Here is a 178,554-nt window from a genome sequence, read left to right as displayed (position 1 = left end):
TCGCGCACCCCTCAACGTCCCATGCGTCGAGCACCAATTCGGCGTCGGCAGGACCATCGACCACTCGGCGACCGGGCTTCGGGGTCGAGCGTCCGTAGCCGGGTCGGTCGTACGTGACCACGCGAACGTTCTCCGCCGCCGTCTCCTCGTCGATCGGAGAGAGGAAGGCGCCCGGGTTTCCGGTGTTCCACAGAACCGCGAGTCCGTCCTCGGGGCCGGTGACGGCAGTGCGCAGCGACCGCCCGTCGGGAGCCGTGATCGTTCGCTCGGAATACATCGCGCCCAACGATACAGCGGGGTTTTCGAGTAACCGCCGGGTCGCCCCAGACGGATGCGGGAGCGGTTGCGCCCGTCGCCGCTCGTCGTCGGACTCACTCGAGCCCGTGAGACAAGTCCTCGTATGTAGGCGTGAGCTCGATCCACCGAGTGCGCCACCCGGTCGGCTCGTCACCGGATAGGTATGTGCCCAGGTCCTCCATGTGGACCTGCCAGCCGGCGCCGTGGGCGCCGATCTCGTCGAGGGGGATGCCTCGCTCTTCCACCACGAGGCGTGTTCCGCTGCCCTCGGGCGAAAGCGTCGCCTCGATCGTGGTCTCATCGCTCGTTTCGGGGTCCAACGTCACGAGGAGCCGCTTCGGCGGCACGCAGGCGTCGACCACTCCTGGGCCTTCCCAGCCGCTCGTGAAGCTGGCCGAGAATGTCCCGCCGACCCGCAGGTCGCCCTCGACGTTCGCGATCCATCGCGCCAGGCGAGGTGGCTCGGTCAACGCCGACCACAGGTCGTCGGGCGCGGTGTCGTAGACGCTGTCCATCCGAACCGTCCCTCGACCGTCACCGTCCGCATGCACGCTGCCCAGCACAGGGCTTGCCGGTTGCACGTGGTTGCTCATCGGGTGCTCCTTCCTTCGCTCTTTCCACGATCGATCTCCTCGTGGAGGGCGCTCATCCGGCCATGCCACAAGGCTCGGTAGGGGCTGAGCCAGGCATCGAGCTCGGCGAGTGGCTCCGGTCGCAGGCTGTAGATCCGTCGTTGCGCGTCGCGTCGCACCTCGACCAGACCTGCCTCACGCAGCACCCGAAGATGCCGTGACACGCCAGGGCGCGCGATCGGCAGGACCGCCGCCAACTCGTTGACCGTTGCCGGACGCACTCGGAGTTCCTCGAGCACCGTCCGTCGGTTGTCATCGGCCAGCGTACGCAGCAGCATCTCCATGACGTGAATGTAACGAGTCGGGTACGTAACTGTCAAGGTACATACGCAGCGAGGTGCGTGCGGGGGGAGTCCGATCTGAGGTGCGCGACCTAGCGCCAGGTGACGCGGACGAGCGCGACGGGTTCGGTGAACCCCTTGAGCGTGACGTCTCCGGTCTCCGTGAACGGCACCTCGGATCCCGCCCCGACGATCGTGGCACGGCTCGCGAGGATCTCGCCCCCGTCTGCGAGCGCCGCGATCCTCGCCGCTCGGTGCACCTCGGCTCCGCCGTAGTCCTCGCCCCGTCGCGTCGCCTCGCCGGCATGGATGCCGATGCGGACCGACAGTGAGAAGCCTTCGGACCGTCGATGCTCGGCGAGCGCCCGCTGCACGGCGACGGCACACCCCAGCGCCGACCGCGCGCCGGGGAATGCGACGAAGAACCCGTCCCCTGTCGGATGTCCGACGTCGCCGCCGTGCGCAGCGAAGAGTGATCGAAGGGTGCGGTCGTGCCAGGTGAGCAGGTCCTCCCAGGCGTCGTCGCCGATCACCCCGATCAGGTCGGTCGACCGCGCGATGTCCGTGAACATGAACGCTCGCGTGACCCGCTCCGGGCGCTCTTCCTCGAGCGCGAGCCGATCGAGCAGGCGCCGGGCTCGCGCCGCACCCGGGCGAGCGCCGAGGCGTTCGAACGTGTCCCGTGCCGATCGCGCCTCGGCTCGCGCCGCATCGTCATCTCCGCCGGCGGCGTACGCCTCCGCCAGAAGCACGCTGACATCAGCTGCCTCGAGCGGCGCTTCGACCTCCTGCCACCTGACCCGAGCTCGCCGCAGGATCGGGATGGCGCCTGCCGCGTCGCCCCCTGCGAGGAGCAGCGCACCCCGCGCGGCGGCAGCCATCGCACTGAGTGAGGCCGTACGGAACCCTTCGACGAGCGTGTCGAGCTCGTCCGCGGCGGATGTCGCCGTCTCGGCGTCGTCGCTCGCGAGGGCGATCGCGACTTGCGCGGCCAGCAGCCGGACCCGTGAGCAGGCATCGGCGCCTTGCTCGTCGAGCGCCTGGCGGATGCCCGACGCGGCGGCATCCACCTTGCCCTCGGCCAACCGCAGCAGCGACCGACCCGGCTGAGGTGGTCTGCCGAACGCCTCGGCTCGTGCGTAGGCCTCCTCGGCGGCGACGAAGTCACCGAGCTGACGCCGCACCTCGCCGATCTCGTAGTGGGCAGGACCCTGTCCGGAGACGAAGTTGTAGCGAGGGAGCTCCTCGCACGCCGCGAGGGCATCGGCCTCCGCTTCGTGCAGGTGGCCGTGCAACAGCTTCAGCTCCGCACGGTGGATCCGGCACACGCCCGGGAACGCCGGCACCGACCGGCGCTCGCACCATCGGAGCGTCGCTTCCGTCCACTCGCTCGCACGCCCGTAGTCGCCGAGCTTCGAGCAGATCCCGATCATGCCGCAGTAGATGTAGCCGGCGGCGGCGGGATCGAGCTCACCGCCGACGACCGTCGCCATGCACTCGTCCATGAGCGGCATGCCCGTCGCGACGTCGCCGAGCAGACAGAGCGCGTGGCCCTTGTCGTGAAGGCTCATCGCCGCGAGATCGCGGTCGCCGCTGCGCTCGGCGAACGCGAGCGCCTCGTCATAGCGTTGGATCGCTCCGGCGTAGTCCTTCTCCATGATCCACAGCAGCAGGCCCTGGATCCAGAGCAACCAGCCGTGCACCGGCCAGGTCGCATCCTCCTCGGCGAGGCGGGCCGCCTTCTGCCCCCAGCCCTGCGCCAGCGGGATCGACATGCGCATGCCGTGCTGTTCCGCGAGTCGGTACGCCATCATGGCCGCCTGCGCCCGTTCGCCCTCGTCGAGGTATGCGGCGTAGGCTCGCTCCAGCGCCTCGATGGTCGCGTCGGGACGACCCGTCCAGTAGGTCGCCCAGGCGAGCATCTCGAGCGCTGCCCCCGGCAGGGGATCGGTCCGGTCGGCCTCGATCAGCGCTTCGTAAGCGTCCCTCCACGCGTGCCGCTCCAGCGCATCACGCGCGAAGCTGATCGGATCGTCGCTCATGCTCACGGCGACTCCACAGATGTGGCGGGCACGTCGAACCGTACCCGGTTCCGGTATCTCCCCGCGAGCCGGGACGGACGTTCGTCAACTCCTGCCGGAGTCCGCTCGGCGCCTCGTGTTCGATCAGGCCGCGCGCGCGCTCGCGATGCAGTCCGCGAGCGGTGCCCGGACCCAGCCGCGAAGCGGTCGACGAGGTGACGAAGGATCCCGGTCGGGCGGGACGAGTTCGAGTGGATCGACCGTTCGACCCACGGGCGCGCCCACGCACGCGGCGAGTCGCTCGACGACGTTCTCCGTCCCCCTCCACGGCAGCAACTCGATGATGCGTGCGCGCTCGGCGCGGTAGCCCCACTCGAACTCGATGACCTTGCCCGCGAGCAGCACGCGTCCAAGGACGAGGTTGGATCCGCCATACGGGAACATCTCCCGGAGGGCCGACAACGACTTCACCGAGTAGAACCCACACGAGCAGTTCTCCTTGGGCACCTGCTCGTGGATGGAGTGATCCGGGGTCCTCCGCCCACAGGACGCGGACACCCAGCGTGAGGCCGCTCCCAGCCAGGGAGAGATGCCGTCGTCTGCTCGGCCGAGTGGATGCAGCGCCCCGGCCAGATCGTCGAAGTCGTAGCTCCACGCCCGATAGGCCGGTATCGGGGAGATCCCGTCGGGGATCCGCGACCGACTCATCGCTCAGTTCGACGCGCGAGCAGGCACCGGCTGGGGTCCCGGCTCCGGGATCGGCGCTTCGGTCGCGGCGTCGTCCGGTTCGTCGGTCGCCAGCTCGATCGGCTCGATGATGATCGTTCGCAGCCGCTCACCGAGGTTCATGTCCCCTCCGATCGTCGCGAAGACCCTACGGTACGAGTTCTGCCGCCACACAACACATCGACCCTTTATGCGCCCGGGTAGGGTTCTCCGATGGCCGCCCCGACGCTGACCGTCGGAAACGTCGAGATCACAGCGATCCTCGACGTCGACACGTCGATCCCGCTCGCCGAGGTGTTCGATGGGAGCGGCGATTTTCCACCCGGCGGATCAGGGTCCCTTGCTGCGAGGTATCCGGACGACTTCACTGCCGACGCGTGGCACTTCCGCGACCATTGCTTCCTGATCCGTATGCCGACGCACCTGACATTGATCGACACGGGCGTCGGCCCGCCCGACTCGGCCTTCGGACGATGGCTCGGCGTCGGTGGGACGCTGCCGGACGAACTGGCAGCGCTCGGCGTGGTGCCGGACGACGTTGACGACGTCATCCTCACCCACGTCCACTCCGACCACACAGGGTGGAACACGACGCCGTCGTCGAGCGGATGGGTGCCGCGGTTCTCGAATGCCCGGTACCACCTCCATGATGCCGACGTCGCGTGGATGCGAGGCTTCGTCGACGAGGAGGACGTCCGGGAGTTCGCCGAGGCGATCGCCCCTCTCGAGTCAACGGGACAGCTCGACACGTCGATCGAGGACCGCGAGTTGTCGCCCGGCCTGAGCCTGCGACACGCGCCGGGTCACACCCCAGGACACCGGTGCGTTCTGTTGGACGCCGGCGGCGAACGGGTGCTCTTCACCGGAGACCTCTTGCACTTCACGTTCCAGCTGAACGACCCCGGGTTCCGCTCACCGGGCGACGATGATCCGGAGGAGGGGAGCCGCACACGGGCCGCGTGGCTCGACCGAGCGGAGTCGGAGGGGCTGACCCTCGCGACCGCGCATGTTCCTCCGTCCCCCATCGGTCGGATCGTCCGTGAAGGGGGACAGCGGTTGCTCCGGCGTCGCTAGGGAACCCCTCGTCTCGCGTGGTGGCACCCGCGCCGGCGAGAGGCTTGCCTCCCGGCGGATCCTCGGGTGGGCGCCCTTGGGGCGCCGACCCGCGCCGTGCGAACATCCTCCCGTGCTGTCGGAACGTGCTCATCTCACCGACGCGGCGCGTGGCCGCCACCTGCCGCTCGCACGGGTCTTGGCCGGGCTCACGTTGGGCGGCTTCGCGATCGGGCTCGGCTTCGCGTTCCTCGACACTGCGATCCGCCCCGCCGGCTCCGCCGACTCCCCGCTCAGCGACATCGGCTTCGTGCTGGCGTTCGCGATGTTCCCGGTGATCGGCTACGTGCTGGCGTCGCGCCGACCCGAGAACTCGATCGGGTGGTTGATGCTGGGCATGGGCGTCTTCTTCGGCGTGACGGCGGTCGCCAGTGAGCTCGGCAGTTACCTGATCCATTCCGGCCGTCAGGACGCGGGGCTCGTGCTCATCGCGTTCGATCAACCGAGCTGGATCCCGATCGTCGTGCTGCCCGTCACGTTCTTGCTGCTGCTGTTCCCGGACGGGCATCTGCCCTCGCCGCGGTGGAGATGGTTCGCGTGGGTGCTCGGGGTCGCCCTGGCCGTGGTCTTCTTCGCGATCTTGCTCGACCCCGCGCCGATGCAAGAGTCGCCGGTGCCCGGCGCCGCGAACCCGATCGGCATCGAGGCGATCAGCCCGTTCCTCAGGGCGGCACAGTTCCTGATCGCCGTGATCCCCATCGGGGTCCTCGGATCGTTGATCGCCCTCGTCCTGCGGTTCCGTCGATCGACCGGCGTCGAGCGCCTCCAGCTGCGGTGGCTGCTCACGGCCGCAGCGTTCGTGGCGCTGCTCTACTCCGGAATGATGTTCGTGTCGCTCGGCAGCTCGTGGGGCGGGGAAGGTGACCCGGGCTGGCTCACCTGGGCGCAGAACCTCGTGATCGTGTCGTTCGCGTTGATCCCACTCGCGATCGGTGTGTCGGTGCTCCGGTACCGGCTGTTCGACATCGACGTCGTGATCAACCGAGCCGTGCTGTTCGGAGCCCTCGCGGTCTTCATCACGCTCGTGTACGTGGCGATCGTCGTCGGTGTGGGCACACTCGTCGGCAGCCGGGCCAGCCCGGTGTTGTCGGCCGCGGCGGCGGCGATCGTCGCCCTCGCGTTCCAGCCGCTCCGGCGACGGGCGCAGCGCCTCGCCGATCGGCTCGTCTACGGCAAGCGCGCCACGCCCTACGAGGTGCTTTCCGAGTTCTCGGAGCGGGTCGGGCAGACGTACGCCAGCGAGGAGCTGCTGCCCAGGATGGCGCGTGCGCTGGGGGAAGGCACCGGCGCCGCCCGAGCCGATGTCTGGGTGAGGGTCGGGCAGGAGCTGCGACCCGAGGCGACCTGGCCCGAAGACGCCGAGCCCCTCCCACCACGGCCGGCGTCGTCGGTCGAGGAGGGGGTCGTGGCGGGCGCATCCATGTCCGAGCCCGTCCGGCACCGGGGAGAGCTGCTCGGCGCCCTGACCATCGAGAAGCGCCCGGGAGACAACCTGTCGGCGACGGAGGAGAAGCTGGTCCGGGACCTGGCCGCGCAGGCCGGGCTCGTGATGCGGAACGCCGGGCTCACCGAAGAACTCATGGACACGATCGCGCAGCTCCGCTCGTCACGTCAGCGCCTCGTCACGGCGCAAGACGAGGAGCGCCGGAAGCTCGAGCGGAACCTGCACGACGGCGCGCAACAGCAGATCGTGGCGCTGACCGTGAAGCTCGGCCTGCTGGCGAGGCTCGTCGAGCGGGAGCCGGCCCAGGCCCAGTCGATCGCCGGGCAGCTGCAGGAAGACGCGACGGAGGCGCTGGAGGAACTGCGCGACCTTGCCCGCGGGATCTATCCGCCGCTGCTGGCCGATCAGGGATTGATCGCGGCGCTCAAGGCGCAGGCTCGCAAGTCGGCCGTGCCGGTCACGGTGACGGGCGACGGCATCGGGCGCTACGCCCGCGAGGCCGAGGCGGCGGTCTACTTCTCCTGCCTGGAAGCCCTGCAGAACGTCGTGAAGTACGCCTCCGCCTCGCGGGCCACCGTGTCGCTCTCGGACGGCGAGGGAGCGCTCCGGTTCGTCGTCACCGACGACGGTGTCGGGTTCGACACGACGACATCGTCGTACGGGACCGGCCTCCAGGGGATCGCCGACCGCATCGCCGCACTCGACGGCTCGATCGAGGTCAGGTCGACCGCGGGCGTCGGCACGACCGTGGAAGGGATCCTTCCGGTCAGCGACAGGACCGGCGCGTAGCTTCTTGGGCTGCCATCCCGTGAACGTCAGGCGGGGGGCGGAGCGCCTTCGTCGTCATGCGCTTGCGTGTGCTTGAGGAAGCGGTACCAGTCGACCTCGTAGGAGCCCGCGTCGTCGTCCTCGCCGGGAGGATCGGCAGGCTCAGCAACCTCGATGGGAGCGTCAGGCTCGGGGGCCTCCTCGTCCACCGGTGTCGCGTCGTCGGATGCCCGAGCTTTCGTGTGCGTGGAGACGGGGGCGGCCTCGGGGATGCTCTCATCCTCCGTGGAGACGCTCGCGGCGGCCGGAGCGGCGTCACGCATCCGCATCAGCGCACCGGACAGCTGCCCGAGCGCCGCTTCCACGGCGTCGTCGAGGTCTTGCAGCAGCGTGCGTGAATGCTCGTCCCGGTCGCGCAGATCCGCCGCGAGACGAGACTGCTCCTCGGTCGCCTTCTCGAGCGCCACGCGAGTCGCGGTGAGTTCTTCGCCGACGCGGGCCAGCTCTTCCTGCGTCGAGCGCTTGATCTCGACGAGCTGCTCGTGCTCGCGTCGCAGCGCGGTCGTCTCCTCGGCGTGACGCTCGCGCTCCGATCGCAGCTCCTCGGTCAGGGCTGCCCGGGTGGATTCGAGATCGCGAAGGCCTGCATCCGCCTCGGTCAGCCTGGCCTCGAGCTTCTTCTTCGAGCTCTTGCCCATCTCTCGCCACCTCCCCCGGCGAGTGGCATACGTGGTGATCGGGCGCTCGCCGGTCCACGAGTGCCCATCCTTTCGTTGAATCGGCCCGATCCCCAGCGAACTGAAGGCGCGAGCGTCCGGGCACACCGCCCGGCGGTCGCGGTGCCAGCAGCATCGCGACGTGCAGGTCGAGCTGATCGGGGCAGGTTGCCACCCACTAGGCTTCGCCTATGAGCCGGGACGACGTCCGCAAGAACCTCGCGAGCTGGGAGGCTGACAGCGCGGAGTATCAGGCCCGCAACGCCTCGCAGCTGAATCGGTGGGACGGCGTGGTCTGGGGCACGTGGGCGATCCCCGAGGACGAGATCGATGCGCTCGGCGATATCACGGGTCTCCGCACGCTCGAGCTCGGCTGTGGCGCCGGACAGTTCGGCATCAACCTCGTGAGGCGCGGTGCGGACGTGATCGGGCTCGACTTCTCGGCGAACCAGCTCGCCACGGCCCGTGCGAACGTCGCCGGTACCGGGGTGCGGTTCCCGCTGGTGCGTGCGAGCGCCGAGGAGCTTCCCTTCGCCGATGCCAGCTTCGACCTGGTGGTGTGCGATCACGGCGCGACCTCCTTCACCGACCCGCACGTCACGATGCCGGAGTGCGCGAGGGTGCTTCGCTCCGGCGGTGTGCTGGCGTTCAACATCGCGACGCCATGGGTGGCGGTCGGTTGGCCCGACGACGACTCACCCCCCGACCGAACGCTGCATCGCCCGTACTTCGAGCTCGGCCGATCCGAGTACCACGACGACCTTCCCAGCGTCGAGTGGTACGTGGGATACGGGGAATGGATCCGGCTGTTCCGTGGGGCCGGGTTCGTGATCGAAGACCTGATCGAGCTCCGCCCGACGCCCGACGCCTCGACGACCTTCACGACCTACACGACGCTCGAGTGGGCGCGTGACTTCCCGGGGGAGCACATCTGGAAGGTCAGGAAAGTCTGAGCGGCTCGCGGATCGCTGCGGCACCGTGCGACTCGCTGTGTCATCGTGTGGGAGTGCATCGAGCGGTGACCGTGTGCCTCCTGCTGGCCGGCCTGGTCGGCTGTGCCGGTGACGATGACGCGTCAGGTGACACGCCGCCCTCGAGTGCCGTCGAGACGCTCGACACGGATGGGCTCGAACAGGAACTCAAGCATCAGATCGAGTTGCAGACGGACACGAAGCTGCGCACGGTCGACTGTCCGACGGTGGAACTCGAAGCGGGCGCGTCGTTCGACTGCGTCGCCGAGGGTCGATCCGACACCACGTACACGATCGTCGTCACCCAGAGGGACGACCAGGGCAACCTCGATTGGGAAGTCACAGAAGGTCAGTGACGTAACACACGGTCGCTCCACGTGAGTCGCTCTGGTGGCGAGACGAGGAGTATCCGACCGAGCTACCGGTATCGAACCGGTATGGCTCCACCGTGACGATAATCGGTAGTGTTCGGCGCGTGACGGCGAAACGTGTGGCGCTCGGCATCGACCAGGGCAGCAGCGGCGCGAGGGCCGTCGTGATGACCTCGCAGGGCGAGGTGCTCGGATCCGGCCGCGCGCCCTGCCGGGATCTCCGGCGCACGTCGCGGGGCACCCATCACGACGCGGGTTCCTGGCTCGACGAGTCCATCTCGGCGGCTCGATCCGCGGTGCGCGCCGCGGGGTGTACCGAGGTCGATGCGATCGGCGTGGGGGCGCTCGGGCCGGCGCCGGTGCTGATCGACCCCGACCTTCGTCCGCTGGCGTCGTCGCCGCTGTTCCCGATCGACCCCGTGCCGGAGTGGGTCGAGGCCCTGCCCGCCGACCTCGCGTCGCGCGCGGCATGGGTGGTCGACGTCGCCGGGTTCGTCGTGGGCACGTTCGTGGGGCGCCCGGTGATGGACCGCATCACCGCCGCCGACCACGTCGTCGAGGGGAAAGCGGCGAGGGTCCCGGTGCCAGATCCACGCGAACCCATCGAGGTCGCCGGCGAACTCACCCCGGCGATCGGCGAGCGATTGGGCCTGGCCCCGGGGGCCCCCGTCGCCGTCGGCACCTACGACACGTTCGTCGACCTCGCCGGCATCGGGGTCACCGAGCCGGGCTCGGCCGCGATCCTGCTGGGGAGCACGGTCATCGTGGGGGTCGTGCGCGAGGGGCCGGATGCGCCGGACGGCTTGCGCTCGAGCCCTCACGTCGGACCCGGCTGGTTCGTCGGGGGCTGGACGTCCACCGCCGGACGAGCGCTCGGCTGGGGGGCGTCGCTCGCAGCCGATGCCGATCGAGAGCGCGTCGTCGCGGAGGCCGGCGCGATGGAACCCGGCGGTGGCGGGGTGCTCGCGATCCCGTATCTCGACGGTGAGCGCGCGCCGGTGTGGGACCCCGCGGCGCGCGGAGCGATGCTCGGCCTGACGACGAGCACCACGCTCGCGCAGATCTACCGAGGCGTGCTCGACGGCGTCGTCCTCTCCACCCTGGACCTGGCCGACCGGCTGGAGCCCGTGCGCGGCGGGGCCCCGTGGACCGTCGCCGGTGGCGGTGTGCGCGATGCAGCCTGGGTGCGGGCGACCGCCGACGCCCTGGGCGAGCCGCTCACGGCGGTCGACCTTCCCGATGCCGCGGCCGCAGCTCGGGCGGGGTTCGCCGCGATCGGAGCGCCGCTGCCACCGCCGGGCGGCCGCATCGTGGAGCCCGATGCGGACGCTCGAGGACGGTGGCAGGAGCTCGCCGCCGTCTATGGCGGCATGTACGAGGCCCTCGCCGACCGGATGCACCGGCTGGGGGCGCTCGCCGAGGACCGAGCGTCGGTGTGAGCGGTGCCACGATGCGCGCGGCCCGGCTGCACGGGCTCGAGGACCTCCGGATCGACCAGCTCGAGGTGCCGGCGCCCGCCGCCGGCGAGCTGCTCGTGCGCATCGAGGCCAACGGCGTCTGCGCGACCGACGCCCGTAAGTACCGCGTGGGGGTGAACGACGGGACCTATCCGTTCAACCCCGGCCACGAGTGGGTGGGCCGGGTGGAGGCCGTCGGCCCCGAGGTATCGGGATGGTCGATCGGTGACCGTGTCTACGGCGACACCTACGGCGGCTACGCCGAGTTCACGACGATCCCCGTCGACCCCGGGCCGTGGTCGTGCGGGCCGACGCGGCTGCCCCACGACGTTCCTGTCGAGCGGGCGGTGTTCCTGGAGCCGCTTGCCGACTGCCTGCATGCCGTGACCGATCAAGCCCAGGTGCGCGACGGTCAGCGCGTGGTCGTCGTCGCGGCCGGCTCGATGGGGTTGCAGATGATCGCCGTATCGACCCGGGCCGGTGCGCACGTGGTGGCGGTGGAACCGCAGGCCGAGCGGCGTGAGCTCGCTCGAGCCTTCGGCGCCGCCGAGGATCTCGAGCCCGAGGGGTGGGTCGACGTCGTGCGCGAGGACGGGGGCGCCGATGCGGTGATCGTGTGCGCGGGTGACCCGGATCTCGTCGCTCCCGCGGTGGCGGCGTGCGCCACGGGTGGGCGGGTGGTGCTCTTCGCCGGGTTCGGCGATCGCCCGGTGGTGCCGGTCGACGTCAACGACCTGCATTACCGCGAGATCGCCCTCGTCGGGAGCGAGTGGATCGGATCGCCGCCGAACCAGCGTCGCGAACGGTACGACGAGGCAGCGCGGCTCCTGGCCTCGGGGGAGCTGCGGCTCGAGCAGCTCGTGACCGCCCGATGCTCCTTCGACGATCTGGAGGCCGCCCTGATCGGGCGCTCGGCGTTCCGCGTCCTCAAGACCGTGTTCGTCGTGACCCAGGAGGCGCCGGCGTGAGCGCCCCGCTCGCCGCCGACGGGCGCACCGTCGTCGTCGCCGTCGACCACCCGCTGTACTCATGGCCCTGCGCGGGACTGGAAGACCGGGCGAGCACGATCCGAGCGGTGGTCGACGCCGGTGCGGACGCGATCATCGCCGCCTACGGGACCGTTCGCGACGTGCCCGATGCCTTCGGCGGCGCCGCGCCGATCCTCAAACTCGACGTCACCACGGTCACCGTCGGCGGGGACTACCCGCTCACCGAGTACGTGCCCGCCTACACGGTCGACGATGCTCTGCGCGTCGGCGCGGCCGCCGTGCTCACGTTCGTGCAGCTCGGTGCGGACTTCGAGCTGGACGCGCTGCGTACGGCCGGGCAGGTCGCCGCGGCGTCCGACCGAGCTGGCCTGCCGTACGTCTGCGAGATCATGCCGGTCGAGAGCGAGCGGTTCCCCGACCCGTACGATCCCGTGGCGATCGCCGCGGCGACCCGCACCGCGGTGGAGCTGGGCGCCCGCGTCGTGAAGACCACGATGCCGACGCCCCCGGAAGCGGTCGCTGAGGCGGCGGCCTTCGGCGTGCCGGTCATCCTCGCCGGAGGCGATCTCACCTCCGATCGGGACTCCCTGTTCGGCGCCGTCTCGGTGGCGATGCGCAGCGGGGCGAGCGGCGTGGCGTTCGGCAGGAACGTCTGGGGCGCGGCGGACCCGGCCGGCACCGTGAGCGAGCTGGCGCGCATCGTGCATCGGTCGACGTCCTCGGCGTGAGGTCGAGGGTGCCGGCCCGACGCTGAGCCATGGCCGTCGCGTTCGCGCTGATCACGGCCCTGGCCTGGGGTCTGCTCGAGGTCCTGCTGTTGCGGGCGGCCAAGCGCACCACCGCGTTCGTCCTCGGGCTCTGGATGAGCGCGCTCGGTGTCGCGCTCACCCTGCCGTTCGCGGTAGCCCTCGAGCCGGTCCCCGATCTCTCGGGATGGGCCTTCGCGACGGTCCCGGGGGTCCTGGCCGTGATCGGCTCGCTCCTTTACTGGCAGGCGCTGCGGGTGGGCAAGCTCTCGGTGGTCTCGCCGACCGTCGCGATGAACGCGGGGCTCGCGGCGGTGCTCGCGGTGGTGCTGCTCGGCGAGGAGCTCAGCACGCCGCAGGTCGTGGGCCTCGGTGCGGCGGTGGCCGGGGTCGTGCTCGCCTCCGCCGGGCGGGGCTGGGGGACCACCGGCGTGGCCTGGGCCGTCCCGTCGGCACTCGTGCTCGGCTTCTACACGATCGGGCTCGCGCTGTCGGTGGAGCGTGTCGGGGTGTTCTGGGCCGTGCTCGCCTACCGCGTGACGGGCGTCGTGATCCTGGGCGTCATCGTGGCCGCCCAGCGCGCCCGGGCGCGGTTGGACCCGACGATCCGCAACGCCGTCGTCTCCGCCGCGATCCTCGACACGATCGGCTTCGTCTCGCTCTCGTACGCGTTCTCGATCGGATCGGTCGCCGTCGTCGCGGTGGTGTCCGCCCAGTTCTCGACCGTCGCCGTGGTCCTCGCCGCGATCGTGTTGCACGAGCGCCTTCTGGCGCGCCAATGGGCCGGTGTCGCGCTCGTGCTCGTGGCGACGGCGGTGCTCTCGGCGATCCGCTGACTACCAGAGGCCGCCGAGTGCCACCGTGATCGCCTCCCCGTTGAGGGCGGTCGCTCCGTCGGACGTCAGGAATCCGATCACGTCGGCGATCTCCTCGGGTTGCATCACGCGCCCCGCCGCATAGGAGCGCGCGTGCGCCTCCCATACCTCGTCGGTCGTCAGCCCCGTCGCCCGCGCCTGCGTCGCCGCGTCGGCGTCGGCCATCGCCGTCTTCACCCATCCGGGGCACACGGCGTTGCACGTGATCCCGTGCGGGATCAGGTCCTGGGCGGCCGACCGCATCAATCCGATCACCCCGTGCTTGGCCGCCGTGTAGGCCGACGACGCCGGTCCGCCCACCTGGCCGGCGGTGGAACTCACGATCACGATGCGACCCCATCCGGCACCGATCATGTCGGGCGCGCTGAGGCGGATCAGGTGGAACGCGGCGTCGAGGTTGACCGCGAGGGAGCCCCGCCAGACCTCGGGATCCTGCTCCCAGATCACCCGCTCGTGGTAGCTGCCGATCCCTGCGTTGCTCACGAGGACGGCGATCGGCCCGAGGCGCTCGCGCGTTTCCTCGACGATGCGTTGGCAGCCATCCTGCGTCGCGACGGACCCCGCGAAGGTCTCGATCGGAGCCTCCCGGGCGAGGGCCGCGAGCTCCTCCTCGCTCCGCGAGACCCCCATGACCCGATCGCCTCGGGCCGAGAGCATCAGCGCGGTCGCCCGGCCGATCCCGCGGCCGGCGCCGGTCACGAGGGCGACCCGTCCGGTGCCGCGCGTCTGCGCCATGTGCGCATCCTAGTAAGGACCGATCGCCGACGAGGGCCCCGACCCGCTTCCGGAGATGCCGAAGGAAGACCAGTTGGAGACCGCTGGTTTGACCCCGCGCCGAGCCGGTCCTAGTCTCGCCTCGATGCCGGCGATCGCCAGAAACCCTCTCGACGCGGTCTCCGCCGGCGGACCCTTGTACCGACAGCTCTGCGAGGCGATCGCCGAGCGGATCGCCGGGGGCACGTGGGGTCCCGGGCAGTGGCTCCCCTCGGAGCGTCGGCTCTGCGAGATGTTCGGGGTCAGCCGGGTCACGGTGCGACGAGCGCTGGCCGCGCTCGTGGAGGAGGGGTTGCTCGAGCCCGATCCCGGGCGGGGCTGGGTCGTCACGGCGGCACCGCTCGGCGAGCCGCCGAACGTGTTGCTGAGCTTCACGACCATGGCGCGTGAACGTGGTCTCGAGCCGACGGCGATCGTGCGAGAGCACGCGGTGCGTGCAGCCACGATGGACGAGGCCGAGGGTCTGGGCGTGGCCCCGGGCGCCGAGCTGGTGCACCTGGAACGCGTGCGGTTGCTCGACGGCCTGCCCGTCGCTCTCGACCGCAGCCTCGTGCCGCTCGGGCGGTGCCCGGCCGTCGCGGATGCCGATTTCTCGACGGCCTCGCTCTACGAGGTGCTCTGCGAACACGGGGGACTGGTGCCGACCTTCGCCGAGACCACGGTGGAAGCCGTCGAGGCCGGTGACGAGCTCGCTCGCGTGCTCGACCTCCCGCGTTCCTGGCCCGTGCTCGTGACCACCCAGACGACCTTCGACCAACACGGGCGACCGCTCGAAGCGAGCCGGATCGCCTACCGAGGCGACCGCTACCGGTTCCGCGCCCGGCTGAACGTTCGGCCTACCTGAGCAGGAGGAAGCATGGGAGATCGGCTCCGTCTCGCGGTCCTCGGGCCCGGCGACGTCGCACACCGCGACTACCTGCCGGAGTTCGGTCGCATCGCCGACCGTGCCGAGATCGTGGCGGTCTGCGGGCGCACCGAGGCGCGTGCTCGCGCGGTCGCCGAGCGGCACGGCGCACGGTGGTTCACCGACGAGGCGACGATGCTCGAGGAAGCCCGGATCGACGCGCTGGTCAACCTCACGCCGATCCAGTCCCACTTCGAGACGACGCTCATGGCGCTGGAGGCCGGTGTGCACGTCTACAGCGAGAAGCCGCTCGCGGGGTCGGTGACCGAGGGCCGACGGCTCGAACGGACGGCCGCCGAGCGGGGGCTCGTGCTGGTGGCGGCGCCGTCCGTGATGCTGTTCCCGCAGGTCCGCTCGGTGCAGCGGCTCCTCGCGGAGGGACGGATCGGGTCCGTCCACACCGTTCGAGGGGTCGCCATGGGCGCCGTGCCTCCGTGGCCGGGGTTCGGCTCGGACCCCACCCCGTACTTCTCGCCCGGTGGAGGACCGTTGGTGGATCTGGGGGTGTATCCCCTGCACGCGATCACGGGCCTGGTCGGGTCCGCTCGACGGGTGGCGGCGATGAGTGCCCGCGTCGGCCGGGGATTCACCGTGCCGGACGGGCCGTCGGCGGGGGCGCACGTCGACATCGAGGTCGACGATGCGTGGACGGCGCTGCTCGATCTGGGTGCGGCGAGGATCGCGACGATCGAGGCGAACTACACGTCGCACGGCACGCGGTCGGCCGAGGTGGAGCTGATGGGCACGGACGGCACGATCGCCTTCAGCTGGCTGGACGTCTCGTCCCCGGTGGAGATGCTCGCTCCGGACGGTACGTGGGCGGCGATCGAGGTCCCGCGGACGGGCCGCGCCGAGGGGCCCGACCATCTGCTCGGGGTGGAGCACCTGATCGACTGCATCGCGTCGGGCGCGGCGCCGGTGCTGTCGGCGGCTCACGCGATCCACGTGCTGGAGATCCTCGAGCAGGCGGATCGATCGTCACGTGAGGGAGTCGTCGCGTCTCTCGAGACCACCGTCCCGGCACCGGCGACCACACACTCACCTGGAGGCTGATCGATGGCGGACACCGTTGGCATCGGCGTCGTGGGGGCGGGCATGATCTCCCAGCGGGGGATCCTGCCCCATCTCAGCCAGGACGACATCACGGACCGGGTGCGGCTGCACGCCGTCTGCGACCTCGCTCCCGGGCGGGCGGAGGCCTCGGCCGAGCGCTACCGCATCCCGACGTGGTACGAGCGCTACGAGGACCTGCTGGCCGACCCCGACGTCGACATGGTGACGATCGCGACGCCGATCGGGCTGCACTACGAGCAGTGCAAGCGGGCGCTCGAGGCCGCGAAGCACGTGCACGCGAACAAGACGATGACGACCACGGTGGCCGAGGCCGACGACCTCATCGAGACCGCCGCGGCGGCCGGGTTGCGCATCTCGGCGTCGCCCGGCGAGGTGCTGCGCCCGCAGGTCACCAGGATCCGTGAGCTGATCGTGGAAGGGGCGATCGGCGACCTGGCGTGGGCGATCTGCGGCACCTCGCTCGGCCGCTTCCACGAGGAGGAGGAGGCCGAGGCCCGCGAGACGGCACCGGGCGGTACCCCGATCGACCCGAGCTGGTACTTCCGGATGCCCGGGGGAGGGCCGATGTACGACGCGGCGGTGTACGCCCTGCACCAGCTGACGAGCGTGCTCGGGCCGGCCACCCGGGTGACGGCGCTCTCGGGCACGGTGGTGGACCGACGGGAGTTCCTCGGCAGCTCGATCGAGGCGCAGGCCGACGACAACACGATGCTGTTGCTCGGCTACGACGGCGGGGCGCATGCCGTCGTGCACGGCACGGTCGCCGGCACGCTGATCGAGGACTTCGGTGCCGGCTTGTACTTCGGCACCGAGGGCGAGATCAAGGGACTCTTCCTGAACGGCGAGCCGTTCGATTTCCCCGGCCGAGAGGACACGCTCGGAGCGCCGACCTGGGACTGGGAGACGCAGATGCGGGTGTTGCCGAACGTCGTCGGACCGCACCGGGAGATCCCCGAGTCGGCGGTCTTCGAGGACATCATGCAGGTGGCCGAGCTCGTCCGCACGGGCCGTCACACGCCGATGACGGCCGAGCACGCCCGTCACGTGATCGAGATCATCGAGGGCGCGTACGCGGCCGCCGAGACCGGCCGGACCCAGGAGCTCCGGACGAGCTTCGAGTTCCCGCCGAGGTTCGCATGAGCGTCTCGCACCCCTCACGGCTCGTGATGCGCGAGCCCGGAGCGATCCCGGCGGCGGATGCCGTGCTGAAGCTCTGGGGCGACGACGAGTCGGGTCACGTGAACGACGAGATCTTCGTCTCGAGCGAGCGGATCCAGCAGATGCGGTTCACGATGCCTCCGGGGGCTCGGTTCACCCACTCCGCCACGCACCGGACCGACATGGGGGCCGACGAGATCTACCACGTGCTCGGCGGCAGGCTCGTGCTCGCCAACCCCGAGACGGGTGAGGTTCACGTCGTCGAGGCCGGCGAGGCCGTCGCGTTCGGCCGGGACACATGGCATCACGGGTTCAGCCAGGGTGACGAGATGCTCGACGTGCTCCAGTACTTCGCCCCCCCGCCGTCGACCGGCTCGTCGCAGCCCTACGCGAAGACCCGGCCCTACCTCGATCGTGTGACCTACGTGATCGACGAGTGGCTCGAGCGGTGGCCCGACGCACGGGCCGAGGCCGCGGCGAGCCACACGATGCGGGTGCTGCGGACCTCCGACGTCATGTGGCGCATGGAGGGTGAGGAACATCCGATCCTGGTGGGCATCTGGCGGAGCACCGAACGGCTGACGTCGGGGTGGGTCGAGCTGCGCGCGGGGCAGCGCAGCGATCCGCGCCGACACGCGGGCGACCTCGCCGGGTACGTGCTCGAGGGACGGGTCAGCCTGTGGGTGCCCGAGCTGGACGTTCCCGGGCCCGGGAACGGTTGGTTCCACATGGGCGTCGGCGACGGCTTCTACGTGCCGGCCGGCGCTCCGTACGTGCTCTCCAACCAGACCGAGCGGGTCGCGAGGTTCACCTTCGGGGTCGCCCCGACCTATCTCGGCGAGGCGGCGCCGGGGGAGTCCTCGGACCTGTGAGGCCGGCCGCCATCGGGATCGACGTCGGAGGGACCAAGACGGCGCTCGCGCTCGTCGAGGCCGATGGCACGATCCGCCGGTCCGACCGGATCGAGAACCGGGACGCGGGTGACTCCGACGGATTGCTGGCATCGATCGAGCAGCGTTGCCGCGAGCTGACCGCCGGTGCGGCGCCGGTGGCGGTCGGCGTCGCGCTCCCCGAGGTGCTCGATCGCGACGACGAGCTTCGGAGCCAGGTGTCCGTCGCCTGGACCCGGCGGCAGATCGTCGACACGCTCGGGCCGATCGCGCCGGTCTCGATCGAGGCGGACGTGCGGGCGGCCGCGCTCGCCGAGGCCCGCGTCGGTGCGGGCCGTGGACGGTCCTCGGTCGGCTACGTGAGCGTCGGCACGGGTATCAGCGCCTCCCTCGTCCTCGGCGGGACGCCCTACGCGGGTGCGCACGGCGCCGCCCAACTGCTGGGAAGCGCCGAGCTGCCGGCCGACTGCCCGCACTGCGGTCGATCGTTCCGGTCGGCCTCGCTCGAGCACGTCGCGTCGGGCCCGGCGTTGGTGGCGAGGTACATCGAGGCGAGCGGAAGCGAGATCACGTCCGGCGAGGAGCTGCTGGCGCTCGCGGGGTCGGGCGACGTCACTGCGGGAACCATCGTGCACCGTGGTGCCGAGATGCTCGGCGGCTACGTGGCGCTGTTCGTGAACCTCGTCGATCCCGAGATCGTCGTGATCGGTGGGGGTCTCGGCACGGCGGGTGGCGCCTACTGGCCCACGGTGATCGCCTCGGCGCGCGACCACATCTGGGCGGAGCACGTCGTGCACGTGCCGATCGTACCGGCGGAGCTGGGCGGGCGTGAGGGCGTCGTGGGTGCGGGACTGCTGGCCCTCGACGCGGTCGGCGTCGTCTGAGCGAGACACCCCCGAGCCGGCGGGCGTCGCTCGCTCGTCAGCGGGCGGTCGTGCCGCCGTCGACGAGCATCGCGGAGCCGGTCACGAACGACGCCTCGTCGCTGGCGAGGAAGGCGATGCAGTTCGCGACCTCGTTCGGTGTGCCCATGCGCCCGAGGGGGGCGACCTCCGCGTACTCGCGCTCGAGTGCGACCGCGTCGTCTCCCTGCAGGAACGATCGCGTGAGCGGGGTGTCGATCACGCCCGGGCACACGCAGTTCGCGCGGATGTTCCGCTCCGCGGTCTCCAACGCCAGGGCGCGGGTGAACTGCAGCACGGCTCCCTTCGTCGCCGTGTAGGCGGCGTCGTTCGGCCAGGCGATGAACGAGTTCATCGAGCCGACCGTGACGATCGCGCCACCGTCGGGCATCACCGGCAGGACCGCCCGGCACACGGCGAACACCCCGCGGGCGTTGACGGCGAACACCCGATCCCACTCGTCGTCGGTGGTCGCCTCGACGGTCGGCGCATGCGGGAGTTCGACGCCTGCGTTCGCCACGAGCACGTCGATGCGGCCGTGGCGGTCCGCGACGTCGCGCACCACCTCCTCGATCCGGCGGGAGTCGGCCACGTCGAGCGCGATGGCCTCGGCGCGCGCCGGGCCTGCCGCGGCGATCTCCGCGCACGTGGCTTCGGCGTGCTGGAGCGTGCGCGAGGTCGCGATGACCGTCGCGCCGTCCCTGGCCAGGCGCACGGCCGTCGCGCGTCCGATGCCGACCCCCGCTCCCGTGACCAGTGCGACGCGTCCTTCCAGCCGACCGCTCATGTGAAGCGCACCATGACCTTCCCGCGCTTGCCGCGTGCCGCGAGCCGGTCGAACGCGCCATGCACCTCATCCACGCCGTACACGCTGTCGATCGACGGAGCGACGCGTCCGTCCGCGAGCATCGGCACCACCTCCCGGGCGAACGCCTGCACGGCGGCCGCCTTCTCGTCGAGCGGCCGGGCTCGGAGCACCGTGCCCCGCAGCGTCGCCCGCCGCACCATCAGCCGCGACAGGTCGAGCTCGACGGTCGAGCCGCCGGCGACGCTGACCACCACGACGCGTCCCCCGACCGCGAGCACATCCAGCGCGATGGCGACGTGGGCGCCGCCGACGAGCTCCACCGCCAGATCGACCCCGCGCGCACCGGCCGCCGTTGCGATCGCCTCGCGGTCGGCATCGACCGGCTCCGCGCCGAGCGTCGCCACGGCCTCGGCCGCCTCGGGTGTCCGGGCCGGTGCCAGCACACGCGCGCCGCTCGCGCGAGCGATCGCGACGGCCGCCGAGCCGACGGCACCGGTCGCACCGTGCACGAGCACGGTCTCGCCCGGGCGCAGCCCGCCCTGCCGGAGGGCGTCGTGCGCCGTGATGAAGGCTTCCGGCACGGCAGCGGCGGCTTCGGGGTCGAGGCCGCCGGGGATCCGCGTCACGCAGCGTTCGTGCACGGCGACGCGCGAGGCGAGCCCGCCGCCACCGACCAAGCCGAAGACCCGGTCGCCGGACTTCCATGCCGTGACGCGTTCGCCGATCGTCACGACCGAGCCCGCGACCTCGAGTCCCGGCACGTCCGGCACGACCCCGGGCGGGGCAGGGTATCGACCCTCCCGCTGCTGGAGGTCGGCGGGGTTCATGCCGGCGACCTCGACGGCCACGAGCACGTCGTCGGGTCCGACGGTCGGGTCGGGGCGCTCCGCCACCGTGACCACCTCGTTCCCCCCTCCGCCGGTGAACACCACGGCCCTCATGCGACGGCCGCCCGGTCCAGCAGGTCGCGCACGAGCGGCATGCACCTCGCGAGCCGATCGTGCTGGTCCAGCGTGTCGGCGGTGCTGTCGAGGCCCTCGATCAACAGATCGTACGGACGATCACCCACCGCCACGGACAACGCCTCGACGAGCGCCGCCAGGGGGGCTACCCCCTCGCCCGGGTACCGGTAGCGCACGTCGAAGCCGCGCCGGTGATAGCGGTCGGGCTGGTGCGCGGAGATGAGCTCGAAGTCCCGCACGTGACCGTTGCGCGCGAGCGGCGCCAACACCTCGATCGCCCGGAAGGGATCGTCGAACGTCATGATCGGGTTGATCAGGTCGAGGAAGACCCCGACGTGATCCGTCCCCACCTCGTGCACGATCTCCTCGTACTCGGAGACGAGGAAGTCGGAGTGATTCTCCACGACGAGCCGGATGCCCGCCGCCTCGGCGTCGTCGCGCGCCCCGAGCAACACCCCGGTCACGTAGCGCCGCTCCGCCTCGATCAGGTCCGGTCGTGCGGCGAGCTCCGCTCGATAGAAGCCCGAGGCCAGTCGCAGCGTGGGGCTCCCGAGGGCGGTCGCGCGCTCGAGCCACCCCCGGATGCGGTCGACGCCGACGGACGGTTCGTCTCCGAGCCGGGGCGACCCGAGGAAGTCGCCTTGGGCCAGCACCCGCAACCCGAGGTCGCCGGCCCTGGCCGACAAGGCCGCGTGTGCATCCACCGATCGCTCCCGCGTGTGATGCAGGTTGAGGGCGACGGCCGCCGCTCCGAGCGAGGCGGCGTCGCGCAACACGTCCTCGACCGAGATCAGGCCGGCCTCCAGCGGCATGTGCCAGCAGAGCGTGTCGACCCCGAGCGAGATCGTCACGGCCGCTCCACTAGAGCTGCTCCTCGCCGAAGTCCGCATAGAAGGAGGCGGTCACCGGTCTGATCGGTGATTCCGACACGACGGTCTCACGGGCGACGGCCTCTGCCGCGCCCCACGACCCGATGCCCCACACCGCCAACCCACGCGGGTCCGGGCCCAGCAGCCCGATGCGGTCGATCAGCAGGTTGAGGTCGAGGTCGGCGTGCGCCGCACGTCGTTCCTCGTACCACCCGCGAACCTCGTCGTGCCCGGCGCCGTCGGCGAGATCGAACCACTCCGCGTAGTACTTGCCCTTGCTGCCGACGACCGGCTCGAGCAGCGGCTCGTAGCAGCCCGCCGCATCGATCCGCGCCGCGAGTCGGAACGGTTCCTCGTAGGCGTCGGCATCGCCGGATCGGAAGACCCGCTCCCATTCGTCGAGGCGATCCACGCTCGCGGTCGGCGTGTACCACGCGCAGAGATACTCGGGCTCGGGGCCGATGCGCCAGGACCGACCGACGTTGAGCACGGTGACGTCGTCGCCGTAGTCGCCCGCCCAGCCGCTCTGGCCGCCGCCGACCACGGCATGGAACTCGTGCAGGCCGACGCCCGGGCGTCGACTGATGAACTCGAGATAGACCAGCAACTCCGTTCCTTTCGGTCAGTGTCGTCTCAGGCCGCGGATCGCGCGGAAGGTATCCGTCACTGGTCCTCCGGCGGGCGGGTGTGGTCGTGCACGGTGGCACGCGCTCGGTCGAGGTCGACGGTGAGGTCGATCTCGGGGAACGTCGATGCGACCGCGACCGGCGCACCGGTTCGGGCCGACTCGCGGGCGGCGTCGATCACATCGACCAGATGCAGGTCGAGCTGCGGTTCGGCGAGGGGAAGGCGGTCGGTCGCGATCGCCTCGACCATCTCCCGCAGCCCGTCGGCCCAGAGCCATGTCTGGTCGATCGCGTCGAAGCACCGCCACGCGCCCTCGGCCGGACTCCAGAACTCCAGACCGCGCGGATCCCAGTCGTCGCCCAGCAGGTTCGCCGTTCCCTCGGTGCCGTAGAGCTCGAGCCCCGGCCTGCGGTAGCGCTGCACGGCCTGGCTCGCCATCACCGAGGACAACGCCCCTCGTTCGTGGCGCAGCACGGCGTGCACCACGTCGGCGTCGGGACGGTCGATACGCTGTCCGCCCGCCTCCCGCATCGGGATCGCGAGCGCGTCCGCGGCGAACACCTGGCGAACCGGCCCGAGCAACGTCGCCAGGCTCTTCAGGTTGTAGACGCCGAGCTCGGCGATCGGGCCGACGCCGGCGTCGTGGAACCATGCCGCCCACGACACGCCCATGTTGCCGTACATGGCCCGTGCGCTGTGCACCGAGCCGATCTCGCCGCCGCGCACCCTCGTCCAGAGTTCGCGGAAGGTCGGGGACAGGTGCACGAACGGGGCCGCGAGCACGTGCAATCCGGATCGGGCGGCGAGATCGAACACCGACTCCGCTTCCTCGCGATGCATCCCCACCGGCTTCTCGCAGACGACATGCTTGCCGTGACGCAGCGCCTCGAGCGCGTACTCGGCGTGGGTGGGGGCAGGTGTGATCACGACCACGACGTCGACGTCGGACGCCCACACCTCGTCGGCGGTTGCGACGAGGTGTGCTTCGGGACGCCGCCGTCGGATCGCCTCCCAGCCGTCGACGTCGCGGCCGTAGATCGGGCCCTCCCATGCGAGACCGCGTGGCACGAGCCGATCGAGGACCTGCAGGTAGGCCGGGAGCACGTTGCCCGCTCCGATGAATCCGACCCCGACGCCCGCTCGCCGCGCGTCGTCTCGCTCGGGGGTCGACCCTCGCGCGGCCTCCCTTGCATCCATGGGGGCGGCAGCTTAGCATCACGCCCCAGCGGTATCGATACCGGTATCAACCCGGTGAGGACCCGGTCGGCGGCCCCATCGAGGGCGCCGATCGGTTGGGGCAGAAGGGGGACGGCATGGCTCGGAGCGCTGGGCGCCTCGGCGTCGCACGGCGGGACTTCTTACGGAGGACGGGAGTCGCGGTGATCACGATCGGGGCCACGCCCTCCATCTTGGCCGCGTGCGGAGGCGACGACGACACCGCCGCCTCGCCGTCGGCGACGGGTGGCGCATCGCCCGAGGCGCCCGATGCGACGGGTGATCTCAACTTCCTCTCCTGGGAGGGCTACGACATCCCGGTGGACTCGATGGAAGCCTGGCGCAAGGACCAGGGCATCAAGGTCAATCCGACGTACATCGCGAACCACGACGAGATCCAGGCCAAGATCAAGGGTGGCGGCGCCGCCGCCGGATACGACCTGATCACCTACTACCAGGGCTACATGCCCCTCTACACCGAGCTCGGCATCCTCACCCCGCTCGACGAGAGCAAGCTCCCCAACCTCTCCGGGCTCTTCCCGTTCTGGGCATCGGACGTCGAGAACTTCTGGATCAATCCGGAGGGCGAGCGCATCGGCGTGCCGTGGACGTGGGGATCGATCGGGCTCACCTACAACTCGGCCGAGGTCGACGAGATGAGCTCCTGGTACGACCTGCTCGACCCCAGCCTCACCGGCAAGGTGGCGACCGTCGACGACCCGGCGGGCAATTTCAACCTGTGCTGCAAGATCCTCGACCTGAAGTCCAACGAGGTGCCGAAGGATCAGCTCGGCGACATCGTGGACCTGATGTCGCAGTTCGTGGCGCAGGGTCGAGGCGTCTCACCGTCATTCGGCGACATGACGTCGAAGTTGGTGTCGGGTGACGCGATCGCGTGCTTCCACGGATGGGCGGCCATGAACACGTTCGCTGCCGATCAGGGCGTCGACACGATCGAGACGAACATCCCGGACGAGGGGAGCCACAGCTTCTGCGACTCGTACGCGATCCCGCCGACGGCGCTGAACCCCGACGCTGCGCTGGCATGGATCAACCAGGCGCTCGACCCGACCGTCAACGCGGAGGCCGCCGAGTACCTGGTGGGGGGCGTCACGGTCGAGGCCTCGGTGGCGATGCTCAACAAGGCCACGGCGGACCTGTATCCGTACGAGGACCTCGACGGACTGCTCGAACTGGCGCCCCTCGCGATCAACGCGCCGACCGAGTCCGACGAGTACGTCACGTTCCCCGAGTGGAACGAGGCCTTCCAGGGGATCAAGGCCGGGGCCTAGCGGACGGCCGCGGGCACCCCTCGATGGCGAGCCTGGCGGAGGCACCCGCTCGGACGACGGAGAGGGCGGAACGTCGGCGCGCCAAGCCCCTCATCGCCACCCTGCCCGCGGTGGCGTGGCTCCTCGCGTTCTTCGCCGCCCCGTTGCTCGTCTTCTTGGTGTACAGCTTCCTCACGAACGAGCTGTACGCCGTCGGACTGCCGTTCACGCTCGAGGCCTACGCCGACGCGCTGACCTCGAGCCTCAACCGCACGCTCGCGCGGAACTCGCTCGTCGTGGGGATCCTCACGGCGGTCATCACCGTGTCCGTGGGGCTGCCGATCGCCTACTGGCTTCGCTTCGTCGCCCGTCGGTCCCGGCTCGCGGTGCTGTTCCTGATCACCGCCTCGATGTTCGCGAGCTACCTCGTGCGCATCTACGCGTGGCGCACCGTGTTGGGCAGCCGCGGGCTGATCAACTCCGCCCTGGAGCGAGCCGGGCTGATCGACGAGCCGCTCGGGTTCCTGCTCTACAGTCGCTTCGCCGTCGTCGTGGCGCTGGTGCACATCTTCTTGCCCTACGTGGTGCTGGTGCTCTTCGCGGGCATGGGTCCGGTCAGCGAGGGCCTGCTCGAGTCGGCGCGCGATCTCGGAGCCAACGCCTCGCTGCTGTGGCGACGCGTGCTCCTGCCGATCATGGCAGCGCCTGCGTTCAGCGCCTTCGTGTTCGTGTTCATCCTGTCGTCCGCCGACTACGTGACGCCGCAGTTCCTCGGCGGGAAGGACGGCGTCACGCTCGGGGTCCAGATCCAGCAGAACTTCATCGCCGTGGGCAATTGGCCGCTGGCCGCGGCGACGTCGTTCCTCATGCTGCTCGCCTTCGTCGCGGTCTACGCCATCGGATCGTTCGCTCTGCGCCGGCTGCGGCTGCACGACATCAGGCTGGAGAGCTGATGGAACATCGCCAGCGCTCCCCGATCCCCACCGCGATCACGGTCGCGGCGCTGCTGTTCCTGTTCGTGCCCCTCGGCCTCGTCGTGCTCTTCTCGTTCAACTCGACCGGAAGCCTCACGTTCCCCTTCGCGGGGTTCTCGATGCGGTGGTATCGCCAGATCGTGGAGTCGCCGGAGTTCAGGAGCGCGGTGACGAACAGCGCGTTCGTCGGGCTCGTGGTGGCCCTCGTGACCTTGGTGCTCGGTACCCTCGCGGCGTACGGCCTGACGAGGGCCTCGACCAGATGGAGGACCCCGATCGCGGTGTTGCTGTTCCTTCCGTTGACCCTGCCGGGGCTGTTCTTGGGGCTCTCCTTGCTGGTCTTGTTCGCGCGGGTCGAAGTGACGCTCTCCCTCGCGACGGTGGCGATCGCCCATCTCGTCTACGTGATGCCCTACTACCTGCTGATCGCGGTGGCGGCGCTGCAACGGCTGGATCCGGCGCTCGAGGAGGCGGGTGCGGATCTCGGCGGGAACGCGTGGCTGGTGTTCCGGCGGGTCACCCTGCCACAGGTTTGGCCGGTCCTCGTCTCAGCCTCGTGTCTCGCTTTCGCCCTCAGCTTCGACGAGTTCATCATCACGTTCTTCGTGATCGGACCCGACTCCACCCTGCCGCTGTTCATCTTCTCCACCTTGCGGCGCACGGTGGATCCATCGGTGAACGCGATCTCGAGCCTGCTGCTCGTGATCACGCTCGCCCTCTTCGCGTTCGCGTTCCTGCTGACGGTGCGCGGCGCGAGGAATCGTGGCCTGTCGATCGAACCCGAGGCGCTCGGGAGTGGGTCGCGATGAACGGATCGCAGGGGCCGGTGCCACGGGTTCGGCTGGTCGACGTGGTCAAGCGGTTCAGCGACGTCACCGCCCTGGAAGCGGTCACGCTCGATGTCGCCGACGGCGAGTTCGTGACCCTGCTCGGGCCGTCTGGGTGCGGCAAGACGACCCTGCTTCGCATCGTGGCCGGTTTCGAGCGGCCCTCGGAGGGCCGCGTGCTGCTCGGCGGCGAGGACGTCACGGCGATGCCCCCGCACCGCCGTCCGGTCAACATGGTCTTCCAGCGGCCCGCGCTGTTCCCCCACCTCGACGTCGCCGCCAACGTGGCGTTCGGCCCGCGCATCGACGGTTTGTCGAAGGCCGAGATCGACCGGGTGGTGGGCGAAGCGCTGGCGCTGGTGCAGCTGGACGGGTTCCAGCATCGGCGGAGCCACGAGCTCTCGGGCGGGCAGATGCAACGCGTGGCGCTCGCGCGCGCGATCGTGAACCGCCCGCAGGTACTGCTGCTGGACGAACCGCTGTCGGCGCTCGACCTGAAGATCCGCCTCGAGATGGAGTCCGAGCTTCGCCGGCTGCACCGCGAGATCGGCGGCACGTTCATCTACGTCACGCATGACCAGCGAGAGGCTCTGGCCCTGTCCGATCGCATCGTGGTCTTCAACCACGGCCGCATCGAGCAGATCGGCTCGCCCAACGACGTCTACCGCCGACCGGCGTCACCGTTCGTGGCCCGGTTCGTCGGAGATGCGAACGTGATCCCCGTCGAGGTGTCCCATGCAGGCGCAGACACCGCGGACGTCTCGGTCGGGGCGCATCGCTTCCCGGCGCCGAGCGTCGATGTCTCGGGGCCGGCGTGGCTCGTGCTGCGACCGGAGGTGGTGCGGGTGCGGCCGCCATCCGGTGACGGCTCGCTGCGAGGGGTGGTGCAGGATCTCTCGTTCCGCGGCACGGGCCACTCGTACCGCGTGGCCGTCGAGGATGTGCCCGAGCCGCTGAAGGCCGAGGTGTCCGGCGGGGAGGCCTTCGATATCGGCGCCACCGTCGAGCTGACCTGGGAGCCCGAGGCGTGCAGGCTGCTGCCCCGCGACCCCGGCGTCGACTGACGTGGATCTCGAGCTCGCTGGATCTCGCGTCGTCGTCACGGGAGGCAGCAGAGGGATCGGCTCGGCGATCGCTCGCTCGTTCCTCGATGAGGGGGCGACCGTCACCATCTGCGCGCGTTCCCTCGATCGCTTGGAGCGGACGCGCACAGCGCTGGGATCCGATCGGGTCCGAGCGGTCCAGGCCGACGTCGGCGACCCCGATGCGGTGCGCGCGCTGGTGGAGGGGACCGTCGAGGGAGCCGGAGGGATCGACGTCGTGGTGGCCAACGCCACCGCGAACGCCGCCGGCGCGTCCGAGGCCGAGTTCGCGGCCTCGTTCGACGTGGATCTGATGCAGTCGGTCCGTCTCGCATCGGCGGTCCTCGACGCCCAGCCTGAGAGGCCGTTCTCGATGGTCTGCCTCGGCTCGATCGACGGCATGTCCGGCGCCACGCCGCACCACGCGTACTCGGTGATGAAGGCGGCGTTGCTCGCTTGGGCGAAGAACGCGGCCGTCTCGTACGGACCGCTCGGCATCCGCGTGAACGCCGTCTGCCCTGGGGCGATCCTCTTCCCGGGCGGCTGGTGGGATCGCGTTCGCCTCGACGACCCCGAGGGGTTCCGTGCGCACGTCGCTCGCATCCCCGGCGGGCGTATGGGAACACCCGAAGAGGTGGCGGCCGTGGTCACCTTCCTCGCCTCTCCCCGCGCGTCGTGGGTCAGCGGCGCGACCGTGCTCGTCGACGGCGGCGAGCACGCCTCGGTGGGCTGACCCGGTGTCCGTCGCGCTCGCCACGGTGGCGGCGCTCGCGTGGGGCGTCGCGGAACTCCTGATGCTGCGCGGTTCGAGACGGCTGAGGCCGCTCGGGTTGGCGAGGTGGCTGATGGTCTTCGGCACCGTGATGATCCTGCCGGTCGCGCTCTTCACCGGACCCATCCCCTCGGGCCGGGACCTGCCGTATGCGGTGGCGCCGGCCCTCTTCGCGCTCGGGGGAACCCTCGCGTACTTCCGGGCACTGAGCACCGGTCAGCTCACGATCGTGTCGCCGACCGTCGCCACGAGCGGGGGGTTCGCCGCCCTCGTCGCGATCGTCCTCCTGGGAGAGCGGTTCTCGCCGCTCGTCATGGCGGGCCTCGCGCTCGGCGTCGTCGGGGTGGTGGTCGCGACGTACGTCCGCGACGGTGGACGAGCCGAGGGGGTCGCATGGGCCGTGCTCGGCGCCGTGCTCCTGGGCGTGTACACGGTCGCGTTGGCCGCCTCGAGCGAACGGATCGGCCCCGTGTGGTCGGTGGCCGCCTACCGCCTCACCGGGCTCCTGGTGCTGTGGGCGGCCGCGCCGTTCTCCGGGGCGCCGCTCGGGCCGCCGCGCGCCGATCTGGGGCTTGTGCTGCGCGCGGCTGCGATCGAGACGGTGGGCTTCGCCGCGTTCACGACGGCGCTCGACCTCGGACCGGTCGCGGTCGTCGCGGTGATCGCGGCACAGTTCTCCACCGTCGCCGTGGTGCTCGGCGCCGTCGTGCTGCACGAACGACTCCATCGGCATCAGTGGGTCGGCGTGGCGATGATGATCGGCTCCACGACCCTGCTGGCGGCGCTGCAGTGATCGGGTCTCTGTATCAGCTGGGCGTCGGGTCATGCCTCCCAGGCGTCTCGATCCACCACGACCACGAGGTCCGGGTGTCGCTGCAGGAACGAAGCGGGGACCTCGGGCGTCACCGGCCCCTCGAGCGCGCGGTGGACGATCTCACGCTTGTCGCTGCCCGAGACGAGCAGCACCACCCGCCGAGCCGCGAGCAGCACGTCGAGACCGGCCGTCAGCGCGGTGCGGGGTACGGGCAGGCCGGGTCGATAGGCCGCGTTCGACGCGAGGCTGGCTTCCGACAGCCGGACCTCCCTCGTGCGCGAGGACGGGTCCGACGGTGGTTCGTTGAAGCCGAGGTGACCGTTGGGTCCGAGGCCGAGCACGGCGAGATCGAGTCCACCGGCCGCCGCGACGGCGTCGTCGTAGTCGCGGCACGCCGCCACCAGGTCGTCCGCGAGCCCGTCCAGCCACACGACGGAGTCGGGATCGACGCCGAGCGGCTCCACGAAGCTCCGTCGGGTCCATGCGGCGAGCGAGCGCCGGTCGTCCGCCGCCACGCCGACGTACTCGTCGAGCTGGAACAGCTGGAGGCCCGGCGCCGAACGAGCGGGCAGGTCTCCGGCCAGACGCGCGTAGGCGCCCATCGGCGTGCGTCCGGTCGCCACCGCGAGGGCTGCGCCGGGAACGGCCTCGATCGCGTCGGCGATCATCGCGGCACCGGCCGCGTCGAAATCAGCGCCTCGATCGGTCACCGTGAGGCGCAGGCCGGACATGAGACCAGCATAGGACCAGTCGTTGACAGGGCCTCGGCGGGAGGCCGAGGATGAGGCCCATGGCGGCATCGCTCACCCTGGTCCTCGACCCGGAACGCAAGGACATCCCTCTCTATCAGCAGGTGCAGTTGGCGATCGCGGAGCACATCGCCGCGGGCCGACTCGGGCCGGGGCAGCAGCTTCCCTCCGAGCGCCAGCTCTGCGAGCGCTTCGACATCAGCAGGGTGACGGCGCGCCGGGCGCTCGCGGCGTTGGTCGACGACGGTCTGATCGAGGCGTCCCCCGGGAAGGGGTGGTTCGTCTCCGACGGGCATCTGAGCGAGCCGCCCAACGCCCTGCAGAGCTTCACGACGTTGGCGCGGGCTCGCGGACTCGACCCCACGGCTCGCGTGCTGTGCCACGAGGTCCGTGACGCCACGATGGACGAAGCCGAGAGCCTCCAGGTCGCGCCGGGGGCCTCGGTCCTCGAACTCGAGCGCGTCCGCTTGCTCGACGGGGTCCCGGTCGCGGTGCACCACTGCCTGATCCCGCTCGCCCTCTGCCCGGCTCTGGCCGACGCCGACTACGGCGAGGCCTCGGTCTACGAGATCCTGCGGACGAAGGCCCGCATCGCGCCCACGCTCGCGGACTGCACGCTCGAGGCCACCTCCGCAGGGCCCGTGATCGCGCCCCTGCTCGGTCTCGACGAGGACGCCCCCGTGCTCGTGTCGCGGCAGACGACCTTCGACGATCTCGGCCACCCGATCGAGACGTCCCGCATCGTCTATCGTGGCGACCGTTACCGCTTCCGCACGAAGCTGACCGCCGACTCGCAGTGATGTGGACCGGCTCGCCCCCAAGAGGTAGGGACCGGTCTTAGTACCGGTCTTCCCCTGAGGTTCGGGGCTGCGTATACTCGCGCGACATGGCGACCAGGGAACGAGCCGACGCCGAGCGAGACCGGCAAGCGGGACGACCTGCGGGTGAGGATGTCCCGGTCACCGTCCCCGCGTCGTCGCCGCGCCCGACCTTCGACGAGGCGACGGCGATCCCCTACGCGAGCGCCCGGCTCCATCTCTGGGGAGACGACGAGGCCGGTCGAGTGCCTGACTGGATCTACGTCTCGAGCGACAAGATCCATCACCTCGTCTTCTCCCTATCACCGGGCGCTCGATTCACGCACTCCGATCAGTTCCGCACGGTGTTCGCCGCCGACGAATTGCTGTTCGTGCTCTCGGGCACGATGGTGATCGCCGATCCGGAGCACGGCGAGGTACGACGGGTCGATCGCGGCGACGCGGTCTTCTTCCGGCGCGATACCTGGCATCACGCGATGAGCTTCGGCGAGGAACAGCTGCGGGTCCTGGAGTTCTTCGCACCGCCGCCGGCGACCGGAGCCTCCAGCGCGTACGCCCGCTCGAAGGAGTTGCTCGGCGAGGTGCACTATCGCGACGAGCGGTACATCGGCCGGTGGCCGATGGCTGCCCCGGAACGTGCGGCCGAGGCCCGGCTCCATGTCCTCGGCGACCGGGACGTGCTCGATCGCCTGGAGGGCACCGGCTCCCTGGTGCGGACGTACGTCAGCACCGAGCACCTCACCGCCGAGCGGGTCGTGCTGCGGCCCGGCGGACGCACCGATGTCCGTCGCCACGGTGGCGATGCCACGATGCACGTGCTCGCGGGCTCGGTGAACGTGCTGCTGACCGAGACACCGAACGCCGCGGGACAGCGGTGGTTCGAGCTGCATGTCGACGATGGCTTCTACGTGCCCGAGGGCACGTCCTACGAGCTGCGCAACATCACGGACACGCCGGCCGAGGCCATGGTGGCCGTGGCACCGGCCTACGATCCACGGTAAGGATCCTGGGGTCCCGGGGGGTCCAGGCGTGCTCCTGTCTCGCTCACGACCCGGTACAGGCGCCACCGATCGGGGACGCCCTTCAGTTCATGTTCGCCGACGTCCTCGAACGTGAGTCCCGAGCCGGCGACGAGGTCCTTCACCGTGGACGAGACCAGCACCTCCGATGGGCCCGCGAGGGACGCCACGCGCGCGCCGATGTGCACGGCGATGCCCCTCACGTGGTCCCCGTCGAGCTCGACCTCACCGGTGTGCAGTCCTGCGCGGATGTCGACGCCGAGCGGTCGGACGGCCTCAGCGATGCCCTGGGCGCATCGGATCGCGCGGGCAGGGCCGTCGAACCTCGCGAACACGCCGTCGCCCGCCGAGTCGACGTAGGTCCCGCGGAACCGTTCGATCTCGGTCTTCGCACGGTCATCGTGCTCGGCGATGAGTCGCCGCCATCCGGCATCACCGACCTCCGCGGCCCTCTGGGTCGAGCCGACGATGTCGGTCATCAGCAGCGTCGCGAGCACCCGATCCTCGGGGTCGATGGCGCGAGGCTCGGCGCCGATGAACCCTCGGATCGCCTCGTGCACCGTGCCGAAGTCGCGGTATTCGAGGACGGGACCCGGGAACGTGACGATCTCGGCGTTCGGGATCTGCGTCTGCAGGTAGCGCGCGTGTTCCACGTGGCCGTCGATCTTGGGCGCCATCAGGAGGACAGGGGCCTGGATCGAAGGGAGAACCCCTCGCACGTCCGTCTCGCTCCAGATCGTGGAGAGCTCCCTCGCGATGTCGGGCGTGCAGGTCCGTCGGCTCACGGTCGCGAGGAACCGGATGTAGGTCTCGTCGCCCCACGGTCCGCTCAGCGCATCCGAGTAGAGATCCACGAACGCCTGCGCCCACGCCCCGGTCCCCCAGCCCGCGGTGATCTCTCGCTCCCGTTCGATCACCTCCTGGCTCGCCGCCCACGGGTAGTCGGGGGCCCAGAGCGTCCGTGCGGTCGGCGCGATCCATACGAGCCCGCTGATCCGTTCGGGGTAGGTGGCGGCGAGCAATGCGTTCGGGGCGCCGGACTCGAAGAACCCGCCGAACGCGCACCGCTGCGAGCCGACGGCGTCGAGTACCGCGAGGATGTCGGTGACCTGGATCTCGAGGTTGCCGGGGGCGACGTCGCGGCTCGACAGGCCGATGCCACGCCGGTCGTGGATCACGATGCGCGCGAACCCCGCCAGCCCCTCGTGCCAGGCTCGCTCCGGGGGGGAGTCCCACCACGAGTCGACCATGGCGAAGGTATCCTCCGACCAGAACAGCGTGACCGGCCCGTCCCCGAACACCTGGTACGCGAGGTAGGCACCGTCATCGGCCCGCGTGAACTTGACGTCCGGACGCTCCACGAGCGAAGTGTTCCTCCCGCGCGGGTCGGCCGCAACCGGCTCTCATCCACCCCGGGTGGCTGGCATATGCTCGACGCATGATCCGCGATCCGCGCCAGGTCAACGAGGCCATGCGGGAGACGATGCGGGCGCAGCACGCCGATCGCATCAGGGACGGCGAGCGCGAGCGCCTGACCGGTCACCTCCGGCGGCGGGGGTGGTTCGGTCGTTGGCTCGACCGACGCGCCGTCCGCCGCGCCGAGCGGGACGCCTGAGCGTCCGATGCGCTGGGGCCTCGACATCTCGCAGCACCAGCTCACGTGGGACGAGCTCGTCGCGCGCGCCACGCTCGCCGAGAACGCCGGCCTCGACGGCGTCTGGGTCTTCGACCACTTCAAGGCGCTCTACGGCGATCCGCGCGGCCCTTCGCTCGAGGCCTGGACGCTGCTCGCGGGGCTCGCCCGCGAGACCTCGCGGGTGCGGCTCGGCACGCTCGTCACGGGCATGACGCACCGGCATCCCTCGGTGCTCGCCACCGAGGTCGTCACGGTCGATCACCTCTCCGGCGGACGCGTGGAGTGCGCGGTGGGCGCCGCTTGGAACACGTCGGAGCATCGCGAGCTCGGCATCCCATTCCCCCCGACGGCCGAGCGGATGGACCGCCTCGAGGAAGGGGTCCAGGTCCTGCGCATGCTGTTCACCGAGGACGACGCGACGTTCGAGGGGCGCCACTACCGCCTCGAGGGTGCGACCTACCGCCCGAGGCCGGTGCAACGACCGCACCCGCCGATCTGGATCGGCGGGGAAGGCCGACGGCGGACGCTGCCGATCGCCGGCCGGTACGCCGACGCGTGGCACGGCTGGGCCGGCGATGCTGCCGAGCTCGCCGAGATCACCGCGATCATCGACGGCGCCGCCGAGGGGGTCGGCCGTGACCCGGCCTCGATCGTGAGGGCTTCGAGCCTGTCGATCTCCGAGCCGTGGGACCAGGTGAAGGCCAACCACGAGTGGATGACGGCCGGCGGCATCTCCTACCTCGTGATCGGCTGGCCGTCCGAGGGGCGGGGCCGGCTCGAGGAGTTCCTCGAGCAGGTGCTCCCGACCCTGGCATGAAGGTCACGCACCTGTGACGAGCACCGCGCCCTTTCCGCTCTGGCTCGACCATGCGTCGATCGCGGTGCCCGATCTTCCGGATGCGGTCGAGCATCTCGACGCGAAGCTCGGGCTCGCCGCGACGGTCTCGCCCGCTGCACCCGAGCGCCACAGCCGCGTCTACCTCGATCGGACGTACCTGGAGGTCTCTGCCGACGCCGGGCGTGTCGGGTGGCAGGCGACGACGTGCTTCCTTCGATTCGCCGACCCCGATGCGCTCCGAGCCCATCTGGACGCGACGGGCCTCACATACACCTTCGGCGTGTGGGAGGGCGTCGACGGGACCTGGGACGACGTCGAGGTTCGATCCGGCGACGTGCGGCTCCCGACCTTGGTCCGCCGGACGGCTCCGACCGACATCGCGCGCGACTGGCCGCCTCGGCTGTCCGGATCCCACAGGTGCGGCGCCCGCTCGCTGATGGCGGTCCATCTGGAAGTCCCGTCACCGGATGCCGTCACGAGGGCGTTCTCGACCCTCTTGGGGAAGACCTTCGCGCCGCCGACGGCCGGTGCTGCCGTCCGCGTCCCGCTCGCATCCGGCGCACTCGTGCTTCGACAGGGCGCCGTCGATCGGATCGCTGGGATCGTGCTCGGCGTCGGATCGCTCGTCGAGACGCGCCGAGTGCTCCCGCTCGGGCCGACCGAGGACGGCGTCGTCTGGCTCGAAGGCGACGCAGCGCGCGGGCTCCGGCTCGGATTCACCGAGCGAACCTCTGCCGATCCGGCTGGCAATGGGACCGCCGCATCATCCGCGTGATCCCCCGGACCCCGTGACACCGTTCGTGGTGTCGGCCGGCTTCCCTTCGGGCGTGAGAGGGGGTATGACCCCGACGTGAAGGTCACGCTCGTTCCGCACACGCACTGGGACCGCGAGTGGTACGAGCCGTTCGACGTCTTCGTCGAGCGGCTCGTGCAGATGATGGACACGCTCCTGGATCTCGCGGCCGAGGGGTTCCCGCACTTCCACCTCGACGGGCAGACCGCGATGATCGATGACTACCTCGAGCGGCGCCCCGAGCGCGCCGACGAGCTGGCGCAGCGCGTGCGCGAAGGCAGACTCTCGGCCGGGCCGTGGGTGGCGCAGATGGACGAGTTCCTGGTCTCGGGGGAGTCCCACGTGATGAACCTGCGCATGGGGCTCCAGCGGGCGAGGGAGCTCGGGGCCGAGCCGCGCGTCGGGTACCTGCCGGACCAGTTCGGTCACATCGGCCAGATGCCGCGGATCCTGCGCGAGGGCGGCCTCGGGTGGGCGCTCGTCTGGCGCGGCGTGCCCGCGGCGATCGACCGCTCGACGTTCCGGTGGCGGTCGACGGACGGCGCCGCGGACGTGCTGTGCGAGTACATGCCGTTCGGCTACTTCGCCGGCGCCGGGCTGATGCGGGCCACCGAGCCACAGGAGCTGGCCCGGACGATCGAAGCGCAGGTCGAGCGGATGCGGCCGTTTCTCGTCGACGACCGAGTGCTGCTGATGGTCGGCTACGACCACGCCGGCCCCGACGCCACGCTGCCCGAGCGTCTCGTTGCGGCGGCGCCACTGATGCCGGCTATCGACGCCCGGGTCGGCTGCATCGACGATCACCTCGAGGGTCGTGTCCTGCCCGAGGACCTGCCCGTGTGGCAGGGCGAGCTCCGGTCGGGCGCGCGGGCCCACCTGCTGCCGAACGTGGTCTCGGCAAGGGTGCATCAGAAGCTCGACCGGGGCCGGGTCGAGCGGCTCGTCGAGCGGGCGGGCGAGGCGGCGGTGTCAGTGCCCGGCGCCGACCTGGAGATCCGGCGCGCCTGGCGCCTGCTCGTGCTGAACGGCGCCCACGACTCGGCCTGTGGGTGCTCCCACGATCAGGTGGCGATCGACGTGGACGCGCGGTTCGCGGAGGTCCGCGCGATCGCGGAGGACGTGCTCGGGCGCGCCGACGCCGACGAGAGCGCAGCTGCCGTGCCGCTCGTCGGGGCGGAGATCTCGGCGATCCAGGGCGGCATCGCGGTCGACGGCGTGCCGCTCCGGTTCCTCGACGAGCCCGACGCGGGCGATCTCTACACGTTCTGTTGGGCCGAGGAGGGACAGGAGCCGACCTCGCCGCGGAGCGTCGAGAGCGACGGCAGCCGGTTCCGCCTGGAGTGGGACGGTCTGACGATCCGCGGGCGCGCGACGCGACCGGCCGGTGAGTCGTTCCTCGTGATCGACGGCACGATTCGCAACGAGCGAGAGGACCACCGCCTGCGCGTGCACGTCGACCTCGGGGAGCCGGCCGACTGCGCCTGGGCGGGCGCCCCCTTCGAGATCGTCGAGCGGCCGCTCGTGGGCGAGGGAGGCGACGTCGAGGCGCCGTCGCCGACGTGGCCCGCCCGGAACGTCGTCCTGGCGTCGGACGTCGCCGTGCTCGGCGAGGGCGTGTTCGAGTACGAGATCGTCGACGGGCGCGCGATCGCGGTCACGCTGCTCCGTTGCGTCGGCACGATCAGTCGGGAGACGCTCGCGACCCGTCCCTGGCCGGCGGGACCTGGGACGCCGACGCCGAACGCGCAGATGCTCGGCGACACCGAGTTCCGGTTCGGGATCTGGCTCGGCGCCGATCGGGAGCGCATGGCGGAGGTCTCGGAGCGATTCGCGACGAGCGTCGAGCGGGCCGTGCGCCCGGGGTGAGACGGGCTCGACGCCCTCGACGGGTCCAGCCGGGGAGCATCGCGCGAACGAGGGTCAGGTGCGACCGCGGATCAGGCGCCGCACCAGATCCAGGACTACTGTGGCGTCCTCGTCGCTCACGCAGACCGCTCGGGGTCCTCGTCCTCCGTCGCCTTGCGCACGGCTGCCCCGGCGGTCTTCTGGACCGAGCCCTTCGCGCGCTGGACGAGTCCCTTGGCCTCGAGGGCTCGGTCGCCCTTCAGCCGTCCCGCGAGCTGCCGGACGGCCCCCGCCTGCTCGTTCAGCTCACCGCGCTCTTCGGTCGTCTTCCCCGCCATGTCGTCCCCCTCTGATCGCTCGTCCGCCGGACGGACCTTCCCGGCACGGCCCGGGTTCAAACGGCCACCGCCCTGGATCGGGGACGTCGGTGCCGCCTCCTCCCGCCGTCGCCCCCGCGGAGGGAGACTGCGTGAGTACGTTTGGCGGTCGGAAGGGCAGGGAATGTCGGGCAGATGCGATCCACGATCCAGGACTCCACGATCCGGCTGCCTGCCGCGCCGGCACGCTCGCTCAGGAGGTTCGCGACCGACGTGGTTCACCGCTATCGGGAAGCCGACGGCACGAGCCACACCCGGGCCCTCGCGTACCAGACGGTGTTCATCATGCTCTCGGGGTTCATCGGGCTCGTCGGGCTCGCGAGCGTGCTCGGCCTCGCCGAGATCCGGCGGACCGTGCAGCACCTCGCGACGAGCGTCGCGCCGGGTCCGTCGGGACGCCTGATCCAGGAGGCCGCCCAGCAGGGCGCCTCGGGCGGTGCGATGGTCGCCCTGGCCGGCCTCGGCGCGGCGTGGATCTCAGGCATGTTCGCGATGGCGCAGGTGCAGCGCAGCGCCGACCGCCTCGTAGGGCGCGGGCACGAGCAGGAACGGTCCGGCGCTGCCAAGTACGTGCGCGCTGCCATGCTCGCCGTCCCGGTCGGCCTCCTGCTGGGACTCGGGGGGGTCGCGCTCGGCGCAGGGAACTCCGTCGTGGAGGGGTTCGCCCTCGAGGGGACGGCCGACCTCGTGTGGAACGGGTTGCGCTGGCCGATCGGCGTCGCGCTCGTCGCGGCGGCGCTGCTGTTGATGATGCGGGCCGCACCGACGGCACCGCTCGGCTCCACGCGACGGCGCGCGGCCGGCGCGGGCGTCGCGCTGGTGCTGTGGACGATCTTCACGGCCCTGCTGAGCCTCTACTTCGCCGTGTCGACGACGACGACACGGACATACGGGCCGTTGCTCGCGGTCGTCGCCCTCGTGCTGTGGTCGGGGCTGACGTCGCTCGCACTCCACATCGGCATCGCGACGACCGCCGAGCTCGAGCGTTCCTGATCGCCGTGACGGCGATCGTGACCGAGATCGTCGAGTGGTTGCGGCCGGCCTTCACGACGCTCGGATACGCGATCGTGCCGACCGCGATGTTCCTGGAGTCCGCCGCGTTCCTCGGCGTGCTGATCCCGGGGGACGTGATCCTCGCCGTCGCCGGCGTGTATGCGGCCAGAGGTGAGATGTCGGTGCCGATCGTGATCGTGCTCGGCATCGTGGGCGCGCTCGCCGGTGAGATGGCGGGCTTCCTGATGGGCCGGCGGTACGGACGGTCGGCGGTCGATCACCTCCCGTTCGCCGACTGGTTCGGCCGAAAGGTCGACCGGGCGAGCGAGGCGATCCACGAGAACGCGGGGAAGACGATCGTCGTCGGGCGGCTCGCGACCGGCGTCGCGGGCATGGTGCCGTTCGCAGCGGGCATCGCGGAGGTGCCGACGAAGACGTTCGTCGTGTATTCGATCCCACTGGTCGCCGGCTGGGCGACCGCCGTGGTCCTCCTCGGCACCGTCATCGGGAACAACGTCGAGCTGATCGACCGCATCCTGTCGTCGATCGGATGGGCCGTCGTGGCCGCGGTCGCTCTCGTGCTGGTGGGGCGATGGGTATGGCGGCGCCGGCGGGCGAGCCTGGGCTGATCGGCCCGAGTGCCGACACGCCGACATCGAGGGCCAACCCCACCGGTGGACTTCTGGATGCCGCCGCACTCGACGCACGCAGGCTCGGGGTCGCCCGTGCGCACCCGGTCGAGCTGGTCCTGCATCGGGGTGCGGCGCCCGCACGACAGGCAGGTCGCCTCCCGGATCGTCCCGTGGAGCTCGAGCACGGCTCCAGGTCGGCCAGCGATCGATGTTCACCAGGCGCATCGACGTTGGATCCGTCGTCCACACCCCCTTGGGTCCCCGGTCGTCGGGGATGCCCGACTCGGTGCTGATGCCGGCACCGGTGAGGACCGCGATCGCATCCGACGCGCTCACGTAGGCGGCGACGCGCTCGATGTCGCGCTGCGTTCGGCCGCTCCACACCCCGTCTCCTCCCATCGCCCGATGTTCGGCGATGCGCCGGTGATCCATCGTCACGGGAGGCGAACGCCGCGCCGTCCCCTTGGGCCGATCAGGAGGGCCAGTCGGGCTTCGGCCTCTTCTGCGTGAGCAGATCGTCCAATGAGGGTTTGCCTGCCTTCGCGGCGGCGGCCTTCTCGATCTCATCGCCGAGGCGCTCGTCCGGCCCGACGTCGCCCGCGGCCGACAGCAGCTCGTCGAGCGACTGCCCCGCGCTGCCCTTCAGCCGGATGCGCAGTGCGGCCAGCACGGACGCGTGGTGGTCGGACAGGCCCTGGCTCATCTTGATCTCGGTCAGTGCCTCTTCCGCCTTGGCGAGGAGTTCTTCGTCGTCCACGGCGACAGTCTGCCACGGCGGAGCGTCCGCGTTGACGCGGGCGATGGGTGATGGCGACTTCCGGCCGCGGGTCGGCCGCTTCCGATCTCACCGCCGACTCGTTTGCGGGCCGGCGGCTCGGGGAAACGATGACAAGGTCGCCGTGACCCGCACCGGCGGGCGACTGTACCGCCCGGCGACGCTCCACTCCGACGGAGCGGGAGGGACGGCTGCGCCCGTGCAGCCGTCCCTCTTCCTTTCCTCGGCAGCGCGGATGTGGCGAACTCGTTGCTTGCCTTGGGATCGGTTTCGTGGCGGCCGATTCTCGGTAAGGAGAAGAAGCGATGGACCGAGAGATCTTGCTCGAACAGATGCTCAGCGCCAGGAGCCCGAACGAAACCTCCTCTGCGATCTACGCCGCGCGGGCGTGGCTGTCCCACCATCCCGAGGACCCGAACGTCATGTCCGCGATGGAGGATCTCATCGAGGTGGAGCGCGAGTCCTTGGGGTTCCTCGCGTGAATCGTCGTCACCGGCTGTCCTAAGGAGGGATGATCATGGATGACCTTCTGATGATCCGTTTCGCTCTGGACAACGTGCACCCGCCTGAGATCGCCGAAGGCGCCCGCCAAGCGCTGGATCGACTCATCGACGGCGATGGGGTCGGCGACCACGAAACGCCCGATGGACGCCGGTATGAGCGATCGAGGGAACGGCCTAGGTTCCAGGTCGTCCCCGAGCTTCCTCGCTGAGCCAGGTCTCGGCACGGCCGCGATCCCGAGCCGCAGTGCTACTCGCTGGTGCGGGTTTCGACCGGCGTCTCCGCGGCGGAGGAGACGCCGCCGTCCGGCGTCGAGGGGATGCGCCCCAACACTCGGGACGCGATACCCGACGCCGTCGACGAGAGCACGCCCCCGAGGCGCGCGGACAGATCCGCCTTGTACTCGAGCGCGTCGATCGTCTCGACGATGCGCTGCCGAGCTCCCTCGATGTCTGCCCGGATCTGCGCTATTCGGATGGCCTCAGCGCCTCGATCTTGCTCCGTATCCACGAGATGTCCTCCTCAGCGGTCGCCAGCGTGCGGGCAGGCACGAAGGGCATCCCCTCGCGCAGCCTCCTCCGCCCGATCTGAGCGAGCGTCGCTGCCACGGCCACGAGCACGCCCCCCGCGATCAGGGCAGCGGCCCACGCAGGCAGCACGATCGCCAGGGCGAGCACGGCGGCCGCGATCAGCGCTCCGAGAGCGTAGAAGGCGAACGCCGCGGCGCCTGCGATGAGGCCCAGTCCCATGCCCGCCTTCGACGCCTTCTCCTTCAGCTCGATCTTCGCGAGTTCGGCTTCGCTCCGCGCGAGCAGGGACACGTCGGCGACGAGTGAGCCCAGCAGTGCCGTGATCGAGGCATCGCGCCTTCCGTTGGCCGATGCGTCTGTTGTCGTTGCCATCCCCACTCCTTCAGGTGTGCTAGCGAGGTCCTTCCCCCTGGAGGCGCTGCGCACGCATCCGACGGTCGATCATGTTTCGCGGCTCGCAGCGCGGGAAGGAACCGCAGAACACGACGAGGATGTGAGATGAGCAGCGTCGAGGATCATCGGACGACCGTCGAGGGACTCCAGGACGCCGGCAAGGTGATGGCCGAGGCGGCTGGGGCCGTCGCGGTCGAACGCGTGCGCGCCGAGGTCGACGTGCGGTCGAGCCGCGCGGCGGTCGAGCTGAAGGCGTTCGCGGTCGCGATGCGTGCATCGAGCGCGAGCTTGCGCGAGCAGGGCCATGACGGACAGGCCGACGTGCTCGACGAGGTCGGGCACAGGGCCGACAGACTCGCCGCTCGGCTCGCGACGGCCGACAGCGACGATCTCGCCGAGGACGCCAGACGCCTCGTGCGACGGGCGGCCGAGTTCGCACGGAGCGAGCCGGCCCTCGTGATCGCGGGAGCCTTCACGCTCGGCTTGCTGGTGCCAAAGGTCCTCGAGGCCGTCGCGAAAGAGCCCGGAGTTGACAGAGAAGAGGAGGAGTGACATGGCAGAGACCGAGAACCAGTCACCGATGGAGACAGTGACGGAGAAGGCTGGCGACGCTGCATCCGCCGTCGGCGGAGGCGCCAAGAAGGTAGCGACCGCGGTTGCCGAGAACCCGCTGCTCGCCGCCGCGGGCGCCGCCGCCGTGGGGGCCGCGATCGGCGGCACCGCGATCGCTCGCGAGCGGAAGTCCAACGCGAAGAAGTCGACGTCGCGCAAGAAGAGCTCGCCCAAGAAGAAGAGCTCACCTCGGAAGAGCCCCGCGAGGAAGTCGTCGGCGAAGGGGAACCCGGCCAAGAAGTCCGGCGCGAAGAAGTCCAGCGCCAAGGCGTCCGGCGCGAAGGAATCCAGCGCGAAGAAGTCCACGGGCAAGCCCACCCCCAGGAAGTCGTCGACGAAGAAGAAGGCCACCACGTCGAGCGGGTCCGCGAGGACGACCCGTCAGTAGACGAAGCCGAACCAGGGGGACGGATCCCACGCGAACATCGTGTCGGCTCGCGTGAGCGTGCCCGGCGTGCGCTCGTCCACCTGGTGGGCGCGGCGCAACTGCCGGAACGAGCTGCCGGCCAAGTAGGCGGCGCCGAGGGTGGCCACGCTGCACGACAGGTCGGGCTCGGCGTCGGTTCGGCGGCACGTTCCGCGTCCTCCTTCGACCACGAGCTGGTAGCGGCTCGACGTCGAGGGCCGGAACGCGTCGGTGACCTCGAGCACGAGCCGGCCATCGCCTGAGTACCGGCGACCGGTGAGTGCGCGCTCGACGTCGAGGACCCGCACGAACAGTCCGTCCTGGATCACGGCGTTCAGACGGCGCGGCTCGGCGACGAGCCACAGCAGCTCCTCGTCGATCGGACGGTCCTCAGCTCTCACCGTCGCGACGAGGTCCACGTCGAACAGGAAGCGCCACAGGGCCGCGGTCGCGTCGGGATCGGTCGCGACCAGGTCGCGCACCGTGAGCTCGTTCGACGGCACGTTGCGGCTCCAGTCGTGCTTGACCGTGTAGACGGCGTAGCCGTCGACGGTGCCGTCGTCTCGTTCGTGCACCGCATAGAAGCGCGGATGCTCCTGGTCGCGCGGGCGTTCGAGCCACATCGCCTGCCACCAGCGGTCGTCGACGGCGATCATGCCGGGCGTCGCCGAGGCCAGCGCGTCGTAGACCGGACGCATCACGGGGAGGGCCTCGTCGCGAGGCAGCACCCGAACGCGTCCGCCGATGCGCACGTCGGGAACGAACGCCGACCGGTCGGCCGACATCTCGATCATCGTGCAGAGCGAGGCCATGCCGTACCCGAAGCGGCCGTAGATCGCTGACTCCGATGCCCAGAGGTAGGCGAGGGGCTCGTCGCGCTCGACGGCCTGGTCGAGGATCGCCGACATCAGTCGCGTGTTGATGCCGCGGCGGCGATGGGATGGCAGCACGCCGACGGCGGTGACGCCGGGGGCCGGCAGGGCACCTCCGGGCACGGTGAGCTCGGTCGTGCAGGCGCCGGCGGTGCCGACGATCTCACCGCCGTCGACCGCGACGAACCACCGGTCGGGCTCGGCGATGATGCGGTCGGCCTCTGCATCCTCGGGAACCCACCGGGAGTGGAACGCGCGCTCCACCACCTGCAGGAACGCCTCGAGCTCGCCGGGCTCGATCGAGCGGATCGTGATGTCGTCCATCCGTCGCAGCCTACGCCGCGAGGCGCGGTGAGGCGGCCGTCGTTGTCGCGATGTTCCAGGATCGATGAATCAGAACCGGAAGGGGGGCTCGATCGGCGGTGTCGCTCGTGCGTCCGACGGTCGGAGAGGGTCGGATCTCCCCCGAACGGTCGACTGCGCATCGCCACGGCACCTGCGACGCTACGGGTGTCGCCGTGAGAGACCCGGGGGGGTTCTCCAACCTGCACGCGGCGACCTGAGGATCGAGGGGTCGCGGGGGTCTCGCGCAGCAGCCGTCCTCGCGGCCCCTCGGTCCCATCACCGGGGCGCGTGAGGATCGGGAGATTCCAGACCATCGGCCCATAGCGCGAACGCCTGCGCACGACTACGTTCCTGGGAGACGTCCGAATGCAGTCCCCGACCCAGGAGAATCGCCGATGGATACCCCCGGATCCGTCCCCGTGATGCGCGCGTCCGCCTCGACCGGCATCCCGTCACCGGGCTTCAAGACGGCGAGGCGCGGGTTCGACCAGCAGCAAGTGCTCGAGTACGTCAAGCGTCTGGCCGACCGGATGCAGACCGTCGAGAACCTGGAGCGACACCTTCGGTCCGAGGCAGAGCAGGTCCAGATGCAGCGCGACGCTGCCCTCAGGGAGCGCGACGCGGTCGTGGAGCAACGAGATGCCCTCCTCCGCGAGCGCGACGCCGCTCTGCGAGACCGCACGTCGGCTGAGGCTGCGACCTACGAGCAGGTGTCCGGACGCGTCACGGAGCTCCTGATGTCCCTGGACCAGGAGGTCGAGACCGTCCGGGAGGAGACACGCGCCGAGGCGGACCGGATCCTCGCCGACGCCCGGATCGAAGCCGAGCGCGCGCGGCGCGAAGGGGTCGAGGCTCGCACGGCGGCCATGGAGGCCGCGCGGCGTATCCGCGAGGACTCCGAGCGATCCCTGGCCGACCTCACCTCACAGCGTGACGACATGTTCGAGGCGCTCCGCCGGACGTGCCGCGAGTTCCTCGATGTGGTCGGGGCGCTCTCCGCCTCGATCGCGGCCGGGGAAGACGCGAAGGACGAGGTCGTGATCCCCGACCTGATGCCCGAACCCCGGGCACGCAGCTGAGCGTGGCCGACCACGCGGCGCGCACGACCTGTTGATCGCAGCGACGGCGATCGCTCGCGGCCGTCTGTCGGGGACCTTCGACCGGTCGGGCGACCGGTCGGGCTTCGAGGCCATCGACGGGCTGATCCTCAGGCCTTGATGGTCAGCCTGGCGGACGAGGGTCGTGCCAGCCGCCGTCGCCCTCGATCAGGGTCTCGGCTGCCTCCGGCCCCCAGGTCCCGGGCTCGTAGAGGTGCACCGGGGTCGCCTCGTCGAGGATCGGGTCGACGACGCGCCACGAGGCTTCGACGATGTCCTGGCGTGAGAAGAGCTCTGCGTCGCCCATCATCGCGTCGGTGAGCAGCCGTTCGTAGGGCTCCATGCGCTCGCCGGGCTGGTGGTAGGCGACCAGCTCCACGTCCTCGCCCTGCATCTCGTCGCCGGGCACCTTCGCCCGGGCGCCCAGGTTGATGCTCACGTCCGGACCGAGCCGGAACAGCACGTGGTTCGGGTGTCCCAGGACCGCCTCGCCGAACACGTCGCGCGGCGGACGCTTCAGCTCCACGATGACTTCGGTGGCCGTGACCGGCAGCGACTTCCCGGCGCGGATGTAGAACGGCACGCCCGCCCACCGCCAGCTCTCGACCTGCATGCGCACGGCCGCGTACGTCTCGGTGGTGGAACCCGGAGCGACGCCGTCGGCCTCGCGGTAGCCGCGTACCTGGCCTCGCACGACGTCGTCGGGGGTCAGCGGCCGGATCGCCTCGAGCAACCGGAAGCGCTCGCTCATGAAGACGTCGTGGTCGGGGCCGGCGGGTGGATCCATCGCGACGAAAGCCATGACCTGCAACAGGTGGTTCTGCACGACGTCACGGATCGCGCCCACCTTGTCGTAGAAGCCTTCGCGCCCCCGCAACCCGAAATCCTCGGCCATCGTGATCTGCACGCTGTCGACGTAGTTCCGGTTCCAGAACGGTTCGAGGAAGGTGTTCGCGAACCGGAAGTAGACGAGGTTCTGCACCGGCTCCTTGCCGAGGAAGTGGTCGATCCGGAAGATGCGCTCCTCGGCGAAGACCGAGCTGATGATCTCGTTCAGACGGTGAGCGGAAGCGAGGTCACGACCGAACGGCTTCTCCACCACGACGCTTCCGTGCTCCGCGCAGCCGACGCGCGCGAGGTGCTGGGCGACGGTCTCGTACAGCGAAGGCGGGATCGCCAGGTAGTGCAGGGGGCGGCGGCTCTCGCCCAGCGACACCCGCAGGCGGTCGAACGTGTCGCCGTCGGTGTAGTCGCCGTCGACGTAACGCAGCTGCGAGGAGAGCCTCGTGAAGGCGGCCTCGTCGAGCCCGGCCTCGTCGTCGGCGAGCGCCTCGCGCATGTGCGCCACGAACTTCTCGAGGTCCCACCCCGACCGGGCGACGCCGACGACCGGCACGTCGAGCGACCCGTGGCGCACCATGGCCTGCAACGCGGGGATGATCTTCTGCCGCGCGAGGTCGCCGGTGATGCCGAAGATCACGAGGGCGTCGGCGTGCGTGTCGGGCATCGAGCCACCTTACCTGCGTCCGCGGATAGCCTCCGGCGGCGTTCGAGGCGGCCGGGAACGATGGGTGCGATCGATCCGGGGTGCCCGGCCTAGGGAGCCGGTCGGTCCCGGCGCTCGCCGCGGACATGGTCCTCGTCGGTCTCGGTCCAGACCTCGTCCACGTTCTCCACGTTGAACCCGTACTCGAACACCAACGTGCCCCCGTAGGCCGCGCCGAAGAGCACGAGCGCGGCGGCGAGTACCGAGAGCACGAGCCACGCGAGCTGGGTCTGGCCCTCCTCGAAGCTCGGGATACGCAGCAGCAGGTCGGCCAGCGTGATCACCGTGACGGTCACCATGACGGTCGCGTGCCAGTTGATCGTGCGCCAGACCTGCGTGTGCTTCGCCCGACCGATCGGGCCCGACTTCCGGTCACGCGGGATCCCCTTCCACCAGTCGAAGAAGCCCGTGATCGCGGCTCCGAGACCCACGACGAAACCTGCCACCATCACGAACGTGGCTGCGGCGAAGAAGTCGTGGGCCTTGGGGTCGTCGCCGGACGAGACGTAGGAGATCAGATCGAAGACGGCCGCCAGCGAATAGCACACGATCGGGAAGTCGGTGAGCGGCGGATGGAACGGCTTGCCGGTGAACCCCCGAAGGCCGCGGAACCGACGCCCTCTCAGACTCAGCGTCGGTCGGATCGAGTAGATCTTCGGCATGGTTCCTCCTGGTGCTGGCTCGGCCGGGGGTCCCTCGATGACGTGTCATCATGCCATGGGTGCGTTCCGAACCGCAGCGTGCCCGCCGTGAAGCACCCGTCAGCCGGAAGAGGACGACACTGTGACCGCTTCCCCGCCTTGGATGCGGAGAGGTCGCCGGCCGAGAGCCCGTCCCCCGATCACCGCGCCCGCCGCCGTCGGCTGCACGATCATCGACCGCAGTCCGGTCGCGATCACGACCTGCATCGTGCCCGGTTCCGAAAAACGCTTCGGTGTGAGGCCGCCGTAGTAGAAGGCGAGGATCTGGGACGCGGTCCAGCCCTGACGGGCCTTCCCGTACGCGCCCCACTGCACCATGCCCACGCCGTGGCCCCACCCGCGGCCCGTGACGACGAGGCCCCGTGGACCCGCGGCAACGTCGAGCCAGCCCGACGGGATCGTGACCGGGAGTCCGTCGCTCGGGTAGCGCCCGGGGAGCAGGCAGGGTGCCCACGTGTTCACCGCGTCACGCAGGGTCCCGGTGTCGATCGTGCCGGTGCGTCCTCCGCCCTTCAGGCGCACCGTCGATCCGTGCACGGCTGCCGAGGCGATCGCCGTTGTACCCGGCCACTCGCCCGCGGCTCGCAACACGGTCGTAAGGTCGTCCAGCGGGAGGTCCACCTGCCAGCGCGAGAGCGGCGACGCGCCGTCGTGGCGTTCTGTGACCGGACGCAGGTAGGGAAGCGGGGAGCTCCCGAACACCTCGTCGTTGCCGTACGTCCGTCCGTTCGAGGTGGAGTAGTAGACGGTGTCCGCCGGCCGTCCGCCGAAGAGCAGCACCTGACCGCGGGTCTCCCGCACGGCCCGGTACCACCGCGCCATGCCGGGCGGGGTCGGATGCGGGATTCCGCCGTAGACCTGGCAGTCCGCGGTGCCGCAGATCGGGGTGTCGAGCGACTCCCCCTGTTGGCCCGACCATCCGGTCCGGGCGAGCACGTAGCTGCGAGCGGCGACCACCTGGGCCTCGAGCGCGGCCCTCGGCCAGCTCGGGGGCACCTCGGCGATGCCTTCGAGGTACTGCCGGAACGAGATCGTCACGGTCGCGGTGAGCGTGCCGTCGTCGGCGGTCCGCACCGCGAGCGTGCCCGGGTAGTCCCCGTCGAGCGTCGGCCGCTCGGCGTCGACGCACCGCGACGACGTCCACGGGTAGGCGCCCCGGACCCGGAACGAACCTCCCCGCGGGGCTCGGATCGAGACGCGAGGCGCGCTGAGCTCGAGCGCCCCGTCCGCCGACGTCGGCGACGGGGTCTCCGGTTCCCGGGATGGCGCCGGAGACGGGGTCGGCGGCGACGAGCGGGTGCCCGGCTCTGCCGGCGCGGAGGTGCACGAGGACAGCAGAGCGAGACAGACGAGCGCGCACGCCGACGCTCGGGCGGGGACGCGGAACCTCATGCCTGCTCCAGGCTACGCCGGAGCGGTACCCGCCAACACTGCCGCCCCCATCGCCCCCGAGAGGTCGCCGAGGCCGGCCGGCACCATCGTCGGGGGGTCGTGGGTCGCGAAGAGCGACCGCTGCACCTCGGCGGCGATGCGGTCGACGAACGGCTGGCCGAAGCGCTCGGCGAGGCCCCCGCCCACGATCACGGCCTCGACGTCGAGCAGATCCTGCGCCGAGGCCAGCGCGAGACCGAGGGCCCAGACGGCCTGGCCCATCAGGCGCTCGGTCATCGCGTCGCCGTGCTTCAGGGCGCGATCGATGATGCCCGAGGTCATGCGGTCCTTCCCGTGCTCGGCCATCAGGTCGAACAGCACGGTGTGCTGACCCTCGGCGACGAGGCGTTCGGCCTTGGCCTGCATACTGGCGCGCCCCGCGTAGGCCTCGAGGTGCCCGTGGCCGCCACAGCCGCATCGTCGGCCCTCGGGCTTCACGGTCATGTGCCCGATCTCGCCGGCTGCGCCGCGGCCGTGCCACACGGCGCGGTCCAACACGAGCCCGCCGCCGACCCCGGTGCCGACGAAGACGCTGAGGAAGCTCGCGTGCCGCCGCCCGGCTCCACGCTCCAGTTCCCCCAGCGTGGCGACGGTGACGTCGTTGTCGATGCGCACCGGAACGTCGTCCAGGCCCCGGGACACCGTCGGCCCCAGCGGATAGGGCTCGCGCATGCCGACGATGTTCGGGCTGTTCGACACGACGCCCTCGTGCACGTGGCCGGGCGCCCCCATGCCGACCGCGGTGAGTTCCTCGTCGCCGACCTCCGAGGCGGCGACGGCCGATCGCACCGAGTCGACGATCGCGACGGCGACCGCGTCGGCACCGTCCTCCGGGGTCGGGAGCCGTGCGCTGCCGAGCACCTCGCCGTCGCGCACGACGATCGTCTGGATCTTCGTGCCTCCGAGATCGACGCCGGCGACGATCTCGCCGGGTGCCTCGTTCGCGCCGTTCGAGTCCATCGTGGCAAGCCTAGCCACGAAAGCGTGCGGCGTCGGACGCCTCAAGGAGGGGGTTCCCTGGACCGACAACCACTGCGGAGGCGAGCACGTCTCCGGAACACCCGCCGAGGCGCACGCCTCCGTCGACGCCTGAGGAGTCCGAGATGGACACGCTCGACACGCCACACGAGGCGCCCCGTGGCCTCGACACCACTCAGATGGATCTTCCACAGCCCCCGGTCGCGCCGGCGAGCCCTTCGGAGAGCGGAACGACGCATCGGCGAGGCCGGTCGTGGATCGGCTGGGCCGTCGCCGCCGCCCTGTTGCTGGTTGCGATCGCCTCCTCGTGGACCCTGTCGTCGGATCTCTCTTCGGAGCGAGCCTCGGTCGAGTCGCAGGCGGCTGAGATCGAAGGACTCGAGGACGACCTGGCGTCGCTCACCGACGACATCGCCGCGTTGAACGACGAGGCCGGCCGACTGAAGGATGAAGGGGCCGATCTGCGAGGAGCGATCGGTGACTGCCGCGACGCGGCCGCCGGAGGCAAGCGCATGCTGGCATGGTTCGTCAAGGTCGGGTTGGGTCGCGCGTCGTTGTCCGAGGCCAAGGGGGAGTTCCGGGACTACCGGAAGGAACTGCAGGTCTGCACGTCACAGGCGAACTCGAACGGCGTCTTCTGACGCGACCGGTCGGGGATCGATGATGGTAGGGCGTGTACCGATCGGCGTCGCGGCGCTGACGGCCGTCGTCGCGATGGTCGCGGTTGCCGTCGCCGTGCTTTCGCTCGGGAAGGCGAGCCGTCTCGAGCGCGCCCTCGATGATCTCCGGGTGCGACCGAGCGGGTCGCCCGCGGTCGATGCGTTCGACCCTGCCCGTGTGGCCGAGATCGGGGCGGCGTCCTCGGTGACCGTGTTCAGTGGCAGCGGTCTCGGCACCGGGTTCGCCTTCGCCGCCGGCGATGACGGCGGGAGCATCGTCGTGACGAACTTCCACGTCGTCGAGAAGGGTCGCTCCCAGCCGTTCCGGACCGTGCAGGTGCATGTGGGCGACGAACACCTCGCCGCGCACCCCTATCGTTGGGACGCCGACCTCGACATCGCGTTGCTCGACGTCGAGGTGCAGATGCCCATCCTCGAGAGCGCATACTTCGGCGACGTGCCGCCCACGGTCGGCGATCCTGTGCTCGCGTTCGGAAGCCCGGAGGGTCTCCAGGACACCGCCACGGTCGGCATCATCTCGGCGATCCGATCCACGTGGTTGCAGACCGACGCGCAGATCAACCAGGGGAACTCGGGCGGGCCACTCCTCGATCGCGACGGACGGGTGCTCGGCATCACCTCGCTGGGAGTCGGCCGTGGCTCGGGTCTCGGGTTCGCGATCGACATCCGGCAGGTCTGCGAGCTCGACGCAACCCTCGCGTGCGAACCGTCGGCGTGACCCGAGCCGGCTGACCCGGGCGTCGGCGCTCGAGCGCGCGAAGCCAGGAAACCGATCAGCCCGGGACCGGTTCCTCGCTCAGTAGTCGCCGCGCCGCCGCATCGCGCGCGGCCGGCCGTCGGGGTCGACGACCGTGCGGTAGATCGGCCTGGCCCACCAACGCTCCCACCACGCCACGGCGGGAAGCCGATGGTTGCGCAGCCGCCCGACGGGACGGGGACCGCGGCGGCCGGCGGCGTGCCACGCATCGAGTTCATCCGCCGCCCGCCGAGCCCGTTCGAACGCCTGAGCCGGATCGACGAGCCTCGAGCCGTCGGGATCGCCCAGGTGTTCGCCCATCAGGGTCAAGCGCAGATCGCGCGCGAAGACGCGCGCACCGTCGCCCAGACCCGCCGGGTCCGCCGGTTCGCGGAGGTCGCGGTCGCCGTCGAGGATCGCGCACGACAACTCGGAATCGTGCGTCCACGACCGGCGGTTCAGGTTGTCCGATCCCACGGCCGCCCACGTGTCGTCGACGACCACGGTCTTCGCGTGCACGTAGATCGGCGTGCTCTCCTCGTTCTCGAGGTCGAAGATCGCGAACCGGTCGCGTCCGAAGGCGTCGAGACGATCGACGAGCTCGAGCTGGGCGAGCCGGTGAGGGGGGCCGGAGAGCGGGCCGTTGCGGTCGGGCACGCGGGGCACGACGACGATGAGTTTCAGGGTCGGGGTGCGTTCCATCGCGTCGGCGAACAGGGAGCCGACGTCGCTCGACCACAGGTACTGATCCTCCACGTAGATCAGCGAGCGAGCGCGCTCGAACGCCTTGCGGTAAGCGCGGACGACGCTCCGCTCGCCCTGGGGCGCGAAGGGATAGGGCGGACGCAGGGCGGGGTAGGTGCGCAACACCTGCACCGCGATATCGCCCGCGGGCGGCGGGTCGGCCGGGGTCTCCGGCATCACGGCATGACGTGAAGGCTGGTCCGCGGCGCGCGAGACCGCCGAGCGCACCGGGCCGCGGTGCCCCTCGAACGGCGTGCGATCGTTCCATCGCTCACGGAAGGTGTGGTCGAGATCGCCCACGGCGGGTCCTCGCACCGCGATCTGCAGGTCGTGCCAGGGGGGCCGCTCTCCGTAGCTGTCGTCGAGATCCTCGGGCTGGGGGTCGCCCCGATGCTCGTAGTCGTCGCGACGCCCGTGACACAGATCGATGCCGCCCATGAACGCGACGTCACGCGAGGGATCGCTCGGACGCCGGATCAGCACCAGCTTCTGATGGTGCGATCCGGCGCTGCGCACGCGCTGGTCGAGCGCGATCTCGCCGCCGGCGGCGTTGACCGCACGGGCCAATTCCACGTGGTGCTCCATGTGGAAGCCCGTGAACTTCGGATGCGATCGCCAGACGAGGCCACGCACCTCGACCCCACGCCGCGCGAGGTCGCAGAGCACGTCGGCGAGGGTCTGCCCGTCGACCAGCCGCTCCTCGGGGTCGCCTCGCCAGTCGGTGAACGACACCGTGTCGCCCCGCTGCGTCTCGCACAAGGCTCGGTACAGCGCCTCGAAGTACGGGCCACCGTGGACCAACGCCTCGACCGCGTTCCCGGTCGTCCATGCACGTCCGTCGCGCCGCCGATCGTCGATCGAGGTCGCAGGGTTCCCGCGCTCGGCGGGGGTGAGGAACCACTCGTTCTGCTTCTGCGCGTTCCTCGGCATGGCGTCGAAGCCTACCGCGCCGGGCCTGGGTGAGGTTTCCGAGGCACGCCCGGCGGGAAGAAGCCAGGGTGACGCGCGAGAGCGCAGGAAGGAGGTCCCTGTGGACACCGACACGAACATCTGGAGCTACTCACGGGAGTACGTGAGCGAACCGCTCGACGTCGAGGGCTTCAAGGTCGAGGCGACCGACGGTGACATCGGCAGGATCGACGAGGCCACCTACGAGGTCGGAGCGTCCTACGTCGTGGTCGACACCGGCCCGTGGATCTTCGGGCGCAAGGTCGTCCTCCCGGCCGGCGCGATCGAGACGATCGATCTCGACAACCAGAAGGTCGTCGTGCGCCTCACGAAGGACCAGATCAAGGGCTCGCCCGAGCTCGACGAGGCCACGGACTATCGGTCCGACGAGTACCGATCGAGCCTCGGCAGCTACTACGACCCGTACGTCCGGCTCTGACCCGGGGAAGGGTTGAGCCGAACCCGGAAGGGGCCGCGTCCACGCGGCCCCTTTCGCGCTGCTAGACCGGTTGCCAGTCCGGGAAGAAGTCGATACGCCCGAACGTCTTCTGCACCCGCACGGTCCCGTCGTCGCGCATCACCCAGACGCCGATGCGGCCGTCGTTTCCCACCCGGTTGAACGCGATCCGTCGGCCGTTCGGCGCGAAGGTCGGGGCGAACTCGTCCTGACGGGTGTCGGTCAGGGCGACCGCGTTCCCGCCGTCGGCGTCCATCACCCAGACGTTGCCGTTCCTCGAGAAGGTGATGCGCCCCCCGTCGGGCGCCCAATCCGGGCGCTCGTCGATCTTCGGCCCCGAGGTGAGCGGCGTCGGGCTGCCCCCGTCGGCGTCCATCACCCAGATGTCGTCTGGCGCGGCCCGGTTGCTCGTGAACGCGATCGACGCGCCGTCGGGCGACCATTCCGGGAACGCGTCGAACCCCACCGTCGACGTGAGCCGGGTCTGGTTCGAGCCGTCGGCGTCCATCACCCAGATGTCCTGGAAGGAGTCCAGGGCGTTGGATGTGTACGCGATCGCCGAACCATCGGGCGACCAGGTCGGCCAGGTCTCCTGCACATCCGGCGTCGACGTGAGTCGCGTGACTTCGCTGCCGTCGGCGTCCATCGCGAAGATGTCGCAGTTCCCGGTCTTGGTGCCCACGCAGCGCACGTAAGCGACGCGCGTGCCGGCCGCGTTCCAGTCGGGCATCGACTCCGTACGGTTGGGGGTGTCCGTGAGCCGTCGCGTGCCGGTCACGCCGGGAGCGACCACCCAGATGTCGACCTGCTGCCGTGACGACCGGCCGAACGCGATGTCGCCGTTGCCACCCGGGAAGGCGGCGAACGCCGTGGCCGTCGGCACCGCCGCGAACGCCAGGGTTGCAAGCAGGAAGCTGCATGCTGCCTTCGTCATGTCCGCACGATACCCTGGGGGCGGTTCCCGGGGTCAGTCGGTCGACGCGATCCCGTGGAAGAACTCGCGACCCGTGGTACAGACGTCGGCGCGCCATCCGAGGCCGGCGAGTCGTTCCTCGAGCTCCTCCGGCGCGTAGTACACCTTCACGATCGTGTACTCCCGCCCGTCCGTGAGCTGCCGCCTGAGCGCGAACCCGGGGCCGTCGTGCACGGTGTCCCCGATCGTCGACGCTCGGTGTTCGGCACCCGCGAGATCGTCGCAGAAGAACGCGCGACCGCCGGGCGCGAGCCACCCGGCGAGCCGATGCCAGAACTCGTCGAACCGTTCGGGCAGCACGTGGGAGATCAGGAACGCGAAGACGATCGCGTCGAAGCGCACGCCTTCGGGCGGTTCCCACTCGAACAGATCGGCCTGCACGTACTCGATGTGGTCGTCGCCGAGCCGGTCACGATTGATCGCGAGGGCGGAGGCCGCGGCATCGATCGCGATCAACCGCGTCGCGTGCGGGGCGATGTGACGCGTGAACAGGCCCGTCCCCGCGGCCAGCTCGAGCACGCCCCCCGAGGGCGCGAAGTCGTCGAGCGCGGCTTCCAGCTTGGCCGTCTCCTCGAACCAGCGATGGTTCGCCTCCGGACCCAGGTCGTAGATGCCACGCCGGTACCAGACGTCGTCGTATTCGGGAGCCCGGTCCTCGTAGTAGCGGCTCTGCTCCCGCAAGATCCCATCGATATCACTCGTCATGTGCCGCCGCAAGGGTACCGCGCGGGTCGGAACCATGGCGCCGCAATGGTTCACGGTGGCTCGACGGGTGGGATCGTGCCGGTTGCAGCGGCACGAGTGTCGCGCTGATCATGCGCCGCCCTTCGGGACGATCTCGTAGACCTTGATCGGACGGCTGATCCCCTTCAGCTCGATCTCGTCGACGAGCCTCCCGTCCACGAGGTGTTCGACCGCGACCATCGTCCGCTCGGTCACGAGGATCTGCCGCGCGCTCGCCTTGTCGGCGAGTCGCGACGCCAGGTTCACCTGGTTGCCGAGCACGGTGTAGTCGGTACGAGCGGGCGAGCCGATGTCGCCGACCGTCACCCACCCGGTCGCGATGCCGATGCCGATCTCGAAGACCTGGTCGTATCGCCGGTACCAGTGGTCCTCGAGGGCACGCATGCGCTCGAGCATCTCCAGCGCCATGCTCACCGCCCGCTCGGCGTGGTCGTCCTGCGGGATCGGGTCCCCGAAGAAGACCATCACCGCGTCGCCGACGTACTTGTCGAGCGTGCCGCCGTGCTTGAACACGATCTCGGTCATCTCCGAGAAGTACTCGTTGAGCTCATTGACGAGCTCTTCGGGCTCCATCTGCTCCGCGGCCGCCGTGAACCCGCGTACGTCGGAGAAGAAGGTGGTGAGGAACTTCCGGCTCGGGCCCAACGTGACGTCCCGCGAGCCGGACACGATCGAGTCGGCGAGCTTGGGCGAGAGGTAGCGGCGCAGCCGCGACGTGCGTTCCAACTCGGCCACCTTGGTCTCCACCGTCTGTTGCAGGTTGTCGTTCAGCTCCTGCAGGTCCCGGTACAGGGTCGAGAGGTGCCCCGTGGTGCGGTTGAGGTTCCGCGTGAGGTTTCCGAACTCGTCGCGGTTGGGCACGTCGACCCGGGTCTCGAAGTCACCCTCGGCGATCTGCTCGAGGGCCGCGTCGACGCGGCGCACCGGTCGGATCAGCGACCACGACAGGATCGCCCCGAGCGTCAGGGCGATGAGCAGGCTGACTCCCGAGAAGCCGGCGACGGCGATCGTCAAGAACCGGCGGTTCGAGGCGAACGACTCCGTCTCCGCGGAGACGAGTCCCTCGGAATCCGTGATGAGCGTGCCCAGGTGGGCCTCGAGGGCGTGCGAGATCTCGTGTTCCTGGTCGATGTGCAGCGCGAGGGCCTCGTCGATCTGATCCTGGTTGTACAGCTCGGTGACGGCGTCGCTCGAGGCCGCATAGGTCTCGTTCGTCGCCTCGATCTCGTCGAGCAGCGACGCCTCGCTGGCGGCGCCGTTCGCTCGGATGTCGCTGAAGTCCTCCGCGAAGGCGTTCTTCGCCGCGTAGATCTTCGGCGTCCAGGTCGGATCGTTCAGCTTCAGGAGCGCCATCGCCCGGTAGTGGCTCTGTGCGGTGACCCCGTAGATCATGTCGCGCGCCTGGCTCGCCTGGTGATTCAGCGCGTTCAGGGTCTCGACCTGGTCGTTGAGTCGACCCAGGACGGCGACGCTGAGCAGGCCCATCGAGAGCAGGAGAAGGGAGATCAGCAGGAACCCCGACAGGAGCTTGCGGTGCACCGTCGCTCGTATGCCGGCGACCCAGTCGACGAACGGACGCAGGAACTTGGGCAGCGGTCCGAGGTCGTCGCTCGTATCGAGCCGTATGCGGTCAGCAGCGTCGATCGCCATGTGGCCCCCCCGTTGGATCCGATAGGTGGATCCTCAGGATGCACCGATGCGGCCGCGGGGGGAAGTCGGTCGCGCTGTGTTGAGACGGGGAAGCCTCGGGCGACCTCCTTCCGAATCCGACCGGAGGATAGGGTTCGGTTCGTGGGCATCGATGGAGCCAGGCGGGTCGCGATCGCCATCGCGGTGGCCGTGGTCGCGTTCGCCGCGGGCACGCTCGTCGGGAACGAACCCGAGACGCCGGCGACCGAGACCGTGGCGTCTCCTTCCTCGACCCGGACCGCGACCGGCCCAGACGCGCGGCTCGTGATCCCGCTCGAGATGGAGCCCTACGATTATCGGAATGCTCCGCCCCGCGAGGCCACGCCGGTGGACGGCTTCTACATGCGGATCTTCACGATCGAGGAGATGGGCGGGCCAGAGCTCGGGATGCCCTATCACTGCCTGCGCTGCGTGCCCTACAGCGTGGATGCCGGCGTGCAGACCCTGCTGCTGCACCAGGGCCGCTTCTACCTGGAGCACCAGCTGAACGAGTTCCGTGCGCTGGGGCACTACGTCGTCGACGGCGACCGCATCGCGTTCTTCAACGACGTGAACTGCTCGCAGACGCGCGGAGAGTACACGTGGAACCTCGAGCACCGGCGTCTGAGCTTCGAGGTGATCGACGACCCGTGCCCGTTCGTCGACGAGCGCTCCCACGACCTCACGCTCGAGCCTTGGTCACGTATCGACGTCTGCTACACGGGCATCAAGGATTGGTACCCGGTGCGCGTTGGCTGCAAGGGCGTCTGACTCGCTCTCCTTCGTCGACGTACCGTGGAGAGGATGGACGACTTCCCTGAATGCCCGTGTCGCGGGTATCGCGAATGCCCGATGTGTCACGACATCCGGCCGTGCGGCCACTTCGGGAAGAGTCGCTGGTGCCCGCCGTGCCAGCGTCTGCGCAAACAAGGGATGCGTCCTCGCGCGAGGCGGGCCGCTCCGATGCCCGCCGGCCGCATCTGCGCCGGCGAAGGCTGCGAGACGCGGCTCAGCGTGTACAACCGCGAGTCGTACTGCTCAGTGTGCGCGTAGGGCTACGCGACAACGGTCTCGCAGCCGATCGTGTCGTCGCGCCCGTCGATCGCACAGGCGTCGTTGCCGGGGCCGGCGCGCAGCACGTCCCTCGCGTCCGTCCCGTCGATGCCATCGAGGAAGTCCGGTCCTCGCTGTCCCCGCATGATGTCCCTCCCGAGCCCGCCGACGAGCCGATCTTCGCCCGGGCCTCCGCGGATCCTGTCGGCGCCGACGCCACCCTCGATCAGGTCCTCCCCGTTGCCACCCATGATCCGGTCCAGGCCGGGGCCGCCGAGGATCTCGTCGCCGCCGGCGTATCCCCAGATCGTGTCGTCGCCGCCCCTGCCGCAGATCACCTCGCTCCGCGCGGTGCCGACGAGGCGGTCGGCGGCGGGGGTGCCCTCGATGTCGCACCGCCCAACCGTGGAACCGGTCGCCGGGCTGAGGACGATCCCGCACAGGGCCATGACCGCCACCGCGAACGCCGATGCTCGACTCGCTCGCCCTGGCCCGTGCGCTCGCATGTGTGCATCATCGCAGGGGTTGACGGAATGTGCTACTTGTTCGGGTTCGCGGTCGCGGTGCTCTTCGTTCAGCTCGAGGATCGATCCCTGGATCCGCTGGCTCAGTTCCCCGCAGACTCCCCAGGTCCGCATTGCTCCCTCCGTCGCGATCGCCCGACGCGGAAGCAGGCGACCGGTCGCTACGCGCTCTTCGTCGAGGGCCCACCGAGGTAGGCCTCGATCACGGCCGGGTCCTCCGCGATCTCGCGCGGCAGGCCCAGGGCGATCGTGCGTCCCTGATCGAGGACCTGGATGCGGTCGCACAGCTTCATGATCAGCCGCAGGTCGTGATCGACGACGACGACTGAGCAGTCGAGGCTCGACCGGATGCGCCGGATGTTCTCGAGCAGCTCGTCCGATTCCGTCTCGTTCATGCCTGCCGCGGGCTCGTCCAGCAGGATGAGCGACGGGCGGCGCACCACGGCCCTCGCGATCTCGAGGCGACGTTGCACGCCGTACGGCAGGTTCACGGCCTTCTCGCCTTCGACCGTTCTGAGGCCGAACCAGGCGAGCACGTCGTCGACGGCCGACGCGTCGGTGCCGGGCGAGGAGGCTGCCTCCACGTTCTCCCGCACGGTGAGCTGCCCGAAGAGCCTGATGTTCTGGAATGTGCGCGCCAATCCGAGGTCGGCGACCTGGTGGGGCCTGCGCCCGGCGATCGTGTTCCCGTCGAACGAGATGTCGCCGTCGGAGGGCACGTATATACCCGAGATCACGTTCAGCAACGTGGTCTTGCCTGAGCCGTTGGGTCCGATCAGCCCGAGGATCTCCCCCCGCCGCACCTCGATGTCGACGCCGGCCAATGCGGTCACCCCCTCGAAGTGCTTCGCGACCCTCGCGCCCCGCAGCACAGCCGGCGCGGGCTCGGCCGCCGACGGCTCGAGCATCGTCGTCGCGGCCTCCGCTCGCACCGGGGCGGGTTCCTCGGCCGGAGCTCTGCGTGAACGTCGCTCGGTCGGGGTGAGCCGTCGCAGGAGGTCGTCGATCTCCCATCGGTCGAAGATGCCCTCCGGCCGCAGGGTCAGCGTGACGATGATCAACAGGGCGATCGCGAACTGCACCGTCCCCGTCAGGCGGGGCAGCTCCCACGGACCGATCGCGACGCCCTGCTCCACGCGGGCGAGGGTGTCCGTCAGGAACGTGATGATCGCCGCCCCGGCCACGGCGCCGGTGAGCGACGTACGGCCGCCGATCACGAGCATCGCCAGCAGCGCGAACGTGATCGAGAAGTAGAACTGGTTCGCGTTGAACGCGATCACGCTCTGGGCCCAGAGCGATCCCGCCGCTCCCATCATCGCGGCGCTCAGCAGCCACCCGCCGTACCGGGTGCGCACGACGTTCGTACCGACCGATGCCGAAGAGAGCGGGTCCTCCCGGGTCGCCCTCAAGCGCAGTCCGGCTCCGGATTCCTTGTAGAGGCGTCCGAGCAGCAGGAACACGATGGCAGCCACGGTTGCCACACCGAGCGTGGTCCGCACCGGGATCCCCGCCAGGCCGAGCGATCCACGCGTGAACGTCGTCGCGTTCTGGAAGAACGTGTGCACCATCACCAGCAGCGCCAGCGTGGCCATCGCCATCGTCGATTCGGTCATGCGGATGATGGCGCCGCCGAAGATCGCCGCCACGACGAACGCGGCCAAGGCCGACAGCGCGATCGCGGGGACAAGCCCGAGGTCGGTGGTCGCGAGCGTCGATGGCAACTCGGGCAGTTGCGCGTCCTTGATCACGGAGGGGATCGTGACGAGGGCGGTCGTGTACGCGCCGACGCCCATGAACGCCACGTGTCCGAACGAGACGATGCCACTGTTGCCGATGAACGTCTGGATCGAGACGACGAGCATCACGTTGACGAGGAACATCACGAACGTTCGGCTCGACGACGAGGATCCGAACCACTGCACGAGCGCCATGCCACCGATCAGCAGCAACGAGATCATCGCCGTCCCCCAGAGTGCCGGCCGAAGGCGGTTCCCTGGGATCGGCCCTCTCATACGGCCTCCACCCGCTGCCCGAAGAGCCCTTGCGGCCGCACGTACAGGATCGCGACCACGATCAGCAGCGCGGTGGCCTGGGCGTACGGCAGAAGGGAGCTCGGCAGCAGCGCCTGGAGGAAGACCTCGAGGGTCCCGAGGAAGAACCCTCCGAGCACGGCGCCCCGGAGGTTGCCCAAGCCTCCGATCACCGAGGCGATGAATGCCTGGATCACCGGGACGAAGCCGGTCGCGGGGTTCACCGATGTGGTCCGGGCGATCCAGAGCACGCCGGCGATGCCTGCCAGCAGTCCCGAGATCAGGAACGCCAGTGAGATCACGCGGTTGGCGCGCACACCCAGCAGACGGGCGGTCGTGAAGTCCTGCGACGCCGCGCGCATCGCGAGCCCGGACCGTGACCGGCGCATGAACGTCGTGAGGGCCAGGAGCGAGATCGCGCCGATCGAGGCCGTGATGATCGAGAGTACGCTGATCCGCACCGGTCCGAGCTGTACGGCCTCGTCGAACAGCTCCGGTACCGGGATGCCGCGCGAGCGCACCGACACGGCCTGACGGAACGCGCCCTGGATCAGCTGCGCCACCGCGAACGACGTGAAGAGCAACGAAACGAAGCTCGCGTTGCGCAACGGCCGGAACGCGATCAACTCCATCAGCACCGAGGAGACGCCGGCCGCGATCACCCCGACCAGGGCGACCACGAAGAACGGCGCGCCGAGATAGGTGGCGGCGAGCATCGAGTAGCCGGTGATCGTGACGAGCTCGCCGTAGGCGAAGTTCAGCATGCCCAGCACGCCGTAGACCATCGAGAGTCCGAGTGCGAGCAACGCGTAGATGCTGCCGAGCGACAATGCGTTGACGAGCTGCTGGACGAACTCAGAGGGACTCACGGCGTCACCTCACCCCGCCTGACTGATGCCCAGGTACGACCGTTCCAGCTCACCTTCGACGAGCTGGTCGGTCGGGCCGGACGCGACGACCGAGCCCACCGAGAGCACGTATGCCCGATCGGCGATCTCGAGCGCACGGTGCACGTTCTGTTCCACGAGCAGCACGGTGACGCCCTCGGCTCGCAGTTGCTGGATCAGCTCGAAGATGCGGTCCACGAAGATCGGCGCCAGGCCGAGCGACGGCTCGTCGAGGAGCAGCATGCTCGGACGCGACATCAATGCCCGGGCGATCGCGAGCTGCTGTTGCTCACCTCCCGAGAGTGTGCCCGCGAGCTGCCTTGCGCGCTCCCCGAGGATCGGGAACCTGGCGAGCCATCGATCCGTATCGGCCCGCATCGCATCGTGGTCGGTGCGGGCGATGCCGCCGATCGTGAGATTCTCCTCGACCGTGAGGCTGGGGAAGACGTGTCGACCCTCGGGGACGAGCGCGACACCGCGGCGGAGCACCGCCTCGGGCACGAGGCCGGTCAGCGCGGCTCCGTCGAAGACGACCGAGCCGTGCTGGGGCTTCAGGGCTCCCGCGAGCGTGCGCAGCAGGGTCGTCTTGCCGGCGCCGTTCGGCCCGAGCGCCGCGACGATCTCGCCGGGTCCCACGTCGAGTGAGACGTCGCGGATCGCGACCACGGCGCCGTAGGCCACGGTGAGTCCTTCGACGACGAGCAGGGGGGGACCCCCCTCCGCGGGCTCGGTCCGGTCTTCCCCTCGGTCGTCCGACACGCCTAGACCGGCGGCACGTAGTTCGGGAAGTCCGGCTGCTCGAGGCAGGTGAACTCGGTGCCGTCCATCTGGATCAGGGCCGCCGGCTTGTTCGCACGCCTCGTCTCCTGGTCCATCACGACCTGTCCCGAGATGCCCGTGAAGTCGGTCTGCGCGAGCTGCTCGATGATCGCGGCGGGCTCGGCACTGCCGGCCGTCTCGATCGCGTCGGCCACGAGGTTGACCTCGTCGTACCCGATCACCGCCACGTACGAGCTCGGGTCGGATCCGTTGGCCGTGTTGTAGTCGTCGTAGAACGCCTGCACCTCGGGGTCACCCTCGGCCGTGCAGACCGAGTTCGAGAACGTGAGGCCGTCGATCGCCTTGGCTCCGGCGTCGAGCAGCGCGGCGTCGGCGTTCCCGTCGGTCGAGAGCACAGGCATCGTGAGCCCTGCCTGGCGGAGCTGCCGCAGGAACACCGCGCTGTCCGGCAGGAACATCGGCGTGAAGACCGCGTCGGGAGCCGGGTCGACGTTGGCGAGCTTGGTGACGACCGCCGAGTAGTCGCCCGCGCCGATCTTGTACTGGTCGGTGCCGACGACGGTGCCCCCGCCGTTCTCGAACGCATCCGAGAAGAAGACCGGCAGATCCTTGGTGTACGGGATCTCGTTCGAGCCGATCACGTAGGCCGTCTCGTACCCCTCCGCGAGCGCGTACTCCGCCAGCACGGCCGCCTGGATGTTGTCGCTCATCACGAGCTGGTACGCGCATGCGCCCATGTCGCCGACGAGCGTCGGCGCCGTGCCGAGTCCGGTCGAGATCGGGGTGCCGGCGGCGCACGCGACCGACCCCTCGGCGAGGATGCCGTCGCCCACCGTGCCGATCAGATAGACGGCGCCGTCGTCGATCAGCTGCTGGGTGACCTTGGCCGCCTCAGCCACGTCGTTGCGCATGTCGACCGTCTGGAGCTCGAGCGGACGTCCGAGCACGCCGCCGGTCTCGTTGATCTGGTCGACCGCGAACTGCGCGCCTTCCTGCATTGGAGAGTCGTAGTAGGCCCAGTCGGTCGTGAGGTCGGCAGGGAAGCCGATCACGATCGGATCGCCGGAGGCTTCACCGCTCGCGCTGGCACCTCCACCGTTGTCGCCTCCCTCGTCGGAGGTGCTGCAGGCGGCACCCACCAGACAGAGCACGAACACGAGCGCGACCGATCTCCGAAGCATCCCCCAACCTCCCGGTGCCGACTATCGGGCATTCGTACGCTGGGTTCAGGAACCTGTCAAGCTCGTTACCGCCTTCCCCTTACTTGACGAATGCGTAAGAATCCTGACCCTCGAGGGGAGGGGCCACGCACACCAGCGAGACGATCGGCGAGGAGGTCCGCGAGCGCCTCGGTGAGATGACGCCGGCCGAGCGTCGCGTCGCGCGCACGCTCTTGGCGACGTACCCGACAGCGGGCTTGGAGAGCCTGCCGCAGCTTGCCGAAGGCGCGGGCGTCACCGGGCCGACCGTGCTTCGTTTCGTCCGGAAGATCGGGTTCGAGGGGTATCCGGACTTCCAACGATCGCTCCGCAAGGAGGTGCAGGCGCGTACGGAGGGTCTGTCCTCCCTGTACGAGACCCGGGGGGGTACCCAGGACGACGAGGTCCTCCGCCGAACCCAACACGCCTTCACCCACGCGCTCGACGCCACGCTGACCTCGACCTCGCTCGAGGAGGACCTCGCCCACGTCGTCGCGTTGCTGAGCGATCGGAAGCGTCGCCTCTGGTTCGTCGGCGGCAGGTTCAGTCAGCTCGTGGCGAGCTACCTGTGCCTGCAGCTTCGCATGCTCCGGCCTGGCTGCTCGATGGTGGGAGAGGAACCGGACCGCCGGGTACTCGACAGCATGGAGCTCTCACGCCGCGATGTGCTCTGCCTCTTCGACTACCGAAGGTATCAGCGCGACACGATCGCCTCGGGCACGATCGCGGCCGAGCGGGGAGCTGTCGTCATCGTCTTTACCGACCCGTGGCTCTCGCCGGCGGTCGAGGCGGCTCGTCATGTGCTGATCTCGCATGCCGATTCCGCCTCGCCGTTCGATTCCTTGTTGGGGGCGTTCGCACTCACCGAATTGATCGCGGCCAAGGTCGTGGTTGCGCTCGGCGATGAAGGGCAGGCGCGGGTTGCGGAGCTCGAGGCCGCCCACGGGCGGGTGGACGATCCCATGGCCGCCGAGGGAGGAAGCGTGAAGACGGGGTGAACCGGACGACCGACCCCCGCCACCCGACCGACGCCGCAAGCGTTCAGGCTCGGCTCGAGGAAGCCGGGGTCGCCGCGGTCGTGCTCGGGTTCGTCGACCCATCGATGATCGTGCGCGCGAAGACCGTGCCGATCGCCCGTTTCGTTGACGTCGCCACCTCGGGCGCCGGGCTGTCGACGTTGTTCAACGTGGCGATGTCGAACGATCAGTTCGCACTGCTATCCGGCTACATCGACGGGCCGAGCGGTGACCTTCGGCTGCGACCCGACCCGGCCGCCACCGTGCCGCTCGCCGCCTTGCCCGGGTGGGCGTGGGCGCCGGTCGATCAGTACACGCAAGAGGGCGAGCCCTATCCCGGATGCCCCCGGGCGTTTGCGCGGCGCATGGCGGACGCCCTCACCCAGCGGGGGCTCTCGGTCGACGCGGTCTTCGAGTTCGAGTTCTCGGTCGGGACGCGAGGTGATGGCGGAGACTTCGTTCCCGCCCATGACGGACCCGGCTACAGCGACATCGCGCTCATCCGCAACCACGACTTCGCGCTCGACCTGGTGACCACGATGGAGGCGCAGCGGCTCGGGCTGCAGCAACTGCACCCCGAGTACGCCGACGGCCAGTTCGAGTTGTCGATCGCTCCGCGCGACCCCGTGGCCGCGGCCGATGCCGCGATGGTGGTTCGCCAGACCGTCCGCGCCGTTGCCCGGAGGCACGGTCTCGAGACGTCCTTCGCCCCCCAGGTCGGCCCGGACACGGGCAACGGCGCCCATGTGCACCTCAGCCTCTGGAAGGGTGATCGCAACCTGCTCTCGGGCGGCGAAGGTCCGGCGGGCATGCACGGGCGAGGCGAGGCTTTCGTGGCAGGGATCCTGCATGCGCTGCCGGCGCTCGTCGCCGTGACCGTGCCGACCTGCCTCGGCTACCAGCGGCTGCAGCCTCACCATTGGTCGGGAGCGATGCAATGCTGGGGCACGGAGAACCGAGAGGCCGCCCTGCGGTTCATCGCCGGTACGACCGAGGCGACCGCGGGGGCGGCGAACGTCGAGGTCAAACCGGTCGACGGCACCGCCAACCCGTACCTGGCGGTCGGTGCGCTCCTCGCGGCGGCCATGCACGGGCTCGATGAGGGTGATCGCCTGCCGCCATCGACCGAGGAAGACCCCGACGGGCTCCCCGACCAGGTCAAGGCGGAACGAGGGGTTCGACAACTCCCGGCCTCGCTGTCGGAGGCCGCGGCGGAGCTCGCCGGTTCGTCGGTGCTGCGCGAGGCGATGGGGGACTTCCTGTTCGAGACGTTCCTCGCGACCCGGCGTGGGGAGGTCGAGCAGTACGCAGGGTTCGACGACGACGAGCTGATCCGCCGCCTGCGTTGGCGGTTCTGAGCGGGACCCCGGTCCCAGGAAGTGAGCGCGATCATGGCACGAGTGGACCTCGCCGGCGCCGACGTGATCGACGCGCACTGCCATCCGTTCCGGAGCCAGGACCTGCTCGACCGTGAGCCCAGGACCTTCGAGACGCGGTGCATGTTCCTCGGTACCGCTCTGCTCTCTTCGAACCACGCGAACCTCGAGGCGGCGGCGTTCGTGGAGGAGATGACCGACTCAACGATGTTCGGGTTGGCGCTTCGCCGGTGGATCGCGAGGCACCTCGGCTGCGAGCCCACGAAGGAGGCGGTCGTTGCCGCACGCGACGCAGCACTTCGCGCAGATCCGCCTGGCTACGTGCGCGGGTTGCTGGAGTCCGAGGACATCGTCGCAGTGGTCGCGGACGAAGGATATCCACAGCCGACGATCACGCGCGAGGAGTTCGAGTCGGCGCTCGGCGGCGTGCCGGTGCACCGCGTGGGCCGAATCGAGCCCTGGATCGTCGAAGCCAGGGAGGAGGGTTCGTTCGACGGAACGGTGCAGCGCTTCGAGGAGATCGCGAACATCGCGGCGGACGATTCGCGCTTGATCGGATTCAAGACGATCATCGCCTACCGCACCGGCCTGGACATCACCGACCCGTCAACGGGCGATGCAGGAGCGGCATACGAACGCTGGCGCGCCGACGGCTGGCGTGAGACCCGGGACAACGCCAAGGCGGTTCGCGACTTCCTGCTCCGGCGGGCGTTCGTGATCGCGAAGGAGCGTGACCGCGTGTTCCACGTCCACGTGGGGGCGGGTGATCCCGACGTGAACCTCACGCACGCGAAGCCACAGGATGCGTTCTCCTTCTTCGTCGAGCACCAGGACCAGCCGATCCTGATGATCCATTCCGGCTGGCCCTGGGTCGCCGAGGCGACCTATATCCCCACCGTGCTGCCGAACGTCTACATGGACCTCTCAGAGCTGGTGCCGTGGGGGTGGGGCCAGATCGACTGGTCCCTCGAGATGATCCTCGGCTCGGTGCCGGCGGCGAAGGTCGTGCACGGGTGCGACGAGTCGTCGGAACCCGAGATGTTTCCGGTCTCCGCACGCCTGGTGAGGGAAGCGCTCGAGCGCGTGCTCGGCTCGTTCGTCGATCGTGACTTCCTCTCCGTCGACGACGCTGAGTCGATCGGCCGGGGCGTGCTCGCGGGCAACGTGCGGACGTTGCACGGCATCTGATGGCCGGTTCATACCACGCGATCGTCGTCGGCGGCGGGCACAACGGGCTCGTGGCGGGTGCCTACCTCGCGAAGGCGGGTGCTCAGACCGTCGTGTTGGAAGCGCGCTCGAAGGTCGGCGGTGCGGTCGACACGAGCGCGCCGTTCCCCAACCACCCCGAGATCAGCGTCTCGACCTACTCGTACGTGATGTCGCTGATGCCGGCGTTCATCATCGAGGAGCTCGGGCTCACGCGGCACGGCTACCACGTGACACCGTTCGGGCCGTACTACCAGGCCTTCCCCGACGGACGTTCCATCAGCATCTACGGCGACGATGCCGAGAAGACGTACGCCTCGGTCGCTCGCTTCTCCGTCAAGGACGCCGAGACGCTCCCCGAGTACGAAGCGTGGATACACGGCATCACCGAGGTGGTCGGGCCGCTGCTGCATCGGGTGCCGCCCAACGTGGGGTCGATGTCGTTCGGCGACCTCCTGGCCCAGTCGAAGGCTGGGTGGACGATGCGTCAGCTCGGAACCCGTGGCATCGCCGACGCGACGCGCCTGTTCACGATGAGCCTCTCCGAGTTGCTGGATCGATGGTTCGAGTCCGAGCAGATGAAGACGATCATGATGGTCGACGGCCTGATCGGACAGTGGTCCGGGCCCGACGAGCCGGGCACCGCCTACGTGCTGCTGCACCACGCGATCGGCGGCGTCGGCGGCGGGGAGAGTCACACCGTCAACTGGGGCTTCCCCCGCGGCGGCATGGGCTCGGTGGCCGACGCGATGCGCGACGCCGCGACGTCCTACGGCTGCGAGATCAGGACCGAGGCGCGAGTCCGGCGGATCCTCGTGGAGGACGGTCGGGCGGTCGGGGTGGCGCTGGAGTCGGGGGAGGAGCTCCGCGCGCCGATCGTCGTGAGCTGTATCCATCCGAAGATCGCGTTCCTCGAGTTGATCGAACGGGCCCAGCTTCCCGAGGATTTCGTCTTCGATATCGAGTCGTGGAAATCGCGATCGGGCGTCGTGAAGATCAACCTGGCGATGAGTGAGCTCCCCGACTTCAGCGCCGACCCCGGCACCGACCTCCAGGATCACCACACGGGCTCGGTCGAGCTCTGCCTCTCGCGCGAGTACGCGGAGCGCGCGTTCCAGGACGCCCACCTGGAGCATCGGGCGGCGACCGCGCCCTTCGTCGATGGAGCGATCCCCACGACGATCGACACCGACCTCGCGCCGGAGGGCGTGCAGGTCTTCTCGATGTTCAGCCAGTGGGTGCCCCACGAGTGGAACGCGGAGCCGCACCGCGACGAGCTCGAGGCGTTTGCCGATCGGGCGATCGATGGCTACACGGAACTGGCGCCGAACTTCCGCGATGCGGTGATCGATCGCCAGGTGATCGGTCCCTTCGACATGGAGCAGGAGCTCGGGCTGGTCGGCGGGAACATCTTCCATGGGGAGCTGACGGTCGATCAGCTCTTCCACATGCGACCGTCGCCCGGATACGCCGATTACCGCACCCCGATCGCCGGTCTCTACCACGGCTCGTCTGCCACCCATGCTGGGGGAGGCGTCAACGGGGTTCCGGGCTGGCAGGCATACCGCGCGGCCCGAGCGGATCACCGGCGACGTGGGGCAAGAATCCGCCGCCGGCGCTGAGCGCCGACCTGCACGGACGGTGGCGGGGCGGGGGCACGAACGGCACGAGCCGGCCGCCGCGATGCCGGTCACACGGGGGCGCCGCGCGGCACGGACCCTGCCGAGCTGGAAGATGGCCCCCGCCCCACTCGACGGTGACTGAGCGTTCGATCGGCGTCAAACGCGCTGTTCGCACACGCCGCCGGACGCTCGCTCCGGGCGACCTGCCGGTTGCGTACCCTGCGGGGGAGCGATCAAGAGGGGGAGCAGATGCGCGCGATCCGCATCCACGAGCAGGGCGATCCGGACGTCATGGTCATGGAGGACGTCGAACGACCGGAACCGGCCGAGGGCGAGGCCCTGGTCGGTCTCGACGCCGCGGGCGTGAACATGATCGACGTCCAGCAGCGCTCGGGCGCGTATTCGGTGCCGCTGCCGTACACCCCCGGTACCGAGGGAGCCGGCGAGGTGCTCGAGGTCGGCCCTGGGGTCCAGGACGTGGCAGTCGGCGACCGCGTGGCGTTCGCGATGGTGCCCGGCGCCTACGCGGACGCGGCCGTCGTTCCCGCGGGCCGTCTCGTGCCGGTTCCCGAGGGAATCTCGACGGAGAGCGCGGCGACCGTGCTGCTGCAGGGCATGACGGCGCATTTCCTGGTCGAGTCGATCGCGCCTCTCGAGGCGGGTGACGTCGTCGTGGTCCACTCGGCGGCCGGTGGCGTGGGGTTGCTGCTCACCCAGATGGCATCGGCGAGGGGGCTGCGCGTGGTCGGCACGACGTCGACCGAGGCCAAGGCGGAACTCGCCGCGGGCGCGGGGGCATCCGACGTCGTGGTCAGGGGCACGCGGGACCTCGGCGAGGTCGTTCGGGCCCAGGGTGCGGGGATCGGTGCCCGGGTCGTCTTCGACTCGATCGGCAAGGACACGTTCGAGGACAGCCTCGTCTCGCTCGCCCGGCGCGGCACCCTCGTGGTGTTCGGCCAATCGAGCGGGCCCGTGCCGCCGTTCGACCTCCGCCGACTGCAACCCCCCGGCTCGGTCTTCCTCACCCGTCCCGGCCTCGCCGACTACACCGCGACCCGCGACGAGCTCCTGGAACGGGCCGGCGCAGTGTTCTCGATGATGACGAGCGGCGAACTCGACGTGCGCGTGCACGAGCGGTTCCCCCTGGAACGCGCCGCCGACGCGCACCGTGCGCTGGCGAGCGGCACCACCTCGGGCAAGCTCCTGCTCGTCACCGGCCGCTGAGTCCGCTCCTCCCCATCCGTCGGGTCGCTTGACAAAGCTAATGACCTTAGCCACACTGCATCCATGAAGCTAATGACGTTAGCCAAAGCCGAGCACGGTCAACGCCACGAGGAGGAAGCCATCATGAGCAGCGCGACCACCGATGGCCCCCGAGCCACCGCGTACCTGGCCCGTCCCGAGGGACGGATCGCCTACGACGTCACGGGCGAGGGTCCGCTCGTCGTCTGCGCGCCCGGGCTCGGCGATCTGCGATCGGTCTACCGCTTCCTGATACCGGGCCTGGTCGACGCAGGCTACCGGGTCGCGACGATGGACCTGCGCGGCCACGGAGACAGCGACGCCACGTTCTCGTCGTACGACGATGTCGCCGCCGGCAGCGACATGCTGGCGCTGACCGAGCACCTCGGCGGCCCGGCCGTCCTCGTCGGCAACTCGATGGCCGCAGGAGCGGCGGTGTGGGCGTCCGTCGAGCGTCCCGACCTCGTCCGCGGGCTCGTGCTCGTCGGCCCGTTCGTCCGCGACATCCCGCCCGGGCTCCCGGCGAAGCTGGCCCTCCGCGTCGGGCTCCGCAAGCCCTGGGGCCCGACGGTGTGGAACGCGTACTACGCGAAGGTCCACCCCGGACGGCCGCCGGCGGACCTGCCGGCGCACCTGGCGCGTATCGGCGAGAGCCTCCGTCGTCCCGGACATTGGCGGGCGTTCGTCGCCACCACCCACACGTCGCACGCGCCAGCGGAGGCGAGACTCGGCGACGTGCGGGCCCCGACGCTCGTGGTGATGGGTGAACGCGATGCCGACTTCCCCGACCCGGCCGCGGAGGCGCACCTGATCGCCGATCGCCTGCGTGGACGCGTCGTGATCGTGCCGGACGCCGGCCACTACCCCCAGGCGGAGTACCCGGAGATCGTCACACCGCAGGTCGTCGCGTTCCTGGCCGAGGCGACCGGGCGTGCCTAGAGCGGGGCTCTCGCGGGAGGTCGTCGTCGCCGAGGCGGCGCGGGTCGCGGACGAGGTCGGGTACGACCGGCTCACCCTCGCGGCGGTGGCCACGCGCCTCGGCGTCGCGGTGCCCAGCCTCTACAAGCACGTCGACGGCCTGGGCGAACTGCGTCGCGACCTCACCGTGCTGGCGCTGCGCGAGCTCGGCATCGCGCTCGCGTCGGCCGTCGAACGGCATGGCGTCGACGGACTGCGGGCCGTCGCCGACGCGTACCGCGGGTACGCGCGTTCGCACCCGGGCCGGTACGCGTCCACCCTCCGGGCGGTCGACCCTCACGATCACGACGCGGGTGCGGCGAGTCGCGACCTGCTGCAGACCGTGTTCTCGATGCTCGCCCGATACGGACTCAGCGGGGACGATGCGATCGACGCGACCCGGTCCCTGCGGGCCGCCTTGCACGGCTTCGTCTCGCTCGAGGCCGTCGGCGGGTTCGGCATGCCACGCGACGTCGACCGGTCGTTCGCGCGGCTGGTGCAGATCCTCGACACCGCGTTCCTCGACTGGCGTCCCGAGCGCCGGTCCTCGTGAAGCCGGGACGTTCGCAGGGGCTCCACACTCGCGCGGGGCGGCTACCGTGGCTGGGGGAGCGAGGCAGCCATGGACATCGTCGAGCGGGCGGTCCGCGTCGGGGTCTCGGACCGGGTGGCGGGCTCGGGCGAGATCGAGGGCGACCTTCGGTTGCCCCACGACGCTCGCGGCCTCGTGCTCTTCGCCCACGGCAGCGGCAGCAGCCGTCACAGCCCGAGGAACCGCATGGTGGCCGGGGCGCTCAATGTCGATGGGCTCGCGACGTTGCTCTTCGACCTGCTGACCTCCGCCGAGGAAGCCGTCGACCTGCGGACCGGGCATCTGCGGTTCGATATCCCCCTGCTCGCCGAGCGACTGCTGGTCGCCGGTGACGCGATCGCCGATCGCCCGGACACCGCCGGTCTGCCGGTCGGGACGTTCGGCGCGAGCACCGGCGCCGCGGCCGCGCTCGTCGCGGCGGCAGAGCGCCCCACCTCGGTGCGCACCGTCGTGTCGCGAGGTGGACGGCCCGACCTCGCCGGCGATGCCCTCCCGCGCGTGCAGGTGCCGACCCTGTTGATCGTGGGGAGCCTCGACCACGAGGTGCTCGGCATGAACCGAGATGCGGCGGCCCGCATGACCTGTGAGGTCGAGATCGCCGTGATCCCCGGCGCCACGCACCTGTTCGAGGAACCCGGCACGCTCGATGAGGTCGCTCGCCTGGCTTCCGACTGGTTCACGCGTCGGCTCGCCAGGTGACGCACCGACGGCGTCGAGACTTCACACGACCGTTACGTCGCATGCCTGTCGCTGCGACGACCCCGCTCGTAGCCTCGATGCATGACTTCCTCCATGGGCATCTATCAAGGCGACGAACGGTCCGAACGCGCGGTGCTGGCGTTGGTCGCGCACGACGAGAAGAAGGACGACCTGCTCCAGCTCGCGGCTCGCCACCGTTCGACGCTTGCGAACCTGCGGCTGATCGCGACCGGACACACGGGTGGACAGATCGCCGAGACCCTCGGCCTCGAGGTGGATCGCGTCCACAGCGGACCCGAGGGCGGCGACCTCGAGATCGGTGCCCGCATCGTGTCGGGCGACGTCGACGCCGTGGTGTTCCTCCGCGACCCGTTGACCTCACACCCCCACGAGCCCGACATCCAGGCGCTGTTGAAGGTATGCGACATCCATGGGGTGCCGCTGGCGACGAACCTGGCGTCGGCCGAGATCCTCTTGCGCTCGCTCTCCCAGGCGATGTGGTGGGGCCGCAGCGCTGCCGAGTCCGTGCTCGCGGGCGCCTGAGGCGAGGCGCGACCGCGCGGTCTCAGTAACCGGGTCTCCGGGCCTCCTCGACGACGGCATCGCCCGAGGCATCGACCACGAACCACACGTCGCCGACGCCCTGGCCCTCGACGTCGCCGGGCGCCTGGTCCGACGCGAAGGAGTAGAGAGGCTGGCCGCCATAGGTGACCTGCACCTCCCCGTCGTCGCGCTCGGTGGTACCGAGCAGCGACTCGTCGACCCCCGCACCGGCCGACGGCGCGTCGTCGATCAGCGCCGGCCACGAGGTGGCGCAGTCGTCGTAGCACGTGCTCGACCCGTCGGTGTCGGCCTCGAACAGGTAGAGGGTCATGCCGTCAGCATCGACGAGGATCGAGCCGAGGTCGGACTTCGCGAGCCGCAGCGTGGCAGTCTCCTCGGCGGGGCTCTCGTCGGTCGAGGGGCTCGCCTCAGTCGGTCCGTTGCCCCCGGCAGCTCCGTCGCCGCCATCGTCGCCGCACGCGGCGAGCAGCAACGTCAGCCCCAGCCCGATCGCGACCGAGCGCTTCCCGATCCCCATCGTGGCGTCTCCCTTCGCTCCGTGGTCCGTCGTGGCGTCGGAGGGGATACGGGCGATCGCCGAGCCGGGTTCACCGCCGTCGTGAACCGAGTTCCCCCCCGCACCGTACCCTCGTCACGGCGATGGGTACCGCGCGGTTCGATCTCGACGAGACCGGCATCAGGGCTGCCTATGCTGCCCACGCCGGCGAGATGTTCGGCTTCGCGATGCGCTCGTTGAACGACCGCGGGCTTGCCGAGGAAGCCGTGCAGGAGACGTTCGTCCGGGCGTGGCGCTTCGGCGATCGGTTCGATCCCGAGCTCGGCACCGTGCGTGGATGGCTCTTCGCGATCCTCCGGCACGTGGTGATCGACATCGCGAGGGCCCGTGCGATCTGGCCGGAGCCGGCGACCGACGAGGCGCTCCAGCGCGCCGCCGACGGCGTCGCGTCGCCCGAGGACCGGCTCGAGCAAGCGCTGCTGGCCTGGCAGATCGAGGAGGCGCTCCGCCGTATCGGCGACGATCACCGCCACGTCGTGCTCGAGACCTATTTCCGGCGGCGCCCGTACGCGGAGGTGGCCGCCGAGCTCGGGATCCCCGAGGGGACCGTGAAGAGCCGGGTGTACTACGCGCTGCGCGCGCTTCGCCTGACGTTGGAGGAGATGGGGTGGGATGACGTCGCGACCCGATGACCACGTGCGGCCGCTGCTGGGCGCCTTCGTGCTCGGGCATCTCGAGCCCGCCGAGGAGAGTGCCGTCCGTGGGCACCTCGACGTCTGTCGAGCGTGCCGGCGCGACGCCGCCGAGCTTGCCCCCGTGGCCGACCTGCTGCCGTTGGCCGACCCCGAGCGCATCGGAACGACCGCGGGATCAGAACCGCCGCGCGAGATGCTCGACGCGGTGCTCGGGCGCATCGAGCGCGAGCGCCGCTTACGGGACCGTGGCCGGCGCCGCTCGGTCGGGGTGCGGGTCGCGGCGGTCGCGGCGGCGCTGGCGATCGTGACGGTGTTCGCCACGATCGCCTCGGATCCGTCCGAGCCGCGAGGCGGCGAGGTCGTCGCGATGGTGGCCGCGCAACCCGGCGTGATCGGCGAGGCCGTCGTCCACGAGGACGCGCGGAGCACCTGGGTCGAGCTGACGACGTCGGGGCTCGCCGCCGGCGAGACCTACGCGGTCTGGCTCGAGGAGGTCGGCACGGGGGCTCGCGCCCCGCTCGGCACCTTCGTCGGTGTCGAGGGCCACCTCTACATCAGCCTGTACTCGACCCTGCCTCGGGAGCGCGCCACCGCGGTCGGCGTCAGCACGCCCGACGGAGACACCGTGATGGAAGGCACGATCCCGGCCCTCACGGCCTCCTGATCACCGGTGGCGGGCCGCGGTGTCCCCGAGAAGAGAAAGAGTGACAGGAACACCGGTTCCGGGTTGACCCCCCGCCGGGGTTCCGCGTATCTTCCGTCACGAGAAACCGCTGGGGCCCTCGGGTTCCGGCGGTTTCTCACTTTCCGGGCCCGTCTCCAGGAGCGAACGTGCGTACCTCGTTGTTCGGCGCGCTGATGCTCGCGCTCGTCGCGGCCACGTTGCCCGTCGCGGGCGCCCACGCGCAGAGCCTTCCGGAGGCCCTCGAAGGCTGCTACCGCCCCGACGCGCCCCGCCGCTTCCAGCGCCAGGTTCGCACGGCGATCCGCGTCTCGGGGGACCTGCCGAGGGCGTGGGCCGACTCGCCCGAGATCGCGAAGATCGTCTGTTGGCAGGGGTCCGGGTTCCGGACCGACTCCCGCACGGTCGGCGGCGCCCGCTTCGTGTGGCGTGGCCTCTTCGCCATGACCGTGGAGGAGATGCAGACGATCGTCGGCACCTGGATGACCGCCGACCGCAGCGCGCTGCGGCTGCAGGTGACGTGCTTCAAGTGGGGGTGGGCCGAGTGTCCGAACACGATCGCGAACACGGCGTGGGCCCAGCAGCTGATCGCGGGGCTCCGTTGGATCTGGTTGAACCACGGCACGCCGACGGCCGCGTGGGCCCATATCAAGGCCACCGGCCGCTTCAACTCGCTGCCGCGCCCGGGCACGGTGGACCGACCCAGCCGCGAGCCGTTCCGACGGTGTCCGGTCACGGGTCCCGTCTACTACGACGACGACTTCGGCGACCGCAGGACGGTCGGGGGCTACCACCCGCACTGGGGCAACGACGTCGCCGCCCCGACCGGACGCGCGATCGTGGCGCCGTTCGACGGGTACGCGATCGCGCACCGCGACTCGTGGTTCGCCGGGCTGTACGTGACGGTGATCGGTGAGCACGGCTACGTTCGCAACGTGCATCTGAGCCGCGTCGGGAAGCTCGGCGCCGTGCGCACCGGGGACGTGGTCGGCTACGTGGGGGCGTCGGGTGACGCCCGCGGTCCGCACGACCACTTCGAGTGGCATCCATGGGCGCTGACGCGGACGCTGCACCGGGCGCCGTCGGGGCATCGACGCGTGATGGACGCGATCGACCCGTATCCGCTCCTCAACCGGGCGTGTCGCGCCGATCGTCTCGCGCTCGCGCCGCCCTACGCGGAGGAACCGCTCGAGCGATGATCGAGCCGAGCGGTTCGTCAGATGGTCTCGTTCAGCGCGCGATCGCGTCGCGTTCGAGCGGGCAGCTCATGCATCGCGGGCCGCCGCGGCCGCGGCCGAGCTCTTCGCCGTCGATCGTGATCACCTCGATGCCCCCGTCGCGCAGGCGGTGGTTCGTGTCGACGTTGCGTTCGTAGGCCACGACGACGCCCGGCGCGATCGCGAGCACGTTGTTGCCGTCGTCCCATTGCTCGCGCTCGGCCTGGAACCGGTCGCCCCCGGTCTCGAACTGACGGATCCTCGGCACGTCGAGCGCCCGCGCGATCGCGTCAAAGAGGTCGTCAGACTCCTCCACGGTGAGCCCGGTTCGACCCGGGGTGACCACGTAGGTCGTCATCGCGTCGCGCGCGTCGGGGAAGACGGTGAACGCGTCGACGTCGAGCATCGTGAGCACCGTGTCGAGATGCATGCTCGACCGCTGCGAGGGGATCTCGACCGCGATCACCTGCGTCGCGGCCTCGGCCTGGAAGAGCCGCTGCGCCAGCAGCTCGACGGCGGCCGGATGCGTCCGCTCTCCCATGCCGATGAGCACCGCACCGTTGCCGATCACCAGGGCGTCGCCGCCTTCCAGGAACATCGGCCCCGCCCCGTCGCTCCACACCTCGAAGTCGGCGCCGGCGAACATCGGGTGATGGTCGTAGACGGCCTGCAGGTGCAGCGACTCCCGGATGCGCGCCGGCATCGCCATCGTGTTGATCGAGACGCCAGCGTAGATCCACGCCGACGTGTCGCGCATGAACAACGTGTTGGGAAGCGGCGCCGCGACGTACCCGCGACCCATACGCGCCACGATGCTGTCGCTGGTGAACGGCAGCTCATCGAACGTCACCCCGGCCACCAGGTGCTGGGCGAGGTCGGGCGAGGCGAGGGCCATCAGCCACTCGCGCACCTCGGGCCCGAGCGTGGGGCCGAGCAGGTCGGGGTCGAGGTGCTGCACGAGATCGGCCCGCACGTCGGGCTCCTCGAGCACGTCGGCGAGCAGGTCGTCGAGGTAGACGATCTCGACGCCGCGTGAGGAGAGGGCCTCGGCGAACGCGTCGTGCTCCTCCCGCGCCCGGCCGACCCACAGCACACCGTCGAAGAGCAGCTCCCGAGCGGTGCCCGGCGTCAGCCGCTGCAGCTCGAGTCCCGGTCGGTGCAGCATCACCCGGCGCAGCCGGCCGACCTCGGACCCCACGTAGCAGCGGGGGACGGGGTCCGGTGCGGCGGCCTCGGTCACGGCCAGAGGCTACACCCCGTCCGTCGCCGGTTCGCGCCCAAGCCCTACGAGGCGGTCGGCGGCATCGGGGGCACCGCGAGCGACTCGGGTGCCGACGGGGCCGACGACGCGCCGAAGCGCGCCGCCACCCACAGCGCCCCCAGCCCCACGATGGCCGTGACCATCCACGTGAGCCCGCCGACCAACGGGATCAGCGCGATCGCACGCAGGATCGCCCATCCCACCAGGAAGGCGACGAACCGCGACTTCGGGGGTTCCATGAGGCGACGCCCGAGCACGTGGGCGCCGGCCACGTACCCGATCGTGTACAGCAACGCGAATGCGAGCAACAGGAACAGTCCAAGCGGGATCGCCACGACGATCACCAGCAGCAACACGGCGGCGACGGGCAGCAGGAAGAACGCCCCCGCGCCGAATCCGATCGTCGCGCCCGTGCGCTCGCGCGCGGCGGCCGCCACCGCGAGGTCGAGCCCGGGTGCGAGCGCCAGCAGCGCCAACCCGAGCAGCAACGTCGAGACGGAGTAGCCGATCCACCAGGCGAGGCGGCTCGCGAAGCCGAACGCCGTGGCATCGAAGTCGGTACTCACGCGGCGTTGTTCACCGCGTACGGTCGCTCCCGGCTCGACCTCGGGATCGTCGACCGTGACCAGGTTGCCGCCGATCGTGGCGCCCGAGCGCACCGTGACCGACCCGTTGAACACCACGACGTCGCCCCCCACCGTGCCGGAGACCTCGGTCCGACCGTTGAACACGACGACGGACTCCGTGACCGTTCCCTCGATCGCAGCCGGACCGTTGAAGATCACCGCGCTGTCGACCGTCTCGCCCTCGGCAACCAGGAGCCGGCCGCTGAGCACGATCTGCTCGTCCCGTGGGCCGGTCTCCGCATCCTGGGCCGAGGCGGGCGACGCGAGCGCGAGCCAAGCGACGACGATCAGGGCGAGCCCGATCGTGGCTCGCAGGAACGCGGACCTGTCTGTGCGTCGTGACCGAACGGGCGTGCGCATCGAGCTCCCTCCCCGGATCCGATGGGCCGAGCGTACGGCCGACGCTCGACTGTCCGCAAGGTCGTGGCCGGCGCGTCCCGAGCGCCAAGGGTCGGTCGGCGTCCGCCGGACTCGCCGACGGCGCAGGCTGTCGGGGGACGGGGGGTCCGGGGCACCTCGTGTGAGAGCCTTGCCGGCGTGGCCGACCTGCCGATCGAGGGCTCCGTCGCGCCTGGTTTCGAGCCGGTCGCCGAGGCGTTCCGACGGGCGTTCGACGACCTCGGCGAGACGGGGGGAGCTGTGGCCGGCTACCACGAGGGGCGCTCCACGGTGGATCTGTGGGCGGGCGAGGCGGCGCCCGGGGAAGCCTGGTCCCGCGACACGATCGTGCATGTGTACTCGGTGACGAAGCCCTTCGCCGCGGCGTGCCTGCTCCGGCTCGTCGACGCCGGGGAGGTCGACCTCGACGCACCGGTCGGTCGGTATTGGCCTGACTTCGCGCAGGCGGGGAAGGCCGAGGTGCAGGTGCGCTGGCTGCTGACGCACCAGGCGGGGTTGCTCGGCCTGCGGGAGCCACTTCCGACCGAGGCGTTCTTCGACTGGGACCGCATCGTGCGAGCCCTCGAGCGTGAGGAGCCCTGGTGGCCGCCTGGCACACGACACGGTGAGCACGCGTCGTTCTTCGGACATCTCGTCGGCGAGGTCGTGCGGCGCGTGGATGGGCGGAGCCTCGGCCGGTTCCTGCGCGAGGAGATCGCCGGCCCGCTCGACGTCGACGTGCACGTGGGGCTCGGCCCCGCGGAGGAGGCCCGATGCGCGACCGTCCACGCGGTCGACGACGCCTGGTCCGAACGCATGTTCGGCGAGCCGGGATCTCTCCGCGCTCGAGCGCTCGGCAACCCCCCTGGCCTCGTGGATCTCCACGTGGTCAACGGCGCGTCGTGGCGCCGCGCCGAGATCCCCGCGGTGAACGGTCACGGCACGGCGAGGGGGGTGGCGCGGTTCTACGCCGCGCTCTCGGAAGGAGGCACCCTCGACGGGGTCACCGTCCTCGGGGAGGCGACCGTCCGAGCGATGGCGACCGGGCAGTGTTCCGGTCCCGATGTGCTGCTGGGCGAGGACGTGTCGTGGGGCCTCGGCGTGGGGGTCGACGAGCACGGCTTCGGCATGGGCGGGCTCGGCGGCGCCTACGGCGGGGGCGATCTCGAGCGACGGTTCGGGTTCGCCTACGTCACGGCGGCGATGGCCGATTTCGACCGGGTCGAACTCGTGGCGGACACGTTCGAAGCCTGCGTCGACCGCCTGCACGCCGAGCGCTGACGCCTCGGCCGCTCACCGGCTGACGCGCACCGACCCCGCGACGCCCGAGCCCCACGTCGTCGCCCGGTCGACCTCGCCGTCGACGAGTTCGTTGTGCCTCGTGACGAGGAAGCACTCCGGCTCGATCACGAGCCGGTAGCCGTGCGCCTCGAGCCGCTCGCCCACGTGCTTGGCCGCCGATCCGGTCAACCACTTGGGAGCGCCCCCGATGCGGGTGTCGAACGCGGCCGCCGCTCGGCCCGCGCCGTCGGGAAGCGTGTCCAGCCAACCCCGCAGGCCCGGCCCCATCGTCGGTTCGTCGAAGGTGTTGTGCTCGTCCTGCAGCGCGCTCTCACGCGACGACGCGCTGCTGAGGCCGTGCGCGTGGGTCGGGCCACCGACGATCAGCAGGTCGGCGCCCGCGAACTCGTCGGCATCGACGGCGTCGACCCTCGCGATCGTCACGACGACGCCCCCTTCCGCCAGCCCGGCGCCGATCGCGCGCGCGATGTGTGCGGTGTTGCCGAACATCGACTCGTACACCACCAGTGCCTTCATCATCGAACTCCTCGTCGATCCGGTCCCGTTCGCCTCCCACGTCAGCATGCGACGCTGCCGTCCCCCACGCGCAGGGCCGAAAGCCCCGCGACACAGGGGCAACCCCCCAGGGCAACCGATGCTTCTCAGCACCCGTAACAGGGCTCGGGTCCGACCTCGAAGGCCGTCACCGTGTCGCCGGCATCGGCATCGAAGGCGTCCTCGGTGCCGGGTCCACCGTCGATCACGTCCCCGGACCGTTCGTCCCCGACCGTGATGCACCAGTCGTCACCGCGTCCGGCGAAGATCGTGTCGTCACCACGAACCGAGTAGAATTGATCGCTCCCTGCGCCCAGCACGGCCAGCTCGGATCCGGACGTGTCGTAGGCGTAGTCACGACCGGGACCCCCCACGAGGAGGTCGTCACCGTAGCCCCCGTTGAGCGAGTCGGCCCAGCCTTCGCCCAGGAGGCGGTCGTCGCCCATCTGGCCGTGGATCTGATCGCCGTCGAGGCCCCCTCGGATGCGGTCGTTACCGGCCTCGCCGTGGAGTTCGTCCGAGCCGGGTCCACCATGGATGCGGTCCTTGCCGGCGCCGCCATAGACGACGTCACGGCCAGCGAGCGCCCTGATCACGTCGTCGCCCTGATAGCCGCAGATCACGTCCTTGCCGCCGGTGCCCTCGAGCACCTCGTCCGCCGCGGTGCCGACGATCGTGCATGCGCGGTGGATCACCGATGTGTCGGCGGCCCGCGCGATCTCGGGCCAGGCGCAGGAGGGAGCGGCCGTGGCGGTGAGCGTGGCCAGCGCCTCGACGCTCAACGGGCAGCCGACCACCGGTCGCACCACCGCCTGCGCGTGGACCGATGCCGTCGACACGAGCGTCACCGCCTGCACAAGGACCACCGCGAACGCCGTGAGGATCGGAAGAGCGTTCGATCGACGCACCTTCATGACGCACCTCCTCGTTCAAAGCCGTGCTCGACGGAACGGCACGACCCCCAACCGGGCCGCATCGACCGTCGTCACGGTCCGCCGCCAGGAGCGACGGAGCTCTTGGAGCACCGCAGCCGGCAGGCGTCTCTCCTCGATCGAGGGGCCTACCAACCGCACCACGAATCCGCCCGGATGCACCCAGGTCGGCGCGAAACGCACCCGGTGCACATGCCACGTCCGAGGGCCTCGCTCGAAGGTGACCAGCAGCACGATGCCGTCCTGCGCGGCCGGGCTAAACAGCGCGGCCGTCATCCCCGAGAACGAGTTGCCGAGCCCGTAGGCCACGTATCGCCAGTGCACACGGCGGATGGGCTGCACCACGTGCGCGTGGTGGCCCACGATGAGGTCGATCGTCTTCGACGCGGTCAGCCGTCGGGCGAGCGCTTCCTGTTCGCTTGTGGGCGCATGCCGGTGCTCGGTGCCCCAGTGCAGGCTCAGCACGACGAGATCGGCGCCCTGGCGCCGAGCGCGTCGGGCCCTGCGAACGATGCGTTCCGAATCGATCCGATTCGCCTCCCACGCGTCTCGCGGCACGAGCCCGTTGAAGGAGGCCGTGTACGACAGGTGGGCGATCACGGCGTCGCCGACCTGATAGCGCACGGTTCGGGCCGCCTCCCGGCGCGAACGCGCCGTGCCGGTATGCCCGATGCCGAGCGAGTCGAGCTTGCCGAGCGTTGAACGGATACCCGCCGACCCGTGGTCGAGCGAGTGGTTCGACGCGGTCGAGCACCCGTCGTAGCCGGCCCGATGGATCGCGTCGGCGAGCTGGTGCGGCACCGCGTACCGGGGATAGTCGCTGAGGGGCACGCCGCGACCGGTGAGCGGGGTCTCGAGGTGGCAGATCGCGAGATCCGCCGAGCGTGTGAGCGTGCCCAGCGGGCGGAGCATCGGTCGGAAGTCGTAGCCGTGACCGCCCGCGTTGCGTCGGGCCGCCCCCCACGTCGCACGGGTCGCCAGGAAGTCCCCGGTGAACGCCACGGTGATGCGAGGTCCGCGATGCGAGGCCGATGCGGGGCCTGCCGGCGCGGTGCCGATGACGGGAGCGGCGAGGGCGGCCAGCGCCGTGCACGCCACGATCGCCGTTCCGATGGCGACTCGCCTCGCGAGCATGACACCGCCTCCTGCTCCTCAATCACCATGATGCGCTGCGGTCGGCCCTGCGCAGGAAGGAATACGGCACCGTTCTCACGGGACCGACGCTGGGCCGTCCGCGGGTTGACCGTCGGCGCAGCATCGGGCTAGAACGGATGCGTCACGTTCCGTTCGCTGAGAGGGGGCCCCATGTCGCGCGCAGTACGCAGCACCTCGGTCCGAGCGATCGCGGTGCTCGCCGTCTTGATGCTGGTCGTCCCGCAGTCCGCGGGTGCCGAGGAGGCTTCCGAGCGAGGCTCGTCCGGGTTCGTCACGCCATTGTTCGGCCTGGCGATCAACCGAGGCGAGATCTTCGTCGCCGATGCCGGACAGGGTGTCGTGAACTACGACCACCGTTCGGGCGACGCTCGGCTCGTCGCAGCGTTGCCCGGGGTCAGCGACATCGACCCCTTCCGGGAAGGTGTGATGCACGCGATCACCGGAGCGCCGGAATCCATGCTGTATCGGATCGTCGACGGGCGTGTGAAGCCGGTCGCCGACCTCGGCGCGTTCGAGGCCGACGTCAACCCCGACGGCGGTGAGATCGACTCCAACCCCTTCAACGTCGCCGCGCTGCCGGGTCGTCGCGCCCTCGTGGCCGACGCAGCGGCCAACGCCCTGTTGGTCGTGAGCCGCCGCGGTCACGTGGACTGGGTCGCCACGCTCCCCGATCAGATGGTGCCAACCGGCAACGCCAAGCGCATCGTGGGCTGCCCCGATGCCGAACCCGACTTCGAGTTCGTCTGCGAGCTGCCGGACGAGATCCCTGCCCAGGCGGTGGCGACGAGCGTCGCCGTCGGCCCCGACGGCGCGTACTACGTCGGGGAGCTGAAGGGCTTCCCGGCGCCGAAGAACCGCTCGCGCGTCTGGCGCATCGAGCCGGGCACCCGACACGCACGCTGTGGCTCGAGCCCCGCGTGTACCGTCGTCGCGCGTGGCTTCACGTCGATCGTCGATCTCAGCTTCGCCAAGGACGGCGCGCTGCACGTGGTCGAGTTCGACGAGGCGAGCTGGTTCGCCGCCGAGCTCGGGCAGGCAACGCTGGGCACGGTGAACTCGTGTGACCTCGCGAGCTCGAGCTGCGAGGTGGTCGCCGAGCTTCCGCTGCCGACCGGTGTGGCCTCCAACCGCCGCCGCACCTTCGCGACGACGCTCGCCCTCGTGCCCGGCGAGGCCGATGTGGTGAGGATCGCCTAGGACCCGAGGCGCGTCACGCGGGGCATACTGGCCGCATGGCCGGACCGCTCCGCGTGACGCGTTCGGTCGTCGTGCCCGAGCGCGAGCTGCGCTGGCGCTTCAGCCGCTCCTCGGGGCCGGGCGGCCAGTCGGTGAACACCGCGGATTCCCGCGTGGAGTTGCGTCTCGACCTGACGACGACGACCGCGCTCGGGCCGACGTTGCGTGCCCGAGCGCTCGAGCGCCTCTCCGGCCGTCTGGTCGACGGCGTGCTCACGATCGTCGCGGCGGAGCACCGGTCGCAGCATCTGAACCGGGAAGCGGCGCTCGTCCGCCTCGCCGAAGTGTTGCGAGGAGCGGTCGCGCCGCCACCCCCCCGACGCCGGCAGACGAAGGCCACCCGGGCATCGGTCGAGCGCCGGCTGGCGGCGAAGAAGCGCCGCAGCCGGACGAAGAAGCTCCGTCGACCCGAGGGCGACGAGTGATGTCACCCACGCGACCGCGGCGACCCGTATGCTCGTCGACGTGACGAGACGCATCGCGACGCTCCTCGCGCTGTTGGTGGGTGCGACGGCCCTCACCGGGGTCGCGCCGGCAGCCGCTGCCGACTTCCAGGCCGACGCTTGGATCAAGCTCTGCGGTCTCAGCACGGGATGCACGATCGACCCTCTGCCGCATCCGTGGAAGGGTCGTGACGTCTACAACACCACGGGCGCCCGCCAGGGCGTCGCCGTCCGCATGGAGGACGGCGAGGGTGTGCGCTTTTGGATCACCGTCGAGAACGATGGCGATCAACCCGACACGCTCACGGTCGACGGCTGCCGGGGGACGCGCCGCTTCAAGGTCAACGCCGTGCTGATGGGCAAGCACAAGCGTCCCGACTGGCGTGCCCGCAACGTCACACAGGAGTTCCGGCAGGGCACCCTCGCCTTCTCGCTGCCGGCGGCGTCGGAGCACGTGCGGAAGGTGTTCACCCTGAACATCATCGCCCCGACCCAGGCCGAGGGCGTCTCCTACCGGTGCGAGATCGTCGTCCGGTCCGAGGGTCGGTGGGGGGCTCGCGACACGGTCGTCGCGACGATGACCACCTACTAGTCCTTCCTCCCGATCGCGTGGTCCGCCGCATCCGGTGGTTGACCGCGAAGGCATCCCATGGTTGGGTTGGGTGACCTTCCCCTGGTCCGGCCGAAGGGTGGGGACGTTGAGGCGGCAGCTCCTCGTCGCACTCGTGTCGATCCCTCTGCTCGCCCTCTCGACGCCTCGCGCGCAGGCGGCACAGGGCCTCGTGGTCGGGCTCTGGCCCCAGACCTACACGCAGTACCTCGAGATCCAGGCGGCCTCCGACGTCTCGCTCGGGTACTTCCGTTCGCGTCAGCGGGCCGGTCAGTTCGACAGTCAGCTGGTGCCCTCCGACAACGCCGCCGCCGCTGCAGCCGGGTACTCGCTCGGTTTGAACATCCAGCCGAAGACCGGGTCGGGTCAGGACCGGACGGGCATCTTGTACACGGACATCACCGCGCAGCTGCGGGCGGGCTCCGGACCCTACTACGACACGCTCGTCTCGTTCGCGAACGAGGTGCTGGCGCTGCCGACCTACGGAGAGGTGACGCACTACCTGCAGTTCCACTCCGAGGCGAACCACCAGGCGCCTCCCGGCGAGCTCGATGCGCAGCCCTACTCGGGCACGGGCGAGGAGTACCGGGAATGCTTCGCCCTGGTGCGAGCACTCTTCGATTCGATGGGGGTGACCGAGCGCATCGAGTGGCAGGTGGTGCTGACCCGCGCGGCTTACGAAGGCAACGATGGGGGACCGATGAACTGGTTCCCAGCCGACGGGAGCCTGTACGACCTGGTCGGGGTCGACAGCTATCACCGTCCGAACAGCTGGCTCGCCCCGTCGGAGTCCTTCGACAGCGCGATCGCGTTCGGCCGCTCGGTCGGCAAACCCGTGTGGATCGACGAGACGGGGGCCGACGAGGGTGGTCCGACCGGATCGCCGACGGCCAAGGCCGAATGGTTCGCGGCGATGGGTTCCTACATCGCGGCCAACGCGGCGGACATCGCCGGCGTGGTCTTCTCCCATGCGAGTGACGGAGGGAACTGGTACCTCGATTCGGTCCTGACAGGCGGACGGGCCAAGCTCAGCTATTCGGGGTTGACGTGGGACGGATGGCGCGCGCTCGCGACGCAGATCACGGCCACGGGACCCTCGGTCAGCACGCTCTCGGTCACATCCGCCGGAGACGGCACCGGCTCGATCACCGCCGACGTGGGCGGCATCGACTGCGGAACGGTGTGCTCCGCGAGCGTGGACGACGGCACCCAGGCGACGCTCACCGCAACCGCAGCGCCGGGATCGTTGTTCGTCGGGTGGAGCGGCTCGGGGGTGACCTGTCCGGGAACGGACCCGTGCTCGCTCACCATCGAGCACGATACGACGGTCACCGCGACGTTCGTCACCGCCGCGCGCGAGCTCACCGTCTCACGTTCGGGTTCGGGGAACGGCGTCGTCACGAGCCAGCCGGCGGGCATCGACTGCGGCACGACCTGCTCGGCCGGGTTCCCCCACGGCACCCAGATCACGCTCACCGCGACCCCGACGGAGGGCTCCCGGTTCACCGGATGGAGCGGCGCCTGCGCCGGCGAGGGTGCCTGTGTCGTCACGATGGACGTCGCACAGGCCGTCGGGGTGACGTTCACGCCGGAGCAGCATACCCTCACGGTGTCGAGGTCCGGGGGCGGAACGGGATCGGTGACCAGCGTCCCCTCCGGCATCGCGTGCGGATCCCAGTGCGTGGCGGGCTTCGATCACGGGTCGCAGGTCACCCTCACCGCGGTGCCGGACCCGGGCATGGCGTTCACCGGCTGGTCCGGTGGGTGCTCGGGCACCGCGTCGTGCGTCGTGACGTTGACGGCCCCCGTGTCGGTCACCGCGACGTTCGCCCAGGCACCGTCGCCGATCATCCTCGCCGACGCCGCGCCCGAGATCGCGTTCGACGGGTGGCGCGGAGTGGTCGATCCGACGGCCGACGGCGGCGCGTATCGCATCAACGCGGTGAAGGGGCAGTCGCTGACGTGGGTCTCGCCGACGACCACCTCGATCACGTGGATCGCCCGGACGGGGCCGAACCTCGGACGAGCGAGCGTCACGATCGACGGCTCTTCCAAGGGCACCGTCGATCTCTATGCAACTTCGCCGGGGGTCGTCTCGAAGGTCTATGCGGGTTTGTCGAACCGTTCCCATACCCTGGCGATCAAGGTCCTCGGCACGAAGACGTCGGCTTCGACCGGTACGTCGATCACGCACGACGCGTTCGTGGTCGGCACGTCGACGACGCAGGAGTCCGCGCCGTCGGTCCGCTATGCCAACTGGCAGAGCACGTCGGTCGCGGGTGCGAGCGACGGCACGCTCCGCTCGTCGCGGACGAAGAACGCCACCGCGACCGCGGTGTTCTCGGGGACCGCGATCGATTGGGTCACCGCGTTCGGCCGCACCTACGGCAAGGCCGGCGTGACGATCGACGGCGTGTCGAAGGGAACGGTCGACCTGTATCGGTCGGCGACGACCTGGCAGGCGACGGTGTCGTTCGGCGGCCTCACGAGGGGGGCACACACGATGGTGATCAAGGTGCTCGGCACGAAGAGCGGTGACTCGACCGGCACCGACATCGTCGTCGACGGCTTCGTCGTGCACCCGTAGGCCGAGGCCGGCGCGGTCGCTGCTACTCTCGGTCGACCCGACCCGGGAGGAGCAACCCCATGGCCACCACCCGCTTCGCAGCCACCGAATGGCACGGCCCGCTCACCGAGGGAAGCGGCACGGTGACCCTGGAATCGAGCGGGCTCGGCTCGTTCGACGTGACGTGGGCGTCGCGAACCGAGGATCCGAACGGGCGCACGAGCCCCGAGGAGCTGATCGCTGCCGCCTACTCGTCGTGCTTCTCGATGGCGCTGTCGAGCGCGCTGGCCAAGGGCGGCACGCCGCCCACGACGCTGCACACCCGAGCCGAGGTCGACTTCCAGCCGGGCGAGGGCATCACGGGGGTCCGGCTGCACGTCGTCGGCGACGTGCCGGGCCTCGACGCCGACGGCTTCCGCGAGGCCGCCGAGGGCGCCAGGCAGAACTGCCCGGTCTCGAAGGCGCTCGCGGCGGTGCCGATCAGCCTGACCGTCGGGTAGGGCGCCTCGCGGAGCGCGGCGCTCAGTGCGGGCGGCGTGACTCCTCCACCGCGGCGCGTCGGCGATGTTGCTCCGCGACCTCATGGTCGCCCCGGCGTTCCGACACGTGGGCGAGCGCGCGCCAGGTCCAGCCGGCGAGCTGGCGTTCGCCGAGCTCCTCGCTGATCGCGATCGCCCGGCGGAGGTCTCGCTCGGCGTCGTCGAGTCGACCGAGCTCGCGCTCGGCGATGCCGCGTTCCGCGAGGGCGTCGCCGAGCTCCCATCGGGCCCCGAGCTCGGCGAAGATCTCGATGCCGCGGTCGAAGAAGGGCAACGACTTCTCGTAGTCCTGCCGCTCTTCGTGCAGCCGGCCCTCCTGCACCGTGGCAACCGCGAGACTGAATTGGTCGCCCATGTCGATCGCGGCCTCGCGGGCGCGCTCGATCATCTCGGTCGCTTCGTCGAGCCGGTTCTGGTCGGCGATCACGATCGAGAGCGAGCAGAGTGAACGCACGCGTGCCCACCGGTCGTCGGTCGCCTCCGCGATCTCGAGCGACCGCCGCCAGATCGCCTCGGCGTCCTCCAGCCGCTTGCGCGTCCAGGGCACCCAGCCGGCGAACAGCAGCGTGCGCGCGATCGCTGCCGGCTCGCCGAGCCGTTCGGCAGCCTCGAGGGAACGATCGAGCAGTGACTCCGCGCTGTCGACGTCGGCGGCCACGTTGATCGAGATGTCGCCGAGGAACCGGAGGGCGAGCGCGAGCGTCCAGTCGTCGCCGTGGCGCGTACCGAGCTCGACGGCCTGCTCGAGGACCTCGGTCGCCCCCGGGTACTCGCCGAGCCAGTAGAAGGCCTCGCCCATGCCCGCGAGCACCCGCGCCTCGCGCACCCCCCATCGATCGCCATCGCCGGCCAGGGCGAGCGCGCGCCGGTACCGAGCGAGCGCCGACCGGTTCTCCATGCGCCGGCGCGCGCGGTCCCCGGCCTCGGCCAGGGCGTCGGCGGCCCGGTCGGGCAGTTCCCGCGACGCGGGCTCGAGGTCGAGCGCCGCGAGCGCCGCCTGCTCGAGGTGCTCGGCCGCCCAGGAGCGGTGGCCGTCGGCCGTCAGGCGATCGGCGACCGCCAGGTGCAGCTCGCGTCGCTGACGCTTCGGCAGGCTTGCGTAGGCAACGTCGCGGAGCGTCTGGTGGCGGAACCGCCACCGGGGGACCCCGTCGTCGACGCGCACCAGCAGCTCGGCTTCCTCGAGCTCCGCGAGGCGGGCGTCGATCGCCGACTCGGCCGACGCCAACTCGGCGATCTCGTCGCGGTCGAACGAGGACAGGAAGACCGACGAGCGCCGGGCCACGTCGCGGGCGGGCGCCGGCAGCGCGTCGAGGCGAGCCGCCACCACGGCCTGCACGGTCGGCGGCACCGAGGCCACGTGGCGGTGGCCCTCGCGCAGCAGCATGCCGGTGGTCTCCACGATGAAGAACGGGTTGCCGCCGGCCCGCTCGGCGATCGTCTGCGCCTCACGGCCCTCGATGCGGTCGCCGCCGGCCTGGCGCACGAGCTCGATCGCCTCGTCGTCGGAGAGCGGGTTCAGCACGATCCGGGTGTGCGCCGCGGCGTCGGCGCCCCAGCGGGGGCGTTGTTCGAGCAGGTCCGGCCGGGCGAGCGTCAGCACCAGGGCCGGCCCGCGACGGCGGGCCGACACGAGTCGTTCGATCAGGTCGAGCATCGGCGCGGCGAGCTCGTGCGCGTCCTCGAACGCCAGCACGACCGGCAGGCCCGCGCTGAGCCCGTCGACCAACCGCAGGAACCCCCCCTGCACGTCCTGCACGAACGCCGACTCGTCGAGGTTCGGCTCGGCCAGCCCGAGGCTGAGGCCGAGCCCGCCGACCACGCGATCGGTCTCGGTCGCGTCGCAGCACCCGTCGACCAGGTCACGCAGCCGCTCCGTGAGCCGATCTGGCGGATCGTCGTCGTCGATGCCGGCGAGCTGGCGCACGACCGCGGCGACCGGGGCGAAGCTCGCGCTGCCAGCCGGCACCTGCGCGTGCCCGTGCAGCACGGCGACGCCGGGCTCGAGGCCGGCGAACAGCTCATCGGCGAGTCGCGACTTCCCGGACCCGGCCTCGCCGACGATCGTGACGAGCGACGGCGCCCCCGACGCGACCACGTGGTGGAACGCCTCGCGCAACGCGGTCAGCTCGCGGTCGCGACCGACGAACGGGATCGTGCGCCGGACCGACCTCGTCGACAGGCCCAGCACCGGAAAGGCTCGGAGCGGTTCCTCGAACCCCTTCGCCGCGACGTCGCGGGCCTCTCCGAACGACACGGCCGATCGCGTGAGCGCGTGCGCCGTCGCGCCCACCAGTACCTCGCCGGGGTCCGCGGCGGTCTGCAGGCGCGCGGCGGCGTTCACCACCGAGCCGGTCACGAGCAGCTGCTCCGAGGGTCCGCTGCCGGTCGCCGCCTCGCCCGATTCGATGCCGACCCTCACCTCGAGCTCCTGGGCGAGCCCGAGCTCCTCGCGCATGCGGTGCGCCCGGGCACGGATCGCGAGGCCGGCCCGCACGGCGCGCAGGGCGTCGTCCTCGTGCACCTGGTGCAGGCCGAAGACCGCCATCACCGCATCGCCGATGAACTTCTCCGGCCGCCCGCGCAGGTTCAGCAGCTCCTGGGTCGCGGCGTCGTAGAACCGGCCGAGCACTTCGCGGGCACGCTCGGCGTCGAGCCGCTGCGCGAGCCCGGTGGAGTCGACCAGATCGGCGAAGAGGACCGTCACGACCTTGCGCTCGTCGGTGCCGAGAGAGCTCGCGACCGCGGCGCCGCAGCCCGAGCAGAATCGGGCGTCGTCGGGCAGGGGGCGGCCACAGACGGCACACGTCATGACCCTCAGCATAGGAGCCGCCGCCGACGCCACGGGGTCTGCGTCCCGCGGGTCGGCGTCCGTCAGGACCGCGTCGGGGAGAGTTCGCGCTCCAGCGGGGTGCGGAACCGGGGCCGGATGCGCACGTCGCCGAGCCAGTCGGCCAGGCGGACCCGCGCCGCGTCGATCGCCGCGGCGGCGTCGCGCCCCACCGGTTCCAGCAGGCGCGTCACGATCTCACCGTGGTCGGCCTGCCCCCAGCCACCGACGACGCGACCGTCCGCCCAGACCGTCGGCCCGGCGTTGCCGTTGCGGTCGAACAGGGCCCCCGCGTGAGGACCGAGGTACCAATCGCGCTGCTTCCACCCCATCACGGTCGCGTCGAGCGCGGGCAGCAGCGCGATCCACGGCTCCGCCGACGCCACGGGCTCGAGGTCGTCGGGCAGCACCCAGCCCGAGTCCCGCTCGAGGGACACCTCGACGGCCTCGATCGCGGCGAGCGTCGATGCCGCGAGCCCGGCCGTCCAACCGGTCCACCAGCGGACGTCGGTCGTCGTGGCGGGGCCGAACGCCCGCAGCCACCGCCGGAGCAGCTCGGCGCAGGCCTCGTCGTGGGGCACCGCCGGCAGCCCGCCTTCGATCCAGCGATCGGTGGGAGCCCATCGGTACTGCCCCGAGGTCCAGCGGCCGAGCGGTCGTGCCCGCACGATGAGACCCGCGGTCGCGAGCAGGAACAGCACGCGCGTCGAGAGGCCGATCGTGCCGCCCCAGGTCTTCCCTTCGCCGAACGTGAGCTTCGTCGCCAGCTCGGGCACGTCGGCGGTGAGTTCGCGGGCGCTCGCCTCGCCCCGGGCCTCGAGTGCCGCGAGGGTTCGGCTCGACACGTCGTCGAGCCATGCCTCCGCCTCGTCGGTGACGGCCTGCTCCGCCAGCACGGCGATCAGGCGCTTGCGCTGACCGGGGAGGAGCGCCTTCGTGCAGGCCTCGTCCATCACGCCGGCGAGGTCGGTGGGCACGACGAAGAGCGTGCGCCGCATACCCAGCATGCGCACCAACGAGCGACGGTCGTACAACTCGCGCTCGAGGTGCTCGGGCTCGAAGCCCTCCACCCGAGCCCACGCCGACAGGAAGACGGTCACCGGGTCGCTGGAGTGCAGCCCGGCGAGGTCCCTGGCCGCGCGTTCGGCCGACGTCGTGGGTCGCGCCAGGTGGTGACGCACCCCGAGCCGAGCGCGCCGTTCCTCGTCCCCGATCGTCCTCACGTCTCACATCATCCCGGACTTGGCCGACCGGCGCGCCGCACGACTCGTTCGATCTCGCGATCTCGCCGACCGATCCGCTCGCCACGGCCGCGTGAGCGCGGCGCTGGCCGATCGAAGAGGCGTGGAAGGCCCGCCGACGCTAGGCGCGGCCCTCGTTCCAGACCTCGGCGATCTGCGCGAAGCGGACCGGCTGGAACGCGAACAGGGCCCCGGCCTCCACCTTCACCGACTCGGTCTGCGTGCCGGCCGCGAAGATGACGGGCCCGTGGTCGTGGACCGTCGGATCCACGATCGTGTCGACGCCGAGCAGCGGCGCGATCGGGGGCAGGGCTCCGAGCTCGAACCCGCCGAAGTCGTGCGTGATCTCGCCCTCGGTCGCGAGCGTCGCACCGGGGTCGTCCACGACCTCGCGGACGAGGCTCATGTCGAGCCGCTCGCCGCTGGGCAGGACCAGCGCGACGTGACCGTGCCTCGTGTCGAGGATCACCGTCTTCAGGACCTCGTCGGCCTTGATGCCGAGCGCGTGTGCCTCGTCGATGCCCGTGAACGCACGCTCGTGCATCAGCACCTCGTGCTCGATGTCCTTGCCGTCCAGGTAGTCGGTCAGGATCGTCATGGCGCACCACCTTCCTCGTCACCCTCAGCCAACCAACACGGGCCCCGCGCGACACGGGCACCCGGGCCCGCGTGCGGGGGGCCGTCGGAACCACCCCGGGTGGGAATGCCGTGAGGCCCGGCGGCGTTGAGATACCCCAGGGGGTATCTCGCTCCCGCTCGATCCGACGAGGAGGAACCGACGTGGCGACCGTGGACCTGACCGCAGCGACGTTCGAGCAGACCGTGAACGGCGACGGCATCGTGCTCGTGGACTTCTGGGCCGACTGGTGCGGCCCGTGCCAGATGTTCGCGCCGATCTACGAACAGGCGTCGACGACCCACGACGACGTGGTCTTCGGCAAGGTCGACACCGAGGCCGAGCAGGCGCTCGCCGCCGGGTTCGGCATCCGTTCGATCCCCACGCTCATGGCGTTCCGCGAGGGCGTGCTCGTGTTCGCCCAGCCGGGGGCGCTGCCCGAGCCGGCGCTGCAGCAGTTGATCGGGGCCGTGCGCGACCTCGACATGGACGACGTGCGCCGCCAGGTCGCCGAGGCCGAGGAGCGCGAGGCGGCGGGGAACCGGTCGTGACCTCCGGGTGACGGATGCGCGTGACCCTCGGCGTCGACGTGGCCTGATCCGACCGATCCGGGCAGCTGGCAGGGGGTAGGCTTCCCGGCCGATGGCGCCCGACAACGACTTCGAGCCGATCGTCACGGAGCGACTGGTGCTCCGGCGGTCCCATGCCGGCGACGCCCCGGCGATCTCGGCGTACCGGAGCGATCCCGAGGTGCATCGGTACCAGGGGTGGGAGCGCACCGATCACGACGGCGTGCGTGAGGAGATCGAGGCGATGGCGAGCCGAGCGCCGGGCGAGCCGGGCGGCTGGGTGCAGTTCTCGGTCGAGGAACGAGACACGGGCCGGCTCGTCGGCGACGTCGGTCTGAGCCCCGCCGAGGACGAGCCGAGCGTGATCAAGGTGGGCTACACGATGGATCCCGCGTTCCAGGGGCGCGGCTACGCGACGGAGGCGGTCGCCGCCCTGATCGCCTACGCGTTCGAGGCACTGGGGGCCGACGTGGTGCGCGCCTACGCGAGCGCCGCGAATCTGCCGTCGATCAGGGTCGCGGAGAAGGCCGGCATGCGCCTCGTCGAACGCTTCGAGCGCACGTACGAGGGCGAGACCTGGCAGGGCGTCCGCTACGAGATCGACCGCTCCTGATGCCTGCCCCTCGGCACCAGCATGAAGAGCGCGGCGACCCAGAACGCGATCGCCAGTCCCACGGTCTCGGGCGCGAACGCGGTCGCGCCGACCACGTCGGCCCGCTCCTGGAACACACCCGCCGCCATCATGTTGATCTGGTAGACGGCGCCCATCACCGCCATCGCGGTGCCCAGCAGGTACCCGAGCGGCAGCCGCCGGAACAACAGCACGCCCGAGAGCACGAGGCTCGGCACGAGGAACGCCAGGTCGAGCGCGAACACCAGGTGCTGCCCGGCGACCGGCACCTCGGCGATGAGCTCACCCGTCGCCACGTTGCGTGCGAGCACGAACAGCCAGAGCAGTCCCTGCACGATGCCGACGACGGCGAGGAACATCCCCACCCACCGAGCGCCCCGCACCCGGTCGAACGTCGCGGCGATCGCGACGAGGTCGGTGCTCACGAGCGCACACGCCAACGCGAAGATCGACGTGGACAGCATCGCGATGTGCAGCACGAACGCGTCGTTGAACGTCGTGCCGAACGCGTAGAACGCGGCGTTGTAGACGGAGTACACGAGCATGCCGATCCACACCGCGCGGGCCCGCTGCGATCCACGCACCGCCAACACGAGGGAACCGAGCAGCAGCGGCGCCGCGAGCACCAGCGTCACGAGGTCGCCGCCCCGCAGAGCCTCGCGGGCCCATCCGCCTTCGTCGTACAGATCCGGCGCGAACAGCCCGACCGCGGACGCCGCAACCATCAGCGCGACGATCACGCCCGAAAGCACCACGGCGGCGCGCTCGGCGGTTCGGGCGTGGTCGGCGTGGGCGAGCACCTCGGGAGACTCCGGGATGCGCAGGTCCGAGCCGGAGGGATCGAGGGCGTTCATGTCCATGGTCCTCACCTCCGGTTCCGACGCTAGGCTCGTCGCCGTGCCGCGCCATGGTCCAGGTGGCCCGGTCGGTCGGGGCCACCCGTTCCTGACTCATCCGTCCTCGAGGCGAGCGGTGGCCTCCTTCAGATCCCGCTCGGCGCGGGCGAGCTCCAGCTCACCGGCGGAGGCCGCCGCCTCCGCGTCCGCGTGCTTGCGCTCGACCACCTCGAGTCGCCGGCGCATGCCCTCGAGCTCGTGCGCGAACCCGTCCGCAACCCCTCGCGCCTTTCGCGCGCGACGTGCGACCGCGTCGCGATCGCGGCGCAGCCGGGCCACCTCGGCCCGCAGCTCGGCTCCTGTTGCCCGGTCTGCCGCCGTCGCTCCCGTGCCCCCGGCCGCGCGACCCCCTCTCGGGCGGGAGACGCCCCGCTCCGGTCCCGGTGGGGGCTCGTCCGGGGCCACGCCCCCCTCGAGCGACGTGAGTCCGAACACGTCGCCGAATCCGCCGCCGGTGGACGGCGGCCGTTCCAGGGTGCCGGCGGACAGCGCCGCGCCCGCGGCCGGGTCGACCGAGCACGCTTCCAAGGCGACGCCGATCGCGTCGGCATGGGTCTGCGAGGCCCGCCCGGCCTCCGTGAGGGCCTCCGTCGCGGTCTTCGTGAGCTCGCGCACCGCTTCCTTGCGCGCGGCCCCCGCCTTCCGGAGCCGGTCGGTCGCCCCCCGTTTCGACGACAGCGCGGCCTGCTGCGCCGCCCGGACCTCGGCCCCGGAGTCCAACAGCCCCCGGACGCCGTCGGGGTCGCGGATGCTGAGTTGGTTCAGAGCCCAGGCGACCACGGTCGGCTTGCGGAGCGCCTTCACGACGGCCGCGTCGTCGTCTCGACCGGACGCGCGGAGCCGTGCGACCAGGGCGTCCCGGGCAGCGATGAACCCCTCGGGGGCCTCTCGCAAGAGCGAGGCGGCCTCGTCGGGGATCGGAGCGGCCGATGTCATGGCGCATCCTTAGCACGGCGCGGGCGATGGATGCATCGTGAGCGTCGGTCGGCGCTCGAGCCTAGGGGCCGAGCACGTCGAAGCGATCGACCGCCACCCAGGTTCCGCTCGACGACGGCGCCCGGCGGCCGAGCACCTCGATCGTCAGCGTGTGTGCGCCGTCCGTGAGGCCGTCGACGCGTTCCACGACGCCGAACGCGCGCGTGGCCGCGAACAGGTCGACGATCCGCAGGGCCTCACCGTCGACCCACAGACGGGCGCGACCGCGGTTCGGGCCGGTCACGGTGACCCAGTCGATGCCGGCGCCGTCGAACCGGATCCGCACCGTCGACCCCGCTCGCTCGCTCAGCGCGAACGCGCCGCCCGACGCCGCGCTCGTCGAGGTGCGTCGCCAGGCGCGGGCGGGGGAGAGCGCCACGGGGGCGTGCCCCTGCTCGACCGACCGCGCGGCCTCGAAGGGGTGGACGAGCGCAGCGGCGGCGTTGCCGACGCGGTCGACGACCGGGTCGGCGCCGGGCGGGTCGACGAGCACCTCGTAGTCGCGGCCCGGCACGAGCGGCGAGGACGGCGTGAGCATCACGGAACGCAGCAGGCCGTCGCACCCGACCGTCGCGCCGTCGGCCGAGCGGCACCGACGCGTCACCGTCACCCGGTCGTCGCCGGCCCTCTGGAGGAGCACGTTCGCCGCGTCCACGTGGCGGACCGGTTCGTCGAACGCCACGACGACCGGCCCGCGGAACCCGTCGGCCACCTCGACATCGGCGACGGGCGCGGTGATGTCGGTGACGAAGGTGGCATGCACCGACCGGTTGCCGCGCATCGTGATCGTGCAGGTCTCGTCGGTCCCCGAGCAGGCGCCGCCCCACCCCGTGAAGTAGGCGCCGTCGTCAGGCCGAGCGGTGAGCGTGACCGTGGTATCCGGGTCGACGCTCTTCTCGCAGGTGGAGCTACATCCGAGGCCGGCGGGCGCGCTGACGATCGTGCCGGCGTCGCCCTCCACCTCGAGGGAGAGCCGCCGGATCGTGATCGGGCCGAGCGAGTTCCCCCGCACGACGTCGAGGTCGACCCTGCCGGCGATGCCGGCGACCTGTCCGTGGCTCGTGTACTGCCACACGTGCCAGCCGTTCCCGTCCCACTCCCCGGCGGGCAGCAGCGGTGACTCGACACCCCAGTGCGCGATCCAGAGCGGCGATCCGTCGCGGGCCAGCGCGCGCGTGTCGCCGGTGCGGCGCTCCCAGCCGTGCGGGCTCGTGTACACGAGGGGTGTGACACCGGTGAGGCGGCGCACCTCGGCCGTCCAGCGGCGCGCCCACAGCGTGACGTCCTGCTGGTCGAGGCCGCGGCTCGTCTCGAGGTCGAGCACGGGGAGCAGGTAGCCGGGCCGAGGGTCGGCCTGGCTCACGAACCACCGTGCCTCCTCGACGGCATCGCCCTTCGACGGGTCGGGCCGGGCGAAGTGGTACGCCCCCACGAGCAGCCCGTTGGCCCGGGCGCCCGCACGGTTCGCGAAGAACGTGGGGTCGAGGATGTCGTGCCCGTCGGTCGCCTTGAGGAAGGCGAACCGCTTGCCCTTCTCGGCCACCCGTTGCCAGTCGATCGTGCCTTGCCAGTGGCTCACGTCGATGCCGGGGAGCGTGGGCCCCACGTCGAGGCGCACCTGCTCGGCACCCTGCGGACCCGCCTCGCCGGACGACCCCGCGAAGCCCCCGGGCCGGCTCACACGAGCAACCCCGGGCTCCGACGCGTCGGCGATCGATGCGGCGACCGCCACGGCGCTCGCCGTGAGGACGGCGTAGGCCAGGAACGAGCGACGTGTCGGGGACGGTGTGGTCGGCATGAGGGCTGGTGATCGAGGTCGAGACTACCCGTTCCCTGTCGGCCGCCGGGCATCCGGGCTGTAGCGGCGATCGAGCCGGGCCGCCATGAGAGGAGGCGACGGTGAAAGTCCTCTACCGCGGACCCCGGGCATCGGGCATCTCGGCGTAGATCCGGCAAGGCGCGGCTTCCACGCCGGCCAGGCGCACGAACGGGGCCCGCAGCTCGAATCGGTCGCCGACCGCGCCGAGGTTGGTGGCCTGCTCCACGATCGGGATGTCGTTGCCGAGCAGGGCTCGATGCACGACGAAGTCCTCCGAGGTGAAGTCGGGCGTGACGGCGCACTCCTCTTCGAAGAAGTCGACCACGACCGCCTTGGGGCGAATGGAAGCGAGCCAGCGCGCAGCCTCCTCAGTGAGGAACGGTGATCGGGTGTAGTAGCCGGGGAAGCGGCCCCACCAACGGTCCGTCCAACCCGTGCGGACCACCACGATGTCGCCTTCGGCGGGCGGGTTGCCGGCGGCCCGGAGGCGGTCGGCACCGATCGCCTCCCGCTCGCCGGCGTCGTGCACGTCGATCACGACGGCGGGTCCGCACACCTCGTCGAGCCTGAGGGCCTCGATCGCTCGGCCCGACTCGACCACGTGCAGCGGGGTATCGACGTGCGAACCGGTGTGCAGGAGGGCGGCGAGGCGGCTCGACTGCCAGTGTCCCGGCCCCCTCGTGACCGTCTCGAGCACGACCGGAGGGCTGCCGGCAGCCGGTGGCCCCAGGGTCGTGGCATCCACCGTCACGCTCAGGTCCACGATCATCGCTCCGCTCCTTCCCCTCGACCGATCGCCGATGCGTTCGTCCTCGCCCCGGGCCCCGGCAGGAACCTCCCCGGTCGGGACCCGAAGGGCACGCCGTTCGCGGCGATCTCCTCACCTCGCAGGAACACCGAGACGACGTCGCCCTGGGTGCGCAGCCCGGCGAACGGGGTCCAGCCCGCCTTCGAGATCACGTCGTCGTTGCTGATGGTCACCCACGCCTCCGGATCGACGAGCACGATGTCGGCGTCGGCTCCAGGGTCCAGGTGACCCTTGCGCTCCGAGAGGCCGTAACGGCGTGCCGGTTCCAGGGAGTACCGGCGCACGAGATCGTGCCAGCGCAGACGTCCCTTCGCGACCGCGTCGAGCATCAGCCGCATCGTCGTGTCAAGGCCCGGGAGCCCGAACGGAGCCCCCCAGATGCCTCCCTCGGACTTCTGGGCAACCGTCGACGGCGCGTGGTCGGAGGCCACGTGCGTCAAGACCCCGTCGGACAGCAGTCGCCACATCGCCGCCCGATCGTCCGACGAGCGGTTCCGTGCCGGCGGTGTGAACTTCCGGAACGGACCGTGCCGCTCCACTTCGTCCTCATCCAGCAGGAGGTACTGGGGACATGCCTCGGCAGCGATGAGCGCCCCTCGTGCCCGCGCTGCCTCGACGAGCCGGGCGACCTCGGGCGAGCTCACGTGTGCGATCGTGATCCGCGCACCCGCCGCTCCGGCCGCCTCGGTGACCGCCCGGACCGCTCGAAGCTCTGCCTCGGGCGACCTCCACTCGACGAGCAGAGCCGGGTCCTCGCGTCCCTCGGCCCGGAGCGCGGCTTCCGCCTCGGCGGTCGATCGCTCGTCCTCGCAGTGCACGAGACAGACGCCGTCGAAGCTCGCGACCCGATCGAACACCGATCGAAGCGTGGGCCCTTCGATACCCGGGACGCCATGGGTCGTGCAGGTGAAGACCTTGAAGAACGTCACGCCCGCGGCCCATGCCGGTTCCAGTGCGTGCAACCGATCGGGCCAGACGTGTGCGGCGAGGCCGAAGTCCACGTGTGAGCGGCCACGCACCGATGCGAGCTTGTCCGAGAGTTCGTCGGCGGTCCGGACGGGATGTGCATGGGTGTGCTCCACGATCGTGGTGACCCCGCGCGCCGCCGCGGCCGCCGTTCCCGTCGGGAAGTCCTCTCGTTCCGTCGCTCCCGGATCCATCAGGTGGACGTGGGTGTCGACCATGCCCGGCATGACGAGCAGGCCGGCGGCGTCGACGGTCCGTCGGCCAGCAGGTGAGGCCCCGCGACGGACGATCCGGGCGATGCGACCGTCGCTGACGAGCACATCGCCGCGCCGAGTGCCGTCGGCCGTCACGATCACGCCCCCCACGATCGCGAGATCCGGTTCGATGCCCATGGACCACCTCTCCGGTCGACTGGTCGGCCGTTCCCGGCCTGACCAAAGTTATACATAATGTGCTATGTATAGACCTCCGAGATCGGATGGAGGGACGGAGGGTCGATGACGTCGGAACCATGGCACACCGATCGTTGGTTCACGAGCCCGTGGAACTTCTTGCCGGAGGTGACCGAGGGGTTCGACCTGCCGTCGCAGGTGCAGGTGCACGACGTCACCCTGCGTGACGGTGAGCAGCAGGCCGGGGTCGTCTTCACGGCCGACGAGAAGCTCCGCATCGCCGAGGCGCTCGCGGAGGCCGGGGTCCACCGGATCGAGGCCGGCCTGCCCGCGGTGTCACCCGCCGACGACGAGGCCGTCCGGCTCATGGTCAAGGCGGGGCTGCCCTCGGAGATCTACGCGTTCAGCCGGTGCATGGTCGACGACGTCAAGCGCGCGGCCGACTGCGGCGTCACCGGAGTGGTGATGGAGATCCCCTCGTCGCACCACCTGATCGAGCAGGCGTACCGCTGGCCGGTCGAGCGCGCGATCGACGCCTCGGTCGAGGCGACCTCGCTCGCCCACGAGCTCGGCCTCAAGGTTTCGTTCTTCCCGATCGACGCCACCCGGGCCGGACTCGCGGAGTACCTCGACCTGCTGGAGAAGGTCGCGACCGACGGGCACGTCGACGCCGTCGGCCTCGTCGACACGTTCGGCGTGCTCTCGCCCCACGGCGTGCAGCTGTTCGTCCGGCGCACCCGGGAGCGCCTGGGCGTGCCGCTGGAGACCCATTTCCACATGGACTTCGGCCTCGGGGTCGCCAACACCCTCATCGCGATCGCCGAGGGTGTCGAGGTGATCCAGACGACCGTGACCGGCATCGGGGAGCGCGCCGGCAACACGCCGATGGAGGAGACGGTGCTCGCCCTGCTCACGATGTACGGGCTCGACACCGGCATCCGCACCGAGCGCTTCTTCGATCTGTCGAAGATGGTGATGGAGATCGCGGGCGTCTCGCAGCCATCGAACCGCCCGGTCGTGGGCGAGCGTCTCTACAACGTGGAGTCGGGCATCATCACGACCTGGGTGCGCAACGTCGGTGACGAGCTGACCGAGAGCTTCCCCTACCGGCCCGAGCTCGTGGGTCAGCCGGCCCCGGTGCTCGTGCTCGGTAAGGGCTCCGGCATCGACTCGGTCGCCGCGGCGCTCGAGCGGCTGGGTTTGTCGGCCACCGACGAGCAGGCCCTCGCGATCCTCGACGAGGTGAAGGCTTGTTCGCTGCAGACGAAGGGCCTGGTCGACGACGAGGCGTTCACCGCGATCGTCGAACGGGTCACCGCTTGAGCTCTCGACAGGAGGAAGGAACGTCGGCATGAAGGAAGCGTTCGGCTACGCCAACATCGAGTGGAAGCGGGGCATCGACTGGGACGCCGTGCGCGCGTACCGGCTCGATCGGGCACGCGACGCGATGGCCCGCCACGGCCTCGGCGCGATGCTGCTGATGTACGACGAGAACATCCGGTACGTCACCTCCACCCTCACCCCGGGGTGGAACAAGCTGAAGCCGGGGCTGCGCTACGCGGTGCTCGTGGAGGGCAAGGAGCCGATCCTGTACGAGCAGGGAGACATCGGCATCCACATCAAGGCACACTCCCCGTGGATCCCCCAGGAGAACGTGCGGCACTCATTCGCATGGATCAAGGGTGCCGCGGGACCGGCCGCACAGATGCAGGTCGACAAGTTCACCGACGCGCTGGTCGGCGACCTCGAGGACGCCGGCGTCAGGGACAAGCCGCTCGGCGTGGACTTCATCGACATCACGATGATGAAGACGTTCGAGCGTGCCGGCATCACCTGGACCGACGGCATGACCCCGATGATGGAGGCCCGTGCCGTCAAGAGCCCCGACGAGCAGAACTGCTCGCGCATCGTGGGGTCGATCTGCGACGCGCTGCACTACGAGATGACCCAGTTCATCCGCCCCGGACTCACCGAGAACCAGGTGGCGGCCCACGGGTTCGAGTACCTCTACTCGTTCCCCGGCGTGGAAGACGTCGAGGACGTGATCGTCTCCTCGGGCCCCAACGCCTGGCCGAATTGGCGGAACTTCTCCGACCGCATCATCCGCCCGGGCGAGCTCGTGATCATCGACGTCGCGGCGTTGACCTGGAACGGGTTCAAGTCGTGCGTCTATCGCACGTACTGCGTCGGCGGGAAGCCGACCGACGAGATGAAGAGCTACTACGACACCGCGCTGACGTGGTTGCGCGACTCGATCGACGCGGTGAAGCCCGGCGTCACCACGCGTGACATCGCCTCGAAGTGGCCGAGCGCGATGGACACCTGGGGCTACGAGGACGAGGACGAGGCCGCCGCGAACCTGTGGGGCCACGGGCTCGGGCTCGCGCAGTACGACCAGCCTGTGATCTCGCGCATCTGGTCGCTCGACCACCCCATCGAGATCAAGCCGGGCATGGTGTTCGCGCTCGAGACCCAGCACGGAAAGGTCCACGATTTCGGCGTGCGCCTCGAGGAGATGCTCGTCGTCACCGACACCGGGCACGAGCTGATCACCTCGTTCCCGATCGACGAGATCACGGTCGTGGACTGATCGTGCCGGACCTGCTCACCCTCGACGATCCGCGGGCGTGCGAGATCGCGGTCTCCGGAGCCAAGGCTGCCGGTCTCGCGGAGGCCGTGGCTCGCGGCCTGCCGGTGGTGCCGGGTGTCGTCGTCCCGGCCGACGCGCTGGCGCCCGCGGTCGCCGAGGGGAGGAACGCGCTGAGCCGGAGCCCCGCCGCCGCGCGGCTCGCGGTCGCCGGGGCTCGTATCGACGCCTCTGTGCTCGAGGCGCTGCATGCCGCGTGCGTGGGCTTCCGGCACGGCGCGATCGTGCGATCGTCGAGTCCGCTCGAGCGGGATCCGCGGTGGTCGGGAGCCTTCGCGACCTATCACGAAGTCGGGCCCGACGACCTCCGAACAGCGCTGTTGGGATGCGCGGCGTCGCTGTTCTCCCGCGACGTCGTCGCCCGTGCCGACGAGATGGGGATGTCGCCGACCGATCTCTCGGTCGCGGGCCTGATCCAGCCCTGGCTGCCGTTCGACGGTGGTGGCACCGCGTCAGTGGCGAGCGACGGCGTGGTGACCGTCCACGGCGCGCGCGGTGACCCTGCGATGCTCGTGTCCGGCCGCGCGCAGGGGGGAAGTGCGACGGTGGCCGTCGACGGCCGGGTCGAGGGACACCTCGTGGCTGAGGGCTTCGCGCCGGTCGTGGTGTTGGGGGTCGCGGAGCTGGCGCGGCGGGTCGTCGACCGCCTCGGCGCCAGCGTGATCGAGTGGGGGATCGCGGACGCCGAGATCCGTCTGTTGCAGGTCAGGAACCCGGTGGCGGCACCGGCCCCCCCCTTCCATCTCGAGGAGCCCGCCCGGCCTTCGACCACGATGGAGCGACGGCTCGCGCGGCTCGCCCTGCGGTTCCCCGGGCCGATCGGGGAGCTGACCGTGCTGCCGTGGGCGGTGACCTTCGACGAGCCGCTCGATCCGGCGCCGACCGTCGTCACCGATCCGACCGCTGCGTACGAGCGGATCCTCGCTGATGCCGCCGAGCTCCGTGCGCACGTCTGGGGGACCGACCCCCAGACTGCGGGCGCATCGTGGTCCGAGGCGGCTCGCACCCTTCTGTCGGGTGACGCCGACGGGTCGGATCCGGACACCTTCGGTCGGCTCCGCCGGCCTGATCGTGCCGTGGCGGCCCGGCTCCTCGGTTCGATCCGAGGGCTCGGGGAGGCGCTGGTGGGCAGGGGCGCGCTCTCCCACCCGGAGACGATCTGGCGCCTGACGCCTCACGATCTCGAGTTGGCGGCGCGCGATGCGAGTGACCGGGCGACGATCTCCCACGGACCTGATCGATGGGAGCCGTTCATCGCCTCGGTGGTGTTCGCAGGCGGCGAGGTGTCCGTGGGTCTCCCCGTCGCCCCCGGTGTCGGGGCGGGCGTGGCACACCCCCTGGTCGCCGGAGCCGGCCGCCCCGGCCCGCGGGCGGTCCTGATCGCCCAACGCCCGCTGCCGCAGATCGCGCCCCTGCTCTGGGGGTGTGCGGGGCTCGTCACGATCGAGGGGAACGAGGGGGCTCACCTGTTCGAGGTGGCCCGATCCCTCGGGGTGCCCGCGGTGACGAGCCTGCGCCTGGGCGTGTCCGGTGCGCCCGCGCCGGACACGCCCGTGGCGGTCGACGGTGACCGCGGCACCGTCGCCCTCCTCGAGGCCGACCCGGTGACGGAGCGGCTGATGACGGTGGAGGCGAGAGCGTGAACGAGCGCGGCAGCGGTGGAGAGACGGCCGACCGGCGGCGTCGTCCCGAGGGCACGGTGACGATCGACATCCATTGCCATGTCGGGTCGACCGACGCCGACCAGATGGCCCGGCCGTCCTTCTCGCCGGAGAAGGATCCGTTCGTGCACTTCGCGGGTCCGGCGAGCGCCGCGTACAACGAGCGGCACTTCGCGGAGATCGTGCCGAAGCTCACCGTGGTCCAGGAGCGGCTCGCCGACATGGATCGCATGGGCATCGACATCCAGGCGATCTCCGTGGCGCCACCCCAGTACTACTACTGGGCCGAGCCCGATCTCGGCCAGAAGCTCGCCCGGATGCAGAACGACAACATCGCGAGCGTGGTCGCCGAGCATCCCGACCGGTTCGTGGGGCTCGGCACGGTGCCCCTTCAAGACGTCGGCGCTTCGTTGGATGAGCTCGAACGCATCGCGGACGATCTCCGGTTCCCCGGCATCGAGATCTGCACGAACGTGAACGGCGACGACTTCGACGATCCGCGGTTCCTGCCGTTCTTCGAGCGCTGCCGTGACCTCGACCTGATGCTCGTCGTGCACCCGAACGGGTTCACCCAGGGTGAGCGTCTGGCTGCCTACTACCTGATCAACACGATCGGTATGCCGCTCGACTCGACCGTCTTCCTGGCTCGGCTGATCTTCGGCGGGGTCCTGGAGCGGGTCCCCGATCTCAAGATGTGCATCGTGCACGGCGGTGGGTACCTGCCGTCCTACCCCTCCCGTTACGACCACGCGTGGCGTGCGCGCGCCGACGTCCGCGAGTTCATCCCCGATCACCCGCCGAGCACCTACCTCAAGCGGCTGTACTTCGACACCATGCTGTACGACGCGTACGAGTTGGCGGCGCTGATCGAGCGGTACGGCGCCGACCACGTGCTGCTGGGTACCGACTACCCCTACGACATGGGCGAGGACGACCCCGTCGAGCTGATCTGTTCGATCGAGGGCCTCAGCGACGCCGAGCTGTCGCAGATCCTTGGCGGGAACGCCGCGCGCCTGCTGAACCTCGGGAGCTGACGATGGCGCTCGTGGTGGTCACCGACCACGTCTTCCCCCACCTCGACCAGGAGCGAGCGATGCTGGCCGCGGCGGGCCACGAGCTCCGCTTCGACGGCAACGCGTCCACACCGGACGAGGTCGCCGATGTCGTCCGCGGCGCCGCCGGGATCCTCAACTGCTACACCCCGATCCCCTCGGACCTCACGAGGTCGCTCGAGGGATGTCGGATCATCGCCCGCTACGGCATCGGCCTCGACACGATCGACGTCGCCGCCGCGACCGAGGCGGGGATCGTCGTGACCAACGTGCCCGACTACTGCATCGACGAGGTCTCCGACCACGCGCTCGCGCTGATCATGGGGCTCACCAGGGGCATCGTGCGGCTCGATCGCCGGGTGCACATGGGCTCGTGGAGTCCGATGGACGCGTCGCCGCTGCATCGCCTGCGCGGCCGCACCCTCGGGCTCGTCGGCTTCGGCAGGATCGCACGCGCCCTCGCCGCGAAGGCGTCGGCGGTCGGCTTCCGGGTGCTGGCGTTCGACCCGTTCCTGCCCGACGAGGCCATCGCCGATGCGGGTGCCGAGCCACGGGACCTCGCCACCCTGCTGGCGGGCGCCGACGTCGTGTCGTTGCACGCGCCGCTCACCCCCGACACCCATCACATGATCGGCACTGCCGAGCTTGGGTCGATGCGCCCGGGCGCGGTCATCGTGAACACGTCGCGCGGCGGGCTCGTCGACCTCGACGCGGTCCGCGAGGCGCTGTCTGGGGGCACGCTCGGCGGCGTGGCGCTCGACGTGATGGAGCAGGAACCGCCGGACCCCGACGACCCGTTACTCACGCACCCCGGCGTGATCATCACGCCGCACGCGGCCTTCTACAGCGAGGAATCGATGGCGGAGCTGCAGCGCAAGGCCACCGAGCAAGTGATCGACGCCTTGGCGGGCAAGGTGCCTCCCTACGCCGCGAACGCCCGCGAGCTCGGGCTCACCAGCGCCTGACCGACAGAGCTCCTCATCACGCCGAACCGACCGAGGCGGCAGAGACGATCGCCTGCCATCTGCCCCCGCGACGGGCCACGTCGACATCGAGACCGAAGCAGCGGCGCAGGTGCGCCGGCGTGAGCACCGCGTCGATCGGGCCCGCCGCGGTCAGCCGGCCGCCGCGGAGCAGGGCCGCATGCGTCGTCGAGGGCGGGATCTCCTCGAGGTGGTGCGTCGCGATCACCACCGCGAGCTCGCCGTCGCGCGCGACCGATCGCTCGATCGCCTCGATCAGCGCCTCGCGGGCCGGCAGGTCGAGGCCGGCCGCCGGTTCGTCGAGGACGAGCAGTTTCGGCTCGCCGAACATCGCGCGCGCCAGCAGCACGCGCTGTCGCTCGCCCTGGCTGCACGTCTCGAAGATCCGGTCGGCGAGAGGGCCACAGCCCACGTCGTCGAGGCGGGCACCGGCGCGTGCCACGTCGGCATCGTCGTACTCCTGGAACCACGGAGACAGCGCCGCACGCTTCCCGGTGAGCACCACGTCGATCACTCGCAGGTGTGGAGGGAACATCTCCGAGAGCGCGTGACTCGTATGGCCGATGTCGGCGTGCAGGCTGCGGACGTCGCCGCGTCCGAAGGTGAGGCCGAGCACCCGCGCGGTGCCCGACGACGGCTGCCGCCTCGCACCGATGATCGTGAGGAGCGTCGTCTTACCTCCGCCGTTGGGCCCGAGCAGAGCCCACCGCTTGCCGGGCAGGATCGAGAGCGACACAGGCCCCAGCACGGTCGTGCCGTCGATCCTCACGACGACGTCGCGGAGCTCGATGAGTGAGGTCGGTCCGGGCATCGTCGGCTCGGGAGACTCAGTCGGCCCCGGCGCCGTCGCGCTCGGCGCCGTCGGTCGCGCGGGCGCTCAGCTGCTCGGCCAGCTCACCCGATGCGTGCCGCAGATGGTCGCGGATCGCTCGCTGTGCCGCCTTCGCGTCGCCACGGATGCAGGCATCGAGGATCTCCTGGTGCTCGCCGTTGGCCTGATCCGACGGCTTGCGGCTGGCCACGAACATGTAGATGTACGGGGTCGAGGCGTCGCGCAGGTTGTCGATCAAGGAGCTGAGGTGCGGTCGATTGGCGCACTCGTAGAGCTTCAGGTGGAACTCGTCGTTCAGCCGCAGCCACCGCCGGGCGTCGGTGGTGCGCCGCATCCGGTCGATCAGCTCGTTCAGGTCCTTGGCGATCGCCGGCGTCAGACGGTCGATCGCATGCTTGACCGCGAGCGACTCGAGCACCTCGCGGATCTCGTAGTACTCCAACAGATCCTCGGCCGTCGGATGGAAGACCACCGCTCCGCGGTGCGGATCGATCCGCACGAGCCCCTCGGCCTGGAGCTGGGCGAACGCCTCTCGCACAGGGGTGGTGCTCACCCCGAACCGTTCGGCCACCTCGTTCTGGCGCAGCCTGGTGCCGGGGGCCAAACCGCCTTCCTGGATCTGGTCGCGGAGCATGCCCGCGACCACCTTGGCGGTGGTGTTCCGCCCCAGCACGGTCTTCGCCCTCGCTCCCATGGTCAATCCCGCCCGTACGATATCCGATACACGTTCACGCTCCGGGAGCCGATCCGACGGCCCCCGTGCCGGCGACGTCGAGCACCGCGCGGCCCACCACCCGACCCGCCTCGAGCGCATCGAAGACGTCGTTCACGCGTTCGAGGGGTGCCACCGTCCCGACGACCGGTCGAACCGCGCCCGCGGTCACGAGGCGGACCGCGCGTTCGAGATCGTCACGGTGCGCGTACCGAGAGCCCACGAGCTCCAGCTCGCCCAGCACGAACCGCGGGGTCGGCACGCTGATCGCGGTCGTCGGGGAGTACCCGACGCCGACGATCCGGCCGCCCTCTCGGACGAGCCGGATCGCGAGCGCGATCGTGGGCTCGTGACCGACGGTGTCGAGGACCACGTCGACGCCCTCGCCGTCGGTCGCGTCGAGGAGACCCTCGATCGCCGAGCCGTCGGCGCTCGAGCGGGCGTCGATCCCGACCTCCGACGCCGCCGTCAGCGTCGGCCCGTGGAGGTCGAAGCCGACCACGGTCGCCCCGGCGCTGACGGCGATCTGCGCCGCATGGATGCCGACACCTCCGAGCCCGAGCACGGCGACCCGCGCACCCGCCCGGACGCCGCCTCGGGTGACCACGGCTCGGTAGGCGGTGCCGAGGGCGCATGACATCGGTGCGGCCCGCACGGGATCGATCGGCTCGGGCACCTCGATCAGCCGGTCGACGGGGACCGCGAGTCGCTCCTGGAACCCCCCGGGGTGGGTGAAGCCCATCCAGGCCTCGAGTCGCGTGCAGAGGGTCTCGTCGCCTCGGCGGCACGAGGCGCAGCGCCCGCACGGCCAGTAGTGGAAGACGGTCACGAGCCGGCCCTCGGGCACCAGGCCTCGAGGATTGGTGCCGAGCACACGGCCGGCGACCTCGTGTCCCGGCACGTGGGGAAGGGTCAGGTCCGCGCTGTACGGCATCTGGCCGCGAGCGGTCTTGACGTCGCTGAAGCAGACCCCGCACGCGAGCACCTCGAGCAGTGCGTAACCGTTCGGCACTTCCGGCTCCGGCACGTCGATCGGCGTGAGCGGCTCGCCGTAGGCGGTGACGGCCATCGCCCTCATCACGCCGCCTCAGAGACGTCGACCACAATCTTCAGGGTGTCGGGGCCACCGCCGCGGGCGAACGCGTGGCCAACGTCTTGCAGGGGCACCCGGTCCGTCACGAGCGCTTCGAGGTCGACAGCGCCCGCGGCGACCGTCGCCACCGCGGCCTCGAGGTCCTGCGGCGTGGCCGCCCTCGGGCTCAGCACCGCGAGCTCCTTGTAGTAGAGCTGGTAGTACGGGAACGCCCCCTCCGCCTCGGTGATCGTGCCGTAGGCGAGGATGCGACCGCCGGGCCGAGCGATCCGCACCGCCTGGGCGAGGGTCGCCACGGTGCCGGCACACTCGATGACGACGTCCGCGCCCCCGTCCGTGACCTCGCGCACGACGTCGTCGGCGTCGTGGGTGTCGGCCGCAACGACCGTCGCGCCCATCGCCTCACCGAGGGCGAGCTTGGTCGCCGAGCGGCTGATGCCGACGATCGGCACAGCACCCGCCGCGCTCGCCAGTTGCACGTGCATCAGCCCGGTCACGCCGAGGCCGATCACGGCGACCGACGCGCCGGAGCCGACGTCGGCCATCGCCTGTCCGTGCACGCACGTGGAGAGCACCTGGATCGACGGCGCCGTCGTGTCGGAGACCCCTTCGGGCACCGGATGCAGATTGGGGGATGGCACGAGCAGCGTCTCCTGCAGCCCTCCGTCACGATCGCGTCCGAGCAGCCAGCCCGACGTGCACAGGTTCCCTCTGCCTCCCCGGCAGAGCGCGCACGCCCCACACGTGACGCTGGGATCCACCACGACCCTCGTGCCGGCCGCCAGATCGCCGGACGTCGTCACGCCGACGATCTCGTGGCCGAGGATCCTGGGGTAGGCCACCGGGATCGAGCCGTGGAAGATGCTGAGGTCGGTGCCGCAGATGCCGACGGCGCGGACATCGACCGCCGTGTGCCCGGGCCTGGGCGCCGCGGTCTCCACGTCGCGTAGCGCGATGTGCTCGGGACCTTCCAAGACCATCGCTCGCAGGGCGGAGGCTCCTTCCCGGTGGACTCGAGCGCGGACTCGGCCGGAATGCTCGGCGGGCCCGCCACGGAACGTACATAATATACTGTCCGGACAGCCGGGATCGCTCGATGACTCGTGAAGGGAGGCGGCGCCCGTGGCGCACTACCTCAAGGAACGCACCGGTGTGTCCCCGGAGGCCTGGGAGGAGATCCGGGCGACGGTGAGCGAGATCCTCTCCGCGGTCGAGCGGGAGGGGGAGGCGGCGGTCCGGCGATACTCCGTGCGGTTCGACGGCTGGAGCCCCGAGCGGTTCCGCGTCTCCCAGGACGAGATCCTCGCGGCCCAGGACGCGCTCAGCGACGAGCTCCGAGAGCACGTCGCGTTCACCCAGGCGCAGGTGCGCAACTTCGCCGAGCTTCAGCGCTCCACCCTCGTCGACATGGAGTGGGAGACGCTGCCGGGGGTCACGCTGGGCCAACGGTTCCTGCCGGTGGCATCGGTCGGCGCCTACTCGCCGGGTGGCCTCTACCCGCTGATCGCCTCGGCGATCATGACGGTGGTGACGCCCCGCGTGGCCGGCGTCGAGCGCGTCGTGGCGTGCGCCCCCCCTCGTGATCCGAGCGGGATGCACCCACCGCAGCTCTACGCGATGGCCACCTCCGGGGCCGACGAGATCTTCTGTATCGGCGGCGTGCAGGCGTTCGCGGCGATGGCCTTCGGCATCGAGGATCTCGAGCCCACCGACATGCTGATCGGTGCGGGCAACGCCTACGTCGCCGAGGCGAAACGACAGCTCTTCGGCACGGTGGGCATCGACCTGCTCGCGGGCCCCACCGAGGTCATGGTGCTCGCCGACGACACGGGCGACCCCGACCTCGTGGCCGCCGACCTCCTCGGCCAGGCCGAGCACGGGCCGACCTCGCCGGCGACGCTCATCACGACGTCCGAGCGACTGGGCCGCGAGGTGGCGGACGCCGTGGACCGATGGCTCGAGGGGGAGTGGCCCACGAAGGACGTCGCGGGCACCGCATGGCGCGACCACGGAGCGATCATCGTGTGCGAAGACGACGAGGAAGCCGCTCAGGTCGCCGACGAGATCGCGCCCGAGCACCTGGAGATCCACACCGAGGACCCCGATCAGTACCTGAAGCGGCTGGGCTCCTACGGCACCCTGTTCCTCGGCACCCATGCGACCGTGGCGTATTCCGACAAGTCGATCGGTACGAACCACGTGCTGCCGACCCGCCGGGCAGCCCGCTACACGGGCGGTCTGTGGGTCGGGAAGTTCCTGAAGACGGTCACCTATCAACGGGTCTCGGCCGAGGGTTCCGCGCGGGTCGCGGCGACGGCCGCGGCGATCTCAGATGCGGAGCTGATGTTCGGCCACGCGCTCACCGCGAGGCTCCGCCTCGATCCCGAGCGGTTCCCCGACGCGATGCCGGCGATCCCACCGGACGAGTCGATCCGGTAGCCCATGACGGTGGGTCGTCCGGTCGTCGTCGTGACGGGTGCGACCAGGGGCATCGGTCGAGCGACCGCACTCGCGCACGGGCGTGCAGGGGCCGACGTGGTGCTGGCCGGGCGCGACGCCGATGGCCTCGAGGCCACCGCGGCGTCGCTCGAGGAGATCGGAGCCGGGTCGTCGTGCGTGCCCACCGACGTCACCGACGAGGCGCAGGTGGACGAGCTCGCCCGTCGATCGCTGGAACGTTTCGGCAGGGTCGATGCGTTGGTCGCCAACAGCGGCGTGGGAGGGCCCTCGGGGCCACTCTGGGAGCTCGGCCGTGACGAGTGGGATGCGACGTTCGCCGTGAACGTCACCGGGGTATTCCTGTGCGCGCGAGCGTTCCTGCCCTCGATGCTCGAGCGGGGGTCGGGTGCGATCGTCGTGATCGGCTCGATGACCGGGAAGCGACCGCTCTGGGGTCGGACCCCGTACGCCGCCAGCAAGCTGGCCCTCGTCGGCCTCGTGCGCACCCTCGCGCTGGAGACTGGATCGTTGGGCGTGCGCGTGAACCTCGTGTCGCCGGGTCCCGTGGCGGGCGAGCGCATGGAGTGGGCGTTCGAAGCCCAGGCGAAGGGCAGGGGTGTCTCGGTCGACCAGGCGCGCCGGGAGATGGTCGAGCAGATCCCGATCGGTCGGCTGGTGGAACCCGACGAGGTGGCGCAGGCCGTGGTCTCGTTGACGATCGGGGGCAACGCGGCGATCACGGGGATCGACCTGAACGTGAGCGGCGGCATGGTGACCTACTGAAGGGAGTTCCGATGTCGAGGATCGTCGATCTTTCACAGGAGATCTACACGGGGATGATGGTCTACCCCGGGCACCTGAAGACCGTGCTCTTCGACCACGCGTCGCACGAAGAGACGGCGCCTCGGTTCGACAGTGGGTTCTCGTTCCAGACCAAGGGGTTCCTGATGAACGACAACGGTCCGACCCACGTCGATTCGTTCAGCCACCTCGACCCCGACCCGTCGGCCCAGACGATCGACGAGATGCCGCTCGACCTGTTCTACGGCGAGGCGGTCTGCATCGACGTCACCGGCGCCGAGCCGCGCACCGACATCGGCGTCGAGCGCGTGGAGCAGGGTCTGACCGATGCGGAGCAGGAGGTGCGACGTGGCGACATCGTGCTCTTCCACACGGGCACGGCCACGAAGTACGGGGGCACCCCCGAGTACGTCAGGGAGTTCCCGGGCCTGGGGGCCGATGTCGCCGACTGGATCGTGGCGCGAGGTGTGAAGTCGTTCGGCATCGATACGTGTACGCCCGACAACCCTTCGAGCCGCGTCTACCCGATCCACATGATGGGACGCGCCCACCACATCACCCACTACGAGAACCTCACGAACCTCGATCGCGTGGTGGGGCGCCGGTTCACCTTCATCGGCCTGCCGTTGAAGCTCAAGGGCGCGCACGGCGGCCCGACCCGTGCGGTGGCGGTGCTGGATGACTGACGCCGGTCGACCCGGGGTCGGCGATCGGGCGCCGACGTTCACGCTCCGCAAGACGTTCGAGGAGAAGGTCTCGCTCGAGCACCTCCTCGAGGGAGGACCGCTGCTGCTGGCGTTCTACGTCTTCGACTTCGGCTCCGTCTGAAGCACCGAGCTGTCCCAGTTGGGGCAGGCTGCGCCTCGGGTCGAGGCGGTGGGTGGGTCGATCGCGGCCGTGGCGGTCACTGCGACCTTCTCGCAGATGGCGTTCGCGAAGCACCTCGGCGTGTCGTTCCCGTTGCTGTCCGACTGGAGCCGGGAGACGTGCGGAGCCTACGGCGTCCGGTACGACGTGTGGAAGGAGCACGAGGGGCTCGCGAAGCGGTCGCTGTTCGTGATCGATCGTGGGGGGGTGATCCGTTATCGATGGGTGAGCGAGGACGCCCTCGTGACCCCCGACGAGCAGGAAGCGATCGACGTCATGGCGTCGCTGTGACCTGTGGCACCGTTGTCCGGTCCGACCACAATCCGATCCCGACGCCCACGAGCACCAGCACGAGCGCCGCGAGGACCGTTACGGTCAGCGGCTCCTCAGTGAACGCGACCGACGTGGCGAGCCCGACGACCGGCACGGCCATGAACGCGAGGTTCGTGGTGACCGCGGGCATGCTCCGCCCGACCGTGAGCAGGCCCCACAGCCCGAAGGCCGAACCCAGGACGACCTGGTAGGCGACGATCGCGATGGTCGTCGGTTCCCATGGCACCCGGGGTGGCCCCTCGATCGCCCACGCGAGGAGCGTGAGCGGCACGGCGGCGACGATCAGCTGCCACGGCATCAACGCGAGCGGCGAGCCGGCCCACCGATGGGCCCGCACGTGCACCGAGGTCCCCGCGTTGGCCACCGCCGCGAGGAGGAGCATCGCGATGCCGGCGATGGTGCGGGCGTCGCGCCAGGCGAGCGACCACGGCTCGAGCAGCAGCACGAGACCGGCGCACCCCAGGGCGACGCCGGCGATCCTGCGGGGCGTGGGATGCTCGTGGAGGACGACGGCCGCCATCGGCACGGCCCAGAGCGCCGACGTGTACACGACGATCGCCGACCGGCCGGGCGCCACGATCTCCAGCGCGAGGAAGACGAGACCCGTCACGAGGGCGAGGTGGGCCAGTCCGACGCTCAGGACCACTGGCCGATCCTGCCTCGCCGGGCGCTGCATGCCGCGTGCGAGTCCGAGCACGATGGTGACCACCGCCGCGGCGCCCGCAACCCTCATCGCCGCGAGCCACAGGGGCGGCACGAGCTCGACGCCTGCGGCCATGATCGGCCAGTTGGCACCGAGCGCGAGCACCGTGGCGGCGGCCACGAGATAGACGGCCGGACGCCGCATCACGGGGGGCTCGGTCGGCCGCCGGTGCGTACCCCAGGCCCAGTCGCGGACGGTCGTCACCCGCTACTCGAGCAGGCGCTCGTCGTACTCGACGCGCGACAGGATCCGGGGGGCGTCGTCGGTGACCAGGACCATGTCCTCGATCCGCACGCCGCCCCCGCCCCGCACGTCGGGCACCCACACGAGGGGTTCCACGGCGAAGACCATGCCGGGACGCAGCTCGATCACGGTCGAACCGGGCATCGTCTCGCCGACGTAGGGCGGCTCGTTCGCGCCCATGCCGATGCCATGGCCGATGAACAGGCTGAACATGTGCTCGGCGAACCCGTGCTCCGCGACCTTCTCGATGACCGCGTCGGCGACCTCCTGGTTCGTCCGGCCGGGGCGCATCCGCTCGATGCCGGCCATGAGGCCCTCGTAGACGGCGCGATACACGCGGCGCTGCATCGCGGTCGGCTTCCCCACGATCGTCGTTCGGCCGATGTCCGCGAAGTACCCGTTCCACATCGCGCCGATGTCGATGAAGCAGAGATCCCCGTTGCGCACGATCTTGTCCGTGCAGATGCGGTGGGGTGGCGACATGTGCTCCCCGGAGGCGACGAAGGGGGTGATGACGTGGGCCATCTCCCCGCCGAGGTGGTACAGGGTCTGCATCGCATCGCCAGCGAGCTCGTTCTCACGCCGTCCGGCGTGTGCCCCGTCGAGTGCGCGCTGGGTCACCGAATCGCCGATCGCGCAGGCTTCCTCGATGATCGAGATCTCATCGTCCGACTTGATCAGGCGGACCCGCTGCATCAGGAGATCGCCGTCGGCCGGTTCGATGTCGGGCAGGTGGGCGGCCATCGACTCGACGAGCGACCAGTTCACCTGGTCGACGCCCATGCGGGCCGAGGTGACCCCGTGCTCGGCCAACAGCGGCGCAAGTACCGAGGTGACGAAGCCGTCGACGAGCTCGCGTTGCTCCATGATCGGGATCGGATGCGCGGCAGCCAGCCAGGACATGCCCATCGACGCCTTGTCGATCTCGCCGCCCGAACACAGCAGCACCGGGTCGGCGCCGTTCACCAGGAGCACCCCGTTGAGGGACGTCATCTTCCCCGCGATCAGCTGGGCGCGGAGCGACGTCAGGTAGCGGACGTTCTCGTCCTTCCACAGCAGGAGCGCGTCGAGGTCGGAGGATCGCAGCGCTTCCTGCACCGATGCGACTCGGTGACGCCGGAGCCGGTCGAAGTCGATCCGGTCTTCCCAGTCGACCGCCGACGTGCCCCTCGCGTAGCCCCCCATGGGTCCTGTATCCTACATCTTGTCTGATGACGAGCACGTGGGTAGATGCTGGTGAGGACCTGGAGCGGCATACCGCCCACGAATTCGTTCGTGAACGGCTCCGACGCGCGATCCTGCGCGGCGATCTTTCGGGCGGGGAGCGGCTGATCCAGGCCGACCTCGCCGAGATGCTCCACGTCAGCACGACGCCGGTGCGAGAGGCCCTCCGCGATCTGGCCACCGAGGGCCTCATCACCCTCGATCGCCATCGCGGCGGTGTCGTGCGCGAGCTCAACTGGGACGACATGGACGAGATCGGGCAGATCCGTCGTCAGCTGGAGCCGCTCGCGATGAGGCTCGTGATCGAGCGGATCGACGAGGCTCAGATCCGCGAGGCGGAGCGCCTGCTGCAACGCATGTCGAAGGAACGCGACGTCGGTGACTGGGTCGAGCTGAACCGGGCGTTCCATCTCGTGTTCCACGAGGCCACCGGCAACGCACGGCTGACCGCGATCATGAAGGGGCTCGAGGAGTCCGTCGCGGTGTACGTGGCGCAGGCCCAGCGCACGCATCCGGAGATGCGCCGCCTGGCCGACGCTGGGCACGCCGCGCTCGTGGAGGCGGTCCGCGCCCGCGACATCGACCGGGCGGTGCAGGTGATGGTGGAACACGTCGGGATGCCGATCGAGATGACCGAACACGCCGAGCGGCCGGTTCGTTGACCGCGGCATCTGCGCCCGTGCGCCTGGGCGTCGTCGGCCTCGGATGGTTCGGCGGCGTGCTGGCCGAGAGCGCCCGCGCGACCGGCGTGGCCGAGGTGGTCGCCTGCTTCGCACGCTCACCCGAGGCGCGGGCCACGTTCGCACGCGCGCACGGCTGTCGCGAGGCAGAGAGCGACGAGGCGCTGCTCGGGGCCCCGGACGTCGACGCGGTCATGCTCGCGACCCCGCATTCGACCCACGCCGACATGATCGAGCGAGCTGCCGACGCCGGGAAGCATGTCTTCGTCGAGAAGCCCCTCGCGCTGACGGTCGCCGATGCCGAGCGGGCGGTCGCCGCCACCGCGGCGGCGGGCGTCGTGCTTCAGGTGGGACACAATCGCCGGCGGCAGCCGGCCAATCGAGCGATCGCCTCGATGATCGAGCGGGGGGAACTCGGCACGGTCCTGCATCTCGAGGGCACGTACTCGGTGCCCGGCGGCCACAAGCCCGATCTGCCGGCCTGGCGGAGCGACCCGGCTGAATGCCCCGCCGGCAGCATGACGGCGCTCGGGGTCCATACCGTCGACACGTTCGCCGCATGGGTCGGCCGGGCGTCGCGGGTCGCGGCCTTCACGGCGCGGATCGCCGCGATGACGCCCCTCGACGAGGCGACCACCGTGATGATCGAGTACGCCTCGGGCCAGCTCGGCACGATCAGCACGTCGTACTTCACGCCGGCGATGAACACCGTCGCCGTGTTCGGCACCGAGCGGGCGGTCTGGAACGAAGAGGACGGCACGCGGCTGTTCGTGCAGGCCCGAGGGGAACCGTCGCGGACCGAGCAGCCGGTCGAGACCCTCGACACCATCACGGACGAGATCGCGGAGTTCGCTCGCTGCATCACCGACGGTGACGTACCGGAGACGGGCGGTCCGGCCGGGCTCGAGGTCGCCGCCGTCCTCGAGGGCATCGTGCGCAGCGCCTCCTCAGGGTGCGCGGTCGAGCTCGACGACCTGCGGGCGATCCCGTGAAGGGGATCGTATGAAGCGCCATGATCCGGACGGTGTCGCCGGTCCGTTCGCGAGTTACTCGCACGGGATCGAGCTCGACGAGCCGGTGCGGTTCCTGTTCGGCGCCGGCCAGGTCGGCGTCGACGCACAGGGCAGGATCGGCGAGGGTATCGAGGAACAGGCCACGCTCGTCTGGCGGAACATCGAGACGGTCCTCGGCGACGCCGACATGCGCATCGACCACATCGTGCAGCTCACGATGCTGCTGCTGCATCGCGAAGACTATGCGGCCGCCCGGGAGGTGCGCGAACGAGCCCTGGGCGAGCATCGGCCCGCGTCGACCCTCATCTACGTGAACGGTCTCGCGAACCCGCGGTGGCTGATCGAGATCGACTTCGTCGCCGCGGCGCCACGATGAGCCGGTCGCCGCGACATCGCACGGATGCTCACGCGCAGAGGAGGAACCGATGATGGAACAGGGCACGATCGGGACGGGACCCGCCGAGGTGCCGGACCCGGGGGAGAGCTCGTTCGATCCCGCCGCGTACGCGGATGAGCTCGCCGCGGCGCCGGACAACCACGAGCTGGGCACGTCGCTCTGGTTCGAGAACGAGCGGATCCGGGTGTTCGAGGTCCGTCTCGAGCCGGGTCAGCGCGGCCCCTTTCACGTCCACGACCGAACCTACTTCTGGACCGTGGTGGAACCGGGGAGAGGGCTGCAGCGCTTCGCCGACGGCAGGTTCGTCGTCCGCGACTACGAGCTCGGGGAGACGAAGTATCTGGTGCATTCCCCCGAGGACGCGCTCGTCCACGACCTGGAGAACGTCGGCGCGACGACGTTGCGCTTCGTCACGGTCGAGCTGAAGGGCTAGGCATGGTGGGGCCCACGAGCGGGCCGAAGGTCGCGGTCGTCGGCGGTTCGCTCGGCGGCTTGATCACCGCGCTGCAGCTGCGCGACGCCTCGTGCGACGTCCAGGTGTTCGAACGCTCGCCCACCCCGCTCGAGGGCCGGGGAGCGGGGATCGTCCTGCACCCCGTCACCACGGCGTACTTCGAGCAGCACGGCCTGATCGACCTCGGGCAGGTGAGCTCTTCTGCTCGCGTGCTTCGATACTTGACGGCCGCCGGCGACGTGCAGCTCGAGGAGCCGATCGCCTATCGGTTCACCTCCTACGCCACGCTCTACGCCGCGCTCGTCGGCTTCCTCGAGCCCGGCCGATACCACCTGGGCCGGGAACTGACCGGCGTCGACGACCGCGGTGACGGCGTGCGGATGTCGTTCCGCGACGGGGCGACGGAAGACGCCGATCTGGTGGTCGGCGCCGACGGGGTCCGCTCGACCGTGCGTTCGCTGCTCTTCCCCGACGTCCGACCCGGGTACGCCGGCTACGTCGGATGGCGTGGCACGCTGGCGACCGATCGGCTGCCCGCGTCGGCGCGCGAGGCGCTCGGCGGGGTCCTCGCCTACCACGTCGGTGATCGCACGCACGTCCTCTCGTACGAGATCCCCGACCCCGAGACGCGCGACGGCCGGTCGATGAACTGGGTCTGGTACCGCAACGTCGCCCCGGGTCCGCCGCTCGTGGCGCTCCTCACCGACCGCGAGGGGGTCCGCCACGACCTCTCCCTGCCGCCGGGAGCGGCTCGCGCCGAGCACGTGGGAGCGCTCTCGTCGGCGGCCACGGTGCTGCCGCCGCCCTTCCGGGATGTCGTGCGTGCGACCGAGGAGCCGTTCGTGCAGGTGATCGTCGACATCGAGGTGCCGTCGATGGTGGTCGGCCGGGTCTGCATCGTCGGCGACGCGGCCTTCGCGCTCCGTCCGCACGTCGCGGCCGGCACGGCGAAGGCGGCCGCCGACGCGCGCGCACTCGCCGACGCCCTGCGCGAGGCCGACGGGGAGATCGATGCCGCACTCCGCAGGTGGGAACCGGATCAGCTCGAGCTCGGCCGCGCCGCAACCCGACGCACGCGCGAGGTGGGGGAGCGCGCGCAGGTCACGGGATCGTTCGAACCGGGAGACCCGACGGTCGCGTTCGGACTCCGCGCGCCGAAGGACGGCAACTTCCCCGACGTGCCGCCCGCTAGTTGAGGCGCTGGGTATCGCCGCCGTACCAGTCGACGCCTTCGGGAGCGGTCCGGACCGTGATCGTGCGGATGTTCGTGAAGTCGTGGAACGACTCCCAGCCGCCCTCCCGGCCGGTCCCGCTGTCCCGGACGCCGCCCCACGGCGCGGCCGGGTCGAGACGATGGTGGTCGTTCACCCAGACGAGTCCGTGCGAGGATCGTTCCGCGACCCGCAGCGCCCGTGCGACGTCCTTGGTCCAGATCGACGACCCGAGTCCGTACGGCGAGTCGTTGGCCTGGCTGACGGCATCGTCCTCGTCGTCGAACGGCACGACGACCGCCACGGGACCGAAGATCTCTTCCCGCGCACATCGCGTGTCGTTCGTGAGCCCGGCGATCACCGTCGGCTCCACGAAGAACCCCCCCTCGAGCCCCTCGACGACCGGGATGCCTCCACCGGTCAGCACCTCACCGCCTTCCGCCGCGCCGAGTTCCACGTAGCCCAGCACCCGATCGCGTGCGGCCTGGGAGATCAGCGGCCCGAGTTGCGTCGCGGGATCGAATGGATCGCCGATGCGGATCGAGCGTGCGATCTCGACCAACGCCCGGACGAACTCGTCGTGGATCGTGCGCTGCACCAACAGCCGGCTGCCGCAGATGCACGTCTGTCCGGCGGCGACGAACGCCCCGAACGCGACACCCTTCGCCGCCTCCTCGACGTCGACGTCGTCGAAGACCATCACCGGGGTCTTGCCGCCGAGCTCGACCGTCACCTTCGCGAAGTGCTCCGAGGCGGCTCGTGCGACCGCGCGACCCGCGGCCGTGCCGCCCGTGAAGGTCACCTTCCCCACGCTCGGGTGCGACGCGAGGCGCGCGCCGGCCACGGCGCCGATGCCTGGGATCACGTTCATCACCCCGGCGGGGATGCCGGACTCCAGGGCGATCCGTCCGAGCAACAGGCTCGTGAGCGGTGTGAGCTCCGAGGGCTTCAGCACGACGCTGTTCCCGGTGGCGAGCGCCGGGGCGAGGCTCTTCGAGCCGATCATCATCGGGTGGTTGAACGAGCTGAGGATGCCCACCACGCCGATGGGAAACCTCGTCGTGTACGTGTGGTAGGGGCCAGGCATCTGGATCACATCGGTCCGGTCTGCCATCAGCAGGGCGGCGTTGTAGCGGTACCACTCCGGCAGGCGGCCGAGCTGCGCCTTCGTCTCGCCGATCGGCCGGCCGTTGCACAGGGTCTCGAGCTGGTACAGGTCGTCGATGCGCGCCTCGATCGCGTCGGCGAACACGTTGACCGCCCGCGCGCGCGCCGCCGGCGTCATGCGGCTCCAGGCGCCGCCGTCGAAGACATGCTGGCCGGCGGCGACCGCCGCATCGACCTCGTGCTCGCCGGCGCCCGCCACATCGACCACCTGGCGACCGGTCGACGGGTCGGTGACGGGGATCCGCTCGCCGGACGCGGCCCCGACCCATTCCCCGCCGATCAGCAGCTCGCGGGGGACGTCGATCGACGAGAGGACCTCTTCCCCGCGCGTGGCGGGCTCGCGTGCATGTTCGACCACCATTGGCCCGTCCTCCTCAACTCGCGATCGACGATGCCTTCGCGGCCGCCGTCTCGGCCTGCATCGTCTCGAACCGCCCGAGGAGCTCCGCCTGCATCGTGGCGACGTTCGTGTCGGAAGCCTTGCGGGGTCGCGGCAGGTCGACGTCGACATCGGCGTAGAGTCGGCCGCCGGGCGCCAGCACGATGATGCGGTCGGCGAGCTGCACCGCCTCGGCGACGTCGTGCGTGACGAAGAGCACCGTCTTCTTGGTCTGCGTCCAGATGTCCTGGAGCTGCTCGCGCAGGCTGCGTGCGGTGATCGCGTCGAGGTGGCTGAACGGCTCGTCCATCAGCAGGAGGTCGGGTTCGACCGCGAACGCGCGGGCGATCCCGACGCGCTGCTGCATGCCGCCCGACAGCTGCGCGGGGAACTTGTCGCCGGCGCCGTCGAGCCCGACCATGTCGAGGTACCGCTCGGCGCGCGCACGGGCCTCGCTCCCCGTGTCATCGATCACGTAGAGCATGTTCCGCATCACGGTCCGCCATGGGAGGAGCCGTGGATCCTGGAAGACGTACCCGAGCCGCGCAGGCCGGTCGCCCTCGGCAACGGTGACCGTGCCCGCGCTCGCCGTCTCGACGCCCGACAGGATGTTCAGCAGGGTGCTCTTCCCGCATCCCGACGGCCCCACGACCGAGACGAACACGTGACCCTCCACCGTGAAGCTGAGGTCGTCGATCGCCCTCGTCGATGTCGAGCCGCGCTCGATCGCCGGGAACGTCTTCTCCAGATGGTCCACCGTCAGCGTGGCCACTCGCTCGCTCCTCCCTCGGGCCTCACGCGCCCTTGACGCCCACGTCGATCTCTTCCGTCTCACGCTCGATCGGGGTGAGCTGCGCGTCACGCCAGCGGAAGGCCCGCCGCTGCAGCCGCACGAGCACCAGCCGGTCGAGCAGGACGATGAATCCGATGAACAGGATCACCCACGCCACGAACCCACGGTAGCGGTTCGCGTCGTACCAGTAGCGGCTCCGCCAGCCGACCCCTTCGCTCGAGGAGAACCACTCGGACAGCAGGACGGCGTTCCACCCGACGATCACCGCGAACCGGAACCCCGCGAAGATGTACCCAGTGACGGCCGGGACCTGCATGTGTCGCAGGCGTTTGATGCGCGGCACGTGGAACGCCCGCGACATCCGACGCAGCTCGCGCGGGATCGCCTGGATGCCCTGCACCACGTTCACCGCGACGAACGGGAACGCGGAGAGGAACGTGGTGATCACGACCGCGTCGTCGCCGAGTCCGAACCACATCTGCGTGAGGAACGCCCAGATGATCGCGGGGAGCGCGAGCAGGACGAGCAGCGTGTCCTTCAGGAGCGCCTCCGCCCACTTCGAACCACCGATCAGGACGCCCACGGCGATCCCGAGCACCATCGAGATCGCGATCCCGAGACCGAAGCGGGGGAGCGTCGAGGCGAAGTGCTCGAGGAACTCGCCCCTGACGATGCCGCCGTGCGAGCCGCCCGTCACCTCGATCCACAAGAACTGGAAGGTCTCGAGCGGCGCGGGGAACCGATCCTCGTACACGGATGCGAGCCACCAGATCAACAGCAGGAACAGGTAGCTCGCCACGCGCGCGAATCGCTCGGAGAGGATGAACCGCCGGATGGCGTCGGCCGCGCCGCCGCCCGACCCGGTGGTCCGACTCCGCTCGACCGCGATGCTCATGCCTGGTCCTCGATCCGCCACCGGAACAGGTACCGCTCGAGCCGCACGAGGATGAAGCGCTCGACGAGCAGCATGAACAGGATGAACAGGAACACCCATGCGAGCGTGCCGGGGATCGAGAAGTCCTCGAACTCACGGCGGATCTGGAACCCGATGCCGCTCGACGAGCCGAAGACCTCGGTCAGCTGCTCGACCTTCCATGCGAGCGCGAAAGACAGCCGCACCCCCGCGAACGCGAAGGGGGCGATCGTCGGGATGAGCACGTGCCGGACGACCGCCGACCGCTGTCGTCCGAACGCGTCGCTCATCGTGACGAGTTTGCGGTCGACCGAGTCGAGGCCCTCCGCGACGTTGATCGCGATGTACGGCATCGAGACGAGCGCCACCGAGACGACGGGTCCGAGGATCGAGATGCCGAACAGGACGAGGGCGAGCACGGCGTACGTGATCCCCGGGATGCTCCCCGCCACCATCACCATGTCGTGGAAGAAGGCGCGCCACCACCGGCTCGTCCCCATCAGGTACCCGACGGGGAAGCCGATCGCCAGGGCGAGTCCGAAGCCGTAGAGCAGGCGCTCGATCGTCGCCCAGAAGTTCGTCGCGAAGGCGCCCGACTCGACGATCGCCCACATCTCCCGGCCGATCTCGATCGGCGGCGGCAGGATGAACTCGCCGAAGACGAACCGCGAAAGAACCGCCCAGAGCGCCAGAAACCCGCCGGCGCCGAGGAGCAGACCGGTGACGCCGCGGATCCGACGGCGGGCGGCGAGCGACAGGTGCGCACTCCCGCGCGGGCCGTGCCCTGCGGCAGAGGTCGTGGACTCGGCCACCTCTCAGCGCACCCGTCGCTCGCTCTCGGTTCGGTCGGTGCCCGTTACGGCGCCGCGACCACGTCGAACGCCGGTGGTTCGGAGCTCTCCGACAGGCCCGCCTCGTTCAGCATCGGGAAGAGCTGCGATTCGGTCTCCACCCACGTATCGTCGAGGTAGATCGACTCCACGAACCAGTCATGTTCGGCGAGGTAGTCCTTCATGAACTTGATCTCCTCGTCGGTCTCGACCGCGAAGTGCTGCGGATAGCTCTCGATGATCGTGTCCTGGTTCGCTTGCCACTCCTGGATGCCCCGGTCCCACAGCTCGAGGAAGAACGCGACCTCCTCGGGGTGTGCCTCGTACCAGTCCGTGGGAGCCATGAAGATGTTGATCATCGGGCCCTCGTGGTCCGGCTGGGACACGACCTCCTCGGCGTACAGGTCCGCCGCGGTGCGACCGTCGTACAGCGGGACGATCTCGCCGTTCACGAGCGGCGGGACGTTGAAGTCGGGCAGCACGAGCGCCGCGTCGACCTCGCCGTTCGCGAGCAGCGCGCCGGTGTTCGTGAGGTCGGTCAGCACGAGCTCGAAGTCCCCCCCTCCGGTGCGGAAGTCGAGACCGTAGAGCTCGTTCGCGAGGATCCCCCAGATCACCGTCGAGGACACGGTGTCCCAGACCGCGATCTTCGCACCCTTCAGATCCTCGAGCGTCTCGGCGTCGGAGTCAGGGCGGACCGTCAGGATGCTCCGGTCGATGTTGTACTTGCCGAAGACGGTCGCCGGGTTGCCGGTCTCCTCCTCGAGCAGTGGCACCTCGAACGACGCGATCGAGACCACGTCGGCGTGGCCGCCCGCGTACAGACCGAACTCGTCCCAGCTCGCCTGCTCGATGATCCGGATGCCCGACTCGGCCTCCATCTCCTCCCGGATGCCGGAGTCCTTCAGGTAATCCCACACCGGATCCGGTGCGAACGTGAAGCGGATGACACCGTCCTCGCCCGTGTCCGTCGCTGCGGTCTCGCTGCCTTCGGAGCCGCCTCCGTCATCGGAGCAGGCCATCGCGACGAGTCCCATCGCGAACACGAGGGTCAGCGCCTTGAACCCCCTCATCCCCCTCATCGGCTCGGCGTCCTCCTTCCGTCCGTTCCCGGACAGTCGCCCGAGACGGGTCCCGTCTCGGTTCCAGCCATGGTCGCGTACTGTATATAATGTGTGAATCTGGAGCCTGACGGGTTCCACGGTCTTCGTCAAGGCAGGTCGACACGTGCGATCCCCGCCACCGGCTCCGGAGCGATCTCGAGCGACGGCGCCTCCTTCGGGGGAGCGGTCCTGGCGGCTCCCCGTTGCGATCGCCGCCCTCGTCACCGCCCAGTTCGCGACCGCCGTCGTGCCCTTCGGCGTGGGTGCGCTCGCCCCGATCCTGCGTGAGGAATACGGGCTGCAGCGGAGCCAGGTGGGGCTCGCCACCGCGACGATCTTCGTCGCGGTGGCGGTGTGCTCCGTGCCGGCCGGCCGGGTGACCGACGCGATCGGGGTCGCGTGGGCGTTGGCCGTCTCGGTCCTGCGTCTCGCTCGCCCGGGCGGGGCCGACTCTGGCCGGCCTCGCCCGGGCGGGGGCTCTCGGGTCGAGGTCAGAACTTCCCGATGACGCGCAGGCCGCTGAACACGAGCGCATCCACCGAGGCCTTCGACGCGGTCGCGGGATCCATCGCCCTCGTGTACACGAGGAACCGCTTCATCTCCCGAAGCGCGAACGCGTCGATCTCCTCGAGGCGGGCGATGCGCTCGTCGATCCGGTCGCCGAGCGCGGCCGCCGGGACGACCTCGGTCACGAGGCCGGCGTCGAGCGCGCGCGGGGCGTCGATCGCCTCGCCCGTCGACACCATGTCGTAGAGCAGCCGCGGCGGCAGCATGTAGCGCGCCCAGCTGATCACGACCGCAGGCGCGAACCCCGCGAGGATCTCGGGGAACTGGAACGTGGCGCCCTCCGCCGCGACGGCGATGTCGCTTGCGCCCACCATGCCCACGCCGAATCCGGCGGCGGCGCCGTTGACCTCGGTGATCACGGTCAGCGGGGTCGACCGGAGGGTTTCGTTGACGGTCGAGATCCTGGTCGCCATCGCCCGCATCTCGTCGGGGTTCGTACCTCCCTTCCCCCGGCCCTTGCAGAACGTCTCGCCCTCGGCGCGGATGCGGACGAACCGCGTCTGCTCGTCGCGGCCCGCCTGGATCACGGCGTCGACGAGCGCGTCCATCATCTGCGCGGTGAACAGGTTCCCTTCACCCGAGTCGATCGTGACCGTGAGCGTCGACGCGGACGGTTCGAGCCGCAGTCCCTCAACCTCCATCGCTGCCTCCTCTCGCGCCCAGCGGCGCCTCGTGTGGTGCGTGGTCCGTGCGGTCGTCGGCGGTGGTGCTCGGGCGTCCGGAGCTCGCGACGACCCAGATGGCGGCACCGCCACAGAGGCCGGCGATCGAGAGGAACGCGGTGCCCGGGACCCCCAGATCCACCGCCGTGCCGCCGATCATGCCGCCGATCCCGAACGATCCCAACCGCAGCACGTTGAAGATCGAGAGTCCGACCGCGTTGTCGCCGGCTTGGGTCCGGCTGAACGCGGTGAGCGACGGGGACAGCAACGACCCCGCCCCGAGGCCGAGCACCACGAGCGACGGTGCGCTGAGCCACCAGGGCCCGACGATCGCCGCCACGCCGAGGCCGACGAGCCCGGCGGTGCAGCCGCTGAGGCCGCGCCACAGGCGGTTCGAGTAGGGGACCGACCCTCGCCGGCCGGTCACAGGCCCCATCGCCGCCATCGTCAGCGTCATGCCCATCAGGATCGCGGCCGCCGCCCCCGCGCCGAGGTGGCCGTCGACGATCAGCCACGCCGGCATCGCCACCTGCACGAGTCCGTTCGCGACCATCTGGAGGGTGGCGCCGAGGCTGGAGCGGCGCACGACACGGTCGTGCAGCCAGCGACGGGGCTCCGACAGGTCGCCGCCCGGTCGGCTGAGACGGACCGCGACGGCGAACGTCCCGAGAGAGGCGATCCCCGCCACCACGGCGAGCGGCCAGGCGGTGGCCGCACCCGCGGCGAGCGCTGTCATCGCCGTGCCCGTCAGGAGCGAGACGACCCCGACCCCCCGGAGCGGGATGCCGTGGGCCGGCCGCAGGCCGGGAGGGAACGCCCGGAGCGAAGTGACCACGAGGCCGACGCCCAACAGGCACGACGGCACCGTGACCCACCGCCACCCGGCGAGGTCCACGAGGGCGCCGCCCACGAGCGGCGCGAAGGCGAGGCCGATGCCGTTCGACGCGCCCCACCACCCCAGCGCCTTGGCCTGCCGGTCGCCGTGGAGCAGCAGCCCGACCGCCTGCACGGACACCGGGACGACGGCGGCAAGCCCGACGCCCTGCGCGAGCCGTGCGACGGCGAGCACCGCCAGGTTGGGCGCGAGCGAAAGCATCACCGAGGCCCCGAACACGAGGAACCCCGCGGTGACGATCAGCCGACGTGGCCCGAGCCAGGCCGATGCCGCGCCGGCGAGCGGCATCGTGAACGCCATCGCGACGTTCAAGAGCACGACGACCGCCGCGACGACCGCGATCGATGCGTCGAACGACTCGGCGATCGCCGCGACTGCGACGGTCACCGACGTGTTCACCACGGTGCCGGAGAGGCCGGCGACGACGAGTTCGGAGGTCGGCCACGCGGAAGGCGCACGTCCCGGAGGGACGTGCGCCTGTTCCCCGGCCGACGCCGGGTCCGGTCGAGCCGACGGTGTGCTCAGATCTTGTGACCGACCCCTTCGATCACGTGCTTCGTACTGAGGACCTGGGTGTCCTCGATCGCCTGCACCTTGTGCTTCTGGTTCGGCTTCGCGTGGAAGCCCATGCCCGGGCCGAGCTCGGCGTGTTCGCCCTCGAGGTCGACCGCGAGTTTGCCGGAGATGATGTACATCACTTGCTCGTGCGGGTGCGCGTGTTCCACGGCGCCCTCGCCGGCCTTGAAGTTCAGACGCCCGACCTCGATGTACTCGCCGGTGACGAGCTCACCGTAGGCGGTCGAGTACTTCGGCGTCACGGTCTCCTTCTCGATCTCGTCGAAGACGAGGAATGGCATGATCGGTGCTCCCTTCTGTCAGCGGGCGTTCGCGCGTCCGAGGTCAGCGCAGCTCGCCGGTCTTCTCGTAGATCGGGTCGACGAGGTTCTTGAAGCTGATCGCCACGGTGTCCTCGAGGGCCTGCACCGTGTGCTCGGCGTTCGATGGGTGAAAGCTTCCCTCGCCTGGCCCCACCTCGTAGGTCTCCCCGTTGCAGGTGACGCGCAGGCGCCCCTTCACGATGTAGAAGACCTGCTCCTCCGCGTGCGCGTGCGTCTTCGCACCCTTCCCCGCATCGAACATCGCCTTCGTGACCTCGATGCGATCGCTCCGGAGCACCGGTCCTCGTGCCTCGGAATACTGGGGAGTGACGGCGTTGTCGTCGTCTCGATCGAACGTGATCTTGCCCACTCGGATCTCCTCTCTCTCTTCGTGTCTTACGGGCTCCGACAGCTCGGCGGCGACCCGCCGTCCGACTGCCTCCTCTACGTGGCGATCAGGTCCAGCTCCTCGAACTGCCGCAGCACGTCGGCCTTCATGAGCGCGACCTTGTCGTCGGCGGGGTCGCGCGGGTAGGGCAGGTCGACCTCGACGTCCTGGCGGAGCTTCCCGCCCTTGGCGAGGATCACGATGCGGTTCGACAGCTCGACCGCCTCACCGACGTCGTGGGTGACGAACAGCACGGTCTTCTTCGTCTCCTGCCACATGGCGTAGAGCTCGCGGCGGAGCCCGCGGGCCGTGATCGCATCGAGGTGGCTGAACGGCTCGTCCATCAGCAGGGCGTCGGGCTCGATCGAGAACGCGCGGGCGATGCCGACCCGCTGCTGCATGCCGCCGGACAGCTGGGCGGGCCACGCCTTCTGGTAGTCGGCGAGGCCGACCATCTCGAGGTACCGCGCGGCTCGCGCCGTCGTCTCGTTGGAGCGGTCCGATTGCACGAAGAGCATATTGTCGATCACCGACCGCCAGGGGAGCAGCCGCGGGGCCTGGAAGACATATCCGACGCGAGCACGGGCGCCGTTGGCGGTGATCTCGACCTGCCCGGAGGTCGGCGTCTCGACGCCGGCCAGGATGTTCAGCAGGGTCGATTTGCCGCACCCCGAGGGTCCGACGATCGAGACGAACGTGTGCCCGGATGCCTCGAACGTGACGTCGTCGAGCGCCACGACTTGTCGTTCCTGGCCGTCGAAGACCTTCCGCAGGTTCGTCACCTTCACCGTGGCCACGCTGGCGTACCTCCTGGGGTCGGGTTGGGCGGGGGTCGGGACATCAAGGTGTCGCCACTTCGGGCGGCTCGGTCACCTCGGCGGCGATCGTGGGGCGCCAGCGGAACACCCGGGTAGAGAGTCGCCCGAAGACGAGGCGTTCGACGATGATGGAGAAGATCGCGAAGTAGAGCGCCATCGAGATGATGCCGGCGAAGTTCCCGTAGTCGCGGAACTCGTTGATCACGTATCCGGCACCCGACACCGCTGCGAACACCTCGGCGAGCACGAGTCCCTTCCACCCGTTGGCCAGTCCGTATCGGAGCGAGGCGAAGAAGAACGGGCTGAGCGAGGGCAACACGAGGTGACGCATCACCCGCTTCTGTGGCACATCGTAGGCGCCAGCCATGTCGCGGAGATCCTTCGAGACATCTCGGACGCCCTCGGAGATGTTGAGCATCACGTACGGCAGCGCAGCGATGATGACCACGATCACCGGTCCGTACGGCTCGAACCCGAACCACATCGCGACGAGCAGGCCCCAGATCAGGTAGGGGAACGTGAGCCCGACGACGACGAAGTCGTGCAGCATCGCGTTGATCCGGGGTGAGATCCCCATCGCCAGGCCCAGGATGCCGCCGATGACGAGGGCGAGCATGAAGCCGAGCAACAGTCGGAGGAGGCTGATCGAGAACGCTTCCAGCACCGTGCCGTCGATCAGGATCTGCCACATCTCCTCGGCCACCTCCAACGGCGTCGGGAGGATGCGCGACGGGAGCAACGGGACGATCAGCGCCCACAGGAGGACGAACACGAATGGGAAGGTGATCCGTGCGGCACGCGGCGTCGTGAGCGCTCGTGCGAGACGGGTACGCAGCGGGGGGCGCGCCGACGACGGTGCTGCGGCGGGTGTCGTGGTCCGTGTGGTCGTCTGCATCGTCATCCCCTCACACGAACGCCTTCGGACGCCAGCGGAAGAAGTGGTCCTCGATGCGCTGCAGCACCAACCGCTCCGTGATCAGCGAGAAGCCCACGAGGAAGAAGGCCCAGGCCAGTACCCCGGCGATGTTGAAGAACTGGAACTGCACGCGGATCTGGATGCCGATGCCGTCTGCGCCGCCGAACAGCTCCGTGAGCGCAGTGATCTTCCAGGCGATCGCGAACCCGTATCGGGCCGCGGTGAACAGGAAGGGCGCCACGGCGGGCAGGATGATGGAGCGGACCTGTGTGCTCCGAGACACGCCGAACGCGGTGGCCATGTCGCTCAGATCCCGTGGGATCGCTCGCACGCCCTCGACCACGTTGATCGTCACGTGGGGCAACGTGGTGAGCACGATCGCGACGATCGGGCCCCAGGCGGAGAGGCCGAAGATCATCACCGCGATCAGCGCGAACACGAGGCCCGGGGTGGTGAGCGTGAGCATCACGTAGTCCCGGAAGAACCCGTCCCAGTACGCGCTGCGTCCCATCATGATCCCGACCGTGGTCCCGAGCACGAACGCGATCGAGAAGCCGATCGCAAGATGCTTGATCGTCGCCCAGACCGTCACCCAGAAGTCCCCCGACCGAACGATCTCCCACATCTCCCGGATCACTTCCGTCGGTGACGGCAGCACGAAGGGCTCGAAGAAGTACGCGGCGAGCACGGCCCAGATGCCGATGAAGACGACGTAGCCGGCAAGTCGCCAGAGGCGGTACTTCGGAGCGAGGTGGTCCCCACCCAGCCAGCCACGAGGGAGCAGCTTGCGCGGTGCGGTTCGAACGCTCTGTGTCGCCACGTCTGGCTCGCTCCGATCCTCCGTAGGAGCACGGGGCCGCGAGCGGCCCCGTGCTCGTGGGCATACGGGATGATGGGGTTCGAGTCGTTATCCGATCATGCTGCGGGTTCGCTCGGCTCGGTGACCACGAACTCGGGGATCTCCGAGTCCTCGTTCATCCAGCCGGTCTGCTTCATCAGGTCGTAGACGGCGGTCTCGTTGTCCACCCACTCCTGGTCGAGGTAGACGGTGTCGGTGAAGAAGTCGTGCTCGTTCATGTACTCCACCGCGAAGTCGACGTCGGCGTCCTCTTCGACCGCGAAGTGTTGCGGGTAGGTCCTGATGATCTCTTCCTTGTTCTCCTGCCACTCCTTGATGCCGCGCTCCCATAGGTCGAGGAAGAAGGCGACCTCGTTCGGATGGGTGTCGTACCAGTCCTTGCGCGCGACGAAGTTGTTGCCGTTCAGGCCCTTGTGGCCGGGCGCGTACTGCTCCTCGTAGATCTCCCACGGGGCGTTGGTCGGCTCGTACAGCGCCCGGATCTCACCGGTACGCCAGTACGGGAAGCCTGCCTCGGGGATGCACACACACGCCTCGATGTCGCCACGCAGCAGCAGGTCCATGTTGGCGAAGTGATCGCCTTCGCGCAGGTCGTAGTCCGCGCAGTCGCTGCCGTCGGGCCGCTCGATGCAGAAGTCGCTGCCGTACCAATCCTCGGTGAACATGCCCCACACGATCGTGGAGGAGACCGGACCGGGCACGGCGACGACCTGACCCTTCAGGTCGTCGAGCGTCTCGTAGTCGCTGTCGGAGCGCACGAAGACGGGGACGCGCAGGTTGTTGTAGGCACCGAAGGTCACGGTGTCGACGCCAGTCTCCTCCTCGAGGAGCGGCGTCTCGTACGTCGCCATCGAGACGATGTCGCCGTGCCCCCCGGCGAAGAACGCGAATTCGTCCCAGGTGGAGGTCGTCACGAGCCGGACGTTCCACTTCTCCTCGTACTCGGGGATGATCCCCTGGTCGTTCATCCAGTCGATCACCGGGTCGGGCGAGAACGCGAACCGCACGATGGATCGCTCGGTGCTCTCTCCCGATCCACCGCCGGAGTCATCGCCACACGCAACCGCGACGAGAGCGAGCGCGCCGAGCAACGCGATCGATCTCAGCCAACCACTCTTCTGCATCCTGTCCCCCTCATCGGGTGGTCGCCCGCCCCGCCGCTTCCCTCGCGGCGTGAGCGAGGCCAAGCTTCGCGGACCCCTCACTCAGCGCAGGTGCCTGTCGATCCATCACCCCCTCGCCTCGATCCGATCCGTGACGGGCACATGCAGATAGCATTTAGTGCACAATATCGAATCGACGTCAAGGCAGGGACGTTCGTGCTCAGCAGGTGGGTCCGGAACATGGGTCGGGGATCCTCGCCCCAACGCCTGCAGCCCGACCATGCCCCGACATACGCGTTCGGAGCCGACCGGGGTTCGGAGCCCGCCGATCCGCCGGTCAAGGTCGACGACCGGAGGGTCGCCGTGGCGGAACAACCGTGACGGCGCGAGGACCGTCCCGTTCAGCGAACGCTCTGAGCGGTGTGCACCGCTGCTCGGTCAGCGGTGGGCGCTGCTCAGCCCCCAGCGCTCGCGCTCCATGCGGGCCAGGTGCTGCACGGCCTCACGGACGGCCTCGTCGTCGGGGTTGTCGGCCAGCCATGAGCGGGCCTCTGACATCGCGCTCGACGTCTGGTGCGGGGTGGCCGCGGACGTCAGCGCGCGGAGAAGGTCGTTGCGATCCATGAGGGGAGTTGTACCCCCACACGGCAGCGTTGCCACGTATCCGAGCCCCATTTCACATCAGCGTCACACCGTCGTCACGACTGATGCCAGCGGGTAGCGTCCGGCGAGATTCTCCCGCCGTCGCCTGTGAGCCAGGATGCGCCCTGGTCCACCGTAGGCCTCGAGGCGGCTCGCCAGGTTCACGGTGTCGCCGCACAGGCCGTAGGCGACTTCGGCCTCGGTGATCGTGCGCATGTCTGGCCGGATGCTCCGCTCCCACCGGTAGACTCACCCCGTCATGCCTGCCTCGATCGTGCTCGGCACCCAGTGGGGGGACGAGGGCAAGGGCAAGGCGGTCGACTACCTCGCCGATCGCATGGACTACGTGGTCCGCTACCAGGGCGGGAACAACGCGGGCCACACCGTGATCGCCGAGGGCCGACTGCTGAAGCTGCAGCTGATCCCCTCGGGCATCCTCTACCCACACATCACCTCGGTGATCGCCGACGGGGTCGTCGTCGATCCGCGCCATCTGATGAAGGAGATGGATCAGGTCCGCGAGACGGGGGTCGACGTCTCCCGGCTCATCGTGAGCGGCAACGCGCACATGATCATGCCGTACCACCTCGAGATCGAGAAGGTGACGGAGCGGTTCCTGGGCAAGAACGCGCTCGGCACGACGAAGCGCGGCATCGGGCCGGCCTACGGCGACAAGGCCGCGCGGATCGGGCTGCGCATCCAGGACCTGTTCGACGAGAAGATCTTCCGCGAGAAGCTCGAGGTCGTGCTGCGCGAGAAGAACCTGATCCTCACGAAGATCTACAACCGGTTGCCGCTCGACCCCGAGCGCATCGTCGACGAGTACATGGGGCTCGCCGACCGCATCCAACCCCACGTCGTCGACACGGGCTCGCTGCTGTACGAGGCCCTGCGCGACGGCAAGCATGTGATGTTCGAGGGCGCGCAGGGCGTGTTGCTCGATCTTGACCACGGCACATACCCGTTCGTGACCTCGTCGAACCCGGTCGCCGGCAGCGCTCTCGCGAGCGCGGGCATCGGTCCGCATTGGGTCGACCGGGTGGTGGGCATCATGAAGGCCTACATCACGAGGGTCGGTGCGGGACCGTTCCCGACGGAGCTCCACGACGAGGTGGGCGAGCGGCTGGGGACGCGCGGCAAGGAGTTCGGCACCGTGACCGGACGTCAGCGCCGGTGCGGCTGGTTCGACGCCTGCCTCGGACGGTACGCGGCGCGGCTGAACGGGCTCACCGAGATCGTGATCACGAAGCTCGACGTGTTGAGTGGGCTCGAGACGGTGAAGATCTGCACCGGCTATCGGGCGTACGGCCAGACGTTCGACGACATGCCGCCGCACCAGTCGGTCTTCCACGACGCCAGCCCGATCTACGAGGAGCTCGAAGGCTGGCACGAGGAGATCGACGAATGCAGCGCCTTCGAGAAGCTCCCGAAGCAGGCGCAGGCATACGTCCGCCGCATGGAGGAGCTCGTGGGGGTGCCGGCAAGCCTCGTGAGCGTCGGTCCCTCCCGCGAGCAGAGCCTTCCGGTGGCGTGAGCGACGATCCGCGGCAGGACCGGCGAGCCCGGCTGCTGCGGATCGCGTTCACACTCACGCTCGCCGGCCTGGCCCTCGCCGCTCCGATCGTCTTCACCTGGCTGACGGGCACGAACCTGATGACGGGGTCCTCGTCCGGCCTCGCCGTGCTCTCCGCCGCCGCGTTCGCCGCCGGCAGCATCCTGTTCCTGGCCGCGGGCCGTGTCGCGGGGGCGGTGGTCGCACTCCCGGCGATCGCGATCGGCGCGTTGCTCGATGACCCAGCCACGATGGCGCTCACCCTCGTCGTCGCGGCGCCGGTGGCCGAGATGGCCGCGTCGGTGGCGACCTTCGGCTATCCCGAACGCGCGCTCGTACGCTGGCGCCGGGCCTTCGGGGAGATCAGGGCCGCGACCGCCCAGGCGCTCGGATCGGGCCCGGCCCGACGGCCGGCCGGGGGGCCGTGGGTGCTCGACCGGCTCGCGGTGCTGTGCGCCGTCGGTGCCGCCGTGGCGATCGTGGGCTGGGGAGCGTTGGTCGCGGCCTTCGGCGGCGGCGACGATCCGACCACGCGCACGGTGCTCCCGGCCGCGACGGAGTTCCCGTGGGCCCTTGGGGTGGGACTGATCCTGGCCGTCGCCTCCGCGGTCCTGTGCGTGATCACGGGCCGGGTGCCGGGCGTGCTCATGGCGCTGCCGGTCGTGCCGGCGGTCTGGCTCGATGCCCCGCAGCGCTCCGAGGTCGTCGTCGTGGTGCTGGCAACCGCGGGCGGCCTCCTCGCCGTGCTCGCGTCGCCGGTGCCCGGGAGCGAGGATCGCGCGAGGGTCGCGCGGCCCCCTCGGTAGACTCGAGCCATGGCGACGGGACGAGCACCCGAGAGGGCTGCCCGATGAAGGTGCTCGTCGTCGGCGGGGGAGGTCGCGAGCACGCGCTCTGCTGGGGGCTCGCGCGCAGCCCCCGCGTCACCGAGATCGTGGCGGCTCCCGGGAACGCCGGCATCGGTGCCCTTGCCCGAACGATGACGGATGTGCCGGTCGGCGACCTCGACCGACTCGTCACCCTGATCTCGCAGGAGCACCCGGATCTCGTGGTGGTCGGCCCCGAGGGTCCGCTGGTCGGAGGGCTCGTCGATCGCCTGCTCGGCCTCGGGTTCGCGGTCTTCGGGCCCGTGGCCGACGCCGCCCGGCTCGAGGGTTCGAAGTCGTACGCCAAGGACCTGATGGTCGAGGGCGGCATCCCGACCGCCCGATCGGGTTCCTTCTCGGCGCTCGAGCCCGCGGTCGCGTTCGTCGACGGGCTCGGGGGTCGTGCCGTCGTCAAGGCTGACGGGCTGGCCGCCGGCAAGGGGGTCACGGTCGCGGCCACCCGAGCGACCGCGGTCGCGGCGCTCCGCGATTGCCTGGAGGCCCGTGCATTCGGCGACGCCGGCGCGACGGTGATGGTCGAGGAGCTGCTCGAAGGGCCAGAGGTCTCCGCCTTCGCGCTCGTCGACGCGAACACCGTGGCGCCGCTGGCGCTCAGCCAGGATCACAAGCGCGTCGGGGACGGCGACACCGGGCCGAACACGGGCGGCATGGGGGCCTACTCGCCGCTGCCGTGGGTCGAAGCAGCGACCGAGCAACGCATCTGGTCGATCGTCCGTCGCACCGTCGCCGCGCTTCGCGCTCGCGGTGTGACGTATCGGGGCTTGCTCTACACGGGCCTGATGCTCACCGCCGACGGGCCGAAGGTGCTCGAGTACAACTGCCGGTTCGGCGACCCAGAGACCGAGGTGGTGATCCCGAGGCTCGTGAGCGATCTCGCCGACCTGCTGGAGGCCACCGCGGCCGACCGCCTCGCCGACGTGAAGATCGCGCTGCACGACGACGCCTCGGTCACGGTCGTGTTGGCCGGCGGCGGATATCCGGGGCCGTCCCCGGCGGGCCTGCCGATCACCGGTCTCGACGCGGCGGCGGGAACGTCCGGGGCGACCGTCTTCCATGCGGGCACGGCACGGTCCGGCGATACAGTGGTGACCGCCGGGGGCCGGGTGCTGGCGATCACGGGCACAGGAGGCACGATCGGCGATGCCCGAGCCGTCGCCTACCGGGCCGCCGATCGGATCACGTTCGAAGGGAAGACGTACAGGCGAGACATCGCGGCCCAGGCGGCCCGGCTCGCGGGGGAGGAGCTGCCGTGACCGACGAGACCATGCGGGCCGGGGTGCTGGCGGCATCACCGAGCGAGCTGGGCACGATGCGACAGGCGGGTCTGATCCTCGAGAAGTTCGGGGTCGCCCACGAGATCCGGATCATGTCGTCGTCGCGGAACCCCGATCTCGTCGACGAGTACGCCCGCACCGCGTTCGAACGCGGCCTGAAGGTGATCATCTGCTCCACCGGCATGTCCGGTCACCTCGCCGCGGCCGTCGCGGCCCGCACGATCCTGCCCGTGATCGGCGTGCCGATCGCGACCTCGCCGCAGATGCTCGGGTACGAAGCCCTCGCGATCACCGCCCAGATGCCGACCGGCGTGCCCGTGGCGACGGTGGGTGTCGACGCGGCCGTCAATGCGGCCGTGCTGGCTGCTCAGATCGTCGGGGTCGGCGACGCAGAGGTGCAGGCGGCCCTCTGGCGCTTCAAGGACGACCTTGCGGAGGGCCTGAAGCTTTGATCCCACGCTACGACGTGCCCGAGATCTCGTCGGTCTGGTCCGACGAGGCCAGGCTCGGGCACTGGCTCGAGATCGAGCTGCTGGCCGTCGAGGCGTGGTCGGAGCTGGGTGTCGTGCCGGCCGCCGACGCGGCTGCGTGTCGCGACCGAGCGTCGTTCACGGTCGAGGCGGTGCTCGAGCGCGAGCGGGTCACGCGCCACGACATCGCGGCCTTCGTCGACGTCGTCGCCGGCTCGGTCGGGGAGGAGGGTCGGTGGATCCACTACGGGCTCACGTCGAGCGACGTGCTCGACACGGCGTTCGGCCTGCAGCTGCGCGCGGCCGCCGACGTGTTGCTCGCGCGCCTGGAACGGCTGCTCGCCGTGGTGAAGCACCTGGCGCTCGTGCACAGGGACACGCCCATCATCGGCCGCAGCCACGGCGTGCACGCCGAGCCCACCTCGTTCGGGCACAAGGTCGCCGTCTGGGCGTTCGAGCTCGACCGAGACCGCGAGCGGCTCCGCCGGGCGCGCGAGGTGGTGAGCGTCGGCGCGCTCAGCGGGGTCGTGGGTTCCTACAGCGCCGTGGACCCTCGCGTCGAGCAGCTCGTCTGCGCCAGGCTCGGCCTGACGCCGGCCGAGGTGAGCACCCAGGTGATCCAGCGCGACCGACACGCGGAGTACATGGCGACCCTCGCGATCACCGCGTCGACGCTCGACGCGATCGCCACCGAGATCCGCCATCTCGCCCGCACCGAGGTGCGCGAGGTCCAGGAGCCCTTCGTCGAGGGGCAGAAGGGCTCCAGCGCGATGCCGCACAAGCGGAACCCCGTCGCATCCGAGCGGGTCAGCGGCCTCGCCCGCGTGATACGCGGCCATGCCCTCACGGCGCTCGAGAACGTCACCCTGTGGCATGAGCGGGACATCTCGCACTCGAGCGCCGAGCGCCTGATCTTCCCCGACGCGACGGGCCTGCTGGCCTTCATGCTCGACGACCTCACGCGTGTGGTCGACGGGCTCGCTGTCTTCCCCGATCGCATGCGGGAGAACCTCGACGCGCACGGCGGCATCGCCTACAGCCAGTCGGTGCTGCTCGCCCTCGTCGACGCTGGGCTCGCGCGCGACGACGCGTACCGGATCGTGCAGCGCTCGGCCGCGGCGGCGTGGGACGAGGGCGAGGGCTTCCGCGACGCCGTCACCGCCGACCCCGAGGTGCACGCGGCGCTCGGCGACGCCGAGCTCGCCGGGCTGTTCGACCCGGCCCGGTTCCTGCGCAACCTGGGGCCGATGTTCGAGCGGCTCGAGAAGCTCCCCGTCGAGGAACCCTCGTGACCGAGGCAGGGCAGTTGGTCGCGCGCGGCAAGGTCCGCGACGTCTACGACGCCGGCGACGAGGCCCTGCTGCTCGTCGCTACCGATCGCATCAGCGCGTTCGACGTCGTGCTGTCCGAGCCGATCCCGAACAAGGGTCGGGTGCTCACGGGGCTCTCGCTGCACTGGTTCGACCGCACGGGCGACCTCGTCGGCAACCACGTCCTGAGCGCCGACCCTGGGTCGTTCCCGGCGCCGTTCGCCCACGAGCCGAGCCTGGCGGGACGAGCGCTCCTCGTGCGCCGCGCCGACGTCGTCCCGCTCGAGTGCGTCGCGCGCGGCTACCTGAGTGGAAGCGGATGGGCCCAGTACCGCGAGACCGGCTCGATCTGCGGCGTCGGCCTGCCTGCGGGGTTGGTCGAGTCCGATCGGCTGCCCGAGCCGATCTTCACGCCGACCACGAAGGCCGCGGAGGGCCACGACCTCCCGGTGACGTCCGATCAGGCGATCGACATCGTCGGGCGCGGTCTTTTCGAACGGCTGCGGGAGCTGACGATCGGCATCTACGAGCGCATCGCCGCGACGGCGATCGAGCGCGGGGTGATCGTTGCCGACACGAAGTTCGAGTTCGGGTTCGCCGGCGGGCAGCTGGTGCTCGTCGACGAGGTGGGCACGCCCGACTCCAGCCGGTTCTGGCCCGCCGACACGTACCGGCCCGGGCAGGCGCAGCCGAGCTTCGACAAGCAGTACGTGCGCGACTGGCTCGACGCCGCCGGATGGGACCACGAACCGCCGCCGCCCTCCTTGCCCGCCGACGTCGTCGACGGCACGGCGGCCCGCTACCGCGAGGCATACGAGCGCGTGACCGCCCGGCCGTTCGAGACGTACCTGCGGTCCGCGGGCGTCGACGGCGCTGCGGCGGCCGACGCCGCGGCCCTGGATCGCCTCCGGGAGGAGCACGCATGAGGTTCACGTTCGAGGTGTTGGTCACGTTGAAGCCGGGCCTCGCCGACCCCCAGGGCAAGGCCGTGGAAGCATCCCTCCCGGCGCTCGGGTTCTCCGACGTCTCCGACGTGCACGTGGGGCGTCATGTTCGGCTCGACGTCGAGGCGCCGACCGAGCCCGAGGCGAGGACCCAGGTGCAGGAGATCGCGCGGCGGCTGCTCTCGAACCCGGTGATCGAGGACTTCCGGGTCCTCGAGTCGAGCGGGTCGGACGGGAGGGCGGGAGCGCGATGACGGCCGCGACACCCCGCGTCGGCGTGATCACGTTCCCCGGGTCGCTGGACGACGGCGACGCCCTACGCGCGATCGAGACGATGGGCGGGGAAGGCGTCGCGCTCTGGCACGCCGAGCACGACCTCCGGGGCGTCGACGCGGTGGTCCTGCCGGGAGGGTTCAGCTACGGCGACTACCTGCGATGCGGGGCGATCGCGGGCCATGCACCGATCCTGGACGAGGTGCGGACGTTCGCCGGCCGCGGGGGTCCGGTGCTCGGCATCTGCAACGGGTTCCAGATCCTGTGCGAGGCGCGGATGCTGCCGGGGGCGCTGATCCGCAACGCATCGCTGCGGTTCATCTGCCGCGACGTGTTCCTGCGAGTGGAGACGTCGCAGACGCCGGTCACGAGCGAGCTGGTGCCCGGCGAGGTGATCGAGATCCCGATCAAGCACGGCGAGGGCCAGTTCGTGGCCACGCCCGAGCAGCTGCGCGCCATCGAGGACGAGGGGCTCGTCGTGTTCCGGTACGCCGATCGATCCGGGGGTGTCGGCGAGGACACGAACCCGAACGGGTCGCTCGACTCGATCGCCGGGGTGCGCAACGAGGCGGGCAACGTCGTCGGCCTGATGCCACATCCCGAGCACGCCGTTGACCCCGACGTCGGTCCCACCGGTGGGCAGCCGTTGTTCGCCGCGCTGCTCGCGAGCGCGTTGGCGGGAGCGCGGGCGTGACCGAGACCGAGGAGCCCCTGCACCGCCGGCTCGGCCTCGCCGACGACGAGTTCGAGCGCATCCGCGAGACGCTCGGCCGCGAGCCTCGCCGGGCCGAGCTCGCGATGTACGGGGCGATGTGGTCGGAGCACTGCAGCTACAAGTCCTCGAAGATCCACCTGAAGACGCTGCCCACCGAGGGGAGCGCCGTGCTGGTCGGGCCGGGACAGGATGCCGGCGCGGTCGACGTCGGCGACGGCATGGCCGCGGTGTTCAAGATGGAGTCACATTCGCACCCGAGCGCGATCGAGCCCTACCAGGGAGCCGCGACCGGGGTCGGCGGCATCGTGCGCGACATCGTCTCGATGGGAGCGCGGCCGGTCGCGCTCCTCGATCCGCTGATGTTCGGCCCGCTCACCGAGCCGCGCAACCGGTGGCTCCTGGAGGGCGTGGTCGCCGGCATCGGCGGGTACGGGAACTGCATCGGGGTGCCGACCGTCGGTGGCGAGATCCGGTTCGCCGAGCCGCACTCCGCCAACCCCACCGTCGACGTGATGTGCGTCGGCCTGGCGCCGGCGGACGAGCTCGTGACCGGCACGTCGCTCACCCCCCACGTCGGGTCGTTCATGGTCCTCTACGGGGCGACCACCGGCCGCGACGGCATCGGCGGGGTGAGCGTGCTCGCGAGCGCGACGCTCGACGAGACGAGCGAGGAATCCCGGCCCAGCGTGCAGATCGGGGACCCGTTCGCCGAGAAGCTCCTGATCGAGGCGTCGCTCGAGCTGATCTCGCTCGGCCTGCTCGAGGGACTGCAGGACCTGGGCGGCGCCGGCATCACGTGCGCGGTGAGCGAGTCCGCGGCTCGCGCGGGCATGGGGGCCGCGCTCGACCTCGACGCGGTGCCGCTGCGCGAGGAGGGCATGGAGACGTTGGAGATCCTCACGAGCGAGTCGCAGGAGCGGATGCTCGCGATCGTGCACCCGTCCAAGCTCGACGAGGTGCGAGCGGTCTGTGAGCGCTGGGGCCTGCAGATCGCCGTGATCGCGGAGCTGGTCGAGGGCGGCCGGCTGACCGTGACGCACGGGGGCCAGATCGTCGCCGAGGTCCCGGCGACCTCCCTCGTCGACGAGGGCCCGGAGTACGACCGGCCGCGCGAGGCGCCCGCCGAGACGCCCGGCGTCGCCGACGACCCGACCTTCGTGCCTTTCGACGGCGATCTGCTCGACTCGCTGCGGGCCGTGCTCGGCGCGCCGAACGTGGCATCGAAGCGATGGGTGTGGCAGCAGTACGACTCGCTCGTGCAGGGGCAGACGATCGCCGGTGCCGGCAGCGATGCGGCGGTGATCCGCCTGGCCGGCACGATGAAGGCCCTGGCGCTGTCGACCGACGGCAAGGGCCGGTACGGGGCCCTCGATCCGTACCTCGGTGCGATGCACGCGGTGGCCGAGGCCGCCCGCAACGTCGCGGTCACCGGCGCGCGTCCTCTTGCGATCACGAACTGCCTCAACTTCGGGAACCCCGAGCGTCCCGTCGTGATGTGGCAGTTCGCGGAATCGATCAGTGGCATGCGCGAGGCTTGCATCGCGCTCGAGACGCCCGTGACCGGCGGCAACGTGAGTTTCTACAACGAGTCGGCGGACTCCGCGATCTGGCCGACCCCGGTGATCGGCATGCTCGGGCTGCTCGACGACCACCGACTGCGGGTGCCGGCCGGCTTTCCTGCCGCCGGGTTGTCCGTGTACCTGCTGGGGGAGACGTTCCCCGAGCTCGGAGGGTCGGAGTTCGCGGACGTCGTGCTCGGCCTCGTCGCCGGCAGGCCTCCGGCTCTCGACCTCGTCAAGGAGCGAGCGCTGCACGCGCTGCTGGTCGAGGCCGCGGCGGTCGACCTGCTGGCGAGCGCGCACGACTGCTCCGACGGTGGCCTCGCGATCGCGCTCGCGGAGTCGGCGATCGAGGGCGGACACGGGTTCGCGGTCACGATCGGGAGCGACCTGCCGGCGCACGTCGCGCTGTTCAGCGAGAGCGCGTCGCGGGTCGTGGTGGGTGTCGCGCCGGAACACGAGCAGGCGTTCGCCGAGCTCGCCCGGACCCACGGGGTTCCGGCGGCGCGCCTCGGCGAGACCGGGGGCCCACGCGTCGTGTTCGGCGGCATCTTCGAGACGACGGTCGCCGAGCTGACGGACATCCACGAGACGGCGATCCCACGGCTGTTGGGAGAGGCGGTCTGACGGTGCCTCGAGCACACCGGCCGGTCATTCGGGCCGTGACGTTCGACTTCTGGGACACGATCGTTGCCGCGACCGTGGGAAGCGGGGACGGCATGCGCCGGCTGCAGATCGAGCGCTTCGCGCAGACGGCCGCCGAAGCCGGGAGGCGCCTGCCCGCGGCCGAGGTCGAGGATGCCTTCGATGCGAACTGGGCGCGCTTCGAGGAACGCTGGGTCGCCAACGCCGGGCAGCACACGCCCGCCGACTCGGTCGATTTCATCGCCGAACGGCTCGGTCTCGACGTGACCGGTGGCCTACGGGAACGGCTGATCGACGGGTTTCGACGGGTGGGCGAGCGCGTGCCCCTCGAGACCGGGCGGGGCATCGAGGAGGCGCTCGACCGCTTGCGAGGTGCCGGCCTGCGGCTCGGCATCGTCTGCGACGTCGGCCTCACCTCGGCCCCCACGCTCCGCGCGCGCCTCGAGGAGCTGGGGCTGCTGCGCCGGTTCGATGCATGGGCGTTCAGCGACGAGACGGGCTGGTTCAAGCCTGCCGCCGAGGCGTTCGAGCCGGCGCTCGGCGGTCTTGGCGTCGACGATCCCTCGCTGGCTGCGCATGTCGGCGACAACCGCAGGACCGACGTCGCGGGCGCGCTCGGGCTCGGCATGGTCGCGGTCCGATTCACCGGGTTCCACGACCGGGCGCCTGAGACCGGTCCGGAGGCGCATCACGTGATCGACGACCATCGTTCGTTGCCGCCGCTGCTCGGCGTGGCATGAACGCGGCACGCTCCCTTTCACACCCCCCACCCCTGAGCCGTCGTTCGTTCGACGGTTCCACAGGAGGGAGGAGGCCGATGCGCCCGATCGCAGACGACGTATGGGTCCGACGGATGCTCGAACACGGTCGACGCCACGAGCTCGAGCGCGCGAGGCGAGCCCGCGAGGCGCTCGTCGCCAGGCCGGGACGACGGCGCGACCGGGCCGGCAGGCGGCCGAGGAAGCGCGGGTGAGGGGCGGCTCGGCGGTGATGCCGCCGTTCCAGCAGTTCCTCGAGGCCAATCGTGCGACGGTGTATCGGTTCCTCACCGTGGCGGTCGGGCCCCAGGACGCCGACGACGCGTTCCAAGAGACGTTCCTCGCGGCGTTGCGCGCCTACCCGCGGGTCCGCGAGCCGGACAAGCTCGACCGGTGGATCCTCGCGATCGCGAGCCGCAAGGCGATCGACCACCATCGGGGTGCCGGACGCCGCGCGGTGCCGACCGACGAGCCTCCGGAGCGGCCGGTGCACGATCCGGCGCCCCACGATCCGGATGATCCGCTGTGGTCCGCCGTGCGGGCGCTGCCGCCCCGTCAGCGTGTTGCGGTCGTGCATCGTCATGTGCTCGATCGTCCCTACGCCGAGATCGCCGAGCTGATGGGCTGCAGCGAGCAGACCGCCCGCGCCAACGTCTACCAAGGCACGAAGCGACTCAGGGAGTTGATCGCATGAACACGAACGATCTGAAGCGGCTCGCGTCGGCTGCGTCGTCTTCGGCACGCGCCCGCCGGGCGACGGACGAGCTCACCGAGCGCGCGGTTGCCGAGGGGCTGGTGGACGTCGCGGTGGCGACGATGGATTCGCCGATCGGCGAGCTGTTCGTCGCCGTCACCCCGACTGGGCTGGTGTCGGTCGCGTTCGAGGACGAACCGCGAGACGAGGTCTTGGAGCGGATCGTCCGGCAGATCTCGCCGAGGGTGCTGGAGGTCGCCGCCCCGACCGACGAAGTGCGGCGTGAGCTCGAGCAGTACTTCCATTCGCAGCGGCGGTCCTTCGACCTGTCCATCGACCGGCGGCTGATCGGCGACTTCGCCTGGAGCGTGCTCCGAGCGACGAGCCGGGTCGGGTACGGGGAGCTCGCGACCTACGGCCAGATCGCCGCGCGTATCCACCGGCCGACGGCGGCGCGCGCCGTCGGGCGGGCACTCGGGTCCAACCCGATCCCGATCGTGATCCCGTGCCACCGCGTCGTCGGTGCGGGCGGCTCGCTCACCGGGTACGCGGGCGGTCTCCCGAGGAAGCAGACGCTCCTTCGCCTCGAGGGCTCCCTCCTGTAGGTCGCAGGAGGGTTTCGCTCACCGATCATCGGGGGCCAGGGCGTGCATCGGCCCCTGAACCGTGCCCTCGCGACGCGACTCAGACGTGCGGGTCCACACCGGTGCGCCGGCCTCGCCGATCGCGGGCGACGTCCCCGGCCCGTCCCGGCTCGTTCGCTACACTGGCTGTCTCGTGGGCGCCGAATCACCGAAGGATGAGTGCGGACTCTTCGGCGTCTGGGCGCCGGGTGACGATGTCGCGCGCCTGACCTACTTCGGGCTCTTCGCCCAGCAGCATCGCGGCCAGGAGTCGGCCGGCGTCGCGGTGAGCGACGGCCACAACATCCTCGTCTACAAGGACCTCGGGCTCGTCAGCCAGGTGTTCAACGAGGCGACCCTCACCACCCTGCACGGCGACCTCGCGATCGGTCACACCCGATACTCGACGACCGGTTCCACCACCTGGGAGAACGCCCAGCCCGTCTTCAAGACCGACGGGGCACACTCCCTCGCGCTCGGTCACAACGGGAACCTCGTGAACACGCGCGACCTCGCCGCCCTCGTGGCGGAGGCGGGCGCGTCGGCCACGACCGATTCCGACATCGTCACGACCATGATGGCCAACGAGATGGCTGTGCACGGGGGCCTGGAGGACGCCGCGATGCGCGTGCTGCCGAGCCTGCAGGGCGCCTACTGCTTCGTGATGATGGACGAGCGCAGCGTCTACGCGGCGCGCGACCCCTACGGCGTGCGCCCGCTCTCGATCGGTCGTCTGCCGAACGGGTTCGTCGTCGCGAGCGAGACGTGCGCGCTCGACATCGTCGGCGCGGCCTTCGTCCGCGACGTCGAGCCCGGAGAGCTGGTGCGCATCGACGATCGGGGTCTGCACTCCGTGCGGTTCGCGGAATCGCCGCGCCGGGCCCTCTGCATCTTCGAGTCCGTGTACCTGGCGCGACCCGACTCCCGCCTGGGCGGCACGACCGTGCACGAGTCGCGTCGCGAGATGGGGCGCATCCTCGCGAGCGAGCATCCCGCCGACGCCGACATGGTGATCGCGGTGCCGACCACCGGGCACTCCGCCGCGCAGGGCTATAGCGAGGTGAGCGGCATCCCCTACGGCGACGGGCTCTACAAGAACCAGTACGTGGGCCGAACGTTCATCCAGCCCTCGCAGGGTCTGCGCGACCGGGGGGTGAAGCTCAAGCTGAACCCGCTGCCGGACTCGATACGCGGGAAGCGGTTGATCGTGGTGGACGACTCCATCGTGCGCGGCACCACGACGAAGCAGATCGTGCTCGCCCTCCGCGAGGCCGGGGCGACCGAGGTGCACATCCGCATCACGTGCCCGCCGGTGCAGTGGCCGTGCTTCTACGGCATCGACATGCCGACCCGCCAGGAGCTGATCGGCGCCGATCTCACGGTCGACGAGATCCGCGCCTACGTCGCCGCGGACTCGCTCGGCTACCTCTCGCTCGAGGGCATGGTCGCGGCGGCCGGAGCTCCCAAGGCCTCGTTCTGCCGGGCGTGCTTCGACGGCGAGTACCCGATCGAGGTACCCGAGCAGGCGGGCAAGTTCGTGCTCGAAGACCAGCTCCGGCTGCCGACCGGGTGAGCGGCCTCGAGGAGGCGCCGTGACCGACGCGTACCGACGCGCCGGCGTCGACATCGAGGCCGCGGCGAAGGCCGTCACCCTGATCGGCGATCTCGCGTCGCGGACCCGGCGACCGGAGGTCGCCGATGAGGTCGGGGGGTTCGCAGGGCTGTTCCGCATCGGCGACGGGAAGCTGCTCGCCGCGGCCACCGACGGCGTCGGCACCAAGCTCGAGATCGCCCGCGCGACCGGACGTCTCGACACCGTCGGCGTCGATCTCGTGGCGATGTGCGCCGACGACGTTGTGTGCACGGGCGCCGAGCCGCTGTTCTTCCTGGACTACCTGGCCGTCGGTGCGGTCGTGCCCGAGCGTGTGGCGGCGATCGTGGAGGGGGTTGCCGAGGGGTGTCGGCAGGCGGGGTGCGCGCTCCTGGGCGGCGAGACCGCCGAGCACCCCGGCACGATGTCCGACGATCGGTTCGACCTCGCCGGGTTCTGCGTGGGCGCGGTCGACGAGGCGTCGTTGCTCGGCCCATCGCGGGTGCGGGAGGGCGACGTGCTGGTTGGCCTCGCCTCGAGCGGGCTCCATGCCAACGGCTACTCCCTGGTCCGTCATGCCCTGCTCGCGCGCCACGGTCTGGACGACACGCCTCCGGAGCTGCGCGGTCGCACGGTCGCCGATGAGTTGCTCGAGCCGTGCGCGATCTACGTGAACCGGGTGCTGTCGCTCGCTCGGGACGATCTCGTGCACGCCGCCGCCCACATCACCGGTGGCGGTTTCCAGGAGAACGTGCCGAGGGCGATGCCCGAAGGACTCGGCGCTGAGATCCAGCGGGGCACGTGGCCCGAGCAGCCGGTGTTCTCCCTCGTGCGGGCGGCCGCCGGCGCGGGCGACGACGAGATGTTCGCCACGTTCAACATGGGCCTCGGCATGGTGCTCGTGGTCGACGCCGACGACGCCGAGCAGGTGCTCGACCGTGCCGGGGAGACCGCCTTCCGCATCGGCCGGGTCGCACGCGGAGCCGGCGTTCGTATCACCTGACCTGCGGATCTCGGCGACGTACGCCGAACCTGTGGCCCCTGTTGACTAGGCGCATATCACCCGCCGAAACCGTCGTCCGACGGAAGGTCCGGCCGTCCGGCCGGGCGGAAACCGCCCGCGCGGCCGATAAAGCCGCCGGGCCGAGCGACCGTAACTTCCAACACGATGCACAGCGAATCCGCGCCCGCGCCAGTGTCGCCCTTGCCGAGCGTGCTCGTCGTCGACGACGAGCCGCAGGTCGTCTGGGTGTTGCAGTTCAGCCTCGAGGCGGAGGGGTACCAGACCTACGCGGCGAACAACGGTGTGGAGGCGCTCGCCGAGATCTCCGAGCACAACCCGAGCATGATGGTCCTCGACATCATGATGCCGACGATGGACGGCTGGGCGGTGCTGGAGGAGATGGTGAAGCTCCCCGACGATCAGCGCCCTCGCGTGGTGATCGTCAGCGCGCTCTCGTCGCTGCGCGACCGCGCGAAGGCGGCCGAGCTCGGGGCCGACGCCTACGTGCCGAAGCCGTTCAACGTCGACGACCTGCTGCAGGTGCTGCACGGCCTCGAGGAAGCCTCGTAGCCTCCGCGCGACCCGGGGTCTGGGACTATCCCAGGATGGACCCGTGGCCGAAGCGTTGGTGCTCCTCCGGCACGACCGTGGTGCCGACCGCCGTGAGCGTGAGGACGGGCTCGTCGAGGAACTCCGCCGCGCTGTCGCCGATGTCGGTGCGAGCGGCCGCGATCTTGCGGATCTCGAACTCGCATCGCCGTGAGGTGTTCCCGACGCTCACGATCTTCCCTCGGGCCTCGATCCAGTCACCCGCGTAGAGGGGTGCGAGGAACTCGACGGACTCGTACGCCCTGAAGAGGCCCTCGTCACCGTCGTAGCGCATCGCCAGCTCGGTGATCAGGTCGCCCACGATCTTGAGCTGGGTGGCGCCCGCGACGAGGTTGCCGCCGTAGTGGGCGTCCTCCTGTCCGAGGCGCAGGCGGATCAGGGAGCTGGGCAGTTCGTCGGGCATCGGTCGTCGCCTCCTGGTCGATCGCTCGGTCGCGCTCGGACGGCACAGCTCAGCCCGGCGTGGGCGCCGTCGGGCGGCCGGGGATCACCTTCCCGTGGCGCACGCCACGGGCCGGCACCCGCACCTCCGTGCCGTCCTTCTTCCGCACGAAGTAGGTCTCCGCGGCGGGGTCCCACCGCTCCAAGACCCCCGCGGCTTCGGTCGTGTACCCGTTGGGCAGTTCGAACTGGAACGTGACGCGAGAACCCACGTCCGCGGGGGTGACGAGGTTGGTGCCGGCCTTCGGCCCCGGCCGTGGGAACGGCTTCACGGACTCGCGTTGCGGAGGCGCCGCGGCCGCGAGCCGCTCCCGCTCTTCACCTGCGGCCTCGGTCCACGCCCGGTTCAGGCCCGCCTGCAGGTACGAGCCGCCGAGGAAACCGGTGAACACGAAGAGCAGCAAGGCGAGCCCGGCCGACGACGGATCGGCCCCCGCCTGCTCCTGGGCGGTGATCACTCGACGCCCCGTGTGGAAGAAGCCCACGAGCGCCATGATCACGAGCACGGCGGCGACGGCCAGCAGCCACCACAGCTCGGCGAGGATCGCGACGACGACGAGCGGCCCGGCGAGGAACAACCCGACGATCGCAAGCGTCGAGACGAGCGGACGAATCGAGTAGTTGCGCAGGTACATACGGATGTCGTCGTTCACGCTGTAGTACCAGTACAGCCAGTACATGCCGAGGGTCACGACGCTCAACGCGAAGACGCCGAGCGGCTTACGGACGCGGTAGTCACGCCCGCCGATCGACACGACGTGGGCCATGTCGCGCAGGATATCGGACGAGGCGGACGTCAGCCTCCGGCGGCGGCCGGCAGTGGGTCGGGAGGCAGGGACAGCGCGGCCTCTGCGGCGATGCGGAACAGCGTCTCGCGCCCGGTCGAGTGCTCGTCCCAGCCTCGCTGATCCCACGCGTCACCGGACAGGTCGTCGCCCGCGTAGAGCACCTGCCCGAACGTGACGCCGCGGAACGCCGCGACCGCGAAGAAGGCCGCGGCCTCCATCTCGACGGTGAGGCACCCCTCGTTCACGCGTGCGTCGACCTTGCCCCGCGTCTCCCGGTAGAGCGCGTCGGTGGTCCAGGTCGCGCCGGTCACGTGCGGCACCCCATGGCGTTCCGCGGTCCCGACGATCGCGTCGACGGCCGCCGGCGACGGCTCGACCGTGCGCGACGCGGGCAGGTAGTGGTACGAGGTGCCCTCGTCGCGAACGGCCGACGTCGGCACGATCACATGGCCGAGCGCCACGTCGGGCACGAGCACGCCGGCGCCCCCGCACGCGACGAACGCGCGGCAGCCGCGCGCGATCAGCTCCTCAAGGAAGCCGGCAGCGAGCGGCGCCCCGACGCCCGGATGCATCACCACGAGCCGGCGCCCGCCGTGGTCGATCTCGTAGACCGGGTTGCGGCCGATCTCGCTCACGACGTGGTCCACGATCCGACCGTTATGCCGCTCCACGACGTCGGCGATCACGTCCTGGAAGAAGCAGAACACGGCATGGGGGGCGATCGACATCGGCTCGACCACCTCGGCGGGTTCGATCACCGCGGTCGGGGAGGGGTCGAACTCGAGGATCGGCGCGGCGTCGCCGGTTGGGTCGGCGTCGTTCACGCGACGCGCTCCTTCCTCGATGCGAGCAGGGCACCGGCGATCACGAGTCCGATGCCCACGATCGAGAGCGCCTGCACGGTCTCGTCGAGGAAGACCGCCCCGAGCACCAGCGCGACGACCGGGATCAGGTAGGTCGCGAACGACGCTCGCGAAGAGCCGACCCGGGAGACCAGCCTGCCCATCAGCACGAAGGCGAGCCCCGTGCCGAGCGACCCGAGCGCGGCGATCGCCGCGAGGGGTCCCCATGCGAACGACGAGCCCGTGAGCCCGGCGATCCCGAGCGGCGCGGTCCACAACACGGCGAGGGCGAGCATGCGGTTCATGACCGGCAGCGAGCCGTAGCGTTGGGTGAGCGGCGCGGCGATGTTGATGGCCACCCCGTAGCACCCCACCGCGACCAGCACGAGCACGACGCCGAGGGCCTCGTTGGAACCCTCGGCGAGCGAGGGTGCGGCGATGGCTGCCACGCCGGCGAACCCCACGATCAGCCCGGTCGTCTGCGCACGCCCAGGCAGCCGGTGGAGCATCAGCGCCCCGATCGTCGTCGCGAAGATCGGCAGGGAGCCGTTCAGCAGACCAGTGAGTCCCGAGCTGATCCACTGCTGGGCCAATGGGAACAGGGTGAACGGCACACCCACCCAGAGGAAGGAGAGCGCGATGATGCGGGCTCGATCCTCGCGCGCGATGGGCGTTCGGGATGCGGGCACCAGCCAGAGCGTGGCGGCTCCGAACAGCACCCGGAGCCACGTGATGAGCCCCGGCTCGAACGCGTCGAGGCCGATCGCGATGAACAGGAACGACGAGCCCCAGATCCCGCCGATCGACGCGAAGAGACCCCAATCGAGGGGGGTGAACGTTCCCCGGTGGGTCCCAACGCTGGTGGACAGCACCCCTCGGCTCATGCGCCTTTCTCCCCGGCCATGTGTCGAACGACGTCGTGGGCGCCGGGCTCGTGAAACCCCAGGTCGCACGACGGTTCCCGTCACAACGTCGTGCCGGTCGGGCCGTGTTCCCACTACAGACGCGTGATCGAGCCGGGGGGTGGCTCGGGGTAGGTCTCTGGATGCACGGCCCACGCCAGGATCTCGAGCCCATCGACGATGCGCGGGCCCGGGCGTGAGAAGAACGACGTCGCATCGACCGCGAACGCGTTGCCGTTGCGCACGGCCGGCGTGTCGGCGATCTCGGGGTGCGCGATCACTTGCTCGCCCTCGGCCTCGGCTTCCTCGAGGTAGTAGCCGCAGGGCATGTAGACGAGCACCTCGGGGTAGGCGTCGCGGATCTCGCGATGGGTCACGGTACGGGACGGCTCGCCCTTCGCACCGAGCAGGTTCGTCGCCCCGACCGCCTCGACCATCTCGGGGACCCAGTGCCCGGCGGCGAACGGGGGCTCCGCCCACTCCATGCAGAAGACGCTCACGGTCGGCAGTCTGATCGCGGTTTGCTTGACCGCGGCGACGCGCCCCCGGAGCCCCGCAGCGAGCTCGGCTCCGCGCTCGCCGGCCCCGAGCCGACCGCCCACGACCTCGATCTGGGCGATCACGTCGTCGAGCGTGTGCGGATCGAGCGCGACCACCTCTGTCGCGTCGGTGAGCCCGAGCATCCCGAGCGCCTCCTCGACGTGACCGGCCGGCACCGCGCAGACGCGGCAGAGATCCTGGGTGAGGATCACGTCGGGCTGCTCGCGGCGGATCAGGTCGGTGTCGAGCACGTACAGCGGACGGCGATCGTCCATGCGCTCGCGCACCGCGGCGTCGATCTCGCGCGACGTGAGCGGGCGGCCCTGCGGGAGCGCGCTGCGGGAGACGACGGGCTTCGTCACGGCGTCGGCGGGGAAGTCGCACTCGTCGGTCACGCCGATCAGGTCGTCGCCGAGACCGAGGGCGTAGACGATCTCGGTGGCCGACGGCAGCAGGGACACGATCTTCATCGCGGCAAGTCTCCCAGTCGCTCGGTCGACGTGAGCAGGTCGACCAGGTGGGTGAGGGCGCGGCCGACGGTCGCCCCGTCGAGCACGCGATGGTCGAACGTGCAGCTCAGCGTGCAGGCGGGACGTGCGACGATCTCGCCGCTGAGGACGAGCGCGCGCGGCGCGATCACCCCGATCGCGAGCGTCACGCTCGTGCCCGGTGACAGGATCGGCGTCCCCGCCTCGCTGCCGTAGCTCCCCGTGTTGCTCACGGCGATCGTCGCTCCGGTGAGCTCCGCGGGGGTGAGGGAACCCTCGCGAGCCGCCATCGCGAGCCGCTTGATCTCGCCGGCGATCGCGGTCAGACCGAGCGCGTGCGCGTCGTGCATCACGGGCACGACCAGCCCCCGCTCGGTGTCGGCAGCCATGCCCACGTCGATGCCCTCGCGATCGACCACGCCCCCGTCACCCCACGCCGAGTTCAGCGTGGGGTGGGCGGCGATCGTGCGACATAGCGCGGCCACCACGACGGGCAGCGGGGACATCCCGAGTTCCGCCCGGAAGGCATCCAGCGCCGCGCAGTCGAGCGTCCGGAACGTCGTGACCTGCGGGATCGCCGCCTGGCGCTCCATGTTGCTCGCGATGACCGATCGCGAGGGAACCGTCGGCGCGATGTCCGGCGCGGCCGCCACCGCCCGAACGTCGTCGGCCATGATGCGTCCGTCGGCGCCCGACCCGACGACCGCGGCGAGATCGACCCCCAGTTCCTTCGCGAGCTTTCTCACCGGGGGCGTGGTTCTCGCGGCGCCACCCGGGGGCACCGTCGGCTCGTCGCCGCCCGCCTTCCCGGCGTCGCCGAACGTCACCAACGGCGCGCCGACGGGAACGCTGGACCCGACCGCACCGTGCAACGACGCGACGACCCCCGCGAACGGCGAGGGGATCTCGACCGTGGCCTTCGCCGTCTCGACCTCCACCAACGGCTGGTTCAGCTCGACGGGGTCACCTTCGGCGACGAGCCATTGGACGATCTCGCCCTCCTCGAGGCCCTCACCGAGGTCCGGCATCGCGAACACCCGCTCGGTCGGGGCCATCAGTACGCCACCACCTCGCGCACGGCATCGGCGATGCGCTCGACGCTCGGCAGGTAGCGATGTTCGAGCGCCGCGGGCGGGTACGGCACGTCGTAGCCGGTCACGCGTCGCACGGGGGCTTCCAGGAATTCGAACGCCTCCTCGACGATGCGCGCGGTCACTTCGGCGCCCAGGCCGAGCGTCTTGGGCGCTTCGTGCACGACGACCGCGCGACCGGTCTCGCGCACGCACCGGGCGATCAGCGGCGTATCGAGCGGGGAGAGCGATCGCAGATCGACGACGCGAGTCTCGAGCCCCTCGTCCGCGAGCACCGACGCCGCGTCGAGGCATCGGGCCACCATGGCGCCGTAGGTGAACACGGTCGCCGCGTCGCCGTCGCGAACGAGCGCGCCCTCGCCGATCCCGAAGCCGCCGGTCGTGAGATCGGCATCTTGCCTGGCCCAGTAGCGTGCCTTCGGCTCCAGCACGATCACGGGGTCGGGGTCGGCGATCGCGAGCCGCAGCAGGCGGTACGCGTCGCCGGGGTTGGACGGCGCGACCACCTTCAGTCCGGCCGTGTGCACGTAGAACGTCTCGGGGCTCTCTCCGTGGTGCTCCTTGCCCTTGATCCCCCCGAACGCCGGCATCCGGATCGTGATCGGCATGTCGATGCGGCCCCGGGTGCGCTCGCGCATCTTCGCGACGTGGTCCACGATCTGCTCGAGCGCCGGATAGGAGAATGCGTCGAACTGCATCTCGACGACGCTGCGCCACCCGCCGAAGGCGAGCCCCACCGCGGCCCCGGCGATGCCCGCCTCGCTGATCGGGGTGTCGAACACCCGTCGGTCTCCGAACTCGGCCTGCAGCCCGTCGGTCACGCGGAAGACCCCGCCCGAGCGCCCCACGTCCTCGCCGAAGACCAGCACCCGGTCGTCCTCGCGGAGTGCGTCCCGCAGGGCCGCGTTCAGGGCCCCCACCATCGTGACCTCAGCCACCGAGCACCTCGGCGCGCTGTTCGGCGATCGCCGCGGGCGGGTCGGCGTAGGTGTGGTCGAACATCCACTCCACCGGCGGTGCCGGCTGGGCGATGACCCCGTCCCTGATCGCGAGCACCTCGGACTCGATCTCGCCCTCCCAATCCGCAAGCACGCCGCCGTCGATATGCCCCACGCTCTCGAGCCACGATCGGAAGCGCACGATCGGGTCGAAGGCACGGGCGGCCGCGACCTCGTCCTCGACTCGGTACCTGCCTGGGTCGTCGGCGGTCGAGTGCGCGCCGATGCGGTACGTCAGAGCTTCGATCAGGGTCGGCCCATCGCCTGCATACGCGCGGGCCGCCGCCTCGCGCGTTGTCCGGTAGACGGCGAGCACGTCGTTGCCGTCGACCCGGATCCCCGGGAAGCCGTAGCCCTCGGCGCGTCTGAAGATCTCTCCCGCGGTTTGGCGTTCGGTCGGCACGCTGATCGCCCAGCCGTTGTTCTGGCAGAACAGGATCGCCGGGGCGGAGAACACGCCCGCGAGGTTCGCGGCCTCGTGGAAGTCGCCCTCGCTCGTGCTCCCGTCGCCGAAGTAGGCGAGCGAGCACGCCCGCGTGCCGTCGAGCGCGAGGCCCATCGCGTAACCGACGGCGTGCACGATCTGGGTGGCGACGGGGATGCAGATCGGACCGAACCGGGTGGCGCGAGGGTCGTACGGCCCCCCGTGCCAGGTGCCCCGGTGGTAGGCCAGGTACTGCACCGGATCGACGCCCCGCACGAGCGCCGCCGCGAGCTCGCGGAAGGTCGGGAAGACGAAGTCCTCAGGCCCGAGCGCCGTCGCGCTGCCGATCTGGGCGGCTTCCTGGCCCTCGAAGCCCGGGTAGACGGTCAGCTCGCCCTGACGCTGCAGGGCGATGCACTCCCGGTCCAGGCGCCGGGCGAGCAGCATCCAGCGCAGCATCGCGCGGAGCTCGTCGGGCGCGAGGCCCACGTCGATGTCGCCCACGGCCGTGCCGTCGGGGGCGAGCACGCGGAGGGGTTCCGTGCCGCGCCAATGATCTGGTTCGGACGCCACGCGGATCCCCCTCGAGCTTTGCTCATCGAACGCCGAGAGCATAGGGGAAGCCGACAGCTCGTAGACTCGGATGCCCATGGTGCCCAGCGCGTTCCTCCGTGTGTACCAGCCGCTCGACGCGTTCGAGCGGAGCGAGCAGCTGCATTGGGAACGCTTCCTGCTGCACGGCCCCGAGACGATGTCCCCGCGCCCTCGCTACGCCGATCACCACACGGTCGGCAAGCTCGGGGTACTGGCCCCGGCCGAGGCCGACACCGCCGAGGTGCTGCACGTCGACGGGCGCACGTTGATCAGCCCGCGGCGCATGCGCATGCGGGTGCTGGCCGCCATGGTCTCGTTCCGCGAATCCCAGGCGATCGAGCTCTGGGAGCAGTTCGTGCCGAAGAAGGACGGGAGGCGAGCCGCGAAGGATCTGGCACGGCTGCGCCGGCGCGACCCCGCGGCGGTGGCGTTCTGCCATCAGAGTCCGTGGCACGTGCCGATCCGCTGGTTCGTGCTCTTCCGTGACGAGGAACGAGAGCTGATCGAGGACCCGCACGGCCGTTGGCGCCTGCGTTACCGGACGACGACGCGACGTGCGATCCGCCGGGCGGAACAGGCGATCGGACCGCTCCGCCGCAGCGACCTCGGCCCGATCGGCGACCTGATCCTCGACCTACACCAATGGATGGTGCAGTTCGATCCGGCGTCGGTGCTCGAGCTCGACTACGCGTCGTTGTGCGACTTCCAGCGGTGGGACGAGCTCGACGACGACCACTCCGCCCGAGAGATCCACGACGCGCTGCAGGCCCTGGAAGCGGGGGAGTTCCCCAAGGCCGCCGACGTGTACCAGGGCGTGCTCAGCAGGTGGGCCGAGGTGCGCAGTCGCGAGATCCTGAATTAGGCCCGGCAACGGGGCCGTATCCGAGTGGCCAGGGGCAGAATCGAACTGCCGACACCGCGGTTTTCAGCCGCGTGCTCTGCCAACTGAGCTACCTGGCCCGGGCCGGTAGAAACCTGGCAGGAATCGCCGCCGAGGTCATCACCAGCGCGTTGAAGTGTAGCGAGTGGAGGTGGGTCCGGGCTCGGCAACGCCCGATCGGCCTCGTGGGCTCCCCCGAGGCAGTCTTGATCTTCTTGCCGGGTGGTGCCGGAAGGGGAGTCCGACAGGCGGCCGCTTCGAGGCCCTCTGCCGCTCTGTGGCGGGCCATCGTGAGGGCGTCGACCATCAACGGCCCAGCCGAGCATCTCGACCTGCTGACGGCGCCATCCGAGGCTGTGTGCCCTGCCGAGGAACAGAGTGTCCTCCAAGGAAACGGTTGAGCGATTCCGCGTCGTTCCGGCGGCCGTAGAGGCGAGTCCCACCCCCGGAGCTGCAACGCCCAGGTCAAGCAACGTGCTCAGGACTATCGCCGTCGGCCTGGCGAGATGTGCTCACGTCGGTGGGGAGCCTGCGCGCAGGTAGGTGAGCACCGCCAGCACGCGGCGGTGGTCGTCGGGCGACTGCTGCAACCCGAGCTTCCGGAAGATCTGCCGCACGTTCGCCTCGACCGTCTTTGGACTCAGGAACAGCGTCTGGCAGATCGCTCCGTTCGAACGCCCCTCGGCCATGAGCCCCAGCACCTCGCGCTCGCGCTCCGTCAGCTCGTCGAGGGGGCCCTGTTCCCGCGCGCGGTGTACGAGCCGCGAGACGATCGTCGGGTCGATGACGCACTCCCCCTCGCCGATCCGCTTGAGCGCATCGGCGAGTACAGCGATGTCCGAGAGGCGTTCCTTGAGCAGGTACCCGACGCGCTCGGGTGCCTCCTCGAGTAGCTGCATCGCGTAGCGCGATTCGAGGTACTGAGAGAGGACGAGCACCCCGATCGTCGGATGGTCTCGGCGGATCTCCTTCCCCGCGGCTATCCCCTCGTCCGTGTGCGTAGGCGGCATCTTGATGTCGATGATCGCGACGTCTGGGCGCGTCAGCTCGACCCGCCGCATGAGCTCGGACGCATTCTCGGCTGTACCTACCACGTCGAAGCCGGCATCTGCGAGGAGGCGCGCTAGGCCCTCGCGGAGGAGCATCGAATCGTCGGCGACGACTACTCGCATGGGATCTCGGCGCGGATCCTGACCCCGCCGCCGGACGCGCGCTCGACCGCGACCCTTCCGTCCAGGGCACCGACGCGATCCTCCAAGTCGACGAGCCCCTGGGGCTCGGCTCCGGTCTCGACTTCGACGAGGAGCGCTCCGTCGCGCCTGATCGCGCTCACGCGGGCGGCCCCCGCCTTTGTCGCTTCCGCGACGACCAGGTAAGCGGCTGTCTCGACGACCGCAGGAAACCGCTCCTGCGGCAATGCCCCGATGCGAAGGGGCGCCGGCGTCGCTTCGGCGAGGGCCTCGACCGCGGCGGCGAGTCCCTCGTCGCTGAGGACAACCGGGTGGATCCCGTGCGCGAGCTCGCGGAGCTCGGCGACCGCTCGAGCGAGCTCGACGCCGGCCTCATCGAGGCGCCGCGCGAGTCTCTGATCCCGATCGATCCCGAGCTGCGCTCGCAGAAGGCGGAGCGCGAGTGAGAGCCCGACGAGACGCTGCTGAGCGCCGTCGTGGAGGTCGCGCTCGAGTCGGCGGCGCTCGGCATCGCCCGCTTCGATGATGCGGGCGCGCGAGGAGCGCAGATCCTCGAGCTGCGCGTGCACTTCGGCCTGGAGACGCTCATTCTCGAGCGCGAGGCGGGCCGCCGACGTGACTTCTTCGACGAGCTCTGGATCGTCGAGAAGGCCGGCCCGGTGTACGAGAACGGCCACGGGTCGACCGTCGCGAACGAGCGGCGTCGCGACACGACCCTCCACCCGGGCGAGGTCGACCGTGCGCCCTCCCGCGTCCGCGTAGTGCCCTTCGCCCACCGGATAGACGATCTCGAGCTCGGGATCCGCAAGCGTTCGGGCGAGCCCGTCGCGCAGACCCCCCGCGGGAGCAGGCTCGCCGAGCTCGACGACGAGCCGGGCGAGCGACGAGCGCATGCGGCGAGTCCGCAGCAATCCCCAGGCGACGGTAAGCGCGAGTGCCACGAGGGCGGCTGCCTGCGCGAGCCAGAGTCGTTGATCGAACGTGCTGCTCCCGAGGAAGCCGCGATCGAGGCTCGCGCCGAAGCTAGATGCGACAAGGGCCAGGTAGATGCCTCCGGCGAGGACGATCGGAGCGACGACGCGGCGTCTCGCGGGACTCGAGCGTGCGACCCTCCAGCCTGCCACCGCGACGAGAAGGAGTGACCAGGCAAGCCCGAGATGCACTCCCACACGATTCAGATCGTCGAAGAGTCCCGACTCGTCGCTTACGAGCACGAGATTGTCCGGACACAGGACGCAACCCCGGGTCGCCGGATCGAAGAAGAGCGCCGGAAGCAGCCCGACCACGATCAAAGCCCCCGCCAACGCCACGCTGACCGCGACGCGCTCCGCCCACGAACTCAACCGGCCGCTGGGGTAGGCGAGCGTCGCCCAGCCTACGAGGGGCGCACAGGCCGCGTAGAAGACCAGGCCGACCGTGAAGACGGCGGGTGAGCCGACACCAGGGTTGTCCCACTCGGCGAGGAACCAGGCGCAGCTCGCTGCGACGAGCAGCGGGCCGACGGCGTTCCCGGGACGCCTGCCCCAATGCGCGAGCGCGCAGGTCAGCAGTGCCCAACCGGCGCCGAGCAGGGCGACTGCACCACCGAACGACGTCCCGGCGAACGAGAACGCCGGATCGGCGCGCGCGATCAGGAGCGAGAAGACACCGAGGGCCAGGCCGGCCGCCCAGAGCACGAGCCGAAGCCGCATGTGTCAATCGTCGCACACCGGCCGAGCGAGGCCTCCGGTGCTGGCCTTGCGCAGCACGAGGGGTATCCCCATGCTGGATCACGGGCATTCGAGGGGGCGCCCCGATGCGCGCAAAGCGTTCCGGTCCTAGCGTCGTGGCACCGACGAGAGGAGGTGCACCACGATGCAGATGAGCCGAATCACAAGATGTGCGGTTGGCGCGGTGCTCGCAGCGTCGGCGATCGCTCTGGCTGCCTGCACCGCCTCGGGCAGCGACAAGGCCGGCGGTGTTGAAGAGCAAGAGCCGATCGTACTCAAGCTCGCCAGCTTCACCGATGACATCCAGCCGCCACTCCAGGTCTTCGCCGAGGAGGTCGCGACGCGGTCGGACGGGACGATGCGGATCGAGTTCGAGCCGGGGTGGCGAGCGGGTGATCCGAACGCGGAGCGAGGGACGATCGAGGACGTCGAAGCCGGCAAAGTCGACATGGCCTGGGTCGGGGCGCGTGTCTTCGACACCCTCGACGTGACGAGCTTTCAGGCCCTCCTTGCCCCGCTCCTCGTCGACAGCTACGACCTTCAGGAGAAGGTGTTCGAGAGCGGGATCCCCACGAGCATGCTGGACGGCGTCGAGGAGCTCGGAGTGGTCGGGATCGGCGTCCTTCCCGGGCAGATGCGGAAGCTGCTCGGGGTCAGCCATCCGTTCCTCGAGCCGTCGGACTTCGAGGGCGAGGTCATCGGAGGAGCGGAGAACGAGCTCTCCGTTCAGACGATCCAGGCTCTTGGCGCCACGCTCGAGGCGCTTCCCGCCGGCGGCTCTCTCAAGGGTCTCGACGCGACAGAGCAGCACCTCGGAGCGATCTGGGGCAACCGGTACAACAAGAGCGCGAAGTATGTCGGTGCCAACGTGAACCTCTGGCCCCGGCCGCTCGTGATCTTCGTGGGCAAAGAGGTCTCAGACTCGCTCGCTCCGAACCAGCAAGCCCTCCTTCGTGAGGCGGCCGCCGCCGCGGTTCCGGGCGCGCTCGCCGCGGCGCGCGCGGAAGACGAAGAGGCGACGCTCCAGCTCTGCCGTCGCGGCGTGACCTTCGCCGTCGCCTCCGAGAGCGATCTCGGTGCACTTCGCGGCGCCCTCGAGCCCGTGTACGCAGAGCTCACGGCCGACCCGGAGACCAAGTCCAACATCGAGGCCATCACCGACCTCAAGACGCAGATCGCAGCTTCGGCGGAGGCACCTGTCTGCACGGAGACCGAGCCTCCGACCACGGCGCCGCCGATCCCGGACGGCACCTACGAGACGACGCTGACGGAAGCCGACTGGCAGAAGATGACGAAGGCCGATTGGCTGACGTCAGGGGTCTCCGAGGAGGACGGCGCTGTCCCCGGCGTCTTCAGGATGATCTTCGATGCCGGTGAGTTGACCCTGGTCGGGCCGGACGGCGAAGTCGGCGGGCAAGGGAGCTACACCGTGTTCCGCGACCAGATCGAGATCCAATTCGCCTCGGACTACATCATCACCGCCCGCTGGTCGCTGGAGGGCGACACGCTCACGTTCGCAGACGTCGACTGCTGTGGAGGCAATGCGAAGCTCGAGGCCGTGACGTTCGCGTCGCATCCCTGGGTGAAGACCGACTGAGGACCCAGCCGACGCTTCGGGCCGGCCCCGGCGATCTGCTCGACCGGGGCCGGCCCGGTCCGGACGACACGACGGCGAGAGCTACGGCGCGTCTTGACCCGTTCCTTACACATGCTCGTCGGTCGGGATCGTCGCGACCAGCCGAGTGCCGCCGCCGATCGGGCTCCGGACGGAAAGCTGCCCGCCGAGGGCCTCCACACGGTCGGCGAGGCCGCGCAGGCCCGAGCCGCGGCTCGCGTCCGCGCCGCCGATGCCATCGTCTGCGATCGTCACGAGCACGAACCCCTCCGACTCGTCAACGTCGATCGTCATACGCGTCGCCTCGGCATACTTCGCCGCGTTCGCAAGCGCTTCCGAGCAGAGGAAGTAGACGGCCGCTTCGGCGGTCGGAGCCAGCCGACCGAGCGCCACCGATAGCTCGACGGGCAGACCAGCCCGGATCGTGAGCGCCGGGAGCGCGGCGGCCAGGCCTCCCTCGGTCAGCGTGCTTGGGTGGATGCCCTGAGCGAAGTCGTGGAGCTCTGCGCGGGCACCTCGCACCTCCTCCTCGACATCCCTAAGCATCGCCGTGGCCGGACCGTCTGCGCCCGCTCGCGCCACCTCGATGAGCTCTGCGACGAGGGCGAGGCGGCGCTCGGCGCCGTCGCGCAGCTCCCGCTCGAGGCGACGCCTCTGGGCGTCCGCGGCCTCGACGATCCGCCGGCGTGAGGCAGCGAGCTCGAGCACGCGTGCCCGCACCTCCGCCTGGAGGCGGGCGTTCGAGACCGCCATGCTCGCGGTCGAGGCAACGGCATCGACCAGGGCCGGGTCCTCGAGCACCGCCTGGTCGTGAACGAGCAACGCGACCGGCTCCCCGTCGTGTGCGATCGGCGTCACCGCTCTGTCCGCTGCGGGTTCCGGCAGCTCGACTGGACGACCTGCATCGTCGACGTAGCGATCTTCCTCCGGGAGCCAGTAGCCGAGGACGAGGGAGCGGTCGCCGAGCGCGCGCCCGAGCTCGTCCCGAAGCGTCCGCGTGTCGGCCCGCTTCCCCAGGTCGACGACGAGGTCGGCGACCACGGCCTCGGCCCACCGCCCGCGGAGGAGATCCACGAGGAGAACGAGCGCGAGGCACGCGATCACGATGTCGTACGCCCAGAGCACCTCTCGGTCGGCGTCCCAGCCGGCGAGCCGCTGCACGGCGCCGAGCGCCAGCACGGACGCGAATGTGAGCGCCGCCGCAAGAGCGGGAACGCCGGCCCGCCGGGCGGTGCCCGAGGCACGGAGGAAGCCGTCGAGGGCCGCGGCGGCGACCAGCGCGGCGATCACCAGCGTGACGACGTCATTCCGCGCGACGGGCTCGACCAGCGCGTTGACATAGGCGGCGACGACCGTTGCCCGCGCGAGCCTCCGCCGGAGACGGCCCGTCGGATACGAGATATGGAGGTGAACGAGGGGCCCGCGGTGCAGGTAGAGGAGCTGCGGCCAGAGGTTGCCGGCGAACCACGTGTAGCCCGAGAGAGCCATCAGCGGCCCGACGCGGCTCGCGCCGCGCCGCTCCCAGGCGACGACGCCGCACGTGACGAGCACGAGGCCGACGAGGGCGTCGGCCACGACAAGGGCGAGGTCGCCAGTCTGGTACGAGACCCATTCGGCCGCGAAAGCCAGGGCTGCAGCGCCCGGGAGCAGCGCGAGCCGCAGGAGCCGCATGCGCTCTACCCGTCCGCGAACGCGGCGAGCGCGGGGCCAGAGAGCTCGCCCTTCGGGATGAACCCGTGGGCCCGACTTCGCTCCAGTCTCCGGCGGTAGGAGGAGACGTCGCGGCTCGACGTCAGAACCACCGCCAAGCCGGCGCTCTCCTCCAGCAGCGCGTCGCAGACGGCGAAGCCGTCCATGTCGGGCAACGCCACATCCAGCAACACGAGTTCGGGCGCGAGCGACCGCGCCATCTCGAGCGCCGATGCCCCATCGGTCGCCTCACCCACGACGTCGAACCCCTCGGCCACGAGCAACGCGCGGGCGTACGACCGGAAACCGGCGTGGTCATCGACGATCAGGATCCTCGCCGTCACAGGCGAAATCGTCGCACGCGACACTTCCGCCTGCATCAGGGGTGGCCCTCGAATTCGGGAGCGAGCCCGGTGTTGAAACTCGAGGAGGCCCGGACCGCTGTCACGTGCTGTCATGACCGATGGGAACGGAAGGCCTGGCGCGCCGCACGGCTCCTCGCCGCGCGCGACGCCGCCGCCGGCGTCGTCACCGGCGACGAGCTGCCCACGGTCCAGTCGCTCGCGGTCGCCGTGACGACTTGACGGCCGCCGGGTTCAGTGACCTAGGGTCGAGGCGCTCGATGAGGGTGCGGCGATCGTCGTCGACGCCGCCTGGGCGGAAACCTCTGGCGGCGACGAGGGAGCGGCCGATGCCTAGATCGTGGCGATCTGCGGCGTTTCGTAGCGCCGCGACGTCTGTGGGGCCGCTGCGTAGCTACGCCGTTACCAGACTGGCCGAATCCGTTACCACGGTGGCACGGGACAAATCGCTGACCTGCCAGGTCGAGGATTTCTATCGCCCCGACCTGGCCCGGGCCGGTCGACGACCGGCGGGATCGCCCGAGGTCATCACCAGCGCGATGAAGTGTAGCGACAGGAGGTGGCTCGGGACTCGGTAACGGCGGGGCGACCCTCAGCGTACGAGGCGATAGAGCTGCCAATCGCCGGGGACGCCCTTCAGTGGATGGACTCCCGCGTCCTCGAACACGAGACCCGATCCGGAAACGAGTCCCTCGACGGTGTGTGAGACAAGTACCTCAGAGGACCGCGCGAGCGACGCGATGCGCGCCCCGATGTTCACGGCGATCCCGCCGATCTTCCCGGCGATCGACTCCACCTCGCCGGTGTGAACGCCGGCTCGCACCTCGATCCCGAGCTCCGGCACGGCCCGGGCGATCGCCTGCGCGCAGCGCACGGCCCGCGCCGGACCGTCGAAGGTGGCGAAGAAGCCGTCCCCGGCGGTGTCGACCTCGGTGCCGCGGAACCGGCCGAGCAGCGCGCGGACCAGCCCGTGGTGCCGCTCGACGAGCGTTCGCCAACCCTTGTCGCCCAGCTCCGCGGCGGTCACGGTCGAGTCGACGATGTCGGTGAACAGCACGGTAGCGAGCAGGCGGTCGAGGTCGGCTTCATCGCCGCGGACCTCGGTCACGAACCGCTCGATCTCATCGAGCAGCTCGCCCTGGTTCCCGATGAAGATGTAGTGGTCGTCACCGGGGAAGGACAGGAACCTGGCACCCCGGATCTGCTCGGCCATCCACTTCGTCTCCGCCATCGGAACGTCGAGGTCGTCGTTACGTGCCAGTACGAGGGTCGGCACGTGGATGGCGGGAAGGGCCGAACGGACGTCGATGCGGGCATTCATCCGGGAGAAGGCGTTCACCGCGCCGGGACTCGCGGCGTTCCGCATGTAGTCCGCGAGCCAAGCCACCAGCTGAGTGTCGTCCCCGTACGACGGCGCGAAGGCCTCTTCGAGGTACTGACGGGCAAGCTCTTCGGTGCCCCACAGCCGATCCCGACGCTCCATGAACGAGGCCACCTCCGCCTCGTGCTCGTGGGTCGGACGCCTGAACGGGTAGTCCAGGGCATTGTTCCAGCAGGCGGCGGTGCCGAACAACACCAACGCGATCGAGCGTTCCGGATGCGTCGCCGCGAACAGGGTGGCCATCGGACCGCCCTCGGAATGACCGAGCACGACCGCGCGGTTCGACCCGACGGCATCCATCACGGCCCGGGCGTCGTCGATCCGCACCTCGAGCGAGGGGAGCCGGTCGTCGGGGACACGGTCGGACATCCCGACCCCTCGCTTGTCGAAGACCATCACCCGACCGAACGTCGCGAGCCGCTCGAGGAACCGCACGATCCGCGGCTGGTCCCACATCCGCTCGACGTGCGTCACCCAACCCAGCACGAACAGGATGTCGACCGGACCGTCGCCGAACGCCTGATAGGCGACGTTCACGCCGTCGGCGGCCTTGGCGTAATGAGTCTCGGGGTGGGGGCCCACGAAGGCATCCTCGGGGGTCCGGGATCGAGGCGCAAGGCGATGAGAGGTGTTGCAGAGGGGACGTCGCCGAACGAACGGTCGAGCTCCCAAGACCGGTCGACGGTATGGAGCCATTCGGGCGAGGCGCCGTACCGACGAGATGGGTGCCTATGCCGCGGATCCGGGGGAGTTCCTGCCCGTGCTTCGTCGGACGCGTCGACGGCATCGCGGACCACGACCACCCGCCATCCGCGTCGAGGCGACGGAGTAGAGGTGAGGTGACCTGCGGCATCCGGGGTCGATGGCCCCGCCTGGTGACTGAGGCGTTACCAGAACGGCCGGTTCCGTTACCAGGGCGTGACGGCCAACGCGCTGACCTGCCAGATCGGGGATCCCCGCCGCCCCAACCTGGCCCGGGCCGATCGACGACCGGCGGGATCGCCCGAGGTCATCACCAGCGCGATGAAATGCACGGACTGGAGGTGGCTCGGGACTCCGAACGGTCGTATGCGGTGATGGTGAGCTGCCGCGGTCCCGCTGGTGTCCGGTGCAGGGCCGGTACTAGCATCGAGGCATGCACTTCGGTCGGTACGCGTTCGGGTCCATCGAGATCGACGATGTGACGTACGAGCACGACGTGGTGATCGAGGACGGGCGCGTCGGCCGACGGGACAAGGGTCCCTCGAAGGCGCTCCGTACGGCCGGGCATACCCCGCTATCGGCCGCCGAGGAGATCCCGTGGGCGTGCCGTCGGCTGGTGATCGGCAGTGGCGCCTCGGGGGCGCTTCCGGTGCTCGAGGAGGTCCGCCAGGAGGCCACCCGACGCCACGTCGAGCTCGTCGTCACGCCGACCCTCCAGGCGATCGAACTCCTGCGTTCTGGCGATCCGGAGACGAACGCGATCCTGCATGTGACCTGCTGAGGAGCTCAGGGAAAACGGACGCCGCGCCGACCTCGGAGGGCCGGCGCGGCGTCGATGGCGCGCCCGACGGGCTTCGATCCCGCGATCTCCGCCTTGACAGGGCGGTGAGGACGGCCTGACTCCTCTACGGGCGCACGTGGTGTTCCTGTTGTCACGGTGCCGCGCGAAGACCCGAGGATCCGCGCCGGAACCGTGCCCCCAACGGGATTCGAACCCGTGCTTCCGCCTTGAAAGGGCGGCGTCCTAGGCCGCTAGACGATGGGGGCGCAGGTGCTCCTCCAGCAGGGTAGCGGCCACGAGGGCAGCCGACAGAGTATAGCCAGGGGTGACCCGGTCCCGACGTGCGGGGGTCGGCGACACCTGCCTGATCGAACACCAAGCGGTCGCCCGGCCGCACGTCGGCGTCGGCGGCGAGCTCCAGGACGTGTCGGACGTGAGGGCGGGGGAGCACCACCCGTCGCGGACGAACCACTGAGACCCGCCGGACGCGCCACTCCCGATCGAGCGCCGCCACGGTGATCGGAAACCGCATGCCGATCGTGTGCACGGAGCGACAGTGCTCGAAGAGCATCGCGTCGTCGACCGAGAGCCGCTCGCGCTCCCGGAGACCACGGACCCGCTCGCGATGCGACGTCGGCACATCGACACGCCACCGGGGGCCCCGGGGGCCGGTCATCTCGCATCGCCGCACCGCCGCAGGCTACCCGCCTCCGACGACACGACCGAGGTGTCGGTCAGGCGTCGACCACGAAGGCGGTGTCGACCGTGACGTCGTCGTACGACGCGTCGTAGACCTTCCCGGTCGCCCGGTTGCCGATCTCGATCCTCCGGATCGCCGTGCTGCCGAGCGAGGTGGGGGTGAGGTCGATCAGCTTGGCGCCGTCGAGCCAGAGCTCGATCCGCCCTGAGGAGCCGTCGACCAGCCCGTGCACCTGGAGGTCGTGCCACCCGGTGCCGAGCGTCTGCGTCGACGACATCGTCGTCCCCGTCGTGTTGCTCTTCACCTGCAGCTTGCGGCTGCCCAGCACCGAGATCGTCACGAGGGTCTTGTTCGTGTCCGTGCGGAACCGCATCACCTGCACGGTCTGGTTGCCCATGGCGACGTTGATCCACATGCGCGCGTAGAGGTCGGTGTGCGGTGATCCGGTTTGTGCCATGGCCCACGCGACCGATGTCGTATCGGCCGCACCGAACGAACCCGTGTGCGCGGAACCCGGGCCCACGGACAGGCCGCTGGACGAGGTCCACGCAGACAGATCGCCGCTCTCGAAGCCATCGGTGAACACCTCGCCCGACGGGGGCGGTGGCGGCCCCCCGGCCGCGTCGAACCGGGCGTAGTACTTCTGCGTGCGGCTCCCTGCCTCGGTGAATTGGCCCCCCACGTGGAGCTGCGTCCCCGAGACCGCGAGTCCCCAGACGCCGTTGTAGTTGCAACAGATGTTCGGGCGCCAACCCGTGTCGACGGCGCCCGTCGCGGCATCGACGGCGATCAGGCGGGGCTGGAAGAAGCACGCCGTGTTCGGGTTCTGGTTGCTCCCGCACTGTTGGTTCTTCGATGCGGCCGACCACTCGAAGTGTCCGCCCACGATCAGGGTTTGGGAGTCGTAGCGGGCGACCTGTTGCGCCGACCCGGACGTGTCGGTCTTCCAGAGTTCCTCGCCGGTCACCGCCGAGTAGGCGCCCACGAAATCCGAACCGCCGGCGCCGACAAAGACGGTATCGCCGTCGACCTGCGCCGCGAGGCCGAAGGCCGCGCTGGTGGCTCCGATGCCCTCGAGGCTCCACGGGATCGGCGCGCCGGAGACGGGATCGACCTTCACGGCTACCTTCTGAACCGCGCCGTTGATGAAGTCGAACTGCCCCGTCGCGATGATCGCACCTCCGTGGAGGTCGAGGTCGCGGAACTGATCCGGGGTCGTATGGCTCCGCAGCGCCGGGTCGATCAACGGGATCACGTCGGTGAACGTCGAGTCCTTCGTGCCGTCGAACCGGTAGGCACTCAGCTTGCCTCCGCCGGCGTAGACGCGATCCGAGGTGGCCAGCACGGTCCTGAGCGTGGGGGTGGAGAACCCTTGCACGATGGCGCCGGTGGCGGGATCGATGCCCACCAGGTTCTTCCGCGACGCACCACCGAACGTATATGTGAACTTGCCCGCGGCGTACAACACCCCGTTCGGTCCGAGGGTGAGGTCATCGACCGAAGCGGTCGATCCCAGGTTCGGGAGCGCGACGGCGGCGGGTGCACCGGCCGCATCGAACGCCGCGAGGCCCGTTGCCGTCGGCCCCGACGCGCCGGTCGGCGTCAGGTACCTCGTGAACGTGCCGCCCGCCCACATGGAACCTCCGGCTTCCTGCAGCGACCAGACCTTGGCGTTGAGCATCCACGTGGTCGCGGCGTCGGTCGAGGGTGTCGCCGCTTGGGCCGCTGTCGGAACGGCGAGGAGCCCCGACACGATCACGATCGTGGCGAGCGCCGACGAAGAGGAACGGGGAGGAGCGCGCATACGGAGGGGACTCCTGTCTCAATGACGTAGGCCGATGCGGTAAGGCTATCGGCCGTTCCGGAGGGAGGCAACCCTCCCTTGGCCCGATCTCGGTGGGTCCAGGCCCGGAGTGGTGTCGGATGCGGTCGCACAGGCAGGGTGGGCCCGGCAGGATTCGAACCTGCGGCACGAGGGTTAAAAGCCCCCTGCTCTGACCGGACTGAGCTACGGGCCCCGTCGTCGCATCCTACGGGCCTCTCCGCAGGCCCCGCAGTGGCGAAACCGTTCCTGCCCTAACCAGAGGTCGTGTCGTCGCTGACGACCTGGTTCGCAGGTCAACTGATCCGGTCGCCCGCGGAGGCCGCGGCCCAGAGCGGACCCGAGCCAGCGCCGATCCTCGTCCCTGTCGAAGAGCAGGTGCTCGCCACGAAGATCGTGACCAGAGGCACCGGTCGCTACGGCACGCCCCGGCATCTCGTGTATCGCCAGGTCGAGCTGGAGGTGTACGGGCAGACGCTCTGAGCTTCGGCGCTCGGTCGGGCGGCTCCCCTCTGGCCTGGTGTGCTAGCCCGGGTAGCGGTTCGTGATCGGCATGCGCCGGTCGCGACCGAACGCCTTCGGGGTGATCTTCACGCCTGGCGCCGCCTGGCGCCGCTTGTACTCGTTGCGGTCGATCATCCCTACGACCCGCTCGGCCAACGCGCGATCGAACCCGGCGCTCACCATGTCGTCGACACCGAGGTCGTCCTCGACGTAGGCCTCGATCACGGGATCGAGCTCCTCGTACGGCGGCAGCGAGTCGGTGTCCTTCTGACCGGGTCGGAGCTCCGCGCTCGGGGGCTTCGTGATCGTCCGCTCCGGGATCGGCGGCTCCTCGCCTCGCGACGTCGCGGCCGCGTTCCGCCACCGCGCGAGCTCGTACACGAGCGTCTTCGGCACGTCCTTGATCGGCGCGAAGCCTCCCGCCATGTCGCCGTACAGGGTGGAGTACCCCACCGCGTACTCGCTCTTGTTCCCGGTGGCGAGCACGATCGGGCCGAACTTGTTCGACACCGCCATCAGCAGGTTGCCGCGGATGCGGGCCTGCAGGTTCTCCTCGGTGACGTCCTCGGCCGTGCCGGCGAACAGCTCGGCGAGCGCGTAGCGGTAGGCGTCGAGCACGCTCGTGATCTCCACGGTGTCGATGCGCATGCCGAGCCGAGCGGCGCAGTCGACGGCGTCCTCGAGGCTCTCGGGCGAGCTGTAGGGCGACGGCATCGCCAGCGCGTGCACGGCATCGGCCCCCAGCGCGTCGACCGCGAGCGATGCGGTGATCGCGGAGTCGATGCCCCCCGACAACCCGAGCACCGCCTCGCGGAAGCCGTTCTTCTTCGCGTAGTCGCCGAGCCCCAGCACGAGCGCCTGCCAGACCTCCTCGGCGTCGTCGGTGGGCCACGACGGACGCGGGTCGGCGAACGAGGTGTCTCCGTGCAGATCGACGATCAGGAGGTCCTCGCCGAACATCGTGGCCCTGTGACGCACCGAACCGTCGGGAGCGACCATCATCGAGCCGCCGTCGAACACGAGCTCGTCCTGGCCGCCGACCGCGTTCACGTACGCGATCCACGCGCCGGTCTGGCGCGCCCTCGCGGCCAGGATCTCGGCGCGTTCCGCGGTCTTGCCACGGTGGTACGGGGAGCCGTTGATGTTCAGGATCAGCGACAGGCCGGCGTAGCTCGCGAACGGCTGGGCGTCGTGCCAGGCGTCCTCACACACCGACAGGCCGATCGTGAGCCCGCCGATCTCGATCCGGGTGCCCGAGGGGCCGGGCACGAAGTAGCGCTCCTCGTCGAAGACCCCGAAGTTCGGCAGTTGCATCTTGTGGTAGCGGGTCTCGACGGTGCCGTTGCGCAGCAGCGCCGCGGCGTTGTGCGCTCCCGCGTCGGTCCGGTCGATGAAGCCCGTGACGACCGGGCACGAGGTCGCGGTCTTGCGCGCGAGGGCGTCGAGCGATTCGAGGTTCTCTCGGATGAACTCCCCGCGATGCACGAGGTCCTCGGGCGGGTAGCCGGTGATCGCGAGCTCGGGGAAGGCGATCACGTCGGCACCGTCCTGGGTCGCGCGAGCCGCGGCGTCGGACATGCGAGCCACGTTGCCATCGAGGTCGCCGACCGTGAGGTTCACCTGTCCGAGTGCGATGCGCGGCATGCGTCAGAGCCTACGCGAGGAACGTTCGGGGGAGGGTCGTGCGAGGTCGACGCGTTACTCGGTGCCGCCGATGTCGACGTTGTACGCCTCCCAGACGAGGTCGGCGCCCTTCTGTCGATGGCGGATCACGGTGCCGATGAACCGCTGAAGGTCGTCACGCGCATCGTCGAGTGGCCACTCTTGGCCGCCGATCGTGGCCAGTTCGAGCCGCTGCAGCATCTCCCCGATCTTCTCGGCGATCTCCGGGTGTTCGTTCTTCAGCCGACGGACGGTGCCGTCGAGCCGGGGCGCCCGCATGATGATCTCCTCGTAGAGGCCACCCGGCTTCTCGGTCACCAGCACGTGCTGGTCGAACGCGTCACGGACGCCGGTCATCTCCTTCGTCACCAGTGCGGTCCACTCCGGGATCCGTCCGGCGGCCGGCGATGAGATCGCGATCTCCAGGTGCACGAGGGCGTCGTGCAGGGTCGCGCGTCGGCGCTTCGCTTCGGAGAGCGCAGGGGTGATGTCGTCGTGGTCAGGGACCATATCGCCACGGTAGCCGAGCGATGCGCGCCGGAACAAGTCGCCCGAGCGGCAGGTTCGGTGGCTACACTTCCGCCGTCCCGGCACGCCGCCGACGCCGCCCGCTGGAGTATCGGGGAGGTCCCGTTGTGAGGAGGTGCCACCTTCGCATCGCTTTCGTCGCTGCGGCGGTCGCGTGCATGCTCCTGGGCGGTCTCTCCCAGGCATCGGCGGTCACCGTGGTGAAGGGGTACGCCCAGGACTGGCGTCCCCGACGGGTCGAGATCTCCCGTGGAGGCACCGTGAAGTGGCGGTCGATCGCGCGGGACCACAACGTGAGCGCGTACAAGGGCCGGTGGGACTTCCATCGCCAGGTGCGCGAAGGCGACTCGATCCGCTACACCTTCGACAGGAACGGTCGCTACAAGTACGTGTGCACGCTGCACGGTTCCGTCGCGGGCGGGGAGTGCACGGGCATGTGCGGCGTGGTCACCGTCGGCTGAACCTGAACCCACGATCGGTTCCTCTCGTACCCCTGCCGTGGGATCGCCGACGAGGGGAGGGCGCATGTGGCGGATCGGTGTGGTCGTTGCATCGACGGTGGTGATCTCGGTGGCCGCCGCAGGTCAGGTCTCGGCGGTCACGATCCGCGGCAGTGGCTCGTCGTGGCGTCCGTCGACGGTGGACATCGATCGTGGCGACCGGGTGCGGTGGCGGGCGGCGAGCGGCACGCACACGGTGCGGGCGTTCGGTGGGGACTGGCGCTTCTCGAAGCGCATCAGCCAGGGGGAGTCGGTCTCACGAACGTTCCGACAGCGCGGTACGTATCGCTTCTACTGCTCGATCCATGGTTCCGTCTCCGGCGGTCGTTGCACCGGCATGTGCGGCAAGGTCCGCGTGTGAGGCCGCGATCGCCGTGGATCGGCCTCGAGGATCGGCCTAAAGGATCGGCCTAAAGGATCGGCAGGTAGCGCTCGAGCTCGAAGGGACTCACGTACGCCTTGAAGGCGTCCCACTCCTCGCGCTTGTTCCGGATCAGGAACTCGTGCACGTGGTCGCCGAGGGCCTCGCCCAGCACGTCGCTGTTCTCGGCGAGGTGGATCGCCTCGACCAGATCCTCGGGCAGCGACCGGATGCCGGCCGTCTCGCGCTCGTCGTCGGTCATCTCGTAGATGTTGTTGCTCGCCTCGGGTGGCAGCTCGTACTCGTGCTCGATGCCCTCGAGGCCCGCCGCGAGCATCGCCGCGAACGCGAGGTACGGGTTGCACGCCGGGTCGGGAGAGCGGTACTCGATGCGCGTTGCCTCTTCCTTGCCGGGCTTGTACTGGGGAACGCGCACGAGGGCGCTGCGGTTCCGGCGGGCCCAGCAGACGTAGACCGGCGCCTCGTAGCCGGGCACGAGCCGCTTGTAGGAGTTCACCCACTGGTTCGTGAGCAGGGTGATCTCGGGCGCATGGTGCAGCAACCCGGCGACGAATCGCTTCGCCGTCTTCGACAGGTGGTACTCGTCGGCCGCATCGAAGAACGCGTTGCGGTCGCCCTCGAACAACGACTGATGGGTGTGCATGCCCGAGCCGTTCACGCCCGCGACGGGCTTCGGCATGAACGTCGCGTAGATGCCGAACTCCTGGGCGACCTCCTTCACGGTGAGGCGATAGGCCATCACGTTGTCGGCCATCGTGAGCGCGTCGGCGTAGCGCAGGTCGATCTCGTGCTGGCTCGGCGCCACCTCGTGGTGCACGTACTCGACGGGGATGCCCATCGCCTCGAGGTACTGCACCGTGCGCTTGCGGTAATCGGTCGCGACGTCGAGCGGCGTCTCGTCGAAGTAGCCGCCCTGGTCGAGGAAGGCGGGATCCTCGAGCGATCGGAAGTAGAAGAACTCGAGCTCGGGGCCGACGTAGTAGGTGAACCCGAGGTCCGCCGCACGCTGCAACTGGCGCTTCAGCACCCCGCGCGGGTCACCGTCGAACGGCACGCCGTCAGGGGTCCAGACGTCGCAGAACATGCGGGCGACGGGGGCCTCCATCTTCCAGGGGATGATCTGGAACGTCGCCGGATCGGGGATCGCGATCATGTCGGATTCCTGGATGCGGCTGAATCCTTCGATCGAGGAGCCGTCGAACCCCATGCCTTCGGCGAACGCGCCCTCGAGCTCCTGGGATGTGATCGTGAACGACTTCAGGAACCCGAGCACGTCGGTGAACCAGAGCCGGACGAACCGGATGCCCCGCTCCTCGATCGTGCGCAGGACGTAGTCGGCTTCCGCGGTGAGGGCCATGGGGAAAGGGTAGGTTGCCTCCGAACGGCCACGGTTACGGGGCCGTTAACTCAGCAGTTGAGGGGGGAACGGGTTGTCCGACCGTCAGCGCATCTCGTCGGGGTCACCGTACGAGCCCGAGATCGGGTTCTCGCGCGCTCTCGTGGCGGGGCGGCACGTGCATGTCGCCGGAACGGCACCGGTGCCGCCCGTCGGCGGGTCGGTCGCCGACGACGTGTACGAGCAGACGCGCCGATGCCTCGAGATCATCCTGTCAGCGCTGCGGGAGGCCGGTGCCGGACCTGAGCACGTCGTGCGCACCCGCACGTTCCTCGTGGACGCGCAGGACTGGCGCGAGGTCGGACGGGCCCACGGAGAGGTGTTCGGCGAGGTCCGGCCGGCGAGCACGATGGTGGTCGTGACCGGGTTCCTCGACCCCGCGTGGAAGGTCGAGATCGAGGCCGACGCGTTACTGGACTGAAGGGTGCTGGTCCGAGGTCATCGCCGTTCGCAGCTCGAGAGCCGCGACGCGCACACGCTCGGAGTCGACGCCGTGCTCGATCCCGAGCCGGTCCAACAGGTCACAGAGGGCCTCGGTCGCGAGGTTGCCGGGTGCGCCGGGCGCGAACGGACACCCACCGGTACCGCCTGCCGACGCGTCGTAGATCCAGACGCCACGCTCGAGGCCAGCGACGACGTTGTCGAGCGCCCGCCCACGCGTGTCGTGCATGTGAAGGGCGAGGCGGTCGGCCGGGACCCGAGCGAGCACGACGTCGCAGACCCGGCGCACGTCGTCGGGCACCGCGACGCCGATCGTGTCGCCGACCGAGATCTCGTCGCACCCGAGGTCCAACAACTCCGAGGCAACCTCGGCGACGCGTGCAGGATCCACCGCACCCGAATACGGGCAACCGAAGGCGGTCGAGATGTAGCCCCGACGCCACCAGCCGAGCGTGGTCGCGCCCTCGAGGACCGGTTGGAACGCCTCGAGCGACTCCCGGATCGTCATGCCGATGTTCCGCTCGTTGAAGGCCTCCGATGCGGCCGTGAACACCGCAACCGCGTCCGCGCCGGCGCGCTCCGCCCGCTCCATGCCCCGCATGTTCGGCACGAGCACCGGATACCGTACCCCGCCGCGCCGTCGCACCCGGGGCAGGACCTCGTCGGCGTCGGCGAGTTGGGGCACGGCCCGAGGACTCACGAACGACGTCACCTCGACGACCGGCAGGCCGGAGTCTGCGAGTGCCTCGACGAACGCCACTTTCGCGTCGGCCGGGACGACGGCCGCCTCGTTCTGCAAGCCGTCACGGGGGCCGACCTCCACGATGCGGACCCGATCCGGCCGATCGCCGTGGTCTACGAGGGATCGGCTCATGAGTCCTCCAGCTCGATCAGGACCTGGTCGCGCGCGACCACATCACCCGAACGCACGTGCACCGCTCCGACGGTGCCTTCGATCGGCGCGGTCACCTGCACCTGGATCTTCATCGCCTCCAGCAACGCGAGGACCTGACCAGCCGTCACGTGATCGCCTGGCGTCGCGTCGACGCTGACAACGGTTGCCGGCATCGGAGAGGTGAGCGAGCCTCCCGGTGGTGACAGCGACACCGCATCGAGCCCGTTGTCGCCCAGCCGGTACGCCCAGCCGCGGAATTGCGCATGGTCGCCGGCGACCACGACGTCGGCGGTGCTGGAGTCCGACCCATAGGTCACCCATGGGTCGTGGGGATCGTTCGACGCCACCACACCTGCCGGCAGGTCAGGCACCTGCGGAAGCCACGTTCCCTCCACCCAGTCCGTGTCGACCGATCCGTCGGCGATCTCGGGTCGGCCGAGCGCGTCGAGCAGGAAGCCCAGGTTCGTGGTGACGCCGACGACGTGCACCTCGGCGAGCGCCAACCGTAGGCGCTCGATCGCCCTTGGGCGGTCCTCTGCCAAGGCGATCACCTTCGCGAGCAACGGGTCGTAGCCGAGCCCGACCTCGTCCCCAGCCCGGAGCGCCGTGTCGATCCTCACGCCAGGCCGATGCGGGAGGTCCAGGCGCGCCACACGTCCGCCCGTCGGGAGGAACCCGTTGGCCGGGTCCTCCGCATACACCCGGGCCTCGATCGCATGTCCGCGGAGCTCCGCCGGCCCGAGGGCGAGCGGCTCGCCGGCGGCGATCGAGAGCTGCGTCCGCACGATGTCGATCCCAGTCACCGCCTCGGTGACAGGATGCTCGACCTGCAGACGCGCGTTCATCTCCAGGAACCACCATCCACCATCGGCGCCGATGAGGAACTCTGCCGTGCCGACGCCCACGTATCCGGCCCGTCGAGCGATGGCGAGAGCGGCCTCCCCGAGCTCGGCCCGCCGCCCGGCATCGACCCTCGGTGAGGGTGACTCTTCGATGATCTTCTGATGGCGCCGTTGCACGGAGCAGTCGCGCTCGCCGAGGTGCGTCGCCCGTCCGTGCTCGTCCAGCAGCACCTGGATCTCGACGTGGTGCACGCGCTCCATTCTGCGTTCGACGAAGACGCGCCCGTCGCCGAAGCTGGCCGCCGCCTCGTGGCGTGCGGCCAGGACCGCGTCGGCGAGGGTAGCCAGGTCGTCGACCCTGCGCATGCCACGACCGCCGCCGCCGGACACGGCCTTCACGAGCAGGGGGGGCCCCAGCGCCGACGCCTCGGCGAGCCGGTCGTCGGGCCCCGTTCCGACGGCCGCCCCGGGCACGACGGGAACCCCCACGTCTTCAGCCACCGAGCGCGCCTTCACCTTGTCACCGAGCAGGCGCATCGCGTCCGCCGACGGACCGACCCAGCGCAGCCCCGCTGCCACCACCCGTTCGGCGAACCCGGGATCCTCGGCCAGGAATCCGTAGCCGGGATGAACCGCGTCGACCTCCATCTCCATGGCGGCTCGCACCAGGGCGTCGGCGTCGAGGTAGGACGGGACCTCGACGCACCCATCCGCGAGCTGCGACGCCGGACCGTCGACCTCTCCCGGACCGACGGCCACGATCGCGTCGATCCCGGATTCCTGGCATGCGCGCACGATGCGCAACGCGATCTCGCCGCGGTTCGCGATCAGGACCCGCGAGAGTTCAGCCATCTCGGCGTGCGCTTGTCGAGGAACGCGGCGATGCCTTCCTGACCCTCCGGGCTCGCACGAGCCGCGGCGATCCGGTCGGGCAGATCCGGTGCGGTCAACGATGCGGTCGCGTCGCGCACGAGCCGCTTGTTCGCGTCGACGGCCTCAGGCCCGCAGGCGAGATAATCGTCGATCCGCCGGGCGACGTAGGCGTCGAGGGCATCGGGCGCGACGACGTGATGCACGAGGCCCAGCGAGCGCGCTTCCTCAGCGTCGAAGGGGCGGCCGGACGTGAACAGCTCCCGAGCGTGGCCCGGGCCGATCGCGCGCAACACGTACGGCGCGATCGTGGCGGGGAGTAGGCCGAGCCGCACCTCCGCGAACGCGAATCGCGCGCCTTCGACCGCGATCGCGACGTCGCTGCACGCCACGAGTCCGGCCCCGCCGCCGATCGCGGGACCGTTGACTCGCGCGATCACGGCCTTCGGGCAACGGTCCACCGCCTCGAACGCCGCCGCCATCGTCGCGGCCTCCCGACGGTTCTCGTCGACGGACAGGTTCACGCTGGCGCGCATCCACTCCAGGTCTGCCCCGGCCGAGAAGGCGGTCCCGGCGCCGGTGAGCACGACCACCCGCACGCCGTCGTCGGCGCCGGCACCGTCGACCGCCGACGAGAGATCGTGCAACAGCCCGGGGTCGAGCGCGTTCCGTCGCTCCGGGCGGTCCAGGGTGAGCGTCACGACCGGGCCGTCATGCGAGACGATGACGTCGGTCACGTGCGGAACACCCCGAACGTCGTGGGCTCGAGCGGTGCCCGCGATGCGGCGTCGAGCCCGAGGGCGAGCACCTTGCGCGTGTCCAGCGGATCGATCACCCCGTCGTCCCACAAGCGCGCCGTCGAAAAGTAGGGACTTCCTTCGCGATCGTAGCGTTCGATCGTGGCTGCTTCCTCGGCGGGATCGCCGCCGACCGCTGTCAGCACCTTCGCAGCCTGCACCCCACCCATCACGGAGATACGCGCGTTCGGCCACATCCAGAGCTGCCTCGGCCCGTACGCGCGTCCGCACATCGCGTAGTTCCCGGCGCCGAACGATCCGCCGATGACGACCGTGAACTTCGGCACGTTCGCGCACGCCACGGACGTCACGAGCTTCGCGCCGTCCTTCGCGATGCCGCCGGCCTCGTACTCCCTTCCGACCATGAACCCCGTGATGTTCTGCAGGAAAACGAGCGGCGTTCCTCGCTCGCACGCGAGCTGCACGAAGTGGGTGCCCTTCAACGCCGACTCCGAGAACAGGATGCCGTTGTTCGCGAGGATCGCGACGGGATGCCCGTGGATCCGAGCGAAGCCACACACGAGCGTGTCGCCGTACAGCTGCTTGAACTCGTGCAGCTCCGACCCGTCGACGATCCTGGCGATCACCTCGCGAACGTCGTAGCTCTGTGACAGCTCGGTCGGGATCGCGCCGTACAGGCCGCCCGGATCGACCGCCGGCGCGGCCGGCTCGGCGATCGACCAGGCACGCTGAACGGGCAGGTTCAGGTTCGCGACGATCTCGCGCACGACGCGGAGCGCGTGCTCGTCGTCGGCCGCCTCGTGGTCTGCAACACCACTGCGGCGCGCGTGCACGTCGGCGCCGCCGAGCGCCTCGGGGTCCACGTCCTCACCCGTCGCGGCCTTCACGAGGGGAGGGCCGCCGAGGAAGATCGTGCCGGTGCCGCGCACGATCACGGTCTCGTCGGACATCGCCGGCACATAGGCCCCGCCCGCCGTGCACGACCCCATCACCGCGGCGATCTGCGGGATGCCAGCGGCCGACATGCGCGCCTGGTGATAGAAGATGCGCCCGAAGTGCTCCCTGTCGGGGAAGACGTCGGCCTGCAGCGGCAGGAAGGCGCCACCCGAGTCGACCAGATAGATGCAGGGCAGGCGGTTCTCCATCGCGATCTCTTGCGCCCGTAGGTGCTTCTTCACCGTCATCGGGAAGTAGGTGCCGCCCTTCACGGTGGCGTCGTTGGCCACGACCATGCAGGGCGTGCCGCGAACGACTCCGACGCCGGTCACGATGCCCGCGCCCGGCGCTTCTCCTGCGTAGAGGTCGCAGGCGGCGAGCGCCGAGAGCTCGAGGAATGCCGTGCCCCTGTCGACCAGTCGATCGATGCGTTCGCGAACCGTGAGCTTGCCCCGGGAACGGTGGCGTTCGGTCGCGGTTTCGCCGCCTCCGAGCTGGGCCTCGGCGAGCCGTCGCTCGAGGTCCTCCACGAGCGCCCGCATGGCGGCCTCGTTCGCCGCGAACGCGTCGGTGGACGGGTCGACGTGTGTCGTCAGTCGCGGCACGCCCGACCCGATCCGTTCGTCGCGGCGCCCCCGATCATCGCGTGCCACCATACTGCGGTCACTCGGTCGACGCGGCCACGCGAACCGGATCGGCGGCGTAGCGTGTAGCCGCATGGGCGATCGCATCGGCATCGACGAGCTCCGGGACACCGTCCGCGTCTTCGCCGACCGCGAGGTCGCTCCGCACGCCCATGAGATCGACCGCGACGATGCCTTCCCCCGGTGGTTGTGGCCGCGCATGGGCGACCTCGGGGTCCTCGGGCCGACCGTGGCCGAAGGCGACGGCGGCGCCGGCCTCGGCTTCCTTGAGCACCTGGTCGTCGTCGAGGAGCTGTCCCGCGCGTCGGCGTCGGTCGGCATGTCCTACGCGGCGCACTCGAACCTTTGCGTGCACAACCTGTGGGTCAACGGCACACCTGAACAGCATGCCCGGTGGCTTCCCCGTCTGCTGAGCGGCGAGCATGTCGGCGCCCTCGCGATGAGCGAGGCCGATGCGGGGTCCGATGTGATCGGTTCGATGTCGTGCCGGGCGCAGCCCGTGGCCGGGGGGTGGCTCGCGAACGGCTCGAAGATGTGGATCACGAACGGTCCTGAGGCCGACGTGCTCATCGTGTACATGCGGACGGCGGCGATCGATCGGGATCGGTCGGTGACGGCGTTCGTGATCGAGCGGGGCATGGACGGGTTCCGGGCGTCCCCGAAGATGGACAAGCTGGGGATGCGCGGCTCGTCGACCTCCGAGATCGTCTTCTCCGACTGCCACATCCCCGAGGACCACGTGCTCGGTGAGGTGGGGGGCGGGACAGGGGTGCTGATGTCCGGCCTCGACTCGGAGCGGCTGGTGCTCGCGGGCGGACCCCTCGGCATCATGCAGGCGGCGATGGATCTCGTCCTGCCCTACGTGCGCGAGCGACGTCAGTTCGGCAAGCCGATCGGGTCGTTCGAGCTGATGCAGGGCAAGCTCGCCGACATGTACGTGTCGCTGGAGTCCGCGCGGGCCTACGCCTACGACGTGGCGGCTCGGTTCGATCGTGAGCCCGATCGTCGTTGGTCCGCTGCGTGTGCGGGTGCCTTGCTGTACGGCTCGGAGCGGGCCGTGCAGGTTGCTCTCGAGGCCATCCAGAGCCTCGGCGGCGCCGGGTACCTGAGTGAGGTGCCCGCGGGTCGGCTCGTGCGCGACGCGAAGCTCTACACGATCGGTGCGGGCACGGCCGAGATCCGCCGAATGCTGATCGGCCGGGCGCTGACCGGGAAGCTCGAGTAGCCGTGGACCCGGCCGATGACCCTCGGTTCATCTGGAGCCCGTCGGCCGACGACGTCGAGCGCGCCAACGTCACGCGCCTGATGCGCACGCACGGCATCGATGGGCTCGAGGAGCTGACCCGGCGATCGGTTGCCGACGTCGGATGGTTCTGGGACGCGGTCGTCCGCGACCTCGACATCCGGTTCACGACGCCGTATCGGCAGGTACTGGACCTCTCGCGTGGTCCAGAGTGGGCGACGTGGTTCGCCGGGGGACGGATCAACGTCGCCGACCAGTGTCTCGACCGTTGGGCCGACCGCGATGGCGGCGCCCTCGCCGTCATCTGGGAGGGAGAGGACGGCGACGTTCGAACGGCCACCTACGCCGAGCTGCAAGGCATGACCGACCGGGTGGCGGCGACGTTGATCGGTCTCGGGGTGGCTCCCGGCGACCGGGTCGCGCTGTTCTTGCCGATGGCGATCGAGACGGTCGCCGCCCTCATGGCCTGTTCGAAGATCGGAGCCGTCTGGGTGCCGATCTTCAGCGGGTTCGGCCCCGATGCCGTCGCGGCGCGACTCGCCGACGCGGGATGTGGGGTCGTGATCACGGCCAACGCCACCCTCCGCAAGGGTGCGGTGGTGCCGATGAAGGCGATCGCCGACCGTGCCGCGTCACAAGCCGGGGGAGTGCGGCACCAGGTGGTCTGGATGCGGCTGCCCGACGAGCCGACGACGATCGAGCCCGACCGCGATCGCCCTTGGCCGGAGGCCCGGCCGCAGGAGCCGGTCGAGACCCTCGCGCTCGACAGCGAGCACCCGCTGTTCATCGGGTATACGAGCGGCACGACCGGCCGGCCGAAGGGCGCGGTGCATGTGCACGGTGGGTTCCTCGTGAAGATCGCCGAGGAGGTCGCGTACCAGGTCGACCTGCACCGCGGCGAGCGGTTGCACTGGGCGACGGATCTCGGCTGGATCATGGGCCCCTGGGAGATCATCGGCGCGCTCGCCCTCGGTGCCACCGTGGTGCTTACCGAGGGTTCCCCACTCCATCCCACGTCGTCCCGCCTGTTGGAGCAGGTGTCGCGACATCGCATCGGGATACTGGGTGTGTCGCCGACCCTGATCCGAGCCTTGCGGACGACCGCGGACGCTCGTCTCGGCGACCACGATCGGGCGTCGCTGCGGGTGCTTGCGTCGACGGGAGAGCCGTGGGATCCCGACTCGTACCTCTGGTTGCACTCCGAGATCGGTGAGAGCGGCCGTCCGATCGTCAATCTGTCCGGCGGCACCGAGGTCGGCGCGTGCTTCCTCTCGCCGCACCCCGTCGTGCCGACCAAGGTGGCGTCGCTCGGCGGCCCGGCGCTGGGCATGGACGTCGACATCGTCGACGCCGGTGGGCTGCCCGTCGCGCCCGGCGCCGTCGGAGAGCTCGTCTGCCGGCAGCCGTGGCCGTCGATGACCCGCGGCGTGTGGCGGGACCCCGACCGCTACCTCGACTCGTACTGGCGTCGGTTCCCCGAGGTATGGACCCACGGCGACTGGGCGAGCCGCGACGGCGAC

The 178,554-nt window shown here is 70.3% G+C and carries 186 protein-coding genes and 4 tRNA genes (1 of these 190 running past the window's edge); 97 read left to right on the top strand and 93 right to left on the bottom strand.

Annotated features, from left to right (window positions below; all coding sequences use genetic code 11):
- From VFI59_04290 to VFI59_04265, 6 genes are all read right to left on the bottom strand, one after another.
- On the bottom strand, positions 1 to 277 hold a 277-nt coding region (locus VFI59_04290), incomplete at its 3' end, for an alpha/beta hydrolase (GenBank protein ID HET6712912.1).
- Between the two features lie 94 nt (positions 278 to 371).
- Positions 372 to 812: an SRPBCC domain-containing protein gene (locus tag VFI59_04285; GenBank protein HET6712911.1), complete on the bottom strand. Its 441-nt coding sequence runs from the start codon at positions 810 to 812 to the stop codon at positions 372 to 374.
- A 74-nt stretch (positions 813 to 886) separates the two neighbouring features.
- The gene (locus VFI59_04280; GenBank protein ID HET6712910.1) at positions 887 to 1,213 is read right to left on the bottom strand and encodes a metalloregulator ArsR/SmtB family transcription factor; all 327 of its coding nucleotides are present in this window, start codon (positions 1,211 to 1,213) and stop codon (positions 887 to 889) included.
- An 89-nt stretch (positions 1,214 to 1,302) separates the two neighbouring features.
- Positions 1,303 to 3,252 carry an adenylate/guanylate cyclase domain-containing protein gene (locus tag VFI59_04275; GenBank protein ID HET6712909.1) on the bottom strand — a complete coding sequence of 650 codons (1,950 nt, stop codon included), beginning with the start codon at positions 3,250 to 3,252 and terminating at the stop codon, positions 1,303 to 1,305.
- 123 nt (positions 3,253 to 3,375) lie between these two features.
- The gene (locus VFI59_04270) at positions 3,376 to 3,939 is read right to left on the bottom strand and encodes a hypothetical protein (protein ID HET6712908.1); all 564 of its coding nucleotides are present in this window, start codon (positions 3,937 to 3,939) and stop codon (positions 3,376 to 3,378) included.
- A gap of 3 nt (positions 3,940 to 3,942) precedes the next feature.
- Positions 3,943 to 4,080 (bottom strand): hypothetical protein, encoded by a 138-nt coding sequence (locus VFI59_04265; protein HET6712907.1) that lies wholly within the window; start codon positions 4,078 to 4,080, stop codon positions 3,943 to 3,945.
- 90 nt (positions 4,081 to 4,170) lie between these two features.
- On the opposite strand from VFI59_04265, the gene VFI59_04260 reads away from it, so the two are divergent.
- Together VFI59_04260 and VFI59_04255 are read left to right on the top strand one after the other, a co-directional pair.
- On the top strand, positions 4,171 to 5,031 hold the full coding sequence (locus VFI59_04260) for an MBL fold metallo-hydrolase (protein ID HET6712906.1): 861 nt from the start codon (positions 4,171 to 4,173) through the stop codon (positions 5,029 to 5,031).
- Positions 5,032 to 5,143: 112 nt separating this feature from the next.
- Complete coding sequence (locus VFI59_04255; protein HET6712905.1) at positions 5,144 to 7,303, top strand: histidine kinase; 2,160 nt, start codon at positions 5,144 to 5,146, stop codon at positions 7,301 to 7,303.
- A 26-nt stretch (positions 7,304 to 7,329) separates the two neighbouring features.
- Here VFI59_04255 and VFI59_04250 read toward each other — a convergent pair whose 3' ends face one another.
- Positions 7,330 to 7,980: a hypothetical protein gene (locus tag VFI59_04250; GenBank protein ID HET6712904.1), complete on the bottom strand. Its 651-nt coding sequence runs from the start codon at positions 7,978 to 7,980 to the stop codon at positions 7,330 to 7,332.
- Positions 7,981 to 8,189: 209 nt separating this feature from the next.
- On the opposite strand from VFI59_04250, the gene VFI59_04245 reads away from it, so the two are divergent.
- The 6 genes from VFI59_04245 to VFI59_04220 all read left to right on the top strand — a co-directional run bounded on the left by VFI59_04245 (position 8,190) and on the right by VFI59_04220 (position 13,368).
- Entirely contained in the window at positions 8,190 to 8,951 is a 762-nt protein-coding gene (locus tag VFI59_04245; GenBank protein ID HET6712903.1) for a class I SAM-dependent methyltransferase, read from the top strand.
- A gap of 65 nt (positions 8,952 to 9,016) precedes the next feature.
- On the top strand, positions 9,017 to 9,325 hold the full coding sequence (locus tag VFI59_04240; protein ID HET6712902.1) for a DUF4333 domain-containing protein: 309 nt from the start codon (positions 9,017 to 9,019) through the stop codon (positions 9,323 to 9,325).
- Between the two features lie 119 nt (positions 9,326 to 9,444).
- Positions 9,445 to 10,779, top strand: coding sequence for an FGGY-family carbohydrate kinase (locus VFI59_04235; GenBank protein HET6712901.1), 1,335 nt, complete (start codon positions 9,445 to 9,447; stop codon positions 10,777 to 10,779).
- Positions 10,776 to 11,765 carry a zinc-binding dehydrogenase gene (locus VFI59_04230; GenBank protein HET6712900.1) on the top strand — a complete coding sequence of 330 codons (990 nt, stop codon included), beginning with the start codon at positions 10,776 to 10,778 and terminating at the stop codon, positions 11,763 to 11,765. Before VFI59_04235 ends, VFI59_04230 begins: the two co-directional genes overlap by 4 nt.
- Positions 11,762 to 12,514, top strand: a complete 753-nt coding sequence (locus VFI59_04225; protein ID HET6712899.1) for a hypothetical protein — start codon at positions 11,762 to 11,764, stop codon at positions 12,512 to 12,514. Before VFI59_04230 ends, VFI59_04225 begins: the two co-directional genes overlap by 4 nt.
- 29 nt (positions 12,515 to 12,543) lie before the next feature.
- Positions 12,544 to 13,368, top strand: coding sequence for an EamA family transporter (locus VFI59_04220; GenBank protein HET6712898.1), 825 nt, complete (start codon positions 12,544 to 12,546; stop codon positions 13,366 to 13,368).
- Here VFI59_04220 and VFI59_04215 read toward each other — a convergent pair whose 3' ends face one another.
- A complete protein-coding gene (locus VFI59_04215; protein HET6712897.1) occupies positions 13,369 to 14,142 on the bottom strand; it encodes an SDR family oxidoreductase in 774 nt (257 codons plus the stop codon).
- Positions 14,143 to 14,266: 124 nt separating this feature from the next.
- Here VFI59_04215 and VFI59_04210 point away from each other — a divergent pair, with 124 nt between their 5' ends.
- From VFI59_04210 to VFI59_04190, 5 genes are read left to right on the top strand one after another with little or no spacing between them, the layout of a single operon-like run.
- Entirely contained in the window at positions 14,267 to 15,025 is a 759-nt protein-coding gene (locus VFI59_04210; protein HET6712896.1) for a GntR family transcriptional regulator, read from the top strand.
- 12 nt (positions 15,026 to 15,037) lie between these two features.
- Positions 15,038 to 16,138: a Gfo/Idh/MocA family oxidoreductase gene (locus VFI59_04205; GenBank protein ID HET6712895.1), complete on the top strand. Its 1,101-nt coding sequence runs from the start codon at positions 15,038 to 15,040 to the stop codon at positions 16,136 to 16,138.
- 3 nt (positions 16,139 to 16,141) lie between these two features.
- The gene (locus VFI59_04200) at positions 16,142 to 17,299 is read left to right on the top strand and encodes a Gfo/Idh/MocA family oxidoreductase (GenBank protein HET6712894.1); all 1,158 of its coding nucleotides are present in this window, start codon (positions 16,142 to 16,144) and stop codon (positions 17,297 to 17,299) included.
- Complete coding sequence (locus VFI59_04195) at positions 17,296 to 18,189, top strand: cupin domain-containing protein (GenBank protein HET6712893.1); 894 nt, start codon at positions 17,296 to 17,298, stop codon at positions 18,187 to 18,189. Before VFI59_04200 ends, VFI59_04195 begins: the two co-directional genes overlap by 4 nt.
- Positions 18,186 to 19,091, top strand: coding sequence for an ROK family protein (locus VFI59_04190; protein HET6712892.1), 906 nt, complete (start codon positions 18,186 to 18,188; stop codon positions 19,089 to 19,091). Before VFI59_04195 ends, VFI59_04190 begins: the two co-directional genes overlap by 4 nt.
- A gap of 37 nt (positions 19,092 to 19,128) precedes the next feature.
- Here the strand turns inward: VFI59_04190 and VFI59_04185 are convergent, their stop codons facing one another.
- The 5 genes from VFI59_04185 to VFI59_04165 are packed head-to-tail and all read right to left on the bottom strand — an operon-like array spanning position 19,129 to position 23,572.
- A complete protein-coding gene (locus VFI59_04185) occupies positions 19,129 to 19,896 on the bottom strand; it encodes an SDR family NAD(P)-dependent oxidoreductase (GenBank protein HET6712891.1) in 768 nt (255 codons plus the stop codon).
- Complete coding sequence (locus tag VFI59_04180; protein HET6712890.1) at positions 19,893 to 20,858, bottom strand: zinc-binding dehydrogenase; 966 nt, start codon at positions 20,856 to 20,858, stop codon at positions 19,893 to 19,895. The genes VFI59_04185 and VFI59_04180 overlap by 4 nt, the downstream gene beginning before the upstream one ends.
- Positions 20,855 to 21,730: a TIM barrel protein gene (locus tag VFI59_04175; GenBank protein ID HET6712889.1), complete on the bottom strand. Its 876-nt coding sequence runs from the start codon at positions 21,728 to 21,730 to the stop codon at positions 20,855 to 20,857. The genes VFI59_04180 and VFI59_04175 overlap by 4 nt, the downstream gene beginning before the upstream one ends.
- A gap of 10 nt (positions 21,731 to 21,740) precedes the next feature.
- Complete coding sequence (locus VFI59_04170) at positions 21,741 to 22,355, bottom strand: hypothetical protein (GenBank protein HET6712888.1); 615 nt, start codon at positions 22,353 to 22,355, stop codon at positions 21,741 to 21,743.
- A gap of 56 nt (positions 22,356 to 22,411) precedes the next feature.
- Positions 22,412 to 23,572: a Gfo/Idh/MocA family oxidoreductase gene (locus tag VFI59_04165; protein ID HET6712887.1), complete on the bottom strand. Its 1,161-nt coding sequence runs from the start codon at positions 23,570 to 23,572 to the stop codon at positions 22,412 to 22,414.
- Between the two features lie 116 nt (positions 23,573 to 23,688).
- On the opposite strand from VFI59_04165, the gene VFI59_04160 reads away from it, so the two are divergent.
- From VFI59_04160 to VFI59_04135, 6 genes are all read left to right on the top strand, one after another.
- Positions 23,689 to 24,882: an extracellular solute-binding protein gene (locus VFI59_04160; protein ID HET6712886.1), complete on the top strand. Its 1,194-nt coding sequence runs from the start codon at positions 23,689 to 23,691 to the stop codon at positions 24,880 to 24,882.
- 110 nt (positions 24,883 to 24,992) lie between these two features.
- Complete coding sequence (locus tag VFI59_04155) at positions 24,993 to 25,814, top strand: ABC transporter permease (protein HET6712885.1); 822 nt, start codon at positions 24,993 to 24,995, stop codon at positions 25,812 to 25,814.
- Positions 25,814 to 26,644 carry an ABC transporter permease gene (locus VFI59_04150; protein HET6712884.1) on the top strand — a complete coding sequence of 277 codons (831 nt, stop codon included), beginning with the start codon at positions 25,814 to 25,816 and terminating at the stop codon, positions 26,642 to 26,644. The genes VFI59_04155 and VFI59_04150 overlap by 1 nt, the downstream gene beginning before the upstream one ends.
- A complete protein-coding gene (locus tag VFI59_04145; protein HET6712883.1) occupies positions 26,641 to 27,726 on the top strand; it encodes an ABC transporter ATP-binding protein in 1,086 nt (361 codons plus the stop codon). The genes VFI59_04150 and VFI59_04145 overlap by 4 nt, the downstream gene beginning before the upstream one ends.
- Before the next feature lies 1 nt (position 27,727).
- Complete coding sequence (locus VFI59_04140; protein HET6712882.1) at positions 27,728 to 28,477, top strand: SDR family oxidoreductase; 750 nt, start codon at positions 27,728 to 27,730, stop codon at positions 28,475 to 28,477.
- Between the two features lie 4 nt (positions 28,478 to 28,481).
- Positions 28,482 to 29,309, top strand: a complete 828-nt coding sequence (locus tag VFI59_04135) for an EamA family transporter (GenBank protein ID HET6712881.1) — start codon at positions 28,482 to 28,484, stop codon at positions 29,307 to 29,309.
- 29 nt (positions 29,310 to 29,338) lie between these two features.
- On the opposite strand, the gene VFI59_04130 is transcribed toward VFI59_04135, so the two are convergent.
- On the bottom strand, positions 29,339 to 30,061 hold the full coding sequence (locus VFI59_04130; protein HET6712880.1) for a glucosamine-6-phosphate deaminase: 723 nt from the start codon (positions 30,059 to 30,061) through the stop codon (positions 29,339 to 29,341).
- A 59-nt stretch (positions 30,062 to 30,120) separates the two neighbouring features.
- Between VFI59_04130 and VFI59_04125 the strand changes: the two genes are divergently transcribed.
- Together VFI59_04125 and VFI59_04120 are read left to right on the top strand one after the other, a co-directional pair.
- Positions 30,121 to 30,879, top strand: coding sequence for a GntR family transcriptional regulator (locus VFI59_04125; GenBank protein HET6712879.1), 759 nt, complete (start codon positions 30,121 to 30,123; stop codon positions 30,877 to 30,879).
- Between the two features lie 86 nt (positions 30,880 to 30,965).
- Entirely contained in the window at positions 30,966 to 31,898 is a 933-nt protein-coding gene (locus tag VFI59_04120) for a cupin domain-containing protein (GenBank protein HET6712878.1), read from the top strand.
- On the opposite strand, the gene VFI59_04115 is transcribed toward VFI59_04120, so the two are convergent.
- The gene (locus VFI59_04115) at positions 31,883 to 33,277 is read right to left on the bottom strand and encodes an adenylate/guanylate cyclase domain-containing protein (GenBank protein ID HET6712877.1); all 1,395 of its coding nucleotides are present in this window, start codon (positions 33,275 to 33,277) and stop codon (positions 31,883 to 31,885) included. The genes VFI59_04120 and VFI59_04115 overlap by 16 nt on opposite strands.
- A gap of 77 nt (positions 33,278 to 33,354) precedes the next feature.
- On the opposite strand from VFI59_04115, the gene VFI59_04110 reads away from it, so the two are divergent.
- From VFI59_04110 to VFI59_04095, 4 genes are all read left to right on the top strand, one after another.
- The gene (locus tag VFI59_04110) at positions 33,355 to 33,531 is read left to right on the top strand and encodes a hypothetical protein (GenBank protein ID HET6712876.1); all 177 of its coding nucleotides are present in this window, start codon (positions 33,355 to 33,357) and stop codon (positions 33,529 to 33,531) included.
- A 7-nt stretch (positions 33,532 to 33,538) separates the two neighbouring features.
- Positions 33,539 to 34,369 (top strand): TIGR03560 family F420-dependent LLM class oxidoreductase, encoded by an 831-nt coding sequence (locus VFI59_04105; protein HET6712875.1) that lies wholly within the window; start codon positions 33,539 to 33,541, stop codon positions 34,367 to 34,369.
- 13 nt (positions 34,370 to 34,382) lie between these two features.
- Positions 34,383 to 35,165 (top strand): VOC family protein, encoded by a 783-nt coding sequence (locus VFI59_04100; GenBank protein HET6712874.1) that lies wholly within the window; start codon positions 34,383 to 34,385, stop codon positions 35,163 to 35,165.
- Positions 35,166 to 35,240: 75 nt separating this feature from the next.
- Positions 35,241 to 37,049, top strand: coding sequence for a hypothetical protein (locus tag VFI59_04095; protein HET6712873.1), 1,809 nt, complete (start codon positions 35,241 to 35,243; stop codon positions 37,047 to 37,049).
- A 116-nt stretch (positions 37,050 to 37,165) separates the two neighbouring features.
- Here VFI59_04095 and VFI59_04090 read toward each other — a convergent pair whose 3' ends face one another.
- Positions 37,166 to 37,366: a CsbD family protein gene (locus tag VFI59_04090; protein ID HET6712872.1), complete on the bottom strand. Its 201-nt coding sequence runs from the start codon at positions 37,364 to 37,366 to the stop codon at positions 37,166 to 37,168.
- 174 nt (positions 37,367 to 37,540) lie between these two features.
- On the opposite strand from VFI59_04090, the gene VFI59_04085 reads away from it, so the two are divergent.
- Together VFI59_04085 and VFI59_04080 are read left to right on the top strand one after the other, a co-directional pair.
- Positions 37,541 to 38,398, top strand: a complete 858-nt coding sequence (locus VFI59_04085) for a YhjD/YihY/BrkB family envelope integrity protein (protein ID HET6712871.1) — start codon at positions 37,541 to 37,543, stop codon at positions 38,396 to 38,398.
- Between the two features lie 5 nt (positions 38,399 to 38,403).
- Positions 38,404 to 39,027: a DedA family protein gene (locus VFI59_04080; protein ID HET6712870.1), complete on the top strand. Its 624-nt coding sequence runs from the start codon at positions 38,404 to 38,406 to the stop codon at positions 39,025 to 39,027.
- Between the two features lie 475 nt (positions 39,028 to 39,502).
- On the opposite strand, the gene VFI59_04075 is transcribed toward VFI59_04080, so the two are convergent.
- Positions 39,503 to 39,787, bottom strand: a complete 285-nt coding sequence (locus VFI59_04075; protein HET6712869.1) for a hypothetical protein — start codon at positions 39,785 to 39,787, stop codon at positions 39,503 to 39,505.
- A gap of 323 nt (positions 39,788 to 40,110) precedes the next feature.
- Between VFI59_04075 and VFI59_04070 the strand changes: the two genes are divergently transcribed.
- Positions 40,111 to 40,287 (top strand): hypothetical protein, encoded by a 177-nt coding sequence (locus VFI59_04070; GenBank protein ID HET6712868.1) that lies wholly within the window; start codon positions 40,111 to 40,113, stop codon positions 40,285 to 40,287.
- A gap of 268 nt (positions 40,288 to 40,555) precedes the next feature.
- Here VFI59_04070 and VFI59_04065 read toward each other — a convergent pair whose 3' ends face one another.
- Entirely contained in the window at positions 40,556 to 40,816 is a 261-nt protein-coding gene (locus VFI59_04065; GenBank protein ID HET6712867.1) for a DUF3618 domain-containing protein, read from the bottom strand.
- Complete coding sequence (locus VFI59_04060; protein ID HET6712866.1) at positions 40,774 to 41,208, bottom strand: phage holin family protein; 435 nt, start codon at positions 41,206 to 41,208, stop codon at positions 40,774 to 40,776. Before VFI59_04060 ends, VFI59_04065 begins: the two co-directional genes overlap by 43 nt.
- A gap of 126 nt (positions 41,209 to 41,334) precedes the next feature.
- On the opposite strand from VFI59_04060, the gene VFI59_04055 reads away from it, so the two are divergent.
- Both VFI59_04055 and VFI59_04050 read left to right on the top strand, forming a co-directional pair.
- Positions 41,335 to 41,781 (top strand): hypothetical protein, encoded by a 447-nt coding sequence (locus tag VFI59_04055; GenBank protein ID HET6712865.1) that lies wholly within the window; start codon positions 41,335 to 41,337, stop codon positions 41,779 to 41,781.
- A 1-nt stretch (position 41,782) separates the two neighbouring features.
- Positions 41,783 to 42,229, top strand: a complete 447-nt coding sequence (locus VFI59_04050) for a hypothetical protein (protein ID HET6712864.1) — start codon at positions 41,783 to 41,785, stop codon at positions 42,227 to 42,229.
- Here VFI59_04050 and VFI59_04045 read toward each other — a convergent pair.
- Positions 42,223 to 43,443 (bottom strand): GNAT family N-acetyltransferase, encoded by a 1,221-nt coding sequence (locus VFI59_04045; protein HET6712863.1) that lies wholly within the window; start codon positions 43,441 to 43,443, stop codon positions 42,223 to 42,225. The genes VFI59_04050 and VFI59_04045 overlap by 7 nt on opposite strands.
- 416 nt (positions 43,444 to 43,859) lie before the next feature.
- On the opposite strand from VFI59_04045, the gene VFI59_04040 reads away from it, so the two are divergent.
- Positions 43,860 to 44,543, top strand: coding sequence for a hypothetical protein (locus VFI59_04040; protein HET6712862.1), 684 nt, complete (start codon positions 43,860 to 43,862; stop codon positions 44,541 to 44,543).
- Between the two features lie 142 nt (positions 44,544 to 44,685).
- Here VFI59_04040 and zwf read toward each other — a convergent pair whose 3' ends face one another.
- From zwf to VFI59_04020, 4 genes are all read right to left on the bottom strand, one after another.
- Positions 44,686 to 46,068 (bottom strand): glucose-6-phosphate dehydrogenase, encoded by a 1,383-nt coding sequence (gene zwf, locus VFI59_04035; protein HET6712861.1) that lies wholly within the window; start codon positions 46,066 to 46,068, stop codon positions 44,686 to 44,688.
- A gap of 89 nt (positions 46,069 to 46,157) precedes the next feature.
- Positions 46,158 to 46,769: a DUF2231 domain-containing protein gene (locus VFI59_04030; protein HET6712860.1), complete on the bottom strand. Its 612-nt coding sequence runs from the start codon at positions 46,767 to 46,769 to the stop codon at positions 46,158 to 46,160.
- Between the two features lie 99 nt (positions 46,770 to 46,868).
- The gene (locus VFI59_04025) at positions 46,869 to 48,200 is read right to left on the bottom strand and encodes a SpoIID/LytB domain-containing protein (GenBank protein HET6712859.1); all 1,332 of its coding nucleotides are present in this window, start codon (positions 48,198 to 48,200) and stop codon (positions 46,869 to 46,871) included.
- A gap of 12 nt (positions 48,201 to 48,212) precedes the next feature.
- A complete protein-coding gene (locus VFI59_04020; GenBank protein HET6712858.1) occupies positions 48,213 to 49,199 on the bottom strand; it encodes an ROK family protein in 987 nt (328 codons plus the stop codon).
- Between the two features lie 143 nt (positions 49,200 to 49,342).
- On the opposite strand from VFI59_04020, the gene VFI59_04015 reads away from it, so the two are divergent.
- Positions 49,343 to 49,858 (top strand): hypothetical protein, encoded by a 516-nt coding sequence (locus VFI59_04015; protein HET6712857.1) that lies wholly within the window; start codon positions 49,343 to 49,345, stop codon positions 49,856 to 49,858.
- A gap of 19 nt (positions 49,859 to 49,877) precedes the next feature.
- Positions 49,878 to 50,615 (top strand): trypsin-like peptidase domain-containing protein, encoded by a 738-nt coding sequence (locus VFI59_04010; GenBank protein HET6712856.1) that lies wholly within the window; start codon positions 49,878 to 49,880, stop codon positions 50,613 to 50,615.
- Between the two features lie 78 nt (positions 50,616 to 50,693).
- Here the strand turns inward: VFI59_04010 and VFI59_04005 are convergent, their stop codons facing one another.
- Entirely contained in the window at positions 50,694 to 52,307 is a 1,614-nt protein-coding gene (locus VFI59_04005; protein ID HET6712855.1) for a phospholipase D-like domain-containing protein, read from the bottom strand.
- Between the two features lie 100 nt (positions 52,308 to 52,407).
- Here VFI59_04005 and VFI59_04000 point away from each other — a divergent pair, with 100 nt between their 5' ends.
- Positions 52,408 to 52,764 (top strand): PRC-barrel domain containing protein, encoded by a 357-nt coding sequence (locus VFI59_04000; GenBank protein HET6712854.1) that lies wholly within the window; start codon positions 52,408 to 52,410, stop codon positions 52,762 to 52,764.
- A 61-nt stretch (positions 52,765 to 52,825) separates the two neighbouring features.
- Here VFI59_04000 and VFI59_03995 read toward each other — a convergent pair whose 3' ends face one another.
- The 3 genes from VFI59_03995 to VFI59_03985 form a co-directional block, all read right to left on the bottom strand.
- The gene (locus VFI59_03995; GenBank protein ID HET6712853.1) at positions 52,826 to 53,716 is read right to left on the bottom strand and encodes a DPP IV N-terminal domain-containing protein; all 891 of its coding nucleotides are present in this window, start codon (positions 53,714 to 53,716) and stop codon (positions 52,826 to 52,828) included.
- A gap of 33 nt (positions 53,717 to 53,749) precedes the next feature.
- Complete coding sequence (locus tag VFI59_03990) at positions 53,750 to 54,460, bottom strand: methyltransferase domain-containing protein (GenBank protein HET6712852.1); 711 nt, start codon at positions 54,458 to 54,460, stop codon at positions 53,750 to 53,752.
- 108 nt (positions 54,461 to 54,568) lie between these two features.
- Positions 54,569 to 56,149: an adenylate/guanylate cyclase domain-containing protein gene (locus tag VFI59_03985; protein ID HET6712851.1), complete on the bottom strand. Its 1,581-nt coding sequence runs from the start codon at positions 56,147 to 56,149 to the stop codon at positions 54,569 to 54,571.
- 141 nt (positions 56,150 to 56,290) lie between these two features.
- Here VFI59_03985 and VFI59_03980 point away from each other — a divergent pair, with 141 nt between their 5' ends.
- Positions 56,291 to 56,938 carry a hypothetical protein gene (locus VFI59_03980; protein HET6712850.1) on the top strand — a complete coding sequence of 216 codons (648 nt, stop codon included), beginning with the start codon at positions 56,291 to 56,293 and terminating at the stop codon, positions 56,936 to 56,938.
- A 284-nt stretch (positions 56,939 to 57,222) separates the two neighbouring features.
- On the opposite strand, the gene VFI59_03975 is transcribed toward VFI59_03980, so the two are convergent.
- The 5 genes from VFI59_03975 to VFI59_03955 all read right to left on the bottom strand — a co-directional run bounded on the left by VFI59_03975 (position 57,223) and on the right by VFI59_03955 (position 62,622).
- Positions 57,223 to 57,669 (bottom strand): hypothetical protein, encoded by a 447-nt coding sequence (locus tag VFI59_03975; GenBank protein ID HET6712849.1) that lies wholly within the window; start codon positions 57,667 to 57,669, stop codon positions 57,223 to 57,225.
- A 236-nt stretch (positions 57,670 to 57,905) separates the two neighbouring features.
- The gene (locus tag VFI59_03970) at positions 57,906 to 59,702 is read right to left on the bottom strand and encodes a branched-chain amino acid ABC transporter ATP-binding protein/permease (GenBank protein HET6712848.1); all 1,797 of its coding nucleotides are present in this window, start codon (positions 59,700 to 59,702) and stop codon (positions 57,906 to 57,908) included.
- A gap of 50 nt (positions 59,703 to 59,752) precedes the next feature.
- On the bottom strand, positions 59,753 to 60,643 hold the full coding sequence (locus VFI59_03965; GenBank protein HET6712847.1) for a branched-chain amino acid ABC transporter permease: 891 nt from the start codon (positions 60,641 to 60,643) through the stop codon (positions 59,753 to 59,755).
- A gap of 9 nt (positions 60,644 to 60,652) precedes the next feature.
- Positions 60,653 to 61,420 carry an ABC transporter ATP-binding protein gene (locus tag VFI59_03960; GenBank protein HET6712846.1) on the bottom strand — a complete coding sequence of 256 codons (768 nt, stop codon included), beginning with the start codon at positions 61,418 to 61,420 and terminating at the stop codon, positions 60,653 to 60,655.
- Positions 61,421 to 61,422: 2 nt separating this feature from the next.
- On the bottom strand, positions 61,423 to 62,622 hold the full coding sequence (locus VFI59_03955; GenBank protein ID HET6712845.1) for an ABC transporter substrate-binding protein: 1,200 nt from the start codon (positions 62,620 to 62,622) through the stop codon (positions 61,423 to 61,425).
- Positions 62,623 to 62,765: 143 nt separating this feature from the next.
- On the opposite strand from VFI59_03955, the gene VFI59_03950 reads away from it, so the two are divergent.
- The 9 genes from VFI59_03950 to VFI59_03910 all read left to right on the top strand — a co-directional run bounded on the left by VFI59_03950 (position 62,766) and on the right by VFI59_03910 (position 71,893).
- On the top strand, positions 62,766 to 63,638 hold the full coding sequence (locus VFI59_03950) for a MurR/RpiR family transcriptional regulator (protein ID HET6712844.1): 873 nt from the start codon (positions 62,766 to 62,768) through the stop codon (positions 63,636 to 63,638).
- Positions 63,635 to 65,014: a glutamine synthetase family protein gene (locus tag VFI59_03945; GenBank protein ID HET6712843.1), complete on the top strand. Its 1,380-nt coding sequence runs from the start codon at positions 63,635 to 63,637 to the stop codon at positions 65,012 to 65,014. Before VFI59_03950 ends, VFI59_03945 begins: the two co-directional genes overlap by 4 nt.
- Positions 65,015 to 65,047: 33 nt before the next feature.
- On the top strand, positions 65,048 to 66,220 hold the full coding sequence (locus tag VFI59_03940) for an amidohydrolase family protein (GenBank protein HET6712842.1): 1,173 nt from the start codon (positions 65,048 to 65,050) through the stop codon (positions 66,218 to 66,220).
- A complete protein-coding gene (locus VFI59_03935; GenBank protein HET6712841.1) occupies positions 66,220 to 67,860 on the top strand; it encodes an NAD(P)/FAD-dependent oxidoreductase in 1,641 nt (546 codons plus the stop codon). Before VFI59_03940 ends, VFI59_03935 begins: the two co-directional genes overlap by 1 nt.
- A gap of 249 nt (positions 67,861 to 68,109) precedes the next feature.
- Positions 68,110 to 69,084, top strand: coding sequence for a quinone oxidoreductase (locus tag VFI59_03930; GenBank protein HET6712840.1), 975 nt, complete (start codon positions 68,110 to 68,112; stop codon positions 69,082 to 69,084).
- Between the two features lie 123 nt (positions 69,085 to 69,207).
- Positions 69,208 to 70,041: an alpha/beta hydrolase gene (locus tag VFI59_03925; protein ID HET6712839.1), complete on the top strand. Its 834-nt coding sequence runs from the start codon at positions 69,208 to 69,210 to the stop codon at positions 70,039 to 70,041.
- Complete coding sequence (locus VFI59_03920; GenBank protein ID HET6712838.1) at positions 70,034 to 70,612, top strand: WHG domain-containing protein; 579 nt, start codon at positions 70,034 to 70,036, stop codon at positions 70,610 to 70,612. Before VFI59_03925 ends, VFI59_03920 begins: the two co-directional genes overlap by 8 nt.
- A gap of 69 nt (positions 70,613 to 70,681) precedes the next feature.
- Complete coding sequence (locus VFI59_03915) at positions 70,682 to 71,350, top strand: dienelactone hydrolase family protein (GenBank protein HET6712837.1); 669 nt, start codon at positions 70,682 to 70,684, stop codon at positions 71,348 to 71,350.
- 81 nt (positions 71,351 to 71,431) lie between these two features.
- Positions 71,432 to 71,893: a methylglyoxal synthase gene (locus VFI59_03910; GenBank protein ID HET6712836.1), complete on the top strand. Its 462-nt coding sequence runs from the start codon at positions 71,432 to 71,434 to the stop codon at positions 71,891 to 71,893.
- Positions 71,894 to 71,915: 22 nt separating this feature from the next.
- On the opposite strand, the gene VFI59_03905 is transcribed toward VFI59_03910, so the two are convergent.
- Positions 71,916 to 72,431: a hypothetical protein gene (locus VFI59_03905; GenBank protein HET6712835.1), complete on the bottom strand. Its 516-nt coding sequence runs from the start codon at positions 72,429 to 72,431 to the stop codon at positions 71,916 to 71,918.
- Positions 72,432 to 72,553: 122 nt separating this feature from the next.
- Between VFI59_03905 and VFI59_03900 the strand changes: the two genes are divergently transcribed.
- The 3 genes from VFI59_03900 to VFI59_03890 all read left to right on the top strand — a co-directional run bounded on the left by VFI59_03900 (position 72,554) and on the right by VFI59_03890 (position 74,986).
- Complete coding sequence (locus VFI59_03900) at positions 72,554 to 73,102, top strand: sigma-70 family RNA polymerase sigma factor (GenBank protein HET6712834.1); 549 nt, start codon at positions 72,554 to 72,556, stop codon at positions 73,100 to 73,102.
- Positions 73,083 to 73,769 carry a zf-HC2 domain-containing protein gene (locus tag VFI59_03895; GenBank protein ID HET6712833.1) on the top strand — a complete coding sequence of 229 codons (687 nt, stop codon included), beginning with the start codon at positions 73,083 to 73,085 and terminating at the stop codon, positions 73,767 to 73,769. The genes VFI59_03900 and VFI59_03895 overlap by 20 nt, the downstream gene beginning before the upstream one ends.
- 167 nt (positions 73,770 to 73,936) lie before the next feature.
- Complete coding sequence (locus VFI59_03890) at positions 73,937 to 74,986, top strand: M23 family metallopeptidase (GenBank protein ID HET6712832.1); 1,050 nt, start codon at positions 73,937 to 73,939, stop codon at positions 74,984 to 74,986.
- 31 nt (positions 74,987 to 75,017) lie between these two features.
- On the opposite strand, the gene VFI59_03885 is transcribed toward VFI59_03890, so the two are convergent.
- A complete protein-coding gene (locus VFI59_03885) occupies positions 75,018 to 76,244 on the bottom strand; it encodes an arginine deiminase (protein HET6712831.1) in 1,227 nt (408 codons plus the stop codon).
- Positions 76,245 to 76,288: 44 nt separating this feature from the next.
- A complete protein-coding gene (locus tag VFI59_03880) occupies positions 76,289 to 77,251 on the bottom strand; it encodes a polymer-forming cytoskeletal protein (GenBank protein HET6712830.1) in 963 nt (320 codons plus the stop codon).
- A 177-nt stretch (positions 77,252 to 77,428) separates the two neighbouring features.
- Here VFI59_03880 and VFI59_03875 point away from each other — a divergent pair, with 177 nt between their 5' ends.
- Entirely contained in the window at positions 77,429 to 78,550 is a 1,122-nt protein-coding gene (locus tag VFI59_03875; protein ID HET6712829.1) for a serine hydrolase domain-containing protein, read from the top strand.
- Positions 78,551 to 78,562: 12 nt separating this feature from the next.
- Here the strand turns inward: VFI59_03875 and VFI59_03870 are convergent, their stop codons facing one another.
- The 3 genes from VFI59_03870 to VFI59_03860 all read right to left on the bottom strand — a co-directional run bounded on the left by VFI59_03870 (position 78,563) and on the right by VFI59_03860 (position 81,171).
- Positions 78,563 to 79,087, bottom strand: a complete 525-nt coding sequence (locus tag VFI59_03870; protein ID HET6712828.1) for a flavodoxin domain-containing protein — start codon at positions 79,085 to 79,087, stop codon at positions 78,563 to 78,565.
- A 125-nt stretch (positions 79,088 to 79,212) separates the two neighbouring features.
- The gene (locus tag VFI59_03865; protein HET6712827.1) at positions 79,213 to 80,019 is read right to left on the bottom strand and encodes a calcium-binding protein; all 807 of its coding nucleotides are present in this window, start codon (positions 80,017 to 80,019) and stop codon (positions 79,213 to 79,215) included.
- Between the two features lie 15 nt (positions 80,020 to 80,034).
- Positions 80,035 to 81,171: a CapA family protein gene (locus tag VFI59_03860; GenBank protein HET6712826.1), complete on the bottom strand. Its 1,137-nt coding sequence runs from the start codon at positions 81,169 to 81,171 to the stop codon at positions 80,035 to 80,037.
- A 171-nt stretch (positions 81,172 to 81,342) separates the two neighbouring features.
- Here VFI59_03860 and VFI59_03855 point away from each other — a divergent pair, with 171 nt between their 5' ends.
- From VFI59_03855 to VFI59_03835, 5 genes are all read left to right on the top strand, one after another.
- Positions 81,343 to 82,389, top strand: a complete 1,047-nt coding sequence (locus VFI59_03855) for a ScyD/ScyE family protein (GenBank protein HET6712825.1) — start codon at positions 81,343 to 81,345, stop codon at positions 82,387 to 82,389.
- 35 nt (positions 82,390 to 82,424) lie between these two features.
- Positions 82,425 to 82,853, top strand: coding sequence for an alternative ribosome rescue aminoacyl-tRNA hydrolase ArfB (gene arfB, locus VFI59_03850; protein ID HET6712824.1), 429 nt, complete (start codon positions 82,425 to 82,427; stop codon positions 82,851 to 82,853).
- Between the two features lie 40 nt (positions 82,854 to 82,893).
- Positions 82,894 to 83,463, top strand: a complete 570-nt coding sequence (locus VFI59_03845) for a hypothetical protein (GenBank protein ID HET6712823.1) — start codon at positions 82,894 to 82,896, stop codon at positions 83,461 to 83,463.
- Between the two features lie 106 nt (positions 83,464 to 83,569).
- Positions 83,570 to 86,068, top strand: coding sequence for a hypothetical protein (locus tag VFI59_03840; GenBank protein HET6712822.1), 2,499 nt, complete (start codon positions 83,570 to 83,572; stop codon positions 86,066 to 86,068).
- Positions 86,069 to 86,127: 59 nt separating this feature from the next.
- The gene (locus VFI59_03835; protein HET6712821.1) at positions 86,128 to 86,547 is read left to right on the top strand and encodes an OsmC family peroxiredoxin; all 420 of its coding nucleotides are present in this window, start codon (positions 86,128 to 86,130) and stop codon (positions 86,545 to 86,547) included.
- A 22-nt stretch (positions 86,548 to 86,569) separates the two neighbouring features.
- On the opposite strand, the gene VFI59_03830 is transcribed toward VFI59_03835, so the two are convergent.
- From VFI59_03830 to VFI59_03820, 3 genes are all read right to left on the bottom strand, one after another.
- Entirely contained in the window at positions 86,570 to 89,398 is a 2,829-nt protein-coding gene (locus VFI59_03830; GenBank protein ID HET6712820.1) for an AAA family ATPase, read from the bottom strand.
- Positions 89,399 to 89,460: 62 nt separating this feature from the next.
- On the bottom strand, positions 89,461 to 90,639 hold the full coding sequence (locus VFI59_03825) for a winged helix DNA-binding domain-containing protein (protein ID HET6712819.1): 1,179 nt from the start codon (positions 90,637 to 90,639) through the stop codon (positions 89,461 to 89,463).
- 139 nt (positions 90,640 to 90,778) lie between these two features.
- The gene (locus VFI59_03820; GenBank protein HET6712818.1) at positions 90,779 to 91,255 is read right to left on the bottom strand and encodes a YbaK/EbsC family protein; all 477 of its coding nucleotides are present in this window, start codon (positions 91,253 to 91,255) and stop codon (positions 90,779 to 90,781) included.
- Between the two features lie 182 nt (positions 91,256 to 91,437).
- Between VFI59_03820 and trxA the strand changes: the two genes are divergently transcribed.
- On the top strand, positions 91,438 to 91,824 hold the full coding sequence (trxA, locus tag VFI59_03815; GenBank protein ID HET6712817.1) for a thioredoxin: 387 nt from the start codon (positions 91,438 to 91,440) through the stop codon (positions 91,822 to 91,824).
- 91 nt (positions 91,825 to 91,915) lie between these two features.
- Positions 91,916 to 92,455: a GNAT family N-acetyltransferase gene (locus tag VFI59_03810; GenBank protein ID HET6712816.1), complete on the top strand. Its 540-nt coding sequence runs from the start codon at positions 91,916 to 91,918 to the stop codon at positions 92,453 to 92,455.
- Here the strand turns inward: VFI59_03810 and VFI59_03805 are convergent.
- The 5 genes from VFI59_03805 to VFI59_03785 all read right to left on the bottom strand — a co-directional run bounded on the left by VFI59_03805 (position 92,434) and on the right by VFI59_03785 (position 98,329).
- Positions 92,434 to 93,333 carry a hypothetical protein gene (locus tag VFI59_03805; GenBank protein ID HET6712815.1) on the bottom strand — a complete coding sequence of 300 codons (900 nt, stop codon included), beginning with the start codon at positions 93,331 to 93,333 and terminating at the stop codon, positions 92,434 to 92,436. The two genes, VFI59_03810 and VFI59_03805, sit on opposite strands and share 22 nt — an antisense overlap.
- Before the next feature lie 90 nt (positions 93,334 to 93,423).
- On the bottom strand, positions 93,424 to 94,305 hold the full coding sequence (locus VFI59_03800) for a hypothetical protein (protein HET6712814.1): 882 nt from the start codon (positions 94,303 to 94,305) through the stop codon (positions 93,424 to 93,426).
- A gap of 61 nt (positions 94,306 to 94,366) precedes the next feature.
- Positions 94,367 to 96,142, bottom strand: a complete 1,776-nt coding sequence (locus VFI59_03795; protein HET6712813.1) for a GH25 family lysozyme — start codon at positions 96,140 to 96,142, stop codon at positions 94,367 to 94,369.
- A 112-nt stretch (positions 96,143 to 96,254) separates the two neighbouring features.
- Positions 96,255 to 96,932, bottom strand: coding sequence for a cyclase family protein (locus VFI59_03790; GenBank protein ID HET6712812.1), 678 nt, complete (start codon positions 96,930 to 96,932; stop codon positions 96,255 to 96,257).
- Positions 96,929 to 98,329, bottom strand: a complete 1,401-nt coding sequence (locus VFI59_03785) for an amidohydrolase family protein (GenBank protein ID HET6712811.1) — start codon at positions 98,327 to 98,329, stop codon at positions 96,929 to 96,931. The genes VFI59_03790 and VFI59_03785 overlap by 4 nt, the downstream gene beginning before the upstream one ends.
- Positions 98,330 to 98,434: 105 nt before the next feature.
- Here VFI59_03785 and VFI59_03780 point away from each other — a divergent pair, with 105 nt between their 5' ends.
- The 5 genes from VFI59_03780 to VFI59_03760 are packed head-to-tail and all read left to right on the top strand — an operon-like array spanning position 98,435 to position 104,654.
- The gene (locus VFI59_03780) at positions 98,435 to 99,652 is read left to right on the top strand and encodes a pyruvate carboxyltransferase (GenBank protein HET6712810.1); all 1,218 of its coding nucleotides are present in this window, start codon (positions 98,435 to 98,437) and stop codon (positions 99,650 to 99,652) included.
- Positions 99,653 to 99,680: 28 nt separating this feature from the next.
- A complete protein-coding gene (locus tag VFI59_03775; protein HET6712809.1) occupies positions 99,681 to 100,919 on the top strand; it encodes a Xaa-Pro peptidase family protein in 1,239 nt (412 codons plus the stop codon).
- Positions 100,920 to 100,921: 2 nt separating this feature from the next.
- Positions 100,922 to 102,619 carry a PEP-utilizing enzyme gene (locus VFI59_03770; protein ID HET6712808.1) on the top strand — a complete coding sequence of 566 codons (1,698 nt, stop codon included), beginning with the start codon at positions 100,922 to 100,924 and terminating at the stop codon, positions 102,617 to 102,619.
- Positions 102,616 to 103,671, top strand: a complete 1,056-nt coding sequence (locus tag VFI59_03765; protein ID HET6712807.1) for an amidohydrolase family protein — start codon at positions 102,616 to 102,618, stop codon at positions 103,669 to 103,671. Before VFI59_03770 ends, VFI59_03765 begins: the two co-directional genes overlap by 4 nt.
- Positions 103,672 to 103,673: 2 nt before the next feature.
- Positions 103,674 to 104,654 (top strand): C-terminal binding protein, encoded by a 981-nt coding sequence (locus VFI59_03760; GenBank protein HET6712806.1) that lies wholly within the window; start codon positions 103,674 to 103,676, stop codon positions 104,652 to 104,654.
- Between the two features lie 16 nt (positions 104,655 to 104,670).
- Here the strand turns inward: VFI59_03760 and VFI59_03755 are convergent, their stop codons facing one another.
- From VFI59_03755 to VFI59_03740, 4 genes are read right to left on the bottom strand one after another with little or no spacing between them, the layout of a single operon-like run.
- On the bottom strand, positions 104,671 to 105,483 hold the full coding sequence (locus VFI59_03755; protein HET6712805.1) for an ATP-binding cassette domain-containing protein: 813 nt from the start codon (positions 105,481 to 105,483) through the stop codon (positions 104,671 to 104,673).
- Between the two features lie 16 nt (positions 105,484 to 105,499).
- The gene (locus VFI59_03750; protein ID HET6712804.1) at positions 105,500 to 106,198 is read right to left on the bottom strand and encodes a GntR family transcriptional regulator; all 699 of its coding nucleotides are present in this window, start codon (positions 106,196 to 106,198) and stop codon (positions 105,500 to 105,502) included.
- Positions 106,199 to 106,232: 34 nt separating this feature from the next.
- Entirely contained in the window at positions 106,233 to 107,294 is a 1,062-nt protein-coding gene (locus VFI59_03745) for a zinc-binding dehydrogenase (GenBank protein HET6712803.1), read from the bottom strand.
- Complete coding sequence (locus tag VFI59_03740) at positions 107,294 to 108,289, bottom strand: alcohol dehydrogenase catalytic domain-containing protein (GenBank protein ID HET6712802.1); 996 nt, start codon at positions 108,287 to 108,289, stop codon at positions 107,294 to 107,296. Before VFI59_03740 ends, VFI59_03745 begins: the two co-directional genes overlap by 1 nt.
- A 142-nt stretch (positions 108,290 to 108,431) precedes the next feature.
- Between VFI59_03740 and hisD the strand changes: the two genes are divergently transcribed.
- From hisD to VFI59_03715, 5 genes are read left to right on the top strand one after another with little or no spacing between them, the layout of a single operon-like run.
- On the top strand, positions 108,432 to 109,748 hold the full coding sequence (hisD, locus tag VFI59_03735) for a histidinol dehydrogenase (GenBank protein HET6712801.1): 1,317 nt from the start codon (positions 108,432 to 108,434) through the stop codon (positions 109,746 to 109,748).
- Between the two features lie 3 nt (positions 109,749 to 109,751).
- Entirely contained in the window at positions 109,752 to 110,531 is a 780-nt protein-coding gene (locus VFI59_03730) for an SDR family oxidoreductase (GenBank protein ID HET6712800.1), read from the top strand.
- An 11-nt stretch (positions 110,532 to 110,542) separates the two neighbouring features.
- The gene (locus tag VFI59_03725; GenBank protein HET6712799.1) at positions 110,543 to 111,235 is read left to right on the top strand and encodes a cyclase family protein; all 693 of its coding nucleotides are present in this window, start codon (positions 110,543 to 110,545) and stop codon (positions 111,233 to 111,235) included.
- A complete protein-coding gene (locus VFI59_03720) occupies positions 111,228 to 111,377 on the top strand; it encodes a hypothetical protein (protein ID HET6712798.1) in 150 nt (49 codons plus the stop codon). Before VFI59_03725 ends, VFI59_03720 begins: the two co-directional genes overlap by 8 nt.
- Positions 111,378 to 111,386: 9 nt before the next feature.
- Positions 111,387 to 111,707, top strand: a complete 321-nt coding sequence (locus VFI59_03715; GenBank protein HET6712797.1) for a redoxin domain-containing protein — start codon at positions 111,387 to 111,389, stop codon at positions 111,705 to 111,707.
- Here the strand turns inward: VFI59_03715 and VFI59_03710 are convergent.
- Positions 111,691 to 112,656 carry a DMT family transporter gene (locus tag VFI59_03710; GenBank protein HET6712796.1) on the bottom strand — a complete coding sequence of 322 codons (966 nt, stop codon included), beginning with the start codon at positions 112,654 to 112,656 and terminating at the stop codon, positions 111,691 to 111,693. The two genes, VFI59_03715 and VFI59_03710, sit on opposite strands and share 17 nt — an antisense overlap.
- Before the next feature lie 3 nt (positions 112,657 to 112,659).
- Complete coding sequence (locus VFI59_03705) at positions 112,660 to 113,880, bottom strand: Xaa-Pro peptidase family protein (protein ID HET6712795.1); 1,221 nt, start codon at positions 113,878 to 113,880, stop codon at positions 112,660 to 112,662.
- Between the two features lie 26 nt (positions 113,881 to 113,906).
- Here VFI59_03705 and VFI59_03700 point away from each other — a divergent pair, with 26 nt between their 5' ends.
- From VFI59_03700 to VFI59_03680, 5 genes are read left to right on the top strand one after another with little or no spacing between them, the layout of a single operon-like run.
- Positions 113,907 to 114,581: a GntR family transcriptional regulator gene (locus tag VFI59_03700; protein HET6712794.1), complete on the top strand. Its 675-nt coding sequence runs from the start codon at positions 113,907 to 113,909 to the stop codon at positions 114,579 to 114,581.
- Entirely contained in the window at positions 114,578 to 115,591 is a 1,014-nt protein-coding gene (locus tag VFI59_03695; protein HET6712793.1) for a Gfo/Idh/MocA family oxidoreductase, read from the top strand. Before VFI59_03700 ends, VFI59_03695 begins: the two co-directional genes overlap by 4 nt.
- 10 nt (positions 115,592 to 115,601) lie before the next feature.
- Positions 115,602 to 115,988 (top strand): RidA family protein, encoded by a 387-nt coding sequence (locus tag VFI59_03690; GenBank protein HET6712792.1) that lies wholly within the window; start codon positions 115,602 to 115,604, stop codon positions 115,986 to 115,988.
- Positions 115,989 to 116,037: 49 nt separating this feature from the next.
- Positions 116,038 to 116,442, top strand: coding sequence for a cupin domain-containing protein (locus VFI59_03685; protein ID HET6712791.1), 405 nt, complete (start codon positions 116,038 to 116,040; stop codon positions 116,440 to 116,442).
- A 2-nt stretch (positions 116,443 to 116,444) separates the two neighbouring features.
- Positions 116,445 to 117,659, top strand: coding sequence for an FAD-dependent monooxygenase (locus tag VFI59_03680; protein HET6712790.1), 1,215 nt, complete (start codon positions 116,445 to 116,447; stop codon positions 117,657 to 117,659).
- Here VFI59_03680 and VFI59_03675 read toward each other — a convergent pair.
- From VFI59_03675 to VFI59_03655, 5 genes are read right to left on the bottom strand one after another with little or no spacing between them, the layout of a single operon-like run.
- The gene (locus VFI59_03675) at positions 117,652 to 119,202 is read right to left on the bottom strand and encodes an aldehyde dehydrogenase (GenBank protein HET6712789.1); all 1,551 of its coding nucleotides are present in this window, start codon (positions 119,200 to 119,202) and stop codon (positions 117,652 to 117,654) included. The genes VFI59_03680 and VFI59_03675 overlap by 8 nt on opposite strands.
- 13 nt (positions 119,203 to 119,215) lie before the next feature.
- Positions 119,216 to 119,992 (bottom strand): ABC transporter ATP-binding protein, encoded by a 777-nt coding sequence (locus VFI59_03670; protein HET6712788.1) that lies wholly within the window; start codon positions 119,990 to 119,992, stop codon positions 119,216 to 119,218.
- Positions 119,993 to 120,014: 22 nt separating this feature from the next.
- Positions 120,015 to 120,908 (bottom strand): ABC transporter permease subunit, encoded by an 894-nt coding sequence (locus VFI59_03665; GenBank protein ID HET6712787.1) that lies wholly within the window; start codon positions 120,906 to 120,908, stop codon positions 120,015 to 120,017.
- Positions 120,905 to 121,738, bottom strand: a complete 834-nt coding sequence (locus VFI59_03660) for an ABC transporter permease (protein ID HET6712786.1) — start codon at positions 121,736 to 121,738, stop codon at positions 120,905 to 120,907. The genes VFI59_03665 and VFI59_03660 overlap by 4 nt, the downstream gene beginning before the upstream one ends.
- A 44-nt stretch (positions 121,739 to 121,782) precedes the next feature.
- A complete protein-coding gene (locus VFI59_03655; GenBank protein ID HET6712785.1) occupies positions 121,783 to 122,838 on the bottom strand; it encodes an ABC transporter substrate-binding protein in 1,056 nt (351 codons plus the stop codon).
- 145 nt (positions 122,839 to 122,983) lie between these two features.
- Between VFI59_03655 and VFI59_03650 the strand changes: the two genes are divergently transcribed.
- The gene (locus tag VFI59_03650; protein HET6712784.1) at positions 122,984 to 123,367 is read left to right on the top strand and encodes a hypothetical protein; all 384 of its coding nucleotides are present in this window, start codon (positions 122,984 to 122,986) and stop codon (positions 123,365 to 123,367) included.
- Here the strand turns inward: VFI59_03650 and VFI59_03645 are convergent.
- From VFI59_03645 to VFI59_03600, 10 genes are all read right to left on the bottom strand, one after another.
- Positions 123,351 to 124,067: an enoyl-CoA hydratase/isomerase family protein gene (locus tag VFI59_03645; protein HET6712783.1), complete on the bottom strand. Its 717-nt coding sequence runs from the start codon at positions 124,065 to 124,067 to the stop codon at positions 123,351 to 123,353. The genes VFI59_03650 and VFI59_03645 overlap by 17 nt on opposite strands.
- Positions 124,057 to 125,382, bottom strand: coding sequence for an MFS transporter (locus VFI59_03640; protein ID HET6712782.1), 1,326 nt, complete (start codon positions 125,380 to 125,382; stop codon positions 124,057 to 124,059). The genes VFI59_03645 and VFI59_03640 overlap by 11 nt, the downstream gene beginning before the upstream one ends.
- 122 nt (positions 125,383 to 125,504) lie before the next feature.
- Positions 125,505 to 125,840 (bottom strand): cupin domain-containing protein, encoded by a 336-nt coding sequence (locus VFI59_03635; GenBank protein ID HET6712781.1) that lies wholly within the window; start codon positions 125,838 to 125,840, stop codon positions 125,505 to 125,507.
- Between the two features lie 43 nt (positions 125,841 to 125,883).
- A complete protein-coding gene (locus VFI59_03630) occupies positions 125,884 to 126,231 on the bottom strand; it encodes a cupin domain-containing protein (GenBank protein HET6712780.1) in 348 nt (115 codons plus the stop codon).
- 74 nt (positions 126,232 to 126,305) lie between these two features.
- Positions 126,306 to 127,046 carry an ABC transporter ATP-binding protein gene (locus VFI59_03625; GenBank protein ID HET6712779.1) on the bottom strand — a complete coding sequence of 247 codons (741 nt, stop codon included), beginning with the start codon at positions 127,044 to 127,046 and terminating at the stop codon, positions 126,306 to 126,308.
- Positions 127,047 to 127,089: 43 nt separating this feature from the next.
- On the bottom strand, positions 127,090 to 127,962 hold the full coding sequence (locus tag VFI59_03620; protein HET6712778.1) for an ABC transporter permease: 873 nt from the start codon (positions 127,960 to 127,962) through the stop codon (positions 127,090 to 127,092).
- Positions 127,963 to 127,972: 10 nt separating this feature from the next.
- A complete protein-coding gene (locus VFI59_03615) occupies positions 127,973 to 128,803 on the bottom strand; it encodes an ABC transporter permease (GenBank protein HET6712777.1) in 831 nt (276 codons plus the stop codon).
- Between the two features lie 95 nt (positions 128,804 to 128,898).
- Positions 128,899 to 129,966 carry an ABC transporter substrate-binding protein gene (locus VFI59_03610; protein ID HET6712776.1) on the bottom strand — a complete coding sequence of 356 codons (1,068 nt, stop codon included), beginning with the start codon at positions 129,964 to 129,966 and terminating at the stop codon, positions 128,899 to 128,901.
- A 417-nt stretch (positions 129,967 to 130,383) separates the two neighbouring features.
- On the bottom strand, positions 130,384 to 130,569 hold the full coding sequence (locus tag VFI59_03605; protein HET6712775.1) for a hypothetical protein: 186 nt from the start codon (positions 130,567 to 130,569) through the stop codon (positions 130,384 to 130,386).
- 63 nt (positions 130,570 to 130,632) lie between these two features.
- Positions 130,633 to 130,803 carry a hypothetical protein gene (locus tag VFI59_03600; protein ID HET6712774.1) on the bottom strand — a complete coding sequence of 57 codons (171 nt, stop codon included), beginning with the start codon at positions 130,801 to 130,803 and terminating at the stop codon, positions 130,633 to 130,635.
- Between the two features lie 43 nt (positions 130,804 to 130,846).
- Here VFI59_03600 and VFI59_03595 point away from each other — a divergent pair, with 43 nt between their 5' ends.
- The 15 genes from VFI59_03595 (at position 130,847) to VFI59_03525 (ending at position 145,455) form a co-directional block, all read left to right on the top strand.
- Positions 130,847 to 132,121 carry an adenylosuccinate synthase gene (locus tag VFI59_03595; GenBank protein ID HET6712773.1) on the top strand — a complete coding sequence of 425 codons (1,275 nt, stop codon included), beginning with the start codon at positions 130,847 to 130,849 and terminating at the stop codon, positions 132,119 to 132,121.
- On the top strand, positions 132,118 to 132,945 hold the full coding sequence (locus VFI59_03590; GenBank protein HET6712772.1) for a hypothetical protein: 828 nt from the start codon (positions 132,118 to 132,120) through the stop codon (positions 132,943 to 132,945). Before VFI59_03595 ends, VFI59_03590 begins: the two co-directional genes overlap by 4 nt.
- A 44-nt stretch (positions 132,946 to 132,989) precedes the next feature.
- Complete coding sequence (purD, locus tag VFI59_03585) at positions 132,990 to 134,279, top strand: phosphoribosylamine--glycine ligase (GenBank protein HET6712771.1); 1,290 nt, start codon at positions 132,990 to 132,992, stop codon at positions 134,277 to 134,279.
- The gene (locus tag VFI59_03580) at positions 134,276 to 134,752 is read left to right on the top strand and encodes an AIR carboxylase family protein (protein ID HET6712770.1); all 477 of its coding nucleotides are present in this window, start codon (positions 134,276 to 134,278) and stop codon (positions 134,750 to 134,752) included. Before purD ends, VFI59_03580 begins: the two co-directional genes overlap by 4 nt.
- A complete protein-coding gene (gene purB / locus VFI59_03575; GenBank protein HET6712769.1) occupies positions 134,749 to 136,062 on the top strand; it encodes an adenylosuccinate lyase in 1,314 nt (437 codons plus the stop codon). Before VFI59_03580 ends, purB begins: the two co-directional genes overlap by 4 nt.
- Positions 136,059 to 137,006: a phosphoribosylaminoimidazolesuccinocarboxamide synthase gene (locus VFI59_03570; protein HET6712768.1), complete on the top strand. Its 948-nt coding sequence runs from the start codon at positions 136,059 to 136,061 to the stop codon at positions 137,004 to 137,006. Before purB ends, VFI59_03570 begins: the two co-directional genes overlap by 4 nt.
- Positions 137,003 to 137,278 carry a phosphoribosylformylglycinamidine synthase subunit PurS gene (purS, locus tag VFI59_03565; protein HET6712767.1) on the top strand — a complete coding sequence of 92 codons (276 nt, stop codon included), beginning with the start codon at positions 137,003 to 137,005 and terminating at the stop codon, positions 137,276 to 137,278. The genes VFI59_03570 and purS overlap by 4 nt, the downstream gene beginning before the upstream one ends.
- On the top strand, positions 137,275 to 137,991 hold the full coding sequence (purQ, locus tag VFI59_03560) for a phosphoribosylformylglycinamidine synthase subunit PurQ (GenBank protein HET6712766.1): 717 nt from the start codon (positions 137,275 to 137,277) through the stop codon (positions 137,989 to 137,991). Before purS ends, purQ begins: the two co-directional genes overlap by 4 nt.
- Complete coding sequence (purL, locus tag VFI59_03555) at positions 137,988 to 140,198, top strand: phosphoribosylformylglycinamidine synthase subunit PurL (protein ID HET6712765.1); 2,211 nt, start codon at positions 137,988 to 137,990, stop codon at positions 140,196 to 140,198. Before purQ ends, purL begins: the two co-directional genes overlap by 4 nt.
- 2 nt (positions 140,199 to 140,200) lie before the next feature.
- Positions 140,201 to 140,956 carry an HAD family hydrolase gene (locus tag VFI59_03550; protein HET6712764.1) on the top strand — a complete coding sequence of 252 codons (756 nt, stop codon included), beginning with the start codon at positions 140,201 to 140,203 and terminating at the stop codon, positions 140,954 to 140,956.
- Between the two features lie 229 nt (positions 140,957 to 141,185).
- Positions 141,186 to 141,668, top strand: coding sequence for a sigma-70 family RNA polymerase sigma factor (locus VFI59_03545; GenBank protein ID HET6712763.1), 483 nt, complete (start codon positions 141,186 to 141,188; stop codon positions 141,666 to 141,668).
- Positions 141,665 to 142,273 (top strand): methylated-DNA--[protein]-cysteine S-methyltransferase, encoded by a 609-nt coding sequence (locus tag VFI59_03540; GenBank protein ID HET6712762.1) that lies wholly within the window; start codon positions 141,665 to 141,667, stop codon positions 142,271 to 142,273. The genes VFI59_03545 and VFI59_03540 overlap by 4 nt, the downstream gene beginning before the upstream one ends.
- A 172-nt stretch (positions 142,274 to 142,445) precedes the next feature.
- Positions 142,446 to 143,864: an amidophosphoribosyltransferase gene (gene purF / locus VFI59_03535; GenBank protein HET6712761.1), complete on the top strand. Its 1,419-nt coding sequence runs from the start codon at positions 142,446 to 142,448 to the stop codon at positions 143,862 to 143,864.
- Between the two features lie 19 nt (positions 143,865 to 143,883).
- Positions 143,884 to 144,885 (top strand): phosphoribosylformylglycinamidine cyclo-ligase, encoded by a 1,002-nt coding sequence (gene purM, locus VFI59_03530; GenBank protein ID HET6712760.1) that lies wholly within the window; start codon positions 143,884 to 143,886, stop codon positions 144,883 to 144,885.
- Positions 144,886 to 145,050: 165 nt separating this feature from the next.
- Positions 145,051 to 145,455: a response regulator gene (locus VFI59_03525; protein HET6712759.1), complete on the top strand. Its 405-nt coding sequence runs from the start codon at positions 145,051 to 145,053 to the stop codon at positions 145,453 to 145,455.
- A gap of 25 nt (positions 145,456 to 145,480) precedes the next feature.
- Here the strand turns inward: VFI59_03525 and VFI59_03520 are convergent, their stop codons facing one another.
- The 8 genes from VFI59_03520 to VFI59_03485 form a co-directional block, all read right to left on the bottom strand.
- Positions 145,481 to 145,897 (bottom strand): hotdog domain-containing protein, encoded by a 417-nt coding sequence (locus tag VFI59_03520; GenBank protein ID HET6712758.1) that lies wholly within the window; start codon positions 145,895 to 145,897, stop codon positions 145,481 to 145,483.
- A gap of 49 nt (positions 145,898 to 145,946) precedes the next feature.
- Positions 145,947 to 146,702 carry a DUF4234 domain-containing protein gene (locus tag VFI59_03515; protein HET6712757.1) on the bottom strand — a complete coding sequence of 252 codons (756 nt, stop codon included), beginning with the start codon at positions 146,700 to 146,702 and terminating at the stop codon, positions 145,947 to 145,949.
- Positions 146,703 to 146,731: 29 nt separating this feature from the next.
- Complete coding sequence (locus tag VFI59_03510; GenBank protein HET6712756.1) at positions 146,732 to 147,547, bottom strand: nucleoside phosphorylase; 816 nt, start codon at positions 147,545 to 147,547, stop codon at positions 146,732 to 146,734.
- Positions 147,544 to 148,449 carry a DMT family transporter gene (locus VFI59_03505; protein HET6712755.1) on the bottom strand — a complete coding sequence of 302 codons (906 nt, stop codon included), beginning with the start codon at positions 148,447 to 148,449 and terminating at the stop codon, positions 147,544 to 147,546. The genes VFI59_03510 and VFI59_03505 overlap by 4 nt, the downstream gene beginning before the upstream one ends.
- Positions 148,450 to 148,562: 113 nt before the next feature.
- Positions 148,563 to 149,477, bottom strand: coding sequence for a cobalamin-binding protein (locus VFI59_03500; protein ID HET6712754.1), 915 nt, complete (start codon positions 149,475 to 149,477; stop codon positions 148,563 to 148,565).
- Positions 149,474 to 150,550, bottom strand: coding sequence for a dihydrolipoamide acetyltransferase family protein (locus VFI59_03495; protein ID HET6712753.1), 1,077 nt, complete (start codon positions 150,548 to 150,550; stop codon positions 149,474 to 149,476). Before VFI59_03495 ends, VFI59_03500 begins: the two co-directional genes overlap by 4 nt.
- Positions 150,550 to 151,509, bottom strand: a complete 960-nt coding sequence (locus tag VFI59_03490; GenBank protein ID HET6712752.1) for an alpha-ketoacid dehydrogenase subunit beta — start codon at positions 151,507 to 151,509, stop codon at positions 150,550 to 150,552. Before VFI59_03490 ends, VFI59_03495 begins: the two co-directional genes overlap by 1 nt.
- A gap of 7 nt (positions 151,510 to 151,516) precedes the next feature.
- Positions 151,517 to 152,581: a thiamine pyrophosphate-dependent dehydrogenase E1 component subunit alpha gene (locus VFI59_03485; GenBank protein HET6712751.1), complete on the bottom strand. Its 1,065-nt coding sequence runs from the start codon at positions 152,579 to 152,581 to the stop codon at positions 151,517 to 151,519.
- Positions 152,582 to 152,657: 76 nt separating this feature from the next.
- Here VFI59_03485 and VFI59_03480 point away from each other — a divergent pair, with 76 nt between their 5' ends.
- Positions 152,658 to 153,464, top strand: coding sequence for a hypothetical protein (locus tag VFI59_03480; protein ID HET6712750.1), 807 nt, complete (start codon positions 152,658 to 152,660; stop codon positions 153,462 to 153,464).
- A gap of 25 nt (positions 153,465 to 153,489) precedes the next feature.
- On the opposite strand, the gene VFI59_03475 is transcribed toward VFI59_03480, so the two are convergent.
- From VFI59_03475 to VFI59_03465, 3 genes are all read right to left on the bottom strand, one after another.
- Positions 153,490 to 153,562 (bottom strand) — tRNA-Phe (locus VFI59_03475).
- Between the two features lie 432 nt (positions 153,563 to 153,994).
- Positions 153,995 to 154,627 carry a response regulator transcription factor gene (locus tag VFI59_03470; GenBank protein HET6712749.1) on the bottom strand — a complete coding sequence of 211 codons (633 nt, stop codon included), beginning with the start codon at positions 154,625 to 154,627 and terminating at the stop codon, positions 153,995 to 153,997.
- Positions 154,628 to 154,644: 17 nt separating this feature from the next.
- On the bottom strand, positions 154,645 to 156,363 hold the full coding sequence (locus tag VFI59_03465; GenBank protein HET6712748.1) for a histidine kinase: 1,719 nt from the start codon (positions 156,361 to 156,363) through the stop codon (positions 154,645 to 154,647).
- Between the two features lie 163 nt (positions 156,364 to 156,526).
- Between VFI59_03465 and dctP the strand changes: the two genes are divergently transcribed.
- On the top strand, positions 156,527 to 157,978 hold the full coding sequence (gene dctP, locus VFI59_03460) for a TRAP transporter substrate-binding protein DctP (protein HET6712747.1): 1,452 nt from the start codon (positions 156,527 to 156,529) through the stop codon (positions 157,976 to 157,978).
- A gap of 105 nt (positions 157,979 to 158,083) precedes the next feature.
- On the opposite strand, the gene VFI59_03455 is transcribed toward dctP, so the two are convergent.
- Both VFI59_03455 and VFI59_03450 read right to left on the bottom strand, forming a co-directional pair.
- Positions 158,084 to 159,667 carry an ATP-binding protein gene (locus VFI59_03455; protein HET6712746.1) on the bottom strand — a complete coding sequence of 528 codons (1,584 nt, stop codon included), beginning with the start codon at positions 159,665 to 159,667 and terminating at the stop codon, positions 158,084 to 158,086.
- A 5-nt stretch (positions 159,668 to 159,672) separates the two neighbouring features.
- Complete coding sequence (locus VFI59_03450; protein HET6712745.1) at positions 159,673 to 160,029, bottom strand: response regulator transcription factor; 357 nt, start codon at positions 160,027 to 160,029, stop codon at positions 159,673 to 159,675.
- Positions 160,030 to 160,098: 69 nt separating this feature from the next.
- Here VFI59_03450 and VFI59_03445 point away from each other — a divergent pair, with 69 nt between their 5' ends.
- Complete coding sequence (locus tag VFI59_03445; protein HET6712744.1) at positions 160,099 to 160,269, top strand: hypothetical protein; 171 nt, start codon at positions 160,099 to 160,101, stop codon at positions 160,267 to 160,269.
- Positions 160,270 to 160,639: 370 nt separating this feature from the next.
- On the opposite strand, the gene VFI59_03440 is transcribed toward VFI59_03445, so the two are convergent.
- Positions 160,640 to 162,010, bottom strand: a complete 1,371-nt coding sequence (locus VFI59_03440; GenBank protein ID HET6712743.1) for an adenylate/guanylate cyclase domain-containing protein — start codon at positions 162,008 to 162,010, stop codon at positions 160,640 to 160,642.
- Between the two features lie 553 nt (positions 162,011 to 162,563).
- Here VFI59_03440 and VFI59_03435 point away from each other — a divergent pair.
- Positions 162,564 to 162,911 carry a hypothetical protein gene (locus tag VFI59_03435; protein HET6712742.1) on the top strand — a complete coding sequence of 116 codons (348 nt, stop codon included), beginning with the start codon at positions 162,564 to 162,566 and terminating at the stop codon, positions 162,909 to 162,911.
- Positions 162,912 to 162,966: 55 nt separating this feature from the next.
- On the opposite strand, the gene VFI59_03430 is transcribed toward VFI59_03435, so the two are convergent.
- Both VFI59_03430 and VFI59_03425 read right to left on the bottom strand, forming a co-directional pair.
- A tRNA-Asp gene (locus VFI59_03430) sits at positions 162,967 to 163,045 on the bottom strand.
- Between the two features lie 59 nt (positions 163,046 to 163,104).
- Positions 163,105 to 163,177 (bottom strand) — tRNA-Glu (locus VFI59_03425).
- A 59-nt stretch (positions 163,178 to 163,236) separates the two neighbouring features.
- Between VFI59_03425 and VFI59_03420 the strand changes: the two genes are divergently transcribed.
- Positions 163,237 to 163,386 (top strand): hypothetical protein, encoded by a 150-nt coding sequence (locus VFI59_03420; protein ID HET6712741.1) that lies wholly within the window; start codon positions 163,237 to 163,239, stop codon positions 163,384 to 163,386.
- A 259-nt stretch (positions 163,387 to 163,645) separates the two neighbouring features.
- Here the strand turns inward: VFI59_03420 and VFI59_03415 are convergent, their stop codons facing one another.
- Entirely contained in the window at positions 163,646 to 165,415 is a 1,770-nt protein-coding gene (locus VFI59_03415) for a hypothetical protein (protein HET6712740.1), read from the bottom strand.
- Between the two features lie 139 nt (positions 165,416 to 165,554).
- Positions 165,555 to 165,629: transfer RNA gene (locus tag VFI59_03410), tRNA-Lys, on the bottom strand.
- A gap of 71 nt (positions 165,630 to 165,700) precedes the next feature.
- Between VFI59_03410 and VFI59_03405 the strand changes: the two genes are divergently transcribed.
- A complete protein-coding gene (locus VFI59_03405; protein HET6712739.1) occupies positions 165,701 to 165,916 on the top strand; it encodes a hypothetical protein in 216 nt (71 codons plus the stop codon).
- A gap of 42 nt (positions 165,917 to 165,958) precedes the next feature.
- Here VFI59_03405 and VFI59_03400 read toward each other — a convergent pair whose 3' ends face one another.
- Together VFI59_03400 and VFI59_03395 are read right to left on the bottom strand one after the other, a co-directional pair.
- Positions 165,959 to 167,581, bottom strand: a complete 1,623-nt coding sequence (locus VFI59_03400) for an NAD+ synthase (protein HET6712738.1) — start codon at positions 167,579 to 167,581, stop codon at positions 165,959 to 165,961.
- Between the two features lie 54 nt (positions 167,582 to 167,635).
- Positions 167,636 to 168,109, bottom strand: coding sequence for a hypothetical protein (locus tag VFI59_03395; protein HET6712737.1), 474 nt, complete (start codon positions 168,107 to 168,109; stop codon positions 167,636 to 167,638).
- Positions 168,110 to 168,234: 125 nt separating this feature from the next.
- Between VFI59_03395 and VFI59_03390 the strand changes: the two genes are divergently transcribed.
- Both VFI59_03390 and VFI59_03385 read left to right on the top strand, forming a co-directional pair.
- The gene (locus VFI59_03390; GenBank protein ID HET6712736.1) at positions 168,235 to 168,588 is read left to right on the top strand and encodes a plastocyanin/azurin family copper-binding protein; all 354 of its coding nucleotides are present in this window, start codon (positions 168,235 to 168,237) and stop codon (positions 168,586 to 168,588) included.
- 64 nt (positions 168,589 to 168,652) lie between these two features.
- Positions 168,653 to 168,988 carry a plastocyanin/azurin family copper-binding protein gene (locus VFI59_03385; GenBank protein ID HET6712735.1) on the top strand — a complete coding sequence of 112 codons (336 nt, stop codon included), beginning with the start codon at positions 168,653 to 168,655 and terminating at the stop codon, positions 168,986 to 168,988.
- A gap of 49 nt (positions 168,989 to 169,037) precedes the next feature.
- On the opposite strand, the gene VFI59_03380 is transcribed toward VFI59_03385, so the two are convergent.
- Positions 169,038 to 170,366, bottom strand: a complete 1,329-nt coding sequence (locus tag VFI59_03380; protein ID HET6712734.1) for a glutamine synthetase family protein — start codon at positions 170,364 to 170,366, stop codon at positions 169,038 to 169,040.
- A 73-nt stretch (positions 170,367 to 170,439) separates the two neighbouring features.
- Between VFI59_03380 and VFI59_03375 the strand changes: the two genes are divergently transcribed.
- Positions 170,440 to 170,826 (top strand): RidA family protein, encoded by a 387-nt coding sequence (locus VFI59_03375; protein ID HET6712733.1) that lies wholly within the window; start codon positions 170,440 to 170,442, stop codon positions 170,824 to 170,826.
- Here the strand turns inward: VFI59_03375 and VFI59_03370 are convergent.
- The 4 genes from VFI59_03370 to VFI59_03355 are packed head-to-tail and all read right to left on the bottom strand — an operon-like array spanning position 170,815 to position 175,752.
- Positions 170,815 to 171,720 (bottom strand): hydroxymethylglutaryl-CoA lyase, encoded by a 906-nt coding sequence (locus VFI59_03370; GenBank protein HET6712732.1) that lies wholly within the window; start codon positions 171,718 to 171,720, stop codon positions 170,815 to 170,817. The genes VFI59_03375 and VFI59_03370 overlap by 12 nt on opposite strands.
- Positions 171,717 to 173,435 (bottom strand): biotin carboxylase N-terminal domain-containing protein, encoded by a 1,719-nt coding sequence (locus VFI59_03365; GenBank protein HET6712731.1) that lies wholly within the window; start codon positions 173,433 to 173,435, stop codon positions 171,717 to 171,719. Before VFI59_03365 ends, VFI59_03370 begins: the two co-directional genes overlap by 4 nt.
- Positions 173,411 to 174,190 (bottom strand): enoyl-CoA hydratase-related protein, encoded by a 780-nt coding sequence (locus VFI59_03360; protein ID HET6712730.1) that lies wholly within the window; start codon positions 174,188 to 174,190, stop codon positions 173,411 to 173,413. Before VFI59_03360 ends, VFI59_03365 begins: the two co-directional genes overlap by 25 nt.
- Positions 174,187 to 175,752 (bottom strand): carboxyl transferase domain-containing protein, encoded by a 1,566-nt coding sequence (locus VFI59_03355; GenBank protein HET6712729.1) that lies wholly within the window; start codon positions 175,750 to 175,752, stop codon positions 174,187 to 174,189. The genes VFI59_03360 and VFI59_03355 overlap by 4 nt, the downstream gene beginning before the upstream one ends.
- A 112-nt stretch (positions 175,753 to 175,864) precedes the next feature.
- Here VFI59_03355 and VFI59_03350 point away from each other — a divergent pair, with 112 nt between their 5' ends.
- Both VFI59_03350 and VFI59_03345 read left to right on the top strand, forming a co-directional pair.
- A complete protein-coding gene (locus tag VFI59_03350; GenBank protein HET6712728.1) occupies positions 175,865 to 177,016 on the top strand; it encodes an acyl-CoA dehydrogenase family protein in 1,152 nt (383 codons plus the stop codon).
- A 2-nt stretch (positions 177,017 to 177,018) separates the two neighbouring features.
- Positions 177,019 to 178,554: the 5' portion of an AMP-binding protein gene (locus VFI59_03345; GenBank protein HET6712727.1), read on the top strand. It continues 417 nt past the right edge of the window; only the first 1,536 of its 1,953 coding nucleotides appear in the window; it begins with the start codon at positions 177,019 to 177,021; the stop codon falls past the right edge of the window.

This window comes from Actinomycetota bacterium (genome assembly GCA_035697485.1).
Lineage (GTDB): Bacteria > Actinomycetota > UBA4738 > UBA4738 > HRBIN12 > JAOUEA01.
Note: the sequence above shows the minus strand (reverse complement) of the source record. Positions and strands in the feature narration are given on the sequence as shown.

What these genes read in the sequence shown, in the direction of transcription:
- VFI59_04285 (HET6712911.1), bottom strand. Translation starts at nt 812, where the DNA reads ATGGACAGCGTCTACGACACCGCGCCCGACGACCTGTGGTCGGCGTTG.
- VFI59_04280 (HET6712910.1), bottom strand. Translation starts at nt 1,213, where the DNA reads ATGGAGATGCTGCTGCGTACGCTGGCCGATGACAACCGACGGACGGTG.
- VFI59_04275 (HET6712909.1), bottom strand. Translation starts at nt 3,252, where the DNA reads ATGAGCGACGATCCGATCAGCTTCGCGCGTGATGCGCTGGAGCGGCAC.
- VFI59_04270 (HET6712908.1), bottom strand. Translation starts at nt 3,939, where the DNA reads ATGAGTCGGTCGCGGATCCCCGACGGGATCTCCCCGATACCGGCCTAT.
- VFI59_04265 (HET6712907.1), bottom strand. Translation starts at nt 4,080, where the DNA reads ATGAACCTCGGTGAGCGGCTGCGAACGATCATCATCGAGCCGATCGAG.
- VFI59_04260 (HET6712906.1), top strand. Translation starts at nt 4,171, where the DNA reads ATGGCCGCCCCGACGCTGACCGTCGGAAACGTCGAGATCACAGCGATC.
- VFI59_04250 (HET6712904.1), bottom strand. Translation starts at nt 7,980, where the DNA reads ATGGGCAAGAGCTCGAAGAAGAAGCTCGAGGCCAGGCTGACCGAGGCG.
- VFI59_04245 (HET6712903.1), top strand. Translation starts at nt 8,190, where the DNA reads ATGAGCCGGGACGACGTCCGCAAGAACCTCGCGAGCTGGGAGGCTGAC.
- VFI59_04220 (HET6712898.1), top strand. Translation starts at nt 12,544, where the DNA reads ATGGCCGTCGCGTTCGCGCTGATCACGGCCCTGGCCTGGGGTCTGCTC.
- VFI59_04215 (HET6712897.1), bottom strand. Translation starts at nt 14,142, where the DNA reads ATGGCGCAGACGCGCGGCACCGGACGGGTCGCCCTCGTGACCGGCGCC.
- VFI59_04210 (HET6712896.1), top strand. Translation starts at nt 14,267, where the DNA reads ATGCCGGCGATCGCCAGAAACCCTCTCGACGCGGTCTCCGCCGGCGGA.
- VFI59_04205 (HET6712895.1), top strand. Translation starts at nt 15,038, where the DNA reads ATGGGAGATCGGCTCCGTCTCGCGGTCCTCGGGCCCGGCGACGTCGCA.
- VFI59_04200 (HET6712894.1), top strand. Translation starts at nt 16,142, where the DNA reads ATGGCGGACACCGTTGGCATCGGCGTCGTGGGGGCGGGCATGATCTCC.
- VFI59_04195 (HET6712893.1), top strand. Translation starts at nt 17,296, where the DNA reads ATGAGCGTCTCGCACCCCTCACGGCTCGTGATGCGCGAGCCCGGAGCG.
- VFI59_04185 (HET6712891.1), bottom strand. Translation starts at nt 19,896, where the DNA reads ATGAGCGGTCGGCTGGAAGGACGCGTCGCACTGGTCACGGGAGCGGGG.
- VFI59_04180 (HET6712890.1), bottom strand. Translation starts at nt 20,858, where the DNA reads ATGAGGGCCGTGGTGTTCACCGGCGGAGGGGGGAACGAGGTGGTCACG.
- VFI59_04165 (HET6712887.1), bottom strand. Translation starts at nt 23,572, where the DNA reads ATGGATGCAAGGGAGGCCGCGCGAGGGTCGACCCCCGAGCGAGACGAC.
- VFI59_04160 (HET6712886.1), top strand. Translation starts at nt 23,689, where the DNA reads ATGGCTCGGAGCGCTGGGCGCCTCGGCGTCGCACGGCGGGACTTCTTA.
- VFI59_04150 (HET6712884.1), top strand. Translation starts at nt 25,814, where the DNA reads ATGGAACATCGCCAGCGCTCCCCGATCCCCACCGCGATCACGGTCGCG.
- VFI59_04145 (HET6712883.1), top strand. Translation starts at nt 26,641, where the DNA reads ATGAACGGATCGCAGGGGCCGGTGCCACGGGTTCGGCTGGTCGACGTG.
- VFI59_04130 (HET6712880.1), bottom strand. Translation starts at nt 30,061, where the DNA reads ATGTCCGGCCTGCGCCTCACGGTGACCGATCGAGGCGCTGATTTCGAC.
- VFI59_04125 (HET6712879.1), top strand. Translation starts at nt 30,121, where the DNA reads ATGGCGGCATCGCTCACCCTGGTCCTCGACCCGGAACGCAAGGACATC.
- VFI59_04120 (HET6712878.1), top strand. Translation starts at nt 30,966, where the DNA reads ATGGCGACCAGGGAACGAGCCGACGCCGAGCGAGACCGGCAAGCGGGA.
- VFI59_04110 (HET6712876.1), top strand. Translation starts at nt 33,355, where the DNA reads ATGATCCGCGATCCGCGCCAGGTCAACGAGGCCATGCGGGAGACGATG.
- VFI59_04105 (HET6712875.1), top strand. Translation starts at nt 33,539, where the DNA reads ATGCGCTGGGGCCTCGACATCTCGCAGCACCAGCTCACGTGGGACGAG.
- VFI59_04090 (HET6712872.1), bottom strand. Translation starts at nt 37,366, where the DNA reads ATGGCGGGGAAGACGACCGAAGAGCGCGGTGAGCTGAACGAGCAGGCG.
- VFI59_04085 (HET6712871.1), top strand. Translation starts at nt 37,541, where the DNA reads ATGCGATCCACGATCCAGGACTCCACGATCCGGCTGCCTGCCGCGCCG.
- VFI59_04070 (HET6712868.1), top strand. Translation starts at nt 40,111, where the DNA reads ATGGACCGAGAGATCTTGCTCGAACAGATGCTCAGCGCCAGGAGCCCG.
- VFI59_04060 (HET6712866.1), bottom strand. Translation starts at nt 41,208, where the DNA reads ATGGCAACGACAACAGACGCATCGGCCAACGGAAGGCGCGATGCCTCG.
- VFI59_04055 (HET6712865.1), top strand. Translation starts at nt 41,335, where the DNA reads ATGAGCAGCGTCGAGGATCATCGGACGACCGTCGAGGGACTCCAGGAC.
- VFI59_04050 (HET6712864.1), top strand. Translation starts at nt 41,783, where the DNA reads ATGGCAGAGACCGAGAACCAGTCACCGATGGAGACAGTGACGGAGAAG.
- VFI59_04045 (HET6712863.1), bottom strand. Translation starts at nt 43,443, where the DNA reads ATGGACGACATCACGATCCGCTCGATCGAGCCCGGCGAGCTCGAGGCG.
- VFI59_04040 (HET6712862.1), top strand. Translation starts at nt 43,860, where the DNA reads ATGGATACCCCCGGATCCGTCCCCGTGATGCGCGCGTCCGCCTCGACC.
- zwf (HET6712861.1), bottom strand. Translation starts at nt 46,068, where the DNA reads ATGCCCGACACGCACGCCGACGCCCTCGTGATCTTCGGCATCACCGGC.
- VFI59_04030 (HET6712860.1), bottom strand. Translation starts at nt 46,769, where the DNA reads ATGCCGAAGATCTACTCGATCCGACCGACGCTGAGTCTGAGAGGGCGT.
- VFI59_04025 (HET6712859.1), bottom strand. Translation starts at nt 48,200, where the DNA reads ATGAGGTTCCGCGTCCCCGCCCGAGCGTCGGCGTGCGCGCTCGTCTGT.
- VFI59_04020 (HET6712858.1), bottom strand. Translation starts at nt 49,199, where the DNA reads ATGGACTCGAACGGCGCGAACGAGGCACCCGGCGAGATCGTCGCCGGC.
- VFI59_04015 (HET6712857.1), top strand. Translation starts at nt 49,343, where the DNA reads ATGGACACGCTCGACACGCCACACGAGGCGCCCCGTGGCCTCGACACC.
- VFI59_04010 (HET6712856.1), top strand. Translation starts at nt 49,878, where the DNA reads ATGATGGTAGGGCGTGTACCGATCGGCGTCGCGGCGCTGACGGCCGTC.
- VFI59_04005 (HET6712855.1), bottom strand. Translation starts at nt 52,307, where the DNA reads ATGCCGAGGAACGCGCAGAAGCAGAACGAGTGGTTCCTCACCCCCGCC.
- VFI59_03995 (HET6712853.1), bottom strand. Translation starts at nt 53,716, where the DNA reads ATGACGAAGGCAGCATGCAGCTTCCTGCTTGCAACCCTGGCGTTCGCG.
- VFI59_03990 (HET6712852.1), bottom strand. Translation starts at nt 54,460, where the DNA reads ATGACGAGTGATATCGATGGGATCTTGCGGGAGCAGAGCCGCTACTAC.
- VFI59_03985 (HET6712851.1), bottom strand. Translation starts at nt 56,149, where the DNA reads ATGGCGATCGACGCTGCTGACCGCATACGGCTCGATACGAGCGACGAC.
- VFI59_03975 (HET6712849.1), bottom strand. Translation starts at nt 57,669, where the DNA reads ATGGCCCTGTGCGGGATCGTCCTCAGCCCGGCGACCGGTTCCACGGTT.
- VFI59_03970 (HET6712848.1), bottom strand. Translation starts at nt 59,702, where the DNA reads ATGATCTCGTTGCTGCTGATCGGTGGCATGGCGCTCGTGCAGTGGTTC.
- VFI59_03955 (HET6712845.1), bottom strand. Translation starts at nt 62,622, where the DNA reads ATGCTTCGGAGATCGGTCGCGCTCGTGTTCGTGCTCTGTCTGGTGGGT.
- VFI59_03940 (HET6712842.1), top strand. Translation starts at nt 65,048, where the DNA reads ATGGCACGAGTGGACCTCGCCGGCGCCGACGTGATCGACGCGCACTGC.
- VFI59_03935 (HET6712841.1), top strand. Translation starts at nt 66,220, where the DNA reads ATGGCCGGTTCATACCACGCGATCGTCGTCGGCGGCGGGCACAACGGG.
- VFI59_03930 (HET6712840.1), top strand. Translation starts at nt 68,110, where the DNA reads ATGCGCGCGATCCGCATCCACGAGCAGGGCGATCCGGACGTCATGGTC.
- VFI59_03925 (HET6712839.1), top strand. Translation starts at nt 69,208, where the DNA reads ATGAGCAGCGCGACCACCGATGGCCCCCGAGCCACCGCGTACCTGGCC.
- VFI59_03915 (HET6712837.1), top strand. Translation starts at nt 70,682, where the DNA reads ATGGACATCGTCGAGCGGGCGGTCCGCGTCGGGGTCTCGGACCGGGTG.
- VFI59_03910 (HET6712836.1), top strand. Translation starts at nt 71,432, where the DNA reads ATGACTTCCTCCATGGGCATCTATCAAGGCGACGAACGGTCCGAACGC.
- VFI59_03905 (HET6712835.1), bottom strand. Translation starts at nt 72,431, where the DNA reads ATGGGGATCGGGAAGCGCTCGGTCGCGATCGGGCTGGGGCTGACGTTG.
- VFI59_03900 (HET6712834.1), top strand. Translation starts at nt 72,554, where the DNA reads ATGGGTACCGCGCGGTTCGATCTCGACGAGACCGGCATCAGGGCTGCC.
- VFI59_03895 (HET6712833.1), top strand. Translation starts at nt 73,083, where the DNA reads ATGACGTCGCGACCCGATGACCACGTGCGGCCGCTGCTGGGCGCCTTC.
- VFI59_03880 (HET6712830.1), bottom strand. Translation starts at nt 77,251, where the DNA reads ATGCGCACGCCCGTTCGGTCACGACGCACAGACAGGTCCGCGTTCCTG.
- VFI59_03870 (HET6712828.1), bottom strand. Translation starts at nt 79,087, where the DNA reads ATGAAGGCACTGGTGGTGTACGAGTCGATGTTCGGCAACACCGCACAC.
- VFI59_03865 (HET6712827.1), bottom strand. Translation starts at nt 80,019, where the DNA reads ATGAAGGTGCGTCGATCGAACGCTCTTCCGATCCTCACGGCGTTCGCG.
- VFI59_03860 (HET6712826.1), bottom strand. Translation starts at nt 81,171, where the DNA reads ATGCTCGCGAGGCGAGTCGCCATCGGAACGGCGATCGTGGCGTGCACG.
- VFI59_03855 (HET6712825.1), top strand. Translation starts at nt 81,343, where the DNA reads ATGTCGCGCGCAGTACGCAGCACCTCGGTCCGAGCGATCGCGGTGCTC.
- arfB (HET6712824.1), top strand. Translation starts at nt 82,425, where the DNA reads ATGGCCGGACCGCTCCGCGTGACGCGTTCGGTCGTCGTGCCCGAGCGC.
- VFI59_03835 (HET6712821.1), top strand. Translation starts at nt 86,128, where the DNA reads ATGGCCACCACCCGCTTCGCAGCCACCGAATGGCACGGCCCGCTCACC.
- VFI59_03830 (HET6712820.1), bottom strand. Translation starts at nt 89,398, where the DNA reads ATGACGTGTGCCGTCTGTGGCCGCCCCCTGCCCGACGACGCCCGATTC.
- VFI59_03820 (HET6712818.1), bottom strand. Translation starts at nt 91,255, where the DNA reads ATGACGATCCTGACCGACTACCTGGACGGCAAGGACATCGAGCACGAG.
- VFI59_03810 (HET6712816.1), top strand. Translation starts at nt 91,916, where the DNA reads ATGGCGCCCGACAACGACTTCGAGCCGATCGTCACGGAGCGACTGGTG.
- VFI59_03805 (HET6712815.1), bottom strand. Translation starts at nt 93,333, where the DNA reads ATGGACATGAACGCCCTCGATCCCTCCGGCTCGGACCTGCGCATCCCG.
- VFI59_03800 (HET6712814.1), bottom strand. Translation starts at nt 94,305, where the DNA reads ATGACATCGGCCGCTCCGATCCCCGACGAGGCCGCCTCGCTCTTGCGA.
- VFI59_03795 (HET6712813.1), bottom strand. Translation starts at nt 96,142, where the DNA reads ATGCCGACCACACCGTCCCCGACACGTCGCTCGTTCCTGGCCTACGCC.
- VFI59_03790 (HET6712812.1), bottom strand. Translation starts at nt 96,932, where the DNA reads ATGATCGTGGACCTGAGCGTGACGGTGGATGCCACGACCCTGGGGCCA.
- VFI59_03785 (HET6712811.1), bottom strand. Translation starts at nt 98,329, where the DNA reads ATGGGCATCGAACCGGATCTCGCGATCGTGGGGGGCGTGATCGTGACG.
- VFI59_03780 (HET6712810.1), top strand. Translation starts at nt 98,435, where the DNA reads ATGACGTCGGAACCATGGCACACCGATCGTTGGTTCACGAGCCCGTGG.
- VFI59_03775 (HET6712809.1), top strand. Translation starts at nt 99,681, where the DNA reads ATGAAGGAAGCGTTCGGCTACGCCAACATCGAGTGGAAGCGGGGCATC.
- VFI59_03760 (HET6712806.1), top strand. Translation starts at nt 103,674, where the DNA reads ATGGCGCTCGTGGTGGTCACCGACCACGTCTTCCCCCACCTCGACCAG.
- VFI59_03755 (HET6712805.1), bottom strand. Translation starts at nt 105,483, where the DNA reads ATGCCCGGACCGACCTCACTCATCGAGCTCCGCGACGTCGTCGTGAGG.
- VFI59_03750 (HET6712804.1), bottom strand. Translation starts at nt 106,198, where the DNA reads ATGGGAGCGAGGGCGAAGACCGTGCTGGGGCGGAACACCACCGCCAAG.
- VFI59_03745 (HET6712803.1), bottom strand. Translation starts at nt 107,294, where the DNA reads ATGAGGGCGATGGCCGTCACCGCCTACGGCGAGCCGCTCACGCCGATC.
- VFI59_03740 (HET6712802.1), bottom strand. Translation starts at nt 108,289, where the DNA reads ATGGTCTTGGAAGGTCCCGAGCACATCGCGCTACGCGACGTGGAGACC.
- VFI59_03730 (HET6712800.1), top strand. Translation starts at nt 109,752, where the DNA reads ATGACGGTGGGTCGTCCGGTCGTCGTCGTGACGGGTGCGACCAGGGGC.
- VFI59_03725 (HET6712799.1), top strand. Translation starts at nt 110,543, where the DNA reads ATGTCGAGGATCGTCGATCTTTCACAGGAGATCTACACGGGGATGATG.
- VFI59_03720 (HET6712798.1), top strand. Translation starts at nt 111,228, where the DNA reads ATGACTGACGCCGGTCGACCCGGGGTCGGCGATCGGGCGCCGACGTTC.
- VFI59_03705 (HET6712795.1), bottom strand. Translation starts at nt 113,880, where the DNA reads ATGGGGGGCTACGCGAGGGGCACGTCGGCGGTCGACTGGGAAGACCGG.
- VFI59_03700 (HET6712794.1), top strand. Translation starts at nt 113,907, where the DNA reads ATGACGAGCACGTGGGTAGATGCTGGTGAGGACCTGGAGCGGCATACC.
- VFI59_03690 (HET6712792.1), top strand. Translation starts at nt 115,602, where the DNA reads ATGAAGCGCCATGATCCGGACGGTGTCGCCGGTCCGTTCGCGAGTTAC.
- VFI59_03685 (HET6712791.1), top strand. Translation starts at nt 116,038, where the DNA reads ATGATGGAACAGGGCACGATCGGGACGGGACCCGCCGAGGTGCCGGAC.
- VFI59_03680 (HET6712790.1), top strand. Translation starts at nt 116,445, where the DNA reads ATGGTGGGGCCCACGAGCGGGCCGAAGGTCGCGGTCGTCGGCGGTTCG.
- VFI59_03675 (HET6712789.1), bottom strand. Translation starts at nt 119,202, where the DNA reads ATGGTGGTCGAACATGCACGCGAGCCCGCCACGCGCGGGGAAGAGGTC.
- VFI59_03665 (HET6712787.1), bottom strand. Translation starts at nt 120,908, where the DNA reads ATGAGCATCGCGGTCGAGCGGAGTCGGACCACCGGGTCGGGCGGCGGC.
- VFI59_03655 (HET6712785.1), bottom strand. Translation starts at nt 122,838, where the DNA reads ATGAGGGGGATGAGGGGGTTCAAGGCGCTGACCCTCGTGTTCGCGATG.
- VFI59_03645 (HET6712783.1), bottom strand. Translation starts at nt 124,067, where the DNA reads ATGGAGGTTGAGGGACTGCGGCTCGAACCGTCCGCGTCGACGCTCACG.
- VFI59_03635 (HET6712781.1), bottom strand. Translation starts at nt 125,840, where the DNA reads ATGCCATTCCTCGTCTTCGACGAGATCGAGAAGGAGACCGTGACGCCG.
- VFI59_03620 (HET6712778.1), bottom strand. Translation starts at nt 127,962, where the DNA reads ATGCAGACGACCACACGGACCACGACACCCGCCGCAGCACCGTCGTCG.
- VFI59_03610 (HET6712776.1), bottom strand. Translation starts at nt 129,966, where the DNA reads ATGCAGAAGAGTGGTTGGCTGAGATCGATCGCGTTGCTCGGCGCGCTC.
- VFI59_03605 (HET6712775.1), bottom strand. Translation starts at nt 130,569, where the DNA reads ATGGATCGCAACGACCTTCTCCGCGCGCTGACGTCCGCGGCCACCCCG.
- VFI59_03600 (HET6712774.1), bottom strand. Translation starts at nt 130,803, where the DNA reads ATGCGCACGATCACCGAGGCCGAAGTCGCCTACGGCCTGTGCGGCGAC.
- VFI59_03595 (HET6712773.1), top strand. Translation starts at nt 130,847, where the DNA reads ATGCCTGCCTCGATCGTGCTCGGCACCCAGTGGGGGGACGAGGGCAAG.
- purD (HET6712771.1), top strand. Translation starts at nt 132,990, where the DNA reads ATGAAGGTGCTCGTCGTCGGCGGGGGAGGTCGCGAGCACGCGCTCTGC.
- purS (HET6712767.1), top strand. Translation starts at nt 137,003, where the DNA reads ATGAGGTTCACGTTCGAGGTGTTGGTCACGTTGAAGCCGGGCCTCGCC.
- purQ (HET6712766.1), top strand. Translation starts at nt 137,275, where the DNA reads ATGACGGCCGCGACACCCCGCGTCGGCGTGATCACGTTCCCCGGGTCG.
- VFI59_03540 (HET6712762.1), top strand. Translation starts at nt 141,665, where the DNA reads ATGAACACGAACGATCTGAAGCGGCTCGCGTCGGCTGCGTCGTCTTCG.
- VFI59_03525 (HET6712759.1), top strand. Translation starts at nt 145,051, where the DNA reads ATGCACAGCGAATCCGCGCCCGCGCCAGTGTCGCCCTTGCCGAGCGTG.
- VFI59_03520 (HET6712758.1), bottom strand. Translation starts at nt 145,897, where the DNA reads ATGCCCGACGAACTGCCCAGCTCCCTGATCCGCCTGCGCCTCGGACAG.
- VFI59_03515 (HET6712757.1), bottom strand. Translation starts at nt 146,702, where the DNA reads ATGGCCCACGTCGTGTCGATCGGCGGGCGTGACTACCGCGTCCGTAAG.
- VFI59_03505 (HET6712755.1), bottom strand. Translation starts at nt 148,449, where the DNA reads ATGAGCCGAGGGGTGCTGTCCACCAGCGTTGGGACCCACCGGGGAACG.
- VFI59_03500 (HET6712754.1), bottom strand. Translation starts at nt 149,477, where the DNA reads ATGAAGATCGTGTCCCTGCTGCCGTCGGCCACCGAGATCGTCTACGCC.
- VFI59_03495 (HET6712753.1), bottom strand. Translation starts at nt 150,550, where the DNA reads ATGGCCCCGACCGAGCGGGTGTTCGCGATGCCGGACCTCGGTGAGGGC.
- VFI59_03490 (HET6712752.1), bottom strand. Translation starts at nt 151,509, where the DNA reads ATGGTGGGGGCCCTGAACGCGGCCCTGCGGGACGCACTCCGCGAGGAC.
- VFI59_03480 (HET6712750.1), top strand. Translation starts at nt 152,658, where the DNA reads ATGGTGCCCAGCGCGTTCCTCCGTGTGTACCAGCCGCTCGACGCGTTC.
- VFI59_03470 (HET6712749.1), bottom strand. Translation starts at nt 154,627, where the DNA reads ATGCTCCTCCGCGAGGGCCTAGCGCGCCTCCTCGCAGATGCCGGCTTC.
- VFI59_03465 (HET6712748.1), bottom strand. Translation starts at nt 156,363, where the DNA reads ATGCGGCTTCGGCTCGTGCTCTGGGCGGCCGGCCTGGCCCTCGGTGTC.
- dctP (HET6712747.1), top strand. Translation starts at nt 156,527, where the DNA reads ATGCAGATGAGCCGAATCACAAGATGTGCGGTTGGCGCGGTGCTCGCA.
- VFI59_03455 (HET6712746.1), bottom strand. Translation starts at nt 159,667, where the DNA reads ATGCGGCTCCTGCGGCTCGCGCTGCTCCCGGGCGCTGCAGCCCTGGCT.
- VFI59_03435 (HET6712742.1), top strand. Translation starts at nt 162,564, where the DNA reads ATGCACTTCGGTCGGTACGCGTTCGGGTCCATCGAGATCGACGATGTG.
- VFI59_03415 (HET6712740.1), bottom strand. Translation starts at nt 165,415, where the DNA reads ATGCGCGCTCCTCCCCGTTCCTCTTCGTCGGCGCTCGCCACGATCGTG.
- VFI59_03400 (HET6712738.1), bottom strand. Translation starts at nt 167,581, where the DNA reads ATGCCGCGCATCGCACTCGGACAGGTGAACCTCACGGTCGGCGACCTC.
- VFI59_03395 (HET6712737.1), bottom strand. Translation starts at nt 168,109, where the DNA reads ATGGTCCCTGACCACGACGACATCACCCCTGCGCTCTCCGAAGCGAAG.
- VFI59_03385 (HET6712735.1), top strand. Translation starts at nt 168,653, where the DNA reads ATGTGGCGGATCGGTGTGGTCGTTGCATCGACGGTGGTGATCTCGGTG.
- VFI59_03380 (HET6712734.1), bottom strand. Translation starts at nt 170,366, where the DNA reads ATGGCCCTCACCGCGGAAGCCGACTACGTCCTGCGCACGATCGAGGAG.
- VFI59_03370 (HET6712732.1), bottom strand. Translation starts at nt 171,720, where the DNA reads ATGAGCCGATCCCTCGTAGACCACGGCGATCGGCCGGATCGGGTCCGC.
- VFI59_03365 (HET6712731.1), bottom strand. Translation starts at nt 173,435, where the DNA reads ATGGCTGAACTCTCGCGGGTCCTGATCGCGAACCGCGGCGAGATCGCG.
- VFI59_03350 (HET6712728.1), top strand. Translation starts at nt 175,865, where the DNA reads ATGGGCGATCGCATCGGCATCGACGAGCTCCGGGACACCGTCCGCGTC.